This window comes from Chromobacterium vaccinii (assembly GCF_001855275.1).
GTDB classification, from domain to species: Bacteria; Pseudomonadota; Gammaproteobacteria; order Burkholderiales; family Chromobacteriaceae; genus Chromobacterium; species Chromobacterium vaccinii.
Genome location: NZ_CP017707.1, coordinates 1513296 through 1740437 on the forward strand (window position 1 = coordinate 1513296; position 227142 = coordinate 1740437).

Genomic DNA, 227142 nt, shown 5'->3' on the forward strand with positions numbered 1-227142 from the left:
TTTTTTCTGAAAAAACCTCTTGAAAAGCTTTTGGCCCGCCCTTACTTCGTCATTCGTCAGCCCCCGGGCTGAGTTTGGCCGGCAAGCGCGGGCATCTTCGCGCCTGCTGCAAGCCGGTCTTACCTACCGTTTCCAATGATCTGAATCGCACAGGAGATTGATATGCAAATCCGTCCTCTGCACGACCGGATTATCGTCAAGCGGGTCGAAAAGGTCCGCCAGACAGCATCCGGCATCGTCATTCCCGATAGCGCCGCGGAAAAGCCCGAGCAAGGCGAAGTACTCGCGGTCGGTCCCGGCAAACGCTTGCCTGACGGCGCCTTGCTGCCGATGCAAGTGCAGGTCGGCGACTTGGTCTTGTTCGGCAAATACGGCGGCCAGACCGTCAAGCTGGACGACCAGGAATACCTGGTGCTGCGCGAAGAGGATGTCTTCGGCGTGGTCGAAGAGACATCCGCATCCGGCCGCAAGGCTGCTTGATTTTCCCCATTCATCACAGGAGTTAAACCATGGCTGCGAAAGAAGTCCGCTTCCACGACAACGCCCGTGAGCGCATCGTCAACGGCGTCAACGTGCTGGCCAACGCGGTGAAAGTCACTCTGGGGCCGAAAGGCCGCAACGTGCTGCTGGCCCGCAGTTTCGGCGCGCCGCACATCACCAAGGACGGCGTGTCGGTCGCCAAGGAAATCGAACTGAAAGACCCATTCGAGAACATGGGCGCGCAGATGGTGAAGGAAGTGGCGTCCAAGACCGCCGACGTGGCGGGCGACGGCACCACCACCGCCACCGTGCTGGCTCAGGCCATCGTGCAGGAAGGCATGAAGTACGTCGCCTCCGGCATGAACCCGATGGACCTGAAGCGCGGCATCGACAAGGCGGTCCATGCCGTCATCAAGGAGCTGCAAACCCTGTCCAAGCCGGTGACCAACAGCAAGGAAACCGCCCAGGTGGCCGCGCTGTCCGCCAATTCCGACGAGGCCATCGGCAAGATCATCGCCGACGCCATGGACAAGGTGGGCAAGGAAGGCGTGATCACCGTCGAGGACGGCAAGTCGCTGGACAACGAGCTGGCCGTAGTCGAGGGCATGCAGTTCGACCGCGGCTACCTGTCACCCTACTTCATCACCGATCCGGAAAAACAGACCGCCGTGCTGGAAGACCCGCTGGTGCTGCTCTACGACAAGAAGATCAGCAATATCCGCGACCTCTTGCCGGTGCTGGAGCAAGTGGCCAAGGCCGGCAAGCCGCTGCTGATCGTCGCCGAAGACGTGGAAGGCGAAGCGCTGGCCACCCTGGTGGTGAACAGCATGCGCGGCATCCTGAAGGTGGCCGCCGTGAAAGCGCCCGGCTTCGGCGACCGCCGCAAGGCCATGCTGGAAGACATCGCCATCCTGACAGGCGGCGCCGTCATTTCCGAGGAAACCGGCCTGACGCTGGAAAAAGCCGGCCTGGCCGAGCTGGGCAGCGCCAAGCGTGTGGAAATCGGCAAGGAAAACACCACCGTCATCGACGGTGCCGGCGACAAGGCCAAGATCGACGCCCGCGTGCAAGCCATCCGGGCGCAGATCGACGCCGCCACCAGCGACTATGACCGCGAGAAGCTGCAGGAACGCGTGGCCAAGCTGTCCGGCGGCGTGGCGGTGATCCGCATCGGCGCGGCCACCGAAGTCGAAATGAAAGAAAAGAAAGACCGCGTCGACGACGCGCTGCACGCCACCCGCGCCGCGGTGGAAGAAGGCATCGTGGCCGGCGGCGGCGTCGCTCTGCTGCGCGCCCGCTCCCATTTGGGCGAGCTGAAAGGCGACAACGCCGACCAGGACGCCGGCATCCAGATCGTGCTGCGCGCGCTGGAGGCGCCGCTGCGCGCCATCGCCGCCAACGCCGGCGACGAGCCGTCGGTCATCGTCAACAAGGTGCTGGAAGGCAAGGGCAGCCACGGCTACAACGCTGCCAGCGGCCAGTTCGGCGACCTGGTGGAAATGGGCGTGATCGACCCGACCAAGGTGACGCGCACCGCGCTGCAAAACGCGGCTTCCATCGCCAGCCTGATCCTGACTACCGACGCCACCGTGGCCGAGGCGGCGCAGGACAGCAAGGCCAAGGCTCCGGCGGAGCTGGATTACTGATCCGCCGATTGCCCCCTTTCGTCATTGGCCCGCGCTCAGGCGCGGGCTTTTTTTGCGCGAATATCTCTATTCGACGTCTAAAACAAAATGCGTCGCTCATGCCACAGGATTTTTACTAACATTGCTGAAAGTTCAGTATTTTTCACTAAGTATGCGCAGCGCCTCCCTTCATTGATGCACTCAAAAGCGGGAAAAGCCTGACTTGGCAAGAATGGAAGTTGTCACTTTAAAGCTCATGCCCGCCCGCGCCTGGAGTCTGGGGTATTGCCTGATACTGGCATGCGGGGCGGCACTCGCCGCTCCCGCGGTCAAAAACTGGTTCAACGACCCGTTCATCCAGGTGCGCAACCGGATAGCGGCCTGCCCGGTTCCTCTGGGCCCATTCGCCACCGAGGCGGAGATGAAACAGCAGGCGCATTCGCGCATCGAGCGCGGCACCAGCTGCTGGCTGGCCAAGCAATGCGCGAAGCCCAACGCCTACATGTACGACGCGGATATCGCCGCCGATCTGCGGCGACGCTTCGCCAAAAGCCGCCGCTTCGCCGACGCCAGCTTGTGGCTTACCGTGCAGCGCCGCTTCGTTTACGTGGAAGGCTGCGTCCGCAGCCGGAATGCCGCCGCCGGCATCGAAGCCTTCATCAAGCGGACTCCAGACGTGCAACTGGTGATTGCAAACATTGCCGCTGGCTCCGGCAAGCCAAATTACGCCGTCATGCCAGAGAGATAGCGGCCCCCGCGCATCTGGCGCGTCTCCGCCTTGCATGCTCTTAAACGAGTAAACGAGCCGGCTCGGCGGCCAGTGGGCAATTGTCGGCGACAAGCGGCCGCCATCGTCAGTCATTGCCGCCAGATCATGACAGCTGCCTCACCCCATCACTCGCTCGCGCCAACAGCTTCCCTAAAACCTCCGTCCAGCCCACAATCCAGAGATCACGCAAAACGAACCGGGCCAATGATCGCCCGACAATGACGGATACCCGATGCCTCTCCCGCTCAACCTGAACCTGCTGCGCTCGCTGGAGGCGCTGCTGGAAACGCGCAATCTCACCCGCGCCGCCGACAAGCTGGGGCTGACCCAGTCGGCGATGAGCCGCCACCTGGTGCAGCTGCGCGCGCAGTTCCAGGACCCGCTGCTGCTGCGCGAGGGACAGCGCTTCGTGCTGACCGAGCGGGCGGAAGAGCTGCGGCTGGGACTGAAGACGGTGCTGGAGCAGGTGGAGCGGCTGTACCAGCCGCCGCAGTTCGATCCATCCGTCTGCGCACGGGAGTTTTCCTTCGCCGGCTCCGACTACCTGGCCGAGTACATGCTGCCGGACATTCTGGACCGGGTGCTGCCGCAAGCGCCGGACATGCGCCTGAAGTTCCTCCCCTGGCAGGCCGGCCGCTTCGACATGCTGGTGGATGGGAGCGCGGACTTGGTTTCCACCATCGCCGACGAGGTGCCGGACAATATCTACGGCAAGTCGCTGGGCCAGGACCAGCCGATGTGCGTGATGGCCGACGACCATCCATTGCGGAACAAGCCCGCGCTGGAGCGGGACGACTACCTGGCCTGGCCGCACGCGCGCGTCAGCTCCGCCAGCGACAAGGACGGCTTCGTCGACATCCAGCTGGCGCAACAAGGCCAATCCCGCCAAGTCCGCATCGCCACGCCCTATTTCGTGTCGGCGCTGAGCATCGTCTCGCGCAGCCAGCTGCTGCTGACGCTGCCAGAACACCTGGCCATCCGCTTCCAGCGCCAGTTTCCGGTGCATGCCAAGGCCATGCCCTTCATCGATTACACCTACCGCTACTGGCTGCTGTGGCACGGCCGGGCGGACAAGGACCCGGCGCACCGCTGGTTCCGCGGCCACGTGTTCGACGTGCTGCACCACTCCATCCACGGCGTCAGCAAGTATTCGGAGAACGCATAGCGGCTATCCGCCGATGGCGGTTCTGTCCGCCGCGCCCAGCTCATAGACTTTGTCCGGACTGTCATGAAACAAGGAGAAAGCTATGACCTGGACCACTTGGCTGCAATTCGCCGCCGTGTGCATGCTGGGCGCGATGTCGCCCGGCCCCAGCCTGGCGATGGTATTGCAGCAGACCGCCCGCGGCGGGCGCGGCGGCGGCCTGGCCGCCGCGATCGGACACGCGCTGGGCGTGGGCCTGTACGCGCTGGCCGCCGCCCAGGGACTGGCGATGGTGATGGCGACGCATCCGCTGCTGTTCAAGATCATCTCCTGCCTCGGCGCGGCCTATCTGATCTGGCTGGGCGTGCAGGGCTTGCGCGCGGCGTCACGCCCGGCGCGGGCTGCAAGCAACGACATCTCCGCCGCCGCGCCGACCTCCGCCTGGCGCGCCGCGCGCACCGGCCTGGCGGTGTCGCTGTCCAATCCGCACCTGGCGGTGATGTTCGTCGCCCTGCTCAGCCAGTTCGTCACCGCCGACATGCCTGCCGGCAGCCAGGTGCTGCTGATCGTCACCGCGATGGGACTGGATTTCGGCTGGTACGCGTTGCTGGCGTTGCTGATCTCGCACCCATCCATCCTGAGCGGCCTGCACCGCAAGAGCCGGTGGATAGACGGCTGCGGCGGCGCGCTGATGCTGCTGCTGGGCCTGCGCATCCTGATGGTGTGACGATGCGGGACAGAATGACGAAATGGGATCCGGAAACCTTGGCCGCGCTGGCATATCGCCACGGCGGAGAGGTGCTGGAACACGGCAAGCCGCTGCGCTCGGCCCGAGAAGGCGCGGCGCACTTCGGCATCGCCATGGCGCAGACCGCCCCCACGCTGATCGTGGAGGCGGACGGCGACATCTTCGCCTGCATCCTGTCCGGCGGACGGGACGGCGTGGACTGGGCCAAGCTGGCGCGACTGCTCGGACGCGGCCACGCCCGCCTGGCGGACCGCCGCCGCGTGCGGGAGATCACCGGCTGCGACGCCGGCGCGGTGCCGCTGCTGGGCCTGGATCTGCCCTGCGCGATGGACCGCCTGCTGCTGGCCCACGACTTCGTCTACGGCGGCGCCGGCGATCCGCTCAGGACGCTGAAGATCTCTCCCCGCGTCCTGGCGGAACTGAACCGCGTGTCGATCTGGTACGAATGACGCGGCGGTTTACAGGTGTTCCCGGAAAAAGGGGATCAACTTTTCCAGCGCCACCGCCACCGCTTCGGGACGGTCGTACAGATCGTAATGGGACCAGCCCTCGGCCACCAGCAACTGCTTGACCTTGGACGCCGCCCGGCCGTGGATTTCACAGCTGTCGCGGTAGGCGCCGAAGCCACCCGGCTTGTCTCCCGTCACCACCAGCAGCGGCTGGGTCAGCAGCAACTCGGCGTGGGCGAAGGCGTCCCAGGCTATCGCCGCGCTGTTGAACGAAAACAGCCCGCTGGTGGCGCCGTTGGGCTGCATGCCACGCGGCGACTTGTAGTAGTCGGTGGCCTCCAGCACGTCGATGTCGGCGACGCCGGCGCTCATCGCGGCCTCAAACGACGGCGGCAAATAGTTGATGACATGCCGCGCTTCGCCGCGGGCCTCGGCGGTGCGCTGTTCGGCCATCGCCTGCAGCGCGCCGATGGGATCGAAGTTGCTGAAGGCCTCGCGGCTCAGCCGGCCGAAGTTCACCCCGGTGATCGAGGCCAGCGCCCGGATGCGGCGGTCGCTCATCGCGGCGTTGATGGTGTAGCCGCCGCCGCCGCAGACGCCGATGGCGCCGATGCGCGCAGCGTCGACATAGGGCAGCGTCACCAGGTAGTCGATGGCGAAGCGGATGTCGGACACCCGGATCGACGGGTCTTCGATGAAGCGCGGCTCGCCGCCGCTCTCGCCCTGGAAGCTGGCGTCGAAGGCGATGACGACGAAGCCCTCGCGGGCCAGCGCAGCGGCGTAGACATTGCCGGCGGTCTGTTCCTTGCAGCTGCCTATCGGATGGGTGCTGACGATGGCCGGATAGCGCCGGCCTTCGTCGAAGTCCGGCGGCAGGTATAGATCCGCCGCCGAGCTCCAGCCCAGGTTGCGATAACTGACTTTCTTGATGCGGCTGTCCGCCATGATGCTCTCCCGGCCGCCGGCGCTTGTCGCGCTTGCAGGCCTCTTGTGTTTGAAGATGGACGGGCAAGCGCCTATCCATGGTGTTTTCCCAAGCCGGACAGCAGGTCCGGCGTCTGTGAATGCATGGTAGGGAGAGCATTGATATTGAACAAGACCACAATCCGCACTACAGTGATAAGATGAAATTTACAATCAAGCCGCCATGGACCCTACGCTGCTTCCCTCTCTGGCCTGGTTCGCCCACGTCGCCCATCACCGCAGCTTCACCCGCGCCGCCGCGGAAATGGGCGTGTCGCGCGCAGCGCTGTCGCAAAACCTGAAGGCGCTGGAGCAGAGGCTGAACGTCAAGCTGCTCTACCGCACCACCCGCGACATGTCGCTGACCGAGGAAGGCCAGCGGCTGTATGACACGTTGTTTCCGGCGCTGTTGTCTATCAAGGCCGCCGTGCGCGGCATCGGCGAAAGCCGGGACGAGCCGGCCGGCCTGCTGCGGGTCAACACGTCCAGAAGCGCGGCCAAGCTGCTGGTGGAGCCGCATCTGGCCGAGTTCCTGGCGCGCCATCCCAAGCTTCGGCTTGAGCTGATCATGGACGACGGCCTGGCCAACATCATCGCCGACGGCTGCGACGCCGGCATCCGCCTGGGACAGAGCCTGGCGGAGCATGTGACCGCGGTGCCGATTTCGCCGCGGCTGGAAATGGCGGTGGCGGCCTCGCCAGACTACTTCGCCCGCCACGGCGAACCGGCCTCGCCGGAAGATCTGGCGCGGCACAACTGCGTGCGCTTCCGCCACACCACCAGCGGCGCCATCTTCCACTGGGAATTCTCCGCGCCGGGCCAGGCCGGCCGGGACTTCACCGTGGAGCCCCTTGGCAATTACACCACCAACGACGACGAAAGCATGATCCGCGCGGCATTGCAGGGCGGCGGCCTGATCCAGCATCTGGATCTGGCGCTACGGCCCTATCTGCAAGACGGCAGGCTGGTCCGCGTGCTGCGGCCATGGTGCCCGCCGTTTCCCGGCTTCTACCTCTACGTGCCGTCGCGCGCGCAAATGCCGCCGCGGGTGCGGGCGCTGATGGACTTCCTGATCGAAAAACGGGATACCCAGCCGGCCCGGATTGCCTGAGCCGGAGAGCCCGCCGCCCGCGCGGATGCGCGATTCCGCTTGCATCCTGCGCGGCGCTGGCGCGAAATGGGCGTCTCGCCCCTCATGGACTCCGCCGATGAAAACCGCCCTCCTCTGTCTCTCCCTGCTCGCCGCCGCGCCCGCCTTCGCCGACACCCAGACCCTGGTCATGCTGCGCCATGGCGAAAAGCCGGACGGCGGCTACGGCCAACTCAGCTGCAAGGGGCTGAACCGCTCGCTGGCGCTGATCAAGACCCTGCCGGCCAAATACGGCAAAGCAGACCAGATCTACGCGCCGTCCACCGCCAGCCAGAAGCGCGACCCGGCCGGCACCTTCAACTACATCCGCCCGCTGGCGACGATAGAGCCCACCGCCATCGCCCAGGGCCTGCCGGTCAACACCGCGTTCGACATGCTGGCGATAGACGGCCTGCGACAACAGCTGGTCAATCCGCTGAGCCACGGCAAGACGGTCTACATCGCCTGGGAACACAAGCAACTGCAGGCGCTGGCCGCCGACATCATGCGCCGCTACGGCGGCAAGGACGGCGCAGCCCACGTGCCGGTCTGGGGCAAGGACGATTTCGACAGCCTGTACGTGATCGACATCGATTACGGCAAGGACAAGCCCGCCGCCCGCTTCCGCCGCGACAACCAGGGTCTGAACGATCTGCCCGACGCCTGCCCCGGCGCGTGAGACGCCGAAAACCATCGCCCTTGACTTAAAGTTAACTTCAACTTTCATCATGACGGTTCTTACCGCAACAAGAGCGTCCCCATGCAGCACTCCGTCAAGAATGAAAGTCTCTTCAGCCAAGGCAGAACCGCGGCCTGCATCGGCGGCATCGCGCTGATCTCGCTGCTGGCTTTCGAATCCATCGCCGTCGCCGCGGCCATGCCCGCCGTCGCCACCGCTCTGGGCGGCCTGGATTTCTACGCGATCGCCTTCGGCGGCACGCTGGCCACCTCGGTGGTGGGCATGACGCTGGGCGGAGAGATCTGCGACCGCTACGGCGCCGCCCGCTCCGCCTGGCTGGGCCTGGCCGCCTTCATCGCCGGCCTGCTGGCGGCGGGCGCGGCCTCCGACATATACATGCTGGTGCTGGGCCGGCTGATGCAGGGCCTGGGCTCCGGCCTGCTGGGCGTGGCCATCTACGTGGGCATGTCGCGCGCGGTGCCGCCCGCGCTGCATCCCAAACTGTTCGCGATGTTCGCCGGCGCCTGGGTGGTGCCCGCGCTGATCGGCCCCGGCATCGCCGCCGGCCTGGTCCACATCTTCGGCTGGCGCGCGGTCTTCCTGGCGGTGGCTGCGCTGACGCCGATCGCCGGCGCGCTGCTGCTGCCCGCGTTAAGCCGCCAGGAGGCGCCGGCCGGCGCCGCCAAACCGATGCGCTGGCCGCGGCTGGGCTGGAGCCTGCTGGCCGCCTGCGGCGCGCTGGCCCTGCACGGCAGCAGCCATCTGCCGCAAACGCAGTACATGCTGCCGGCGCTCGCGGTTGGCTTCGCCTTCGCCTTTTTCGCGGCGCGCCGCCTGTTGCCCGCCGGCAGCCTGCGCGCCGCCGAAGGCCTGCCCTCGGTGGTGGCGATGCGCGGCCTGATCGCCGCCGCCTTCTTCGCCAGCGAAGCCTTCATTCCCTTGATCTTGACCACCCGCTACCACTGGAGCCTGGGTTCGGCCGGCCTGGCGCTCACGGCCAGCGCGCTGATGTGGAGCCTGGGCAGCGCCACCCAGGCGCGGCTACACCGCGAGGCTGCCCGCCGCCGCGGGCTGACCCTAGGCTTTGCGGCGATGGCCGCAGGCCTGTCCGCCGCGCTGGCCGCGGCGGCCCTGTCGCTGCATGCGGGGTGGGTGGTGGCCGGCTGGGCGGTGACCGGCCTGGGCATAGGCTTGAGCTTCCCGATGTTGTCGGTGCTGACGATGCAGCTGTCCCGGCCGGACGAGCAAGGCAGCAACGCTTCCGCGCTGCAGCTGAGCGACGCGCTGTCCTCCAGCATCGCGCTGGCGCTGGCCGGCATGCTGATCCACGCGCTGGCCCGGCCGGCCGCGCCGCCGGACGCGCTGCCCATCCTGGCGATGTCGGCGTTGCTGGCTCTGGTCGGCGCCTGGGTCAGCCCGCGGGCGTTCCCGCGCGGCGCGGCCGGACAAGCCGACGGCGCGGACTTGCCGGTCCAGCATCAGCATTAGCGCGAACAAAACCCTGATCCTGCGTCGGCGCGCCTTGGCTCAGGCTCTCTGCGAGGTATTGTCAGCGGCTCTAGCCCGGCCGTTCGCCAAAAAAACGGGCGCCGAAAGCGCCCGCTCCGCCTCACAGCACCTGCGGGTCAATGTCGGCAACGCTGCCGAACACGTAATCCGGCTGGTAGGGGAATTGCTCCATCGATTCGCGGCTGGACACGCCGGACAACACCAACGCGGTGCACATGCCGGCTTCCAGGCCGCCGACGATGTCGGTGTCCATGCGGTCGCCTATCATCACCGCCTCTTCCGGATGCACGCCCAGCTTGCGGGTGGCCAGCATCATCATCAATGAATTGGGCTTGCCGACGATGTAGGGCTTCTTGCCGGTGGCGGCCTCTATCGCCGCCAAGAGCGTGCCGGCCGCCGGCTCGTAGCCGCCGCCCTCGATCGGGTCGATCATGTCCGGATTGGTGCCGATGAACTTGGCGCCCTGGTCGATGAAGCGCACCGCCTTCTTGATCTGCTCGAAGCTGAAAGTCTGCGATTTGGCCACCACCACGTAGTCCGGGTGGGATTCGGAAATGGAGAAGCCGACGTTGTACAGCTCGTTGATCAGGCCGGCCCCGCCCACCACGTAGGCGGTGGGCATCGCCTTGCGGGTCTGGCTTTTCAGAAACATCGCCGTCGCCATCGCGCTGGTGATGAAGTTGTCCTCGGTCAGCCCGCCTATGCCCAGGCTTTCCAGTTTCAGCCGCAGGTCCAGCGGCGTCTGCTCGGCGTTGTTGGTCAGAAACAGGAAAGGCGTTTTGGTGTCGATCAGAAGCTGGATGAATTCGCGCGCGCCGGGAATCAGCTGCTTGCCGCGGTAGATCACGCCATCCATGTCGGAAATGATGCTTTTGCTCATACGGTGTATCCAGAACACGAGTGCCGGTTGCGCGGGCACGATCGCGGGCCGCGGCATGCCGCCGCGACCGGAACAGCATAGCACGGGGGCAAGACGGCCAGATTGCGCCGGCGAACCCGCAATCGCCATCCCGCAAGGATATTGCGCGAAAACAAACATGCAAACGATATTTATTCGCTAAAAACGAAAAAACCATGGAACAAACAAAACTTTTCACATTCAGACCGTCTGTTCGTCACGCAACGGCGACTCGGTTTCAGACAGGATCGGAACCGGCGTCCTCCATGCGCGCCGGCGTTTGTTCATCGCTTCAAATTAAAGATGCAGTGTCTCGTTCGGCGAGGCTCCTATGCAAACACAGGTCACTGATCTGACGACGTCGAGAGACGCCCAAGGTTAGGACAGGCTTTATCGGATTAAGGTTTAGCCCAAAGTGACTTCCCCCGGATACGTTGCATAGTGCCAAAACCTAGACGCGGAGATCGCTTTCTGCACTCTCCTCCTGGTTGTCGCCCCCATTGAGAACTGTTTGCGGTTTAAACAGCTAAACGGGGAGTTTCTCACCATGACTTACGTAGCAAGCCACACCCTCGCCGCCGGCAACGCGGCGGAAATCAAACTGAAGGAAACCGTCGCCTCCTATATGAGCGTGTCCCTGATCACGCTCAGGCGCGACATGAAGGCCGGCGACGCCCGCGCCCACATGCTGGGCCAGCTGCGCGACGACGACGTGCCGGCCCAGATCTTCGTCACCGACGACAGCGGCTTTCTGCACGGCCGGCTGTCGCTGAAAACCCTGCTGACCGAGAAGGACGACGCCCGCCCGGTGTCAGCGCTGATGCAGTCCATCGATTACTCGGTCGAACCCGGCCAGCTGCGCCGCGACGTGGCGCCGGAACTGCAGGAAAAGTCGCCTGACACCGTGCCGGTGGTCAGCGGCGGCAAGCTGGCCGGCGCGCTGTACGAGCGCGAGATCGCCGTGCTGATCCGCGACGAGGAAACCGACGACGCCCAGCGCCAGGGCGCCAGCCTGCCGCTGGATACGCCCTATCTGGAAAGCAGCCCCTGGGCGCTGTGGAAGAAGCGCCTGCCCTGGCTGCTGCTGCTGTTCGCCGCCGAGGCCTACACCAGCACCATCCTGCAGGTATTCGAGGAACAGCTGGAGGCGGTGATCGCGCTGGCCTTCTTCATCCCGCTCCTGATCGGCACTGGCGGCAACAGCGGCACCCAGATCACCTCCACCCTGGTGCGGGCGATGGCGGTGGGCGAGGTGGGGCTGCGCAACCTGGGCGCGGTGCTGCGCAAGGAGGTCACCACCTCGTTCATGATCGCGCTGGCGATAGGCATGGTGGGCTTGCTCCGAGCCTGGATGCTGGGCGTCGGCCATGAAGTGGCGCTGGTGGTGTGCTTGACGTTGTTCGCCATCACGGTATGGAGCGCCATCGTGTCATCCATCATTCCGATGGTGCTGAAGAAGATGCGCATCGACCCGGCCGTGGTGTCCGCGCCCTTCATCGCCACCTTCATCGACGGCACCGGCCTTGTGATCTACTTCAACATCGCCAAGCTGGTCATCACCGACCTGGCCTGATCCCAGCCCTTCCGCGCGGCCCCGCTTGACGGGGCCGTTTTCCATTGCGCCGCCGAGCCGCCGCGTCAGCCCAGCACGCTGGCGGCGATGGCCGCGTCCTGCGCGGCGACGCCGGTCAGATCGGCCAGCGTGATCTCGGCGTCGTTGCGCCGCAGGCGTGCGCCCCGCGCCAGCGCGTCGCCCAGCTCGACGATGCGGGCCGGGTCCAGCAAACCGGCCTTCACCGCATGAGACAGCTCGCCAAAGGCCGCGCACTGCGCCCGCGAATCGGCGAGCACCACGTCGGCCTCGGCCGCGATGGCTGGATCCAGCTCCTGCTTGCCGGGGCCGTCCGCCCCCAGCGCGGTGATGTGGGTGCCCGGACGTATCCAGCCTCGCCGCAGCAAAGGCTCGCGCGACGGCGTGGCGGCGATGATCAGATTCGCCTCCGCCGCCGCCTCGCGCGGATCGGCCGCCGGCCTCGCTTGGAAACCCAGGGTCGCGGCGTAATCGCAAAACGCCGCGGCCTGGGCCGGCTGCCGGCTCCACACGCTCAAGTCGCGGCAGTTGGTCACCGCCCGCAACTGCTCCAGCTGGGCGCGCGCCTGCTCGCCCGCGCCCAGCATCCCGATGCGCGCGACTCGCGACGGCGCCAGCAGCCTGGCGGCCAGCCGCCCCGCCAGCGCGGTGCGCATCGTGGTCAGCCAGCCCTGGTCCCGCAGCAGCGCCAGCACCCGGCCATCCCGAGCCGACAAGGCCAGCATCAGGCCGTCGTTGCTGGGCAACCCGCGCGACGGATTATCGTAGAAGCCGGTGGACACCTTGACCACCAGCGCCTCCTCGCCGGCGATGTGCGCGGACTTGACGCAGCAGTCGCCGTTGGCGTCGGCGAAGCGGAAATTCTGCGCCGGCGCCGACTGGACCCGGCCGCGCGAATAGGCGATGAAACCCGCCTCCACCGCGGCTAGCGCCCGGTCGGAGTCGAAGCGGGCGGCGATGGCCTCGCGGTCAAGCAGCAGCATGGCAAGCCTCCAGGAATGTCTCCAGCTTGATGTTGCGGCCGCACAGCACCACCGCCACCGGCTTGCCCTGGTAATGCTCGGCCAACTGGATCAGCCCCGCCGCCGCAACGCCAGCCGCGCCCTCGACGATCCAGCGCTCGGTCTCGGCCACCTTGCGCATCGCCGCCTTGATCTCGGCCTCGTCCACCAGCGCGGTCCGGCCTATCACCCGCCGCGCGATGGGCAGCGTGACGGCGCCCGGCTCCACGCCGCCGGCTGTGCCGTCGGAAATGGTGTCCAGTTCCTCCCATTCGACAACCTCCCCCGCCAGCATGCTCCGGTACAGCGCCTGGGAGCCTCTCGGCCAGCAGCCGACGATTTCGGTCTCAGAGCTGACCGCCTCCAGCGCGGCGCCGATGCCGGAAATCATGCCGCCGCCGCCCACCGACGCGAACACCGCCGCCAGGCCCGGATGCTGCTCGGCCAGCTCCATCCCTATCGTGCCCTGGCCGGCGATGACGTCGATGTCGTTGTACGGCGGAACGAAGGGCAGGCCGTCCCGCTCGGCGCGCCGCGCCGCCTCCAGCTCCACTTCCAGCATCGGCGCGTCGATGGCGACCACCTTCGCGCCGTGGGCCCGGATCGCGTCCAGCTTCATCGCCGAAGCCGCCGCCGACGAGTACACCGTCACCGGCACGCCCGCCAACTTGCCGGCCAGCGCCACGCCCAGGCCGTGATTGCCGCTGGACACCGTGGCCACGCCCAGCCGGCGGGACGCCGCGTCCAGCAGCCGCATCTTGTTGCTGGCGCCGCGGAACTTGAAAGAGCCGGTGCGCTGCAAATGCTCGCACTTCAGATACACCTCGCAGCCGGTCAGCGCCGACAACCCCGGGCTGTGCTGCAACGGCGTGACGGCTACCTGCGACCGCAAGGCTTGATGGGCGTCCGCTATGCGCTGGTACAAATTGTTCATGATGTCGCGTCCTATAAATTACCCGGCGGCAGGCATGGCCCGCCGCAGGAGGTTTGATGTTCGTCTCGCCTCAAATATAGACAAAAATTACAAAATAGACAATTAATACAAAATTAGCCGGTAGAAAGCGCCATGGCTTTCGCCGATCCGGATAAGAAAATGATCGAATGACAGTGAATCAATAAGGTTATCCAACCAGATCGCCGGATGCGGCATACAGACGACGCTGTCCAAAATCGAGACAAACTGTCTATAATCGCAACCATCATTCCCATCCATCCACCGCCATGCGCCGAACCACGCCCTCCCCGGTGAAAGACCTGCTGCTCAATCGCTACGCCCACATCGCCGACGGCGTCGCCACCCTGTTCCACCCCTATGTCGAAGTGGTGATCCACGACCTGCACGACCAGACCGTGCTCCACATCGCCAACAATCTGTCCCGCCGCGAGCCGGGCGATGACTCCGCGTTGGAGGAAATTCCGGGAACGGCGCGCGAGCGGATGGTCGGCCCTTATGAAAAGCTGAACTGGGACGGCCGCCGGATGCGCAGCGTCAGCGCGGTGCTGTTCGACGACCAGGCCAGGCCCGCCGGCATGATGTGCATCAATTTCAATATCGCCGTGTTCGATGAGATGCGCGGAGCGCTGGACATCCTGCTCCAGGGCGCCGGCGTGCGGCCGCAGCCGGCCGAGCTGTTCCGCGACGACTGGCAGGAACGGATCAACCTCTTCCTGCACGGCTGGCTGCGCGAGCGCGGCGCCAGCCTCAACACGCTGGGCCGGACGCAAAAACGGGAACTGGTGGACGCCCTGCACGCGGAAGGCGCGTTCGGCGGCAAGAGCGCGGTCAACTACGTGGCCAATGTACTGGGCATGGGGCGCGCCACCATCTACAAACGGCTCAAGGAGCTGCGCGAGGGCGCGGACGAATAGCGCGCCGCAGAGGCCGGGCGCGGCGAATTTCTCCAGCCGCGCCGCCGCCGCGCATATACTCAATCTTGCACAGCGTCTGCGCTGATCGCAGCATCTCTTGCACTGAACGACCGATGCGCCTGTCCAAGATATTCACCATCGTCACCTTCGTTCTGTTCATCCTCGCCTGCCTGCCGCTGGCCTGGATCATCAACGGCGAATGGGCGGCGTACCACTCAGCCAACGAGGGGCTGGGCTCGATACAGATCGCCCATCTCGCCATGGTCGCGGTGGAAAAGATTTCCTTCGAGCGGGGACCGGCCAACGTCCTGATCGGCTCGCCAGCCGACCCAACTGCCCGCGAGCGGCTGCGCTCGGCCCGGCAAACCAGTGACCGCGCGCTGCAGGATCTGGTCACGGCCCTGTCGCCCTCGAACTCTGCCTACCACCGGCAGGCGCTGGCCGCCGTCCGGACCGCCAGACGGCAACTGAGCGAAGCGCGCCTGGGCATGGACCGCGCCATCGCCGCGCCGGCGCCCACCTCGAACGAAATCATGGCGCCGATCCGGCGGATGTTCGATGTGGTGCCGGCAGTCCTTGAAGCGGTGACCGCCCTCTCGTCCCAAGCATCGAACGTCTATCCCCAGTTGTCCAATCCTCTCAGCGGCGCCCGCCTGGCGACCGAACTGCGGGAGTACGCCGGCCGGCTGGGCTCGACACTGACGCCCGCGCTGGCGGAAAAACGGCCGCTGACGGAAAGCGAAGCCCGTGACATCCACATCTTGCTCGGCCGCATCGAGCAACTGCGCGGCACCATCCGCCTGCGCCTCAACATCCCCTCCTCGCAGCCGGGCCCGCGGCAGGCCATGGGAGACATGGAAAGCCTCTATTTCCAGCAGGGGCTGGCCCAGGTGGACGACATCCTGCTCGACAGCCGGCTCGGCCGGCCTTACCGGGTCAGCCTGGCCGAATTCACCGCCGGCTACGTACCCACCCTGCACAGCATCGTCGAACTGCGCGACACCATGCTGTCTACCGCGGCCGACGAGGCCGCCGCCCAGCGGCTGGCCGCCTTCCGGCATCTGCTCGGCGCCATCGCCTTGGGCGTGATCGCGCTGATCGCGCAGCTGGCGCTGTTCGCCTACATCCGCTGGCGGATCGCCAAACCGCTGCTGGCCGCGTCCAAACTGCTGTCCGACATCGCCCACGGCAGTCTGGACGCCGAACTCCCCGCCTCCCTGCGGAAGGACGAAATCGGCGACGTGCTGCGCGCCATCACCATCCTGCGGCGCAACAACCAGGAAAAACGCGTGCTGGAGCAGGAACGGCAGCGGCTGATAGACGAACTGACCGAGATGTCGAGGATCGACTTCCTCACAGGCATCGCCAACCGGCGCGCGTTCACCCAGACCGCCGACGCCGAAATCGCGCGCGCCCGCCGGACGGGAGAATCGGCGACGCTGATCCTGTTCGACATCGATCACTTCAAGCAGGTCAATGATCTGCACGGCCACGACAGCGGCGACGCGGTGCTGGTCCATGTCGCCGCCATCATCGAGCGCATCTGCCGGGAAGACGACCTGGCCGGCCGTTACGGCGGCGAAGAGTTCGTGGTGCTGGCCAGCCACAGCAACGCCTCATCCGGCGAAACGCTGGCCGAGCGGCTGCGCGCGGGCATAGCAGAATCGCCATGCTCGCTGCCATCAGGCCAGCAACTGGCGGTCACAGCCAGCTTCGGCGTCGCCACTCTGGGCGAAGCGTCGGCCACGCTGGAGTCGCTGCTGCAAGCCGCCGACCGCGCGCTGTACGCGGCCAAGCGGCAGGGGCGGAACCGGGTGGTGATGGCCGAGCACTGACGCCGGATCAAGGCGGCCACCCCAGGCCGGCGAACGCTCGTGCGGCAGGCGTACCCAAAACGCCATCCGATCTTGCCGGCAATGGCAGCGGAACGGGGCATTCGGGAATGTCGTCGCGCCCGCGCGGTTTCGACAGTACCAACGTCTTGCCAAAACTCGCCGCGTCCTCGAAACGCGAAGTGGCCAGCAAAGGGGCTCTGCCCCCTCTGCGCACGATCTCTTCCAACGTTTTGCCTATGGACAGATGATCGTAAAACGTATGTTCTATCGTCGCCTGCCGCACGTAGGGGGAGATGACGATGGCCGGCACCCTAACCCCATAGCGGTCGAAGCGGAAGTTGTGGCGGGTCAGTCCGGTCGGATGGGATGCGGCGAGCGGGGGCGCGCCCAAGGTGCCAGGCAACGGAGGAATCGCATGATCGAAAAAACCGCCATGCTCATCAAAAACGACCAGCAAGATCGACTCATCCCAATATGGCGACGCCTTGATGGCCTCATACACCTTCCTGACCAGTGCCTCCCCTGCGCGAACATCCCCGGTAGGGTGCATGGACTCGCCCTCGCGGAATCCGCCGAGAGGATCGTAGCGTGGCTCGATGAATACGAACTTGACCTGCTCGCCCAATCTGCCGGCGGCCAGCCGGCTCAGCAACGAATCATGCGAGATGAAGCAGTCCTTGCGGCCATTGGCGTCTACGCCTTTTATCGACCACGACTGCGGCGTATCGCCATGCGCGACCAGCCATTCTTCCGGCGCCAGCCTGGTCAGCAGGGAGTCGCTGCCATTGCCGAACTTTTCCCCGTCGAAGAAATCCGACCCGACAGTCCGCAGATCGGACGGAGAGTAGTCCAATCCCCACGAAGTGCCCGCCAACGCGAAGAAACGGTTGGGCCAGGTGGGTCCCGGCATGCTGGAGAACCAGCGATCGCACACCGCAAACTGGTGCGCGAGAAAATTCAGCACCGGCAACTGCTCTGGAGAAAAGCAGCGCATGGCGCTCGCGATGTCGAAACCATGCGCCTCCAGGCAATAAGCAAAACCCAAGTCGCCGGGGGACTCCGCCATCTTCGGATACGCGCCGTCCTGCCCCAGGGATACCCCGTCATTCCGTACCGACCAATTTCCCGCCTGCATGTTTCTGCCGCAAAGCTGGACCAGCACATCCGAGAATTCGTGTCCGGGATCGAAATCAAGCCGGTAAGGCGCGCCGGAAGCGACATCATGCGGCCGATTCGACGCATCGAGATTGCTATAGACGGGCTTGCCAAGCAAGCCATCGGCATGCGCCGGCACGCCCCCCGGCGTCCAACCTCGCAAATCGGACCAACCGAACAGGTTATCGTAGGACCGGTTTTCCAGCATCAGGACAAAGAGCTTCTTGATGGACGGATTGATGAACATCGCGCCACCTCCCTGAGCACGCTATTTGAAAACCGATGACAGCTTGTTCACGCCATAGGGCAGAAACAGTGTCGCGCCACCGGCAAAATACGACCAAGCGCCCTGCGCCGCCTCAATCGATTGGCCATTGCACAGCTGCCAGAGAACGTAGTAGCCGATAGCGAGGAAAAAACTGCCCAGCACGATGGTTCCCACCATGGCGATCAGTCGGGATACGCTCGGCACCATCGGGGGCACCGCTCCTGCTGCCGGGGGCGGCGTGCCTTCAGGCAAGGCTGCCTCCTCCATCAGCGCTTGGGTCAGTTTCCATCCCCCCTCGCGCAAACTCCTGATCAAGCCGATCAGGGCTGTCAGCCAAAACAGCGTCACGCCGGCCAGCAACGCGATCGTCAGCCCACTGGGAAGCCCTGGAAGCTTTTCCTTGCCGGCAGCTCCCGCGACCTCACGCGGGCCAGGAGCGCTGTCGCCAGACGGCATACCAGCTGACCGCGAACCGCTTGCCGCCACTGGTGTCGACACGGGAGCCGATGCGGACTCGTCCGCCCGCGCCGCTGTTACCGACCCCGCCCAGAAAATCAGCCCCGCCAGACAGACGGCTCTTACACCGTGGCCAATCCGCGCGTCGGCTTGCATGGATCCGAACATGGAGAACTCCTTGGTCTGTCCAATCTGGCGCCGGCGGCCTGCTCATGGCGCTGGTCATACCGCCAGCCTCGTTTACCGCGACACAAAACGCGCCCAAGCCGGCGCGCCGAACCTGCTCGCGATTTTTTCCGACAACGGCCAGGCTCTGCCGGTCGCAAGACGCACGGAGCGGATCGGCCTGCTGCCGGCCGACGCTGAGGGACGGCCCCGGCAATTTGAATAGAAAGGTTAAGCAATCGCGAGCTTTACCGGATGATCAATCATTGGCGATCCGAAATCAGGCGACGGGAAAGTGCCGCTCATGAGCGGGCGATGAATCGGGTCGGCTTGCGATGCGGGTGGATAGGTTCGCATGCACTGAAATGGCGATGAATGTTGTCGAACGCATGACCTATCACCACTTTTGACGGCCAGGCCAATCAATGCAAGCTAGTACGAATACCTATGATGCAGGCGTTGGGCAAGGACGCTCCCGTCCGCCAATACAGCAATCCTTTCATCTAAATGCCCAGGCGAAGACGACCACGCCATCAGCCGCCTCCGCCATCGCCTACAAGCGGCCGAGCTTGCGCAGCGTATCCCCGATGCGGACAATTTCCGCCTCGCCGGTCTCCAATACCTCCGGACGGGTATGCACCGAGTAATAAGCCTGCCGCCAGCTCGCCGGCCGCCAGCGGCGGCTCCTCGCCCGCCACGCCCAGCGCAACCGCGCTCAATGCCACCCAGGCCACCTTGCGGCCGGCCGGCGGCGATAGCGAACCCAGCGGCCTGAGCGCATTTGGCAAATCTGCGCGCGGCGGCGAAAAGACTCGCCAAGAAATGCGCATGGACACTTGGCATGATCTTCCGGTCAGGGAAACGCCCTGACTTTCCGGAGACAGAATATGCGAAGCCTTCCCCTCGCCGCGCTGTGCCTGGCCCTGGCCGCGGCGTTGTCGGCGCCGGCCCACGCCGCGCCCAAAACCTACAAAATGCCGCACCAGGCCAAGGCCCAGGCCAAACCCAGGCAGCCGGCTCCGCCCAGATTGTGGCGGCAGCTCCCGCCGACCGATTTCCAGTCCCGCTACCATTTGCAGGACAACCGCACCGTGATCGGCCGGCCGCTGAAAAAGCTGGCCCGCCACGCGGCCACGCCGCAATGCCAGGACATGAACGCGATGGCCGGCCACGGCGGCGCCGATCTCGCCAACTACCTGGCCACCCTGCCCGACTACACCTGCGCCTATGGCCTGTTCGCGCTGGACAAAAGCCTGGCCGCCACCATTTACAGCGCGGCCAACCTCAACGCCGTGGCCGGCCGCTTCGCCCAGGAGGCCGCGGCTTACAACGCGTCGTCGATGACGCTGGTCAACCTCGCGCTCTACCTGCGCGCCGGCTACTACCTGGCCAGCACCGGCACGCTGCCGGCGCTGGACGCCAATCTGCAGGCCGTGCTGCGGCCCGGCATCAAGCAACTGGCCGACGGCGCGGCGCTGTTCGCCGCCAACAGCCAGGCGCCCACCACCGCCAACGAGGTGATGACGCTGATCACCAATATGGCGGACGAGGCCTATTACCTGCCGTCCATCCGCGCCATCGTCCAGCGCTACACCAACACCGCGGCCAATCCCAACGCCGCGCAGGCCTTGCGCGAAACCACCGCCAGCCAGGGCTTCACCGGCGCGCTGACCGTGTTCTTCTACGCCCACGGCCGCGCCAACGCCGCGCCGCTGCTGCAGAACGACGGCAGCTACTCCGCCGCGCTGACCCAGTTCGTCCAGGCCGACAAGGCCAGCCTGCTGGGCACTGAAACCGCGTTCCAGCTGGGCGACGCCACCCGCGAAGGCCTGCGCTTCATGCAGTACCCGGCGCTGAAGCCGGCGATCAAGCCGCAGGTCAAGGCCATCCTGGCGGGCAGCAGCATGACCGGTGCCGACAACGAGCTGTGGCTGGCGGCGGCGGAAGCCGTGAAGTATTACGACAACGCCAGCTGCGCCGAATACGGCACCTGCGGCTTCGAAACCAAGCTGGCTGACGCCATCCTGGTCAACCGCTACACCTGCAGCCCCACCATCCGCATCCGCGCCCAGGAAATGACCACCGACCAGATGCAAGCCTCGTGCGCGCTGCTGCAGAAGGAGGAGTCCTACTTCCACCAGATGCTGCAGACGCATAACCAGCCGGTGGCCAACGACAACAGCACCTCGCTTGAGGTGGTGGTGTTCGACGACTACAACAATTACTCCAAGTACGCCGGCGTGATCTACGGCATCTCCACCGACAACGGCGGCATGTATCTGGAAGGCAACCCGGCCGATCCCAACAACCAGGCGCGCTTCATCGCCCACGAGGCCTCGTGGCTGCGTCCGGTGTTCAAGGTGTGGAACCTGGAGCATGAATACATCCATTATCTGGATGGCCGCTTCGACATGTACGGCGACTTCTCCGCCGCCACCCAACAGCCGACGGTGTGGTGGATAGAGGGCCTGGCCGAGTACCTGTCGCTGCGCAACGACAACCAGACCGCCATCGACGTCGCCAAGACCGGCAACTACAAGCTGAGCCAGATCTTCGGCAACACCTACGACATGCCGGACTACGTCACCCGCGCCTACCGCTGGGGCTATATGGCCACCCGCTTCATGTTCGAGCGCCACCGCGCCGACGTGGACACGATGCTGCCGCTGTTCCGCAAGGGCGACTACGCGGGCGGCTACATGGGCATGATGCGGCAGATAGGCAGCCGCTACGACAGCGAGTTCGCCGCCTGGACGCAAAGCGCCACCACCGCCGGCCAGCCGCCGCTGCCGCCGTCCACCGGCTTGCCGGCATGCAACGAAGGCTATCCCGAGCGGCTGGGCAAGAACTGCTCGATTTCCGGCCTGTCCTCGTCCGGCGCGGCCTATGCCACCATCTGGGTGCCGGCCGGCGCCCGCAACCTCAAGCTGTGGACCAGCGGTGGCAGCGGCGATGTGGACCTCTACGTGGCGAAAGACCGCTATCCGACGCCCGCCAGCTACGACTACGCGTCGGCCGGCGCCGGCAACGAGGAATCGGTGGCCATCGCCGCGCCGCAGGCCGGCCACTGGTACTACCTGACGCTGCAGGCGAAGCAGCCTTTCGCCAACGTCGCCGTCAGCGCCAGCTACGAGTAAGGGAGCGGGCATCGCCGCGGCGGCATTCGGCGCCCGCCGCGGCATTCTTGCAAAACGCATACAGATGAGCGATGCTGTTTTAAATAAATGCCAAAGGAATAATTGGCAGCCCGGATGGCATCGCCGTCGCGCCGCCAGGCCGCGGCAATCGCGCAAGGATCGCCCCGTCATGAACATGCCCCTGCAGCAGCCGCATCTCGTCAGCGACCTGGCCGCCGCGCGCGCGATGGCGGCGCTGTTCGACCACCTGCCCGATATGGTGTTCGCCGTGAAAGACCTGGACAGCCGCTATCTGACCCTCAGCGAGGGCTGCGTGCCGCGCTGCGCGCTGCGCAACCGGGATCAGGCCGAAGGCCGCACCGCGCATGAGCTGTTTCCCAGCGCGATGGCAAATCGCTACCGGGAACAAGACCGCATCCTGTTTTCCAGCCAGCAGCCACTGCGCAACCGGCTGGACCTGACCGTCTATCCAGACGGCACGCCCGGCTGGTGCCTGACCAGCAAACAGCCGCTGCTTCATCCCGACGGCCGGCTGCTGGGCCTGGTCTGCATCTCCAAGGATCTGGCCGACCTCACCCGCGAGAAGCTGCTGGACGAGCGTTTCGCCGCCTGCGTCGACCACATCCAGGCTCATTACCACCGCCCGCTGCACCTGGAAGAGCTGTGCGAGCTGTCCGGCCTCAGCATCGGCCAACTCGACCGGCGGATGAAGCGGGTGTTCCAGCAGTGCGCCGGCGACTTCATCCGCCGCACCCGGATGGAGGCGGCTTGCCACGCGATACGCCACAGTCGCCGCTCGCTGGCCGACATCGCCGCCGGCTGCGGCTTCTCCGACCAGAGCGCCCTCACCCGGCTATGCCGCCAGCTGCTGGGGCTCAGTCCGCGCCAATTGCGCTGGCAGGCCCCTCCCGCGCGGCAGAGCTGAGCCACGCGTGCATGCGCTCCATCGCCTCGGTCCGCAAAGCGCTCTCCGGCCGCGACAGCCACCATTGCGCGCCCGGCAGCCGCGGGTAGCCGGCCAGCGCATGCAGCCGCCCCTCGCGCAGGTCCTCGTCCACCGCCAGCGAGGACAGGCAGGCGATGCCGTGGCCGCGCAGCGCGGCGTCGCGCGCCAGCTGAGCATCGTCGTAGATGGCGGCCACGCCGAAGCGGCGCAGCAGACGCTGTGTTTCCGCCTCGGCGGCATCCGGCAGCCGCGCCCTCTCCAGGCACACCAGCCGCGCCAGCTCGTGATGGCGTTCGAACGGCAATCCGGCCAGTTCTTCAGCCAGCGCCGGCGCGCAGACGAATAGCCACTCGTCGCGCAGCCAGCGCGCGTCTTCCCAGCCATCGAGCGACAACGGCCACGGCGAGATCAGCAGGTCCAGATCTATCTCATCCGCCTGGCCCGGCGACTCGTCGATGGACAGCAAGGGCACAATGTCCGGGTGCGCGGCGCGCAACGCGGCCAGCCGCGGTTGCAGCCAGCCCTGCAGCAAGAAGGCCGGCCCCACCAGCGCCACCAGGCCGGGATCGGTGTAGACGGCGATCCGGTCCAGACCGCGGCGCAGGGTTTCCAGCGCGCGCCCCACGCTCTGCTGCAGCATCTCGCCGGCGAAGGTCAGCTCCACGCCGCGCCCCACCCGGTGGAACAGCGGCTGGCCGACAAACTCCTCCAATTGCTGGATCTGGTGGCTGATCGCCGATTGCGACAGGTGCAGCGACTCGGCCGCGCGGGAAAAGCTGCCTATCCGCGCCGCCGCCTCGAATCCCGCCAGCAAGCGCAGCGACGGCAACCGCGACGCGACGGCTTGCTCTGAAACCTCCTCCGCGCTCAATCCATCATGTTCCGGCATGCTTTCTCCCTTGGCTCGAACCGCGCTCAGGCGGGCTGTTGCTGAGTCGCGCAGTGGATGCCGCCGCCGCCGGCCGCGATGGCGTCTATGTTCAGTTGCACCACCTCCCGCTCCGGAAACAGTTCGCGCAGCGCGCTCAAGGCGTTGCGGTCGGCCTTGGGATCGCCGAACTCGGGCGAGATCACCGCGCCGTTGCAAACATAGAAATTGATGTAGCCGGCCGCCATTTCGTCGCTCTCATGCTCAGGTCTAACGCGGGACGGCCCGGGAATGGCCACCACCTCCAGCTTGCGGCCGCGCGCGTCGCGCGCCTGGCGCAGAATAGCCAAGTGGCGGCGGGTCACCTGGTAGTCGTAGGAGGCCGGGTCGGTCTCCAGCCCGGCCGCCACCACGCCGGGCCGGGCGAAGCGCGCGTAGAAATCGGTATGGCCGTCGGTGATGTCGCGTCCGGCGATGCCCGGCAGCCAGATCACTTTCTCCACCCCCAGCAAGCGGCGCAGCTCGCCCTCGCACTGCGCCTTGCTCGAGCCCGGATTGCGGTTGGGATTGAGCACGCAGCTCTGGGTGACGATGGCGGTGCCCTCGCCGTCCACCTCGATGCCGCCGCCTTCCAGCACCAGCCGGGCGCGCAGGGACAGCGCGCCGGCTTGAGCCGCGACGAAGCCGGCCACCCTTGCATCGCGGCCATGCGCCTGCTTGCTGCCCCAGCCGTTGAAATTGAAATCCACCGCGGCCAGCCTGCCCGCGCCGCTCTGGACGAATACCGGTCCGCTGTCTCGTATCCACAGATCGTCCAATGGCTGGGCCACCAGTTCCACATCGGGGCCGCACAGCCTGGCGGCCAGATCGCGCTCTTCTTCCCGCACCAGCATGCGCACCGGCTCGAAGGCGGCGATGGAGGACGCTACCCGCGCCAGATCGCGGCGCACCGCCGGCAGCAGCCGCCCGCCCCACACCGCCAAACTGGGGCCGAACGCCATCCAGGTTGCGGCGTGGCGTTCGCCCTCGTCGGGCATCCTGTACCCATCCTCGGCCATCGGCGCGCCCCCGCCGGCCAGGGCCTTGCCGGCCAACCATCCTCCCGCCGCCAGCAGGCTCCCGCCCAGAAATCGTCGTCTGCTCGTCATCGCTCTTCCTTGCTTGAATTCATGGCTGGCATTGTGCTGGAAGATTTTCATTTGAAAAATTGATTAATTCTCCGTAAATCAATCAATTCTTATCATGTATAAACCCTTAACGCGCTCTCAATCCATGAGTAAAAACACCAGCCTAATGGCATAAAAATGACATTAACCCTATAACGGAATTGGTTTTTTCCATCCAGCGAATCGCAAGCCCCACGGACCTTTCCATGCTCAACTGCGCCAGGAAAACCAAGACGCCCTCCACCGGCCCGCCTCCTCTGCCCGGCATCCGGGAGAGCGATGTCTGCTTCGATCTGCTGATCCGCCACGTGGAAGACCACGCGATCATCCTGCTGGATGCAGACGGCCTGGTGCGCAGTTGGAACGCCGGCGCGGAACGCATACACGGCCACGCTGCTTCCGAAACCCTGGGCCGCCACTCCAGCTGCCTTCTGCCTCCTTCCGGCGACGCCGGTCCGCAGACGATGCGCCAGCTGGCTCAGGCCGTGCAAGACGGCCGCTACGCCGGCGAGCACTGGCATGTCCGCCGGGACGGCAGCCGCTTCCTCGCCGACATCCTGCTGATTCCGCTGCGCGCCGATGACGGAGCCTTGCGCGGTTACGCCAAGATCACCCGCGACCTCAGCCACCGCAAACGCATGGAGGATCGCTTCCACCAAATGGTCCAGGAATCGCCGAACGCGATGATCATGATCAACGGCGCCGGCGCCATCATCCTATTCAATCGACTGACGGAGGCGATGTTCGGCTATAGCGGGGACGAATTGCCGGGCATGCCGGTCGAGCAACTGATGCCGGAACGCTTCCGCGGCCGCCACGGCCGGCTGCGCCAAGGGTTCCTGCGCCGGCCCGAAGCCAGGCCCATGGGCGTGGGACGCGACCTCTACGGCCTGCGCAAGGACGGCGGCGAATTTCCGATCGAAATCGGCCTCAACCCGATAGAAACCGAAGCTGGCCCCATGGTGCTGGCGGGCATCGTCGACATCACCTCCCGCAAGCAGGCCCAGCGCCAGCTGGAAGCGGCGCTGCAGGAAAAAACCACGCTGCTGAACGAGGTTCACCACCGGGTGAAGAACAATCTGCAGGTGATCATCAGCCTGCTGAGCATGCAAAGCCAGTACGTGCGCGAGGAAAGCGCCCGGGCCGTGCTGCAGGACAGCCAGACGCGGGTCCGCTCGATGGCACTGATACATCAGCTGCTGTACGAACGTCACGACTTCTCCAAAGTGGATCTGGGCGAATACCTGCAACGCTTCAAGCAGCTGCTGCTGAGCAGCTACGGCCAGTTGGCCGGCGGCCTGAATGTGGAACTAGACGCGCCGGCAGGCCTGGTCTGCATCGAACTGCAGCGGGCGACGCCCTGCGGCCTGCTGATCAACGAGCTGCTGACCAACGCGCTCAAGCACGCCTATCCGGATGGCCGGGGCACCATCTGGCTGCGGCTGGCGCGCCAGGACAAGCGGCGCGCCCTCCTGACCGTGGCCGACAGCGGCGTGGGTTTGCCCGCCGCCGACCCGGCGACGCGTCCCGCGTCGCTGGGCTTGCAACTGATGCCTATGCTGGCCGAACAGATGGGTGCCCGGCTGGACATCCTGGACAACCGGCCCGGCGTGCGCGTGGAAGTCAGCTTCCCAGTATTCGGCGCGGGAGAAAACTCTTGAAAAACGTCCGTATCCTGATCGTGGAGGACGAGCGCATCATCGCGATGGACCTGCAGCTGCAATTGCAGGCGCTCGGTTACCAGGTATGCGGCGTAGTAGCCAGCGGCAGCCTGGCGATAGCGCACGCAGAGCGGGAGCAGCCTGATCTGGTGCTGATGGACATCCACCTGGAAGGCGGGATGGACGGCGTGGACGCCGCCTGCGAAATCTACCGGCGGCAGAAGATTCCCATCGTCTTCCTCAGCGCCTACGCAGAAAACGCGACGCTGCAGCGCGCGGAAAGCGCGATGCCCTACGGTTACCTGGTCAAGCCGGTTTCCCCGCGCGAATTGCACGCCACGCTGCAGATGGCCATGGTCCGCTTCGGACTCCAGCATCGGGCCGACGAACAGCTGGGCCGGATAGGCAAGGCGATGCAGGCCGCCGAACTCGACGTCTGGGAATGGCGGGTGGAAACCGACCATATGCAGACCTTCAGCCTCGCCGCCCCCCCCCAGCCAACGTCGGGACTGGCGGCCAATACATCGATCCGCCACTTCATCGAACAAGTGGACGCCCGCGACGCCGCCGCGGTGGATGAAGCGATATTCCGCACCCGAGACCAGGGCTGCGCGCTGGACATCCGGTTCCGCGCCCGCACCGGGCCCGATCAGAACGCGCGCTGGCTGCACGCCCGGGCACGCAGCTTCGACGACGGCGGGGCCGACCGGCGCATCATAGGCGTGCTGCAGGACATCACCGGTCAGCGGCGAACCGAGGAAAGGCTGCTCCAGTCCGCCACCGTGTTCGACTCCACGTCAGAGGGCATCGCGATATTGGACGCGCGCCGCAAGGTGGTATCGGTCAATCCGGCCTTCAGCCAGCAAACCGGCTACAGCGCGGAAGAGGCGATGGCCTGGCCGGACATCGACCCGCTCTACCAGACGCCGCACAGCTTCGCCTGCGCCGGCCCGCCGGCCTCAGCCGACGAGCGCAAGCTGTGGCAGGGCAACGTCAACTATCTGCACAAGAACGGCAAGGTCCTCAACATCTGGGAAAACATCAGCGTCGTGCCCGGCCCGGACGGCAGCGTCGCCAGCTACGTGCTGGTATTCTCCGACATCAGCTCGGTGCTGGCCGCGCAGGAACAGCTGGCCTATCTGGCCAAGCATGATCCGCTGACCAATCTATGCAACCGCCGCATGCTGCAGGACAGAATGGAATACGGCCTGGCCCAGACCATGCGCCACCAGAAAATGATGGCGGTGCTGCTGATAGACCTCGATCACTTCAAGACCATCAACGATTCGCTCGGCCACAGCCACGGTGACCAGCTGCTTTCCACCATCGCCGCCCGGCTGCAGGGCAGCGTGCGCGCGAGCGACACCGTGGCGCGGCTGGGCGGGGACGAATTCTGCATCGTGCTGGGAGACATCGAATCGCCCGGCTACGTGGACCTGATGGCGCAGAAACTGCTGCAGCGGTTGGCCGAGCCGGTGCGGCTGGAGCAGATGGTATGCTACGTGACCGGCAGCATAGGCATCTCGATGGCTCCGGCCGACGGCATGAGCGTGGACGAGTTGCTGCGCAACGCCGACCAGGCGATGTACGGCGCCAAGCATGCCGGCCGCAACCGTTACTGTTTCTTCGCCCCCGCCATGCAGAAGGCCGCGGAAGTCCGGCTGCAGATATCCAGCGGCCTGCATATGGCGCTGGAGCAGGGCCAGTTCCGGCTCGAATTCCAGCCCATCATCGACCTCGCCAGCGGCCGGATACGCCAGGCCGAGGCGCTGTTGCGCTGGCACCATCCCGAGCATGGCGTCATCAATCCCGCCGTGTTCATCCCTATCGCCGAGGAATGCGGCCTCGGCGGCAAAATCTGCGAGTGGGTGTACGATCAGGCCCTGTCCGTCATACGCGAATGGCGCGACACGGTGCGCGACGACCTGCGCATCGCGATCAATGTGTCGGCGCTGCATTTCCGCGACCTGCAGAACCCGGCCCGCTGGCTGGACAAGCTTGCGCGCGCCGGGGTGCCGGGCCAGGCGCTGATGCTGGAAGTCACCGAGTCGCTGTTGCTCGACGCCGACCTCAAAGTGCAGGAGGCGCTGGACTTGTATCGCGCGGCCGGCATCTGGATCGCGCTGGACGACTTCGGCACCGGCTATTCCGCGCTGTCTTATCTGCAACACTACCGGCTGGACTGCCTGAAGATAGACCAGACTTTCGTGCGCCGGATCACCGACGAACCGCGCGACTACGCGCTGTGCGAAGCCATCGTCCTCATGGCCCACAAGCTGGACCTGAAGGTCATCGCGGAAGGAGTGGAAACGCCGGCCCAGGCCGCCATACTGCAAACCTGCCGCTGCGAGCACGCCCAGGGGTTTCTGTACTCGCGCCCGCTGCCGGCCGATCTCTTCGTCGAGCTGCTGCGACGCCACGGCTGCCACCTGCCCGGCGACTTCCCGCCGCGCACACGCACGCAGTCCGCTTGACCGCCCTGCGGCGGCCGGCGACGATGGCCGCTCCCAAACCGCTAGCACTGCCGGACTCGACACCCGCGCCGGCAGCTGCTGCCCAAAGGCCCGACATGCTGCAAATCCGCCTCGCCGCCCCGAATGATCTGGACGGCATCGCCGCCCTGCTGCAGGCCAACGCCCCATCCCGCGGCGGCTCGCTGACGGGAGAGTTCCCGACCGGCAAGGTAGCCGCGATGCTGCGATCCGGCATGCCGACCGTAGCGGCGCTGCGCGATGGCCGCATCGTGGGCGCGCTGTTCAGCTCGTCCGCGGCTCAACCCACTCCGCCGGCTCCGGTGGCGGCCATGCTGCGCGCCTGGCCCGGCGGCTCCGGCGCCTATGTCTACGGCCCGATTTGCGTGGCCGCCTCGGAACGGGGCCAGGGCTTGCCGGCCCGGCTGTACGCCGCGCTGCGCTCCAGCCTGCCCGGCGGGGAGGCCATTCTGTTCATCCGCCGCGACAACGCCGCCTCGCTGCGCGCCCACCAGCGGCTGGGCATGCGCGAAGTGGCGGCATTCACGCTAGATGACACGGAGTACGTGGTGCTGAGCGACGCTGGCCATGCCGGGACTTCGATCCGCAAACACCACCCGTGATCCTGCGTTGCGCCTCCTTGCCCCATGCGTGTACTGCCTGCGTCGACGCGCCTTGGCTCCCGGCTCGGCAAAGTTTTGTTGGCGGCTCCTGGCGCCGGCGCGCCCTGCCGTGAATGCCAGACACAGAATGAATGTAAATATCCGCATTGGCACTTAAGTATTCGTCCCGAAGCGCATCGCCTCTTCCCGCGGCTATACCTGCAAGGCAGCGCCGATGATCCGCCCCCAGGCGGGCCCCCCCCCCAGCACCATCCTTGCCCGGCAGCCCATCGACGCCATGCGACGCCAAACCAGGAGCAGCCGAAATGCCGACCCCCCGCATGCGCAAGGACGTATCCAAGCTGGACGCCAGCGATCAGACGCTGCAATGGTATGCCCGGGCCATACACGACATGCAGCAACGCCCGCCCGGCGACCCCACCAGCTGGCAATACCAGGCGGCGGTGCACGGCACGCTGCAAGACCCTTCCACCTTCACGCAGGACCAACGCCAGGCCTGGTCCCAATGCCAGCACGCCACCTGGTTCTTCCTGCCCTGGCACCGCGTCTATCTGGGAATATTCGAAGACATCGTCTCTGCCACCGTAGCCAAGCTGGGCGGTCCCCAGGACTGGGCGCTGCCGTACTGGAACTACAGCCCGCCGGGCTCCCGGGCGCTCCCCGCCGCCTTCACCGCCAAACAATTCGCCGGCCTGCCCGGCCAGAATCCGCTGCTGGTGGAGCGCGATCAGGGCAACGACGGCAAGCCTTTTCTGGACAACAAGGCGGTCAGCCTGAACTGCCTGAAACGCGCCAACTTTGCCGGACACCTGGCGCCAGGCGGCGACTCCGGCTTCGGCGGGCCGATGCGCGGCCCCAACCACATGGGCGACAGTGACCAAGGACAGTTGGAGATGGTGCCCCACGATATGATCCACAGCGATATCGGCGGCCTGATGGGCGATCCGGACACCGCCGCGCAGGACCCCATCTTCTGGCTGCACCATGCCAACATCGACCGGCTGTGGGAGGTGTGGCGCAAAATGGGCAATGCCAATCCCGCCGATCCCAAGTGGCTGAGCGCCACCCACTTCTTCTTCCACGACGCCAGCGGCAAGCCGGTCTCCTTCGCGCCGCAAGACGTGGTGGACACCGTGAACGGGCCCTGGCACTACCAATACGACAACCTCGCCAATCCGCTGGGCAATGTCCACTAGCGACGCCCAACCATCACGGGAGAACCCATTCATGTCAACGGAACACCCAAGCGAGATGGTGGCCGCCACCCAGGAATCGTTTCCGCTGGCGGCCCGGGACGCCACGGTCAGCCTGTCGATAGCGCCGCCCACTGGCCCGGCGCTGCAAGCTCAGGCCGCCGGCAAACCGCGCCAAGCCTACCTCAGGGTAGAGCGGGTCACCGGAACAGGCATGCCGCCGAGCTACGAAATTTATCTGCATCCACCGGGGGAGTCCCAACCCGGCAGCCGGGAAGAACTATGCGCCGGCGTGCTGCCGCTGTTCGGCCTGGACAAGGCGTCGCGCCAGGGCGCGGGCCATGCCGGCACCGGCCTGCATTACGTTTTCGACGTCACCGAGCTGATGGCGCGGCTGGAACAAGAACCCGGTTGGAATCCCAAGGACCTGCGCGTCACCTTCGTTCCCCGACGGCAGACCAAACGCGAGGCTGAGGTCAGGGTGGGACGGGTCAGCCTGTATTACCAATGAACCGCGGATCGCCTTGATGCGCGCGCTGACGATGGATACCGTCCGCCGCGCCGCGCCGCTGCCCGCCTGCTTGCGGCAAGCGCGGGACTGGCTGCGGCGGCATCCGGAGTGGTGGGTTCTGGCGCTCTGCGCCGCAGCATGGCTATGCCTGCTGCAAAGATCCGACGGTGTCGGTTTCACAGCGATCTGCCGCGGTGGGTTCAACTGGCGGGATCTGGGCTGGATTCCGGCGCCAGACGGCGGCCTGCCGCTGATGACGGCGGCGATGATGCTGCCGCTGGCGGCGGGCCCCGCCCGGTATGCCGCCTTCCACAGCCTGTGGCGGCGGCGGCGCCGGGCGATCGCCGTCTTCCTGTGCGGCTACCTCGGCCTCTGGCTGGCGGCGGCCTGGCTGTTGGACGCCGCGTCCGCGCTCTGGCTGTCCGCCGTCAACAACCTCTCTTTGTCTCTCGCCGGCGCGGCCCTCGCCGCGGCCGCCTGGCAGCAGGGCCCGGACAAGGCCGCGGCCCTGGCGGCTTGCCACCGCGGCCGCGCGCTGGCGCCATCAGGCTGGGCCGCCGACCGCGATTGCCTGTTGTATGGGCTGCAAAACGGGGCCGCCTGCCTGCGAAGCTGCTGGCTGCTGATGCTGCTGCCGGGCGCCGGCGGACATGGCCTGGCCGTGATGCTGGGCGTCACCGCGCTGGCCACCACGGAACGCTACCGCCGGCCGGCCGCCGCCGTTTCCACGGCCGCGCTGCTGGGCTTGGCGCTGTGGCTGGCGATAGCCGCATGACCGCTCCTCACCCGCCACCGTAGAAACCATCCAGCGAGCACATGTCCAGCGTCTCCTGAATGCGGTAGAAATCGGCGACCTGGTCCATCGCCCGGTGCTCCAGCTCCATCATATAGGCCAGGCTACCCAGCGCGCGCCGCTGAGCGGCGGCTCCCAGCAATGATATCTCGCGGAAGAACAGCTGCGGCAAAGCCGCGCATCCGCTCTCCAGGCAAGCTTCGTCCCGCCGCGGAAGCGGGCGGTAAGCGGCGCGCGCCTCCTCCACGCCGTCCTGCCCCATGTCCGCCAATCCCTTCATGCCCAGCCCGCACTCGAAAGCCATCAACGCGGCCAGATAACCGATGGGATCGTAGCGCCCCAACACGGTGAAGGCATCGACATAGGCCTGGAACAGCGGCAGCGGCAAAGCCTGGTCCAGCCAGGCCGACGGCACGCCCAGCGCCTCGCATACCGATCGCCCATATACCTCGCGCGCCAGTTCTTCCTGGAAGTAACGATGGACATGCTGCTTCATCGGCAGCCGCATGCGCCGGGTCATCAACGGCGCGATGATCTCGGCGAAGCGCCTGGAGACATGGTATTGCTCGATGAACAAGCCCTGGACCAGCGAACCGGCCTCCGTGGCTTCCGCGTCCACCTGCCGCGCGAAGCGGCTCTCACCCAGCGCCTCGATCCCGGACTGCAAACACTGGCGGGCACGGCGCATGAAGTTGACGCCGCTGTCCGCCGCCGCCGGCGACGTCCAGCCGTGCAGGCGCCGGCGGGCTCCCGCGCAAGGCGCCTGCAGCACCAGATCCACCAGGCACAGCAAGTACGATTCTTCCTGCACCGGGCAATAGAAGCCCAGCACGTCCGGCCTGGCCACCCGCCCCGTCCCGCTGCCCAGGACCGCGCCGCCGGATGCCTCGATGAAGCCCGTCAGCACCCTCCGCCACAGTGGAACCAGTTGCGGCAAGTTGTCTTCCAGATAGAGTTTCTGCAGATAGAAGGTCTGCAGCGCGAAATTGTCGCCCCACTCCGGCGCGGCGACATCGTCGATGAAAAAAGCGCCGGGAGCGGGAGGCGGCTCGTCCAGCAAATGCAGCATCACCCGCGCGGTGGCGACGCGCTGCCCGCCGCGGTCGCCGGAATCGGACCTTAGCCGCTCGATGCAGCGGCCGATCAGCGACTCCTGCTCCAGACGGCGCATCTCCAGCGCGGAGCGGCCGGCCGGCGCGTCCCGGATCAGCGACAGCTCATCCAGCTGGCGCGCCAGGGACAGCTGCCAGGGCTGGGCCGAGCCGGAATGGATGTCGAACCAGATTTCCGCGCCCGGATTGGCCATGGACAGCACGCTGTCCAGCACCCGTCCGCCTTCCACGCCCTTGAAGGCGAGCTTGTACTCGTTGGAATCGGCCGCCAGCACCACGGTCTGCCCATCCTCGTCGAGCCTGGCGCTGAAAGGCACCAGTTGCGGCGCGCGGTATTGATTGATACGCCTGGCTTCCATTACGGCCTCCTGCGATAGCGGGCGCGGATGAAACCATTCCGCGCGAAAACTCCGGAATCCACCCCGGACCGACGCGATCCGAAAGGCGCAAATCGATGGGCCGGACTTTCATCTTATGCCGTAACCACCCGGCTCCCACGCGATTCAAACTGTCCCAAATGACTGTTTTTGATCATTTTATTCACAACCAGCGCGCCCAGCGCGAGTAATCAACCCGCGGGGGAAAATCGCCGCAAGCCGCGCCACGCTTGACATGGCGCCGGCCCCGGCTATAACCAGCACATGCCGGATATTCCATATAAGAATCATGGTTAAGTAGTCTTACGAATCCGGCATCATCCGTCGACAAAGGCGGACGACAACATCGCGGTATCGGGTCGGTAACACACCAGGCAGCACACGTCATCTCGACAATGTCTTGGGAGAGCCAACCATGAACCTCAGCCAATTCCAACGCGCCTCGGCCCCGTTATCGCAAAGCCTGGGCAAACTCGGCCCACTGAGCGAGCTGTCCGGCCACTGGACCGGCCATGGCTACAATATGATCGCCGTGCCGAACCGCCAGAACGGCGGAATCTTCCGCCTGATCGTCAACGCGACCATCGAAACCATCAGTTTCAGCCCGATAGGCGGGCCGGTGCCGAACCGCGGCTCCAAACAGAACGACATTTTCCTCTACGGCTTGACCTACCTGCAGCAAGTCAGCGACGCCGACACTGGCGAAGGCATACACATCGAACCAGGCATCTGGCTGAACGTGCCGGCTACCACCGCGCCTCAAGATCCGCCCACCATCGCGCGCCAGGCCACCATCCCCCACGGCGATTCGCTGCTGGCCCAGGGCCAGGCGTCCAGCGAGGCGCGTGCGCCCAACATCGAGCCGGTCAGCCCGCTGCCCACCCGGGTGGACGGCAAACCGCTGCCTCTTGGTTATACCGATCCCTACCTGAACGGCAAGTTCCCTCCCGGCTTCGATATGTCGAATCCCAACCAGGCGCTGGTGGACGTGCTGAAGTACCAGCAGCAACAGCTGGAACTCAAGGTGGTGAGCACCACCAATCTGCCGGTCAGCACCCAGGATTCCGGCGGCATCGCCAACATTCCCTTCATCGTCCAGAACGCCGACGCCACCGAGATGAACTCCATCTTCTGGATCGAAACCCTGCAGCGCCCGGACGGCAGCCAGTTCCTCCAGTTGCAATACACCCAGACCGTGCTGCTGGTGTTCGACGAAGTGATCTGGCCGCACGTGTCGGTAGCCACGCTGATCAAGCGCTGAGCGCGCCGCGCCGTTTGCCTACCCGACGATTCGCGGAGGAAACATGAGCATCGATTCGAGCAAACCCTTCGGCATGCTGTTCGACCGCATCTACGGCCAGCGCGCCGCCGGAGACCTGGCGGATGCCCGCAAGCCGCTGCAAGACGCGGCCCAGCTGGCGATCCAGGTGGAAATGACCACCATCCCGCCGTATCTGACCGCGCTGTATTCGATCAGCGATCCCAACTGCGAGGCCTACCAGCTGCTGCGCAGCGTGATGATGGAGGAGATGTTCCACATCAACCAGGCCGCCAATCTGCTGGTGGGCATCGGCGGACGGCCCCGGCTGACCGGCAGCGCCGCGCCGGTCTATCCCTGTTATCTGCCCCACGCCAATACCAGCACCACGCCGTTCATCGGCCTGTGCCGCGCGTCGGTGGAGGTGTTCAACGACACCTTCACCGCCATCGAAACTCCGGCGCCGCCGCACGCGCCGCCGCGCGGCGACAACTACAGCTACATCGCCCAGCTGTACGACGCGCTGCTGGACGGCCTGACGGCCTATCCGGACCAGGCGGCGCTGTTCCAGCCGAACGCCGACGCCTGTCAGCGGCTGGACATCTACCTGGGCAAGTTCGGCGGCAAGCCGGTGCGGATCACCGACCTCGCCAGCGCCCGGCTGGGCGTCCAGCAGATCGTGCAGCAGGGCGAAGGCAGCGTGCCGGAATCGCAGTCGATGATTCCGATCGAACCGTGGGCCACCTACAACACCTACGGCGAACGCACAGACGGCACCTACGGCCCCATCATCGGCTCGCCGTACGAGATGTCGCACTTCAAGAAATTCCGCACCGTGTCGCTGGACAAGGCCGGCTTTCCGCCCACCTACCCCATCGTGTCCAACCCCAAGCGCGGCGACTTCACCAATCCGATGGCCATTCAGCTGGCCGAGCTGTTCGACATCGCCTACAGCCTGATGCTGGACTCGATGGAGCGCAGCTTCATCGCCGGCCAGTCCAAGGACAGTTTCTTCACCCAGGGCCTGCCGCTGATGCACCAGGCGCTGCCCAACCTGGCCCGCAAACTGATGCAGACGCCGCTGCACAAGGATACCGACAGCGACGTCGGCCCCAACGGAGCGCCCACCTATCTGTACCAGCCCGGCAGCAGGCTGGCCGATCTGGCGGCGCGGCTGCCCGCCGCCGTCCAGGTGGCCAGGCAACAGATAGACGACCCGGCGGAGCGCGGCGAGATGGTGGACGCGCTGGAGAGCGTGCGCGACAACGTCAGCCGCCTGGCGGCCGCCCATCAGACCGCACAAGCATGAATCGGGAGCCATCATGATCGAATACCGGATCTACCCCGCCATCGGCATCGCCCGCGTCGGCGACGCGCCGGAGAAGTTCTACATCGAGCCGGACCGCTACTGCGGCCTACCCCTCATGCCGGACGGCAAGCCGTTCACCCAACAGGACTTTCGCGACGCCGAAGGCCGGCTGTGCCGCCAGGCCGCGCGCTTCAAGGTGTACAAGGTGGAAAACGGCGTCAGCGAGGAGGTGACGCTGAACACCGACGGCGTCCACGCGATACGCTGGACCGCGCACCTGGCCAACAAGAAACCCAGCTGGTACACCTTCGTGCCGGCCGAGGGCGAAGACGGCTACGCGCCCAACCACCCGCTGCGCAACCCGCAAGCCGCAGACCGCCACACGCTGCTGATCGACGCCGGCCCGCGCCAGATATCGGGCCGCAGCCAGCAAGGCGAGCAGTTCAGCAAGAACACCGTGCCGGACGGCTACGAGGGCGCGCATTTCCCGCCCAGCCCGCTCTATCCGATGCGGGACTCGATCGACACCCTGGGCGAGCTGCGCACCGACCAGGACGGCCGGCTGCTGGTGCTGGGCGGCTACGGCGTCTCCGGCTCCGCCGATCCGGACGCGACCATCACCGACTACGCCAACAACGACGGCTGGTGGGACGACACCTCGGACGGACCGGTCAGCGCGGTGATCGAGTTCTCCGACGGCAGCCGGATCGAGGCGCTGCCGGCCCACGTGCTGGTGGCTCCTCCCAAGTACGCGCCGGAAGTCCCCAACCTGATCACGCTGTACGACACCATCTTCGACGCACTGGTGCGCAGCGGCCATTATCCGGCCCTCTATGAAAACGGCTTCTGGAAGTCCGGCGCGGACGGCTTCAAACCCAACTTCCACACCGAAATCCGCCCCCTGCTGGAGCGCGCGACCTATATGCCGTGGGTTGCCGCCATTCCGCCCAAACCGCACCATTTCGATTTCGAAAAACTGGGCGCGACCGGAACGGATGGCCTGGGCGCGCCGGAATACCAGGGCTTCCGCCAGTACATCCTGGACTTCATCCGCCCGCCCTACCAGGAAAACGACATCCTCACCGCCAGCGGCGCGACGATGATGCCGTATCTCGCCGGCGACAACTGCCTGGTGCTCAGCACCGCCACCAGCAAGTACATGCGCCTCACCGACACCCAGTACTTCATGCTGCAGCAGTGGGTGGCCGGCTGGTTCGTCAACCACCCGGAAGACGGCGACGCGGCCGAAAGCCTGACCCGGGCGGCGCTGGACAACTGCGTCGGTGGGCCGTTCTCGCCCGGCATCGAGATGACCTGGATCTCGCGCAACCCGGCCATCTACCGCCAGCCCTTCCGCATCCGCAACCACTTCGTGCCCGAAGGCCCGCTGAGCCTGGACTTCGACCTGAAGCGCGGCATGGAGCCCGGCGACGTCACCCGCTACATGGCCATCCCCTGGCAGGCCGACTTCAACGAATGCTCGTCGCAGCCGCTGGACGGCAGGCGGCTGTGGTGGTGGCCGGCCCAGCGGCCGGAATTCGTCTACCTGGAGCCGCAACCGCAGCCGCGGACGCTGGCGGCCGCCTCGCCCCCGCCGCCGCCCGACCAGGAAACCGGCAAGCAGGTGCCATGGCTGGGCACCGACTACGACCAGCTGGCCGGCGACTTCATCCAGTTCGCCGACGACATCGACATGGTCAAGTACTGGGCCGGCCTGGGTTTCGTGATGGAAAAGCAGGTGGATGGCGAGCGCCGCTTCGTCGAGGTGGAGCGCGAACTGCCCCGGCCGTTCGACCCCGCCCGCCCGCCGCTGCCGGAACGGCGCAATGAACGTTAGCCGCTACCCGGTGGCGATAGCCGGCGCGGGCCCGGCCGGCAGCGCCCTCGCGCTGGCGCTGCATGCGCTGGGCGTGGAGGCGCTGCTGCTGGATCGTCCGCTGGCCCAGCCCTTCCGCATCGGCGAATCGGCGACGCCGGACGTCGCCGGCCTGCTGTCGCGCCTGGGCGCCGGCCATGCGCTGGACGGCCAGCCGGGCTACCACGGCAACCTCTCGCTGTGGGGAAGCGAGACGCCGCGGCTGGACCACTTCCTGTATCGGGGCCACGGCCACGGCTGGCACCTGGACCGAGCCGGCTTCGACCGCGCGCTGCGGCAGGAGGCGATGGCGCGCGGCGTGGCGGTGCTGGGCGAATCCGGTGTCGACGCCATCGAGCCGGGCGATGGCGGCTGGCGGCTGCGGGTGCGCGGCCTGGGCGAAGTGGAGGCGCGGGTGGTGGTGGACGCCGGCGGCCGGCGCTCGCCGCTGGCCGCCCGGCTGGGCATTCCCAGGTGCAGGCTGGACCGGCTGCAGGCGCTGGCGTGCCGCGTGGACTGCCGCGGGGAGCTGAGCGGCTACTCGCTGGTGGAATCCGCGCCTTACGGCTGGTGGTATGCCGCGGCGCTGCCCGACGGCCGCGCGTTGGCGACGTTGATGACGGACCAGGACCTGGCCCGGTCGCAGGGGCTGGAGCATCCCGCCGACTTCCTGGCCGCCTGGCGCGCCACCCGGCTGTTGTCGGAGAGGCTGCCGCCGCCGCCGCGGATAGACGCCGTGCACGCCTTCGCCGCGCACAGCGGCTGCGTCTCCCGCGCCGCCGGCCCCGGCTGGATCTGCGTCGGGGACGCGCTGATGGGGCTGGACCCGCTGGCTTCGTCCGGCATCGCCTGCGCGCTCGGCGACGCGCTGGCCGCCGCGCCGGCCATCGCCGCGATGCTGGACGGCGACCTGGCGCCCGCTCGCGCCTACGCCAAGCGCGCCGACGACTGTTTCCGCCGCTACCTGGCGGAGCGGCGGCGGCATTACCGGCAGGAAAACCGCTGGCCGGAGCAGCCGTTCTGGCAGCGCCGCGCCTTCGCGCCCGCGGCGCTGGCCGCTCCCGCCTGATCCGCGTCCGGCAACGACAACGGGGCTGCTCGAAAGCAGCCCCGTTTTTCTGCCCGATCCGAACGCTAGCGGTTGGCGGCGAAGACGGCGTCGGGAATTTCGGTCTGGCTGACATTGGGGAAATCGCGCAGCGACGTGCGCGACGCCTCGTCCCCGGTCACCATCCTCAGCGGCTCGCCGCTGGCGGCGTCGAGATACAGCGTGGACGGCCCCTTGCCCGGGCGCTCGTAGCGCCAGCCGTCGGCCTCGCGGCCCAGCACCTCGCGGCGGCCGATGAAGCGGGCGCCCAGCCGGCGCAACACATCGCGCGGCAGGAACAGCTCGGCGAACGGGCCGGTCTCGTCGTCCAGCGGACGCTCGCACAGCTGCTCGCCCGCGGCGGTCCGCTCGCGGCCGTAGGCCACCTTCTGCTTCCAGGTGCGGCCGCTGGCGGCATTGCCGACCTCGGACATCCACAGACGGTAGCCGGTGTCGCGCTCCGACCAGGGATTGAACAGGCCGTCGATGCGACAGACGTCGCGCTCATAGTCGAACCAGCAGTAGCCGGATGTCAGCTGGTCATCCGGCAGCATCGGACTCCAGTACGACACGTAGGCGCTGCTCCAGCGCGCCGGCAGCAGCGGCGGTTCCCGGTTTTCCATGCGGCCTCCTCAGCGTTGCAGCGCGTAGCGCAGGTTCTGCGCCAGCGCTTCCGGCATCGGCGGCAGCGACTTGCGGCGGGCGTCGAAGCTCTGCACGAACTCGGCGCTGGTCAGGTGCATGCGCTCCTCCACCGTCTCGAACCAGACCCGGCTGTTGTCGGCGTGGCCGCGAAACAGCTGGACCAGCGGCAGCGCGCGCTCCTCGAAGCTCTTCAGCGCCGCCGGCACGCCGTCTTCGGAACACAGCGCCTTCACCAGCAGCTGGGCGACCACCACCGCCATCGTGGTGCCGTGGCCGATGGAGAAGTGGCCGGACTGCAGCGCGTCGCCCAGCAGCACCAGCTTGCCGTCGTGGCAGCGCTCGTGGCTCAGCGTCATGAAGTTGCGCCAGCCTAGGCCGGGCTGATTCACCAGCCCGTGGCCGTCCAGCTCGGACTGGAACACCTTGGCCACGTATTCGGCCGACGCTTCGTCGGACATCTCGCCCAGGCGGGCGCGGGCGTAGGTTTCCTCGCTGCACTCGACGACGAAGGTGCTCATCGTGTCCGAATACTTGTAGGCGTGGGCGATGAAGATGTCCTTGCCGTGGGTGCGGAACACCAGGTTCATCTGGTCGAACAATTGGCTGGTACCGTACCAGATGTACTTGTTGCGGCCATAGTCCACCTGCGGCGCCAGCGCCTCGGTGAAGTGGGAGGTCTTATGGTTGACGCCGTTGGCCAGCACCACCAGATCATAATCAGCCAGCGGCAGCTCGCCGTGCTCCAGCAGCGGCGATTCGAAACGGATGGAGATGCCCTGCGAACGGCACTTGTCGCGCAAGGCGTGCACCAGGCCGCGGCGCTCCACGCCGCACAGCAGCACGCCGGTACTCATCAGGCTGGGCTCATTGTGGTGCACCAGCTTGAAATCCTCCAGGAACTGCGGATTCAGCTTTTCCGGCGCGTCCAGGTAGGACAAAGGATTGGCCGGATGCTGACCGGGCCTGCCGGGCAGCACCACGCCCCAGCCCAGCACGTCCTGCTGGTCGTTCTTCTCGACTATATCTATCGTCCACTGCGGACGCGCCTGTTTCAGTTGGCTGGCGAATACCAGGCCGGCCGGACCCGCGCCGATAACCAGAATCTTCATCAGTTGACCCTTCCTATCTTGTACCAAACGTTCTGCTTTCTCTGGATCTGCTGCAGCCTGTCGTACGGTTCCGACGTGAAATACAGCTTCTCCGCCATATCCGGCGGGTAAAGGCCGGGAAACTTGCTATGCATGTAGCGGGTGTAGCGGGCCCGCATGAAGAAGACGGGGTTGGAGCAGCTGAGCACGTCGTAGTTGGCGCGCGCCATGTCCTGCATCGCGTCCGCCTGCACCTTGCGCAGCTTGGTGAACTCGGGAAAGGCCTTGTCCTGATCCCCCTGATGGCGGTCCAGCAGCTCGACGAAGGCTCGAGCGTCTTCCAGCGCCATATTCATGCCCTGGCCGAGGAAGGGCGCGGTGGCATGGGCGGCGTCGCCCAGCAGCAGCACATTGCCCTTGTAATGGAAAGTGCTGGAGCGGACATTGATCAGATCATTGCTGGGTTTGGCCAGGAACTGGCGCAGCATCTCTTCGCGCGCGTCCTGCGGCAGGCCGCCGAAGTAACGGTCGAAGAAGGCGCGCATCACCGATTCGTCGGTGGTGGTCAGACTGGGGCTGCCGCTGTAGGGCAGGCAAATGGCGATGCTGACGCTGCCGTCCGGTATGGTGGCGGCGCGGCCGGCGAACTGGCCGCCGGAATCCATGCCGAAAAAGTACAGCGTGTCCTTGCGATAGCCCAGCGCCCCGGCGTCCGGCAGCACCAGCGTCTTGTAGCCGTGGCGGAAAAAGGTTTGCTGGAACTCGAAGCGGCGCAGGCCGCTCTGCATCGCCTGCCGCACCGCGGAGTGCGCGCCGTCGGCGCCGATGATCATATCGCCCTGCAGCCGCTGCGGCTGGCCGTCCGGGCCCTGGATCAGCACCGACTTGCCGTCCAGATCCACATCCAGACACTTGTGCTCGAAGTAATAGCGGACGCCGGCCAGATTGGCGTATTTGTTCAGCAGCTTCTGGAACGCCGCGCGGTTGAGCGACAGCGGACGGAAATCCTCCAGCGGCTTCAGCGGCCGCATCCGATGCTGGCCGCCGACCGAGAACGCCATCGCCACGATGGGCTCGCCGCAGGCCTCCAGCTCCGCGCGCGGGATGCCGGCGGCCAACACCGACTTGATGCCGCGCACCGTCATGCTGACGCCTATCGCCCGCGAGCTGACCACGTCCACGTAGGACGACAGGTCCTGCAACGGATCGCCGCGCTTTTCCACCACGTGGACCTCGTAGCCGCGCTTCGCCAGGTAGATGGCGGTCAAACCGCCGGCGAGCCCGCCTCCGACTATGATTGCTTTTTTCATTTCAGGCCTCTCTAGAAAGCTTTCCACAAGCCAAGTCCAGCATCTGCCGGCGGTAGAAATCCAGCAGCTCCAATTGCGCGTCGGGCAGCCAGCCCGGCGCCAGCGCCGACGCGCTCTCCTGCAGCCGCTCGCAGCGCCGCGCCAGCATCCGGCAGCCCAGCGCGTAGTCGTCGTAGCTGCGGGTGTCCACCGGCCCCGGCAACGGAGGTCCGGCGGTGCGGCCGGCGATGCCCGATGGCAGATTCATCAGCGCGCAGGACAGCGGCCGGAGCAGGCCGGTCATCAGGTCGATCGCCGCGTTCATCAGCCGCGAGCGCCTGAGGCTGCCCAGCGGCTTCACCGCGAAATGCTGCGCCATCATCGCGAACATCAGCTCGTACACGCCCTGGTACAGCGCCATCAGCGCCCGCGCCCGCTCGTCTTCGACGCGCTGGCAGCCCGGCTCCTCGTCCAGCACCGGATTGCGCAGCGCCGGCAGCGCCGGTTCGAACGGCGCGGGCTGCGCCATGATCCGGGCGGCCAGCTCGCGCAGCCGCTGGAAATGGGAATGCTCGTAATGCGGCGAGTCCAGCGCGCCGCCCTCGCCCTGGTCGGTGACGAAGGCGATGCCGAACAGCGCGCTGTCGCGGTCGAACACTTCCAGCTGGTAGCCGGGATTCGCGCGGTTGGTCAGCTCGTTGAGGAACAGGTGGTGCTCACCGCCGCGCTTGCCGGCCTCGCCGTCGAACAAGTCGGGCAGATCGAGGAAGGCCTGGCGGATCGCGGCGTAGAAATCGGCGATGGACTTGCCCGGCGCCGGGATGAAATGCGGCCACTCCAGCCGGACGAAGCGCGCCAGCGCCGACTCCGAGAACGGCTCCAGCGCGAACTCGGTGTCCAGGCCGAACGCCTGCCGCGCCGCCTCGCCCATCAGCGGCACGCCGGCATAGAATGGTTCGCCCAGCGCCATCAGCAAATTGTTCACCACCAGGTAGTGGATCATCTCTTCGTGGGCGATCTCCAGCAGCGCGGCGCGGATGCCGCCGTCGCGGCGTCGGTCTCCGCTTCCGCAAGCCAGCTGCAGCTGCTCCGGCGTCCACGCGCCGTCTGCCACGCGCTGCTGACCCTGGGCGTAATTGGGAATGGAATAGGCGGCGTACAAATACTGCAGCATCACCGACAGCTCCAGATCCACCGCCTTGCGCAGTTCGGCCGCCAGCTCCGCCTTGCTCCCGATGCGCGCCGGCCCGGCCGGCGGCGGCGCCTGCAGCCTGGCCTCGCCCTCGACGTGGGCCAGATACTTGAGGAACAGCCTGGCCTTGGGCGCCGACAGCTCGCGGGTGCTCGGCATGTAATAGCTCTTGCCGCGGTTCTGCGGATCGCACATCTGCCACATCAGCCTGGCGTAGGTCTCGCACTTGCAGCGGTCGGCCAGGCTGAACACCTTGTCCGACATGAACGGGTAGATCAGCTCGTAGTAGGCCATCACGTGTCGGTACAGGAAGGCGTAATCGACCTCGTCCACCGTCGCGTCGTCCAGCTCCCAGTCGTCCGGCAGCACCCGCAGCTGGATCGCCTCTTCGCCGTCGCCGAGCGCGATCCGGACCGGGCCGGGCCGCAGACCGGTCAGCCGCCACTCGGCGACGATGCCGTCCTGGCGCGCCTCCACCCCGGCCAGCCCGATGCCTTCAATCCGGTAGGGAATGGTCGCCCGCTCGCGGGCCTCGCCGCGGAAATAGCTGCGCAGCGCGATGTTTGCCGGAAAGAAACGGCCATGGCGGCGGTCCGGCGCCTCCAGATAAAGATTGGCGGCGTCGGACTGGGTGACCCAGTCCTGCTCGCGCCACTCTGCCAGTTCGCTGGACAGCGTCAGCGAGCCCTTGGGCTCGCGCAGCAGCGGCAGGTCGACGATGCCGTGGTGAGCCCAGTAATCCTGATACAGCGCCTGCGGCACCCGCGCCAACAGCGCGCCGTCCTCGTCGCGCAGCAGCAGGTCGCCCAGCGGCAGCTTGCCGCCCAGATCCGGCGTGAGCCTGTCCGGCGCGGACGGCAGCGCCGCGCGGGTGGAAAACGGGATCGCGCAGGCCAGATTCAGCGCCGCGCGGCCGCCCTGAACGCGCAGCGTCGCATCGCCCAACCCGGGCTGGCGCGGCCTCAGCAGCCGGCCGGCCGGATAGCTGGCCAGCTCGCCGCGCCGCCACAGGCCGACCACGCCGACCATGTCGTGGAACACCGGCGAATTGGGCTGCGGCGGCGTCGACATATTGAACAGAACATACTGCACCGTCAGGCCGAGCACATCGTCGTCCTCCAGCGCCAGCTGCAGCCTGCGCCAGGCCTCGGAATCAAACTGCTTGGGATGGAACAGGAAATGCGGATGACTCTTGGGCACGGAAAACTGGAACAGCCGCGCCGTTCCGAACTCCTCATCCAGGAAATGGCCGCCGCGCTCGGCCACGTGGCCGCCGCGCGTCCAGCGCGCGCCGTGGCTGTCGTCGATGTCGGCGGTGAACAGCCAGGGCGTGCCCGGCCCGGCGCCGGCCGGGCTGATGGTGAACTGGCCGGCGTAGATCTGCACCGCGTCGCGGCGGGTGGGATCGTTATCCACCCAGCGCGCGCGGTTGAAGGTGGTGCGCAAGTAGTCGTTGTAGTGGCCCCACAGCGCGAGCCTGGCGCCGACCAGGCCGTCGCCATGGTCCGGTTCGCCGCCGTCCAGCTGCACGTGGCTGACGGTGACGTTCTCCCAGGAGAAATGGTTGTTGCCGGCCGCATTGTAGCCTTCCGCCAGGCCGAACGGCCCCTCCGGATCAGGCCGGCCGTCCAGGCCGAAACGCGGTTGCAGCGATTGCAGGTGGCGGTGGAACTCGGTCGGATGGCGAGCCAGGTCGAACGGCTCGCCATTGATCGAAACCGCGTTGCGGGCCATGTCGATCTGGCCGTGCGGATCGCGGTTGGCGGTGGGCGCGTTGACCCGCGCCCAGCCGCGGAAATGTATGCGTGGAAAATCCAGAATGCTCATGTGTCTCCCGAGCGGTCATGACTGACGACCGCCGCCCGGACATCGGACGGCGACGCGGGACAGCGGCCTAGCCGCCGCCACGTTCAAGCGGAGAGGCGCTGCAACAGCAGCCTGCTGGCCTCGCGGGCGCTGAGCAGGCCGCCCTCCATCCAGCCGCAGTGCGTGGTGTAGGCATCCGAGCAGGCGATGATGCCGCTGTCGCGGTGGCTCAGCGCGGACGGGTGGTCGATGCCGCTGTCGCGGCAAAACTCGACGCCGTGCGCCCAGTACTTGTGCACATGGACGCGAGGCTGGGGAATGCGCTCGCGGGCGATGCCCAGCGCGCTGGCCAGATGAGTGCGGATCTGCTCCAGATAGCCATCCTCGCCTTCCGCCACGCAACCGCGCCAGTAATCGGCCATTTCGCTGTCGGTGTAGAAAAACAGGTATTTGTCGCCCTTGAAGTAGATCTTGCGCAGCGGGTTGTCGACGATCAGCACCTGGTCGTCCAGCTTGTAATCCAGCCACCAGGGCTCGCTATAGGTCAGGAAACCCTTGAACAGCGGCAGCGAGCCGTAGCGCGCGCCGCTCCACGCCTCGGGAAAATTGACGTTGAGCCCGGCCATCGCCGACGGCGGGACCGCCAGGATCAAGTGGCGGGTACGATGCTCCAGCTTCCAGCCGTCGTCGCCGGCCAGCTGCAGCCGGTAACCATCGCCGTCGGCCTCGACCGAAACCAGGCGATAGCCCAGGCTGAAGCGGGCGCCGGCGGCCTTGACCTTGGTCTTGATCTGCTGGATCAGGCCGTCGAAGCCCTGCTCCGCCGAAAACCACTGGTTGGCGTCGTTGTCGGTCACGCTCTGGATTTCCGGATGCTTGCCGACGATGTCGTAAGCCATCTCGGCCGAGATGTCCGGCAGGAACAAGGCGTCATAACCCATCGAGCGGATCATGCCGACCGCGCTCTCCTTGCCCTGATAGCGGCTGACGAACTGGAGAAAGGACTCTTTGCCGTGCTCCTCCAGCCTGGAGGACAGCTCGCTCATCGCCCGCTTCAGCTTTTGCTGGGTGTGGTTTTTGAATTTCAGCTGGGTGAACGGGTAGATTTCGCTCTTTTGGCTGTAATGCTGCATCGCGCTCTGGAAATGCGGATGCAACTGCGGCGAGTAGCGTCCGGCGCCCAGCTCGATCGCGGCCTTGCCGTCCAGCGTTTTCGAGCGGATGCGGCCTCCCGCTTCCTGCTGCATGTCGAAAATGCGCAGAGACAGGCCGCGACAGGCTGGCGAGTCGAGCAAATGGCTGGCGCAAGTCAGGCCGCTGATGCCGGCGCCGACAATGCAGATATCGGAGGAATGCTTCATCGCGAATGTCCCTTTGACTGTTCAATTCACGCCCGCCGCGCGGCAACAACGAACGGGCATGGACGACGTAAATGCTTGGCACTCTCGCCTCGAAATCGGGATGCAGCCTCTTGTATCCTCGTCATGACCGGTTTCCCGGCATGAAATTTATAAGGCATTTATATTTTTAAAATTAAATGCCTTTGTAATTTTCAGCCACGTTAGTTCAACCGAACTAATTCATCAAGCATATTGTCTGACAGGACGGCCCATCCTGTTCCAAGGGTCAGGGCATGACGTGGAGAAACGGAGACAAAGGGCTGCCTGGGATCAACGGCGTTTGGCGTACGACAATTGTCCGCGCCAGTCCAGATACTGGGGCGCGACGCCCATCCCCACCCTGAAGCGCTCACCGTTCCCTGCGGTCGGCTGCCACAGGTAGAGCTGGTCGGCATGGCCGCCGCCGGTCCAGGCGGTCAGGTAATAGTCGGCGGCGCGCGCCCAATCCTTGAGCGACACTTCGTCGCCGTCCTGCAGGCAGCCGTCCGGCCGGCTGTGATTGATCAGCCGCAGTTCAGCGGAACGGTTCAGCGGCCCCTGGGCGGTGTAGTAAGCGTACTGATTGCCGCCGACCGTTCCCCACCAGGTCCAGAACCAGCCGGGCCGGTCCGCCCGCTCCAGGCGCACGTATTCGCCGGAGCGGATGCAGCCGTTGTCGCGCATGGAGAAGTTGTTGGACAGATTGAAGCGCGCCCGCGCGTCCGCCGCTGCGGCGTCGGTCTTCAGCCAGCCGTCGTTGGCGTCTCCGGCCCGCACATAGCGGCCGTTGGCCAGGTTCTGCAGGGATATCTGGCGATAGCCGCCCGGCTGCGCGGTCAGCGAGCGGGTCGGCGTGGCGGCGTCGGCCCAGGCGAAGGCCTGCACCGGATAGTGATCGCTGAAATCGGTGTAGGCATAGGTCTGCTTCGCCACCGCCGATCGCGCCGTCCACTGCGGCGACGGCGCGTCCAGCGCCTGGTTATGCCAGGCCGAGGGCTGGCGATGGCCTTTCAACGTCAGGATGTAGTCCAGGTATTCCGGCGCGTCGCCGCCGCGCGCGCCGTAGCGCTCCAGCGCGATGCCGTTGCCGGCGGTGTCGAAGCTGTGCGGCATACCGGCGTAGCGCGGCTCGCTGGCCTGCAGGATGTCCAGCATCGCCCGGTATTCGGCGGTCTTGTAGCGGTCGGTGTTCATGTCGCCGGCGACGATCACCGTTTCGTCGGCCGGAAGATGGCGCGATTGGATCCAGGCCGCGATCTCGCGCAGCTGGGCCTGGCGCACGCCGATGTCGGCGTGGTTGGCGCAGCCGCTGTCCTCGGATTGCAGATGGGTGCCGATCACATGATAGAACTGGCCGTTGACGGCTATCCTGGCATAGGCGAAGCCCTTCAGCGCCTGCCCGTCCCAGCTGCAGCCCGGCGTCTGGAACAGGTACTGCCGCTTCTCGACGATGGGCCAGCGGCTGGCGATGGCCACGCCGCCATCCTCCGGCTTCATGCCGTTCCAGCCTTCGGTCCCGTCCCAGCCCTGTTGCGTTCGGCCGATCACCGGCGTCTGGTAGGGAAAGCGCGGCTTGAGCAAGGTCTGCAGCCGCTCCGACGCGGCGTTGTCCTGCAATTCCTGGAACACCAGCACGTCCTGCGACTGGAGAATGGGCGAAGCCGCCATCAGCTCGACCCGCCGCATCTGACCGTAGTTGGGATACAGGGCTTGCGGCAGCAGCATCGCGTTCCAGGTGGCGAGCTTCAGGTCGTTGGGATAGGCTGCATGGGAGGCGGCGGGCAGCAGCGCCGCGCACAGCAGAAAACGCCAGGCTTTCATCGGACATCCTTTAGTGGGTGAAGGAAGCGGCAAAGGCTGGATCAGTTTTCTTTCACTATGGTTAATTACTCTAAAATTAATATTCCATTTACATTTTCAATACATGCTCGCCTCGCCAGCCCCGTTCATGAAAACGCTGGTCCGCGGCTGCCGCTTTGCTCCCCGTCCTGCGAAATGAAAAAAGCCGCCATCCCTGGGGACGGCGGCTTCGCTGCGAATGCGAGCGACGCGGCTTATTCGTGGATGGCTTCCACGGCGATGTCGATGGTGACGTCGTCGCCCACGTACGGGGCGTATTTGCCGGCGTTGAATTCGGTGCGCTTGACCTTGACGCTGGCGTTGGCGCCGATGGCGTCTTTCTTCAGCATCGGGTGCTCTTTGTTGGTGAAGCTGGACAGCGCCAGGGTCACCGGCTTGGTCACGCCCTTGATGGTCAGATTGCCTTCCACCGCGGTCGGCTTGTCGCCGTCGAACAACACCTTGGTGGACTTGAAGGTGGCGGTCGGGAACTTGGCGGTGTCGAAGAAATCGGCACCCTGGATGTGGCCGTTGAATACCGGGTAGCCGGTATCCACCGACTTCATGTCGATGGTGACGTCGACGGAGCCGGTCTTGGCTTCCTTGTCCAGCACGATCTTGCCGCTGGTCTTGTCGAAGCGGCTCAGCTGGGTGGAGAAGCCCAGGTGGCTGTACGAGAAGCGCGGGAAGGTATGGGTGCCGTCGATCACATAGGTTTCCGGCTTGGCCAGCGCGGCGCTGCTGAAGCCGGCGACGGCCACGGCGGCCAAGGTCAGGCGGGTCAGTTTGTTCATGGCTTCTTCCTCGGTTTGGTTTGGGCGGCGCTTACTTGGCGCGCGCCAGCAGATGGAACTTGATCTGGATTTCATTGGCCACAGTGCCGAAGTCCTTCCAGTCGCCTTCGCCGATGGCGAAGTCTGCGCGCTTGATGGCGAACGCGCCGTCGAAAGCCGCGGCATTGCCCTGCGGCGTCATCGTGGCCACCGCGCTGACCGGCTGGGTGCGGCCCTTGATGGTCAGCTTGCCGTCCACCTGGAAGCGGTTGCCTCCCAAGGGCTTGATGGCGCTGGAAACGAAGCGGGCGTTCGGATACTGCTTGGTGTTGAACCAATCCTTGTCCACCACCTGCTCGTTGGCCTCGGCCGAGCCGGTATCGATGCTGGCGAGGTTGACGTCCAGCTGCGCCTTGGCTGCGGCAGGTTTTGCCGGATCGAAACTCAGCTGAGCGGAAAACTTCTTGAAGTGGCCCTGCATGCCCACGCCCATCTGCTTGTAGCCGAAGGCGATATTGCTCTTGTCCTGCTGGATCGCGGTGTATTCCACGGCCTGCGCCGCCAGCGGGGCGGCCAGCAGGCCGCTCAGCAACAGCGGCATGGCGATGCGTTTGATATCCATGGTGAGGTCTCCGGAGGGGTCAGGATTTGATGCGCCAGGGCAGCATGCGCGTCAGCACATCGTCCCTATCGATCAGGTGGTGCTTGAGCGCGGCGGCGACGTGTCCCGCCACCACCGCGGCCAGCAGATAATTGAGCAGGCCATGCAGGCGCTGCAGGTTTTCGCCCAGCGCCTGGTCCGGCGCGATCAGGTCCGGCAGCGGCAACATGCCGAAGTAGACGGTCTGCACGCCCTTGGCCGAGCTCATCAGCCAGCCGGACAGCGGAATGGCGACCATCAGCAGATACAGCATCAGGTGGCCCGCGTGGGCCATCGCCCGCATCGGCTTGCCCATGCCGGCCGGCAGCGCCGGCGGCCGATGGCCGAAGCGCCAGGCCAGCCGCAGCCACACCAGCAGAAACACGGTGACGCCGGCCCATTTGTGCCAGGAGTAGATCTTCAGCTTCAACGGCGAGAACGGCAGGCCGTGCATGTAGAAGCCCACGCCGAACAGACAGACGAGCATGACCGCCATCAGCCAGTGCAGCAGGATGGCGGTAGAGGTGTAACGCGTTTGCGACATGGACAGCCTCTTGGTGAATTCAACGAAAAGCCGGCCTCCCCCATTCAGCCACGGCCTTGCCGTGACGCGGGGGATGCCGCTTACTTAAAACTCTAAGCGCTTTTCATTGCGCGAAATAGACGGCGCAGGCAAATTCATCATTTCCTGTCAGGAAACAATCGACGGGAACCATTTTCCTTCCGTTCACTCCGCCCTTGCCTGCACCTGGCTGGAAAATACCGACAGCATCGCAGATCATGGCTCCTAGCGGCAAACATCCCGCAGGCCAGCTAGCTACCGCGTCCCCGGCCCCGCTGCTAAGCTGGACGGTATCGACGCTTTCTCCTCCGCCATGCACCCGAATCCCGCCGAGCGACGCGGCGCCCCGCTTTGCCGACGCTGTCGCCATTACTTCGTCACCCACGACCCGCGCTTCCCTTACGGCTGCCGGGCGATGGGCTTCTCCAGCAAACGCGCGCCCTGCCTGGACGTGCGGGAGGCATCAGGCCAGACGTGCATGCGCTTTCAGTCCAAGACCGGCTGATCGCCGGCCCGCGCCAGCGTCAGGATGAGCTCTTCGCTGTCCTCGCGCCACTCTCCGCCCTGCCAGTCGCCATGCAGCGCCAGCACGCTCAGCCCCTCCGACTCCAGCTCGGCGCGCAGCGCCGCCAAACCGCAAAAACGCAGCCGGGCATCCGCTTCCAGCGTTCTGCCCTGATCGATGAAACGGTAGCGGCTGCGGTAAGACACCAAGCCGTCCCGTTCCGACAGCAGGCGCTGGCTGAGTTCCACCTCGCCCCAGCGCGGATGCGCCGCCCGGCGCGGCGCGGCGTTCTCCCAGCGCAACCAGGCCCGCGCGGCCGGATTCCGCGTCTCGAACGCGAAACGGCCGCCCCGCGCCAGATGACGCCGAACCTGGCGGAATACCGCGCGCCTGTCGGTTTCGGCCAGAAATGACTGGAAAGCGTGGCCAGCGCAATAAATCAGGTCGAAACGCCGGTTCAATTCAAAATCACGCGCGTCGGCCAGCCGCCATTCAACCTGTCCGCCGCCAGGCCTGGCCCGAGCGATGTCCAGCATCGCCGGCGCCGGGTCCAGGCCAGTCACCTCGACCTGCTCTGCCATCTTCGCCGCCAGCAAGCCGGTGCCGCAGCCCAGATCCAGCGCGCTTCCCACCGCCGGCGAACACAGGCCCAGATAAAAATCGTTGTCCTCGCCCCAGGCGTTGAACAGGTCATAGACCTGGGCCAGCAAAGGCTCACCGTACAATGACTCTCCCATGCGGGCACCTTTCCATCGTCATAACGCCTCGACAAATCGATTCTGTCAGAATCGAACGCGCCTCGGGCGGAAAATCGCGCGCTCGCCAGCGAATATCGAGTAAACATTCCACCACAAACTATTGATTTTTGTATTGTTTTACAGGCAATCATCGGTCTGGCTAATTCAAAGCATCAGAAAATACGATTAGCATCCCCCCGGCTTCCTCTTTTATTTTTCCAGCAGCGCCACACGAGCGCAGCACCCCCAAAGGAGGATGTCATGAATGAGGAGACTCTGAAGAAGATCCAGTCCAATCCGAAGTATCTGGAACTGGTCCACAAGAAAACCAGCCTAGGCTGGACGCTGGCCATCGTCATGCTGGTCATTTACTACGGCTTCATCCTGGTCCTGGCTTTCGCCCCGTCCTTGCTGGGCACGCCGCTATATCAGGGCGCCACCATGACCGTGGGCATCCCGGTCGGCGTGTTCATCATCCTGTCCGCCTTCGTGCTGACCGGCATTTACGTGCGCCGCGCCAACCAGGAGTTCGACCCGTTGACCCAGCAGATCGTCGAGGAGGCCAAATGATGCGGCAAACCAAACTGAAACTCGCCGCCGGCGCGGCGGCGCTGCTGCCCGCGCTCGCCTGCGCGGCCGGCGCGATTGAAGGCGATGTCAAGCAGCAAGCCACCAACTGGCACGCCATCATCATGTTCTTCCTGTTCGTCGCCTTCACGCTGGGCATCACCTACTGGGCGGCGCGCCGCACCAAGTCCGCCAGCGACTTCTACGCCGCGGGCGGCGGCATCACCGGTTTCCAGAACGGCCTCGCCATCGCCGGCGACTACATGTCGGCGGCGTCTTTCCTCGGCATTTCCGCCCTGGTGTTCGACAAGGGCTACGACGGCCTGATTTACTCGATGGGCTTCCTGGTGGGCTGGCCCATCATCCTGTTTCTGGTGGCGGAACGGCTGCGCAACCTCGGCAAGTACACCTTCGCCGACGTAGCCTCCTACCGGCTGGGCCAGACGCCGGTGCGCAGCTTCGCCGCGCTGTCGACGCTGGTGGTGGTGGCGATTTACCTGATCGCGCAGATGGTCGGCGCCGGCAAGCTGATCCAGCTGTTGTTCGGCATGAGCTATAGCTCGGCGGTGCTGCTGGTCGGCGTGCTGATGGTCTGTTATGTGCTGTTCGGCGGCATGCTGGCCACCACCTGGGTGCAGATCATCAAGGCGGTGCTGCTGCTGTCCGGCGCCACGTTCATGGCCATCATGGTGCTGTCCACCGTCGGTTTCAGTCCGGAAGTGATGTTCGAAAAAGCGGTGGCCGCGCACGGCAAGGGCGCCGCCATCATGGCGCCGGGCAAGGCTGACCCGATCGACTCCATCTCGCTGGGGCTGGCGCTGATGTTCGGCACCGCCGGCCTGCCGCACATCCTGATGCGCTTCTTCACCGTCGCCGACGCCAAGGAGGCTCGCAAGTCGGTCTTCTTCGCCACCGGCTTCATCGGCTACTTCTACATCCTGACCTTCATCATCGGCTTCGGCGCCATCATGCTGGTGCTGAACCAACCGGGCATGATGGAGACCGTGGTCAAGAACGGCAAATCGGTCACCCAGTTGGTCGGCGGCAGCAATATGGCGGCCATCCACCTGGCAGACGCCGTAGGCGGCGACATCTTCCTGGGCTTCATCTCCGCGGTGGCCTTCGCCACCATCCTGGCGGTGGTGGCCGGCCTGGCGCTGTCCGGCGCATCCGCGGTGTCGCACGACTTGTACGCCAGCGTGATCAAGCACGGCAAGGCCAACGAGGCCGACGAGATCCGCGTCTCCAAGATCACCACCGTGGTCTTGGGCGTGGTGGCCATCGTGCTCGGCCTGGTGTTCGAAAAGCAGAACATCGCCTTCATGGTGGGCCTCGCCTTCTCCATCGCCGCCTCCGCCAACTTCCCGGTGCTGTTCCTGTCGATGTTCTGGAAGGGCCTGACCACCCGCGGCGCGGTCATCGGCGGACTGGTGGGCCTGCTGACCGCGGTGGTGCTGATCGTGCTGGGCCCGGCGGTGTGGGTGGAAGTGCTGAAGCACGAGCACGCCGTGTTCCCGTACAAGAACCCCGCCATCTTCTCGATGACGCTGGCCTTCGTGGTCACCTGGCTGGTTTCGACGCTTGACACTTCCCGCCAGGCGGAAGAAGAAAAAGCCAAGTTCGACGCGCAGTACGTGCGGGCGATGACCGGCATCGGGGCCAGTGGCGCCAGCAAGCACTAAATGTCATCATCATTGACATGCCGCGCGCCAAACGACGGCGCGCGGCGATAACACCAAAGACTTTGGAGAAACGCATGTCCACGCTAGATTCCATCCTCAAGGAAACCCGCAGCTTCGCCCCATCGGAAGAATTCCGCCGCAAGGCGGCCGTCAGCGGCATCGAGGCCTACCACGCGCTGTGCGAGCAGGCTGACGATCATTACCTGTCGTTCTGGGGGGATCTGGCGCGCGAACTGATCACCTGGAAAAAACCGTTCTCCCGCGTGCTGGACGATAGCGCCGCGCCGTTCTTTAAATGGTTCGACGACGGCGTGCTCAATGCGTCCTACAACTGCCTGGACCGCCACCTGGCCGCCAACGCCAACAAGATCGCCATCATCTTCGAAGCCGACGACGGCGAAGTCACCCGCGTCACCTACTCCGAACTGCACCGCCGCGTCTGCCAGTTCTCCAACGGCCTGAAAAGCCTGGGCGTCAAGAAAGGCGACCGCGTGGTGGTGTACATGCCGATGGGCATCGAGGCGGTAGTGACGATGCAGGCCTGCGCCCGCATCGGCGCCATCCACTCGGTGGTGTTCGGCGGCTTCTCCGCCGGCGCGGTGCGCGACCGCATCCAGGATGCCGGCGCCACCGTGGTGGTCACCGCCAACGAAAGCGTGCGCGGCGGCAAGAACGTGCCGCTGAAGGCAACGGTGGACGAGGCGCTGGCGCTGGAAGGCGCCGAATCGGTGAAGAACGTGGTGGTATACCAGCGCACCAACGGCGGCGCGGACTGGGTCGAAGGCCGCGACGTGTGGTGGCACAAGCTGACCGAAGGCCAGAGCGAGGCCTGCGAGCCGGAATGGGTCAGCGCCGAAGACCCGCTGTTCATCCTCTACACCTCCGGCTCCACCGGCAAGCCCAAGGGCATCCAGCACAGCACCGCAGGCTACCTGCTGGGCGCGCTGAACAGCTTCCGCTGGGTGTTCGACTACAAGCCCAACGACGTCTTCTGGTGCACCGCCGACGTCGGCTGGATCACCGGCCACAGCTACGTCTGCTACGGCCCGCTGGCCAACGGCGCCACTCAGGTGATCTTCGAAGGCGTGCCCACCTATCCGGACGCCGGCCGCTTCTGGCGCATGATAGAGCAGCACAAGGTGTCCATCTTCTACACCGCCCCCACCGCGATCCGTTCGCTGATCAAGCTGGGCGCGGACCTGCCCAAGCAGTACGACCTGTCGTCCCTGCGCGTGCTGGGCACCGTCGGCGAGCCGATCAATCCGGAAGCCTGGATCTGGTACCACGAAACCGTCGGCGGCGGCCGTTGCCCCATCGTCGACACCTGGTGGCAGACCGAGACCGGCTCGGCGATGATCGCCCCGCTGCCGGGCGCCGTCGCCACCAAGCCGGGTTCGTGCACGCTGCCGCTGCCGGGCGTGATCGCCGACATCGTCGACGAGTCCGGCGCCCAGGTGGAGCCGGGCCGCGGCGGCTTCCTGGTGATCAAGAAACCGTTCCCCAGCCTGGTGCGCACCATCTGGAACGACCCGGAGCGCTTCAAGAAAACCTACTTCCCCGACGAGTTCGACGGCAAGTACTACCTGGCCGGCGACTCCGCCCACCGCGACGAGAACGGCTACTTCTGGATCATGGGCCGCATCGACGACGTATTGAACGTGTCCGGCCACCGCCTGGGCACGATGGAGATCGAATCGGCGCTGGTGGCCAACCCGCTGGTGGCAGAAGCCGCCGTGGTCGGCAAACCGCACGAGGTCAAGGGCGAGGCGGTGGTGGCGTTCGTGGTGCTTAAGGGCGAGCGGCCGCAGGGCGACGCCGCCAAGGCGGTGGCGGCCGAGCTGAAGAACTGGGTGGCGCACGAGATCGGCAAGATCGCGCAGCCGGACGACATCCGCTTCGGCGAAAACCTGCCCAAGACCCGTTCCGGCAAGATCATGCGCCGCCTGCTGCGCTCCATCGCCAAGGGCGAGGAAATCACGCAGGACGTGTCCACGCTGGAGAATCCGCAAATCCTGGCGCAGCTGCAACAGCCGCTGTAAATCCCCGGTCCGCCGAGCCGGAGCCGCATCGCGGCTCCGGCTTTTTCATGTGCGGCCGCTCCTCTATTCCCCGTCATGATATTGTGCCAAACTCAAATGGCATTCCCCCCAGCCATACCGCAAGAGCTTCCTCCATGAAGAACAAGATCCTCCCCCTCGTCCGCCTCTCCTCGCTTTTCCTGGCGGCGGGATGCCTGTTCGCCGCGCCCGCCCGCGCCGACGAAGGCGGCCTGGGTTTCTGGCTGCCCGGCCAGATCGGCACCTTCGCCGCGGTGCGGAACGATCCAGGCTGGTCATGGACCTTCAGCGGCTACCACGCCTACGCCAATTCCGAGACCCGCAAGCAGAACAAAAACGGGCGGGTGCGGGACAGCGCCCTGAGCACGCCCAGCGACACCCTGTTCATCGCGCCCGCCTACACCTTCGCCACCCCGGTGGCCGGCGCGCAGGCGGCATTCTCGCTGACTGGCCTGTATGGCCGCGCCGACGTCTACGACAACGAATCCACCACCACGGCGCGCGGCCGGACCCGCTCCGCCAGCAGCGACGACAGCCGCTCAGGCATCGGCGACCTGTACCCGATGGCCACGCTGAAATGGAAGCTGGGCAGCCACAACTACCTGGCTTACGCGACGATAGGCGTGCCGACGGGCGACTACGACGTCAACCGCGCCGCCAACCTCGGCCTCAACCACTGGTCGTACGACGCCGGCGGCGGCTACACCTATCTCAACGAGAGCAGCGGCACCGAGTTCTCCGCCGTGCTCGGCTTCACCGTCAACCAGAAGAATCCGGACACCGGCTACCGCAACGGCGCCGACGCCCATCTGGACGTGTCGCTGTCGCAGTTTCTGAATGAGGATTTCCACATCGGCCTGGTCGGCTACGCCTACCACCAGCTCAGCAACGATTCCGCGCCCGGCATCGGCAACAAGAACCTGAAATCGCAAGTGGCCGCCCTGGGACCGCAAGCCGGCTACTTCTTCAAGGTGGGCAAGAACAAGTGGTACGCCAATCTGAAAGCCTACGACGAATTCGACGCCAAGAACCGCACCGCCGGCTGGAACGCCTGGCTGTCGCTGTTCGTGCCAATTTGATTTCCCACAGGATGGGCAAGCCCCAAAGGCTTGCCCGCGCGAGCCTGTCAGGCTATCACGCTCCCGTCTTCATTCCGCAGGCCCCCACATGGGGGAAAATGGCTTTCCAGGCGTTCCGCCAATGCCGGCCCAAGCCTTCGGAATACCAGCTCCGCCCGCAGACTTGCGCCCCTCTGGCAAACGCATGGCGAAAGCCTACAACCTCCAAATGAAAGCCTGTAGCCGATGACGCCTTCCCCACCAGACTTCACTACCCTGAATGAAACAGAACTGGCTCGCCTTGACGCTCTCCTCGCCAGCGCTAATGAGAAATGGCCGTCGTTCTACGTGAATCGGCAACGCCCCTGCCCTTTCTTCATCGACGCGCCGGACGAAAACCTCGCTGGCTGGCTGGACGCTGGCCGCGTTGCGCCGGGACTAGCCATAGATCTGGGCTGCGGCCACGGCCGCAACGCCGTGCACCTGGCCGGCAAGGGATTTCGCGTTCGGGCCGTGGATTTCTCCGAATCCGCCATCGCCTGGGCCCGCGAGCGGGTCGCCGCCAGCGGGCAGCGCGTCGAAATCATCCAGGCCTCGGTATTCGAATTTCCATTCGAGGAAGGTTCGGCCGATCTGGTCTACGACGGCGGCTGCTTCCATCACCTCGCTCCGCATCGGCGGCATCAATACATGGCGCGCGTCGCCCGCATGCTGAGACCGGGCGGTCATTTCGGCCTGGTGTGCTTCGCGCCGTCAGGCGGCAGCGGACTCAGCGACGTCGAGGTATACGAGAAAAACAGCCTGGGCGGCGGGCTGGGGTACGACGAACGGCGCTTGCGCGAGCTATGGTCGCCATGGCTGGAAATAGAGGCCATCGCGCCGATGCGGGAGATGCCCGCATCCAGCCAGCTGTTCGGCAAGGATTTTCTGATGACGATGCTGGCGCGCAAAAAATAGGGCGGAAGCCCGGCGATATCGCGCTTCCGCCGCTGTTTGCAACTACGTTCCGGCTCACTCCAGCCGGAACCGCCCTATCATCTTGTCCTGCTCGGCCACGTCGGCGGCGGTGTCGTCGCAGTGCCGCAGCTGCACCTGGGCCGCGTCGCTGACGCGCTGGCCGATGTGCTGGATATTGCCGGCGCTGTCGTTGATTTCCTGCGTCATCCGGCTCTGGCGGTCGACGGCGCCGGCGATCTCGCCGTTCTTGGCGTTGATGTCGGAAATCACGTCCTGGATGCGCAGCAGCATCTCGCTGATCTGCTCGGCGTCCTTCACCGTGCTGCTGGCGCGCTCGCGGCTTTCGTCCATCTTCTGCCTCGCCTCGCCGACGCCGCGCTGCAGCTGCTCGATCATCGCGCGGATTTCCTGCGTCGCCTGCTGGGTTTGCGACGCCAGCTTGCGCACCTCGTCCGCCACCACCGCGAAGCCGCGCCCCATCTCGCCGGCTCGCGCCGCCTCGATCGCGGCGTTCAGGGCCAGCAAATTGGTTTGTTCGGCCACGCCGGTGATCACCCGGACGATGGACTCGATGTTCTTGCTGAACTCGGCCAGCTCGTTCATCGAGCGGGAGGTTTCGTCCAGCGTGTCGGCCAGGCGGCGTATCGACTGGCTGGACTGCGTCACCAGCGACACCCGGCTGCCGGTCTCCTCATGCGCCAGCCGCGCCGACTCGGCCACCGCGCCGGCGCTGGAGGTCATCTCGCCAGCGGCTTCGGCCATCTGGCGGATGGCCGCCACCAGCTGTTCCAGCTCCTGCTGCAGCCGGCTGGCCTCGCCGCTACTCTGCCGCGCCTCTCCGGCGCTCTGTTCCGCGCCCTGCGACACCCGCGTCGAAATCTGGCGGATGTCGCCGATCAAGCGCTGCAGGTAGGCGATGAAACGGTTCAGCTCCCGCGCCACTTCGCCGAACTCGTCATTGGACGACTCGTCGACGCGGCGGGTCAGGTCGCCGTTGCCGCTGTTGAGCTCGGCCAGCGACAGCTTCAACTGCTGCAACGGCCGGCGCAGGATCTGCTGCATCAGCGTGCTCAGTATCGCCATGCTCAGCACCACGCCGATCACCGCGCCCCAAAAGCCGCGCCAGCCTATCTGCCTGGCTTCGGCCATCACCTTGTCCTCGTCCAGCACCACCCCCACCAGCCACTTGGCCGGTTGCAGGCGGTCCAGCGGGTGGAAGGCCACCATCAGCCGCTGGCCCCCGACCTCGAGCTCCTGCACCTTGTCGCCCAGCGCGGGCGCGGTGCCGCCGAACAGCTCGGCGACGCTCTTGCCGTTCAGCTTGGCGTCGGGATGGCTGATGATCTTGCCGTCGGACGACAGCAGGAAGGCGTAACCCGCGCCGTTGAACGTGGCGGTATTCAGCGCGTCCGAAACCGACTTCAGGCTCAAGTCGCCGCCGAAAGCCCCCTTGAACGCGCCCTTGTCGGTCAGCTTGGCCACCACCGAGATCAGGATCTCGCCGGACGCGGCGTCGGGATAGGGATCGGTCAGGCCGACGCCGGCGGCGGCCTTGGCCACCGGGTACCACGGCCGCTTGCGGGCGTCCCAGGTCGGCGGCGGATTCCATGACGAATCGTTGGAGATCTTCTTGCCGTCGGTGTCCAGGCCGCCGAAGATCAGCTTGAATTCCTTCTTCAGCATCGGGCGCTGGAACACTTCCAGGATGCGATCGCCGCTGAAATTGGAATCTATGGTCTCCGACATCAGCTGGATTTGCGCCAGCTTGCCGTTCAGCCAGTTGGCGATCTGCTCGGCCAGCACCTGGCTGGTCTGGACCACCTCCTGCTCCTTGCCGCTGCGTATGCTGTCGGCGACGCTCAGGTATTGCAGCCACGACAGCGTGGACAAGGTGGCGGCCAGCACCAGCGCGGAAATCAGGCCGGCTTTGTGGGCGATTTTCATGACAGGCTGCCCGGAAAAGTGAGTATTTTCACCATAGCGCACCTGTACATACGTCCAAGCCATCTTGTTCATTTTTTTTACAAAACCGACCTCCCTCTTCTAGCCAAGCGACACCCGGCCCACCCGGTAAAGCTCGCGCGCGCCGCCTCCATCCGGTTCGAACGGGCGTCGCGACAAGCTCAGGCGGACCAGGGTCCAGCTCGCGGGATCGAAGGCTGCGGCGACGGCCAGCACATCCCCACCCCCCGGCTCACCGCCGCGCCAGCCTTCCTGAACGTCTCTCAGCGCATCCATGCCCGCCGAGGCCGCCATCGGCAGCTTCTCCACCATCGCATAGCGAGCCTCAGCCACGTCGCCTCTCCATTCGCCGAACCAGGCAAACGCGCTCTCCACCGCCGGCCGGCCAAACGACGCGCACAGGGCGGCGAAGCCCGGGCCGGACAGGAAGTCCCGCATGCCTTCGGAAGTTCGCCACAGGTAGAACGGCGCGTAGGCGTTCGCCGCCCCGCCATCCTCGCCCGCGCGGCTGTACAAATAGGCTTTGAGGCCCAGTCCCGGCAGGCCGTCGGTCAGATGGCCGCGCTCAGCGATGCGGCGCTCGATGATTTCCATCGGATAATCGGCCGGCAGCGCGATCCGGTAGCGCATGGCTATCATGGCCGCAACGCCTCCGGCGGCAATTGCGACGCCTGGCGGCCATGGCTGAACGACCAGTTGTCCATCTCGCCATCGATCAGCATCACCATCAGATCGGCGGGTGCCAGGCCCGGCGACGCGCTCAAGCGCTCGGCCATCCTTGCGTAGAGCGCCGCCTTGGCCTCTTTGGTACGCGGCCGCCCCAAATGCAGCGTCACCAGCACGAAGTCGTCGGAGCGCGGGCCGCCGCCGTAATCCGGGTCGATGATCATTTCTTCGGCCTCATGTTGATGAATCACCTGGAAACGATCCTTGGGCGGCACGGCGATGCACTCCACCATGGCTTGATGAATGCCGTCGGCCAGCGCGCGCAGGTACTGCGGCGGCTTGCCTTTGCGCAGGGAAATGCGGGCATAGGGCATGGCGTTCTCCTTATTCAGCTTGCGAGGTCAAAACCGCGTCCAATTGCTCAAGCGCGGCGGTGGCGGATGGCCAGCCGGCATAAAAGGCCAGGTGGGTCAGCAGCTCGCCCAGCGCCTCGGCGCTCAAGCCGTTCTCCAAGCCTCGGCGCAGGTGAAAATCCAGCGCATGCGGCCGGGCCTGGCCGATCAGGGCGGCAATGGTGGCCAGGCTGCGCTCGCACGGACTCAGGCCCGGCCGTTGCCAGACATCGTCGAACAAGACCTGGCTGGACAATTCCGCCAGCTTGGGAGCCAGCCGGGGCATGGCGTCTGCATGGTTAAACATTCCTGGCTCCTTGGGTTGGGATGGCCATTGCACTGTAAACCAGTCAATCAATCCTTAAAATCAGATATATTTTTACAAATAGTTCCAAATTTCAGGACGGTTATCATGAGACGAACTTTATTGGATCTGGACGTGCTGGCCAGCCTCGCCTGCGGCGTGGAGCTGGGCAGCTTCGCCCGCGCGGCCGACAGGCTGGGCCGCTCCACCTCTGCCGTCAGCGCCCAGATGAAAAAGCTGGAGGAGCAAGCCGGCGTGGTCATTCTGCGGAAAAGCGGCCGCGGCCTGGAGCTGACGTCGGCCGGCGAGGTGCTGCTGTCCTACGCCCGCCGGCTGCTGGAGCTGAACGACGAGGCGGTGGAAGCGACGCGCGGCGCCTCATTGGCCGGCTGCGTGCGCCTGGGCCTGGCCGAGGATTTCGGCGAGGGCCTGCTGCCGCTGGCGCTGGGACGTTTCGCCCGCGCCTGCCCCGAAGTGCGGGTGGAAATGCGGGTGGCCCGCAGCCAGGAATTGCAGCAACTGGTGATGGCCGGAGAACTGGATCTGGCTCTGGCCTGGGATTCCGGCCCCCGCGCGCCGCACAGCGCGGCTATCGGCCGCTACGCCGTGCACTGGATCGGCTCGGCCAGCGGCCAGCTCGCGCCCGGCCCGCTGCCGCTGGCGCTGTTCGATCCGCCCTGCGTCATCCGCGCCCAGGCATGCGGCGCGCTCGACCGGGCTGGCCGCCCCTGGCGCATGGCGGCCAGCGGCAGCAGCCTGGCTGGACTGTGGTCGGCGGTTCGCGCCGGGCTGGGCGTCAGCGCCCGCACCGCCGTCCAGCTGCCTCCCGGCCTGCGGATACTGGACCCGGCCCAGCACCGCCTGCCGCCCCTGCCCGCCATCGACCTGCTGCTGTGCCGCGCCGAAGCCCGTCCCGCCGCCCCGGCGCAGCGGCTGCACGACATTTTGCTGGCGCAATTGACCGCTCCGGGTGTTGAAGCGGAGGCGCTTAACATCGATAATTAACGGTTTTTGAAGCGGAATTCGAAGCATGCCCGTGATCAGCCTCGTCGAACGGATCGACGCCCTGCTGCCCCAGACCCAGTGCGGACAATGCAGCCACGCCGGCTGCCGCCCGTACGCGGAAGCGTTGGCGGAAGGCCGCGACCCGATCAACCGCTGCCCGCCCGGCGGCGAGGACGGCATCCGGGCGCTGGCGGAATTGCTGGGCAAGCCGGCCATCCCCTTCGATCCCGCCGGCCCGCAGCCCAAGCCGCGCGCGCTGGCCGTGATCCGCGAAGACAGCTGCATAGGCTGTACGCTGTGCATCCAGGCCTGTCCGGTGGACGCCATCGTCGGCGCGGCCAAACAGATGCACACCGTGATCGCCGACGAATGCACCGGCTGCGAACTGTGCCTGGCGCCCTGTCCGGTCGATTGCATCGACCTCGTCCCGGTGGCCGACCCCGCCGACGGCGAACGCGAGCGGGTGATGGCGCGCGCCGCCCAGGCGCGCAAGCGCTACGACGCCCGCCAGGCGCGCAAGGAACGCGACGCCGCCGACAAGGCCAAACGCCTGGCCGAGCGCGCCGCCGTGGCGGCGCAGCCTCAGTCAACCACGCCCTCCGCCCCAAGCGCCGAGCCTTCCCCGACGGTAAGCGCCGCCGACAAGAACGAGCTGATCCGCAAGGCGATGGAGCGCGCCAAACAGCAGGCGCCGGCAGCCGCCACCGCGTCCTCCGACAAGATGGCGGTGATACGCGCCGCGATGGAGCGCGCCGCCGCCATGAAGGCCGCCCAGCAAGAAGCAGACAAGGACCAAGAGTGAACGCCGCCACACGCCAAGAAATCTTCCGCCGCCTGCGCGACGACAACCCGCGTCCGACCACCGAACTGGAATATACGACGCCGTTCGAGCTGCTGATCTCGGTGCTGCTGTCGGCCCAGGCGACCGACGTGGGCGTCAACAAGGCGACGCGCCGGCTGTACCCGGTGGCCAACACCCCAACCGCGATGCTGGCGCTGGGCGAGGAAAGCCTGACCGAATACATCAAGACCATAGGCCTGTACAAGACCAAGGCCAAGAACGTGATCGCCACCTGCAGGCTGCTGCTGGAAAAACACGGCGGCGAGGTGCCGCAGACGCGCGAGGCGCTGGAAGCCCTGCCCGGGGTCGGCCGCAAGACCGCCAACGTGGTGCTCAACACCGCCTTCGGCCAGCCCACCATCGCGGTGGACACGCATATCTTCCGCGTCGCCAACCGCACCCGCATCGCGCCGGGCAAGGACGTGCGCGAAGTGGAGGACAAGCTGGTCAAGTTCGTGCCGGCTGAATTCAAGCTGGACGCGCACCACTGGCTGATCCTGCTCGGCCGCTACGTGTGCAAGGCCAGAAAACCCGAATGCCAACGCTGCGTGATCGCGGACCTCTGCGAATATCCGGCAAAACCGTTATGATAAAAATAGAGTCGAAATTCGATATCGATGACAGAAGACGGATTGTATATTCCACTGTTCGCCCCCATTTACCCTTTCGAATCAGCCAGCTAACAAGAGGATTGCCAGTGACAACGAGTCTTCGCATCATGGCCGGCGCCCTGCTCGCGGCGTCGTTACTGTCCGGCTGCGACAGAATCGAGCAGCTTGTCAAAGGCAGCAACCAGCCCGCCCCCGTCGCCATTCCCGCCCAGCAGGATGGCCGCGTAGCCATGCTGTTGCCCGACTTCACCCAGCTGGTCAGCCGCGACGGCCCGGCCGTGGTCAATATCCAGGCTACCCGCGAAAGCGGCGGAGCCGCGCCGCAACAAAGCGGCAACATGCCCTTCCCGGTGCCGGAAGACGACCCGCTGTACGACTTCTTCCGCCGCTTCATGCCCAACCAGCCGCCGCAGCAGGAGCAAGGACCGGAGGAAAGCGTATCCTACGGCTCCGGCTTCATCATCAGCAGCGACGGCTTCATCCTGACCAACGCCCACGTGGTGGCCGACGGCGGCCAGATTCGCGTCACGCTGACCGACAAGCGCGAACTGCGCGCCAAGCTGATGGGCCTGGACAAGCGTAGCGACGTGGCACTGCTGAAGGTGGCCGCAGCCGACCTGCCGGTGGCCAAGATAGGCAATCCGGCCGATCTGAAGGTAGGCGAATGGGTGGCCGCCATCGGCGCGCCGTTCGGCTTCGACAACACCGTCACCGCCGGCATCGTCTCCGCCAAGGGCCGCAGCCTGCCGGACGAGACGCTGGTGCCCTTCATCCAGACCGACGTGGCGATCAATCCTGGCAATTCCGGCGGCCCGCTGTTCAACCTGCGCGGCGAAGTGGTCGGCATCAACTCGCAGATCTACAGCCGCTCCGGCGGCTTCATGGGCATTTCCTTCGCCATTCCGATCGACCTGGCGATGCAGGTGGCCGACCAACTGAAGACCAAGGGCAAGGTCAGCCGCGGCCAGTTGGGCGTCAACATCCAGGAAGTGACCCAGGAACTGGCGCAGTCGTTCGGCCTGCAGCGCCCGTCCGGCGCGCTGGTGGTGCGCGTCGATCCCAAGGGTCCTGCCGCCAAGGCCGGCCTGCAAGCCGGCGACATCATCCTGAAGCTCAACAACCAGTCCATCGACAGCTCCAAGGACCTGCCGATGCTGGTGGGCTCGCTGGGCCCCGGCACCAAGATCAAGCTGGTGGTGTGGCGCAAGGGCTTCGAGAAGACGATGGAAGCCACGCTGGTGGAACAGGCGCCGGAGCCGGGCAACACCACGAAGCCGGCCAGCGACAACTCCCCGCAGGGCTACCAGTTCGGCAAACTGGGTCTGACGCTGAGCGAGCTGACGACCGACCAGCGCGCCGATCTCGGCATCCGCGGCGGCCTGCTGATCCAGAAATCGCAAGGCCCGGCCGCGCGCTCCGGCCTGATGCCGGGCGACATCATACTGGGGCTGAACCAGAACGACATCACCAGCATCAACGCGTTTGAAAAAGCGCTGGCCGGCGCCGGCGGCCACGCCGCGCTGCTGGTGCGCCGCGGCGAAGCGGTGCTCTACATCGCGCTGCGCACCGACTGAGCCCGTCCGCTCCGAATAAGCAACGCCGCCCAATGGGCGGCGTTTTTTCATCCCGTTTCCGCGTCTATAAATCGGACATGACTCGATTTCCCACCAATGGAGAACGCAATGGGCAAGCTGCGCGTAGCCTGCTTTTCCCTGTCCATAGACGGTTTCGGCGCGGGACCGGCGCAGAGCCTTGAGCACCCGCTGGGCATTGGCGGCATGGCCTTGCACCAATGGGCGTTCGCCACCGCCGCCTTCCAGCGCCTGCACAGCGGCGGCATCGGCGGCGAAGCCGGGGTGGACAACGGTTTCATCGAGCGCGGCTTCGACAATGTCGGCACCTGGATATTGGGACGCAATATGTTCGGCCCGCTGCGCGGCCCCTGGCCCGATCTGGAATGGAAGGGATGGTGGGGCGAGGAACCGCCCTACCGCGTCCCGGTGTTCGTGCTGAGCCATCACCCCCGCCCCACTCTCGTCATGAAGGGTGGAACGACTTTCCACTTCGTATCCGACGGCATCCTCTCCGCCCTGGATCGGGCCCGCGAAGCGGCCGGCGGCCGGGACGTGAGGCTGGGCGGCGGCGTCGATACGGTGCGGCAATACCTGCGCGCCGGCCTGATCGACGAGCTCCACCTCGCCATCGCGCCCACGCTGCTGGGAAGCGGCGAAGCCTTGTTCTCCGGGCTGAATCTTCCCGCGCTCGGCTACCAGTGCGAGGAGCTAGTGCCGGGCGAGCGGGCCTCCCACCTGCTGCTGCGCCGGCTCTGCGCGCCAGCCTGAGGCGGAAACAAAAAACGGAGCCCATGGGCTCCGCTTTGTCCGAACACGGCCCAGATCAGGCCGGATTGTGCAGCAGCGAATTGCGCCGCGAGTAGCCGAAGTACACCACCAGGCCGATGATCAGCCAGGCGGCGAAGCAGGTCCAGGTCAGCAGCGACAGCTGGGTCATCAGGAAACCGCAGCACAGGATGGCCAGCGCCGGGATGGTGGGCACCGCCGGGCAGACGAACTTGCGCGGCAGGTCCGGCTCGCGCTTGCGCAGCACGATCACCGACAGCGCGATCAACGCGAATGCCGCCAGCGTGCCGATGTTCACCAGCTCGGCCAGCGTGTGCAGCGGCACGAAACCGGCCAGCAGCGCGATGATGGTGCCGATCAGCCAGGTGGCCTTGTACGGCGTGCCGTATTTCGGGTTCACCTCGGAGAAGATCTTGGGCAGCAGGCCGTCGCGGCTCATCGCGAACAGGATGCGGGTCTGGCCGTAGGTCATCACCAGGATCACCGTCATCATGCCCAGGATGGCGCCCAGATCGACGAAGCCGGCGAACCAGTCCAGCTTGGCCACCTGCAGCGCCAGCGACACCGGGTGGTCTACTCCGGCGAACTGCATGTAGGGCACGATGCCGGTCATGATGGCGGCCACCACCACGTACAGGATGGAGCACACTGCCAGCGACCAGATCACGCCGCGCGGAATGTCCTTGGCCGGGTTCTTCACTTCTTCAGCCGCGCAGGTGACCGCATCGAAGCCGATGAAGCTGAAGAACACGATGGCCGCGCCGTGGAACACGCCGGAGAAGCCGAACGGCAGCGCCGGTTCCCAGTTGGCAGGCTTCACGTGCCACACGCCGATGGCGATGAACAGCACCACCACCGCCACCTTGATCAGCACCACGATGTTGTTGACGCGCTTGGATTCCTTGATGCCGAAGGCCAGCAGCGCGGTGATGATCATCGCAATGCAGAAGGCCGGCAGGTTGAACAAGGTTTCCTTGCCCGGCACCGAGCCGGCGGCGGCGGTGAGCGCCTGCGGCAGCGTGATGCCGAAGCCGGACAACAGGCTCTGGAAGTAGCCGGACCAGCCAACCGACACCGCCGACGAGGCCAGCAGGTATTCCAGCAGCAGGTCCCAGCCTATGATCCAGGCGATCAGCTCGCCCAGGGTGGCGTAAGCGTAGGTGTAAGTGGAGCCGGAAATCGGCAGCATGGAGGCGAATTCGGCATAGCACATCGCCGCGAAGCCGCAGGCGAAGGCGCTGATGACGAAGGAAAGCACCAGGCCGGGGCCGGCGATGGTGGCGCCGGTGCCGGTGAGCACGAAAATCCCGGTGCCGATGATGGCGCCGATGCCCAGCATGGTAAGGTCGAACGCGGAGAGCTCTTTTCTCAATCCGCGCGAAGTCTGAGCGGCGGCCAACATGCCCTGCACGCTCTTCTTGCGCATCAAACTCATTGTCTACTATCCCGTATCTTGCCCGCACCGGCCCGCGCCGCCGTACATGGCGGCGGCGCTGAAACGACAAGACGCCCGCTGTCCAGGCGGGCGCCTCATACTCGGATTCGGCTGTTTGTGATCTGATTTGTCCCTCTGCGGCTGCCCTGTCTTGTCTGCCATATGCAGGCCATGCGCGCCGAGGCCATCGATACTACCGCAGGAGGCTGCGGTCACAATACGGGAAAACACCAATATCACACAAGCAAATAATCAATAGTCATAACAAACCAGTCACGGCAGCGGCATCCTGTCCACCAGCCGTCTCGCGGCCCGCTCCAGCTTGGCGCGGCGGTTGTCTCCATCGCCAAGCCGCTCCCGGCCGCTCCACAGTACCGCGCCATCTTCGCCCTTCACTGTCAGGCTCAGCTCGGCCCACTGCTCCAGCCGGTACGGCGGTTGCCGCCAGTAGCCGTCGTAACGCCAGTCCATAGGCTGCTCCACCCACTGCTGCCGCTGCTCCTCGGCGAAACACAGCCGCCAGCCCGGCGGCGGCCCCTCCTCCAGGCCCCGCAGCGCCAGCCTGGCGGACAGCCAGCCATGCCAATCGGCGCCGTCGCCGTCGGGCAGGCACTCCAGCCTGACGCGGGGCGTCGATGCCGCGGAGTCGCCGATATCCGCCCAGGCCAAGCCGGAAACCAACAGCAAGGCGGCCAAACCGCCCGTCAGCAAACCGCTCATCGCCCTCTCCCGATATGTCGTCATGCCAGACAGACTATCCCCAAACGACAAAGTGCCGCGACTCTCGCCGCGGCACCGTAAACAATCGTTTGCAAAACCGCTCAAGCCGCGTTTACCACCACGCCTCCAGCTGCACGCCGAAGGTATTGGCGTGGGTGCGGCCATTGGCGGCGAAGGTGGTCAGGTTGGCCTGCGCCGCCGCGTTGTTCCAGTTGTAATGGCTGGCGTACACCCGCAGCTCCGGCCGGGTCCAGAAGTCGGTATTGGGCGAGAACGCCACCGCCAGCGTGGCCTTGTTCAGCTGCTGCGCCGGCTGATCATCGGCATTGCGCCGGGTCAGGCCGATCTCGGTCAGCAGCTTGATGTTGGCCGCCACGCCGTAGGACAAACGGCCGCCGAGGGTGGCATCGCGGTATTTGGCGGCGTTGTCCGGCGCCGTCGTCTGCCAGCCGAGCACCGCCTGGCCGCCGAAGCGTCCGCGCTGCCAGTCCACCACTTCGGCGATGCGATTCTGCCGCGCGCCGGCCTGCGCCGCGCCGTTATTGTCGAGGTTATAAAACTGCCCGGACAGCGAGGCATGGCCGGTGGACGTTTGCAGGAACAGCGAATGGTTGACTCCCTGGGCCAGGAAATCCTTTTGATTGTGCAACAGCCCCAGCGCCGCGCCCGGCTTGCCGATGGCGAAGTCGCCGCCTATCGCCGCGCCGGTCAGCGTCAGCTTGCCGCCGGGATTGGTTTCGATGCCGGTCAGCTGGAAGTTGGCGCGGCGCGCGTTGTTGGGCGTGGCGTTGTCGTTGGCGTAGCTGCCGGACGAGGACACGGACAGGTTGAGCCTGGCCTTGCCGACGGCGATGCCGTCCACGCCGGCGCCGTAGTTGTCGCCATCTTGCATCAGCCAGTTGTCCAGAATATGGATGTCCTGGACGCGGTGGTAGCGCTGGCCGGCCCACAGCGTCAGATTGGGCGCGAATTCCAGCCCGCTGATATAGCCATAGACCTGCGAGGCGCTGGTCTTGCCGTTGTAGATGGTGGGCATCACGTAAGCGCCCCAACTGACGCCGTTGCCCAATGTCCATTTCTTGCCGACGCCGAACTCGATATAGGTGTCGCCCTCGTTGCCCAGACGGAAATGCTGCAGATCGCCGCCCAGCTGGTATTGGCCTTTGGGCAGATTATCGCCAGCGCTGCCGTAGAAGCCGCTGCGCAGATAGCCGTCGAACTGGAAGCCCATGTCGTCCAGCGCCTTCTTCACCGCGCCGCTCAACTGCTCGGCGCTGATCTGCGGCGCCGGCGCGGCGGCGGGCGCATCGTCCGCCCAGGCTGGCAGCACATTCCCCAATGGCAACAGCACGCACAGCCAGCTTATCGTTTTCGTCCTCACTCTTGTCTCCTTGTACTTATCGATGGTCGCGCGCCAGGCGCGGGCAAAGCTCCGCCCTGCCGGCCTGGCGGCCGGCATGAAAGCGGTATTCGGGTGCGGGGGCGGTTAGGAAACGCTTGGCGGCGCGGCCCGATACAGCAGCGAATGCCAGGGCCTCAGCTGGCCGTCGGCATGCGGCGGGTGGTTGGACAGCAGCAGCTCCAGCGCCCAGCCCTCCGGCACGGCGTCCGGCGGCGGCTGGTAATGGATGTTATCGGCGCCGAAGTGGTTGATGACCAGCAGCATTTCACCGTCGCAGCGGCGGGTGTAGGCCCACAGGCTGGGATGGTCTGGCGTCAGGCAGCGGTAGTCGCCGTCGGCGAATACCCGGTATCGCTTGCGCAGCTGGATCAAGCGGCGGTAGTGATGCAGCGCGGAATGCTTGTCGCCGATGGCGGCGGCGACATTGATCTCGGCCGCGTCCGCCGCCACGGCTATCCACGGCTCGGCCGCGCTGAAGCCGGCGTTGGGGCTGTCGTCCCACTGCATCGGCGTGCGGGCGTTGTCGCGCGAGCGCTGGCGTATCACCGCCATCGCCTCGGCGTCGGCATAGCCCTCCGCCAGCAGCTGTCGATAGGCGTTCAGGCTTTCCACGTCGCGCAGCTGGCCGATATCGGCAAAGCCAGGGTCGGCCATGCCGATCTCCTCGCCCTGATAGATATAGGGCGTGCCCTGCAGACCGTGCAGCGCGGTGGCCAGCATCTTGGCCGATTCGGTCCGATAGCGGCCGTCGTCGCCGAAACGGGACAGCGCGCGCGGCTGGTCGTGGTTGCACCAAAACAGCGCGTTCCAGCCGCCGCCGGCGTGCATGCCGTTTTGCCAGTCGGACAGGATGCGCTTGAGCGCGATGAAGTCCACCGACCCCGGCCGCCACTTTTCGCCATCCGGATAATCCACCTTCAGATGGTGGAAGTTGAAGGTCATGCTCAGCTCGCGCCGGTCCGGCCGACTGTAGGCGATGCAGTGCTCCAGCGAGGTGGACGACATCTCGCCCACCGTCATCAACTCATGGCCGTCGAACACTTCGCGGTGCATCTGCTGCAGGTATTCATGCACGCGTGGGCCATCGGTGTAGAAGTGGCGGCCGTCGCTGTCGTCTTCGGAGAAGGCCGGGTCCTTGGAGATCAGGTTGATCACGTCCAGACGGAAGCCGGCCACGCCCTTGTCGCGCCAGAAACGCATCATCTCGAACACCGCCTGGCGCAGCGCCGGGTTGTCCCAGTTCAGATCGGCCTGGGTCTTGTCGAACAAATGCAGATAATACTGGCCGCTGGCTTCGTCTTTCTCCCAGGCGTTGCCGCCGAATTTGGACTGCCAGTTGTTGGGCGCGTCGCGCCAGATATAGAAGTCGCGGTAGGGGTTGTCCCTGCCCTTGCGCGCCTCCTGGAACCAGGCGTGCTCGGTGGACGTGTGGTTGACCACGATGTCCAGCATCACGCCGATGCCGCGCCGCTTGGCCTCGGCCAGCAGCAGCTCGAAGTCTTCCATGCTGCCGTAGGCCGGATCGATGCTGTAGTAATCGCTGACGTCGTAGCCGTTATCGTGCTGCGGCGAGCGGTAGAACGGCGTCAACCACAGGTAGTCCACGCCCAGCCAGGCCAGGTAGTCCAGCCGATCCGCCACTCCCAGCAGGTCGCCGGTGACTTGGTTGCGGTGGCTGCTGAAGCTCTTGGGGTAGATCTGGTACACCACCGCCTGTTTCATGTCCTTAGGCATGTTGCGTGGCCTCCTCTTGGGCAGCCGCCGTCAACTGGCGGCGCGCCAGCAGCCAAGTCAGGCCGAAGGGCACGATCAGCGCCACCAGCATGCCCGCCAGGAACAGTGGGATGTACTGCGGAATGATGGAGATGAAGGCCGGCAGGCCGCCGACGCCTATCGCCGACGCCTTGACGTGGCCCAGGCTGATCAGCACCGCCGCGCAGGCGGAGCCGGCCAGCGCCGCGTAGAACGGCAGCTTGTAACGCAGATTGACGCCGAACATCGCCGGCTCGGTGATGCCGAAGAAGGCCGATATCGCCGAGGTGGACGCCATGTTCTTGTCGTTGGCGCTCCTGGCCAGCCAGAACATCGCCAGCGCGGCGCTGCCCTGCGCGATGTTGGACAAGGCGATCATCGGCCAGATGAAGGTGCCGCCCTGGCTGGCAATCAGCTGCAGGTCTACCGCGATGAACATATGGTGCATGCCGGTCAGCACCAGCGGCGCGTACAGCGCGCCGAACAAGGCCGCGCCCAGCCACGGCGCCAGATTGAACACATAGACCAGCACGTCGGTGACGGCGATGCCGAGGTGGCGGGCCAAGGGGCCAATCACCGCCAGCGCCAAAAAGCCGCTGACCGCGATGGTGACAATCGGCACCACCAGCAGTTGCACCGCGTTGGGCACCCGGGGCCGCAGCCACAGCTCGACGCGGCACATCACCCAAGCCGCCGCCAGGATGGGCAGAATCTGGCCCTGGTAGCCCACTTTTTCGATGTGCAGGCCGAACAGGTCGAAATACGGCACCGCCGCGCCGTCCAGCCCCGCCGCCGCCTTGCCGTAATTCCAGGCATTAAGCAGATCCGGATGCACCAGCAACAGGCCCAGCACGATGCCGAGTATCTCGCTGCCGCCAAAGCGCTTGGCGGCGGACCAGCCCACCAGCGCCGGCAGGAACACGAAGGAGGTGTTGGCCATCATATTGATCAAGCCCCACAAGCCATCCAGCCCTGGATAGGCATCGAGCAGGCTCCTGCCCTCGATGAACATGCCCTTGGCACCCAGCAGGTTATTGGCGCCCATCAGCAGGCCGGCGATGACGATGGCCGGCAATATCGGCATGAACACGTCCGAGAACACCTTGACCAGCTGCTGCAGCCGGTTCTGCTTGGCGTCGCCGCTGGCCTTGACGTCGGCGATGGTGGCGCGAGCCACGCTGCCCTGCTTCACCATCTCGGCGTAGACGCGGTCCACGTCGCCGGCGCCGATCACGATCTGGAACACCCCGGCATTGCTGAAGTGGCCTTTCACCAGCGCCACCTGGCGCAGCGCGTCCCCATTCACCTTGGACTCGTCGTGCAAAGAGATGCGCAGCCGGGTGAGGCAGTGCGCCGCCTGGCGGATATTGCCCGCGCCGCCGATGTTTTCCAGTATCCGCGCGGCGATCGCCTGATAGTCGTGACTCATCATCCCTCCCTGTACCTTGTTGCGGCGGTGGGTTTGCTTCCGGCAACGATGCCGGAAATCCGCCTATTTGTGGTGATTGTCTGCATAACAACTTTGGGCAAGTTAACTCGTACATATAAGTTGGTCAACACTCGTCTGTACGAGTTTGCGAAAAGTCAAACCGACTGCCTCCATTTCGCAACAGCGGCAAAGCGAAGGCCCGGGCGGATCACTCCGCACCGGGCCTGACTCATTCAATCTATTCTACGATTAGCGGTGGATCGCCGCTGCGGGGCATCCATCCTACAAAAACATCTGCCGTATGGCGGAATCTCGACAAGGCCGGGGGTTCCGCCGAGCGGCAGACATCGTGGCAGTATCCGGGGTACTTGGTGCATAGTTTGCAGACCACATCACTCGCCTTCGCGGCTTAAAGATAGGAGGAAACCTAAACAGTCAATTTAATTGCGAGCATAGCAACTGATCAATCTACTCGTCCCCACTGACAAACGAATATTTTCTCGCCAACGCATCCAGAGGCACTCCCCGTCGAGTGGCATATTTCGTCCAAATTTAGGCTCTCCCACAGAAAGCAACTTAGCCTCTATCATATTGATAACAATATTGACGGTATAATTTTTACGCATCAAAATATGAGGGATGATCCGACATTCGGGTGTCTAAATTACAAGTTAACCCAAACTTCGAGTTACAAATAACAATGTCCGAACTAGACCAATTTTAAGATGATGACCTCATCGATGATGAGCCATCGAAGGATGAGACGAGGCTTCGTCGCTCAGAACTACAGAAACGATGCAACGCTGCAAATATTACCTTTGAAGAGATTGAAAGCTTAGAAGACGATGACGTTGCTGCGCGAATTGCGCTCCGGTCGGGCCGCGAACGACGATGGGTTAACTGCTGGGATTACGATGATTTTGACCGTCTATTGAATATTCCCTTTGAGCGCTACACGTTCATCAATGGACTAGACGCTATATGTGCTTACGACAAAGGTGAAATCGAAGCTTTGGTTCGCCCAATTGTCAGTCCTACATCACCCAGAATAGCATATGCCAGATTATTTGGAATTCCACCACAAGATATGAGTAACGCATGGCCCGACCTTGGTATTACTCTTACTTCACCAACAACAGACCCCGTAACTACAGTATCCCTTTCACAGCCTACGAATGAGTTATCTGGATTACTTGGACTTGGTTCGCAATTTGCTCTCTCGCTCAAGATTCAACGAGAAGGCGTGAGTCAGCACGATCAAGCCGAAACAATCCTGAAAAAATTTTCTGATGCACTCTTCTTCCAGATCGACTTGCTAACGGATGTTCCTCTCTCTTTGGCCCGTGATAGAAATAGTTTACGCGTCAGGCCAAGAAAAAAGAAACGCAATACTCAGCTTGAACTCAAGTATCCCAGTACCGAATACGACTCTGCACCGGTTTCTCTATACTGGTATGCCAGAAGTGCCGTTGGTATGCCGTTACTCCAGTTTCTTGCCTACTACCAAGTAATAGAGTTCTACTACCCTACATATTCACAAGCTGAGGCACGGCGTCGACTAAAGGGCATTCTCAAGGATCCCACCTTTCGTGGAGACCGCGATGCCGATATTGGACGGGTACTATCTGCTATCCAAATCACTCGAAGTGGAGCTGTTGGGGACGAGCGGTCTCAGCTCAAGGCAACTCTTTCAGAATGCATCGATCCTGACGCATTAAGAGACTTCCTTATGAGCGATCCTCAGCGAGTGGATTTTCTTTCGTCTAAAGCCAAAGGGCTTACCGATCACAGATTGCCTCTCGCTGCTACCAACGTCGACCTCCGAAATGATGTTGCCGAAAGAATCTACGAGATTCGATGCAAGATCGTTCACACAAAAACAGATGCGCGCACCGGCGATTTCGAGCTCTTGCTCCCATTTTCGAAAAAAGCGGAGCAGCTTCACTTTGATATTGAGCTTGTTCAGTATCTTGCACAGCAAGTTCTTGTGAACGCAAGTACATCAATATGACCCATGAGCTAACCAATCATCCCATCTGACCTGTGAAAAAAGCAGCACAGGCCGATGAATCCAAACACTAGATCAGGCTTCGCCTGCTGCTGCTCGCTTCTCATTCCAAACGTTAGGTAAAGCCATGCGAGTGGTACTTGCAGTTTCGGTAGTGACTATTTCTCAGGCGTCATACATAGCCGAAAACGGTTCACTTGATTGCAAAGCGGATCACAAAGCAAGGCTGCGACTTAGAATGATGATGTGTGATCCCGGCTACTTGGGCTTACGCCACGATGACTCCAATTGCGCAAGCCCTGATGGAAAAGACTACCGCCTCGCAATATCCGTGAAATAAAACTTATCCAGTCGGTGACGCGATTCAGTGTATTCGAATAGCCGGCCGTCGTAGAGGTGGGTCAGGTTTTTGACCACGATCACGTGATCCATGCCGTTCAGGTCCAGGTAGCGGCGGTCGTCGTCGTTGCAGGGCTGGGCCTCGATGATGCGCTGGGCGTAGCTGATGGTCAGCCCCAAATCCTGCTCGATGTAGCGGTAGATGGAGCCGGCGGCGATATCCGCGTTCAAGCCGGGCACCAGGCCGGCGACGAAGTGGTTGATGTCCAGGATCACGTTCTCGCCGTCGATATTCCGCACCCGCTTGATCTTGACCATGCCGGTGCCCTCGGCCAGGCCGGTGGCCTTGGCCAGTGGCGCATCGGCCGGCTGTTCCGCCAGCTCCGCCACTTGCGACACCACCTTGCGCCCCATGCGCTCGTTCATTTCCTGGAAGCTGACGATGCCGCTGAGCTGGAATTCGATATTGCCCGGCTTGAGCACGAACATGCCCTTGCCGTGGATTTTCTGCACGTAGCCGCGCTCCTGCAGCATGTCCACCGCCTTGCGCACGGTGCCGCGGCTGGCGTCGTAGCTGTGCATCAGCTCGGATTCGGATGGGATGCGCTCGCCCTGGGCGTAGCGCCGGTTGTCGATGTCGGCGACGATGTCGGAATAGATCTGATGGTATTTGTTCACGTTGTTTGTCTTCTTGTGCGCGCGGCCCCTGCGCGGCGAGGCCCTACCTTAGCAAGCCGCGGCCGGCGCGGCAAACCGCCGTCAATCCCAATAGCCCGGCGCGGCGTAGGCGGCGCGCAAGTGTTCGATGAACAGCCTCACCCGCGCCGGCAACAAGCGCCTCTGCGGCACCACCGCGTACACCGGGTAATCGGGCGACGCGCAATCGTCCAGCACCGTGAGCAGCCTGCCTGCGGACACGTCGTCCTTCACCTCCCACAAGGAGCGCCAGGCCAGGCCCAAGCCTTGCAGCGCCCAATCGTGCAGCACCGCGCCGTCGTTGCACTCCAGCGCGCCGGACACCTTTAGGTTCACCGGCTTGCCGTCCACCACGAAACTCCAGCCGCGGCTCTGGCTTTCCCCCAGCGACAGGCATTGGTGATGCTGTAGATCCTCCAGCGCCCGCGGCGCGCCGCGGATGGCCAGATAAGCGGGCGATGCCACCACCACGCGATGGTTTTCCGCCAGCCGGATCGCCACCAGGCCGGAATCGGACAGGTCGGAGATGCGGATCGCGCAGTCGACGCGGTCGCGCTGCAGGTCCACCAGCCGGTCGGACAGGTCCAGCGTCACCTTCACCTCAGGATGCAGGCGCTGGAAGGCGGCGACATGCGGCGCCACGTGGCGGCGGCCGAAGCCGGCCGGCGCGGACAAGCGCAGATGGCCGCGCGCCCTGCCGCTGCCGGACGCCACCGCCGCCTCGGCCTCTGTCAGATCGGCCAGTATCCGCTGGCAGTCCTCGTAAAACGCTTCGCCTTCCTGCGTCGGCGTGACGCTGCGGGTGGTGCGCGCCAACAGGCGCACGCCCAGCCGTTCCTCCAGCGCGTCCAGGCGCCGGCCCACCATGGCCGGCACCACGCCCAGCTGCCGCGCCGCGGCCGACAGGCTGCCCAGCCCCACCACCGCGACAAAGGTCTCCAGCTGCTTCAGCTCGCTCATTAGCTACCTAAAAGTAAAAAATGTTATGTTTTTCATGCCATTTCTTTTTACTTGGATGGCGAATAGACTGTCAAACATTGCATTGCAGCATCATCATGTCATTTCCCCCATCAAGGAGCGCGCGCATGGCAGTCAATCTCCCGCAGGGCGTGGAAGTTCTCGCCGACATCACTCCGGCCTACGCCGAAATCCTCACTCCCGAGGCGCTGGCCTTCGTCGCCAAGCTGCACCGCCGCTTCGAGCCGACCCGGCGCGAGCGCATCGCCGCCCGCGCCGCGCGCCAGGCCGAGCTGGACGCCGGCAAGCTGCCGGACTTCCTGCCGGAAACCGCCGCCGTGCGCGCAAGCAACTGGAAAATCGCGCCGCTGCCGCAGGACCTGCTGGACCGCCGCGTGGAAATCACCGGCCCGGTGGAGCGCAAGATGATGATCAACGCGCTGAATTCCGGCGCCAAGAGCTTCATGGCCGACTTCGAGGACTCCAACTGCCCGAGCTGGGACAACCAGATCGCCGGCCAGATCAATGTCCGCGACGCCTACCGCAAGACCATTTCCTTCCAGAGCCCGGAAGGCAAGCAATACCAGCTGAACGACGCCGTCGCCACCCTGCTGCTGCGCCCGCGCGGCTGGCACCTGATGGAAAAGCACGTCAAGGTGGACGGCGAGATCGTGTCCGGCAGCCTGTTCGACTTCGGCCTGTCGTTCTTCCACAACATCCATTACCTGCGCGAAAACGGCAGCGCCACCTATTACTACCTGCCCAAGATGGAAAGCCATCTGGAAGCGCGCCTGTGGAACGATGTCTTCGCGTTCGCCCAGAGCGAGCTGAACGTCCCGCAGGGCACGATCAAGGCCACGGTGCTGATCGAGACCATCCTCGCCGCCTTCGAGATGGACGAAATCCTCTACGAGCTGCGCGAGCACTCCGCCGGCCTCAACGCCGGCCGCTGGGACTACATCTTCAGCTGCATCAAGAAGTTCAAGCAGAACCGCGACTTCTGCCTGGCCAACCGCGCGCTGATCACGATGACCGTGCCCTTCATGCGCGCCTACGCGCTGCTGCTGCTGAAAACCTGCCACCACCGCGACGCGCCGGCCATCGGCGGCATGGCGGCGCTGATTCCGATCAAGAACGACGCGGCCGCCAACGAGAAGGCGCTGGCCGGCGTCAAGGCCGACAAGGACCGCGACGCCACCGACGGCTACGACGGCGGCTGGGTGGCCCACCCGGGCCTGGTGCCGATCGCCGACGCGGCGTTCACCGCGGCGCTGGGCGACGCGCCGAACCAGATCGCCAAGCAGCGCCCGGACGTGCAGGTTTCCGCCGCCGACCTGCTGAACTTCCAGCCGGAAGCGCCGATCACCGAAGCGGGTCTCGCCATGAACATCAACGTCGGCATCCAATACCTGGGTTCCTGGATTTCCGGCAACGGCTGCGTGCCCATCCACAACCTGATGGAAGACGCCGCCACCGCCGAGATTTCGCGTTCGCAGATCTGGCAATGGATACGCTCGCCCAAGGGCGTGCTGGACGACGGCCGCAAGGTGACGGTTGAGCTGTTCCGCGAGCTGCAGGCCCGCGAAGTGGCCAAGCTGCAAGCCGAATACGGCGCGCGCTGGACCCGGCAATACGAAGACGCGGCCAAAATGTTCGACCTGTTGACCACCTCGGACGATTTCGTCGAGTTCCTGACGCTGCCGGGCTACGAGTACATCGCCTGATCGGCTATCCGGCTATCCGAACGGCCCCTTCCGGGGCCTTTTGGCATTTTTGCCCACGGCGGCGGCATCCGCAGGCACGGAACCTGCGCTTGCCAAGCCGATCGAAGCGGAGTCTACTTCCCTCACATTCAGCCAAGGAGCCGAAATGAGAAAAAACCGAATCAAGCCCATGCTGCTGTGCTTCATGCTGGCCGGCGCGGCGCCGCTGGCCTCCGCCGCCGACGGCGTTCAGCTCAATCTGTCGGCCAGCGCCCAGCGCGATGTCGCCAACGACCAGATCAGCGCCACCCTGTATGTGCAACAAAGCAACAACCAGGCCGCGGTGCTGGCCGATAGGCTGAACAAGGCCACCGCCAACGGCATGGCCATCGGCCGCGGCTACAAGGACGTGCAGCTGTCCAGCGGCAGCTACAGCACCTGGCCCAGCTACGACAAGAACGGCAAGATCACCGGCTGGCAAGGCCGTTCCGAAATCCAGCTGAAGAGCAAGGACTTCGCCCAGGCCGCTGAGCTGATCTCCAAGCTGCAGCAGACCATGCTGCTGGAAGGCGTGCAGTTCGGCGTCTCCGACGAGGCCCGCCGCAAGGCCGAGCAAAGCATGATTCCCGAGGCCATCTCCAATCTGAAGAATCAGGCGGAAGTGGCCGCGCGCGCGCTGGGCAAGAACACGGTAAACATCCAGCAGCTGGACATCGGCCAGCAGAACCACGGCTTCCGGCCGCCTGTCATGATGATGAAGGCGGCGATGGCGGGGGCCGAGTCCAACGTCAGCCAGCCCGACCTGCAGCCGGGCCAGACCCAGCTGCAACTGCAAGTCAGCGGCAAGGTTGAACTCAAGTAAGGCTTTCAGCCCCCGCCCGCTTGCGCTAAAGTAAGCACTGCGCTCGCCGGCCCCGTCTCGGGGCCGGCGTCATCTTCCGATCCCTCGCCATCGCTCCTAACATGAAACTGATCGCCTCTTTGACCAGCCCCTATGCCCGCAAGGTGCGCATCGTGCTGGCTGAAAAGAAAATCGACTGCCCGCTGGAGGAGGACGTGCCCTGGAACGCGGATACCCGCGTCACCGAGTACAACCCGCTGGGCAAGGTGCCGGTGCTTGAGCTGGACGACGGCTCCACCTTGTACGACTCCCGCGTGATCGTCGAATACCTGGAAAACAGCTCGCCGGTATCGCGCCTGCTGCCGCAGGACAACCGCCAGCTGATCGGCGCCCGCCGCTGGGAAGCGCTGGCCGATGGCATCATCGACGCGATGGTAGCCATCGTGCTGGAGCGCCGCCGTCCGCCAGAGAAGCAGATGGAGGAAGTGGTGGAGCGCCAGCGCGGCAAGATATTGCGCGGCCTGGCCACGCTGTCGGAGGACCTGGGCGAAAAGCCATGGTGCACCAGCCACGGCTACAGCCTGGCCGACATCGCCGTCGGCTGCTGCCTGGGCTACCTGGACTTCCGCGCGCCGGAAATCGACTGGCGCGCAGCTCACCCCAATCTGGACGCGCTGCTGCAACGGCTGCATGCCCGCCAGTCCTTCCAGGACACCGAGCCGCCGGTCGCCTGAGCCTCGCCTTCGGATAAAAAAACGCCACCGCGAGCGGTGGCGTTTCGCATTGTCGGCCAGCCGCTCAGATCAAGCCGGCTGCGATGTTGATCATCAAGGCCAGCACGGTGGCGTTGAAGAAAAAGGCCAGCACGCAGTGCACGGTGCCGGTGCGGCGCTGGCTGCCGTCGGTGAAGCTGACGTCGGCGGTCTGGCCCGAGGTGCCGATGATGAAGGCGAAATACAGGAAGTCCTGATAATCCGGCTGCCGGGTGCCGGGAAACTCCAACCCTCCCGGCAGGCCATGCGCCTCCCTGGCGTAGAAACCGCGCGCGTAGTGCAGCGCGAACATCACATGGGTGAACGCCCACGACGACAGCAGCGTCAGCACCGCCAGCGCGATATGGGCGGCGCGCGGCCAGCCATGCATGTCCTTCACCACGGCCAGTTCCATCACGATGGCCGACAGGCTGGCCGCCGCCGCCAGGCATACCAGCAGCAACACCAGCCACTGCCCCTCGTCCTCCACCCTGGCCCAGTGCCGTATCGGCTTGCGCCCGGTCCCGAACATCATCCAGCCGACCAGCGCCAAGTACAGCCAGGCGCCGGCGTTCCAGCCGATGATGTAGCGCGTGACGTCGTGCATCGCCACGACATGCGGCAAGGCCACGATCGCCAGCAGGCCGAACAGCGCCGACCAGGCCAGCCTGGGCCGCGCCAGCACCATGCGCGCCAGAATGAAACGGCGAAGCAAGCTCGTCATCAATGAATACCCTCCCGTGTCGAATGCGCGCAACACGCGCCCCCCAAACTATCTGGCGGGCATTGCCGCAGATTAAATTCATATTGCATAAAATATTTCTCTTTTCGATTCAGTTACAGCAGAATTCAGACTACAAACACAAGAACCATTGGAGAGACCATGAGCTCGGCACTCGCCGCCCACCACCCTCAAACCCCGCCCCACCCCGAACCGCAGTTGGAGCAGATCTGCCAGCGCTTGGCGCTGCAGGACTTCTGCCTGCTGCCGGCGGAGCAAAGCCGTCCCCTACTGCAACGCTTTCCGGGCGCATTGGCTGACTGGGCAGCCTTTCAGGACAGTTGGAACCATCTGCAGCAGGACAAGTTCATGGCGGATGGCGGGCGCTACCGCAAACGGCTGCACGCGACGCTCAGCGCCGAGCCGTCCGCGCGCGCCGCGCGCGCCGAAGCCCACCGCCCGCATTACCAGAGCAAGCTGTACAACCCGCTCAATGGCGGCGTGCCGCGCCATTTCGAGCCGATACGCAACGAGATCCTGCACGGCGCCACCATGCAGGCCGCTCTGAGCCTGGGCTGCGCCGTCTTCGGCCAATTGTCGCCGTATACGCCGTGGCATATCGAAGCGCACCAATTCCGCATCGAAACGCGTAACCGCCAGCCCGGCTGGCCGACGCCGGAAGGCGTCCACCGCGACGGCGTGCACTTCCTGATGATGATGATGGTCAAGCGCCACAATCTGGTGAACGGCGCCACCGAGCTGTTCAACCTGGAAAAACAGCCGCTTACCTCGTTCACGCTGACCGATCCGCTGGACATCGCGCTGGTCAACGACGAGCGCGTGCTGCACGGCGTCACCCCGGTCAGCCAGCTGGATCCATCCCGCGACGGCAGCCGCGACGTGCTGCTGATCAGCTTCCGCCGCCGCTGACCTTCTCAGGCCATCCAGTCCCGCCGGAGGCCAGGCGCGCCGGCGCGGCATCGGGACATTTTCCGGCCACACCAAATGGTAATCTTCTTGGCCTATGCTGATGTAAACAATGGCGACGACAAGCCGGATGGAGTGGACCGTGATGAGAAGCATGCTGGCGCTGATGGCGGCCTGCTGGTTCGGCTGCGCGCCGGCCGCGGAGCTCCATGCCTATACCGAAGACGTTCCGCCGCTGAACTACCTGGACAACGGCAGCGTGAAGGGTTACTCCACCGAGGTGCTGCAACTGGTGGCGCGCGAGGCTGGGCTGAATCTGACGATCGAGGTGCTGCCCTGGCTGCGCGCCTACGCCAAGGCCAGGGATACCCCGGGCGGCCTGCTCTATACCGTGGTGCGCACGCCGGAGCGCGAGGCCCAGTTCCAATGGGTGGGTCCCATCGGCTCGCGCCGCATCTACATGTACCGCCTCGACAAACGCGCCGATATCCGCGTCGATGCCGCCAGCGACCTGGTGCGCTACCGCAACGGCGTGCTGGCGGGCTCGGCCTCCGCCAACCAGTTGCACGCGCTGGGACTGCAAAGCGGCCAGAACCTGGACCTGGGCCAGAGCGACGCCGTCAATCTGAAAAAACTGCTGCTGAAGCGGGTGGACCTGGTGGCCATGCTGGACTGGGCGATGGCCTGGCAGATGCGCCAGCAGCGGCTGCCGGAAAAGAACGTTTCCCCCGTCTGGCTGCTGGACGGCAAGCTGCAGTACTGGTTCGCCCTGAATCCGCAGACGCCGCCGGAACAGACCGCCCGGCTGCAGGCCGCGCTGGAGCGGGTGCGCGCCGACGGGCGGCTGCAAGCCATCCGCCGCCGTTATCGCGACGACTGACGCCGCGCGCGAAAACGCCCCGGCGGCATCCGCTCGGGGCGTTGGCGAAAAACCGGCGGCGCTTACTCGGCGCCGAGCGCCTTCAGCAAGGCGTCGGCCGAATCAGCTCCCGCCATCGCCTCCCGCAGGCGGTTGAACGCCTCGGCGGCTTTTTCCGGATGTTTGGCGAACGGCACCAGGCCGTCATGGCTCCAGCCGGCGGCGGCCAGCGCCTGCTTGCGGAAATTCATGCCATCGTTCCCGCCTCCTCCCATCGCGACCAGCGCCTGCTCGATCAGCGTATGCGGCAGCGGCGTGCGGCTGAGGGTAACGAAATGCTTGCTTTGGATCTCGTCGAAATGCATGGAAACCTTCCCCGGGGCATAGAGTTGTTTTATTAGTATTAGTCTCAACTCTGCCGATTTGCAGGCCGGAAATCGCAAAGCCGGCGCAAACGGCCGGCTTTCGAACCTCCGCCTCGCCTGCGAATCAGGAGGCGCGAGCCTTCAGCAACGTGTAAAGCTCATCCTTCAGCTTCAGTTTTTCCTTCTTCAGCGTTTCGATCTCTTCATGCGTCGCGGACAGGATGCGCTCTTCCATGTTCTTGATCTGCTGGTCCAGCTGATTATGCTTGTCGAACAGGCGGGCGAAATGCGTGTCCTCGGTTTTCAATCGGGTGATCAGTTCGCGGTATTCGGGAAACATCGGCCATCTCCTTCGCGGTGGGTGGGGCCGGCGCCGCCGGCCATGACTTCATGCTAACGCCCGTGCGCCCGGTTTCATTTGATCTGTCTCAGGCATTGCCGTATCCCTAAATCTGCGCTCCTTGTCATCCTTTCGGCATTTGCCGCGTTAAACCCGACAGCAAGCATGGTTAAAATCAGGACAAGCCCGACATGCCCGACCCCCGTCTCCCGACACCACCCCTCCCCTCCGCCCTGGCCGCGCTGCGGCAGCGGCTGGACTACACGCTGGAACTGCTGGGCATGCGCGGCAAGGGCTTGGCGCTGCTCGCCGGCATCGTCGCCATCCTCTGGCTGGCCTCCGGCGTCTACCGCGTGGAGCCCGACGAACAAGGCGTGGTTCAGCGCTTCGGCCGCTGGACCGACACCACCTCGGCCGGCCTGCACTACCACCTGCCCTGGCCAGTGGAAACCATCCAGCTGCCCAAAGTCACTCAGATCAAGCAGCTGAAGCTGGCCAACCTGTACGAAAGCGGCCCGCCCGACGCCGCCGACCCGCGCGAGAAGCAGATGCTGACCGGCGACGAGAACATCGTCGAGGCCGACTGCGCGGTGTTCTGGCGCATCAAGGACGCCGGCCAGTTCCTGTTCCGAGCCAACAAGCCGGAAGAGGCGCTGCGCATCACCGCCGAAGGCGCGCTGCGCGAGGTGATCTCGCGCACGCCCATCCAGGCCGTCATGTCCAACCGCCGCCAGCAGGTGGCCGAAGAGGCCCGCGGCCTGATCCAGCAGCGGCTGGACGCCCAGCAGGCCGGCATCCTGATCACCCAGGTGCAGCTGCAGCGGGTGGACCCGCCGGCGGCGGTGATCGACGCCTTCAACGACGTGCAGCGCGCCCGCGCCGACCAGGAGCGCGCGCGCAACGAAGCACAGGCCTACAGCAACGACATCCTGCCCAAGGCGCGCGGCGAGGCCGAGCGCATCCGCCAGGAGGCCGAAGCCTATCGCAGCCAAGTGGTCAACCTGGCCCAGGGCGAGGCCAAGCGCTTCGACTCGGTGTACCAGACCTACGCCCAGGCCAAGGACGTCACCGCGTGGCGGCTATACCTGGAAAGCATGGACGACATGCTGAAGAAGGCCAGCAAGGTGGTGATAGACGGCTCAGGCAAGAGCGGCGCCGGCGTGCTGCCGTTGCTGCAGCTGCAAGACAAGCCCAAGGCCGGCAAGGAGAACCGCTGATGGACAAGCAATGGCGCGGAATCGGCTGGGCGGCGGGCCTGGCGGCCGTCTGGCTGGCGCTGTCGGCCCAATACACGCTGAACGAGGGACAGAAGGCGCTGGTGGTGCGCCTGGGCGCGCCGGTCAACGTGGACGGCGAGCCGGGGCTGAAATTCAAGCTGCCGCTGATTGATAGCGTGCAGTATTACGATACCCGCCTGCAGATGCTGGCTCCGCCGCCGGAGCAGATCATTCTGGGCGACGAGAAGCGGCTGGAAGTGGAAACCTATACCCGCTATCGCATCGCCGACACCCTGCGCTTCTACCAGGCGCTGCGCACCGAGGAGCAAGCCCGCGCGCAGCTGACGCAACTGGTCAGCACCTCGCTGCGGCGCGAGCTGGGCAAGGCGCCGCTGACCGACCTGCTGTCGCCGCGCCGCCGCAGCATTGTCGAACGCATCCAGCAGGAAGTGGCGGAACGCGCCCGGCCGATGGGGCTGGAAGTGACAGAAGTGCAACTGCACCGCGCCGACCTGCCCCTGGAAACCAGCCAGGCCATATACGACCGCATGAAATCGGCCCGCCAGCAGGAGGCGAAGGAATTGCGCGCCCAGGGCGTGGAATGGGCGCAGCAGATCCAGGCCAAGGCTGACCGCGACCGCACCGTGATCCTGTCCGAAGCGCAGCGGCAAAGCGCCATCATCCACGGCGAGGCCGACGCCGACGCCGGCCGCACCCTGGCCCAGGCCTTCAGCAAGGACCCGAAGTTCTACAAGTTCTACCGCTCGCTGCAGACCTATCGCCAGTCGCTGGCCGACTCCGCGCCGACGCTGGTGCTGTCGCCCGACTCCGCGCTGCTGCATGACCTGAAAACCGGCCCCGCGGGCGGCAAGCCATGAACGGAGCCGACATGCCGCTGCAAGCCTCCACGCTGCGCCGGCTGCGCCATCTGCTGGCCGCGCTCGGCCCCGGCCTGGTGGTGATGCTGGCCGACACCGAAACCGGCAGCGTGATCGCCGCCGCCCAGAGCGGCGCGCACTGGGGCTACCGCATGCTGCCGCTGCTGTTCGTGCTGATTCCCTTCCTGTATCTGGCGCAGGAGCTGACGATACGGCTGGCGCTGGGCACCGGCAAAAGTTATGGCGAGCTGGTCCGCCGCCGCTGGGGCCGCCGCGCCGAGCTGGCCTCCGCCGCCGTGCTGCTGCTGAGCTGCCTTGGCGCGCTGGCGACCCAGCTGGCGGGTCTGGCCGGCATCGGCCAGCTGTTCGGCATCCCGGCCTGGCAGACGATAAGCCTGCTGTGCGCGCTGATCCTGGCCATGGTGTGCAGCGGCAGCTACCGCTCGGTGGAGCGCATCGCCATCTGCCTAGGCGTGTTCGAACTGGCCTTTCTGGCCGAAGCCTGGCTGGCCCACCCCGATCCGGGCCAGATGGCGGCGCAGCTGTCCAGCCTGCCGCTGGGCAACCACGACTTCCTGCTGCTGGCCGCCGCCAACATCGGCACCTGCGTGATGCCGTGGACGCTCAGCTACCAGCAGTCGGCGCTGCTGGACAAGGGACTGACGCTGGACGACCTGAAGCCGGCGCGGATGGACACGCTGCTGGGGGCCATTCTGTGCCAGATCATCACCGCCGGCATCCTGATCGCCGCCGCCGCGGCCTTCGGCAACGGCGCGGGCGGCCAGAGCCTGGACAGCATCCCCGAGATCGCAGGCGGCTTCACCCGCCTGCTCGGCCCCACCGGCGGCCGCCTGCTGTTCGCGCTGGCGCTGGGCGGCGGCGCGCTGGTCGCCGCCATCGTGGTCTGTCTCACCAGCGCCTGGACGCTGGGCGAGCTGGCCGGACGCCGCGACTCGCTGGAAAAACATCCGCTGGACGCGCCCTGGTTCTACGGCGGCTTCGCCGCGATGCTGGCCGGCGCCGGCGCGCTGGTGGCCTCCGGCGTCAACCTGGTCAAGCTGTCCATCGTCACCTCGGTGGCCAACGCGCTGCTGCTGCCCGTCATGCTGGCCGGGCTGTACTGGCTGGCCTGCCGCGAGCTGCCCGCGCCGCTGGCGCCCAGCCGCCGCTACCGGATGGCGCTGGCGCCGCTATTGCTGCTGCTCGCCGGCTTCAGCCTCTACGCCGGCATCGTCGGCAGCCTGGGCTGAGGCCCGCCCCTCAAGGAATACGGTATGGAACCCGACAGCCTCACCCACTCGCTGAGCATGACCTTCCAGGTCTCCTTCCTGGACCTGATCCTCAGCGGCGACAACGCGCTGGTGATCGCGTTGGCCTGCCGCTCGCTGCCCGAGGCGCTGCGCCGCCGCGCCGTGCTGTGGGGCACCGGCTTCGCCATCGTCCTGCGCCTGCTGCTGGCGGCCGCCACCGGCGCGCTGCTGCGGGTGCCGATGCTGAAGCTGATCGGCGCCGTCATCCTGCTGGCCATCGCCATCCAGCTGCTGCTGGGCGGAGACGAAGACGGCGGCGAGGCCCTGGCGGAACAAGCCGGCCACAGCCAGCAGTTATGGAACGCGGTGATGCTGGTGGTGGGGGCCGACCTGGCGCTGAGCCTGGACAATGTGGTGGCGCTGGCCGCCGCGGCCCAGGGCAACGTGCTATTTCTGTTGCTGGGCCTGGTGCTCAGCGTGCCCTTGCTGATGTACGGCAGCCTGCTGCTCTCCAAGCTGATGGACGACTACCCGCTGCTGATCCCGGCCGGCGCCGCCGTGCTCGGCTGGCTGGCCGGCGGTCTGGCCGCCAGCGACGCGCTGTGGGGCGACTGGGTGGCCAGCCAGGCGCCGGCGCTGCTGGTCGTGGCGCCGCTTATGGGCGCCGGCTTCGTGCTGCTGCAAAGCCGCATCGTCCGCGAACAGCGGGCCAAACTGCCCGCCGCGCCGCCTCCCCTGCCGCTGTTCGCTCCCCTGGCCCGCAAGCTGGCCAGCCTGGGCGATGCCGGAACCCTTGCCGGCCTCCCCGCAACCATCTCGGCCCAGACGCCCGCCGAGACGCAGGTAGCCCATCCTGACTCCACACCGGCCGTGACCGCCATCACTGCGGAAACGCTTCCGCCCTCGATGCCGGTCCCGGCCGAGCCGCCGCCAAGCGGCGAGCGGAACGACGCCCGCCTCAGTCCCGCGCTCAAGCTGCTGGTCGGCCTCGCCGCAGTGCTAGGCGCGCTGGTGCTGCTGTGGCTGGCCTGGCATCTGCTCAGCCAGGGCCTGCTGCCCGCGCCTCACCATCGCGCGCCATCGCCCCATCCCTGACATCTGGTATGTATCTGGTATGCAACACTTTCAGGACAGACCCACTGACCTGATGACCAGCCGGCCTTGAAACCAAGGCCGGCGCCAACACGCCCGGCCTCCCTCTCTCCCCATCCCCAGCCAGAACCTCAAGGCTTGCAGAATCTCGCCCCACAGGCCTTTACCCATCCCACTCAAAGACAATGTCATTTAGTGCTTTTCCTCTAATAACCGAGATTGATTAATAAAGCCAATTCAATCTGAAAGTTATTAATTACAAGATCGACCTGTAAAAAAGTACAGGGTCATTTTTCATCCTAGTCGCTACATTCCAATTTGCAATACCACTTCAATACAACTCAAAGCGCTTGTTTCGCACCCAATCACAATAGGGAGATACCGAGTGAGCAAGACCCTGATGCTTGTGAAAAGCGGCCTGGCGGCCGGCGCCATAGGCGGCGTCGCGCTGGTGGCCGGCACCGTGCCATCCGGCGCCCCGTTCCCCGCGGCGCATTCCTCCTATCTGCTCAAGACCGCAGACAGCAGTTGCGCCGACCCTGCCTGGAACGCCACGACCGTCTACACCGGCGGCCAGCGCGTCAGCTACCAGAACCAGACCTGGCAAGCCAAGTGGTGGACCCAGGGCAATACGCCGTCAGCCGGCGACGCCAGCCCCTGGCAGCTGATCGGCCAGTGCGGCGGCGGCAATCCGCCGCCGGTCGATCCGCCGCTGGTGCAGGTGCCCGCTCCCACCGGCAACGCGCTGTGCCGGCCCGAGGCGCTGGCGCAGACCCAGGGCGTGGACGTTCCCTACTGCGCGGTTTACAAGCAAGGCGGCTCGGAACAGCTGGCCAACGGCAGCCGCCGCCGCATCATCGGCTACTTCACCAGCTGGCGCACCGGCAAGGACGGCAGCCCGGCCTATCTGGCCAGCGACATCCCCTGGAACAAGCTCACCCACATCAACTACGCCTTCGCCCATGTCGACGGCGACAACAAGCTGTCGGTCAATGACGCCGCGCCGGGCAACCCGGCCACCGACATGACCTGGCCGGGCGTGGCCGGCGCCGAGATGGACGCCAGCCTGCCGTACAAGGGCCACTTCAACCTGCTGACCCAGTACAAGCGCAAGTATCCTGGCGTGAAGACGCTGATTTCGGTGGGCGGCTGGGCCGAAACCGGCGGCTACTTCGACGCCAGCGGCAAGCGCGTGGCCAGCGGCGGCTTCTACAGCATGACCGTCAACGCCGACGGCACCGTCAACCAGGCCGGCATCAACGCCTTCTCCGACTCCGCGGTCGCCTTCCTGCGCAAGTACGGCTTCGACGGCGTCGACATCGATTTCGAATACCCGACCTCGATGAACAACGCCGGCAATCCGCTGGACTGGAGCTTCTCCAACGCCCGCCTGGGCTCGCTGACCAAGGGCTACGTGGCGCTGCTGCAGACGCTGCGCGACCGGCTGGACCGCGCCGCCGCCCAGGACGGCCGCTACTACCAGATCACCGCCGCGGTGCCGGCTTCCGGCTACCTGCTGCGCGGCATGGAGACCTTCCAGGGCTTGAAGTATCTGGACTTCGTCAACGTGATGTCGTATGACCTGCACGGCGCGTGGAACCGCTTCGTCGGCCCCAACGCCGCGCTGTACGATGACGGCAAGGATGCCGAACTGGCGTTCTGGAACGTGTACAGCACGCCGCAGTACGGCAATATCGGCTACCTGAACACCGACTGGGCCTACCACTACTACCGCGGCGGCCTGCCGGCCTCGCGCGTCAATATGGGCGTGCCCTACTACACCCGCGGCTGGAAAAACGTCACCGGCGGCAGCAACGGCCTGTGGGGCAGCTCGGTGGACAGCAACTGCCCGACCGGCCTGACCGAATGCGGCGACGGCGCGGTGGGCATCGACAACATCTGGCACGACCTGGACGACAGCGGCAAGGAGATCCCGGGCGGCTCCAACCCGATGTGGCACGCCAAGAACCTGGAGAAAGGCCTGGCCGGCAGCTACCTCGCCTCCTACGGCATCGACACCACGCTGCCGATCAACCAGCTCTCCGGCAGCTACCAGCGCAGCTACAACAGCGCGCTGGCCGCGCCGTGGCTGTGGAACGCCGGCAAGAAGGTGTTCCTGTCCACCGAGGACGAGCAGTCGATCGCGCAGAAGGCCGCCTGGATAGACGCCAACAACGTCGGCGGCGTGATGTTCTGGGAACTGGCCGGCGACTATGACTGGAAAGCCCAGCGCAACAACGGCCAGGGCGAGTACTTCATCGGCACCACGCTGACCTCGCTGCTGTACAACACCTTCAGCCAGCCGCCCAAGGTCAGCGCCCGCCGCGCCGACGCCGCGCCGGCGCCGACCGCGGCGATAGACGTGGGCTTCAGCCTGGGCGGCTTCAAGCTGGGCGATCAGAACTATCCGATCAACCCCAAGCTGACCATCGTCAACCGCTCGCAAACCACGCTGCCCGGCGGCACCGAGTTCCAGTTCGACGTGCCGACCTCGGCGCCGGCCAATATCGCCGACCAGTCCGGCTTCGGGCTCAAGGTGATCAGCGCCGGCCACAGCGGCAGCAACGTCGGCGGCCTGAAGGGCGACTTCAACCGCGTGTCGGTGAAGCTGCCCAGCTGGCAGAGCCTGGGCGCCGGGCAAAGCGTGACGCTGGACGTGGTGTATTACCTGCCGATCTCGGGCCCCAGCCACTACACGGTGGGCCTGAACGGCAAAACCTACGCCATCCGCGACGAAGCGCCCTACCTGCCTTATCTGCGCTGATCGCCCTGGGTCCGCGTCCGCGCGGACCCGACCCAATCCCTTGTTCCTCCGCTTGCGGCCGGCTCATCCCGGCCGTCTTTTTTTTCGTCGTCCCATTGCATCACCTCATTCAGGCGGCTCAAGGCCTCTTGAGGATCAATGCCGAACAACGGGCGCTGTCCGCTCAGATAATCATGTAAAAAACGCGACAATGATTTGGGCTCCATTTTGGACTCCTCGTACTGGATGCCGCATTGTCGCGCTGATAACATGAACAAAAAATTGCTGACTTTTTCCTACAAATTTCCCCTTTATGAGCCATAACCGCCTGTTGCAACAATACAGCCGCCTGCGCCAGGGCTTCGCCGGCCAGGATGGCGAGGCCTCCCTGCAGCAGCTGGCCGACCTGCTGTGCTGCACCCGCCGCCACATGCGCAGTTTGTTGGTCCAGATGCAGGGGCTGGGCTGGCTGGAATGGGATGCCCGCTCCGGGCGCGGCAGCCGTTCCGGCCTGCGTTTCCTGCGCAGCGTAGGAGAGCTGCAGCGGCGGCAAGCCGAAGCGCTGCTGGAACAGGGTAAGGTGGAGCAGGCGGTGGCGCTGCTGGACGACGATCCCAGGCAACTGGCGCCGCTGCTGCTGTCCCGCCTGGGCCACCGCTGGAGCCAGGACCGCCAGGTGCTGGGCGTGCCTTATTACCGGCCCATGCCGAATCTGATGCCCGGCACGCCGCTCAGGCGCTCCGAGCGTCATCTGGTGTCCCAGATCTTCAACGGACTGACCCGGCTAAACGAGGAAAAAGGGGAAATAGAAGGCGATCTCGCCCATCACTGGGAACAGCATTCGGAGCGGGAGTGGCATTTCCACCTGCGGCCGCGGGTACGCTGGCACGATGGCCGCGAGCTGAGCCTGGACGACATCGCCGCCACCCTGGAACGCTTGCGCACCCAGCCCCTGTTTTCCCATCTAACGGGCATGCGCCGGCTATCGCCGCGCAGCATCGCCATCCAGTTGTCCGAGCCCGACCTACGGCTGCCCCGGCTCTTGGCCGACCCTGCCGCGCTGGCACTGCCGGCCGACCACGGCGCCCGCCCCGGCTTCGCCTCGCATCCCGTCGGCACCGGACCTTACCGGGTGGCGATCAACGATGCTCACCGGCTGTCGCTGCAAGCCTTCGACGACTACTTCGGCCACCGCGCGCTGCTGGACCAGGTGGACATCTGGATGGTGCCCAAGCTGGGAGACCAACTGGAGCTGGACGTTCAGGGCATCTGCGATCTGACCGTGGAAATCAATCCGCGGCCGGCGCAGGAGCAAACCGAAATGTCGCTGGAAACCGGCGTCTATTTCCTGCTGTGCGACGGCCGCTCGCCCCTGATGCGGGACGACGCCGTCCGGCGATGGCTGGCCCAGGCGCTGACGCCGCTGGCCATCATGCAGCAAACCCCGCCCGCCGCCCGCCAGTTCTGGGTGGCCGCGGCCGGCCTGCTGCCGCGCTGGCACCACAGCCGGCCGGAGACGCCCTCGCCGGCGCCGCGCCTCCCGGCGCTGCGGCTGGCCTATTACGAGCAGCACCCCGAATACCGGCAGATCGCCGCCGCCATCGCCGAATGCCTGGCGCCGCACGGCATCGCCGTCCAGTGCCGGACATGCAGTTATCAGGATTGGGAGTTCGGCCGGGAAAAAGCCGATCTATGGCTGGGCACGGTCAACTTCAGCTGCGACATAGACTACGCGGTGCCGGCCTGGCTGCTGGGCACGCCGCTGCTGCGCCATTGCCTGGAACCGGCGCTGCCGCTGGAACAATGGCTGCGCGGCTGGCGCCGCGGCGAGGAGCAGGCGCACAGCCTGGCCGCCCAGACCGTGAGGCGGCACTGGATGCTGCCGCTGTTCCACAATTGGCTGCGCTTGAAGGGGCCGGGCCAGATCGAAGACTTCCGCCTCAACAGCATGGGCTGGTTCGACTTCAAATCGGTCTGGCTGCGCCCCGGAGAAGTCTAGGCCGCGCAAAAGACGGCCGGCTCAGTTGTACGGCAGCTCGTACACGTGCAGCGTCTGCAGGGCCAGCGGATTGACCGACTCCACCTTGCCGCTGCTGTAATCGACGATCAGCGGATGCTTGGCCGGATCGCAGGTGGTCGCGACGCCGCCCGCCCTGTCGCCCCCCGAGATGTTCACCGAAGTCGGCCCGATGCCGGCCGGCTTGCGGCCCAGGTTGTTCAGCTCCAGCGCATTGGCCAGATCGCCGGACAGAAACAGCGAGCGCACGCCCTTAGGATGGTTGCGCACGCACAAGAAGGACTGGAAATAACGAACCTTGCGGTTGTTGATCAGGTAGAAATCCTTGTCATAGATGGCTTCGTTGACCACGTAGGCCATGTCCTGCACCGCGCCCTCGGCTCCAGCGGCGTTGACTATGAACCGGCTGCCGGACTTCAGGCAGCCCAGACGCTGGTCCAGCCACATGTCCTCCATTTCCGACGCCGCGCACTTGAGCGGCCCCTGATACGGTCTCACCGCCTCCGCGGCGAACGCCGGCATGCCCAGACAGGCCGCCAATGGCAGCCACGACAGTATTTGTAATATCTTGTGCATTTGCCCACCACCCAAACCGAATACATGCGCCGCCGGTCCGCGTCGTTCGCAACGCGCCACCGGCCCCATATACCCCGCCCGGCCCACCCTCTTTATGTTCCCCGGAAACAGGCGACCGCCTCTTCCCGTCATTCGCCTTCACGCAAACGGCCTCCCCAGGACGTTCGCCATGCCAAAAACCATCAAGAAACCTTTTAGCATATTCCTGGGGCAAGTTTATGTCACCAAGAATTTACAAATCAGCCGCCCTGCATGCGTCGCCCGGCTTTGCCGGACACACCCCCGCCAAAGCCAGGGGGCGAGCGACAAGGCCAACCGATAGCAACATATTGAAGCCGAAACGGCGCGCGCGCCTCGGCCCCCCGCCGGCTTCGCGGCAAACGGCCTCATCCGATCCCCATCTCCCGCAAGCCTCCTCGGCGACTTTGCCTATAGTGAAATCCGATGCCCACATTCAAGGCATTCGGATCCCACCATCCCCAAAAGGGAGAAGCGCATGCTGTCCAGGCTATCGATCGCCAGCAAGCTGCTATTGCTGCTGCTGCCTTTTTCCCTGGCCTTGGTAGGCCTCGCCGGCATCCTGTCGCTGGACCGCCTGCAAACCCTGAACGAGTTGCAGCGTTCGGACCGGCTGATCGCCATCGCCGGCGACTCCAGCCAGCTGATACACGACCTCCAGACCGAGCGCGGCCTCAGCAACGGCTTCCTCAGCGGGCAGGCCGCCGCGCTGCCTCCGCCATTGCAGGCGGCTCGCGCCAACGGCGACAAGTCGCTGGCCGGCTTCGCCTCCGCCAGCGGCGAGCTGGGCGACAGCCGGCTGAAAGAGACGCTGGGCGCGCTGAACAGCCAACTGCAAGGCTTGGCACAGTTGCGCGCGGATGTCGAAAAGCGCGGCATCGCCGCCCCGGACGCCTTCGCGGCCTATTCCAAGGACATCGACGGCTTGATCGGACTGATCGCCCGGCTGGCGCAAGCCAACAATGACGGCGACCTGCTGCGCAGCACCATGGCCCTGCTCAATCTGCAATGCGAGAAGGAGTTCGCGGGACGGGAGCGCGGCTATGTCAACGGCCTGCTGCAGACCGGCGTGCTCAACCAGCAAAGCCACGCGCAGGCCGCCAGCCTGATCGCCAAGCAAGACGCCTGCGCCAGCCAGTTCAAGCTGATCGCCGACGATGCCCTCCGCAGCCAGAAGGAGGCGCTGGACGGCGGCGACGAAACCCGCGCCGTGCAGGCGCTGCGCGCCAAAGTGATGAGCCAGCCCCTGGGCCAGCCGGTGGGCGTGGCGCCGGCCGCGTGGTTCCAGGCCACCACCAGGCGCATCGACGCGCTGAAGGGCGGACAAGACCAGCTGCTGCGGCAGATGGCGCAGATGGTGGCCGTCAAGGTGGCGCAGGCGCGCTCGGACCTGGCGCTGACGCTGGGCGGGTCCGCGCTGGTCATCCTGCTGCTGGGCGGCCTGGGTTTCGCCATCTACCGCGGCATCCACATGCCGGTGCAGCGGCTGGAAGTGCTGATGACGTCGATGAGCCAGGATTTCGACCTGCGCCCGCGGGCGACGATCCGCGGCCATGACGAAATCGCCCGCATGGGGCAGGCATTCGACCACCTGGTGGACGCTTTCGCGCACACGCTGAACGAAGTCAACCGCAACGCCCATACCCTGGTGGACGCCGCCAACAGCATGCTGGACATCGCGGAGCGGGCGGCCAAGGCCTCGGAGACGCAAAGCCAGTCGGCGACCGAAATCGCCGCCGCCGTCGAGCAGATGTCCGCCGGCATCGAGTCGGTCACCAACAACACCCAGCAATCGCTGACCCTGGCCCAGCAGATGCAGCGCAGCGTCCACGACGGCCGCGAACGCATGGGCGACACCACCTCGGCCATGCACCAGACCTCGTCGGTGCTCGGCGACGCCGGCAACCGCATCGAATCGCTGCAGCGAAAGTCCGAAGACATCCGCTCCATCATCACCGCCATCCGCGAGATCGCGGACCAGACCAATCTGCTGGCGTTGAACGCCGCCATCGAGGCGGCGCGCGCCGGCGAGATGGGCCGCGGCTTCGCGGTAGTGGCGGACGAGGTGAGGAAACTGGCCGAGCGCACCGGCAAGGAAACCCTGGACATCACCGCGCTGATCGAAGACATCCGCGGCGAAACGCAGACCGCCGCCCATCACATGCAGGAGGCGCAGGACAGGATGGAGTCCGGACTGCAGCTGGTCAGCCGCACCGTCGACGACCTGGAGCAAATACATGCCGAAGCCGGCCACGCCGCCAACAAGAGCCAGGACACCGCCACCGCGATGGCCGAACAGACCTCGGCCAGCAACGAGGTGGCCACCAATATCAGCGTGATCGCCTCGCTGGCCGAGGACAACGCCTCGCTGGTGCAGGAAGTGGCCAAGCTGTCAGACCGGCTGAACGCCTCCGCCGGAGAACTGGTCCGGCTAGTGGACCGCTTCAAGCATCTCGCGGAATGACTCAGCCATGCCCTATCGTTTGAAATTAGTCCATCGGCTGGTGCTGCTCACCGCGCCGCTGGCCATGCTGCTGCTGGCGGGCGGCGCCGCCTACACCATGGATCGGCGGCATGCCGCGGACCAGTTGCAACAGGACGTGAAGCTGGCCGACAACGCGGCGCTGATCGGGGAGTTGATACACGCGCTGCAAAGCGAGCGCGGCCTCAGCAACGGTTATCTTAACGCCTCCGCGCCGATGCCGGACGCGCTGCGCCAGCGCCGCGCGGAAGCCTCCGCGTTGCTGGACAGGTTGCGCCGGCAGCCGGGCGATGGCCTGAAGCCCCGGCTGCGCGCCTTCATCGACGATAGCGTGCCCGCCGCGGACCGGCTTGAGCGCCTGCGCTCGAGCGTCAATATCCACCGCATCGCGCCGCTGGAGATGTTCGCCGCTTATTCGGCGATGATAGAGCAGCTGTCGGGCGTGGTCGCGCTGTTCGACGCGCAAAGCGAGGACATCCGGGCCAGCGTGCAGCAATGGTCGGCGCTGCAGTGCCAAAGCGAATACACCGGCCGGACCCGGGGCCTGGTCAACGGCGTGCTGTCCTCGGGCCGGATGACGGTGGCCGACGTCCGCCGGGTCAGCGGGGTGGTATCGCAGGAGGCCTTGTGCGAACAGCTGTATCTGCAGCATGGCGGCAATCCCTCCACCCTGGCCCAGGCCTTGCAATCCACCCGCGACTTCGAAGCCATGCGCGACGCGCTGCTGGAGCGCGAGCCCGGCGCGGTGGAGCAGCGGCTTTCCCCTGCCGCCTGGTTCCAGGCCGCCAGCGCGCGGCTCGACGCCTTGTATGGCTTGCAGCGGCGACTGCTGGACGACATCCGCCAGCGCGCGTCCGATCAGGCCGAACACGCCCGCCGCCAGGGCTGGCTGGCGTTGGCCGGCTTGCTGGCCTTGCTGCTGCCGATAGGCGCGTCCATCCTGCTGGCCCGCGACGTCATCCGCACGCTGGGCGCGGAACCGGACGACGTCGCGCAGGGCATGCGCGAACTGGCCGACGGCAGGCTGGCCTTCACCCTGCCGCTGGCCAAACACGATACCCGCAGTCTCGCCGCCCACATCCGCAAGATGGGCGAGAAGCTGTCCGCCGTGATTTTGCAAGTGCAGACCGACGCCGACGCGGTGGCCAACGCCTCGCTGCAGCTGAACACCGCCTCGCAAAGCCTGTCCGCCAGCGCCTGCGGCACCTCGGCCAGCATCGAGCAGACCTGCGAGACGGTGAACGACATCAGCCGCCAGATGTTCGACATGGCCGACCAGGCCAGCCATACCGGCGAGATCGCCAACGAAGCCGCCAACCAGGCCGACGCCGGCAACCGCGTGGTCGGCGAGGCGATACAGGCGATGCGCCGCATCGCCCAGCGCACCGACATCATCGACGACATCGCCTACCAGACCAATCTGCTGGCGCTCAACGCCGCCATCGAGGCCGCGCGCGCCGGCGAGGTGGGCAAAGGCTTCGCCGTGGTGGCCGACGAAGTGCGCAAGCTGGCGATACGCAGCCAGGATGCCGCCAAGGAAATCGGCCAGGTGGCCGCCCGCAGCGTGCAACTGGCGGAAAGCGCCGGCGCCAGCCTGGACGCCATCGTCGCCTCCAGCCGCGAAACCCGGGAGTTGGTGGAAGGCATCTCCCGGGACGCGTCAGCCCAGGCCCGCCAGGTCGGCAACATCACCTCGGTGATGCAAGGCCTGAGCCATCTGTCCCAGGACAACGCCGCCACCAGCGAAGAGCTGTCGGCTGCCGCGCACGAGACGGCACAGCGCGCCGACAGCCTGCGCCGGCAAATGGAGTATTTCCAGCAGCCGACACGGAACTGAACCCCGAACGGCATCTAACGATATGCCAGCCCCCTCACCGCGATGAAGCCGCCCCCGACCGACCACTCGATGAAACGCCGAACGCGCCCCGCCGCCCCGAGCCGCCGGCGGCTGGCTGCCTTGCTATGCGCGGCATGGACGACGACGACGATGGCGGCGGGAGAGCCTGCGCTCATCCGCTATCCGGCCTTTCCACAGGGATCCGAGACCCGCTTCCAACCCTACCTCGACTTGCTGCGCGAAGCCATCGAACACTCCAACGCCAAATACGGCCCCGCCGCGCTCCAGCCCTCCTCCCGGATCATGAACGAGTCCCGCTACCTGCAGGAGTTGCAGCAGGGCAATCTCGACGTGGTCTGGAGCTCCACCACCGAAGAGCGCGAGCGGCAGATGCTGGCCGTGCGCATCCCGCTGGACAAGGGCTTGCTCGGCTATCGGATCGCGCTGATCCCGGCCGACCGCCAGGCTGCCGTAGCCGGCGTGCGCGACCTGGCAGGCCTGCGCCGGCTGCGCGTCGGCCAGGGGCTGGGCTGGGGAGACATCCCGCTCTACCGCTACAACGGCATCAAGGTGACCGAAGCCGGCTACGAACTGCTGTTCTCCATGCTGGACAAGAAGCGCTTCGACCTGTTTCCGCGCGGCATCGGCGAGATCTTTTCCGAATTCGACAGCCGTTCGCCAAGCTACCCCGGCCTGGCCGTGGACAAGACCCTGCTGCTCTACTACCCGTGGCCGTATTACTTTTTCTTCAACCGAGAACGCGGAGCCGAACTGGCGAAGCGCGTGGAGGAAGGCATGCGCCGGATGCTGAAGGACGGCTCCTACGACAGATTTTTCCTGCAGCATTACGGCGCGGCGATACGGCGCGCCGAGCTGGACAACCGGACGCTGATCCAGCTGGAAAATCCGATGCTGCCGAAAGACACCCCCCTGGACGACGCCAGGCTGTGGTACCGGCCAGGCCGCTGACAACGAGGGTCGCGGCCCGGCCGCGGCCGCTTTGACTCCCCTCCCGCGCGGAGCCGCCCCGACCCCACGCGAACCCTTTCGCATCAATCACTTAGGAAAACAAAGCGCGCCGCCTTGGCGAAATCGAACCCGAATGGTGATTTTGCTGCGCCGCAAAATCTTGCCAATCCTGGCGAAACCCGCTAAATTCGTCGGCTCTAGAAGCGCGCGGGTGTAGCTCAATGGTAGAGCAGAAGCTTCCCAAGCTTACGACGAGGGTTCGATTCCCTTCACCCGCTCCACAGGCTTCCCGCACCTCCCAGACAACTCCATGCATGGCCTCTCCGAGCGATCCCGATGAAATTGAACTCCGGCCGGCTGTGGCTAAGAATCGCGACCTACGGCACCCTGGCCGTGGTCCTGCTGCTGGTATTGATCCGAGCGCTGATCTACTGGCAATTTGACGAAGCTGCCGTGCGCGGCAGTCTGACCCATGCCCTGCAAGACACCGGGCGCAGCGTCCGCATCGACGGCCGCATCACGCCCCAGGTTTTCCCCTACCCCGGCATTGAAATAGAAAAACTCAGCATCAGCGAGCCCGGCAAGCCCGACGCCTTCGCGCGCGTGGAAATGCTGCGCGTGTCGCTGGCCTGGCTGCCGCTGCTGCTGGGCAACCGCGAAGTCAAAGCGCTGGATCTGTACGGCCCCAGCGCCGGCGTCAGCCGCGGCCTGGACGGGCAACTGAACATCGCAGACCTGTTCCAGCGCCGCCGCCAGGACAGCTACATCCTCAAGCTGGACCGGCTGACCATGCGCGAAGGCACGCTGTTGCTGTCCGACCAGCTCACCCACACCGACAAGCGACTGGCCAGCATCAGCCTGGACGCCGACAACCTGCGCGGCACCGCCGACGTCAGCTTCGGCGCCATCCTGGACGACGACAAGCGTCCGGTGCGCCTGGCGCTGACCACCCCGCTGGCGATACAGGACGACCAGGTCAGCCTGCCCGAGCTGGAAGCGGTGGCGATCAGCACCATTCCGGGCCTGGGCGAAACCAAATTGACCGTCGCCGGCCAGTACAAGCTCAACTTCGCGTCGCTGCAAGCCACCGGCAGCGACGTCACCGTCAGCTTCACCAGCGAGCGTCCCAGCAGCGAGGTCAAGCTGACCCTGCCGCAGATCAACGCCAGCCTGCGCGAGCTGACCATGCCGTCCGGCACGCTCAGCGCCAAGCTCAGCTACGCCCGCAGCCAGTACCAGCTGCAGGCGGCGCTGGACAATCTGAAGCTGAGCGAGAGCGGCCTCTACGCCGACAAGCTGGACGGCGAGTTCAACTGGCTGGCCGGCTCCAGCAAGGTCAACGTCAAGCTGAACGCGCCGCTGTCGCTGGCCGGCATGAACCAGCTGCTGATGCAGCCGCTGAAGCTGACCAGCACCATCACCACGCCGGCGCTGCCGCGCGGCCGCCTGGTGGCCAGCATGGAAGGCGCGCTGGACGGCGACATCGACGAGCCGCGCTTCAATCTGCGCGTCGCCGGCAAGCTGGACGGCTCCGACGTGTCGGCCACGCTGAGCCAGTACGGCCTGATCAAGCCGCGCCACGAAGCGATGCTGTCCATCGGCAAGCTGGACCTGAACCGCTACCTGCCCGAAACCCAGGGCGATCCGGTGGCCATTTTCCAGAACACCAATGAAATCCCGCTGGACTGGCTGGACTTCTTCGACCTGAACGGCAAGGTGGCGATAGGCGAGCTGGCGATGGGCCGCTTCCGCATCAACCACATCACCAGCAATGTGCGCATCAATCCGCGCGCGCTGGAGCTGGACCAGATGTCCGCCGACATCTACGACGGCCGCCTGCAGGGCGACGCTTCGCTGAGCCGGCGCGACGTGCCGCATCTGCAAGTGAAGCAAACGCTGCAGGGCATGAAGATCCGCCCGCTGCTGGCGGACCTGTTCAACTTCAACCGCCTGGACGGCAAGGGCAACGGCAAGATCGACATCAACGCCGACGGCAAGTCCTTCGCCGAGCTGCGCAACACGCTCAACGGCGACGCTTCCTTCAGTCTGAACAACGGCGCGCTGACCGGCATCGACCTGGTGGCCGCGCTGAAAAACCTGCCGGCCGAGCTCAAAGAGTGGAACGCCGCCGCGCAAAACGACCAGAAGACGACCTTCTCCACCCTGTCCACCAGCTTCAAGCTGGACAGCGGCGTAGCGCGCAGCCAGGACCTGAAGCTGGCCTCGCAGCTGGTCAACGTCAACGGCGGCGGCAAGGTGGACCTGAAGCAGAGCATCGTCGACTATACGATGGACGTGCAGGCCAATCCGCAGGAGTTCGTCCGGCTGAAAGGCGTCAACGTGCCGCTGAAGATCACCGGCCCGCTCAACTCGCCGGTGTACGCGCTGGACTTCAACGCGCTAGTCAAGGGCAAGAAGACCGAGGGCGAAAAGCAGCAAGCGCTGAAACAGCAGTTGCAGAAGCAGATCACCACCATCCTGCCCTGAGCCCCAGGCTCAAACGAAAAGCCCCGGTTTCCCGGGGCTTTTCGTTGCCGGCGCGCCTCTCGCGCAATCACCGCCCTGCCGCGCTCAATCGCCCTGCAGTATCCGGGACTCCGCCAGCGCCAGCTGTTCCGGCGTGCCCAGCAGCACCATCACGTCGTCCGGGGAGATTTCGAAACTGTCGTCGAAATCGGTGCGGCGCACGCGATTGCGGCGGATCGCCTTCAGCTCCACGCCCAGGCCGGCCAGGCCCAGCGCGCCCAGCGGCTGGCCGATGGCCGCCGCGCCGCCGCACACCTGCACGCTCAGCAAACGGGGCACCAGCGACTCCTCCAGGCTCTCCGTCTCGTCGCTGCTGCCGCGGAAGAAGCCCCGGAACAGGTCGTAGCGCTCCTCCCGCACCGCGCGGATGCGCCGCAGCACGCGGCTGGGCGGCACGCCCGCCTCCAGCAACGCCTGCGAGGCCAGCATCAGGCTACCCTCCATCACCTCCGCCACCACCTCGTCGGCGCCGGCCTGGCGCAGCACGTCCATCTCGCTGTCGTCTATCGTGCGCACGATCACCGGCAGCTCCGGCCTCACTTCACGCACCGCATGCAGGATGCGCAGCGCGGCGTGGGTATCGGCGAAGGTCACCACCACCACCTTGGCCCGCATCAGGCCGGCGGCAAGCAGCACCTCCTTCTTGCCGGCGTCGCCGAACACCACCGGATCGCCGGCCTCCCCCGCCTCGCGCACCCGCTCCGGATCCATGTCCAGCGCGAAGGTATTGATCTTCTCGGCCTCCAGCAGCCGGGCCAGCGCCTGGCCGCTGCGGCCGTAGCCGCAGATCAGCACGTGGTCGTCCTTGCCCATGCTGGCCACCAGCATCTGGTGCAGATCCAGCGACTGCAGCATCCAGTCCTGCTTGATCAACCGGCGGGTGATGCGCTCGCCGTGCATGATCAGGAAAGGCGCCGCCAGCATCGAGATCAGGATGGCGGCGATGGCCGCCTGGGCCATGGGCGCGGCCACCAGGTTCAGGCTCAGCGCCAGCGACAGCAACACGAAGCCGAACTCGCCGCCCTGCGCCAGCGCCAGCGCCGAGCGCATCGCGTCGTTGGAGCGGTGGCCGAACAGCCGTCCCAGGCCGAACACCACCGCCAGTTTCAGCGGCAGCAGCAAGGCCAACAGCAACAGCACATCGCCGAAGCGGCCGAACAATACCGACAGCTCCAGCTTCATGCCCACGGTGATGAAGAAAAAGCCCAGCAGGATGTCGCGGAAAGGCTTGATGTCCTCTTCCACCTGGTAGCGGTATTCGGTTTCGGAGATCAGCATGCCGGCGACGAAGGCGCCCAGCGCCAGGCTGAGGCCGGAGAGCTCGGTCATCCAGGCGATGCCCAGCGTCACCAGCAGCACATTGATCATGAACAGCTCGCCGGAACGCTGGCGCGCCACCAGGTGGAACCACGGCCGCACCAGGCGCTGGCCGAAGAACAGCAGCAGCGCCAGCACCACCAGCACCTTGCCGCCCGCCTTGGCCAGGTCCAGCCACAGCGTGTCGCTGCCGCCGGCGAAGGCAGGCAGCATGATCAGCAGCGGCACCACGGCGATGTCCTGGAACAGCAGCACGCCTATCGCCAGTTGGCCGTGCGGATGGTTCAGCTCCAACCTTTCCGCCAGCAGCTTGCTGACGATGGCGGTGGACGACATCGCCAATGCGCCGCCAATGGCGAAACCTGTCAGCGGGCTGCCGGTCAGATAGGCGATGGCCATCGCCACCAGCAGCATGGTGAGCGCCACCTGGGCGAATCCCACCCCGAACACCAGTTGCCGCATCGCCCTCAGCCTGGGCAGGGAGAACTCCAGGCCGATGCTGAACATCATGAATACGATGCCGATTTCGCCGAGAAAGGCGGTTTCCTTGCCTTGCGGGATCAGGTTCATCACACCCGGGCCGGTCAGGAAGCCCACCACCAGATAGCCGAGCATGGCCGGCACCTTCAGGCTTCGGCACAAGGTGACTACCAGCACGGCGGCCAACAGGACAAGGACGATGGGGGCCATGGAATGCATCGGCGATCGGGACTCCAGGGAAAAGATTGGCAACGGAAAACACGACCGCCAAGCAAAACTTGCACCAGCACCCGCGTCAATCGATTATAACCTTTGATATACTTTTGCCTTATGGAAAAAAATCACACCAGCCGGCTGGAAACGGCGCGCGAAGTGCTGCATGAAGAAGCGGCCGCGCTGAACACTCTGGCCGAACGCCTGAACGGCGACTTCCTGGAGGCTGTGGAGATCATCCTGTCCTGCGAGGGCCGCGTGATCGTCACCGGCATGGGCAAGTCCGGCCACGTGGGGCGCAAGATCGCCGCCACGCTGGCCAGCACCGGCACGCCGGCCTTCTTCGTGCACCCGGCCGAGGCCGCCCACGGCGACCTGGGCATGATCACCGGCGACGACGTGGTGATCGCGCTGTCCAACTCCGGCGAGTCGGCCGAAGTGGTGTCGCTGCTGCCGGCGCTGAAGCTGAAGGGCGGCAAGCTGATCGCGGTGACCGGCCGGTCCGAGTCCACGCTGTCCCAGGCCGCGGACATCCTGCTGCACACGCATGTCGAGCGCGAAGCGTGTCCGCTGAACCTGGCCCCGACCACCAGCACTACCGCGCAGATGGCGCTGGGCGACGCGCTGGCCGTCACGCTGATGGGGGCGCGCGGCTTCGGCCAGAGCGATTTCGCGCTGTCCCACCCGGGCGGCAGCCTGGGCCGGCGCCTGCTGGTGCATGTAAAGGACTTGATGCACGCTGGCGGCGATCTGCCGCGGGTGGCGCCGGGCACGCTGCTGAAGGACGCGCTGCTGGAAATGTCGCAGAAGCGGCTGGGCATGGTCGCGGTAGGCGACGCCGACGGCACGCTCCACGGCATCTACACCGACGGCGACCTGCGCCGCACGCTGGAAAAAGGCGTGGACGTCTACAGTCTGAAGATAGACGAGGTGATGGGCCGCAAGCCGCGGTCCATCCAGCCGGACAAGCTGGCGGCCGAAGCCGGCTTCCTGATGAAACAACACCAGATCACCAGCCTGGTGGTCGTCGACGCCCAGGGCAAGCTGGCCGGCGTGCTGCACATGCACGACCTGCTGCGCGCCGGCGTGTTTTAAAACCAGCCGGCCAGTCCCAGCGACTGGCGGCGGCAAGGATCAAGCAATGCGTATGATTTCCGAGCAGGCCCGCAAGGTGAAACTGCTGATCATGGATGTGGACGGCGTGATGACCGACGGCCGCATCTACTACGACGCCCGCGGCGAAGAGAGCAAGTCGTTCTACGTGCAGGACGGCCTCGGCCTGCGCCTGCTGCAAGGCACCGGCGTGCAGCTGGCCATCATTTCCGGCCGCGCCGACCGCTGCGTCGAGCACCGCGCCCAGGCGCTGAAGATCGATCACTACTACGGCGGCGTCCACGACAAGAAAGTCGCGCTGGCCGAGCTGCTGGACAAGACCGGCCTGTCCGCCGAGCAATGCGCGTTCATCGGCGACGATCTGATCGACCTGCCCATCCTGACCCGGGTCGGCCTGGCGGTCGCGGTGCCCGAGGCCCCCCCGCAGGTGCGCCAGCATTGCCATTACGTGACCGGCAACCCCGGCGGCCATGGCGCGGTGCGCGAGCTGGCCGAGCTGATCATGCAGGCCCAGGGCACGTTCGAAGGCGTGCTCGCCCGGTATCTGGCATGATCAAGCTGCTGCGCTCCCATCGCCTGTTCCCGGTGCTGCTGATCGGACTGACCGCGCTGCTGACGATATGGCTGGACCAGATTTCGCGCTGGGACAGCCACCGCCGCGAACTCGATCCGGACAAGCCCGAGTACGTTGCGGAAAACATGATCGCCACCCGCTACGACAAGCAAGGCAAGCTGATGGACCGGCTGATCGCCACCCGCATGTGGCAGTATCCGGGCAAGCCCGACGCCTATTTCGAGAACCCCGACCTGTACCAGTACCAGCAGGGCGTGCTGCAATACCATGTGACCGGCGAGACCGGCCGCTACAACAACAAGAGCCAGCAGGCCTACTTCGACAAGAAAGTCGTTTTGATCAAACCCGCAGACAGCAAGCAGCCCGAAACCCGGCTGGTCAGCAGCGCGATGTTCGTCGATACCGGCAAGCGCTTCGCCAGCTCCAAGGCGCCGTCGGTGATCTACCAAGGCAACTCGGTCGCCAACTCCATCGGCTTCAGCTATCTGGAGTCGCAGGGCCTGCTCAATCTGTATTCCAAGACCAAGATCGTCTATGCCAAATAACTCCCGCATCCTGCTGGCCGGCTTGCTGCTGGCCGCCTCCGCGCTGGCTCACGCCGAACAGGCAGACAAAACCAAGCCCATCGAAATCACCAGCGACAACGGCTGCACCATGGAGCAGACCAAGGGCGTCTCCACTTGCACCGGCAACGTGGTGGTGATCCAGGGCACGCTGCGCCTGAACGCCGACAAGGTGGTAGCCACCCAGGACCCGCAAGGCAACCAGACGCTGCAGGCTACCGGCCGCATCGTCACCTTCCGCCAGAAGCTGGACAACAACAGCGGCTGGATCGAAGGCCAATCCAGCAAGCTGGACTACGACAGCGCCAAGCACTTCGCGGTGCTGACCGGCAACGCCCGCGTCAAGCGCAACGGCGACCTCGTGATCGGCAACGTGATCACCTACGACACCCAGAGCGAGGTCTACCAGGTGATGGGCGGCGGCGCCAACGCCGGCAAGGGCGGGCGCACCACCGTGATCCTGCAGCCGAAGAACACCGCGTCGCAACCGGCGGCCGCCAAACCCGCCGCCGGAGCCGCCGCGCAATGAAGCACAGCATCCTCACCGTCACCAATCTGAAAAAGCGCTTCAAGAAGCGCACCGTGGTCAAGGACGTGTCGCTCAGCATCGAGAGCGGCGAAGTCGTCGGCCTGCTCGGCCCCAACGGCGCCGGCAAGACCACCAGTTTCTACATGATCGTCGGCCTGATCGGCGCCGACGACGGCGACATTCGCCTGGACGACGCGTCCATCACTCACTACCCGATCCACCAGCGCGCCCAGCTCGGCCTCGGCTACCTGCCGCAGGAAGCGTCCATCTTCCGCCGCATGACGGTGGAAGAGAACATCGCCGCCATCCTGGAAATCTCCGGCCTCAAGGGCAAGGAGCTGGAAAAAGAGCTGGACCTGCTGCTGGACGACCTCAACATCGGCCACCTGCGCGACAGCAACGCGCTGTCGCTGTCCGGCGGCGAGCGCCGCCGGGTGGAGATCGCCCGCGTGCTGGCCACCCGCCCGCGCTTCATCCTGCTGGACGAACCTTTCGCCGGCGTGGATCCGATCGCGGTGATCGACATCCAGAAGATCATCTCCTTCCTGAAGGAGCGCGGCATCGGCGTGCTGATCACCGACCACAACGTGCGCGAGACGCTGCGCATCTGCGACCGCGCCTACATCATCAGCGACGGCTCGGTGCTGGCCTCCGGCGAGCCGGAAGAACTGGTCAACAACGAGAGAGTGCGCGAGGTCTACCTCGGCGAGCACTTCCATCTGTAAACGATGAAACAGGCCCTTCAGCTCAAGGTATCCCAGCAACTGACGCTGACGCCGCAGCTGCAGCAATCGATCAAGCTGCTGCAACTGTCCACACTGGACCTGCAGACGGAGGTGGAGCGCTTCCTGCTGGACAATCCGCTGCTGGAGCGCGGCGACGAGCCCCGCGACGGCGAAGCCGCTCCCGACAGCGCGGAACAGCAGGAAAGCCCGGCCGAGGCCCAGGACGCCGACAGCCGCGACGACGGCGCCGGCGAACTGCTGGACTGGGGCGCCGGCAGCCGCAAGGGGGACGACAATGACTTCGACCCCATGCTCAACGTGCCCTGCCCGGTCAGTCTGCGCGAGCACCTGCTGACGCAACTGGGCGAAATCGCCCTCTCCGACCGCGACCGCGCGGTGATGCGCCTGCTGATAGAGGAACTGGACGACGACGGCTACCTGCCGCTGCAGCTGGACGAGCTGGCCGGCAACCTGCCGCTGGAACTGGAGCTGGAAGTCGACGAGCTGGCGGTGGGCCTCAGGCTGCTGCAGCAGTTCGACCCCGCCGGCGTGGGCGCGCGCTCGCTGGCCGAATCGCTGACGCTGCAGTTGCAGCGCCTGCCCGGCGTCGAGCCTGAGCACGCGCTGGCGCTGGCCATCGTCCGCGAGCACCTGGCCCTGCTCGGCGGCCGCGACTACGCCCGGCTGAAAAAGCTGCTGCGCTGCGACGACGCGGCGCTGCGCGGCGCGCAGGCGCTGATCGCCCGCCTCAACCCGCACCCGGCCACCGGCTTCGGCCACGGCGAAACCCATTACGTGATTCCCGACATCAGCGTGCGCAAGCTGCGCGGCCGCTGGGCGGCCGAGCTCAACCGCGCGGCGATGCCCCGCCTGCGCGTCAACCGGCTGTACGAGCGCATGCTGGCCGACCAGCGCGCCGGCGGCGAAATGTCGGGCCGGCTGCAGGAGGCGCGCTGGCTGGTCAAGAACATCCAGCAACGGTTTGACACCATACTCAAAGTGGCGGAAGCTATCGTTGAGCGCCAGCAATCGTTCTTTGAGCACGGCGAAGTGGCGATGCGCCCGCTGATCCTGCGGGACATCGCGGAAGAACTGGGCCTGCACGAATCCACCGTTTCCCGATCCACCAGCCAGAAATACCTGCTTTGTTCGCGGGGCTTGTTCGAGCTCAAGTATTTCTTCGGCAGTTCGCTGGAAACTGAAAGCGGCGGAGAGTGCTCCGCCACCGCGATCAAGGCCCACATCCGCGGCATGATAGACGCCGAGGACCGCGCGAAGCCGCTGTCCGACAGCGCCATCGCCGACGCGCTGGCCAAGCAGGGAATACAGGTTGCCAGACGCACCGTAGCCAAGTATCGTGAAGCCATGCAGATTCCGGCGGTGAATCTGCGCAAGGCGCTGTAGGGCGCCTCAAGAATACAATGCCGCCCGGCAACCCGACCGGGTGGTCAACACCAGAAGGAGCTAGGGTATGAACCTCAAAGTAACTGGCCTGCACCTGGAAGTCACCCCGTCGCTGCGCGAATACATCGAGAACAAGCTCGAGCGCATTACCCGCCATGTCGACCACGTGATCGACATCTCCGTCACCCTGTCGGTCGACAAGCTGGTCCAGAAGGCTGAAGTCAATGTGCACCTGTCCGGCAAGGACATCCACATCGAAGCTTCCGAGGCCGACCTCTACGCCGCCATCGACGTCCTGATGGACAAGCTGGACCGCCAAGTCCTGAAGTACAAGGAAAAGCTGACCGAACACCGCGCGACGGGCTCGGGCGAAGCGTCTCAGGCCCAGGCCTCGCTGTAAGGCCGGACTGAAGACAACGGGAGCCTCACGGTTCCCGTTTTTCTTTGCGCTTGCCGGTTTTCAGTACTATCAAGGCAACGTAGAATTCACAGTTTCACCCCAAGAGCCGCATGCATACTCCAACATGACTCTCATCGGCAAGATCCTGACCCCGGACCATATCCTGCTGGATCTGGACGTCGCCAGCAAGAAGCGGGTGTTCGAACAAGTGGGACTGCTCGTGGAAAACACCCGCGGCATCGCCCGCAGCGAGGTTTTCGACAGCCTGTTCAGCCGTGAAAAACTGGGCTCCACCGGACTCGGCCAGGGCGTGGCCATTCCCCACGGCCGCGCGCGCGGCCTCAAGGAAGCCACCGGCGTGTTCATCCGCCTGAAGGCGCCCATTCCCTTCGACGCGCCGGACGGCAAGCCGGTGCAATGCCTGTTCGTGCTGCTGGTCCCCGAGCACGCCACCGACCTGCACCTCCAGGTGCTGTCGGAGCTGGCGCAGCTGTTCTCCAGCCGCCAGATGCGCGAGCAGATGCTTGGCGCCGGCGCGCGCGACGACCTGTACAAGCTGCTTTGCGAATGGACGCCCCATGCCTAGCATCACCGTGCGCCGGCTGTATCAGGAAAACCAGCAGAAGCTGAATCTGACTTGGGTCGCCGGCACCGGCGGCTCCGACAACGTGATCGGCAACGACGACCAGCGGCCGACGCTGGCCCTGGTCGGCCACCTGAACTTCATCCACCCCAACCGGGTGCAGGTGCTGGGCCTCGCCGAGGTCGACTACCTTAACAAGCTGGAGCAGTCGGCGGCCAAGACCGCGCTGGACCAGCTGTTCCACAAGAGCATGTCGGTGGTGATGGTCACCAACAACCAGCCAGTGCCCCGGCTGCTGCGCGACTACTGCCACAGCCACAACGTGCCCCTGATGTGCAGCACGCTGGAAAGCCCGTACCTGATGGACGTGCTGCGGATCTACCTGGCGCGCGCGCTGGCGGTGTCCACCGTGCTGCACGGCGTGTTCCTCGACGTGTTCGAGATCGGCGTGCTGATCATGGGCGACTCCGCGATGGGCAAGAGCGAGCTGGCGCTGGAATTGATCTCCCGCGGCCACGGCATGGTGGCCGACGACGCCGTCGAGCTATACCGCATCGGCCCGGACACGCTCGAAGGCCGCTGCCCGCCACTGCTGCGCGACTTCCTGGAAGTGCGCGGCCTCGGCATCCTCAACATCCGCACCATCTTCGGCGAGACCGCGGTCCGCCCCAAGAAGGTGCTGAAACTGATCATCCATCTGGTCAAGGCCAACGACCAGGCGATGCAGGCGCTGGACCGGCTGAACATCCAGTCGGAAACTCAGGACATCATCGGCGTCACCGTGCGCAAGGTGGTGCTGCCCGTGGCCGCCGGCCGCAACCTGGCGGTGCTGGTGGAGGCCGCCGTGCGCAACTACATCCTGCAGCTGCGCGGCATCGACAGCACCCGCGAATTCATCGAACGCCACACCAATTTCTTGCGAGACCAGGAAAATGCGCCTGATATTGATTAGCGGCCTGTCCGGTTCCGGCAAGTCGGTGGCGCTGCGCGCGCTGGAGGATTCCGGTTTCTACTGCGTGGACAATCTGCCGGCCACCATGCTGCCGGAAGCGATGGCGATGTACGCCGACTTCGGCTACAAGGACATCGCCATCAGCGTGGACACCCGCTCCGGCCCCACCCTGGGCGCGCTGCCCAAAGTGGTGGAATCCCTGAAGGCCCAAGGCATGGATGTTCGGCTGCTGTTCCTGGAAGCCAAGCCGGAAACGCTGGTCAAACGCTTCTCCGAAACCCGCCGCCGCCACCCCCTGTCCGACACCGGCATCACGGTGGAGGAAAGCATATTGCTGGAGCAGGAGATGCTGGCCGAGGTGCTGGAGCTGGGCACCCGCATCGACACCAGCGAACTGTCCGCCAACGCCCTCAGAAGCTGGGTGCGCGAACTGGTCGATGCCGACAGCAGCCAGCTGACGCTGATCTTCGAATCATTCGGCTTCAAGCATGGCGTGCCGCAGGACGCCGATTTCGTCTTCGACGCCCGCTGCCTGCCCAATCCCTATTACGATCCGCAGCTGCGCCCGTTCACCGGCCGCGACCAACCCATCATCGACTTCTTCGCCGGCCATCAGGAAGTGGCCGAGATGATAGCCGACATCCAGGCGATGATCGCCAAGTGGCTGCCCTGCTACGGCAAGGAAAACCGCAGCTACCTGACGGTGGCCGTCGGCTGCACCGGCGGCCAGCACCGCTCGGTGTACATCATCGAGAATCTGGCGCGCTCCTTCCCCGACCGCCAGGTATTGGTCCGCCACCGCCAGTTGTACCGCGAACACTGACCATCGGCAGGGCCCGCCGCCCTGCCCGTCCAGCCCGGCTGGAGAAAGAAGCCGATGCCCCGCAAAACCGTCACCGTCGCCCTCACCGGCGCCTCGGGCCTGCCTTACGGCCTGCGCCTGATCGAGGCCCTGCTCGCCGCCGGCGCGCGGGTGTGGGTGCTGTATTCCCAAGCCGCCCAGGTGGTGGCCAAGCAGGAAATGCAACTGACCCTGCCCTCGCGTCCGGCCGAAATGAAAGCCTGGCTGCAGGCCCGCTATCCCGCCGGCGACGGCCAGCTGGAAGTCTACGGCCGCGAGGAATGGTTCGCACCGGCGGCGTCCGGCTCCAATCCGCCGGACGCGATGGTGGTGTGCCCGTGTTCGATGGGCACGCTGGCGGCTATCCGCCACGGCATGAGCGACAATCTGATCGAACGCGCGGCCGACGTCTGCATCAAGGAGCAGCGCAAGCTGGTGCTGGTGCCGCGCGAAACGCCGCTGTCCGCCATCCACCTGGAAAACATGCTGGACCTGGCGCGCCTGGGGGTGGTGATCCTGCCCCCCGCCCCCGGCTTCTACACCCATCCCAAGAGCGTGGACGACATGGTGGACTTCGTCGTCTCCCGCATACTCGATCAACTGGGCGTCGAACAAACCTTGACGCCGCGCTGGGGAGAATGAACATGGACGGCGGCCCGATCCTGAGCCTGGAAGCGCTGCGCCGGCTGGAACAGGCCGCCGCCGGCCATGGACTGAACCTGATGCGCCGCGCCGCGCTTGCCGCCGCGGACTGGGTCACCCGCCACAGCCCCCCGGCCTCGCCGCTGCTGGTCTGCGCCGGCCCCGGCAACAACGGCGGCGACGCGCTGCACGCGGCGCTGGCGCTGCGCAAGCGCGGCCATCCGCTGACCATCCTGCAGCCCATCGCTCCGGCCAGCGACGAATGCCGCGCCGCGCGCCGGCAGGCGGAAAAAGCAGGCCTCTCCATCCTGGCTGAATTGCCCGGCGGCGCGCCGCCTCCGGCGCTGCTGATAGACGGCCTGTTCGGCATCGGCCTGTCCCGTCCGCTGGGTCCCGCCTGGCAAGACCTGATAAATCGGCTGAACCGCCTGGATTGCGCTAAGTTGGCGCTGGACTGCCCCAGCGGGCTTGACGCCTATACCGGGCAGCCGCAAGGCGCGGCCATCCGCGCCGACCACACCCTGACCTTCCTCTGCCACAAGCCGGGGTTGTTCGGCGGGCCAGGCGCCGACTTTGCCGGCCAGGTGGAGCTGGCCATGCTGGACTGCCCCGCCAGCCTGTATCCGGAAGCCGAAGGCGAGCTCAACCGCCCGCCGGTCGCGGCGCTCGCCCGCAACCGGGACAGCCACAAGGGCAGCTACGGCTCCGTATCCGTCATCGGCGGCGCGCCAGGCATGCTAGGCGCGGCGCTGCTCGCCGGCCGCAGCGCGCTGGCCGGCGGCGCCGGCAAAGTCTATCTGTGTCCGCTGGACGACCGGCTGCCGGTCGACCCAGCCGCGCCGGAACTGATGGTGCGCCCGGCGGACGAAGCCGCGGACCTGCCCGTCGCCGACGTGCTGGCCGTCGGCCCAGGCCTGGGCCGGCAGGAGCTGGCCGAGCGGCTGCTGCAGCAGGCCATCGCCCGCGCCGTTCCCCTGGTGCTGGACGCCGACGCGCTCAATCTGCTGGCGGTCCGCCGCGATCTGGCCGCCCTCGTCGCCGAGCGCAGGGCGCCTACCGTGCTGACGCCCCACCCCGCCGAAGCCGCCCGGCTGCTGCGGCTGGGCGGCGCCCAAGAGATCCAGGCCGATCGCGTGCCCCATGCCCGCCGGCTGGCCGCCGGCCTGAACAGCGTTGTCGTCCTGAAAGGCGCCGGCAGCCTGATCGCAAGGCCCGATGGCTACTACCGCGTCAATGACAGCGGCGGACCGGAACTGGCCGTCGCCGGACAGGGCGATGTATTGACCGGCCTCATCGCCGCGCTGCTGGCCCAGGGCCTGGACGCTTTCGACGCCGCCTCGCTGGCGGTCCGGCTGCACGGGCTGGCCGGCGACGACTACCGCGCCGAAAACGGCGGCCCGATCGGCCTCGCCGCCTCCGCGACCATGCCACGCCTCAGCCGCGCGCTCAACCGCCTGCTGGCCGGGATCTGAAGCGCTTTGCCGATGACGACGGTTTGTGGTTAACATCGACCGGCAAGCCACCACACCGGAGAGCCGTCTTGTCGTCCGCCCATAATCAGAAAAAAGCCTACGCCTTCGGTCTCGGCGCCGTGCTGGCCTGGTCCACTGTCGCCAGCGCCTTCAAGCTCAGCCTGCAGCACCTCAGCCCGATGCAACTGGTGCTGTACGCCAGCGCCGCCTCCCTGCTGTCGCTGCTCTCCATCCTGGCCTGGCAGCGCCGCCTGCCCGAACTGGCCGCCGCCTTCCGCCGCCACTGGAAAAGCTCGCTGCTGTTCGGCGCGGTCAATCCCTTCATCTACTATCTGGTACTGTTCCAGGCCTACTCGCTGCTGCCGGCGCAGGAAGCACAGGCGATCAACTACACCTGGGCGCTGACGATGACCCTGCTGGCTGTGCCGCTGCTGAAGCAGAAGCTGCGCGCTCAGGACGCCGCCGCCGCGCTGATCTGCTATCTGGGCGTGCTGGTGATCGGCACCCGGGGGCGCTTGCTGGAGCTGCACTTCTCCAACCAGCTGGGCGTGCTGCTGGCGCTCGTTTCGACGCTGCTATGGGCCGGCTACTGGATCTTCAACACCCGCGACACGCGCGAGCCGGTGCTGGGCCTGACGCTGAATTTCGCCTGCAGCCTGCCGCTAAGCCTGGCCTGGTGCGCCTGGCATGGCCAACTGGCGCTCCCCGCCTGGCAAGGACTGGCCGGCGCCGCCTATGTCGGCGCGCTGGAAATGGGCTTCACCTTCGTGCTGTGGCTGTCGGCGATGAAGCTGACGCGCAGCACCGCCAGCATCGCCAACCTGATCTTCCTGGCACCGATGGCGTCGCTGCTGCTGATCCACCTGATCGTCGGCGAGGCTATCCTGCCGTCGACGCTGCTGGGCCTGGCGCTGATCCTGGGCGGCCTGCTCGCGCAAAAGTTGCCGCTGCGCCGCGCGCAAACGCAACCGCTGGCCGCGCCTCCATCCTGAGCCGCGGCCGCGCGCGGACCAGAAGCCGTTCTCGATCCGGCATGGCAATTCCTTCGCCCTCTGCCTACGATTCATTCTGAGGGCACGGGTAAACAGGCACCATGAAAAGTATCAAGACAAGGTTAATGTTATGGCTGATGGCATGGATCACCACCATTCTGGGGACGACTGGACTGTATTTCTACATCCATGACTACAATATTGACCAGAATGACTTCCAGACCCAGCGCGCCGCCGTGCAGTCGCGGCTTTCCCTGTCCCTGCCGCACGGCATCTGGCAGCTAGACGACGAAAACGTCCGCCTGGCGCTGGACAGCGAATTGAGCTGGCCCTCGGTGATCGCCATCAACGTCAAGGGGGAAAGCGGCCTCAACCTGGGCCGCACCCGCGACGCCAACGGCAGTCTCCGCGACATGCTGCCCAACGAGCAGCCCAAGGTCGACGACACCCTCAGCATTCCCATCATCTATCAGGGCAAGGAGCACCTGGGCACCGCCACCGTCTACCTGTCGCACGACGCGCTGCGCGCGCGCGAAGACCAGCACCTGATCACCATCGTCGCCCAGATCGTGCTGCTGGACGGCCTGATCTTCTTCATCATGTCGTTCAATCTGCAGCGCTTCATCTTCCAGCCGCTGGCCAAGCTGCAGCAGGCGCTGAACACCGCGATCCGCGCGCCGGACGCCAGCGGCGCCCAGATCACCCACCTGGCCGACGACGAGATCGGCGGCATCGTCAACGGCTTCAACCGCATCGTCGCCCGCACCGCCGCCGACCTGGTGAAACGGACCGCGGCCGAGGCGATCGCGCGCGAGGAAAAGGAAAAGGCGCAGCAGGCCTACAGCCAGCTGATGGCGACGCAGGAAACGCTGGTGGAAGCGGAAAAGATGGCGTCGCTGGGCAGCCTGGTGGCCGGCGTCGCCCACGAGATCAACACCCCGGTCGGCATCACGCTGACCGCCGCCTCGCACCTTGGCACCGCCACCTCGCACATCACCGGCAAGCTGGACAGCGGCAACATCAAGAAGAGCGACTTCCAGAGCTATCTCGAAACGGCGCAGGAATGCTGCGAGCTGATCCTGGCCAACTCCGAGCGCGCCGCCAACCTGATCCACAGCTTCAAGCAGGTGGCGGTGGACCAGACCAGCGAGGCCAGGCGCAGCTTCCACCTGCACGATTACCTGAACGAGGTGATCACCAGCCTGAAACCCCGCTTCAAGCACACCAAGGTCTCGATAGACATCCAGTGCGAAGAGGACATCCTGCTGGACAGCTACCCCGGCGCGCTGGCCCAGGTGCTGACCAATCTGGTGGTCAACGCGCTGATACACGGCTACGAAGGCGGCGAGATCGCCGGCGCCATCGTCATCGAGGCCCACCGCAACGCCGCCCAGCATGTATCGATGACCATCAGCGACAGCGGCCAGGGCATCTCGCAGGAAAACCTGAGCCGGGTATTCGAACCCTTCTTCACCACCCGCCGCGGCACCGGCGGCAGCGGCCTCGGCCTCAACATCGTCTACAACATCGTGCGGCAGCGACTGGGCGGCAACATCGAGGTTCACAGCGAGGTTGGACAGGGCACCCGATTCACGCTGGACATGCCTTGCATCGCCCCCACCGTCCAGCATAAGGAGAATGTGGCATGAGCCAACAAGCATCCCTTCCAGACGACGACAACTGGCTGCTGGACGACAACGACGGCGAGGAAACGCCCCGTCCGTCCGAAGTGCGCAAGCCCTGGAAAGTGCTGATCGTCGATGACGAAAAGGACGTGCACACCGCCACCCGCATCGCGCTGCGCGGCATCAGCTACAAGGAGCGCCCGCTGGAGCTGCTGAGCGCCTACAGCGGCGCCGAGGCCTTTCAGATGCTGCAGCAGCATCAGGACATCGCGCTGATCATGCTGGACGTGGTGATGGAAAGCGAGGACGCGGGCCTGAGGCTGGTGCACCGCATCCGCGAGGAGCTCGACAACGGCGTGGTGCGCATCGTGCTGCGCACCGGCCAGCCCGGACAGGCGCCGGAGCAGGAGGTCATCCTCAATTACGACATCAACGACTACAAGACCAAGACCGAACTCACCACCCAGAAGCTGTTCACCACCACCATCGCCTCGCTGCGCGCCTACGAAAACCTGGTGTCGCTGGAAAAGAACCGCCAGGGCCTGGCCAAGATCCTGGAGAGCGCGTCCGATCTGTACCAGCTGCACTCGCTGCGGGAGTTCGCATCCGGCGTGCTGCGCCAGATCAGCGCGCTGCTGGACATCGGCACCGACGGCATTCTGTGCGTGCGCAACGACAATATGGTCGGCCGGCCTGAACTGGAAATCCTGGCGGTGTCCGGCGCCTACGAATACCTGGCGGAATCCGGCGACCTGTCCAACGAGCCGCACCTGGAAGCGGTGTTCCAGCAGGTGTTCAAGGAAAAGCGCAGCATTTACCAGCATCCCTACGACGTGCTGTACATCTCCTCGCGCAACCGCCGCGAGTTCGCCGTCCACTTCATGCCGCAATGGCCGCTGGACGCCGTGGAGCGCGACTTGCTGGACGTGTTCTGCCAGCGCATCTCGGCCGCCTACGACAACCTCTACCTTTACAACCAGCTGCGCAGCGCCCAGGAAGCCACGGTGGTTGCGCTGGCCGATCTGGCGGAATTCCGCGACACCGACACCGGAGACCACGTGCTGCGGGTGCAAAAGCTGACCGACGCCATCGCCGAGGAAATGGCCGGCGACAACCATTACCCCGAGCTGATGACCCGGGAGTTCATGGACATGGTGGGCATGGCCAGCATCCTGCACGACATCGGCAAGGTGGCGACGCCCGACAATATCCTATTGAAACCCGGCAAGCTGGATCCTGAAGAACGCGCCATCATGGAGCAGCACGCGACGATAGGCGCGCAGATCCTGGCCAAGTCCGCCCAATTGGTGGAGGGCGCCAGCTATCTGTCGCTGGGCTCGGAAATCGCCGGCGGCCACCACGAACACTTCGACGGCAACGGCTATCCCAGCAAACTCAAAGGCCAGGACATCCCGCTGTCCGCCCGCATCGTCGCGGTGGTAGACGTGTTCGACGCGCTGCTCAACAAGCGCCCCTACAAGGAGCCGTGGAGCATGGAGGACACGATGAAGTACATCAATGGCCGCGCCGGCACCCAGTTCGATCCGCATGTGGTCGCCGCGCTGAGCCGGCTGGTGGACGAAGACAGGCTGCCGGTGCAGTTCGGCGACTAGATCGGCTTGCCCAGCAAATGAAAACGGCAGCGCTCGGCTGCCGTTTTTCGTTCCCGCGAAATGCGCTCAGGCCACGTAGTTCAACACGCAAAGATACTGGCAGATGCTGCCGCCCAGCACGAACAAATGCCAGATGCCGTGGCCGTGGCGTATCTTCTCGTCGTTCAGGAACCAGTAGATGCCCGCGCTGTACAGCAGGCCGCCCAGCGCCAGCCAGAACAAGCCGCCGGGCTCCAGCGCCTCGATCAGCGGCTTGATCGCGATCAGCACCAGCCAACCCATCGCCACGTACAGGATCATGGACAGGATGCGGGTGCGCCGCCCCAGCGTCAGCTCCTGGATGATGCCGAACAGCGCCAGCCCCCAGCTGACGCCGAACAGGGTCCAGCCCCAGGCGCCGCGCAGCGTCACCAGCGCGAACGGCGTGTAGCTGCCGGCGATCAGCAGATAGATCGCCGAATGGTCGCACTTCTGCAGGATGGCCTTGGCCCGCCCCCTGAAGCTGTGGTACAGCGTCGAGATCAGGTACAGCGTCACCAGCGTGCCGCCGTACAAGCTGAAGCTGACTATTTTCCATGGATCGCGCTGCATGGCCGCCTCGACCACCAGCACCACCAGACCGGCTATCGCCAGCAGGGTGCCGGCAAGATGCGAATAGCCGTTGAAGCGTTCGCCGCGATACATAATTGTTTTTCCTCGAGGCCGGCATCCAGCCGGCGCTTGCTGCAGTTTGGAGCCTCATTCGCTCCTCGAGGTTCCATTGTCCCCCGTCCGACGATCCAAGACCAGCGGTTTGCTCAAACAAAAAGCGGGCCGAGGCCCGCTTGTTTCCCGACAACCGCCAAAATCAGGCGCCCAGCGCCTTCAGCACCTCGTCGCGCACGGTTTCCACCGCGCGGGTGCCGTCGATCTTCACGTACTTCGGCGCCTTGGCGCTGCCGCTCTCGGCCAGCTTGCCGTAGAAGCCCACCAGCACGGCAGTCTGTTCGTGGTAGACGGACAGGCGCTTCTTGACGGTTTCTTCCTTGTCGTCGTCGCGCTGAACCAGCTCCTCGCCAGTCACATCGTCCTTGCCGGCCGCTTTCGGCGGGTTGAAGGCGACATGGTAGGTGCGGCCCGAGGCCAGGTGCACGCGGCGGCCGGCCATGCGCTCGACGATGGCGGCGTCCGGCACGTCGATCTCAACCACGTAGTCGATGTCCACGCCGGCGGCGATCATCGCCTCGGCCTGCGGAATGGTGCGCGGGAAGCCGTCGAACAGGAAGCCGTTGCCACAGTCGTCCTGGGCGATACGCTCCTTGACCAGGCCGATGATGATGTCGTCGCGGACCAGGCCGCCGGCATCCATGATGGCCTTGGCTTCCAGGCCCAGCGGGGTGCCGGCCTTGACCGCGGCGCGCAGCATGTCGCCGGTAGAGATTTGCGGGATGCCGAACTTCTCGCGGATGTAGTTGGCCTGGGTGCCTTTGCCGGCGCCCGGAGCGCCCAACAGGATCAATCGCATTTATGTGACTCCAGTCTGTTTGATTTATGAATTCTTTTGGAGCGCCTACAGCCCCCTCAAGCGAACAGCCGTCGTACCCGTTCCAGGTCTTCCGGCGTATCCACCCCGGCGGCCGGCGCCTCGTCCGCCAATGCCACCGCGATGCTGTAACCATGCCAGAGCACGCGCAATTGTTCCAGCGCCTCGTATTGCTCCAACGGTCCCGGCTCTAGCCCGGCGTAAGCGGCCAGGAAGCCGGCGCGGTAGCCGTACATGCCGATGTGGCGGTAGACCGGCAGTCCTGCCGGCAGCGCCGAGCGGTCGGCAGCGTAGGCGTCGCGGGCATAGGGAATCGGTGCGCGGCTGAAATAGAGCGCGCGGCCGTTCTTGTCGAGAACCACTTTCACCACATTGGGATTGAAATGGTCGGCCGCGTCGTGCAGCGCGTGCGCCAGCGTCGCCACCGGCGCGTCGCCGGCGGCCAGCAGCTCGGCCAGCCGGTCGATCAGCTCGGGCTGGATCAGCGGCTCGTCGCCCTGCACATTGATCACCAGCGCGTCGGCCGGCAGCGCCAGCTTGGCGGCCACCTCGGCCAGGCGGTCGGTGCCGCTGGGGTGGTCTGCCCGCGTCAGCGCCGCCTCGACGCCGTGGGCGGCGCAGGCGGCAAGGATGTCGGCGTGGTCGGTGGCGACGACGACGCGGGAAGCGCGGCTCTTCGCCGCCTGCTCGGCCACGCGCACCACCATCGGCTTGCCGGCGATGTCGGCCAGCGGTTTGCCCGGCAGGCGGCTGGACGCCATCCGCGCCGGAATCACCACGACGAAACCGTTCATTTGACTTCTTCTTCCGGCGGCAGCTCGCGCGCCTCGCTCTCCAGCATCATCGGAATGCCGTCCTTGATCGGGAACGCCAGGCGGTCGCCCTTGCAGATCAGCTCTTCCTTGCTCTTGTCGAACACCAGCGGACCCTTGCACAGCGGGCACACCAGGATTTCCAGAAATTTAGCGTCCATGTTTCGTCTTCAAGCGGGCTAGTATCCATTCGCACAGATCAGGCGCCAGCGTGGCCTGAACCGGCAAAACCCATAGTCTAGCACGCTGCGCCGCGTCATGAAGCGCGCGCGCGAGCTTGACCGCGTCCTTGCTGGTGACGATCACCGCGTCGGCGTCGGCGGGAATATCGCCAGGCGCGAACGCGTGGTGGTCGGGAAAGGACAGCCGCCGATCAACGGCGATGCCCTGCGCCGCCAGCGTGTCGAAAAAGCGCTCGGGATGGCCGATGCCGGCCAGCGCCGCCACCTTCAAACCGGCGAAGCCGGCCGCGTCCCGCGTGCGCGACGCGTCATCCAGCGCATGGCAGGCGCCGGGGCGCAGCGTCATGGCGAAGCGCGGCAGCGCCGCCGGCAAGGCCAGCGCCACGCCCGCGCCGTTGACCACGGCGGCGTCCACCGTCTCCAGCCGCGACGGCGGCTCGCGCAGCGGGCCATTGGGCAGCAGCCTGCCGTTGCCGAGGCCGCGCCGGCCGTCCAGCACCGCGATCTCCAGATCGCGCGCCAGCCGGTAATGCTGGAGGCCGTCGTCGCTGAGGATCAGCTCGACGTCCGGATGCAGCGCCAGCAGGCGGCGGCCGGCGGCGACGCGGTCGCGCCCCACCACCACCGGCGCGCCGGCGGCGGCCAGCAGCAACGGCTCGTCGCCGACCAAGGCCGGATCGCTGTCCGGCTTCACCTCGGTCGGCGTCGCCGCCTCGCCGCCGTAGCCGCGGCTGATCACCCCGACCTTGACGCCCCTCTCGGCGAAATCGCGCAACAGCGCCAGCGTCAACGGCGTCTTGCCGACGCCGCCGACATTGATGTTGCCGATCACCACCACTGGAACCGCGAGCTTTTCGCTCGTTTTCCAGCCGCGGCGGAACGCTTGCCGGCGCAAAGCGGCCAGCAGCGCAAAAAGCCCTTCCAGCGGAGCCAGAAGGGCCATCAGCCAGCCTCGCGGCCGGTACCAGTGTTGTTCTATCAAACGCATGCCGCCTCAGGCTTCACTTCAGGTTCTGGGTGGCGAAAGTCAGTTGCGACAGACCGGCCTCGCGGGCCGCCTCCATCACGGCGATCACCGACTGGTGGGTGGACCTGGCGTCGGCGTTGACCACCACCACCACGTCGCGCTTGCCGGCCGCGGCGGCCCTCAGGCTGGCCAGCAGCGCGGCCTTGTCGCCGCCGGGCAGCTTGGCGTCATTCACCGCCATCGCGCCGTCGGCGGCCACCGCCACCTTGATCTCGACGGTCTTGCTCTGCTGCTGCTCGCCCTGCGCGGTCGGCAGATTGATCTTCAGTTCGGAAAAATGCGAGTAAGTGGTGGTGACCATCAGGAAGATCAGGATCACCAGCAACACGTCGATCAACGGGATGAAATTGATCTCTGGCTCTTCCCGGGCCCTGCCGCGACGAAAATCCATGTTCAGCCCCCGTTCTTGCGCTCGCCGTGCGCCACTTCCACCAGCTTGATCGCCTGCGCCTCCATTTCCACCAGCAGGCCGTCCACCTTGGAGCGGAAGTAGCGGTAGAACATCATGCTGGGAATCGCGACGATCAGGCCGAAGGCGGTGTTGTACAGCGCGACGGAAATACCGTGCGCCAGCTGCTGCGGATTGGCGCCGCTGGCGTTCTGGGAACCGAAAATCTCGATCATGCCGATCACCGTGCCCAGCAGGCCCAGCAGCGGTGCCATCGCGGCGATGGTGCCCAGCGTGGTCAGCAGACGCTCCAGCAGATGGGCGACCTGGCGACCCTCGTCCTCGATCGCTTCCTTCATCACCTCGCGGCTGCCGTGCACATTGCGCAAGCCGGCGGCGAACAGGCGGCCCAGCGGCGAATGGCCCTGCAGGCGCTGCAGCAGCTCATCCTTGTCGCCTATGCGCCGGTATTCCTGCAAGGTCTGCGCCAGCAGCCCCTGCGGCACCACCGCGCCGCGCCGCAACGTGTACAGGCGTTCCAGAATGATGGCCAGCGACACCACCGACGCGGCGATGATAGTCCAGATCGGCCAGCCGGCCGCTTCAACGATAGCCCACACGAAGCATTCTCCGTCATCGATACAAACGCCAGACTTTATTCCCTACAGCCGGGTTCAGGCAACCATGCGGGAATAAATTTCACGCCTCTTGCCACTTTTTTGGGCAAGCACTGTCAAATGCCGTTGCCACCGGCTTGCCGCGCAACTTATCCACAAGGTTATTCCGCGATTGCTGTGGATAAATCGACAAGTGCATGGACGGTTTTCCCCGCGATGGCATTGACATCGCTCAAAGCATTGTCGACGATGAATCGTCCAAACAATCGTTTGAATGAATATGAACCTGCCCATCTGGCTGATCAAGCTGTTGTTCAATCTGTGGCCGCCCTTCCTCGGCGCCGGCATCCGCGTGCACAAACTGTCTCCCGACTTCCGCCAGGCCGAGGTCAGGCTCAAGCTGGGCCTGGGCAACCGCAACTACGTCGGCACCCATTTCGGCGGCAGCCTGTACGCGATGACGGACCCGTTCTACATGCTGATGCTGCTGCGCCAGCTGGGCGGCGACTACTACGTATGGGACAAGACCGGCAGCATCGACTACCTGAAACCCGGCCGCGGCACCGTGCGCGCGCTGTTCGACCTCTCCGACCAACAACTGGCCGACATCCGCGAGCGCACCGCCGACGGCGAAAAGCATCTGCCGGAGATGACGGTGGAGATCCGCGACGCCGACGACGAGCTGGTGGCCGTGGTGCACAAGACGCTGTACGTGCGCAAAAAGCCGGATCGCCGATGAGCGGGATCCATGTAGAAAAAGCCGCATCGAGCGGCTTTTTCTACATGGATCCCGGGAAGCGCTTACTCCCCGAAACCACAGAACACTTCGCGCATCATCCTGAGCACGTCCAGCGTGCGGATGTCGCCCACCCGGTAGTAGACCCGGTTGGCGTCCTTGCGCGTGCGCAAAACGCCCTTGTCCCGCATAATGGCCAAGTGCTGGGAAATATTGCTCTGGGAAGTGCCAACCTGCTCGACGATGTCTTGCACGCTCACCTCCCTGTCTTCCAGCACCGATATGATCTTCAGACGCAGCGGATGCGACATGGCCTTCATCGCCCGCGATGTCTGTTCGATCTGGTCGTCGTTGAACAGCAAAGCTTTTCTCCTAATGTAGCCTGACATTTTTTTGATTTGACTGCGGTACAATAGTATCCACAAAACCAGATACTATCAAGGTTTTCTAATATTCTGAATGCGAATGCCATGAAATCCATCAAGCCAGTGTTGTTATTGATCCTCGACGGTTTCGGCCACCGCACGGAAGGCGATGACAACGCCATCCTGCACGCCGACATGCCCAACTGGAACCGCCTGCGCCAGCAGTACGCGTATGGCACCATCAATGCTTCGGAAAACTTTGTCGGACTGCCCTCCGGCCAGTTCGGCAACTCCGAGGTCGGCCACCTGAACATCGGCGCCGGCCGCATCGTCCAGCAGGACATCAGCCGCATCGACTGCGACATCGAGGACGGCCGCTTCGCCGACAATGACACGCTGCAGCAAGCCATGAGCAAAGCTCAAGGCTCGGCCCTGCATATCCTGGGCCTGCTGTCCGATGGCGGCGTTCACAGCCACGAAAACCACATCCACGCGCTGATCCGCGCCGCCCAGGCCGCCGGCGTGCCCAAGATTTACGTCCACGCCTTCCTCGACGGCCGCGACACGCCGCCGCGCAGCGCCGAAACCTATCTGAAACGTCTGGACGCCGTGCTGGCCGCGTGCCCGAACGCGCGCCTGGTCTCCGTCACCGGCCGCTACTGGGCCATGGACCGCGACAAGCGCTGGGAGCGCGTCGAGCCGGCCTACCGCCTGCTGGTGGAGGGCGAAGGCCTGTTCCACGCCGAAACCGGCCTGGAAGCGCTGCAAGCCGCCTACGCCCGCGACGAGAACGACGAATTCGTCAAAGCCACCGGCATAGGCGCGCCGGTGAAGATGCAGGACGGCGACGCGCTGATCTTCATGAACTTCCGCGCCGACCGCGCCCGCCAGCTGACCACGGCGCTGACCGACCCGGCCTTCGACGGCTTCCAGGCGCGCCAGCCCAAGTTCGGCTGCTACGCCACCCTGACCTCCTATGGCGAAGCCTACTCGGCGCTGCCGGTGGCTTACGCGCCGCAAAAGATCAGCAACGGCATGGGCGAATACCTGTCGGCCCAGGGCATGAAGCAGCTGCGCATCGCCGAGACCGAGAAGTACCCGCACGTCACCTACTTCTTCAACGGCGGCGAGGAACAGGTCTACCCGGGCGAGGATCGCATCCTGGTGCCGTCACCCAAGGTGGCCACCTATGACCTGCAGCCGGAAATGAGCGCCGGCGAAGTCACCGACAAGATCGTCGCGGCGATCCAGTCCGGCCAATACCAGGCCATCTTCTGCAACTACGCCAACGGCGACATGGTCGGCCACAGCGGCGTGTTCGACGCCGCGGTCAAGGCGGTGGAAGCGCTGGACGGCTGCATCGAACGCTGCGTGGAAGCCATGCTGGCCGCCGGCGGCGAGGTGCTGATCACCGCCGACCACGGCAACTGCGAGCAGATGTACGACGGCCAGCACCACCAGCCGCACACCCAGCACACCACCAACCAGGTGCCCTTCCTGTACATCGGCCGCCCGGCCAAGATCCGCGCCGGCGGCTCGCTGCGCGACATCTCGCCGTCGCTGCTGAAAATGATGGGACTGGAACAACCGGCGGAGATGACCGGTCAATCGCTGATCGACTTCCAATAATCGCCTCACGGAGCGGCGGCCATGTTCCGGCATGGCCGCCGCTATTGCCTCAAGCGAAAGAATACCCAGGGAATGAAACGCTATCTCCTGCTGGCCTTGCTGGCCGGCGCCGCCCAGGCGGCCAACACCAACGCCTCCTCCACCAGTCTGTCCGCCGCGCCGCATCAGCAGGATCTGAAAAACGTGCGCAAGGAAATCGACAGCCTGAGAAAAGATCTGGCGCAGAAACAGACAGTCCAGAAAGAGGCGCAGTCCGCGATCCAGGAGTCTGAGCAGGCGATCACCCAGACCAAGCAGGCACTGGCCACGCTGGAGCAGCGCCAGAGCCGCTCGGAACAGCAACTGGCCGAGCTGCGCGGCAAGATCGAGCAAACCCAGGCCAAGCTGGCGAACACCCGCCAGCGCGTCGGCCAGATGCTGGTGCGACAGTACAAGAATGGCCGGCACGACGCGATGAAGCTGATGCTGAACGCCGACGACCCCAATCAGAGCGCCCGCGACCTCGCCTACTACCAGCACATCGCCCGCGCCGAACAACAGCTGGTCCAGCAACTGGTCGCCCAGCAGCGGCAACTGGAGACGCTGTCCGCGCAGCTGGAACAGGAGCTGGCGCGGCTGAACAATCTGTCCGACCGCAAGTCGCAGGAAAAGAGCGATCTGGAAAAGGACAAGACCCAGCAGGTGCAGCAACTGAACAAAGTGGCCGGCGAGATCAAGCAGGGCCAGAGCAAGCTGACCCAGCTGCAGGAGGATGAGAAGCACCTGGCCAACGTGATCGCCCAGATCAACCGCGAAATCCAGCGCCGCAAGGCGGAAGCCGCGCGCAAGGCCGCCGAGGCGCGCAAAGCCAAGCTGGCCGCCGCCCGCGAAGCCGCGCGCAAGGAAAACGAGCGCCGCCGCAAACTGGCCGAGCAAGCCAAGAAACAGGGCAAGCCGGTGCCGGAAGAGGCGAAGAAGCCGGTGATCGTCAAGGAAGAGCCGATCCAGAAAGTGGACGACGTCGCCGACGACAGCGCCTCCGGCCGCGCCTTCGCCAGCCTGCAGGGCAAGATGAAGATGCCGGTGGCCGGCCAGATCGGCGGCGCCTACGGCAAGCCGCGCAAGGAAGGCACCACCTGGAAGGGCGTGTTCATCCGCGCCGCCGCCGGCCAGCCGGTGCGCAGCGTGGCCGACGGCACCGTCGTCTATGCCGACGAGTTGCGCGGATTCGGCAAGGCGGTGATCATAGACCATGGCGGCAATTACATGACGGTGTACACCAATCTGTCCGCCATCGCCAAATCGTCCGGCGGCAGCGTCAAGGCCGGGGAAACACTCGGCAACACTGGATCGCTGGACAACGGGGAATCCGGATTGTACTTTGAAATCCGGCACCTGGGCCGCACCCTCAACCCGCAAGCCTGGACACGCTAAGGTGCCGGACACGGAGAATCAGCAAAGCATGAGCAGCCAAAAAATGAAGAAAATCGCATGGTTGGTGGCAGGCGCCATGGCCGGTGGCGTACTGACCCTCAGCATGCAGGCCCTGGCCGACAAGGAAGCCTCGCCGCTGCCGCTGAACGAACTGCGCACCTTCGCCGAGGTGTTCAGCGTGATCAAGCAAAGCTACGTCGAGCCGGTGACGGACAAGAAACTGATCGACGAAGCCATCAAGGGCATGCTGACCGGCCTGGATCCGCATTCCGACTACATGGACGCCGAGGAATTCAAGGAGCTGCGCGAAGGCACGCAGGGCGAATTCGGCGGCCTGGGCATCGAGATCGGCGCCGAGGACGGCCTGGTCAAGGTGGTGTCCCCGATCGAGGACACGCCGGCGCAGAAGGCCGGCATCAAGAGCGGCGACCTGATCATCAAGATCGACGACACGCCGGTGCGCGGCCTGTCGCTGAACGACGCCGTGAAAAAGATGCGCGGCAAGCCGGGCAGCAAGGTCACGCTGACCATCGCCCGCAAGAACGAAGCCAAGCCGCTGGTGTTCACGCTGGCGCGCGCGGTGATAAAAACCAAGAGCGTCAAGTACAAGATGCTGGAATCTGGCTACGGCTACGTGCGCATCGCCCAGTTCCAGGAGCATACCGCGGAAGATCTGGCCGCCGGCCTGCAAAAGCTGTACCAGGAGAACAAGCAGCCGCTGAAGGGCCTGGTGCTGGACCTGCGCGACGACCCGGGCGGCCTGCTGAACGGCGCCGTCGGCGTCGCCGCCGCCTTCCTGCCCAAGGACAAGCTGGTGGTCTACACCGAGGGCCGCACGCCGGACGCCAAGATGCGCCTGACCGCCACGCTGCAGAACTACGCCCGCCAGAACGGCAGCGACCCGCTGGCGAAGCTGCCGGTGGCGGTGCGCAGCGTGCCGCTGGCCGTGCTGGTCAACGGCGGCTCGGCCTCGGCGTCGGAAATCGTCGCCGGCGCGCTGCAGGACCACAAGCGCGCGGTGCTGGTGGGCACGCAGACTTTCGGCAAGGGCTCGGTGCAGTCCATCCTGCCGCTGGGCAGCCAGGGCGGCATCAAGCTGACCACCGCCCGCTACTTCACGCCTAGCGGCCGCTCGATCCAGGCCAAGGGCATCACGCCGGACGTGGTGGCCGAAGACGCGACGCTGACCGCGGCCGACCAGGCGATGCGCGTGCGCGAGGCGGATCTGGAAAACCACCTGGCCAACCCCAACGGCGACGACAAGCCGGCCAAGACGGCCAAGCCCGCTGCCAAGCCGGTGCCGCCGCCGGCCCCCGCGCCGGAGGGCAAGGACAAGGAGCCGGCCGCGCCGGACGCGCAGGGCGGGCAGCGGATGCCGAATCCGAAGAACGACTACCAGCTGTCACAGGCGCTGAATGTGCTCAAGGTGCAACAGATCCTGCAGAAAAACGAGAACTGAGCCTCCGGTTCCCGACATCGTGCCGCCCGGTCCCGCCGGGCGGCATTTTTCATGCCGCCGCGCTTACTTTCCGAAACACAATGCCGCGGCAATCCTGATATTCTTGATGGTTATCCATCCCTTCCACCGGCCGGAGCCCGCCGCATGCTGACCCGCGAGTTCGTCCACACTTTCCGCGAAGCCGCGCCCTACATCAACGCCTACCGCGGCAAGACCTTCGTGCTGGCCATGGGCGGCGAAAGCCTGCTCGACGGCGACTTCTCCAGCATGGCGCAGGACATCAACCTGCTGGTCAGCCTGGGCGTGCGCATCGTGCTGGTGCACGGCATTCGGCCGCAGATCGAAACCCTGCTGCAGCGCCAAAGCATCGCCCCCCAGTTCCACCTGGGCCGACGCGTCACCGACGCCGCCACCATGGACATCGTCAAGCAGGCGGCCGGCGCCACCCGCCACGACGTGGAGGCGCGGCTGTCGATGGGCATGCCCCACTCGCCGATGCATGGCGCCCACTTGCGGGTAGCCGGCGGCAATTTCGTCACCGCGCAGCCGCTGGGCGTGCTGGACGGCATGGACATGCAATACACCGGCCAGGTGCGACGAGTGGACGCCGCCGCCATCCGCCTGCGCCTGGACGCCGGCGAGCTGGTGCTGCTGACCCCGGTAGGCTATTCGCTGACCGGCGAAAGCTTCAATCTGACCATGGAGGAGCTGGCCGCCCACGCCGCCATCGCGCTGAAGGCGGAAAAGCTGATCTACGTGGTCGAGGGCCGCGGCGTCGTCGAACACGACGGCCAGCTGGTCAGCTCGCTGACCGCCCATCAGGCAGAAGAGATGCTGCAATCGGGCAGCCTGCCCGACGACGTGGCCACCTACCTGCCCTACTGCATCCGCGCCACCCGCGACGGCATCCCCCGCGCCCACTTGGTCAGCCGCCATCAGGACGGCGCGCTGCTGCTGGAGCACTTCACCCGCGGCGGCAACGGCACCATGATCGCCCGCGATCCGCTGGTGCGGGTGCGCAACGCCAGCATCGAGGACGTCGGCGACATCCTGGGCCTGATCCGCCCGCTGGAGGAGCAAGGCATTCTGGTGCGGCGCAGCCGCGAGCGGCTGGAAGTGGAGATCGGCGAATACTCGGTGCTGGAGCACGACGGCAAGATCTACGGCTGCGTGGCGATGCACCCGTTCCCGGAGGCCGAGACCGCCGAGCTGGCCTGCCTCGCCGTATCGCAGGAGAAGCGCGACGGCGGCTTCGGCGAAACGCTGCTCAAGCACGTCGAATACCAGGCGCGCACCCGCGGCCTGCAGTCGCTGTTCGTGCTGACCACCCAGACCTCGCACTGGTTCGTCGAGCGCGGCTTCGCCGAGGCCGACAAGAGCTCGCTGCCGCTGGCCCGCCAGCAGTTTTACAATTACCAGCGCCGTTCCAAGGTATTCGTAAAGAAGCTGTAACAATTAACGGCGATGATGCCGCCACGGTTGGAACGGCGCGGGCTCTGTGACACAATAGCCTGTTGTTTCAATCCGATTTCAAGCAAGGATTTCAAGCGATGAGCCGAACCGTTAACTGCATCAAGCTGGGCCGCGAAGCCGAGGGCCTCGACTTTCCCCCGCTGCCGGGCGAACTGGGCAAGCGCGTTTACGAAAGCGTGTCCAAGGAAGCCTGGCAAGGCTGGCTGCGCTACCAGACCATGCTGATCAACGAGAACCGCCTCAGTCTGGCCGACGCCCGCGCTCGCCAGTATCTGGCCAGCCAGCTGGACGCCTACTTCTTCGGCCAGGGCGCCGACGCGCCGGCGGGCTACACGCCGCCGCAGAACTAAAGCCGTGAACAAGCCCTCCAAGCGAGGGCTTTATTGTTTCCGATCACCGTTATTTTGGCTCGCTACCGTATGTCACAACCGCAAGACCTGCTGCTGAACCGTGAACTGGGACTGATAGAATTCAACCGCCGGGTGCTGGCCCAGGCGGAGGACCCGGACCTGCCGCTGCTGGAACGCCTGAAGTTCCTCTGCATCGTCTCCTCCAATCTCGACGAATTCTTCGAGGTCCGCGTCGCCTGGCTGCAGGACGCGTCCCACGCCACGCCGGACCGCATCCTGGCCGACGGCGCCACGCCGGAGCAGGCGCTGGTCAAGGTGGCCCGCGCCAGCCACCAACTGGTGCGCGATCAATACGCAGTGATGAGCGACGTGCTGTTCCCGGCGCTGCGGGAGCAAGGCATCGTCTTCCTGCGCCGCAGCGAGTGGACCGAGCAGCAGCAGGAATGGGTGAAGAACTATTTCTTCCGCGAGCTGATGCCCATCCTGACGCCGATCGGGCTCGACCCATCCCACCCCTTTCCCAAGGTGCTGAACAAATCGCTGAACTTCGCGGTGGAGCTGGAAGGCCGCGACGCTTTCGGCCGCGCGTCCGGCACCGCCATCGTGCAGGCGCCGCGCATCCTGCCGCGGGTGATCAAGCTGCCGGCCGATGCCTGCGAAGGCCGCCCGCATTGCTTCGTCTTCCTGTCATCCATCCTGCACTCGCACGTGCACGAGCTGTTCCCAGGCATGACGGTCAAGGGCTGCTACCAGTTCCGCGTCACCCGCGACAGCGAGCTGTCGGTCGACGACGACGACTTCAAGAATCTGCGCACCGCGCTGCAGGGCGAATTGCGCCAGCGCCAGTTCGGCGACGCGGTGCGGCTGGAGATCGCCGACACCTGCCCGCAGCACATGGAATCCTTCCTGCTGACCCAGTTCAATCTGCAGCCGCGCGACGTCTACCGCGTCAACGGCCCGGTGAACCTGGTGCGGCTGATGCAGGTGCCCGACCTGGTGGACCGCGCCGACCTCAAGTTCGCGCCGTTCACGCCCACGCTGCCGCTGCCGCTGCAGAAAAAATCGAAGTCGTCGCCGCTGTTCGAAACGATACGCAAGGGCGACATCCTGCTGCACCACCCGTACCAGAGCTTCCAGCCGGTGATCGACTTCCTGACCCAGGCTGCGACCGACCCGCACGTGGTGGCGATCAAGATGACGGTGTACCGCACCGGCACCGACTCGGTGTTGATGGAGTCGCTGATCGCCGCCGCCCGCGCCGGCAAGCAGGTGACGGTGGTGGTGGAGCTGATGGCTCGCTTCGACGAGGAGGCCAACATCGGCTGGGCCAGCCGGCTGGAGGACGCCGGCGCCCACGTGGTGTACGGCGTGATCGGCTACAAGGTGCACGCCAAGATGCTGATGGTGGTACGCCGCGAAGGCCCCGGCCTGCACCGCTATGTGCATCTGGGCACCGGCAACTACCACCCGCGCACCGCGCGGCTTTACACCGATTTCGGCTTGTTGACCTGCAACGAGGAAATCGCCAGCGACGTCAACGACATCTTCATCCAGCTGACCGGCCTGGGCCGCGCCAGCAGCCTGAAGCGGCTGTATCAAAGCCCGTTCACGCTGCACAGCATGATCATGGATTCGATACAACGCGAGACCGAACACGCGCAAGCCGGCAAGCCGGCGCAGATCATCGCCAAGATGAACTCGCTCTTGGAGCCGCAGGTGATCCACGCGCTGTACCGCGCCAGCCAGGCCGGCGTGAAGATTCAGCTGATCGTGCGCGGCGTGTGCGCGCTGCGCCCCGGCGTGCCGGGCCTGTCGGACAACATCTCGGTTCGCTCCATCGTCGGCCGCTTCCTCGAGCATCCGCGCATCTTCTATTTCTACAACGACCACAAGGAAGATCTGCTGATGTCCAGCGCCGACTGGATGAGCCGCAACTTCTTCCGCCGCATCGAAACCTGCGCGCCGATTCTGGACAGCAAGCTGAAACGCCGCATCATCAAGGAAGCGTTGCGCCTGTACCTGGAAGACAACGTCAACAGCTGGGAAATGCTGCCCGACGGCGGCTACAAGCGCCGCGGCAGCCGCGGCAAGCCGCACTGCGCGCAGCGCGAGCTGCTGGCCTCCTACACCAACAGCCCGGAAGCGGAATAAGCGCATGGAAATACTCGGCTATTTCGCGGCCGCGCTGATGGTGCTGGCCGGCCTCGCCGGCACCATCCTGCCCGCCATCCCCGGCCTGCCCCTGATGTTCGGCGGCCTGTTGCTGGCCTCCTGGCTGGACGGCTTCAACCATCTGGGCGCCATCAGCCTGACCGTGCTCGCCGTTCTGGCCGCGCTGGGCCTGCTGATCGACTTCGTCGCCGGCCTGCTCGGCGCCAAAGCGACCGGCGCCAGCCGCCAGGCGCTGTGGGGCGCTTTCATCGGCAGCCTGGTCGGCATGTTCTTCGGCATCGCCGGCGTCATTCTCGGCCCGCTCGTCGGCGCCGTCGTCGGAGAATTCATCGCCCGCAAAGACGCGTTCCAGGCCGGCAAGGTCGGCGTCGGCACCTTCATCGGCTTCATCGTCGGCGCGGTGGCCAAGGTGGCCTGCGCCTTCGCGATGCTGGCCACCGCCGCGCTGGCGCTGGCGCTGTAACCCCCTGGCCATGCGGATGGCCGGCGCGGCCATCCCGCACCAAGCGCGAAGATTTTGCTATGCTGCTGCGATCGATAGCGTCCGCCCCTTCAGCCGAGGACATTCGCCATGGCACTGCAGCACCTGATCTACGTCAGCACCGCCCGACGGGAGCTGAGCAACGCGGAACTGGAAACCTTGCTTGAGTCCTGCGTGCGCCATAATCTGCAGAACGACATCAGCGGCGTGCTGCTGTATGGCCCCGGCAACTTCATCCAGGTGCTGGAAGGCGAAGCCGAAGCCGTCGCGGAAACCTACCAGCGCATTCTGGACGACACCCGCCACCACAATCTGATAGAAATCCTGCTCGAGGACATCGAGTGGCGCAGCTTCGCCAACTGGCGCATGGGCTTCACCCGGCTGGACGACGCGGCCATCCGCAGCCAGCCGGGCTTCGTCGACGTCTACGGCCCGGACTTTCTGCCCCAGCGACTGGCTGAGCGGCCGACGCTGGCGATGAATATCCTGCTGAGCTTCCGCGCAAACTGCCGCTGAGCGCCCATGCGCGCATCCTGCGCGCTGAATGAGCGCGGATTTCGTTATAATCAGCGATTAGCCCCATCCAACCAATGTGAACGCACTCATGGCCCAATACGTGATGTCGATGCTCCGCGTGAGCAAGATCGTCCCGCCCAAGCGGCAAATCATCAAGGATATTTCCCTCAGTTTCTTCCCCGGCGCCAAGATCGGCCTCTTGGGCCTGAACGGCGCGGGCAAATCCACCGTGCTGCGCATCATGGCCAACGTGGACAAGGAATACGACGGCGAGGTGCAGCACCTGGCCGGCGTCAAGATCGGCTACCTGGAACAGGAGCCGAAGCTGGACAATGACAAGACCGTGCGCGAGGAAGTGGAAAGCGGCATGGGCGACGTGATGGGCGCGCAAAAGCGCCTGGAGGAAGTGTACGCCGCCTACGCCGAACCGGACGCGGACTTCGACGCGCTGGCCGAAGAGCAGGCCAAGCTGGAAGCCATCATCTCCGCCGGCGCCGGCGACAATGTGGCGCTGCAGCTGGAACTGGCCGCCGACGCGCTGCGCCTGCCGCCGTGGGACGCCAAGATCGGCCCGCTGTCCGGCGGCGAGAAGCGCCGCGTGGCGTTGTGCAAGCTGCTGCTGTCCAAACCGGACATGCTGCTGCTGGACGAGCCGACCAACCACCTGGACGCCGAGTCGGTGGAATGGCTGGAGCAGTTTCTGGTGCGCTTCCCCGGCACCGTGGTGGCCGTCACCCACGACCGCTACTTCCTCGACAACGCCGCCGAATGGATTCTGGAGCTGGACCGCGGCGAAGGCATCCCGTGGAAGGGCAACTACTCGTCCTGGCTGGAGCAGAAGGAAGAGCGCCTGGCGCAGGAAGCCAAGAGCGAAGGCGCCCGCATGAAGGCGATGAAGCAGGAGCTGGAATGGGTGCGCCAGAACCCCAAGGGCCGCCAGGCCAAATCCAAGGCGCGTATCGCCCGCTTCGAGGAACTGTCCAGCTTCGAGACCCAGAAGCGCAACGAGACCCAGGAAATCTTCATCCCGGTGGCCGAGCGCCTGGGCAATGAGGTGATCGAGTTCGACGGCGTGTCCAAGGGCTTCGGCGACCGCCTGCTGATCGACAATCTGAGCTTTAAGGCCCCGCCGGGCGCCATCGTCGGCATCATCGGCCCCAACGGCGCCGGCAAATCGACTCTGTTCAAGATGATCGCCGGCAAGGAACAGCCGGACAGCGGCGAGGTGAAGATCGGCCAGACCGTGCAGATGGCCTTCGTCGAGCAGAGCCGCGAAGGCCTGGACGGCGACAAGACCGTGTTCGAGGACGTGGCCGCCGGCGCCGACATCCTCACCGTCGGCCGCTTCGAGATGTCCAGCCGCGCTTACCTCGGCCGCTTCAACTTCAAGGGCGCCGACCAGCAGAAAAAGGTGGGCATGCTGTCCGGCGGCGAGCGCGGCCGCCTGCACCTGGCCAAAACCCTGCTGAAGGGCGGCAATGTGCTGCTGCTGGACGAACCGTCCAACGACCTCGACGTGGAAACCCTGCGCGCGCTGGAAGACGCGCTGCTGGAATACGCCGGCACCGTGTTCGTGATCTCGCACGACCGCTGGTTCCTGGACCGCATCGCCACCCACATCCTGGCGGCGGAAGGCGAGTCGCAATGGACCTTCTTCGACGGCAACTACCAGGAATACGAAGCCGACAAGAAGAAGCGCCTGGGCGAGGAAGGCGCCAAGCCCAAGCGCATCCGCTACAAGCCGATCAGCCGCTGATCCGCTGCGCATCGCCAAGCCCCCGCCCGCGGGGGCTTTTTGCCGCCCTCAATCCAGGTAACGCGCCACGATGCGGGCGCTGGCGCCCTCGTCGCGCAGTTGCTTGAGCGCGGCGCCCAGTTTTTGCGCCACGTCTTCCGGCATATTCCGGCTGCAGGCCAGGTAGATTCCGGTGCTTTGCAATTTCAGGGCCTCGCGTATCGGCACGCCGCCGCTGCCCTGTTTCTTCACCATGTAACGCGCCACCAGGCTGTGCACCGCCCAGACCTCCGCCACGCCGCTGCTCAGCTCGCGGTAGGCGTCCTCGGTGGTCGGCAGCTCGGAAAACGCCACCTGATGCTGCCGCAGCCAGTCCGCCATCGACGAGCCGAGCAGCGTCACCACGCGCAAGCCCTTCAGATCCGCCACGCCGCGAAGCTGCAGCTTGCTGCCGGCGGCCACGAACAGCGATTGGCTGCTCTCGTCTATCAACCCCACCCAGCGGTAGGTATCCTCGCGCTTGGGCGAGCGGGTCAGCGGCAGCAGGCAGCCGTTTCCCTCAGCCTGCACCTGCATCTGCGCCCGCTTCCAGGGCAGATCGACATATTGCGCGCGCATCCCGCTGCGCGCCAGCGCCTGCGCCAGCAGCTCGACGGCGATGCCATGAGGGGTGTGGTCGGCGCCTTCGCGGATCACGAAGGGCGGGTAATCGACGGTATACAGATTGATGGCGGGCTCAGCCCGGCAAAGGGAACCTATGCAGCACAAGCCAAGCCAAAACCATTTCCTCATCGCGAAGCCCCGTTCGTCCGCCCCCCTGGACAACAGTCCGGACAGCGGACGGTGATAGAATCCCAAACCATGTCCTTGCGTACCCTTATTCTTTGTAGCAGCTTATTGCTAGCTGCCTGCGCCACCCCGTCCTCGCCGAGCGCGCCTGCGCCGGCGGGGTATTACCGCGTGCAGCCGGGCGACACGCTGTACCGCATCGCCCGCCAGAACAAGCAGAGCGTCGCCAACCTGGCGCGCTGGAACCAGCTGGCCGACCGCTCCAGCATCCAGGCCGGGCAATTGCTGCGGGTTCAGCCGCCAGGCGGCGCGGCCAAGCCCGCGCCATCCGGCGCCGGCAAGCCTGCGGCGTCTAAGCCAGCGGAAACCAGGCAGGCGCCGCCGCCAACGAAGCTGGACATCAAGCTGCAATGGCCGGCCGACGGCGCGCTGATATCCGGCTTCGACGGCAACCGCAACAAGGGGCTGGATCTGGCCGGCAAGGCCGGCGACCCGGTGCGCGCCGCCGCCGCCGGCAAGGTGATATACGCCAGCAAAGGCATACGCGCCTACGGCAATCTGCTGATCGTAAAGCACAATGAAAGCACGCTGACCGTCTACGCCCACAACCAGAAACTATTGGTACAGGAAGGCCAGCAGGTGAGCGCCGGCCAGCAGATCGCCACCATGGGCGATTCCGGCGCCAGCCGGGTGATGCTGCACTTCGAGCTGCGGCTGGGCACCCGGGTGGTGGACCCGGCCGCCTACCTGCCGCCGCGCTGACCGCCCGCGCGGGTTGGGAGCGAACAGCGCGCCAGGCTTCGCTTGCCCGCGGCGGCGGCTTGGCCTAAGCTCGCCGCTGTCGCACCCTCGCTCCAAATACAATGAGAACATTCAGCCTGATGCTGTTATGCGCGCTGCTGGCCGCTTGCGCCGGCACGCGCCCCCCTCAGTCTTCCACGCCGGCGCTCCTGCCCGAAGCCGCGCCGCCCCCGACAGAACCTCTGCCCCAGCAGCCCGCTATCGTCGAGCCGCCACCCGCGGCTCCCGCAACGCCGCCTGTCAGCCAGCCCAAGCCGCAGCCGGCCTCGCGCGCCGTCATCGCCGCAGCCGTGCCGAGCAACGCGCGCGACCGCCAGGGCTGGATCGCCGACATCGACGCCGCCTTCCGCCATTTACAGATTCCCGCCACCGCCGACAACGCCTGCGCGCTGGCTGCGGTGATCGAGCAGGAGTCCAGCTGGCAGGCCGATCCGGTGGTGCCGGGCCTGCCCAAGATCGTCTGGGGCAAGATCGAGGAACGCGCCCACCGCTACCTGGTGCCGCTGACCGTGGTGAAAGGCGCGCTGCTGAAGACCTCGCCCAGCGGCCAGAGCTACAAGACGCGGATAGACAATCTGCGCACCGAGCGCGAGATGAACCTGCTGTACGAGGACATGTCGCGCGAAGCGCAGAAGCTCGGCCTGCCGCTGGACATGAAGAATCCGATACGCACCGGCGGCCCGATGCAGGTCAGCGTGGAATTCGCCGAAGGCCACGCCAGAGTCTGGCCCTACCCCTATCCGGTGCAGGGCAGCATACGCCACGAAGTGTTCAGCCGCCGCGGCGGCGTCTATTTCGGCGCGGCCATCCTGCTGCAGTATCCGGCCCCGTACCAGGACATGCTGTACCGCTTCGCCGACTTCAACGCCGGCCGCTACAGCAGCCGCAACGCCGCCTTCCAGGCCGCGCTGTCCCAGCTTTCCGGCCGCAAGCTGGCGCTGGACGGAGACCTGCTGAACTACCAGGGCAAGGCCGCCTCCGGCAGCCAGCAGGCAGCGCTGTCTCTGTCTGGCCGGCTAGGCATGCCCGCCGCCGCCATCCAGCGCGACCTGCAGCTGGAAAAGAACGCCGCCTTCGGCCAGACCCCGCTCTACCGGCAGGTGTTCGCGCTGGCGGACAGGCAGGCAGGCCGCGCGCTGCCGCGCGAGCGGATGCCGCAGATCGATCTGAAAAGCCCCAAGATCAGCCGCAAGCTGACCACGGAGTGGTTCGCCAAGCGGGTGGACGGCCGCTACCGCCAATGCCTGGCCCGCGCGGCCGGCGCGCGCTGATGCGCAAGCGCTGACGGCGTCATATAATGCCCGCGCGACGGCCGGTCCTTCCGGCCGTTCATACATTCAAAAAAATAGCGGCGACGCCGCACTTGCTCAGGTTAACCCCATGCGTTCCACTTTTTCCTATTTTCGCGGCTCGCTGCTCTTCGGCATCGCCGTGCTGGCCGCCGTCGCCTGGTACGGCCACGCGCGCGGCGGCGTCGAACAGGCCGGCGCCTTCCTGCTGACCGCCGCGGTGCTGGCGGTGCTGGAAACCAGCGTCTCCTTCGACAACGCGGTAGTCAACGCCACCGTGCTCAAGGCGATGAGCCATCGCTGGCGGCAGATCTTCATGACCGTCGGCATCGCGGTGGCCGTGTTCGGCATGCGCGTGTTGTTCCCGCTGTTGATCGTCTCCACCGCCGGCGGCGTGTCGCTGGCCGAGGCCTTCGCGGTGGCCACCAAGCAGCCGGAGCGCTACCAGCGGATCATGCATGACAGCCACCTGATGATCATGGGCTTCGGCGCCACCTTCCTGCTGATGGTGGTGATCGAATATTTCGTCAAGCACGAGAAGGACGAGCACTGGCTGCCCGGCATCGAGCCGCTGCTGGCCAAGCTGGGCAGCGTGGAAAACGCGCAGTCGCTGGTCACCATTGTCGTCGTCGCCGCCATTGCCGCGCTGCTGCCGGCCGGCCAACGAATGGCTTTCATCAGCAGCTGCTTCTGGGGCTATGTGGCGTTCATGGTGCTGCACATGTTCAAGCAGCTGTTCGGCGGCGTGGACATCCAGACCGCCGCGGCCAAAAACGGCCTGATCGGCTTCGTCTATCTGGAGGTGCTGGACGCCAGCTTCTCGATGGACGGCGTGATCGCCGCCTTCGCCATCACCAACGATTTCTGGCTGATCGCCGCCGGCCTGGGAATAGGCGCGATGTTCGTGCGCTCGCTGACCCTCTACCTGGTGGAGCGCGATGTGATGGGCCAGTTCAAATACCTGGAAGTTTCGGCGTTCTGGGCGATCGCCGCGCTGGTGGCCATCATGTTCGCCGCCGCCCTGCACGTGGAGCTGGGCGAAGTGACCACCGGCCTGATCAGCGTCGCCATCATCGGTCTGGGCGTGCTGACCAGCCTGCCCTCGCGCAACAAGCGCTGAGCCGCTGCCGCGGACAGGAAAAAGGCCGGGGTTTCCCCCGGCCTTTTTCCATCCCGACCCGGCGCCCCGCGCGGGGCAACCTGGTCAGGCGGAAGTGCTCAGCAAAGCGCCGACGCCGGCATTGGCGCCAGGCTGGTTCTGTTGCAGATCCTTGGCCAGATTCTGCAGAAACGCCTGCAGCGAAGACGACTGTCCAGACTGTCCCGAAGTCAGTCCCAGCGCCTGCTGCAAGCTCTGGAACGCGGACTGGATGCCAGAGGTGGCGTCGTTCTGCGTGCCATTGGCGAGATCCTGCAACAGCTGCTGCAGATTGTTTTGCAAACCGCCGTAACCAGCGCCGCCGGCCGCCGCCGCCCCGCCATCCTGATCCTGCCCCCCGGTGTCGACATCGCCGTCGTTGTCGGCGGCCGAAGCCGAGGCGCCGGCAGAAGACGCGCCCTCCTGTTGCAAGGCCTGGAACAGCGAATGCATGAAGGTGTGTATCGCCTGCTGGCTGCTGCCGGCCGCGCCTACTGCGCCGTCGCTGCCGCTGTCGGATGCCCCGCTGCCGTCACTGGAAGAGCCTGACGATGCCTGCTGCAGCAAGCCCGATTGCTGCAAGGCCTGCAACACGCTCTGCGCGAACAGGCCGCCGCCTCCCCGGTGGTGATGGCCGCCGCCGCCCTGGATGGCGCCGCTGCCCGCCGACTGTCCCGAATCCGAAGAGAAGCTTTCCTGTATGTCCACTTGCGTGTACTGCAAAGAAATGGAGCTATTGCCGAGAGAACTAACTGACATGACGCTCTCCTTCCAAGGAAGAACCGAATGGCCCACGCCCAGCCTGCGCTGATATCGGTATATCGGCACCCAGGCTGCGAAGCACAGCAACAAAATGCAAATATTTGTTAACTCAAGGAAAACATCAAAATCGCCATTGCGCAAGGTTGATCAGCGCCGGTCCATCTCAGCCACTAGTCAAACTCAGGCTGAAGTGTTGACCAGAGAGCCCAGCGCCCCCGACGAGTTCAGCGGGCTGTTTTGCAGGGTGACCAGATTTTGCAGAAAATCATGCAATGAACCCTGCCGCGACATGGAGGCGGCGGCCGAGCCGCCCAGTGAATGCTGCAGATCGCGGAAGGCTGAAGCCCGGTTCTGCGTGGCGCTGCTCTGCACGCCGTTGCCGACATCCTGCAGCAGCTTCTGCAGATTGTCCTGGAACGCGCCATACCCGTCGGATGGCGAGCCCAGGCCTCCGTCGGAATCGCCGCTGGAGAAACTCTCGGCCTGCGCCGCCTGGTATACCGCGTGGACAAAAGCATGAAGCGCCTGCTGGGCCGCGTCGGCCAGGGTCTTGCCGGATGCCCCGCCAACCGCGCCTGGCCCGGACTCCCCCGCCGCGCTAGAGCGCCGACACATTGATCCCGCCCAGTTGCAAAGCCAGCATGACGCTTTGGCCGAAGCCGCCGGCAGATTGGCCGCCTCCAGAAGAAGCGCCAACGGTCTGCGACGCATCAGCGCCATTCTGGGCCAGCGGGGGTGAAAACGGATTGATCGCAGGCGCGTAGCCAATGGACGAGAAGGGGTCGCTGATGGCGCTGATGGACATGGCACTCTCCTCTCAACCAGTGCCACGTCCGCGTTCCAGCCAGCAAAACTCGAGCCGCCATCCGGAAATAGGAAGCACTAGTATATTTTAAATGACAAATACATATACCTTGCTTCACTATAAGCACAGAATGGTAGGCAGGCCGCCTCAACCCCGTCGGTTAAGCATTGCCGCTTAACCGCTTGCGCCCTGATCAAATCCGCGCCAGCAGCCCAAGCGCCGCCAGCGTGCCCGCCGCCGCCACGCCGTAGGTCAGCGCCTTGGCCAGCGCGCCCCCATGGATGCCCACATCGTGCAGACTGTGATAGATGCGGTGCGCCGCGTGCCACAGCAGCAGGCTGACCAGCCCCCACAGCGCGGCCTTGCCCAGCAGGCTCTGCGCCAGCGCCAGCATGCCCTGATAACTGGCGGCCTTGGCCGGCAGCCAGCCCAGCGGCGCGGCGAAGCCGGTGAGTAAAACCAGCATCGGCCCGAACAGCGCCGCCAGCATGCCTCCGGCGCCGAACAGCCCCCAAAAGATGGGCGCATGGGAACGCTTCAGTTGTCGGTTTTTCATTGCGAGATCCCCCAGACGATACCCAGCAGCGCCAGGCTGGCCAGCAAGGTGGCGGCGAAGCCGCCGGCGGTGATCGCGGCGGCGGACACGCGCCTGCCGCCTATGATCACCGGCGGCATGGTGCGCGGCATGATCTTGAACCAGGTGTAGCCGTGGTAGCCGATCATGGCGAGCAGGATCAGGTGGAACAACAGCGCCAGCGGGCTTTGCAGCGCCGCCATGAAACCATTCCACGCCGCCTCGCCCTGGCTCAGCCGCCACAGGCCGAACAACAGCGCGAAGGCGTAGGCGGCGACGAACAGCGCCGTGCCCTCGTGGATCATGTACTCGATGAAATAAGGGTTCTTCTTCCACCAGCCGTCCATGGGCCGGACATAAGGCTTGCGCTTGCTCATTTGCATGCTCCCTTCGGCCTGGCGAATCGCAGGAAATAGTCCTTGGCCACCGCCGTCTTGTTAAGGTTGACCGCGTTGGCCGGGTCCACCGCCTTGGGGCAGACTTCCGAGCAGTAGCCGACTGCCGTGCAGTTGAACACGCCCTCCTGCGCGGCCAGCAGCTCCATGCGCTGCTCGGACGCGCCATCGCGGCTGTCCTGGTTGTAGCGGTGCAAGAGCGCGATGGCGCCGGGGCCGAGGAAATCCGAGTTCAGGCCGTATTGCGGACAGGCGGCGTAGCACAACAGGCAGTTGATGCAGCCGCTGAACTGGGCGTACCAGTCCATCTGCGCCGGCGTCTGCTGGTATTCGCCCTCGGACAAGGGCTTGTCTTCCTTGGGCACGATATAGGGCGTGATGCTTTCGAGTTTCTCGATGAAGTCGTCCAGCACCACCACCAGATCGCGCTCGATCGGGAAGTGGTTCAAGGGCTCGATGCGCACCGTGCCCGGATAGTCGCGCAGGAAGGTCTTGCAGGCGAGCTTGGGCACGCCGTCCACCATCATGCCGCAGCTGCCGCAAATGGCTTGGCGACAGGACCAACGGAAGGCCAGCGTGCCGTCGAGATAATCGCGGATGTATTGCAGGCCCTGCAGCACCGACATGTCGTCGCTGTACGGCACGTCGAAGCCTTGCAGCCACGGCTCCTGGTCCAGCTCGGGGCGGTAGCGCAGCACCTCGATATGGATGGTTTTGTCCGTCATGCCTGTTCTCCTTTTTCTGCGGCCACCCCCGCCGCGCCATAGGCGCGCACGCCGGGTTGGGACGTGGTGATCTTCACTTCGCCGTACTCGATGCGCGGCCCGGCATCCGGCTGATAAACCGCCAAGCTATGCTTGAGGAAGTTGGCGTCGTCGCGTTGTTCGTAGCCGTCCAGCCGCTGGTGGGCGCCGCGCGATTCGCGGCGTTGCAGCGCCGAGTGCGCCATCGCCTCGGCCACGTCCAGCTGGTAGCCCAGCTCGATGGCCAGCAGCCAGTCGCTGTTCCACACACTGGACTTGTCTTCCACGTTGACGTTGTTAAAGCGCTGCTTGAGTTCGGCCAGCTTGTCGCAGGTGGCGCGCATGCTGCCCTCCATGCGGTAGATGCCGCAACCCGCCTCCATGGTTTCCGCCATTTCGCGGCGCAAATCGGCGATGCGCTCGGTGCCGTCCTTGGCCCGCAGCGCGTGCAGGCGGGCCTCAACCGCTTGCGCCTGCTTCAACAGCCCCTCGCGCTTGGCCGGCTTGCTGTCGCGGGCGAAGCGCGCGGCCTCGATGCCGGCCACCTTGCCGAACACCGACAGCTCGGCCAGCGAGTTGGACCCCAGCCGGTTGGCGCCGTGGATGCCGACGCTGGAGCACTCGCCCGCCGCGTACAGGCCGGGCATGGGCGCGGCGCAGCGGCCATCCACCAGGATGCCGCCCATGGTGTAGTGCACCGCCGGACGCACCGGGATAGGTTCCTTGGCCGGATCGATGCCGAGGAACTCCTCGGCCAGCTCGCAGATCTGCGGCAAGCGCTCGCGCAGCTTGGCATGGCCCAGATGGCGCAGGTCCAGATACACGGCGGAACCCCATGGCCCCTCAACGGTGCGGCCCTTTTGCTGCTCGTACCAGAAGGCCTGGCTCAGCCGGTCGCGCGGGCCCAGCTCCATGAACTTGTTGCGCGGCTTGTCCTCCGCCGGCCCCAGGCCGTAGTCCTGCAGATAACGGTAGCCGTCCTTGTTGATCAGCAGCCCCCCCTCGCCGCGGCAGGCCTCGGTGAACAACAGGCCGGTGCGCGGCATGCAAGTGGGGTGGTATTGGACAAACTCCATATCGCGCAGCGGCACGCCGTGGCGGTAAGCCAGCGCCATGCCGTCGCCGGTGACGATGCCGCCGTTGGTGTTCTCGCGGAACACCCGCCCGGCGCCGCCGGTGGCCATCACCACCGCGCCGGCTTCGATCAGCAGGCTTTCGCCGCTGGCGATCTCGATGGCCAGCACGCCGCGCGCCTGGCCGTCATCGACGATCAGGTCGGCGCAAAAGTATTCATCGAAGCGCTGGATGTTCGGAAACTGGATGGAGGTTTGGAACAAGGTATGCAGCATGTGGAAGCCGGTCTTGTCGGCGGCGAACCAGGTCCGCTCTATCTTCATGCCGCCGAAGGCGCGCACATTGACGCTGCCGTCGTCCTTGCGGCTCCACGGACAGCCCCAATGCTCCAGCTGCACCATTTCTTCCGGGCACTGGCGGACGAAATACTCCACCACGTCCTGCTCGCACAGCCAGTCGCCGCCGGCCACGGTGTCGTGGAAGTGGGCGTCGAAGCTGTCATGGTCCTGCTTGACCGCCGCCGAGCCGCCCTCCGCCGCCACCGTGTGGCTGCGCATCGGGTAGACCTTGGACACCAGCGCGATCTTCAGCTTGGGATCGAACTGGGCGGCGGCGATGGCCGCCCTCAGGCCGGCGCCCCCGGCGCCGACAATCACTACGTCTGCTTGGCAGGTCTTCACGCGATTCCCCTGTCAGAAGTAAAAATGCGTCAATGCGTAGGCTGCTACCGTGGACACGCCCACCCCGATCAGGCCCGGCATCATGAAACTGTGGTTAAGCAAATATTTGCCGATGCGGGTGGTGCCGCTGCGGTCCATATTGATGGCCGCCAGGTCGCTGGGATAAAAGGCGAAAAAGAAATAGGCGTAGCAGGACGGCATGATGGCCAGCAACTGATGCGGCGTCAGGCCCAGCGCCAGGCCGAACGGCACCATGATGGTCAAGGTGGCGGCCTGGCTCTTGACGAAGGCGGACACCGCGAACATCGCCAGCGCGAAGGTCCACGGCGCGTAGGCCACCATCACCTTGATGTTGTCGACCAGGAAGGCCTCGTTGGCCTTGACGAAGGTGTCGCTCATCCAGGCGATGCCGAAGATGGACACCACGGCGATCATGCCGGCGGTGAACACCTCGGAACGGGCGATGGTGGCGGCCTTGGCGTTGGACAGAAACAGGATGAAGGCGCCGAAGGCCAGCATCACGAACTGCACCGCCGTCGTCATCGGCACCGTCTTGCCCTTCTCATCCATCGGCAGCCAATGCGGGAACAGCGCCAGCAGCACCACCACCAGAATGCCGGTGAAGAACAGGATGACGGAAGGCTTGGCGTGCGCCGGCAGCACCTTGTCCAGGGTGGTCACGGATTTTTCTATCGAGGCGCGAAATTCCGGGTCCTGCAGCCGCGCCTGGTACTCCGGGTCCTGATCCAGCTCGGCGCCGCGCTTCAGGCTCCAGAAGGCGGCGGCCACCACGCCGATCAAACCAGCGGGAATCGTGACCATCAGAATCTGCCACAGTGTCAGCGGCTGGCTGCTGTGCGCGGTCATCGCCAGCAAGGACGTCACGGCCGCGGCGGCCGGGCTGGCGGTGATCCCCATCTGCGAGGCCACGCTGGCCATCGCCATCGGCCGCTCCGGACGTATCTTGGTCTTCAACGACACGTCGGCGATCACCGGCAGCAGCGAATACACCGCGTGGCCGGTGCCGACGCACATGGTCAGCAAAAACGTGGACATGGGTGCGAGAAAGGTGATCTGCTGCGGATGCTTGCGCATGACCTTTTCCGCCTGCTGCACCAGAAAGTCCAGCCCGCCCGCCACCTGCAGCGTGGCCGACGCCGTCACCACCGCCAGGATGATCAGCATTACCGTGATGGGCGGCTCGGCCGGCGCCACCCGGAACACGAAGGCCAGCACGGCGACGCCCAGGCCGCCTATCATGCCCAGCGCCACCCCGCCGCGCCGGATGCCGATCAGAATCGCCGTCAGCAACAGCGCGAATTCAATCCAGAAAGTCCACATGCCTGCTCTCCGTGGCCCGTCCCGCCGGCCCCGCCTGGACCGGACCGGAAACTCAGCCGGTTGCTATTGCGACCGTTTATAGGACATGCGCGGATGCTGGTGGTAGACCTTGATCAAGCAAGCGGGGCGCGGGTTGACAGGATATGAACGCGGCATGGCAAATCCGGACCAAATTTGAGCCAGGACAAATAAAAAGCCGGCACAAGGCCGGCTTGGAGACGCGATATCGCTTGAGACGCCGATTTCACAGGTGATAGCTGCTGCCGGTCATCACCTTGGCCGACAGCCTCATCGCCGCCTTCAAGGGCGCGGGCAATTCAGCCGCGCCCAGCTCGTGCGCCATCTCGGCATGCTGCAGCTCGTCGTCGCGCATCTGGCTGACGATGGCGCGGCTCCTGGCGTCATCCTCGGGCAAGGCGCTCAGATGGCTGTCCAGATGCGCGCCGACCTGGCGCTCGGTCTCCTGCAGAAAGCCCAGGTTCCACTTGTCGCCCAGCACGCCGGCCGCGACGCCCAGCGCCAGCGAGCCGGTATACCACAGCGGGTTGAGCAGGCTGGGGCGGCCGCCCAGCTCGCGGATGCGGCGCTCGGTCCAGGCTAGGTGCTCCACCTCCTCCTGCGCCGCCTGCCTCAGGGCTTCGCGCGCGGACGGATCGCGCGCGGTCAGCGCCTGGCCCTGATACAAGGCCTGCGCGCACACTTCGCCGCAGTGGTTGACCCGCATCAGCCCCAGCGCGTGGCGCTTCTCGGCCGAGGAGAGCTCGGCTTCGTCGACGCCCTGGTCCGGATGCGCGCGGGCGCTGTGCGCCGGCGCGCACAATGTGCGCAGGCCCTTGTCCAGTTCGGTGATCAGCTTGTCCAGCATCGGCGCGTTCTTCCTCGCGTGAATGGCGTCAAACGGCCGATTATACCTCGCGGGCACAGCGCCGGCAGCAGCTGATATAATCGGCCGGTTAAACCCATTTATTACTCAACACGAAGGATTGCGCGCAATGAACCTCGCAAGCATCGGCCCGGGCAAGGACATGCCGGGCGACTTCAACGTCGTCATCGAAATCTCCGCCAACGCCGCTCCGATCAAGTACGAATTCGACAAGGAATGGAACACGCTGGTGGTTGACCGCTTCATGGGCACCTCCATGATGTATCCGGCCAACTACGGCTTCGTGCCGCAAACCCTGGCCGGCGACGGCGATCCGGTCGACGTGCTGGTGGTGACCCCGTTCCCGCTGCCGCCGGGCGTGGTGGTGCGCTGTCGCGCGCTGGGCCTGATCAAGATGGAAGACGACGGCGGCGTGGACGCCAAGCTGGTCGCCGTTCCGGTCGAAAAGTTGTGCCCGATGTACAAATCCATCCAGAAGCTGGAAGATCTGCCGGAGCTGCTGCGCGCGCAGATGGTGCACTTCTTCGAGCACTACAAGGATCTGGAAAAGGGCAAATGGGTCAAGATCCAAGGCTGGGGCACGCTGGAAGACGCCAAGACCGAACTGGTCGAAGGCATCGAGCGCTTCGGCAAGTAAGCCGTTCCCCGCGAAACAAACCGGCCTCATGGCCGGTTTTTTTATCGCCCGGCGCATGCTGCATTGCACAACACTCATCTTCCACGGGATAATGGTTTGCCGTGGCCGGCGTTATCTGCCACGCTTCCCATGCAACCTCGCTTCATGGTGGTCCGTGGTATCCGAATGATGGTCGTTTCCTACCGCATCGGGGGACAAGCCCCCCATCTTCCCTGGTTCTTGCGCCGCCTCGCCGCGCAAGGACTGGCGGCTGCGCCGGAAGGCGACCAACCCGGCCGGCTGCCCGCCGACTGGGCGGGCCTGGAATTCGCCGACTGCTGGCTGGATCTGGGCCGCGATGGCGACCAGGCGCTGGCGGAGCGCGCCGCCCGTTGCCGCGACGCTGGCCTTTCCTTCGTGGAGCTGGCCGGCGGCTGGGCGCCGCCAGGCGCCGAGTTCGGTTTCATCCTGCTGGTGGGCGACCCGCCTCCGCCCGGCGCGCCAGGCCGTCTGGCGCTCGACGCGCTGGCTCCCCAGCCCGGCTGCTGGCTGCACAGCGGCCCCATCCACAGCGCGCGCTTCTGCCAACGCGCGTTCGATGCCCTGATGCATGCCGGACGCGCGGCGATGCCCGAACCCGACAGCCAGCCGCGCGCACTGGAATGGGAAGCGATACTGCAGAAGCAGTGGATGCTTGCCGGCAAGCTGCGCCAATTGGCGGAAGCCTATCTGACCGAACGCATCGGCCTGCTCCCACCCTACTCCGCCCCTCTTCCCAAAACCGCTGTCCATTACGCCGCCAACCTGGCCAGAACCATCATGCTGGCGCTGCCCGATAGCCGCGACTGGGCCGCGCTGCAAAACGAACTGGCCGCCCATCTGCAAAGCCGGGACGACGCCCGGAAATGAAAAACCCGCCGCGGCATGCCGTCGGCGGGAGTGACTTGACCAGAGCGCGGGATCAGGCGGCGCTAGTGGTGGTCTTCTTGCTGCGGGAAACGGCGGCGCTGGCGGCCTTCGCGGAGTTGGTGGCGGCTTCCACGCCGGCTTCGGCGATTTCGGCTCCCACTTTCTTCGCGGTCTTGGACACGCTTTCAAACGCGGCGGTGGAGGTGTTCAGCAGCGTCTTCAACGCGGCTACGGCGACGTCGGAGCCGGCCGGCGCGTTCTTGGACAGGCGGTCCAGGCCGGATTGCAACGCCTTGCTGTTCTCGGCGATCTGCTCTTCGACGAAGCTGCTCAGCTCGTTCTGGGTGGTCAGCGCGGCGTCGTAGACGTTGCGGGCGGCCGAGAAGGCCTGGTCCAGCGCCGGCTGCGCCAGGCTGGTCTGCAATTCGCCCAGCGTCTTGGCGTCCTTCACTTCGCTCAGCGCCTTGAAGGTCTCGGCATTGTCGTTCAGCAACTTGCGGGACAGGTCCAGCTGCAGGCTGGCGAAACGCTCGGCGCCGGCCAGGACGATGGAAGACAAACGAACGGCCTTGTCGAACTGCGACTGGCCGAGGGCGGAGAGTTCCTGGGTAGTGGTAAACATGTGATCGGCTCCTAGTATGTCGGATAGACAACGACTCGGTACGGCAGCGACAACACCGCTGTTCCGCGAATGCTGCATTGCAACAATTCCACTTTAACGCCGGACAACTCGCCCAGTCAAGAATTTGACGCAACGCACAATGCACTAAATGGCTATTTCGCCACGGTTTTATCATGCGATTATTCCATAACCATGACAACGCCACACCTGTCCGCCGAGGCAAGATCCCATCGCCGAGTTTTCGCGCCGCAACAACCATGACCGCATCCCGGGCCAGGCGCCGGCCCGCCGATGTCTGACCTCCGCCACGACATGGCCCGCCAACGGATCGCCGCCATTGAAAGGCCGCGCCCAAGCCAGTACACTCGCGCCATAGAAGAAATCTATCTACCAAAATTAAAGCTAGCCCAATGAGCCCCGTGGCCAACGCCTTCGACATTAAATCCGCCAGCCTGGACTTGCTGGCGCTCTTGCTGCGCACCGACAACCTGGACGAACTGAGCCAGGCGCTGGACGCGCGTTTCGGCGACACCAGCGACGCCCCCGCCGAGGCCTTCGTCCTCGACGTGGAAGCGCTGCCCAATCCGGCCGAGCTGGACCTGGGCCGCCTGCTGCCCCTGCTCAGCCGCCGCGGCATCCGCGCGGTGGCGCTGCGCCATCCGGACAACGCGCTGGCCGCCATGGCCAGCCGCTTCGGCCTGGCCTTCGCCAACAGCGCCGCCCAGCCCCGCTCGGCGCAAGCCGCCGCGGAACCGGCGGCCAAGCCGGCCGTCGAAACAGTTGCGTCGCCCGCCGCCGCGACCATGATCGTCGACCGCCCTGTCCGCGCCGGCCAGCAGATCTACGCCAAGGGCGGAGACCTGGTGGTGCTGGCGATGGTCAGCGCCGGCGCCGAAGTCATCGCGGACGGCAACATCCACGTTTATGCGCCTTTGCGCGGCCGCGCCCTGGCAGGCGCGCGCGGCAATCACGCCGCCCGCATCTTCGCCCGCAGCATGGAGGCCGAACTGGTGTCCATCGCCGGCGTGTACCGCACGATCGAACAGGCCTTGCCGGACAGCATTCTGGGCAAGCCGACCCAAATCTATCTTGAGAACGAGCGGCTGGTGATGACCGCGCTCGGCGAGTAACACTTTCAAAGGAAAGCCCCGTGGCAAAAATCATCGTTGTGACATCCGGCAAGGGTGGAGTAGGCAAAACCACCACCAGCGCGAGCTTCGCCTCCGGCCTGGCACTGCGCGGCCACAAGACTGCCGTGATCGACTTCGACGTCGGCCTGCGCAACCTGGACCTGATCATGGGTTGCGAACGCCGCGTGGTATACGACCTGATCAACGTGGTCAACGGCGAGTCCAGCCTGAACCAGACGCTGATCAAGGACAAGCACTGCGACAACCTCTACATCCTCCCGGCCTCGCAAACCCGTGACAAGGACGCGCTGACGCTGGAGGGCGTGGAAAAAGTGCTGAAGGAGCTGGAAGAAGCCGGCTTCGACTACATCGTCTGCGACTCCCCGGCCGGCATCGAGAAGGGCGCGCTGATGTCGCTCTATTTCGCCGACGAGGCGCTGATCGTCACCAACCCTGAAGTGTCGTCGGTGCGCGACTCCGACCGCATCCTGGGCATTTTGTCGTCCAAATCCAAACGCGCCGAGGAAGGCCGCGAGCCGGTCAAGGAGCACCTGCTGATCACCCGTTACTCGCCGGGCCGCGTCGACAAGGGCGAAATGCTGTCGGTCGACGACGTGAAGGAGATCCTGCGCGTGCCGCTGATCGGCGTCATTCCCGAGTCGCAAAGCGTGCTGCAGGCGTCCAACTCCGGCACCCCCGCCATCCACCTGAAAGGCAGCGACGTGGCTGACGCCTACGGCGACGTGATCTCGCGCTTCCTGGGCGAAGAACGCCCGATGCGCTTCCTGGAAGCCCCCAAGGTAAGCATCCTCAAGCGCCTGTTCGGAGGTTAAGCCATGTCATTGATCGATATGATTTTCGGCAAGCGCCAAAAATCCGCCGCCATCGCCCGCGAACGCCTGCAGATCATCCTCGCGCACGAGCGCAACGGCCGCCACGCGCCCGACTACCTGCCCGCGCTGCAGCGCGAGCTGATGGAAGTGATCTCCAAATACGTGTCCGTCAATCTGGAAGACATCAAGGTGCAGGTCGAGCGCCAGGACGACTACGAAGTCCTGGAGGTCAACATCGTGCTGCCGGAACACCAACGCTAAGCCATGACGCTGACCGAACTGCGCTATATCGTGGCGGTGGCGCGCGAGCGCCACTTCGGCCGCGCGGCCCAGAGCTGCTTCGTCAGCCAGCCGACGCTGTCGATCGCCATCAAGAAGCTGGAAGACGAGCTGGGCATCACCCTGTTTGAACGCGGCGGCCAGGAAGTGGCCGTCACCGAAATAGGCGAACGCATCATCGAGCAATCACAGCGCGTGCTGGAAGAGGCCGAGGCGGTCAAGCGCCTGGCCGGCGAACACCAGAACGAGCTGGCCGGGCCGCTGAAGCTGGGCGTGATCTTCACGATCAGCCCCTATCTGCTGCCCAAGCTGATTCCGGCGCTGCGCATCCTGGCGCCCGACATGCCGCTGATCCTGGAGGAGAACTACACCTCCCGGCTGGCGGAAATGCTCAAGCGCGGCGAGGTCGACGCCATCATCGTCGCCGATCCCTTCGAGGAAACCGGCATCGAAGCCTGGCCGCTGTACGACGAACCCTTCGTCGTCGCCACGCCCAAAGGCCATCCCTGGGAAAAGCAGCAGGTCATCGACCCCTGTCAGCTGGCTGAGGAAAGCGTGTTGCTGCTGACCCAGGGCAACTGCTTCCGCGACCAGGTTCTGCAAACCTGCAGCGAGCTGTCCAGCCGGCAGAACCATGGCAACAATCTGGCCAGCGCGCTGCAAGGCAGCTCGTTGAACACCATACGCCACATGGTGGCCAGCGGCATGGGCGTCACCGTGATGCCGGCCACCTCGGTCGGCGCCGGCGACGAATCGCTGCTGTCCATCGTCCCCTTCGACGCGCCCGCCCCGCAACGCCGCGTGCTGCTGGTGACCCGCAAGCAGTTCTTCCGCAAGAAGGCGATAGAAACGCTGCGGCAGGCGGTGTTCCGCTCCGGCCTGCCCGACGTGGTGATGCTGGAAGGCGAGCCCAAGCTGGCTTGAGGCCGCCATTGCCATAGTCCGATGACCCGCCCGGCGCCGCCGAGGCGGGTTTTTCTCATCCTGGAGGAGAGTCGCCGTGCCGAATCTGAATAGCGTCGAACTGAAAGCCTTCATCCCCAGCCGCGACTTCGCTCTGTCCCAGGCCTTCTATCAGGACATCGGCTTCGAGAGGAAATTCGTCGGCGACGGCATCGCCTACTTCGCCCACGGCGATTGCAGCTTCCTGCTGCAGGACTACTACCATCCGGAATTCGCTGCCAATTGCATGATGCATCTGCTGGTCGAAGACGCCGCCGCCTGGCATGCGGAATTGAAGCGCCGAGGCGTCGCCGAGAAATACCGGATCGCAATGGGAGACCTGAAGCAGCAGCCGTGGCGCATGCTGGACTTCACGCTGACCGATCCATCCGGCGTGTTGTGGCGGATCGCGCAGAACCTGTGACATCCCGCCGGCATGGACTGGTTTGTTCCGACCAGAAACAATGCTAAAGTCATGAGCTCAACGCCAACCCAAGCGAGAAGAGCGCCATGAACGCCAACCCCCTGCTGCAAGACTGGACCACCCCTCACCAACTGCCCCCGTTCGAGCAAATTCGTCCCGAGCACTTCGAACCGGCCTTCGAGGCGCTGTTCGCCGAGCACCTATCCCAGATCGACGCGCTGGCCGCGCTGACGGCGCCGGCCAGTTTCGACAACACCGCCGCAGCCTTCGACCGCAGCGGCCATAAGCTGGAACGCGCCCAGCTGCTGCTGGACAACCAGACTTCGTCGGAAACCTCGCCTGAGCTGCAGGAAGTGGAGCGCCGCATGGCGCCGAAGCTGGCCGACCACCGCAGCCGCGTCTACATGCATGAGGGCTTCTTCGCCCGGCTGGACCAGGTCCACGCTCAGCGCGACAGCCTGGGCCTCAGCGAGGAGCAAGGCCGCCTGCTGGACCTGATCCACCGCGACTTCGTCCGCGCCGGCGCCAAGCTGCAGGGCGATGACCGCGGCCGTTACGCTGAAATCGTGTCCTGCCTGGCCGAGCTGACCACCGCCTTCAGCCAGAACGTGCTGGCCGACGAAAGCGAGTACGCGCTGCAATTGGGCGAGGCTGACCTCGCCGGCCTGCCGCCCTTCCTGCTGGACGCCGCCCGCGCCGCGGCCGAGGCCCGCGGCTTGCCGGGCTGGGCGATCACGCTGTCGCGCTCGTCCATCGTGCCCTTCCTCACCTTCTCTGCCCGCCGCGACCTGCGCGAAGCCGCCTGGCGCGCCTGGACCGGCCGCGGCGAGCACCCGGAACGCGACAACCGCCCGCTGGCCAAGCAGATCCTGGCGCTGCGCGTCGAGCAGGCCAAACTGCTGGGCTACCCCAGCTTCGCCGACTACGCGATCGCCAACCGCATGGCCGGCGCGCCGGCCGCGGTGCACGCGCTGATAGACCAGGTATGGGAGCCGGCCAAGGCCCGCTTCGAAGCGGAAAAGACGATGCTGCGCGAAGAGGCCGCCAGGCTCGGCGAGCCGGCCGACATCCAGCCCTGGGACTGGTTCCACCTGGCGGAAAAGGTGCGCATCGCCCGCTACGCGCTGGACGACGCCGAGATCAAACCCTACTTCGGCCTGGACAATATGATCGCCGCGATGTTCGACGTCGCCGGCCGCCTGTTCGGCCTGGGTTTCAGCGAACGCCATGACCTCAAGCTCTACCACCCGGACGTGCGCGCCTGGGACGTCAGCCGCGGCGGCAAGGTGATCGGCCTGTTCCTCGGCGACAACTACGCGCGCCAGAGCAAGCGCGGCGGCGCCTGGATGCATGTCTACCGCTATCAGGCCCGCAACGGCGGCGAGACGCTGCCCATCGTCGTCAACAACAACAACTTCGCCAAGGCCGGCCACGGACAGACCCTGCTGAGCTTCGACGACGTGCGCACGCTGTTCCACGAGTTCGGCCACGGCTTGCATGGCCTGCTGTCCAATGTGGAATACCGGTTGCTGGCCAGCCCCAACTGCCCATGGGACTACGTCGAGCTGCCGTCGCAATTGATGGAGAACTGGGCGCTGGTGCCGGAAGTGCTGGAAAAGCACGCCCGCCACGCTGAAACCGGCGCGGCCATCCCGGCCGAACTGGTCGCCAAGATCAAGGCGGCGCGCCACTTCAACCAGGGCTTCGAGACGGTGCGCTACGCGGCGTCGACGCTGATCGACCTGGCGCTGCATGAGCGGGACGACGCCGAGGGCATCGACATCGCTGCCTTCGAAACCGCCGAGCGCGAGCGCCTCGGCATCCCGCCCGCGGCCGGCATGAACCACCGCCCACCGCACTTCGGCCACATCTTCTCCGACGACGCCTACGCCGCCGGCTACTACGTCTACATGTGGGCGGAAGTGCTTGAGGCCGAAGCCTTCGCCGCGTTCGAGGAGGCCGGCGATCCGTTCAACCCGGAACTGGCGGACAAGCTCTACCGCCATATCTACAGCGCTGGCGACGCCCGCGAGCAGCGCGCGGCTTTCCGCGCCCTCCGCGGCCGCGATCCGCAAGCGGAAGCGATGCTGAAAAACCGCGGCCTACTGTAAGCCCCAGGCCGCCGGGATCGCCCGGCGGCCTCAACCGAACCTCCCCGCCGCGCCGACTGCAAACCGGCATCTGAACCCAAAACCTCCCAGGGACCGTGAACCCGCCCGCTGACAAAAACAATAGAGGAACCATCATGAGCAACCCGCTGCTGCAGGACTGGCACACGCCGTACCAGCTGCCCCCGTTCGACCTGATCCGCGCCGAGCATTTCGCGCCGGCATTGGAGCAATTGATGGCGGAACACCGGCAGGCCATCGCCGCCATCGCCGCGCAGACCGGCCCCGTCAGCTTCGCCAACACCGCGGAGGCGCTCGACGCCGCGGCGCTGCCGCTGAAGCGGGTGACGCTGGCGCTGCACAATCTGTGCAACTCCCACACCACGCCGGCATTGAGCGCCGCGGAACGCGAATTGATGCCCAGGCTGGCCGCCCACTACAGCGCCGTTTTTCTCGACGACCGCCTGTTCGCCAGGCTGGACGAAGCGATGCGCGCGGCTCCAGGCTGGGAGTTGAGCGAGGAACAGCGCCGCCTGCTGCAGCGCTGGCATCTGGACTTCACGCTGGCCGGTGCCCGGCTGCAAGGCGAAGCGCGGCGCGAATTCGCCGATTGCGTCGCCGAGCTGGCGTCGCTGTCGGCCGAATTCGGCCAGAACGTGCTGGCAGATGAAATGGAATACGCTCTCCCGCTGCGAAACGAGGACGATCTCGCTGGTCTGCCCGGCTGGTTGCGCGACGCATCGGCCCTCGCCGCGCGCGAGCGCGGGCTGGACGGCCATGCCATCACGCTGGCACGCTCCAGCGCCGTCGCCTTTCTCACCCATTCCAGCCGCGCCGACCTGCGCGAGGCGCTGTGGCGCGCCTGGACTTCGCGCGGCGCGACACCGGCGCGGGACAACCGTCCGCTGATCAGCGGCATCTTGCAGTTGCGCCAGCGCCAGGCCCGCCTGCTCGGCTACGCCAACTACGCCGATTACGCGCTGAGCGACCGCATGGCCGGCACGCCCCAGGCCGTGTACCGGCTGCTGGAACCGACCTGGGAAGCCGCGCTCGGCCAGTTCGCGCGGGAAAAGGCGCTGCTGCAGGAAACGACCAGGCGCGAAGGTCTGCCCGAAGACATCGCGCCCTGGGACTGGCGCTATCTGGCGGAGAAAGTCCGGCTGGAGCGCTACGCGCTGGACGACGCCGAAATCAAACCCTACTTCAGTCTGGAGAACATGATCGCCGCGATGTTCGACGCCGCGGGCCGCCTGTTCGGCCTGAGCTTCGCCGAACGCGGCGATCTGCCGCGCTACCACCCGGACGTGCGCGGCTGGGAGGTGCTTCGCGACGGCGCCGTCATCGGCGTGTTCCTCAGCGACAACTTCGCCCGCCCCGGCAAGAAGGGTGGCGCCTGGATGAGCGTCTACCGCGCACAGGGCCGCCACGGCGGCATCTCGCTGCCCATCGTGGTCAACAACACCAATTTTTCCAGGGGCGAGCCGACGCTGCTGAGCCTCGACGACGTGCGCACGCTGTTCCACGAATTCGGCCACGCGCTGCACGGCCTGCTGTCGGACGTCGACTACCAGCGCCTGTCCGGCACCCAGGTGCTGCGCGACTTCGTCGAGCTGCCGTCGCAACTGATGGAAAACTGGGCGTTGGCGCCGGATATCCTGGACAAGCACGCGCGCCACGCCGAAACCGGCCAGCCGATGCCGCCGGAACTGCGCGCCCGCATCCTCGCCGCGCAAAACTTCCAGCAGGGCTACGCCACCGTTCGCTACACGATATCGGCCCTGCTGGACCTCGCGTTGCATCAGGAAGCCGACGGCGTCGACGACCCGGCCGCCTTCGAAACCGAGCTATGCCAGCATTACGGCCTGCCGGCAGAAGCCGGGCTCGCCCATTCGCTGCCCCACTTCAATCACCTGTTCAACGGCGGCTACGCCGCCGGCTACTACGTCTACCTGTGGGCGGAAGTGCTGGAAGCCGAAGCCTTCGCCCGCTTCGAGGAAAGCGGCGACCTGTTCGACGCCGGGCTAGCCGACGCGCTGCGCCGCCACATCTACAGCGCCGGCAACGCCCGCGACTCGCGGCAGGCCTTCCAGGCTTTCTGCGGACGCGAACCATCGGCGCAGGCCATGCTGAAAAAAAGAGGGCTGGCAAGCTAGCGGACTGGCGCCTGGGACGTCGCGCCAGTCCAGCATCCCGCATTGAATCAGCCTCGCCGGAGGGCGCGACGCCAGGATTAGCGCTAACAAGCCCAGTCCCGCAGCCGCGCCGCAACACTCATCCCCCTCCTTACGGCGTGGAAATGAAAATGTCATTGATCTATTCAGTCGCTGCCGGGATACTGACGCATCCGTGACCAACCTATCCGATGGAGACGCGCATGCGCCGCTTCGCCGCAGCCTGCCTCGCCTTTTCCGCATTGTCCTGCAGCCAGGCCCAGGCCTTCGATCTGGGCTCGGTGCTCAATTCGGTCAACCAGGCCGTCGACACGGTCAAAAGCGTCGGCGGCGCCATCGGCTCCAACCAGACCGGCGACCAATCCACCACGCCCAGGCTGCGGCTGAGCCAGCCGTCGCCGGTCGCCTCGCCGCTGCCCGCCAAGCTGGATGAATACCGCCACAGCTACAAGGAGCTGGACGAGCAAACCGTATTCCTGAGCCGCCCCAACCTGAACAACGACGGCTCGATCCGCGTCGTCAAGTCGGAGCTGCTGCGCGGCCAGGTCTACAAGGATCTGTACGAACACCCGGACACCCAGAGCACGATGCAGGTGTGGGCCGCCTACCAGAGCCAACTGCGCCAGAACGGCTACGCCTTGGATTTCGTCTGCGACAAGCCCTGCTCCAACGACCCCAGCCTCTGGCAGACCGCCCAGAATTCGTCCTTCATCGTCTACCACAAGACCGACCGCTACCTGGTCGCGCACAAGGACGACACCTGGGTATCCGTCGCGGTAGGCGAAATCAGCTCCCACCCGCTTTCGAGCGTCAACGTGGTGATTCGCCAGCGCTGAAGCCATTCATCCATGCCGGCAGCCGCCGGCGCCCATCAACCTGAACAGGACACGACATGAGCCAGTCTGTTGCAAACAAGGAGGCGGAAACCGGTCTGGACACCCGGGCAGCGATCGAGATTTTCTACTACGCGTACAAGGCGTTGACCGCCAAACCGGACGAAATGCTGGCGCGGCGCGGCCTGGCCCGCGTCCACCACCGCATCCTGTTCTTCGTGGCGCGCTATCCCAAGCTGTCGGTCAAGGATCTGCTGTCCTTCCTCGGCGTCACCAAGCAGGCGATCAACATCCCGCTGCGCCAACTGATGGAAATGGAGCTGGTTCTCAGCCAGCCGGCTCCGCACGACAAGCGCGTCAAACAGCTGACGCTGAGCGAGGAAGGCCTCAGGCTGGAGGAAGCCCTCCACCGCGAGCAGCAGCGGGTGCTGCAGAACGCCTTCGACGATTGCGGCGACAAGGCCACCCGCGACTGGTTCATGATCAACGGCAAGCTGTCCGAGCACATGCAGCCCTGATCCCGCCCGCCGCCCAAACAGAAACGGCCCGGAATATTCCGGGCCGCTGTTTTTCCATCCGCGTTCCGCCTCAGTCCAGGCGGACGTAGCAGACCTCCAGCACTTCGATATCCTCGTCGCCGTCCGGACCGCGGAACAGCACGCTGTCGCCCTCGCGCGACTTCAGCAGCGCCCGCGCGATCGGCGAGATCCAGCTGATGCGGCCGCGCGCCAGGTCGATCTCATCGACCCCGACGATGGACAGGCGCTGCTCGTTGCCGTCGCCGCGCTGGATCAGCACGGTGGCGGAGAAGAACACCTGATCGGTGGCTTCGCGCGCTTCCGGGTCCACCACCTCGGCGATCTCCAGCCGCTTGGTCAGGAAGCGGATGCGGCGGTCTATCTCGCGCAGACGGCGCTTGCCGTACAAGTAATCGCCGTTTTCCGAGCGGTCGCCGTTGCTGGCCGCCCAGTTCACCACCTGCACCATCTCCGGACGCTCGCGGTTCACCAGGTGGTACAGCTCGTCCTTCAGCCGCTGCCAGCCGGCCGGGGTGATGTAGTTCTTGGTCGAGGCCGGCAGGCGGCGCTCGGCTGGCAGGTCGTCGTCCTGCTGCTCGTCTTCTTTGGTAAACGCCTTGCTCATGTCGTTCATCCTGATGCGGGTTGCGCCATTATGCCCCAGCCTGTCCCGCCGCCTCCAGCAGGGCCAGGCAATGCGGACGCAGCGACTTGGGCCGCAGCTTGATCCGCCCCAAGGCCTCGGCGTCCAGCCAGACCAGTTCGTAGAGATTGTCCGGCGACAGCTTGGCCAGCTCCGGGCCGCCCAGCCTCAGCATGCCGCGATGCTCGCGGGCGACGAACACGTGCTCGGTCCGGCTCTCGCTCTCCAGCACGCACAGCGGGCCGGGCACCAGCCAGACGTTCAAGCCGGTTTCCTCGCGCGTCTCGCGCACGCAGGCGATCGCCGCCGTCTCGCTCCGCTTGATATTGCCGCCGGGCAGCGAGTAATAGTCCTTGCCCGGCTTGACCCTGTGCATCAACAGCAGCCTGCCATCCTCGATGATGACGATGGACGCGCGCTGTTTTCGCTCCGGCGCCGGCAAGGGCAGGCCGGCTTGGCATTGACCGAATTCTTCCAACAGACCTCCCGAAAAACAAAACGGGCAACCGCCTCTCGGCGGTCGCCCATATCTTCGACGCGGATTCCGCTCTCGCGGAAACCCGGCTTACTCGCTGCGCGCGGCCTTGGGCTTGCGAGGCGAACCGCGGCGCTGGCCGCCGGTCTTCTTGCCGCCGGTGACGGTCAGGTTGGACCATTTCATCACCGCGGCGACCTCGGCGGCGTTCAGCTCATAGAACTGGCCGCGCTTCAGGCGGGGAGGCAAACCGATATTGCCGAAACGCACGCGCATCAGGCGGCTGACGGTCAGGCCGAAATGCTCGAACATGCGGCGCACTTCGCGGTTGCGGCCTTCCTTGATCACCACGTTGAACCACTGGTTGGCGGACTCTTCCTGGCCGCCGGTCTGGAAGATGCGGTCGAAACGGGCTTCGCCGTCTTCCAGTTCCACGCCCTTGGTCATTTCCTTCATGATTTCCGGCGTCAGGTCGCCCAGCACGCGCACCGAGTACTCGCGCTCCACTTCGAAGCTGGGGTGCATCATGCGGTTGGCCAGCTCGCCGCTGGTGGTGATCAGCAGCAGGCCGGCGGTGTTGACGTCCAGGCGGCCGATGGCCACCCAGCGGCTGGACTTGGCTTGCGGCAGGCGGTCGAATACGGTGACGCGGCCTTCCGGATCGTCGCGGGTGACGATCTCGCCCTCTTCCTTGTGGTACATGATCACGCGCGGCAGGCGGTCCGGCCACTTCAGCTTGATCTGGTCGCCCTTGACCAGCACCTTGTCCTGCGGACCCACCTTGTCGCCCAGACTGGCCTTCTTGCCGTTTACGGTGACCAGGCCGGCCTCGATCCACTCTTCCATCTCGCGGCGGGAGCCGACGCCGGACGAGGACAGGGCCTTCTGCAAGCGCACCGGCTCGATCTCGTTCAGATCGACGCGCACTTCCTTCAGCTTCTGCGCCTTGTTCTTGATGTCCTGGCTGGGGCTGCGCAGACGCAGCTTCTTGGCCTTCTGCACTTGCAGCTTGGGCTTGGCGTCCCCGCGCGGCTTGGCTTCCGCCGCCGGAGCCTGGCCGGCCTGGGCCTGGGCGGCCGCGGGCTTGCGGCCCCTGGCGGCATTGCCGTTGCCGGCCGGGCGCGCGGCGTTCTTGTTGCCGAAACGCTGCTCGTGGTCCAGCGCCACATTGCCGTTGACGTCGCCATTGCTGTCGCGTTGATACTGCGGCTTGCGGTTGGCCGCAGCCAGCGCCTGCTGTTCCTGCTCGCGGCGGCTCAGCTTGAACAGCGGAGCGCCGTTCTGCGTCGGCGCGATGGGGTTGCCGTAAGCGTCGCGCGCCTGGCGCGGTTGGCCGCCGCGGCGGCCCTGCTGGCCTTGTTGCGCTTGCTGCTGCGGGAAGCGCGGCTGGGCGCCGGCGGCGGTGTTCTTGCCCTGGCCTTGGCGCGACTGGCTCTGGCTGCGGCCGGCATTCTGGCGCGGCTGCGAGGTTTCATGACCTTTGGCACGCGCGACCGGTTGGCGCGCGTGGTTACGTTGTCCTTTTGTAGACATGTGCTTGCTCTTTCCATGCGAGCAACTGGCGGAAGCGTTATTCCGCGACTGGCTCTAAATTGTCCGCCTCATCGTCGAGGGGGAGATCGTCTGCGCCCGCGTCGGGGCCGTCGTCCTGCGTTTGGCTGTCCGGCACCACCAGGCTGCCCAACTCCGCCAGCGGCGGCAGGTCGTTCAGCGAGACGAAGCTCAGATCATCCAGAAATTTGCGTGTGGTGGCGTACAGGCCGGGGCGGCCCGGTACGTCCTTATGGCCGATGACTTCGATCCAGCCCCGCTCCAGCAGGGTCTGCATCACATTGGTGGACACCGATACTCCACGTATCGCTTCGATGTCGCCGCGGGTCACAGGTTGTTTGTAGGCGATGATCGCCAGGGTTTCCATCACCGCCCGCGAGTAGCGCGGCGGCTTTTCCGGGTTGAGCCGGTTCAAATACGGCGTGAATTCGGCCCGGGCGCGGAAGCGCCAGCCGGAAGCCAGCTTGACCAGCTCTATGCCCCTGCCGCGCCAGTCGCCCTGGATATCTTCCAGGATGTCGTTGATCAACGCGGCCTTGACGTCCTCGGTGAACAGCCGTTTCAACTGGGAAACCGACAAGGGTTCCTGCGCTGTCAGCAAAGCCGTCTCCAGCACAATCTTCAAATACTTTAAATCGGTAATGGTGGACATTAAACCGGGGTGCCGGGGAGTTCTGGGGTTTAAGCGCGGGAAGCCGGGGATTCTACACGACTTCCGCCGCGCGCGAAACTATTGCATCAGTCCCAACGACGCCAGGCTGTAACGCCTCAGCACCCGGCCGTCCGGCTGCGGCATGTCTTCCAGCCGCTGGCCGCCGCAGGCCTCTATCGTGCGCACCGACGCCTGATTGTCGGCGTCGCACACCAGCACCCAGTTGCCGCAGGCCGGCGGCGGCGCCATCGCCTGCACGTACTGCAGCAGCACCCGGCCATAGCCGTTGCCCCGCCACTGCGGCAGGACTTCGAAACCGATGTGGCCGATCACGTCCTGGATCACCGCGGTCTCACCCTCCCGCAGCCTCGCCGCCCCGGCGATTTCGCCGTCGTCGCTCAGCAGAAACCAGGTCTGGCAAGGCACCCAGCCATCCGGCAGCGCCTCGCCGTCGGCGTGCTGCACCACCTTGTGCAGCCAGCCATCGGCGTCGCAGGGAAGGCCGCGATAGTATTCGAAGTCCTCATCGCGACAAGCCTGAAAATAACGGCGATAGACGGACAGATGCTGCTCGCTGGCTGCTTCGATTTTCATTGACGCCTCCCAGGGTCGATACTCACATCGTAAACAGCTGAGCGGCAAGGTCAAGCCTTTCGCGCATGTCCCCGCCGGCTATGCGACAATCGCCCCCTGACCGCAACGAGCAATACCATGAGCGACACCCCGCAAGCGATACTGCTGATGGGCCCCACCGCCTCCGGCAAGACCGGGTTGGCGCTGGAGCTGGCCCGTCGTTTTCCCGTCGAAATCGTCAGCGTCGATTCGGCGCTGGTCTACCGCGGCATGGACATCGGCACCGCCAAGCCCTCCGCCGAGGAAATGGCCGCCTGCCCCCACCATCTGATAGACATCATCAGCCCGCTGCAAAGCTATTCCGCCGCGCAGTTCCACGCCGACGCCAACCGGCTGATCGAGGAGATCCAGGCCCGCGGCCGGCTGCCGTTGCTGGTGGGCGGCACCATGCTCTATTACAAGGCGCTGCTGGAAGGCCTGTCCGACCTGCCGCAAGCCGACGCCGCGCTGCGCGCCGAACTGGACGCCGACGCCGCGCTGCTGGGCTGGCCGGCGATGCACGCCCGCCTGGCCGAGCTGGACCCGGCCACAGCGGCGCGGCTCAATCCCAACGACTCGCAACGCATCCACCGCGCGCTGGAAGTGTGCCTGCTCAGCGGCAGGCCGATGTCGGAGCTGATCGCCCAAGGCAAGGAAGCCGCCGCCGGGTTCCGCTTCCTGCCGCTGACGCTGGTGCCGCGCGAGCGCGGCTGGCTGCACGCGCGCGTCGCCGAACGCTTCCGCATCATGCTGGAGCAAGGCTTTCTGGACGAGGTCAGCCGGCTGCGCGCGGAATATCCGGAGCTGACGCTGAATCTGCCCTCGATGCGCTGCGTCGGCTACCGCCAGGCCTGGGAACATCAGGACGGCTTCTACGGCCTGGATGAATTCGTCGAGCGCGGCGTCGCCGCCACCCGCCAGCTGGCCAAACGCCAGCTGACCTGGACCCGCAGCCTGGACGTGATCCCGGTGGACGCGCAGCGGGACGGCCTGGCGGCGCTGCTCGGCGACGCGGTGGACGCCTTTCTGGCCGGCCGGCCGCCGGCCGCATCGCTGCGCTACGACGGCGGCTTCTGAACGGCAAACGGCGGGCTCGGCCCGCCGTTCTCGCATCCGCAGTTCCCGCTCAGGGACTGACGCTCATCCTCAGCGTGTGAGTCCAATCGTGGTCGCTGGCCGACACCACGCTGTTGTACGAGGCGTAGGTCATCCCCTCGCCCGGCCACGGGTTCATCATGTACAGGTAATTGCCGCTGCCGGTCTGATAGCCGCGGCCGACGATGAAGTGGCCGCCGCCATTGGTCCAGCCGTAACGGATCACGAATGGGCGGTTGGCCTGGATGTCCTGCAGCACATGGGTCCATGACAGATAGTCGTAGACGGTAAAGTTGGACACCCCCCAATTGCTCAATATGTCCTGCAGGCTGCCGCCGCCGCCGAACATATTGTTGGGGCTGTTGGCCTGGCTGTTCCAGTTGAAGTTGCTGTTGCCGCAGGCGTAATTGATGCCGAAGGCCCAGTTGACGATCGCGCACTGGCTGGGCGTCTGCTTGTACCACGCCAGCACCGCCTTGCTCGATCCGGCCCAGCACCACTGGCTGTGCTCCTGCACCGTCAGGGGCACGCCCAGCACCTTGCTGTCCGCCTGAGCGGCGGCCGCCGCCGCCAGCAGGACCGCCGCCAGAATCGTCGTGTTCAAGCGCTTGTTCATGTTCACTCTCTCCTCAACGGAAGCTGGCCAGATTGGCGCGCACCGCGGCGCGCAGCGGCTCGATCAGGTCCGCGCCGTCCAGCAGCGCCGGCTGCTTTTCCAGCGACAGCGCCTCTCGGGCGGACATCAGCGCGGCGAAGCGCGGCTTGCCGTCCGCCTGCGCCACTTCCAGAAAATCGGACTGCGCCTGGTAGACCCGCAGAAAGCGGGTCTGGCCGGCATGGCCGGCTTGCGCGGCCTCGACATTTTTGGCCAGCTCGGCGGCGCCGAAGGCAATCGCTTGCCAGCGGCCCTCCAACCTCTCCACGGTAACCAGACCCACCGGCCGCGAACCGGACAGCGCCACGAAGCGCCAGCTGCCGGTGGGCGCCATCAAGCCGCTCAGGTCGGCATCGGCGGCGAGCAGGCGCTGCGGATTCACGCTGTACACCGGGAATCCCCGGCCGAGCCGCAGCGAGGCCAGTTCCCGCCCATCCGCCACCGAAAGCGGAAAGCCGTCCGGCAGGCGGACGCCGTATTCGGCCAGGTTCTGCTTGACGAAGCCGGCCAGGCCCTGGCGGGCGGCGTCGGCGATGCCCTGCTCCTGGACTACGCCTGATGCGGGAAGCGGCTGCGCAAACACGGAGCCGGCGGCGATGGCGGCCAGGCCGAGCGCGGCCGCCAGAATGATTGCGGATTTCGACTGCATGGCTGGACTCTCCTTGCTGGAAATGCGGTTTCGGTTCGCTGCGCCGTCAATACCAAACGCATACCAATAGTCTTAGCGGTCGAAAATCTGCGGTTCAAATTTGCCAACAAGGTCCAATTCATTGAATTTTCAATAAAAAATCAATGAATTACATTTACTTGCATGATGTTTTTAAAGTAAAAAATCAGACAAAAACTGTTCGGAAGATCAGGAGTCGTCTTGTTCTTCGTGCAAAAGTCCGCCTATCGTGAAACATCCTCCCGGGAGACGCTCCATGCGCATCGCCATTCCGCCGCTCCTATCGGCCTTGCTGGCCGCGGCATCGATCCAGGCCGCCCCCGCTCAGGACCGCCAGCCCGTGCCGCCCGACGAGGCGTTCCAGGCCTGCAACGGCAAGCAAGCCGGCGACGCCGTATCGTTCACCACGCCCCGCGGCGAGAAAATGACCGGCAAGTGCAAGATGATGCCGGCCCGGATGGCGGCGGTGCCCGACCATCCGCCTCCCCCGCCGCCGAACGGCAAGCCGCCCCCGCCGCCGCAATGAGCCGCGCGGATGGCGTCCTGCCTGAAGCCGGAATAAAAACGGCGCGGCCCGTCCGGACCGCGCCGCGGCTACGCGCTCACTTGGTCAAAGCGCGCTCCCACAGCTGATTCAGCTTGGGATCGGTGAACGGCTTGATGCTCTCGTAGATGTGGCTGACGCCCACCGTGGCCTTGACGTTGGTGTTGGTGGCCTTGCCGACGTTGTGGCAGGAAAAGCAGTTGTACAGCTTGTTGCCCAGGGTGACGTAGGTTTCCATCGTCGAATTGGCCAGCGCGTTGCCGCCGACGTGATTGGGCTGGTTGTTGCCGCCTACCGGCTGGAAAGGGTTGTACGGATCGTTGCCGCCATTGGTCCAGGTGGCGCCGATCAACAAATAGTTGCGCCGGATGTCGCCCTGCTTCAGCAGGCTGCGCACGCTGTTGTTGATCGAAATCACCTCGCTGTTGGCCTGCGCCGCGCTTTGCGCCGGCTGTATCGGCAAGGCCGCAGACACGCCCCAGGGGAAGGTCCGCAGAGTGTCGCTGGGCGAGATGGTTTGTCCGGTGCTGGCCTTGATCGTCAGCGGGCTGGCATCCGGATCGACGTACATGTGCTGGACGTTGAACGGCCCGATCGCGCCATTGGCCGAAAACAGCATGCCGCGCGGCACTTCCTGCGGCACCGCCACAGTGGCGCCCTTGGCGTTGACATAGGAATAAGCGCCGTTGGGCGAGTTGTTGTCGTGCTCATAGGTGGCCCAGATCATTTCCGGATGCCCGGCCGCGCTGCCGACCACATGCAAGCCCACCAGCGCCAGCAACGCCTGGCGGCTGCCGGTTTGCACCCATTTCTGCGGATCGCTGGTATCGAACACCGGAATCTCGCCCACGGTGGTGATGTAGCGGTTGGTGTCCAGACCGCCGGCGTCCACCCAGGAAGCCTTCAACTCCAGCGCCAGCGCATCGGCGTCCGGTACTTGGTGATGGTGCTGCCTGGCCCAGGCCAGCACCTTGTCGAGCTCGGCCTGGGTGGTGGGAAAACGCAGCTTGGGGTTCTTGGTGCCGCTGGCCGAGGCGAAAAAGGCGTACACATCGTTGACCAGGATGGTGTAGTAGACCATCTTGCCGCCCTGCGCCATCAAGGCCGCGCCATCCGCCTGCTTCGGTCCGCTGCCGTCGGCCTGGTTGACCGCGCTGTCCTTGTCGACGGTATCGGTCTTGTCGAAGCGCGGCTTGTTCACCCGGATGTTGAACACCGAGGCCGGCTTGCCGCCGCAGGTGTTCACGCCCAGTTCGCGATTGACCAGGCAGCGCGCCTTGCCGTCGTCGCTGTCCAGCACGCTGTAGAACGCCACCGAATCCATCACCGTGCCGTTGCCGCCGTACATGCGCATCGGCGAGGACGTCAGCCACAGGAACATCCGCTGCGACCATTGGTAGAAATTGCAATTGATTGTCTTGTTGCTGGCCGGCGGATTGACGGTGTCGTGGTTGAACTTGACGCTGTTGGCCGGCGTGACCGCGCCGTTAGGCGTCACTCGGTCGAGCAGGAACCAGCTCTGGAACATACCCGGGGTCACCGTACAGGTCGGCGCCACGTCCACGGGAACGGCGTTTTGCGCCTGGCAGGCCCCGCTGGCCAGCAACACGGCAAGCGGAATCGATGCGGCGGCAATCGGTCTGAGGATGAACATCATGCTTATCTCCCTGGAAGCCTTCCCGGCCGGAAAATCAAACAGCCGGATATGAAAAAGGCGCCCATCCCTGCCTGCCGGCTTGAATGAAGCGCCTACATCAGTTCTAGCGAAGACAAAATGACGTTTCAATTGAAAAATAACTAATTGAAATTACTTAGGAATGTCTCCCAACGCAACCGAATCCAAGCTGGGCGCGCCGGTGCGGCAAAGAGAAAATGGAAGACGATTGTCATCCGCCCGGGACCACAGGTGCGCTGACGAAATGAAAAAACCCGGAACCTGCGATGCAGGCTCCGGGCTTTCGAATCCCGACGGGGCCGGCGTCGCCGCCGTGAATCCCCCGGCAGGACTGCGCGGCTGATCAGCGCGCGGCCACCAGCTTGATTTCCACTTTCCACGCCGGATTCGCCAGCTTGGCCTCCACCGTGGCGCGGGCGGGCACGTTGCCGGCCGGCACCCAGGCATCCCAGGCGGCGTTCATCGCGTCGTAGTCGGCCAGATTGGCCAGGAAAATGGTGACGTCGACGATCTTGCTCTTGTCCGAATCCAGCTCTGCCAGCAGGGCATCGATCTGAGCGAGCACATTCTCGGTCTGGCCGCGCGCGTCGGCGTCGGTATTTTCCGGCACCTGGCCCGCCAGGAAGATCAGGCCATTGGTGACCACGGCTTCGGCCAGACGGGCGCCCTGCTTGTGACGGTAAATGCTCATATCGTTCTCCTTATTGGATGAGTGGGTGGGCATGACGGCTGATTCTAGCGATAAAGCGCTCAGCTGTCCCGCTGCGCCCGCTCCAGATCCGCGATCAGCGCCGCTTCGCCCTCGACGCCGACCGACAGGCGGATCAGGTTGTCGTGGATGCCCAGCGCCGCGCGGCGCTCGGCCGGAATCGACGCATGGGTCATCGCCGCCGGCAGGCAGACCAGACTCTCGACGCCGCCCAGGCTCTCGGCCAGCGTGAACAGTTTCAGCCTGGACAGGAAGGCCTTGACGTCGCCCTTCAGGTAGAACGACACGATGCCGCCGTAGCCCTGCATCTGGCGGCGCGCCAGCTCATGCTGCGGATGGCTTTCCAGGCCCGGATACAACACCTTCTCCACCCAGGGCTGCGCCTCCAGCCAGCGCGCGATGGCCAGGCCGTTGCGGTTGTGCTGCTCGATGCGCAGCGCCAGCGTGCGCAGGCCGCGCAGCACCAGGAAGCTGGGGAAGGCATCCAGAATGGCGCCCACAGCGTTGTGCAGGAAGGCCAGCTGCTCGGCCAGTTCCGGCTTGTCGCGGCTGACCACGGCCACGCCGGCCACCACGTCGGAGTGGCCGTTCAGATACTTGGTGGCGGAGTGGACGACGATGTCGAAGCCGAAGTCCAGCGGCCGCTGGTTGACCGGCGAGGCGAAGGTGTTGTCGACCACGCCGATCAGATCATGGCGGCGGGCGATGGCGGACACCTGCTGCAGATCCACCAGCTGGTTGAGCGGATTGGACGGCGTTTCCACCCAGATCATCCGCGTGTTCGGCCGGATCGCGGCTTCCAGCGCGGCGCTGTCCTCGGAGGCGACATAGGTCACTTCCAAATTGGCGCTGGCCTTGCGCACCTTCTCGAACAGGCGGTAGGTTCCGCCGTACAGATCATTGACCGCGATCAGGTGGCTGCCGGCCGGCAGCAGCTCCAGCACGGTGGAAATCGCCGCCAGGCCGGAACCGAAAGCGTAGCCGCGGACGCCGCCTTCCAGTTCGGCCACCGCGCGTTCCAGCGCCTCGCGGGTCGGGTTCTGCGAGCGGGAATACTCATAGCCGGTATGTTCGCCCGGCGCGCTCTGGCGGTAGGTGGAGGTGGCGTAGATCGGCGGCATCACCGCGCCGAACGGATCCTCGTGGGCGCCGGCGGTCACGGCCAGGGTATGGAAATCGGTCATGTTTTATCCTTTCTCAAAATCATGCGCCCCGGCGCATCGCGTCGGGGCGGGGAATCTGTTCTAAGCGGCCTTCGGCTGCCGGCGCCAGAACGACAGCAGATCCGCCTGGGTGATCAGGCCCAGATAGCGGCCCTTGTCGACGATCAGCGCGATGTGACCATCGTTGAACACCTGCAGCAGATCCTGCAGCGAGGCCTGCGGCGACAGCGTGCGCACATGGCCGCTCATCGCGCTGGCCACGGTCTGGCGGAAGTTTTCCGGCTCGCCGTGCACCGACAGCAGCAGGTCCCACTCGTCCAGCACGCCGACCACCTTGTCGTCGTCCAGCACCGGCATCTGCGACACGTCGTGCAGCCGCATCCGCTGATAGGCGACATTGAGCGGCTCGTCCGGATGGCACGACACGGTGCTGCCGTCCTGGTGGCGGCGGACGATCAGGTCGGTCAGGCCGCCCACTTCGGGCAGGCGCAGCATGCCCTGGTCCACCAGCCAGTCGCGGTTGTACATCTTGGACAGATACTTGTTGCCGCTGTCGCACACCAGCGTCACCACCCGCTTGGGCTCGGTCTGCTCGCGGCAGTAACGCAACGCCGCCGCCAGCAGCGCGCCGGACGAGGAGCCGGCCAGAATGCCTTCCGCGCTGAGCAGTTGCTGCGCGGTGTCGAAGCTTTCCTGGTCGCTGATGCGGAAGGCGCGCTTCACCATCGACAGATCGGTCAGCGGGGGAATGAAATCCTCGCCTATGCCCTCGATCAGCCAGCTGCCGGCCTGGCCGAAACTGCCGGTCTCGACGTAGTCGGCCATCACCGAGCCCACCGGGTCGGCCAGCACGAAGGCGGTGGCCGGCGATTGCGCGCGGAAGAAACGGGTCAGGCCGGTCAGCGTGCCGCTGGAGCCGACGCCGACCACCACCGCGTCCACTTCGCCGTTCATCTGGCGCAAAATTTCCGGTCCGGTGGTGGTTTCATGCGCCAGCGGATTGGCCGGATTGTTGAACTGGTCGATGTAGTAAGCGCCCGGCGTCTCGCTGGCGATGCGCGCCGCCATGTCCTGGTAATACTCCGGGTGGCCCTTGCCCACATCGGAGCGGGTCAGCACCACCTGGGCGCCCAGCGCCTGCAAGTGCAGAATCTTTTCCCGGCTCATCTTGTCCGGCACCACCAGCGTCAGCGGGTAGCCCTTCTGCGCCGCCACCAGCGCGAGGCCAAGGCCGGTGTTGCCCGCGGTGGCCTCGATGATGGCGCCGCCGGGCTTCAGTTTGCCGTCGCGCTCGGCCGCCTCGATCATGGTCAGCGCGATGCGGTCCTTGATCGAGCCGCCCGGGTTGTGGCTTTCCAGCTTCAGATACAGCTCGCACGGACCGGTGTCCAGATGGCTGACGCGGACCAGCGGCGTATTGCCGATCAACGATAGAACGCTATTGTCCTGCATTTCCATACTCCTAGCTATTTTAAAATTACTTTTAGTAATTTTTTGTTATATAAAAATTGCAAAATCTTCTACAAAATCGAAGTAGTCCTACTAAATATAATCAGCCTTCACACCACCGCATTGGCCTGCATGAAGCTATAGAAGAATACCAGTTCCGGGTCGCTCCTCAGCAATCTTAATTCCCTTGTCATTGACTCGACCAGCTCGGCGTCCACCCTGCCCGCTTCTATCAGCTGGTCGGCGGCGGACAGCAAGAGCTCGGTCCAGTAATCCAGCACCTGCTGGCGCCGGTGCGGCTCGCGGCTATCCAGATGCCAGGTTTTCACCTTGGTCTCCACATGGCGGAAGCCCAGCCGCATCAGGATGTTGCCCAGCTTGGCGCCGACGAAGGGATCGCCGCCCACCGATAGCTGGTGGTCGTTGAAAGCCATCCAATACTTTTGCAGATTGGCCGAATAGGGCGCCAGGAAGAAGGTGGCGTTCATCGCCTCCGTCGCGTACAGCCTGGCTCCGGGCTTCAGCACCCGCCGCACCTCGGCCAGCACGCGCTCCGGCGAATGCACATGCTCGAGAATCCAGCACAGGAAGGCGCCGTCGAAGCTTGCGGGCGGGAAGTCCAGATCCTCGGCATCCATGTGCAGCAGCGTCGCCCTGCCGTGCTCGGGGCTGCCCTGCAAGCGCTGGCGCGCCACCGCCAGCTGCCGCTGGCTGAAATCAAGACCGGTGATGTCGACGTCGGGGAAGCGGCGCAGCAGGATCTCGGTCTGCGCGCCCACGCCGCAACCGACCTCCAGCAACTTTTGCACGCCGGAAAAATCGACGTCGCGGTACACCATCGCCTCGGAAAAGCGCGCCTGGCGCACCAGCCTCGCCTGCTCGGTGGCGGAAAACCCGTGGATGTAAGGCAGATCGGACTGCGTCTGCGTCAATTGCAATGCACTCATCTCGATGACCTCGCTCGGATAGCAACAGGCCATCATTATATTTCTTTCGGCTATTTTGAAATCAAACTTTATTTTCTATTTGAATATAGAAAAAAACTCTAACGGCATGCCGGACGATAAAAAACCCCGCATTGCCGGATGCGGGGTTGGCGATGAAAACGGGAATCAGGCTTCAGGCCAGCGCGGTCTGCCTCAGATTCTGCGAGAAACGCTGCAGCGCGGCAATGCCGGATGCTTCGGCGCGCGCGCACCAGTCCTGCAACTCCTGCAGCAACTGCTCGCGAGTCAGGCTGGAACGCTCCCACAGACGGGTCAGTTCCTGGCGCATGGTGTAGATGGTGGCCAGCACGTGGCTCTGCTCCAGGATGCGGGCCAACTGGTCGCGGTCGCACTCGGGCAGGTCTTTCGCGTCCCGCTTCAGCCACACCTTCATCTTGCGCGGCAGGTTGACCTGCGGCAACTCGGGCAGGCTCAGCTTGGCCAATTCCGCGCCGCACTCGGCCTTCAGCTCCCGCGCGTAACGCGAGGCGATCGCGTAGCGGTTGGCGATGATGGCCTGCAGGTGCTCCAGATCCAGCTGCGGGCGCGACGGATCGTGGGCCAGTTGCGGCGCCACCTTGCGCACCTTGGCCAGGCCGCAGATTTCCAGCATGCGGATGTACATCCAGCCGATGTCGAACTCGTACCACTTGTACGACAGTTTGGCCGAGGTTCCGAAGGTATGGTGATTGTTGTGCAGCTCTTCGCCGCCCACCAGGATGCCCCAAGGCACCAGATTGGTGGAGGCGTCCTCGTTCTCGAAGTTGCGGTAACCCCAGAAGTGGCCCAGGCCGTTGATCACGCCGGCGGCCCAGAACGGAATCCACACCATCTGCACGGCCCAGATCGACAGACCGATCGGTCCGAACAACGCCAGGTTGATGATCAGCATCAGCACGATGCCCTTGGCGTTGTGCTTGCTGTAGACATTGCGCTCCAGCCAGTCGTCAGGCGTGCCGTGGCCGAACTTGTCCATGATGGACTGGTCCTTGCAGGCGGCGCGGTACAGTTCGGCCCCTTCCCACAGCACCTTCTTGATACCGAGCACCTGCGGGCTGTGCGGGTCTTCCTGGGTTTCGCAGCGCGCGTGGTGCTTGCGATGGATGGCCGCCCACTGCTTGGTGACCATGCCGGTGGTCAGCCACAACCAGAAACGGAAGAAGTGGCTGGGAATCGGGTGCAGGTCCAGCGCGCGGTGGGCCTGGTGGCGGTGCAGGAAAATCGTGACCGAGGCGATGGTGATGTGGGTCAGGATCAGGGCGGCGACGATATTGCCCCACCATGGCAGATCCAACAGACCGTTGAGCCAGTTCAGGTTCATGTATTCGATGCGTCCGTTGACTTAGAGACAAAGCTCTATTCTATAACAAGCCCTGCAGCCATGCAGAATCAAATTTTCCGGTCAAGCGCGCCGGGAGCGCATCCGCCGGTGCATTGGTGTACCATAGGGCATCATTTCACCCTAGTTCAGAAAAATACTAGTGTTGCCAAAACGTCGACTGATCATTGCCGGCGCCGCCATCGGCGGCTTGTTCGTCCTGTACGCGGGCTCCAGCTACTGGGCCGGCGTCAAGGCCGAGGGAACCTTGCAGGAGCAGTACCGGATGCTCTCCGGCCTGCCGCTGTTCAAGGTCAAATCTCACAGCTATCAACGCGGCTGGTTCTCGTCCACCGAGACCACCGAGCTGGTGTTCAACCGCCATCTGTCCGGCCCGTACGAGAACATGCTGCCGGACAATATGAAGCCGCTGCTGAACTCCACTATCAAGTTCACCAACAACGTCAAGCACGGCCCGCTGCCGGGCCTGGCCGGCTTCGACTTCCGCCCGGGCCGCGCGCTGGTGCGCACCGAGTTCGCGATGAGCGACGCCACCCGCAAGACGCTGAAGACCTTCTTCGGCGACAAGGAGCCGATCGCTATCACCAACCGCATCGGTTTCGGCGGCGGCGGCCTGCTGGAAGTGGCGGTGCCCGCCTTCGACTACGAAGAGGCGCTGTCCGGCGTCAAGATGAAATGGAAAGGCTTCGACCTCAAGGTCGATTACGCCAACGGCTACAAGGAATACAAGACCGAGGCGCTGTCGCCGGGCTTCCTGCTGGAAGCCGCCAGCAAGGGCAGCATCTCGTTCGAAGGCGTGCGCTACGTGTCCGACATGCGTCCGGGCAACACCGGCGTCAAGCTCGGCACCAGCGAACTGACCATAGGCAATGTGCAGCTGAGCTCGCGTGAGAGCGTGCCGTACAGCATCAAGCTGAACGAGCTGATCTACCTGATGACCCGCGTCCGCGTCGGAGAGTTCGTCAATCCGTCCGGCGAGTTCAAGCCGTCGTCGGTGGTGCTGAAGAACTTCAGCTACCAGATCGTCACCAGCGAGCAGGACGAATTCGTCAACACCCGCGGCAAGGTGAACTTCGCCGAGCTGAGCTTCAACGCCAACCGCTACGGCCCGCTGCGGCTGGACGTGTCCGCCAACCACCTGCACGGCCCGACGCTGGTGAAGCTGGACAAGGCGATCAGCGAGATTCCGTTCGAAGGCGTGGACCCGGCGGTGCTGCGCAAGCAATACGTCGACACCATCAAGAAGAACGCGATCCCTCTGCTGGAAAACAATCCCAAGCTGCTGATCAACGAGTTCTACCTGAAGATGCCCGCAGGCGAAGCCAAGCTGCAAGGCAGCCTGGGCATCAACGGCTTCACGCCTGCGGACTTGAACGATATCACGCAGCTGGCCAAGCGCATCGAGGCCGACGCCAAGCTGAGCCTGCCGCGCCAGACGCTGGAAGAGCTGGTGCTGACCCAGGCCCGCAACCTGTTCACTGTCGACCAGAGCGCCGAAGAGCAGCCGAACATGCAGGAAGTGGAAGACCTGGCCAGAAGCCTGCTGGACAGCCAGTTGTCGCAATGGAAGTCGGGCGGCTATCTGGTGGAGGACAACGGTCAGATTTCCACCGACCTGAAATACGACGCCAAGGGCCTGACCATACACCAGCAGAAGGTGCCGCTGCCGTGGGAGGAAAGCGAGGAAGCCATCGACGCCTCCGCTCCCGCCGCGGAACCAAACAAGCCTCCGGCGAAGAAATAAGCCGGACGCAAAAAAAGGGCTGTCGTTGCGACAGCCCTTTTTTCTTGCGCTCCCGCAAAATCAGGAGGCGTCTTCCATCTGGCTTTGCAGGTAGTTCTGCAGACCGACCTTCTCGATCAGGCCCAGCTGGGTCTCCAGCCAGTCCACGTGCTCTTCCTCGCTCTCCAGGATGTCTTCCAGCATGTCGCGGCTGACGTAATCCTTGGAGGTTTCACAGTAGGCGATGGCCTCGCGCAGCAGCGGCAGCGCCTCCAGCTCCAGCTTCAGGTCGCACTCCAGCATTTCCTTCGGATTCTCGCCGATGTGCAGCTTGCCCAGATCCTGCAGATTGGGCAACCCTTCCAGGAACAGCACGCGCTCGATCAGCTTGTCGGCGTGCTTCATTTCGTCGATGGATTCTTCGTACTCGTGCTCGTTCAGCTTCTTCAGACCCCAGTTCTTGTACATGCGGGCATGCAGGAAGTACTGGTTGATCGCGGTGAGCTCATTCTTGAGAATCTGGTTCAGGTACTTGATGACCTTCTTGTCGCCTTGCATGTCATATTCTCCTGAAAAATCGTTCAGGCATTATGGCACAGCAGGCGCATAGCTCAAGGCATAAATGGGAATAGCCAGCTCGCAGGCTGGCAGGAGGGGCGCTTGCCCCTTTGGGAGAAAATCAGGCGGCGGTGCGGGCCACCGAACAGACGGTCAGTTCGCTTTGCGCGTCCTTGCGTATCTGGTTGGCCATGCAGGCGCACTTGCCGCAATCGGAGGCGACGCCCAGTTCCCGACGCAGGTCGCACATGCGCGTGGCACCGCCATGAACCGCCTGGCGGATCTGGCTGTCGGTCACTGCATTGCACAAGCAGACATACATCGGAAGCCCCCTCTGGCTTACAATCAAGAATAGTTATCATCATCATAGAAATAAACAAGAATGATTGTCAATAACAAAGAACATCAGTGGAAGCCGAATGCAACAGTCGCCGCCATCATCGAGCGCGACGGCCGCTTCCTGATGATCGAAGAGGAGACGCCGTCCGGCCTGCGGCTCAACCAGCCCGCCGGCCATCTGGAGCGAGGCGAAACGCTGTTGCAGGCGGTGGCGCGCGAGGCCCTCGAAGAAAGCGGCTGGTTGTTCACGCCGCGCGGGCTTACCGGCATCTACCTGGCCGACACCCAGGACGGCGACATCACCTATATGCGTTTCGCCTTCCACGGCGACGCCGTCCCGCCCGCCTCCCCACCGCGGCTGGACGAGGGCATCGTCGCCGTGCACTGGCTGGCCTACGAGGACATCGCCGCGCAGACTGCGCGGCTGCGCAGCCCGGTGGTGCTGCAATGCCTGGCAGACTATCGCAATGGCATCGCGTATCCTCTGCAACTGATACGCGACCTGCGCTGACCCGCCCGCCACAGGATGCCCGATGCGACTATTGATACCGCTGCTGCTCGCCCTGCTCCTTCCCGCCGCCCGCGCCGACGGGCTAAACATCTGTTATCATTACGGATGTTCCAGACACGCCCAGTTCGACATCTCCGACGAGGAGCATGACTGGCTGGCCGCGCGCATGAGCCGGTCCGACTCCGCCGCGTCCGAGCGCGAAGCGGTGGCCGACGCCGTGCTGACGCTGTATCGCATCGCCGCGCGCGACACGCCGATCTGGCAGGACAAAGGCGGCAATTTCCGCGACGGCCCGGCCCAAGGCCGGATGGACTGCGTGGACCACAGCAGCAACGTCACCACTTTCCTCAACTACCTGCAGCGGCAGGGATGGTTGAAATTCCACCGCGCGGCGCCACCTGAATGGCGGGCGCCGTGGATTCTGGATCTGCACTACACCGGCGTGCTGCACGACAACGCCGCCGATCAGGATTGGGCGGTGGACACCTGGTTCAAGGATTTCGGGGAACCGCCCGTGGTGGTTCCCCTTTCAGTTTGGATGACGGGATACGAGCCCCCGGCCGTATCCGAGCCTGTCAGACAGGCAAGCAAAAGCAAGGAAGGAAACGCCCCGTGACGGGTAAGAAACGCATAGTCGTCGGCATGTCCGGCGGCGTGGATTCGTCGGTGACCGCCTGGCTGCTGAAGCAGCAAGGCCATGAAGTGATCGGCGTGTTCATGCAGAACTGGGAAGACGACAACGACGACGAATACTGCTCGATCAAGCAGGATGCGCTGGACGCGATGAGCGTGGCCGACATCGTCGGCATCGACATGGAAATCGTCAATTTCGCCAAGGAATACAAGGACCGCGTGTTCTCGTACTTCCTGAAGGAGTACTCGGCCGGCCGCACGCCGAACCCGGACGTGCTGTGCAACGCCGAGATCAAGTTCAAGGCCTTCCTCGACTACGCGATGGAGCTGGGCGCCGACTGCATCGCCACCGGGCACTACGCGCGCAAGCTGGAACAGGACGGCACCCACTACCTGATGAAGGCGGTGGACCACACCAAGGACCAGAGCTACTTCCTGTACCGCCTGCAGCAGCATCAACTGGCCAAGGCCATCTTCCCGCTGGGCGACATCCGCAAGACCGAAGTGCGCCAGCTGGCCGAGCAAGCCGGCCTGCCGACCGCGGCCAAGAAGGACTCCACCGGCATCTGCTTCATCGGCGAACGCCCGTTCCGCGAATTCCTGCAGCGCTACCTGCCCACCTCGCCCGGCCAGATGGTGACGCCGGACGGCAAGGTGGTGGGCGAACACATCGGCCTGATGTACTACACGCTGGGCCAGCGCAAGGGCCTGACCATAGGCGGCTCGCGCGACGGCAACGGCGAGCCGTGGTTCGTCGCCGGCAAGGACATTCCTGGCAACAGGCTGATCGTGGTCCAGGGCCACGACCATCCGCTGCTGCTGAAGCCGACGCTGGCGATGGCCGACCTCAGCTGGACGCTGCCGGACGCGCCGCAGCCCGGCGACTACAGCGCCAAGAACCGCTACCGGATGGCGGACGCAGCCTGTTCGCTGTCGCCCATCGTCGATGGCCAGGCCACGCTTACCTTCACGGAAAAACAATGGGCGGTGACGCCAGGCCAGTCGGCCGTGCTCTACCACGGCGACATCTGCCTGGGCGGCGGCATCATCCGCTAAGCCCCGCAATAAAAAAGCCCCGCGACGCGGGGCTTTTTCACGGGCCGCTCAAGCCTGCGGCAAGGGCTGCAGCCGCCTCAGCCACAGGCTGACGCCCAGCTGTACCAGCAAAACCAGCGCCAGCGCCGTGGCCACGCCATGCCAGCCGCCACTCCCCCACATCAGGCCGGACATCGAACCGAACACGCTGGAGCCAAGATAGTAAGCGGTCAAATACAACGCCGAAGCCAGCGCCCGGCCCTCGCGAGCCCGCAAGCCCACCCAGCTGCTGGCCACCGAATGGGCGGCGAAGAAGCCGAAAGTGAACAGCGCCACGCCCGGCACCAGCAACCACAAGGTGTCGCCCAGCGTCAGCAGCAGTCCCGCCAGCATCATCAGCACCATCATCCACAACACGTTGCGCCGGCCCAGGCCATCGGCCAGACGCCCCACCCAGGCGGATGACCAGATGCCCACCACGTACAGCGAGAACACCAGCGCCAGCGCGCTCTGGCTCAGATGGAACGGCGCGGCCAGCAGGCGGAAGCCCAGGTAGTTGTACAGGCTGACGAAACAGCCCATCAGCAGGAAGGCGGTGAGGAACAGCCAAGGCAGTCCGCCGTCGCGCAGCATGCCGCGCAGCTCGCGCCCCATGCGGGCGAAGTCATGGCGGCGGGGCTGGAAATGGCGCGAGGCCGGCAGCCAGCGCCAGAACTGCCAGGCGCCGACGCAGCCGATCGCGGCCAGCGCCAGCACCGCGCCGCGCCAGCCTACGTGGTCGGCCAGCAGCGAGGCCAGCAGCCGGCCGCACATTCCGCCCAGCGCGTTGCCGGCGATGTACAGCCCCATCGAGTGGCCGAGCGACTTGGCATCCACCTCCTCGCTCAAATAGGCCATCGCCACCGCCGGCAAGCCGGCCATCACCAGGCCGAATACCGCCCGCAATTGCAGAAAAACGCCGAAGCCGGCAACGAAGGCCGACATCAGCATCAAGACCGCGCCCAGCGCCAGCGCCAGGTTCATCAACGCCCGGCGGCCGAAGCGGTCGGCCAGCAAGCTGGCCGGAATCAGCGCCAGCGCCAGGCCGCCGGTGGACATCGACACCACGCCGCTGGCCGCGGCCGGCGTCAGCGAGAAATCATGGGCGAACAGCGGCATCAAGGGCTGGGCACCGTAAACCATGGCGAAAGTGCAGAAACCGCCGACGAACATCGCCCGCGCGGTGGAGCGGAAGGCTGGGGTCCCGGCATGGAGCTTGGCGGCGGCGGGCTCAGAAACGGTCTGGCTGTCTTGCAGCGCAACGGAGGGGGCGGACACGGCATCAATCTCTTCTTCAACGACACCGTCAGCTTAGGCTTGGGTAAAACGACAGTCCAATATATATTTCAACCATGATTAATACTTTTAAAATATCAATATGGAACTGCGCCATCTTCGCTACTTCATCGCCGTGGCCGAAGAGCTGCATTTCACCCGCGCCGCCGAGCGGCTGCACATCGGCCAGCCGCCGCTGAGCCAGCAGATCCAGTCGCTGGAGGCCGAGCTGGGCGCGCCGCTGTTCCGCCGCCACCAGCGCAAGGTGGAGCTCACCGCCGCCGGGCTGCAACTGCTGCCGCGCGCAAGACAGATCTTGGCAGACAGCGCGGCCGCCGCCGCCGCCGTGCGCCGCGCCGCCGACGGCGAAACCGGCGAGCTGCGCATCGGCTTCACCTCCTCGCTGCCGCTGACGCCCATCCTGCACCACAGCCTGCAGCATTACCGGCGCGACTATCCCGCGGTCAGGCTGACGCTGAGCGAAATGTTCACCGCCGGCCAATTCGACGCGCTGGAGCGCCGCCAGCTGGACCTGGGCTTCGTCCGCTTCAACGGCCCGACGCCCAGCCCCTTGATCCGGGTGGAGGAGCTGCACCGCGACCGGCTGCTGGCGGTGGTGCCCAGCGCCCATCCTCTGGCCGCGGAAAAAACGCTGGCGCTGAGCCGGCTGGCCGGCGAACCGCTGATCGGCTATCCGCGCGAATCCGGCTCCGGCCTCAGCGATGTGGTGCGCCAGCTGGCGCTGCAAAACGGACTGGAATTGAGAATGGTGCAGGAGGCGGGCGAGGCGATCACCCAGATCGGCCTGGTGGCGGCCGGCGTCGGCATCGCCATCCTGCCCTCGCCGCTGGAATGCGTGCAGATACCGGCGGTGCGCTACGTGCCGCTATCCGATGACGGCGCCTATCTATCGATGGGCATCGCCGTCCGCCGCGACGAGAACTCGCCGCTGGTGGCCAATTTCCTGGCCGGGGTGCGGGGAGACTAACGGCCGCCCGACACGTCCAGCAGACTGCCGGTGCAGAACGAGGCGGCGTCGGACAGCAGCCAGACAATGGCCTCCGCCACCTCTTCCGGCTGGCCGCCGCGCCGCATCGGCACTGTCGGCGCCAGTCGCGCCACGCGGCCCGCCTCGCCGCTGGCGGCGTGGATATCGGTTGCGATCAGGCCGGGGCGCACCGCGTTGACGCGGATGCCCTCTTCCGCCACCTCGCGCGCCAGACCCAGGGTCAGCGTGTCGATCGCGCCCTTGCTGGCGGCGTAATCGATGTATTCGCCGGCGGAACCCAGCCGCGACGCGGCCGATGACACGTTGACGATGGCGCCGCCGTCGCCGCCGCGGCGGGTGGACATGCGCCGCACCGCTTCGCGGCAGCACAGCAGCGGCCCCAGCACATTGACGCGCAACACCCGCTCCACCCGATCGGCGCTGTAATCCTCCAGCCGGCACATCGGCGCGGTGACGCCGGCGTTGTTGACCAGCCCATCCAGCCGCCCGTAATGGCACATCGCGTCGTCGAACAGCCTGACGATGGCCTTTTCATCGGACGCGTCGGCGCGGAACAGCTGCACCGACTCGCCCAGCTCGGCCTTCAACGCGGCGGCGCTGGCCTCGTCCGAACGGTAATTGGCGGCCACCCGCCAACCGGCGGCGACCAGCAAGCGCGTGGCGGCGGCGCCTATGCCGCGCGTGCCGCCGGTCACCAATGCCACCTTGCCGTCCATCGCTAGCCCTTCCTCAAGAATTGCTGATGCCAGCGCGTGCGCGCGGCGCGCGCCTCGCCGAACAACCGGTTCAGGCCATCCGCGTCGCCGGCTTCCAGCAAAGAGGCCAGGCGATCCAGTCCTTCGCGGTAATCTGCCAGTTCGGCCAGCAGCGCGTCGCGGTTGGCCAGGCTGATGTCGGTCCACATCTCGGGATGGCTGCCGGCGATGCGGGTGAAATCGCGGAAGCCGGTGGCTGCGAAATCGAAGCAGCGCTCGGCATTGGCCTTGGCCGCCACCCGGTCCACATAGGAAAAAGCCAGCAGATGCGGCAGGTGGCTGACGCTGGCGAACACCGCGTCGTGCTCGGCGGCGTCCATGCAGTGGATTTCCGCGCCGCAGGCGCGCCACAGCTCCGCCACCGTCTCCGCCGCCTCGGGCGCGGTTTCCGCCAGCGGCGTCAGCACCACGCGGCGGTTTTCGTACAGACCGTATTGGGCGGCCACCGCGCCCGACATGTCGGAGCCGGCGATCGGGTGAGCCGGAACGCACCATGGCAGATGGTCGGGCAGGTGCTGGCGATACAGCGCCGCCACGTCGCTCTTGGTGCTGCCGCCGTCTGTAACCACCGTCCCTGGACGCAGCTCCGGGGCCAGCGCCGCCATCAACGCGCCCATCTGGCCCACCGGCGAGGCCAGCAGCACCATGTCGGCGCGATGGGCGACGGCGCCGATGTCCTGGCTGATCTCGTCCGCCACGCCCAGCGTCAGCGCTTTTTCCAGATTGGCCAGCGTGCGCCCGACGCCGATCACGGTCTTCACCCTGCCGGCGCGCTTGAGCGCCAGCGCGAACGAGCCGCCGATCAGGCCGACGCCCGCCACCACCAGGGTGTCTATCTGCTGCTGCACCTGCATCCCCCTTGTCCTGCCGCCACTTGCGCGGCGAGAAGGTCTATCATAAACAATTTTGCCGCCATGGCCAGTCTGGAGATTTGGATGACCGCGACGCTGTATTGTTACTTCAAGGCGCCTGCCGAGCCTGAAACCGTGCTGAACAGATTCCGCGCGCTGCAGATGGAGCTGGCCGCCGCCGGCTGGGCTGGCGAGCTGCTGCGCCGCTGCGACGACGCCGACACCTGGATGGAGGTCTACCCCGGCATCGCCGACCGCGACGTATTCCGCTCGGCCTGGCAGGCGGCCCGCCTGCGCCACGGTCTGTCGCTGCCGGCCAGCGAGGAATGGTTTCAGCCGCTGTAGCCGCAAAACTGACGGGCAAGAAAAAGCCGGGCGCGCGGCCCGGCCAAAACAAACACGATTAACGAGAGAAACCGAAACCCCCGCGCTAAGGCGGCAGCCAAACGGTCAGGCGAACACTATAACCAGCGCCGCCCATTCCCCCAAATCACTTGTTCTGCTTAGCAAATCACCGTCAGCCGCGCTGGACGGCAGCTTCGCCGGCCGGCTGCGGAACGCGGCCCACCAGGCGGTCCACCCACAGCGCGACCACCCCGTCGCCGGCCACATTGCAGGCGGTGCCGAAACTGTCCTGCGCCAGATAGAGCGCGATCATCAGCGCCAGGCTGGCTTCGGGGAAACCCAATACGCTGGACAGGATGCCCAGCGCCGACATCACGCCGCCGCCCGGCGCGCCCGGGGCGGCCACCATGGTCACGCCCAGCAGCAGGATGAAGGGCAGCATCACGTCCCAGCCCGGCACTTCCAGGCCATGGGTCATCAACATCACCGCGGTGGCGCAGCTCACCAGCGTGATGGTGGAGCCGCACAGGTGAATGGTGGCGCACAGCGGCATCACGAAATTCACCACCGGCGGCGACACCTTCATATTGCCGGCCGAGCGCAGCGCCACCGGGATGGTGGCGGCGGACGACATGGTGCCCAGCGCGGTGAAATAGGCCGGCAGCATCGCGCGCAGCAGCGACAGCGGATTGCGGCCCAGCAGCGTGCCGCTGGCGCCGTACAGCACGGCTAGCCACAGCCAATGCAGGGCGATGGCCATCAGCAACACCACGCCAAAGGTTTTCAGCGTGGCGAAGGCGGTGCCGGCGGCGGCCATGTCCGCGAATTCGCAGGCGATGTAGGCCGGCAGCAGCGGCACCAGCACGCGCGCCAGCACCATCTCGACGATGTCCTTGCCCTGATCGGCGATCTCGCGCAGACGCGCCGCACCGGTGGCGGCGATGCCCAGGCCGAAAACGAAGGCCAGCATCAGCGCCGTCATCACGTCGAACAGCGGCTTGATCTCCAGCTTGAACAGCGGCGCCAGCTTGTCGGCGGCGGCCGGAACGGCGGCGGCCTCGCCCAGCCATTGCGGCAGAAACGTGGATGCCGCGGCGAAAGCCAGCACGCCGGACAGAATGGTGGACGCGTAAGCCAGGCCCACGGTCCAGCCCAGCATGCGGCCGGAACCGGTCTCCAGCGCGGCGATGCCGCTCATGATGTAGAACACGATGATCAGCGGGATCATGAAGCCGATGAACTGGCTGAACAGTCCTTTGAAAGTCAGCATCAGCGTCAGCAGCGGTCCGGGCGCGTACAGGCCCAGCAGCAGGCCGACCGCCATGCCGGCCAGCAGTTTGAGAATCAATTTCACAGGCAACCTCTTCCGGGTTATCCAGCCCGCCGCGCCTGGCGCGACGCCGGACAAAACCCGTCCGCTCCGGCGCGATCGGATCGATTCGGAAGAAGAGAGGGGCCGGCCGGCGCGGCAAGCGGAACATCGCGCCGACGTTCCCCGGCGCCATGCATCAGGCTTGTTGTAGTAAGGCTTGCCGCAATGCCTGCAGCAAAGGTGAAGGCATCCACACACGCTCGCCCAGGCGGGCCAGCGGCCAGATGCCTATCAGGCTATTGGAGAGAAACACCGCGTCAGCGTCAATCAAATCGGCGGAGCAAAGTCGCTTTTCTAAAAATTTAAGTCCGAAATTTGAAACATTGACCGTCAACCAATCCCGCACCGCGCCGTTAACGCCGCAGCGATCCAACAAAGGAGTCTGGATCTCCCCTTCCCGCAGCAGGTAGACATTGCTCATCGTCCCCTCGGCCAGCCAGCCATCCTGGTCCAGCAGCAGGCCTTCCTGTATCGCCGGGTCGCTCCATTCGGACCGCGCCAGCACGCTCTCCAGCCGGTTCAGGTGCTTGACGCCGGCCAGGCGCGGCTGCAGCGACAGCCTCAGCTCGCACCAGCGCGCCTCGACGCCCCGCTCGCCGTATTCCGCCGGATAACCGGCCCACGGCACCGCCGATACGATGCGTGTCGGCGCGCCGGCGCCGGCCATCGCGTAGCCGCGCGCGCCGACGCCGCGGGTGATCACGATCTTGCCCACCGCCAGCGCGTGTTCGCGGCCCAGCGCCATCAACTCGTCCAGCAACAGCTGCTCGTCCGGCAGCGTCAGCGCCAGCCGCGCGGCATCGTCCGCCAGCCGCGCGTACTGCCAGCGCCACATCCATGGCCGGCCGCGGCGCAGCTGCATGGTGCGGAACACGCCGTCGCCGTAATTGAAGCCGCGGTCCAGCGCCGATACCGCCTCGCCCGGCAGGCCGTTGACCAGCATCGCCATCAGGCCTGCTCCACGCCCAGCGCGCGCAGCAGGCCGCGCGCCTTGTGGCGGGTTTCCATCAGTTCGCGCTCGGGATCGGAGTCGGCGACGATGCCGCCGCCGGCGCGGAAGCGAAGCTTGCCGCCTTCCTGCATGAAGGTGCGGATCAGGATGTTGAAGTCCATGGTGCCGTCGCGGTTCAGATAGCCCAGGCTGCCGGTATAGGCGCGGCGCGCGCTGTTTTCCAGCTCGCGGATGATCTGCATGGTACGCACCTTGGGACAGCCGGTGATGGTGCCGCCGGGGAACAGCGCGCGCAGCACGTCCGCCGGCGCGACGTCGTCGCGCAGCTTGCCGCGGACATTGGATTCGATGTGGTGGACGTAGGCATAGCTGGCCACCGCCATCAACTCGTTGACTTCCACCGTGCCCGGATGGCTGATGCGGCCCAGATCGTTGCGCTCCAGATCGATCAGCATCACGTGCTCGGCGCGCTCCTTGATGCTGGTGATCAGCCGCTTCTTCAGCTCTGCGTCCTCAGCCGGATCGGTCGAACGCGGATGGGTGCCGGCGATCGGCCGGGTCTCGGCCCAGCCGTCCTTCACCCTCACCAAGCGCTCCGGCGACGAGCTGACGATCTGCGCGTCGCCGAAGTCCGCCAGCGCCGAGAACGGCGCCGGGTTGGCCCGGCGCAGCGCGGCGAACAGATCGGGCGCGGCGATGCCGTCGGCCAGCTCGGCCCGCCAGCCGCGCGAAATGTTCACCTGAAACACGTCGCCCTCGTAGATGTAGCGCTTGAGGCGTGCCACCGCGTCGGTGTACCACTCGGGCGGATCCTCCTCCAGGCCGGCCAGCGCCACCGGCTTGGGCGCGAAAGCGGGCTTCGCCGCCACCAGCCGTTCCAGCGCGTGCCAGTCGTCGGCGGTCTCGCCGACCAGCCAGGCTTCGCTCTTGGCGCGGTCCACCAGCACCGCGGCCGGCGCGCGCGCCCACACCGCCAGCGGAAAGCTGTCCGGCAAAGCGGCGGGCACATGCGGCTCGAACTCCGACAACAGATCGTAAGCGAGGTAGACGAACCAGCCGCCGACGAAAGGCAGGCCGTGCGGATTGGCCACCGCCTGCGGCCTGAATGCGCGCACCTCGTCGAGAAAAGCCTGCCCCTCGCCCGCCATGAACACGAGCCGCTCGCCCTGCATCAGCAGCAGATCCCAGCCGCTGTCGCCGGACGATTGCATCAGATAGGGAAAGTGTTCGCGATCGGCGGCATGCAGCGCCAACAGATCGGGAATGAAGTCGAGTTTCTGAGTGAACATCTACGGTCCTGGGCCGGCAAGGCCCGGCACTGATTTGCAACACCGCCGCCCGCCTTGAGCGGCGGCGAAAAAAGAAAAACCGCTGCGAGTGTAACGCAGCGGTTCGCTCTGTCAATCGCCCGCGGCGACGATCAGACCCGTTTGAACACCAGGGTGCCGTTGGTGCCGCCGAAGCCGAAGGAGTTGGAAATGCCCACCTCGATCTTCATGTCGCGTGCGGTGTTGGCCGCGTAATCCAGATCGCAACCGGCTTCCAGATCCTGCTCGACCAGATTGATGGTCGGCGGGGACACCTGGTTGTGGATCGCCAGGATGGTGTAAATCGCCTCCACGCCGCCGGCGCCGCCCAGCAAGTGGCCGGTCATCGACTTGGTGGAATTGACCACGAGTTTCTTGGCGTGATCGCCAAACGCCATCTTGATGGCAGTCGTTTCGTTGGCGTCGCCCAACGGAGTGGACGTGCCATGAGCGTTCACGTACTGCACCGCGTCGGCGTTGATGCCGGCGTCGCGCAGCGCGTTGGTCACGCCGCGGGCCGGGCCCTCGGAACTTGGCGCGGTGATGTGGTGCGCGTCCGAACTCATGCCGAAGCCGATCAGCTCTGCATAGATCTTGGCGCCGCGCTTCACCGCGTGGTCATAATCCTCCAGCACCAGCACGCCGGCGCCTTCGCCCATCACGAAACCGTCGCGGCCCTTGTCCCATGGGCGGGACGCGGCCTCGGGGTCGTCGTTGCGGGTGGACATCGCCTTCATCGCGGCGAAGCCGCCGATGCCCAGGCGCGAAACCGCGCCCTCGGAACCGCCCGCCACCATGACATCGGCGTCGCCGTACTGAATCAGGCGAGCAGCATCGCCGATGCAGTGCGCGCCGGTGGTGCAGGCGGACACGATGCCGTAGCTGGGTCCCTGATAGCCCTTCAGGATGGAGACCTGGCCGGCGATCAGGTTGATCAGCGAGCCCGGAATGAAGAACGGGCCGATCTTGCGCGGACCGCCCTCCATCAGCGCCACGCCGGTATCCTCGATCAGCGGCAGGCCGCCGATGCCGGAACCGATGTTGACGCCGACGCGGGTCTTGTCCAGATCCGGGACCTCATCCAGCCCGGCATCCGCGACGGCCTGCAGGGCCGCGGCGATGCCGTAGTGGATGAACAGGTCGTTGCGGCGCGCTTCCTTCGGCGAAATGTAATCGCCGATATTGAAGTCCTTGACCTCGCCCGCGATCTGGCAAGCCATGTCGCTGGCGTCGAATCGGGTGATCTTGGCTATGCCGCTCTTGCCGGCCAACAGGTTGGCCCAGCCGGTGGCGACATCGTTGCCGACCGGGGACACATGGCCCAGGCCGGTGACTACTACTCTGCGTTTGGACACGAAGAATCTCCGTGATAGATGGGAGGGCAGTCTCCCGATGAAACCACGCGCGCCTGACAAGCACAAGCCAGGTTCAAACGCGCGTTTGGAACCTTCTTAACAAAAGAACCTCTGCAGGCGAGCCGAAGCACCACCACGCAGAGGTCCTGGTCCCGAAAAAAGGGATTACTTGTTCAGATGGCCAGTCACGTAGTCGATGGCTTGTTGAACCGTGGTGATCTTCTCGGCTTCTTCGTCCGGGATCTCGCACTCGAACTCTTCTTCCAGTGCCATCACCAGTTCAACGGTATCCAGGGAATCGGCGCCCAGATCGTCGACGAAGGAGCTTTCCACCTTGATTTCGGCTTCGTTCACACCCAGTTGCTCGGCGACGATCTTCTTTACGCGCTGTTCGATGTTTTCCATTTGTTTAAACCCTTGACCTTTCTGATTCGGGATCGCAAAACCCCGGTATTCTACAAAAAAAAATTAGAGCAGCCTACCTAAATCTCTATCCGACGCTAGCCGGACAGGAATTAAGGCATCAGCATGCCGCCGTTCACATGCAAAGTCTGGCCCGTAATATAGGACGCGCGGTCCGATGCCAGAAATACCACGGCATCGGCGATATCCTTGACGTCGCCCAGGCGGTTCAACGCGATCTGGCCGACCAGCGCCTCGCGCTGCGCTTCCGGCAGCGAGCGGGTCATGTCGGTGTCGATGAAGCCCGGAGCCACGCAATTGACCGTGATGTTGCGACTGCCCACCTCGCGCGCCATCGACTTGGTGAAGCCGATGATGCCCGCCTTGGCGGCCGCATAGTTGGCCTGGCCCGCATTGCCCATCACCCCTACAACGGAGGCGATATTGATGATGCGGCCGACGCGGGCCTTCATCATGCCACGCATTACAGCCTTTGAGGTCTTGAACACCGACTTCAGGTTGGTGTCCATGATCGCGTCCCAGTCCTCGTCCTTCATCCGCATCAGGAGGCCGTCGCGGGTGATGCCGGCATTGTTGACCAGAATCGCCACCGCGCCAAACTCCTTCTCCACCGATTCTACCAACGCCTCGACAGCGCCCTCCTCGGTGACGTTCAGCACGCGGCCGGCGCCGCCGGCGGCGGACAGGCGCTCATGAATGGCGGCCGCGCCGGATTCCGACGTGGCGGTGCCGATGACCACGGCGCCCTCGGCGGCCAGCGCGTCGGCGATCGCCGCGCCTATGCCGCGCGAGGCGCCGGTCACCAGCGCCACTTTGCCTTGCAGACTCATCAATGTGTCTCCTTGTTTTCAACGCCCCGCCCGGCTCTCGCCGAAAGGGGCGATGGCGGTCCGGCCTGCGCCGGTCCGCCGGAATTTCGCGTCAAACCAGTTCCGCGCGCGCGGCTTCCAGCGCCGCGCGGTCGGTCAGCGCCAGGCACTTGACGTTGCCGTCGATGCGCTTGGCCAGGCCCGCCAACACTTTGCCCGGGCCGCACTCCGCCATCATGGTCACGCCGTCGGCGGCCAGCTTCTGGATGGTTTCGGTCCAGCGCACCGGCATGTACAACTGACGTGTCAGCGCGTCGCGGATTTGCGATGCGTCGTTGTAACTGGCCACATCGGCGTTGTGCAGCACCGGGATTGCGGGCGCGCTCAAGTGCACGCCCTGCAGCGCCTCGGCCAGGCGCTCGGCGGCCGGCCGCATCAGCGAGCAATGCGACGGCACCGATACCGGCAACGGCAGCGCGCGCTTGGCGCCCTTGGCCTTGCACAAGTCCATCGCCCGCTCGACCGCGCCCTTGTTGCCGGCGATCACCACCTGGCCCGGAGAGTTGAAGTTGACCGCTTCCACCACCTCGCTCTGGGCGGCCTCCGCGCAGGCTGCGCGGATGTCGTCGTCGGACAGGCTCAGAATGGCGGCCATCGCGCCGACGCCGGCCGGCACCGCGGCCTGCATCGCCTCGGCGCGCAGGCGCACCAGCTTCACCGCTTCGGCGAACGGCAGCGCGCCGGCGGCCACCAGGGCGGTGTATTCGCCCAGGCTATGGCCAGCCACGATGGACGGCTGCTTGCCGTTCAACTCCTGCCACGCCAGATACGTGGCGTAGCCGGCGGCCAGCATGATGGGCTGGGTGTTCACGGTGGCGTTGATCTCGTCGGCGCCATCGGCCTGCAGCATCGCCCACAGGTCCAGCGACAGCGTGTCGGACGCCTCGGCGAAAGTATGCTGCACCACGGGCAGGTCGGCGAAGCCGTCCATCATCTTCAGGCTCTGCGAGCCCTGTCCCGGAAAAAGAAAAGCAAAAGCCATAGTCGACTCCACAGAATTCGACGCAAAGGATGACGCAAAGCGGCCGCTCGCGCCACGCCGCCGATCAATAAACTCTGTCATTATCGGCGATCATGCGGCGAAAAAGCCACTTTGCGGAATTCCAATCAGAAGGTCAGCAGCACCGCGCCCCAGGCAAATCCCCCGCCGATGCCTTCCAGCATCACGGTCTGGCCGCGCCGGATGCGCCCGTCGCGCACCGCGACATCCAGCGCCAGCGGAATGGAGGCGGCCGAAGTGTTGCCCTGCTCAGGCAGGGTGACGACCACCTTCTCCATCGGCAGGCCAAGATGCTTGGCCGTGGACTCGATGATGCGCAGATTGGCCTGGTGCGGCACCAGCCAATCCAGATCGGCCTTGTCGACGCCGGCCTCCGCCAGCGTGGCGGCGGCGATTTCGGACAGCGACTTGACGGCGAACTTGAATACGGCCGGGCCGTCCATGTGCAGGTAGGGCATGCCCTGAATCTTGCCGCCGGAAATTTGCGCCGGGGTATTCAGCAAGCCCTGATAACGGCCATCGGCCGCCAACTTGGCATGCAGGATGCCCGGCTCGTCGGACGCGCCCAGCACCACCGCGCCGGCGCCGTCGCCGAACAGCACGCAGGTCCGGCGATCATCCCAGTCCAGCACGCGCGACATGATTTCGGCGCCGATCACCAGCGCCTTCTTCGACATGCCGCTCTTGATGTAGGCGTTGGCGGTGGCCAGCGCGTAAGCGAAGCCGGCGCACACCGCCTGCACGTCGAAAGCCGGCACGCCGGGCAAGCCCAGCTTCTCCTGCAGGATGCAGGCGGTGCTGGGGAAAATCATGTCGGGAGTGGTGGTGGCGACGATGATCAGGTCGATCTCGCCCCTGTCGATGCCTGCGCTGGCGATGGCGGCTTCCGCCGCCCTCAGCGCCAGATCGCTGGTCTTGTGCCCTTCGTCGGCAATATGGCGCGCGCGGATACCGGTGCGAGAGACAATCCACTCGTCGCTGGTTTCCACCCGTTCGGCCAATTGCGCATTGGTGAGCACCTGGGACGGCAGGAAGCTGCCGGTGCCGAGAATGCGGGAATAGCCCATATTTTTCAGTTCGCTTCCGCCTCGGATTGCTTGAGATTGTCTAGTTGTTTGGCAACCCGATCGGCGATGTGTGCAATCACGTCGGAACCGGCCTCCTCGCATGCCTGCGCCAACGCGTAACGGAATCCTGTGACATCGGCGCCGCCGTGGCTTTTCACCACGATGCCGCGCAGGCCCAGCAAGCTGGCCCCGTTGTAGCGGCGCGGATCGATGCGCTTCTTGAAAAGGCCCAGCACCGGCAATGCGGCCAACGCGCACAAACGCGTCCACCAATTGCGGCCGAACTCTTCCCTCAGGAATACGGCGAACATGTGCGCCAGCCCCTCAGCTGTCTTGAGCGCCACATTGCCGGTAAAACCATCGCAGACTACCACATCGGTCGTGCCCTTGCAGATGTCGTCGCCCTCCACGTTGCCGTAGAAATTCAGCTCCGACTGGCGCAACAGCTCGGCAGTCTTCTTGATATTGTCGTTGCCCTTGATATCTTCGCTGCCGATATTCAACAGGCCGACGGAAGGATTGGCCTTGCCTTGCAGGCAGGCCATCAGTTCGGAACCCATGATGCCGAACTGCAAAAGTTGTTCTGGGGTGCAATCGACGTTGGCGCCCAGATCCAGCACGCAGGAAGTGCCCTTTACATTGGGCAGCAGCTTGGCGATGGCGGGACGGTCGATGCCCGGAATGGTCTTGAGGACGAAGCGTGCGGTAGCCATCAGCGCGCCGGTGTTGCCGGCGGAAACGGCGGCCTGTGCCTTGCCTTCCTTGACCAGATTGATCGCCACCCGCATCGACGAATCTTTTTTATTCTTGAGGGCGAGCTGAGGCGCCTCGTCCATGCCGACCACTTGAGTGGCGTGCTGGATGAGGATGCGCTCACGCACGGCGCCATCGTGCAGGGCCAATTCAGCCTCCAGGGCTGGCTGGTCGCCTACGAGAATCAGATGGATGTCGGGGTGGTCTTGCAGGAATTGGATCGATGCCGGGACGGTAACCTTGAGGCCAACGTCACCGCCCATAGCATCAACCGCGACGGTGATAGTCATCAACGATTGCGGTATAAAGTGCCTACCAAAAAAGGAAAGGAAGCGAGGACAGGGAGATTACTCGCCCTTGGTCTTCACAACCTTGCGGCCACGGTAGAAGCCGTTCGGGCTGATGTGGTGGCGCAGGTGGGCTTCGCCGGTGCTGGCTTCAACTGCCAGAGCCGGAGCGGTCAGAAAATCGTGTGCACGATGCATGCCGCGCTTGGACGGGGACTTTTTGTTCTGTTGAACAGCCATGGTCGACTCCTAAGAAATTCAAGTAGATTCTAATGCGAATCCGGGTTACTCGGACTTGGGTCTCTTAAGCGCCGCCAGCACCGCAAACGGGTTGGGCTTGTCAGCCTTGGCGAGCGAGAGAGTATCCCTGCTGCATTCGTCGTGTTTCGGCGAATGCGGCAAGCCCATGATGATTTCGTCTTCGATCAGCGCAATCACGTCCAGTTCGGGTTCGGCGAGAACCGCGTCCAGCTCTTCGTCCTGCTCGCAGGCTTCGTCCAGCTTTTCCTGGCTGGCGAACAGCGTGAGCACCGAATCGGTGTCCAGGCTGAACGGCATGCCGTCCAGGCAGCGCTGGCAGGTGACTCGCAGGTCCGCCGTCAGGCGGATGCGCAGCGTAAAACGCTGCAGCTCGTCTCGAGAGCCGTCGAGCTGATAAGACACCTCGCCAGAGGTGTCCGACAGGTCGCTATGAACGCGCTCGTCCAGCCCGCCGACCGGCAGCTTGCCGGACAGCGAGCGCCCTTCCCGGGCGAACTTGAGCGGATCGATCAAAATCGGTTTAGACATAAACTCCGCATGGTACAATCCATTCCCCTGATTTGTCAAAAGAAACAAGGCAAGGCCGAACCGTGGCCGCCGGCCGACGCGGCCGCGCCGCCGGCGTTGCCGTCAACCGGCTCGCATCATGCACATCGTACTGGCTTCCACCTCCCGCTACCGCCAAGAAATCATCGCCCGCTTGGGCCTGCCCTTCCTCGCCGAACCGCCGATCTGCGATGAAACGCCGCTGCCCGGCGAAACCGCGCTGGAAACCGCAGTGCGCCTGGCCCGCACCAAGGCCCAGTCGCTGGCCGGCAAGCATCCGGACTCCCTGATCATAGGCTCCGATCAGGTGGCGCTGCTGGATGGCAAGCAGATCGGCAAGCCCGGCGGCTTCGAGCAGGGCGTGGAGATGCTGATGTGGATGAGCGGCCGCACCGTGGTCTTCCACTCGGCGTTGGCGCTGTACAACAGCGCCAGCGGCCGGCTGCAGGAATGCGTGGGCATCACCCGCGTCACGCTGCGCGCATTGACCGAGGCCCAGATCCGCAATTACCTCGCCCGCGAACCGGACGCCCTCCACTGCGCGGGCAGCGCCAAGAGCGAAGGCCTGGGCGGCGCGCTGCTGGAGAAGGTGGAATCCGACGACCCCAACGCGCTGATCGGCGTGCCGCTGTTCCAGTTGATCACCATGCTGGGCAACGAGGGCTTGGAGGTGCTGAAATGAGCGGCACTCTGTTCCTGATTCCCGCTCCGCTGGGCGACGAAACCATCGCCTGGCTGCCGGAAGGCGAGCGCGCCAGAGTCGTCCACATCAGCCATTTCGTCGTCGAGGCGGAAAAAACCGCGCGCAAGCACCTGAAAGCGCTGGGCGTGACGACGCCGATCCGCGAGCTATCCATGAGCACGCTGAACGAGCACACCAAGGAGGCGGACGTCGGCGCGCTGCTGGCGCCGCTAAAGGCCGGACACGATGTCGGCCTGATCTCCGAGGCCGGCTGCCCGGCCGTGGCCGACCCCGGCGCGCAGCTGGTGGCGCTGGCGCACAAGCACGGCATCCGCGTCGAGCCGCTGATCGGCCCCTCATCCATCCTGCTGGCGCTGATGGCCAGCGGCGCCAACGGCCAATGTTTCGCCTTCCACGGCTACCTGCCGGTGGACGCCGCCGAAAAAGCCAAGCTGGTGAAAGAACTGGAACAACGCTCGCGCAAGAATAACGAGACCCAGCTGTTCATCGAAACGCCCTACCGCAACAACGCGCTGCTGCAACAGCTGCGCGAAACGCTGGCGCCCTCCACCCGGCTCGCGGTAGCCTGCGACCTGACCCTGCCGACGCAGACCATCGTCAGCCATCGGGTGCAGGACTGGCCGCAAACCCCGCCCGATCTGCACAAGCGGCCGGCCATTTTCGTGATCCACGCCGCCTGAGAAGCGCCATGCTCAAGAACACGCCCATCATCCAGTCGCTGCTGGATACCGATCTTTACAAGTTCACCATGCTGCAGGTGGTGCTGCACCAGTTCCCCGCCGCCCACGGCGAGTACGAATTCCGCTGCCGCAACCACCCGGACACGCCGCTGACCCAGCTGAAACAGCAACTGGAGGCCCAGCTGGACATGCTGTGCGAACTGCGCTTCAGCCAGGACGAGCTGGATTACCTGCGCGGCCTGCGCTTCATCAAAAGCGACTATGTCGACTACCTGGAACTGTTCCACCTGCAGCGCCGCTTCATCAGCGTGAGCGAGGAAGGCGAGCAGTTGGCCATCCGGATCAAAGGCCCGATGGTGCAAGCGATGTTCTTCGAGATCTTCGTGCTGGCCATCGTCAACGAGCTGTATTTCCTCCCGCTGGACAGCAAGGCGGTGCGCGAGGAAGGCCATCGCCGGCTGGAGGCCAAGCTGGCCGAACTGGAGCGCTTCCAGCGCGAGGAAGCCGCCGGCCAGCGCTTTCCGCTGCTGATCGCCGACTTCGGCACCCGCCGCCGCTTCAGCCGCGACTGGCAGGCCCACGTGGTGGAGAGGCTGAACCACGCGCTGCCGCAGGTATTCCGCGGCACCAGCAACGTCTACCTGGCGCGCAAGCTGGGCATCACGCCGATCGGCACCATGGCCCACGAATTCTTCCAGGCCTTCCAGGCGCTGGGCGTGCGGCTGCGAGACTTCCAGACAGCGGCGCTGGAATCGTGGGTGCAGGAATACCGCGGCGACCTGGGCATCGCGCTGACCGACGTGGTCGGCATGGACGCCTTTCTCGCCGACTTCGACCTCTACTTCGCCAAGCTGTTCGACGGCCTGCGCCACGACAGCGGCGATCCTTATATATGGGGAGAGCGGGCGATCGCCCATTACCGCAAGCTGCGGATCGATCCGGCGACCAAGATGCTGACCTTCAGCGACGGACTCAGCGTCGACAGCGCGCTGGCGCTGCAGCGCCACTTCAGCCCGCACATCCAGGTCAGCTTCGGCATCGGCACCCACTTCACCAACGACATGGGGCTGGAGCCGCTGCAGATCGTGCTGAAGCTGGTCAGCTGCAACGGCCAGCCGGTGGCCAAGCTATCCGACAGCCCGGGCAAGACCATGTGCAGCGACGAAACCTTCCTCGCCTACCTGCGCCAGGTATTCAAGGTGCCCGCCCCGCGCCAAGAGCCGCCGACAAAACCCTGAGTCTGCGTTGCGTCCGCTCTACTGGCACCGCCTGCGTCAGCGCGCCTTGGCTCAGGCGCTCCGCGAGCTTCTGCCAGGCGCGCCAAGCCGGCTCAGTACAACAGCGCCAGCAACTGCCGGCGCGCCGGCTCCTGCAGGCGATCTCCAGCCAGCGCCACCACCTGGCGGCCCAGCGCGCGGTAGGCGGGGAGCAAGCCGGTACCGGCCAACACCTCCAGATGGCGTTCGACAGTGCCGATATCGCCGCGCAGGATAGGCCCGGTCAGCGCCTCGTACGGCCCCATCTCCAGCGCATTGTCCAGCGTCTGCCGCATCAAGCCGCCCAGCAAAGGCTGCGTCAATTCCGGCGGCACGCCGGCGCGGGCCGTCAGCTGCCGCGCCATCTCGGTCAGCGCCACCAGGAAATTGGACGCCACCGACAAACCTGCGTGATAGGCGGCCTTGCCGCCGGGCGCCAGCCGGAACGGCCGCCCGCCCAGCGCGCGCGCGAAAGCCTCCAGCCTGCGGCAAGCCTCCTCGTCGCCCTCCAGCGCGCACAGCGTGCCGGCAAAGCCCTCCACCGCCCGTCCGGGATCGGCGAAGGAAAACGCCGGGTGCAGGCTGGCGGTCAACACCGCCTGCTCCGCCAGCGGCTGCAACAACGAAGCGTCGCCCGCGCCGCTGGCGTGAAACACCACAGCGCCCTCAGGCGCCACGCCCGCCGCCGCCAGCGCGCGCGCGCAGGATGCGATGGCGGCATCCGGCACCGCCAGCAGATACAGATCCGCCGGCGCCAACTGTCTCATGTCGCTCACCAGCCGCCCGGCGCCGACAAAGGCGCGCGCCTCCTCCAGCGGCGGCAAGCGCCGCCCCATCACATCGAGCAGACGATAGGCGCCGCTCAACGCCGCCAGCCTGGCCACGCTGCGCCCCAATCTGCCCAGCCCCACCACTGTCAGTGTTTGCATACCTTATATACACCTGGCCGCAGCCTCGGATCCGAAGGCGTCATTGTAGGGGATTTCCGCAATCGCCGGCTGCCGCGCCAGGCACGCATCAAGCCCCCAAACGCATGATTTCGTAGCCAAAATGCCTCACCACGGGACGATAGATGCGCATTTTTGCAACTTATTCAACATGTAAATTTTCAAATAAAATCAATACGTTGAATACAATCCGCATTAACAAATAATTCAAAAATGGAATATCCACTCCATTTACAGAGCTAACGCTTTCTTTTATCATGATTGAAAGCGAATTCATGCGGATGCAATCCGCGCCTGCTGGATTCACTTCAAGTCACGTTGATTTTTCAGCCCGCCCCTTCTGGACGGGCTATTTTTTTGCCAATTTCAGGCAGCCTTCCTTACAAAACCCAATAATCATAAGCATTTCATAACATTGATGCTTTTTTGCAACAACATGCAAAGCACCATGAAATCACAGTAACAATCCTGACAATTCAGCAACTTACAACAAACAAAATCGAATTTAAGGCTGCGCAAAACACAACATCAGTTGCTTGATAGCAACACAATTCGGCAGGTGAAGTTGCATTTTCACAACCCAGCCAATAGCATTTGCTCACATTCCTAAACCTAAAAAAGGATGACTTGACCATGAAAAAGAGTCTGATCGCCCTGCTGGTAGCCACCCTGCCGGCTGCCGCATTCGCCGACGTAACCATCTACGGCAAAATCAAAGGCGGCGTTGAATACGTCGACAACGGTTCCACCAAGCAAACCAACGTTGACGATCTGGGTTCCCGCATCGGCTTCAAAGGTTCCGAAGATCTGGGCAACGGCCTGAAGACCATCTGGCAAGTTGAAACCGGTTTTGCAGTTGATGGTACCGGCAAGCAGAATGCTAACGGTTCCTCCAACAGCAGCAGCGGTACTTTCGCCAACCGCGAGTCCTTCATCGGTCTGCAAGGCTCCTTCGGTACTATCCGTCTGGGTAACATCTCCAACTTCCAAGACAGCGACATGGGCATCGTCGACGCTTGGGAATACAAAGATGCAGCTCTGGGTCTGGGTGTCTTCACCCGTGACGCTGACCGTCTGAAGAACTCCATCCGCTACGACCTGCCGGCTATCGTTCCGGGCCTGACCGCCGCTCTGCAATACGGCACCAAGGAAGACAAGGCAACCGCTAGCGACCGTGAAATCTACGGTCTGGGTCTGGGCTACGAAAACAGCGGCTTCTTCGGCAAGTACGCTTACACCTACGAAGCTCAACAACCGACGGTCCTGCCGGTTATTGGCACTGTAACCTCCACCAACGACAAGCATCGCCTGGAAGTTGGCTACAACGCCAACAACCTGCTGGTGGCTTTTGGTTACAACCAAGTTGATGCCAAGCTGGCAAATACTGCTGGCAGCGAAAAGTTCAAAACCAAGGACTACGCGCTGACTGCCGCTTACACTCTGGGCGCTTTCACTCCGAAGTTCACCTACGGCCAAGGCGAAACCAAGGGTCTGGGCGTGACCGCTGGCAAGTATGACCAATACATCCTGGGCGTTGACTACGCCGCTTCTAAGCGCACTACCATCGGCGCTCAGTACGGCCACATCAACCTGAAGGACGACAACACCAAAGACCGCAACGCTTTCGGTCTGAACATGGTTCACAAGTTCTAATAGCTGGTTCGACGCAAGAACCTGCGAACTTAGACGCAAAAAAGACCCGCTCAGGCGGGTCTTTTTTCATTCATTGGAGACAAAAATGAAAAAACAACTTATCGCGGTCGTCTTGCCCACCTTTCTGCTCACCTCACTTTGTCATGCCGACGACACCGCACCTCAAGATAGTTTCGCTAGAATTCGCGTCTTTCAACAAAATCAGATAGACCTTGGACTCTTTCCTCATCGAGATTGCTACCGATTTTCCTTCACAGGCAACAATGGCGACATCGTGGAATCACAAGCCTTAAAATCCTTTTTGCATCTTTCCGAAAACAAGAGCATCGGCATGCCCGAAACGCCCAATACACGCGGCTTGGCGGCAAGAAACAATTTCATTTCCAAAGCCTATTATCAGGAATACAAAATTCCAGCCGGGGAAATCACCACCCTGACAGCAAGCTTTGGGGATTCCTATAACAAGCATTGCAACACTATGGCAGTCAAATTCACCCCCCAAGCAGGAACAGACTATGAAGCCATGCTCAATGTGGACTTTGACCAGGAAGCTTGCCGCCTAGTCATTGGCGCCATACCACATGACAATCCGGATGCCCCGCTGGAGCGGCTGGATCATCTGACGCCGGCCTCCTATTGTCCTGACAATAAGTGAAATTAAAAAACCGCTCCACCTTGCGGCTGGAGCGGTTTTGACGTTTATTTCGCTTGCTCAGAACGGCAGCTGGTAGACAGGGTTGCGGGTATCCGCCCCTTCCTGCCGTATCCGCTCCAGCTCGGCCCTCAACGCGGACAGCAGCCATTGCTCGCGCATCTTGTCGCCTTCCGGATGCTCGGCCAGCGTGCGGTACAGCGCCATGCCGTGCATCGTGGTCATCATGGTGAGCAGGGTGGCGAAGAAGCCGGTGGAGATCGCGTAGCGCGGGAACAGCGAGGCCATCATCGCGACGAAGCGGTCGCGGAAATAGGTGCTGGAGCTGCCCAGGAATATGTCGCGCAGATCCGGCGTGGTGCGCGCCGCCATCAGCAGCTCCAGCAGCACGATGTGACGCGGCGACATCACCAGCGCCTTCATCAGCGCGATGATGCGCTCCTCCTCGGACATGCCGGCCGGCAATTGCGCCGCCAGCGTCAGAGCGGACTCGAAAATGTCGTCCACCACCTTGCGCCCCACTGGCTGCATCAGCTCGTTCTTGGTGGCGAAATGGCGGAACAGCGCGCCCTGGGACACCCCGGCCCTGCCGCAGATCAGCTGCACGCTGGTGCCGTGGTAGCCGCTTTCCAGCAGGCATTCGATCGCCGCCTCCACCAGTTTGCCTATGGTGGACTCCCTGCGGCTTTGCTGTGTTCGTCTAGTTTGCATCTATTGTTTTATCATTTATCGGCCCGAGCCCGGCGCATGATACGCGAAAGCGCATGTTCAAGCGAGGGCGGGCACATTCTAAGAACAAGCAAGACACGCCAACGGCAAGGCGCTCCTCTCTCTCCCATCGGCCGCGCCAAACGCGACCGCTCCAGCAATACTACCAAATACCGACGACCTGCATGCAACTGGCAATACAGTGCCATTCCAAGCATAGGCACTTTGTCGCGACAACCACTCATCCTGCGCGCCGCCGAGCATTATCGCCGCCCGGAACGAATTCGGCTTTGCTTTGGCGCAAGCCATAAAAAAGAAAGAGACCACTCTGTTTATAAAAACGGAGTGGTCTATTCTTACTCGAGAAACCGCTTATTTCAAGCCAACACTAGCGAAATTGACCCGTCCATAAGGATTAACCGCGTAGCCCGTCACCTCCTTGCGCGCCAAACCATAAGCGATGGGATGCGCCAGCGGCAGCCACAACGCCTGCTCGTGGATGGCGTGCTGGGCGGCTTGGTACAATTTGGCTCTGGCCTTGAAATCGCTGGTCTTCTTGCCGTCGGCGATCAGCTTGTCCAGCTTGCCGTCGCAATAACGGGCGAAATTGGTCCCGGACTGCACCGCGGCGCAGGAAAACTGCGGCGTCAGGAAGTTGTCCGGATCGCCGTTGTCGCCGGCCCAGCCCATGAACAGCATCTCGTGCTCGCCGGCCTTGCCGCGCTTGATCAGCTCGCCCCACTCCAGCACCTTGATCTGCAGCCGGATGCCCACTTTGGCCAAGTCGGCCTGCAACAGCTCCGCTCCGGCCTTGGGATTGGGATTCAGCGTGCTGCCGCTGGGCCGCACCCACACCGAAACATCAAAACCGTTGGGATAGCCCGCCTGGGCCAGCAGCTTCTTCGCCTGCGCCGGATCATAGGCATAAGGCTTGATGGTCTTGTCGTAGCTCCAGGTATTGGGCGGATAGACCAGGTTGGCGGCGCTGGCGGCATTGCCGAACACCGTCTTCAAATAACTGGCCTTGTCGAAGGCGAGATTGATCGCCTGTCGCACCAGCGGGTTGTCCAGCGGCTTCTTCTGGCTGTTGAAGGCGACAAAGGCGGTCATGAAGGCAGGTGTCTGCGATATCTGCAGCTTGCCGTCCGCCTTGGCCGCCAGCACGTCCTGCGGCTTGGGCGACAGCGCGATCTGGCATTCGCCGGCGCGCAGCTTCTGCAGACGCACATTGGAATCCGGCGTGATCGCGTAGATCAGCGCGGATACTTTGGGCTTGGCGCCGAAATAAGCCGGATTGGGCGCGTAGCGCACCAGGGCATCCTTGGCGAAGCTCTTGAACACGAAAGGCCCGGTGCCGACAGGCTTGCTGTTGAGTTCGCCGGTCTTGCCGGCAGCCAACAGCTGCGACATGTATTCGGCGGAATAGATGGAGGCGAAGCCCATGGTCAGGCTGGACAGAAAGGTGGCTTCCGGATAATTGAGCTCGAAGCGCACCGTCAGCGGATCGAGCTTGCGCACGGCCTTGATCAGCTTGGGAAACTGCATCGCCTGCGCGTGCGGATAGCCGGCCGGCGCGGTCTTGTACCAGGGATTGTCGGGGTTCAGCATCCGGTCGAAGGTGAGCGCCACGTCGTCGGCGTTCAGCTTGCGCGTCGGTTTGAAGTAGTCGGTGTTGTGGAAGCCGACGTTGGGCCGCAGGTGGAAGGTGTAGCTCAGGCCATCCGCGCTCACTTCCCAGCTGCTGGCCAGCCCCGGCTGCAGCTTGCCGGCGGCGGCGTCGTACTCCACCAGGCGGTTCATCAATACGTCGGCGGAAGCGTTGGTGGTGACCAGCGAGTTGTACTGCACCACGTCGAAGCCTTCCGGATTGGCGTCGGTGCATACGGTCAGGGGCTTGGCCGCGAAAGCGGCCATAGGCAGCAGGGCCGCCAGCGCGGCGGCGCACAATGTCTTCATCTCGTTCTCCTTGCCGCAGGCCGGAACATGCCGCCTGCATTACCGGCATAGGGTAAGCGAAGAATGCCGCGAATCCAACGATTTAATCCACATATTGATATAAAGACGCCGTCCATGACGCCCGGCAACCGTGGAGGAAAAAGGATAATCGGGGGCCGCTCTCGCCTCCCCCGCTATCGATAGCGCTAGAACAAGCGCTGCAGAAATTCCTGCGCGGACAAGGCCGGGCTGCACAGATAGCCCTGGTATTCCTGGCAGCCGCGCTCGGCCAGCCAGGCCAGCTGCGCTTCGGTTTCCACGCCTTCCGCCACCATGTTCAGCCCCATCATCCGGCACAGAGTCGTGATCAGTTCGGTGATGGCCGGCTTGTCGTCCAGATCGGCGATGAAGGAACGGTCTATCTTCAGCGAAGTAAGCGGATAGCGCTGCAGGTAGGCCAGATTGGAATAGCCGGTGCCGAAATCGTCCACCGCGATGCGCAGCCCCAGCGCGCGCAAGGCCTGCAAGGTGTGCATGGTTTGCTCATCGTGCCCCAGCAATACCGACTCGGTGATCTCCAGCTCCAGCTTGTCCGGCTGGCAGCCGCTGTCGGCCAGTATCTGCTCCACCAGGCCAGGCAGGCCGGGATCGACAAACTGGCTGGCGGACAGGTTGACCGACACCAGCAAGTCCAGCCCCCGGTCGCGCCACAGGCGCTGCTGGCGCGCGGCCTGTACCAGGATCTGCCGCCCCAGTTCCATCACCATGCCGCAGTCCTCGCAAATGGGAATGAAGCTGTCCGGCATCAACAGGCCGCGCAAAGGATGGCGCCAGCGCGCCAAGGCCTCGGCGCCGACCACCTGTCCGCTGGCGATGTCCACCCGCGGCTGGAAATAGGCGATGAATTCGCCGTGCTCCAGGCCCCGGCGGATATCGTTCTCCAGCGCCAGCTGCGCCTGGCTGCGCGCCTCCAGCGCCGGCGTGAAGAACATCAGGTTGTTGCGCCCCGCGTCCTTGGCGGCGTACATCGCCAGATCCGCATGGCGCATCATCTGCTCCAGGTCCAGCGTCCGGCCCTCGCACACGCTGACGCCGATGGACGCCGACACGCCGACGTCCATGCCCTCCAGCCGCATCGGCACCGCCAGCGCCTGCAGGATGCGGCGCCCCAGCGCCTCGGCCCGCTCGGTCACCTGCGGCGCGCTCAGCATCACCAGGAACTCGTCGCCGCCCAGCCGCGCCGCCTTCTCGTCATGGCCAAGCAGGCCGACCAGCCGTCCGGCCATCCGGATCAGCAGCTCGTCGCCGCAGGCGTGGCCCAGCGAATCGTTGACATTCTTGAAGCGGTCCAGGTCGATGAACATCAACGCCACCTGGCGGCCATTGCGCAGCGCCTGCTGCAGATGGGGCAACAACTCGCTGCGGATGCCGTTGCGGTTGGGCAAGCCGGTCAGCACGTCGTGATTGGCCAGGAAGCTGGCGCGCGCCTCGGCATGCTTGAGATCTGTGATGTCCACCTCGCTGACCAGCAGCGCGTCTTGCCCGGTGACCGCGTCGCGGCAGGCTCGGGCCGACACTTCGTGCCAGCGCATGCCTTCCCGCGTATTCACCCGTGCCAGCAGCCGCGATTCGCCGCACGCGGCCACGCCTTGCCGCAATTGCTGCCAGTCGCTGTCGTGGACGAAATGCTGGCGCCAGCCTTCGCCGGCCACCGCCACCTGCTCGCGCGAGGCGGGGTTGCGATACAGCGCGTTGCCGTTGCCGTCGTAAAGCGTGATCAGCACCGAGGTGTGCAACAGCGCTTCCGTGCTGCGCAGGGACGCCGGGTCGGCGCTGAGGCTGTTCTGCGCCTCGCAGAACATCAGCATCCGGCCATTCACCCGTATGCCGCGGAACTTCACCTTGAGCACGCTGGGCCGGCCGTTGGGATACAGCGTCCAGCTTTCCACGAAACAAGCGCCTTCGCGTTCGAAGTCCTGCTGATACTGGGCCAGCCTTTGCGCCACCGACACCGACATGTCCTGCGACATGTCGCGCGCCTGCAATTCCAGCAAGCTGGCCGCTCCCCACACCTGCAGCCCGGCCTCGTTGGCCCAGAACACCCGCTTGTGGTCGATATCGAAAATCCATACCGGCAGGCTCAAGGCCTCCAGCAGTTCCAGATCGCCCCCCTGCCAGGAAAGTACGCTTCTTATCGGCATGTCCGCCGCTAACCTTTTATTTATTCATCAAAAAAGCGCCGCGCGACTGCCATCGCGAGCGCCTGCCATTGTAACAAACACGTCTCATTTCCTGACGCGTTTTTTGCTCACCGAGAAATCCGGCTCGGGCGATCCTGGCCCGATGCGCATCCCCGCAATGAAAAACAGGGCTGACGCCCTGTTTTCTTGGTTTGCGATCGCGCGCTCAGGCGGCCTGCTTGTGGGCGAACAGTCTGGCCATGCTGTGATGGTGCGGATGCCCATGGCTGAGATCCAGCGCGAACTCTTCCTGGTACGCCAGAGGCGTCAATCCGGAGAACTGCTCGCGCAGCTCGCCCGGCTGGTAGTAGTGGCGGACATAAGCCGCGGTTTCGCTGACGCCCCCGCCCGTTCCGGCGCAGCCGGGGTCGTCCACCATGAACACCGCGGCGAACAGATAGCCGCCCGGCTCCAGCCCCGCCATCATCGCCTGGGCCAGCCGCTCGCCGGCGGCGGCGTCGACATGGTCCAGCGCGGTATAGGCGACAATGATGCGGTAACGCTGCGGCTCGATTTCCAGCTCGGTCAGATTGACCACCTTGCCGCTGACATCCAGGCGCCGCCTATCGGCCTGCTCGCCCATCTTGGACACGGCCTCGGACGACTCGTCCACGCCGAACATGGAGAATCCGCGGTTCGCCAGGTACAGCGCGTTGCGTCCCTGGCCGCAAGCCAGGTCCAGCCCTCTGCCGCCGCCGCCCACGCCGTACTTCTCCAGGAAATACATCAGCGACAGCGCCGGCCGGTCACCATAAAACGAATCGTTCCCTCGATAAAAAGCATCAAAATTAGCGACACACATTTCCACTCACTCCCGCTCGCCTCTTGCTCAAATATGCGCCTGCGCGTCGTTCCCGCCAGGCGGCTTTGCATCCTTCTTAAGTGATAGTTCGAACGTGAACGTATGACTACTTAGTTATTATTTCTAAGTATTTACCCTTATACATTTATCAGACATAAAAAAACCGCCGGCAAAAACCGGCGGGTTGAGGCGGAACCGGCCAGGCCGGCAGGCGTTTACGCGTAGTTTTCCATGCCCGGGCAGCTGCATACCACGTTGCGGTCGCCGTAGACGTCGTCGATGCGGTTCACGCTCGGCCAGAACTTGTTCTCCAGCACGTAAGGCAGCGGGAACAGGCCCTGCTCGCGGCTGTACGGGCGGTTCCAGTCGCCGGCGATGTCGGCCTTGCTGTGCGGCGCGTTGCAGAGCGGATTGTTGTCCGCCGGCCATGCGCCGCTTTGCACCTGGTCGATTTCGGCGCGAATGGAAGCCATCGCCGCGATGAAGCGGTCCAGCTCGGCCTTGGGCTCGGATTCGGTCGGCTCTATCATCAGCGTGCCCGGCACCGGGAAACTCATGGTCGGCGCGTGGAAACCGTAGTCCATCAGGCGCTTGGCCACGTCCACCTCGGTCACCCCGGAAGCGGCCTTCAGCGGGCGCAGGTCGATGATGCACTCATGGGCGACGCGGCCGTTGGCGCCGGTGTACAGCACCGGGAAGTGCTCGGCCAGGCGGGTGGCCAGGTAGTTGGCCGACAGCAGCGCGTTTTCCGTCGCCTGTTTCATGCCCTCGGCGCCCATCATCGCGATGTACATATAGGAGATGGGCAGAATCGAGGCCGAGCCGAACGGCGCGGCCGACACCGCGGTCTGTCCTTCCACCGCGCCCGGCACCGGCGCCACCACGTGGTTGGCGATGAACGGCGCCAGGTGGGCCTTGAGGCCGATCGGGCCCATGCCCGGCCCGCCGCCGCCGTGCGGGATGCAGAAGGTCTTGTGCAAATTCATGTGCGACACGTCGGCGCCGATGTCGGCCGGGCGGGTCAGCCCCACCTGGGCGTTCAGGTTGGCGCCGTCCATGTAGACCTGGCCGCCGTGGGCGTGGACGATCTCGCAGATCTGTTTGATGCCCTGCTCGAACACGCCGTGGGTGGACGGATAGGTGATCATCAGCGCGGCCAGATTGGCGGCGTGCTGCTCGGCCTTGGCCTTCAGATCGGCCACGTCGACGTTGCCGGCATCGTCGCACTTCACCACCACCACCTGCATATTCATCATCTGCGCGGTGGCCGGGTTGGTGCCGTGCGCCGATTGCGGAATCAGGCAGATGTCGCGGTGGCCCTCGCCGCGCGACTCATGGTAGCGGCTGATGGCCAACAGGCCGGCGTATTCGCCCTGGGCGCCGGAGTTGGGCTGCATCGAGATCGCGTCGAAGCCGGTGATCGCCTTCAACTGCGTCTGCAGGCCTTCGATCAGCTGCAGATAGCCCACCGTCTGCTCGCGCGGCGCGAACGGGTGCATATTGGCGAATTCCGGCCAGGTGATCGGGATCATCTCGCTGGTGGCGTTCAGCTTCATGGTGCAGCTGCCCAGCGAGATCATCGAGTGGTTCATCGCCAGGTCGCGGTTTTCCAGCTTTTTCATATAGCGCAGCATCTCGTGCTCGCTATGGTGGGTGTTGAACACCGGGTGGGTCAGGATGGCCGACTCGCGCTTGAGCGCGGCCGGGATCGCGTCCTGGACGACAGCGTCCAAGGCGGCGAGGTCAGCCGGCTTGCCGGTGAACAGCTCGATCAGCTTGGCCAGGTCCGCCTCGGTGGCAGCTTCGTGGAAGGCCACGCCCAGCACGGTCTTGCCCACGCGGCGCAGGTTGTAGCCGGCGGCCAGCGCGGCGGCGTAGATGGCGTCGGCCTTGGACGCGTCCACCTGCACGGTGTCGAAGAAGCGGTCGAACGCCAGCTTGCCGCCGGCCTCTTTCACCGCGTGGGCGAAGATGGCGGCCAGGCGGTGGATGCGGGCGGCGATGCGCTGCACGCCTTCCGCGCCGTGGTAAACGGCGTACAGGCCGGCGATATTGGCCAGCAGCACCTGGCTGGTGCAGATGTTGGAGTTGGCCTTCTCGCGGCGGATGTGCTGCTCGCGGGTCTGCAGCGCCATGCGCAGCGCGGTCTTGCCCTTGGCGTCGATGGACACGCCGATGATGCGGCCCGGCGCCGAGCGCTTCATCTCATCCTTGAACGCGAAGTAAGCCGCGTGCGGGCCGCCGAAGCCCATCGGCACGCCGAAGCGCTGGGTGTTGCCCAGGGCGATGTCGGCCCCCATCTCTGCCGGCGACTTCAGCGCCACCAGCGCCATCACGTCGGCGGCGACGGCTACCACGCCGCCCTTGGCCTTGATGGCCGCGATGTGCGGGGTCAGGTCGATCAGATCGCCGGCTTCGCCCGGATACTGGAACAGCGCGCCGAAGTAATCGCCGTTGCCGGCCTCTTCCGGATGGCCTTGCACCAGCTCGAAACCGAAGTACTTGGCGCGGGTCTTCATCACGTCCAGCGTCTGCGGCAGCACGCGGCTGTCGACGAAGAAGCTGGCGGACTTGGACTTGGACACGCGCTTGGCCATCGCCATCGCCTCGGCGGCGGCGGTGGCCTCGTCCAGCAGCGAAGCGTTGGCCATTTCCAGGCCGGTCAGGTCTATCACCATCTGCTGGAAGTTCAGCAGCGCCTCCAGCCGGCCCTGGGCGATCTCGGCCTGGTACGGGGTATATGCGGTGTACCAGCCGGGGTTTTCCAGCACATTGCGCAGGATGACGGTGGGCGTCAGCACCGGGTAGTAGCCCAGGCCGATGAAGGACTTGTTGACCACGTTCTTGGACGCTACCGCCTTCAGCGCGGCCAGCGCCTCGGCTTCCGGCTGCGGCGAGGGCAGATCCAGGCGGCGGTTCAGGCGGATGTCGGCAGGCAGGGTCTGGTCGACCAGCGCGTCGATGGACGGCACGCCGACAGCGGCCAGCATCTCGGCGCGCTCGGCGTCGGACGGGCCAATGTGGCGGGCGATGAATTCGTGGCGATTGAAGAGTTCGGAGAGCGGCATGCTTGGGACTTCCTTCGTTGCGGCGGCCTGCGCGAGGCCGCGCCGGGAAAAACAACGCCCCGGCGTCTTGCGACGGCGGGGCGGTCAGGCTATCAGGCGCCGATTTCCTTGGCGTAGGCGGCGGCGTCCATCAGGCCGTCCAGATCCGCGGCGTTGGCCGGCTTGATCTTGAAGAACCAGCCGTCGCCGTACGGGTCGGAGTTGGCCAGTTCCGGCTCGCCTTCCAGCTCCTCGTTGACGGCGAGCACTTCGCCGGCGATCGGACAGTAGACGTCGGAAGCGGCCTTCACCGACTCCACCACGCCGGCCTGCTCATCCTTGGCCAGATTCGCGCCGGCTTTCGGCAGCTCGACGAAGACGATGTCGCCCAGCAATTCCTGCGCGTGCGCGGTGATGCCCACGGTGACGTAACCGTCGGCTTCCAGGCGCAGCCACTCGTGGCTGTCGACGTATTTCAGTTCGGCGGGAATGTTGCTCATCTTGAAGTTCTCCAGCTTAAGATCAGATCAATGGTGACGGCAGTCGCCTTGAGGCGCTGCCCGATTATTCGAAAACTTTCTTGCCGTTGCGCACGAAGGGCATCTTCACCACGCGCACATCGGTCAGCGTGCCGCGCAGGTCCACCTGGGCGCCGGCGCCGGTGGCGGCCGGCACGCGGGCGATGGCGATCGAGTGCTTGAGCGTCGGCGAGAAGGTGCCGCTGGTGATCACGCCTTCGCCCACGCCGTCCACCACCACCTTCAGTCCCTCGCGCAACACGCCGCGGCCTTCCAGCACCAGGCCCACCTGCTTCATCTTCACGCCGGCGGCTTTTTGCGCTTCCAGCGCCTCGCGGCCGTTGAACTTGCGCTCGGCCGGCTCCCAGGCGATGGTCCAGCCCATGCCGGCTTCCAGCGGCGACACGGTCTCATCCATATCGTGGCCGTACAGATTCATGCCGGCCTCCAGGCGCAGCGTGTCGCGCGCGCCCAGGCCGATCGGCGACACGCCGGCGGCTTGCAGTTGATTGAAGAAAGCGATGGCCTGGTCGGCCGGAACCATGATTTCCAGGCCGTCTTCGCCGGTGTAGCCGGTGCGGGCGTAGAACCATTCGTCCTGCGGCAGGCCCTGGAACACTTTCAGCGCGCGGATGGCGTCGGCCAGTTCCGGCTTCACAGCGCAGACTTTGTCTATGGCCTGGGGGCCCTGCACCGCCAGCATCGCCAGATCGCGGCGCACCTTGAGCGCCACGTCGAAGCCGGCCTTCTGGCTTTCCATCCAGGCCAGGTCTTTCTCGGTGGTGCCGGCGTTGACCACCATGCGGTAGCCGTAAGCAGTGAGATAGACGATCAGGTCGTCGACGACGGTGCCTTCCGGGGTCAGCATGCCGGAATACAGGGCCTTGCCCTCGAAGCCGAGCTTGGAGACGTCGTTGGCGATCAGTTTTTGCAGCCAGGCTTTGGCGTCGGAGCCGGTGATGTCGACCACCGTCATGTGGGAGACGTCGAACATGCCGGCGTCCGTGCGGACGATTTCGTGCTCTTTCAGCTGGGAACCGTAATGGATGGGCATTTCCCAACCGGCGAAATCGACCATCTTGGCGCCGGCGGCGAGGTGGGCTTGATACAGCGGAGTACGTTTCGGGGCCGTCATGGCGCGGTTCCTTCGAGCAAAGTGTGGATATCCTCTATCAACCACACCCCTCTGTCCCTGCACCTGAGATTTTCCGGCCGGATAAGCCGTTAGCCCCTTCGGTGGACGCCGCGCGGGCGCCGCTCTCCAGATTGCGCGAACCGGCTGCCGCCGGCCCGATGATACAGTCCTTTTGCCTGAGCGATTGCGGGTGCGCTTGCGCCTTCGGCGGCGGCCGAAAAGCCGCTCTCTCCTGTATGACCCGGCGATTATGGTGTCAATATCCGGGGCTTGGCAAGCCAATATTATTTCTATATCAAACAGTCTGAATAAATGTTTTTCAAGGAAAAAAACCGCTCATTTTCATACATCAAAATGGTTCGAAAACGAAAAAGCGCAGGCTGTCGCGCTGCGCTTTTTCACTGATCGGCACGCCGGTCAATCTGCGGCAAACCGCTCCTTCAACTGCCAGACATAGATGGGCAGGCCCATCAGCAACAGCAGCATGCCCCACATCACAATGTCGGCGCCGGAGCCGTACAGCGCCCACAGCGAGTAGACGAAGCCGATGCCGGCGAAGAAGCCGGGGGCGACGTAATCCTTGGGCGCGAACTCCTTGCCGCGCATCAGCATGATGGCGATCAGCGCCATCGAACAGAACGCATACGGCAGCAGCGTGGTGGCGGTGGCCAGCAGGATGATGAATTCGAAGATCTTCACCCCGCTGTCGCCGCCGGCGTACTTCATCGCCATCAGGATGGTGACCAGCGCGCTGGACAGCACCAGGCCGAAGATGGGCACGCCTGCCGCGTTGCGCTGGTCGAAGCGGCGGGGAAACAGGCCATCCTTGGCCGCGGCCGCCGGCACGTGCGCCTGCATCAGGCTCCAGCCGTTGAGCGCGCCGAAGCAGGACACCACTGCGCCGAAGCCCACCAGCCAGTAGCCCCAGTCGCCCCACATCAGCTTGGCCGCGTCGGCGAACGGCGCCTGCGAGGCGGCCAGCACATCGGCCGGCATCAGGCCCATCAGCGACACCGTGGACAGGATGTAGAGCACGGTGGCCAGCAGGGTGCCGATCACGGTGGCGCGCGGAATGGTCTTCTCCGGCTCCACCACGTCGCCGGCCGGCACCGACGCCGACTCCAGGCCGAGGAAGGCCCACAATGTCAGCGCCATGGTGGCGGACAACGAGGACAGCAAGGGCTTGTTGTGCGGGTTGAATGCGAGATTATCCGGCTGGAAATGGAAGAAACCGATGAAGGTAACCGCAGCCAGCGGCAGCAGCTTCAGCAGCGTGGTCACCACCGCCACAACGCCGGAGCTGCGCGCGCCGCGGCTGTTGATCCAGGTGACGATCCAGATCAGGCCGATGGCGACCGCGCCGGCCAGCGGCTCGTTGTGCCCCAATGCTGGGAAAAACACCTGCATATAGCTGGTGGCCGCCACCGCCAGCGCGGCGTTGCCGGCCCATAGCGCGATCCAGTAGCCCCAGGCGATCCAGAAGCCGGCGAAATCGCCGAAGCCCGCGTGGATGTAGGCGTACGGCCCGCCTTCGCGCGGCAGGATGGCGGACAGGCGGGCGAACACCAGCGCCAGGCAGATGGCGCCGCAGGAGGTCAGCAGCCAGCCCAACATCGACACGCCGCCGAACGGCGCCAACGAGGCCGGCAGCAGGAAAACGCCGGAGCCTATCATATTGCCCACCACCAGGGCGGTGCACATCCAGACTCCGAGCGAGCCCTTCTTTTGAGTGGAACTGTTTTCGTTCAAACCTGACTCTCCGTGGGAACGAAAGCATCGCGCGCCGGGGTAGTCACACCCGGCGTCAGACATGCGGAAAAGGTCAAAACCGCATCGGCAGGCCTATGGCCATGGCTTCAAGATAGCCGAAGCTGGAACGCTCGGCTGCGCCGCAGCCGGGTGCGGCCTGCCGCCGCGCCAAAAAAAGGGCGCATTAAAACACAGTTTTGACGTAAAAACATGTCGCATTGACGATTTTTTCAACAAAAACCGTTAGCAGACAGATGCTTATGCCATTCAAATGAAAAGTCGTCAGAAATGAGGGAGTTGCAAGGGACCGGCCGGCACGCGGCTCAATGACCAATTCGCCACCGCCCAGCGCCACAGCTCGTCCAGGCTCTCGCAACCCGCCGGCGGGCAATGGCCCAGCAGCTCAAGCGCCGCGCTCAGCTGCCGCGCGGCGTCGCGGGCCGATATCGCCGGCGCCAGCGTCTGCTTGGACAATTTCTCGCCGGCTGCGTTGGTCAGCACCGGCAGGTGGCAATAACCGGGCGCGGGCCGGCCAAGCGCGTCGTAAACCGCCAGCTGGCGCGGTGTGGACACCAGCAGATCGGCGCCGCGGACGATGTCGGTGACGCCCTGATCGGCATCGTCCACCACCACCGCGAGCTGATAAGCCCAGAAGCCGTCGGCGCGCAGCAGCACGAAGTCGCCGATGTCGCGCGCCAAGTCCTGCCGGTACCCGCCCTGCAGCCTGTCCTCCACCCCCCGCTCCCCCTCGGCTACGGCCAAGCGCCAGGCCCGGCCCGCGCGGCCATCGGGACAGCCCTGCCGGCAGGTGCCCGGATAAACGTAGCCATCCAAGCCGCGCCGGGCGTGCGCGGCGATCTCCTTGCGGGTGCAGCAGCAGGCGTAGGCATGGCCGGAGGCGGCCAACTGCTCCAGCGCGGCCCGGTACAAATCATGACGGCGGCTCTGGTAGACCACCTCCCTGTCCCATTCAAAGCCGAAAGCTTCCAGCGTGCGCAGGATGTCGTCGGCCGCGCCCGGCACCTCGCGCGGCGGATCCAGGTCCTCCATGCGCAGCAGCCACTGGCCGCCGCGGCTGCGCGCTTCCAGGTAGCTGCCGACGGCGGTGCTGAGCGAGCCCGCGTGCAGCAGGCCTGTTGGACTGGGGGCGAAACGGCCCCGATAGATTACATTGGACATCATGAGGGATTTGCCGGAGCGTCAGAAAGGAAATTTATCGCTAAAATAACGATTATCCCGAATCACGATCCAGTCTTAAACTGAGGGTACGCGAATGACGTACGTTGTAACCGATGCCTGTATCAAATGCAAATACACCGACTGCGTGGAAGTCTGCCCGGTCGACTGCTTCCGCGAAGGTCCCAACTTCCTGGCGATAGACCCGGACGAATGCATAGACTGCTCGCTGTGCGTGCCCGAATGTCCCGTCAATGCCATTTACGCGGAGGACGACGTGCCCAAGGGCCAGGAAGGGTTCATCGCGCTCAACGCGGAACTGGCCAAGAACTGGCCGAGCATCGTCGAGCGCATCGATCCGCTGCCCGACCACGCGGACTGGGCCGACGTGAAGGACAAGCTGCCCCACCTGGAGCGCTAGCCAGCTTCCCGGTCAAAACCAGAGGCGGCCTTCCGGCCGCCTTGTTCATTACGGGCCTGTTCGCCGGTTCAGATGAACAAATCGATATCGCCGGTCCTGGCGCCCTCGTTCTGATCCACGATGCGGCCGCGGTACGGTTGCTCTTGCTTGATCGCCGTGCTGGTGCGCTTCAGCTTCTTGATCAGCACCTTGCCCGTCTCCGTGAAGAAATACACCTTGCGCGCGCACTCGCCCAGCAAATCCTCGGCCAGAACGGGAATCTGCTCGTTGGCTAGATAGCTGCGGATGAAATTGCTGTTGCGCTCCCCCACCCGGACTACCGTCATGCCATCCAGCACATTGCCAGCTCCGAAGATCTTGGCCTCCAGCCGGTTGCGCATCGCGCCCAGCTTCTGCATGTCGGTGATCAGCAACTCCATCGCGTTGACGCCGAACCGGGCGGCGGACGCGCCTGACCCCAGGTCCAGCGAGCCCTCGGGCAACAGGAAGTGATTCATGCCGGCCACGCCGGAAATGCGGTCGCTCAGGCATACCGACACGCAGGAGCCCAGCAGCGTCATCAGGAGCCTGGGCTGGTTGGTGGCGTGGAACTCGCCGGGAAACACCTTGACCGCCATGATCTGGAAGTGCTTGTCGTAGTACTGATGGCTGTTGCTGTTCATCGCATCGGCATGACTCATGTAATCGCCCTTTCGGCTTGGCCCTGCAGGCAGCAAACCACCGTTTCCGCCAGTTTGCTCAATGGCAGGACATGCATCACCGCGCCGATTTTGAACGCCTCCCGCGGCATGCCGTACACCACGCAGCTGGCCTCGTCCTGGCCGAAGGTGATGGCCCCGGCATGGCGCATCCGCAACAAGCCTTCCGCCCCATCCTTGCCCATGCCGGTGAGGATCACGCCGATCGCGCTCTTGCCCAGGACGCGGGCGGCGGAATCGAACAGAGGGTCTACCGCCGGGCGATGGCGGTTGACTTTCTCCCCCTGATCCAGCGCGATCCGATAGCCGCCTCCAGCGGCCGGCGCCACCCGCATATGGGAATGGCCAGGAGCGATGTAGGCGACCCCCGGCTTCACCGCTTCTCCATCCTCCGCCTCCTTAACCCGTATCGGGCACAGCCGGTCCAGCCGCATCGCGAAAGTGAAAGTAAAGTGCTCGGGCATATGCTGAACGATCAAAATGGGCGGTCCATCAGCCGGCATGCCCATCAGAAAGTCCTTGATCGCCTCCGTGCCGCCGGTGGAGGCGCCGACGAATACCAGCACGTCCTTTCTCAGCTGCGCGGCGACGGCCAGCGGCCGGGACGACAGCGGCTGGCGGAAACGCCGCGGCTGCCGCAATCTGGCCTCGGCTGCGCCTCTGAGCTTTTCCCGTATATCCTCCGCGTATTCCTGCATATGCCGCGCGATGTCGTTGGCCGGTTTATGGATGAAGTCGACGGCGCCGATCTCAAGCGCCGCGAGCGTGGTTTCCGATCCCGCGTCGGTAAAGGACGAGATCATCAGCACCGGCGTCGGCCTCAGCCGCATCAGGCGGCGCAGGAACTCCAGCCCGTCCATCCTCGGCATTTCCACATCCAGCGTCACCACGTCGGGATTGGTTTCCCGTATTTTCTCCCGGGCGATGATGGGGTCGGCCGCCGTCGCCACCACCTCCATGTCCGGCGCCTCGTTGACGATGGCGGTCAGCAGACTGCGCACCAGCGCCGAATCGTCCACCACCACCACCCGTATCCTCCTGCCCGCCGCGCTCATCCGCCCTCCTCCCCTGCGCCAGGGTGCGCCAGCCGATAGGTGGTTCTGCCGCAGCCGGCGTAGGCGTCGGTCAGGTGCGTGATGTTTTCCGAATGCCCGAGCATCAGCAAACCATCCGGCCGCAGACAGGCGGCCATCCGGTTCAGGATGCCGACCTGGGTGGGCTTGTCGAAATAGATCATCACATTGCGGCAGAAGATCGCGTCGAAGCGGCCGATGTCCGGCCAGCTTGGCGCCACCAGGTTGAACTGGAAGAAGGACACCGCCTCCCTCACCTGCCGCTTGAGCCTAATCATGCCTTCGTTGCGGCCCACGCCCTTGTCGAAATATCGCTGGAGCTGGGCGCCGGACACCTTCTCGGCCCGCTCTCTGGCATAGACGCCATGCGCCGCCTGCTGCAACACATTGGTATCGATATCGGACGCCAGCAGCTGAAAGGCCCCGCCGCCGGCCTCTCGCCACAGCTCGAGCAAGGTGATGGCGATCGAGTACGGCTCCTCCCCGGTGGACGACGCCGCGCTCCATACCCGAAACGTTTCTCCTGCTCTCCGGCGCGCTCTAGCGTGCTCGCGCAAAATATCGAAATGATGGGACTCGCGGAAGAACGAGGTCAGATTGGTGGTCAGCGCATTGATGAAGCCTTGCCACTCGTCGCTTTCCTCACCGTGCTGCAGCAAGTCCAGGTAGTCGGAAAAGCTGCGCAGCCCGCGCGAGCGCACCCGCTTGGACAGCCGGGCGTACGCCATATGGGTTTTGGAATCGCTGAGCGAAATGCCTACCCGCTGATAGATCATCTCGCGAACCCGCTTGAAGTCGTTGCGGGTGAACTTGAGTTCCGTTTCGTCGGCCATGCCGCGTCCCCCCGCGCAGTCGCCATTCCGGCGGCTGCGCATCCCATATTCAGCCAGTCTTCAAGTCCTCAGAACTCCTCCCAGCCGTCTTCGCCGTCTTTTTGCGGCTGGATGGGCTCAATCGCCTTGGGCTTGATCTGGTAGTGGCCGGAATGCTGGCTTGCCTTGCGCTCCAGCGCGCCGGCCAAGCCAATCTGCGGCAGGGCCCCGCCCGCCGGGCGCGAAGCCGGCCTGGCCGCGGCAGGCGACCTGCCGGGCAATGGCTTGTCTTCCAGCTTGAACACCGCCACCGCGCCGGACAGATAACGGGCCTGCTCCTCCAGCGACTCCGCCGCCGCCGCCGCCTGCTCGACCAGCGCCGCGTTTTTCTGGGTGTTCTCGTCCATCTGGGTGACAGCGAGGTTGACTTGCTCGATGCCGGAGCTCTGCTCCATCGACGCCGCCGAAATATCGCTCATGATGTCGGCGACGCGGCGGATCGACACCACGATCTCGTTCATCGTGCGGCCGGCTTCGTCCACCAGCCGGCTACCGGACTCCACCTTGTCCACCGAGTTGCCGATCAGCGACTTGATCTCCTTGGCCGCGGCCGCGGAACGCTGGGCCAGGTTCCGCACCTCGCTCGCCACCACCGCGAAGCCGCGGCCCTGCTCGCCGGCCCGCGCGGCCTCCACCGCGGCGTTCAGCGCCAGGATATTGGTCTGGAACGCGATGCCGTCGATCACGCTGATGATATCGACGATCTTCTTCGCGCTCTCGTTGATCTCGTTCATCGTCGACACCACATCGCCGACCACCTTGCCGCCGCGCGCAGCGATGTCGGATGCGCCGGTGGCGAGAGAGTTGGCCTTCTTGGCGTTCTCGGCGTTCTGTTTGACGGTGCTGGTGATCTCTTCCATGCTGGACGCGGTTTCCTCCAGGCTGGCCGCCTGCTGCTCGGTGCGGTTGGACAGGTTGGAGTTGCCGGCGGCGATTTCCTTGGCCGCGGTGTTGATCGCGTCGGTGGAGTCCTTGATATTGGTGACGATCTCCAGCAAACGCTCGACCGTGGCATTGCTGTCCGTCTTCAGCTGGCCGAACAGGCCATCGTAATCGGAGCTGATGGTCTTGGTCAGATCGCCGCCCGCCAGCGCGCCCAGCACGTTGGCGATATCGTTCAAGCCGCGGCTGGTGACATCCAGCAACTGGTTGATGCCCTCGCCCAGCAAGCGGAAGAAGCCCTGCTTGCCTTCCGATGCGATCCGCTTGCCGAACTCGCCCGCCGACGCGGCCCTGACGATCTCCGACACCTCGCGCTCGATCTCCACTTCGGCGGTGCGGTCCTTCCATTCCACCACCGATCCCAGGCGTTCGCCGTCGGCGTCGAACACCGGATTGGCCACCAGCGAGAAGGTTCGGCCCGCCACCTGGATTTCCGTACGATAGGTGGAGCGCAAATTGGCCAGCAGCTCGCGCTGATGGGCTGGGCTCTTGTGGAATTCGTCGATGCTGGCGCCTATCAGCCGGCGCACGTCGAAATTGGGCAGCGCCTTGCGCAAGTCCGACTCCACCCCGCTCAGCATGTCGGTCACGCTGTGGTTCATGTAGATGATCTTGCGCTCGTTGTCGGCGATCATCACATTGGTGGTGCAGTTGTCAAGCGCGCTGCGGATGCGCGCGTTCTCGCCGGCAACGCGGGCGACCTCGACGGCCTTGGCGTCGGCCTCCTCTTGCAGCCGCAGCGTCTCGGTATTGTCCTGCCACTCAACCACCGCGCCCAGCCGCTCGCCCTCGGCATTGACGATGGGCGACAGAATCAGGCTGAAATTCCGTCCGCCGACCACGATGGATGAGCGGTGCGTGCTTCTGACCTGCTGCAACACGCCGTGCTGGTAAGATGGATTCTTGTGGAATTCATCTATCTTGCCGCCCAGTAGCCCGGCGGCCGAGAAGCGGGGAATTTCGCGCCGGATGTCGGCTTCCGCCTGCTGGAACATTCTCAGCACCGCCTGATTAGCGTAGATGATGTGATGAGTCTCGTCCGCGATCATCACATTGGTGGTGCAGACGTCCAGCGCGCTGCGGATGCGGGCGTTCTCCGCCGCCAGCTTGCTTTCCTTGTCTGCGCGCAGATCCGCCTCGCGCTTCAACCTGAGCATTTCGGTATTGTCCTGCCATTCCACCACATCCCCCAGGCGCTCTCCCCTAGGACCGATGATGGGCGTCAGGATCAGGCCGAAGGTGCGCCCGCCGACGGCGATGGATGAGCGGTGCGTCTCCCTCACCTGCTGCAGCAGGCCCCGCTGGTACGACGGGTTCTTGTGGAAGTCATCGATATTGCTGCCGATCAAGCCGGCGACCGAGAAACGGGGGATGTCGCGACGGATGTCGGCCTCCGCCTGCTGGAACATTTTCAGCACCGACTGGTTGGTATAGATGATGCAGTGGTCCTCATCCGCGATCATCACATTGGTGGTGCACACATCCAGCGCGCTGCGGATGCGGGCGTTCTCCGCGGCCGCGCGCCGGTCGGCCGCGAGGCGGGCCTCCTCTGCGGCCTTCAGCTCCAGTTCCCGGGTGGTGTCCAGCCATTCCACCACCGAGCCCAATTTGCGGTTCTGGCCGTCGCGGATAGGCGTCAGCACCAGACTGAAGGTGCGCCCGCCCACCCTGATGGTGCCCCGATGGGTGCCGCCCAGCTGCTGCAGCATGCCGCGCTGATACGAGGGATTGCGATGGAAATCGTCGATATTGCTGCCCAGAATGGCCCGGGCGGAAAACTGCGGCAATTCCTGGCGGATATCGGACTCCGCCTGCTGGAACATGTCCAGCACCGCGCGGTTCGCGTACACCACCTGATGGCTGTCGTCGGCGATCATCACATTGGTGGTGCAGACATCCAGCGCGTTGCGCACCCTCAGGTTTTCCCGGGCATGCGCGACCACCTCGGCCAGACAGGCGAGCAGGCTGCTCCGATCGCCCAGCCGCACCTGGAACTCGGTCCGCACCTCGCCGTCGGCCAGCTCGCGCAGCACGGCGGCCAGCAATTGCGGATCGCCGCCGAACTGGCGGTCCAGCGCGCGGCGCAACAGCCAGGCCAGCGCGGCGGCCAACAACAGCAGCGCGGCGCCCATGCTGATCAGCTCATTGCTTATCATCCCGGCGGAAACGGCGCCGTCCTCGGGCGCGGCGTTCGCCGCCTGCTCGCCTTCGAAACGGGCGTACTGGGCGATGGCGTCCTGATACTTGAGCGCCGCCGGCCACAGCGTGGTCGACAGGTAGCCGCTCGCCTCCTCCGTCTTTCCTCCCGCCAGCAACTGGCGGTAGGCGGCGATCTGGTTGCGCAGCGGGCCGTCGAGATTGCGGGCCGCGTCCAACCGGGCCTTGGCGTCGGCAGAAGCATGCGCCGACAGGCTGTTGAGACGCCCGGTCACGCCGTCCAGCGCATTGTCCAGCGGAGGCTGCGCCGCGCGTTGCGCCGCCAGCGCGGCCTCGGGCAGCAGGCCGCCCAGTTGCCGCACCAGCAATTGAGATGCCTGCTGGGCCTGGCCGGCCAGCGCCAATTGGCCGATCCGGGCCGCCTGGCCGCCGGCCAGATCGTCGGCGGCGCCCTGCAGGCGGTGCAGCTGCGCCAGGGCGAGATACAGCGCGGCCGCCATCGCCACCATCAGCAAGCCGATACCCAGCGTCAACTGCTGCTTCAACCTGATGTCGCTCATGCTCCCCTCCCCACTTGGTACCCGGCCTCAGGCCCGGGCAGCCACTTCGTCGGTCAGCGCCATTTCTTCGCTGCGCATCAGACGCTCGATGTCGACGACGATGATCATCTGTTCCCCCACCGTCCCCAACCCTTTGATATAAGCAGTATCGACGGCCGAACCGAACTCCGGCGGCGCGCGCATCGCATCCTCGCCCAGCTGGATCACGTCGGACACGCCGTCCACCACGATGCCGACCGTGCGCTTGCCGATATTGAGAATGATCACCACGGTGAACTCGTTGTAATGCGGTTCGCCCAGTCCGAACTTGAGGCGCAGATCGACGATGGGCACGATGCTGCCGCGCAGGTTGATCACGCCCTTGATGAACTCCGGCGCGTTGGCGATGCGGGTGACCGTGTCGTAGCCGCGTATCTCCTGCACCTTGAGGATGTCCAGGCCGTACTCCTCGTTGCCCAGCGTGAACACCAGCAGCTCTCTGACGCCCTCGCCCCTCGCTTGGGCATCGCTCAGATTGTCCAGTTGCATATCGCGTCTCCGGCTGTCATTCCGCGGCGGCCGCCATCTGCGCGGCCGATCCGCGCGGGCCGCTGTTGCTGCGGGCGATGGTGGAAATGTCGAGGATCAACGCCACCTGTCCATCCCCCAATATCGTGGCGCCGGACAAGCCATCCACCTTGCGGTAGTTGGTTTCCAGATTCTTCACCACGAACTGCTGCTGCCCGATCAGATCGTCCACCAGCAAGGCCACCCTGGCGCCGGACGCCTCCACGATCACCAGAATGCCCTCGTCCGCCCGCTGCCTGGCCGTGCCCACATTGAAATACCGCCCCAGCGCGACGATGGGCAAGTATTCGCCGCGGATGTGCACCACTTCGCCGCGCCCGGCCACCGTCTTGATCGCCGCGGGCTCAGGCTGCAGCGACTCCAGGATGAAGCCCAGCGGCAATACGTAGATCTCGTGCCCCACCCTAACCGACATGCCGTCCATGATCGCCAGCGTCAGCGGCAGCCGTATGCTCATCGTGGTGCCGACATCGGCCATGGAGTCAATCTCGATCCGGCCGCCCATGTTCTGGATGTTGCGCTTGACCACGTCCATGCCCACCCCGCGGCCGGACACGTCGGTCACTTCAGCCGCGGTGGAGAAGCCGGCCTCGAAGATCAGCCCCCACACTTCGGCATCGGACATATTGTCGCTGACCGGCATGTCGCGCTCGCGCGCCTTGGCCAGGATGCGTTCGCGGCTAAGCCCCGCGCCGTCGTCGCTGACCTCGATCACAATGCTGCCGCCCTGGTGGAAAGCCCGCAGCGTCAGCCGGCCGGCCGGCGACTTGCCCTTGGCCACCCGCGCGTCCGGCGGCTCGATACCGTGGTCCAGGCTGTTGCGCACCAGGTGGGTCAAAGGGTCGGATAGTTTTTCGATGAAGCCCTTGTCCAGCTCGGTGTTCTCGCCCACCATTTTCAGGTCGATCTGTTTCCCCAGCTTGCCTGCCAGATCGCGGACTACGCGGGGGAAGCGGTTGAACACGAAGGCGATGGGCGTCATGCGGATGGACATTACCGCTTCCTGCAGTTCGCGCGAGTTGCGCTGCAGTGAACTGATGCCGTTGAGCAGGCGTTCATGCTCCACCGGGTCCAGCGCGCTGCCGGACTGCATCAGCATGGACTGGGTGATCACCAGCTCGCCTACCAGATTCAGCAGCATGTCGACTTTCTCGATATTGACCCGGATAGAGTTCTCGCCCGCGGCTGCGCCCTTGTCCGGCTGCGGCCGCGCCGGCGCTGCCGGCTTCGCCTCCGAAGACGCGGCATCAGGCGCCTTTTCGACTCCCACGCCCGGCGCGCCGCCGAACAAGCCGAAGCCATCGCCCTCGAGATCCTTCGCGTCCCCCTTGCCTGGAGCAGTCAACGGTTCGAACAAACCGAAGCTGCCGTCGCTCTCCATCTGCGCCAGCCTCTGCGATCCGGCATCCTCGCCTGGCGCATGCAGCCCGGGCAGCGGCTCGAACAAGCCGAAACCGCCATCCTCATCCACATAGGACACGCCTCCGGCCACCCCGCGCGCGCCTGGCTCCACGCGATCATCCGGCAGGAAAAAGCCGTACTCATCCCCGCCTTCGCCGCAACGATCCACACTGACGCGGAACTGCTCCGGAGACAGCGAGAACGCCAGCGACTCGGCGACCTCGTCCGCGGCCAGAGACGAGGTGAATACCGCTACCCAGGGCAGCTCGTCATCCAGCCGGCCCTCCTGCACGATGGTCAGATCGCCCTGCGCCGCCAGATTCGCCAACAAGGAATGAATATCCTGGCCAGCGGCGGGCGTCAGTTCGAGAAACAGCGTCCATAGCGACTCCGCCGCCTGGATGGTTTCCTGCGCGGACGCCGGGACGCTAATTTCCGCCGCCCGGCCTTCCATCTCTTCCAGGCGCCGTTGAATTTCGCCCCGCCGCTCGCCATCCAGAGCCTCGCCGTTTTTATACGCGACCAGCATCGCCTGCAGCGCGTCTTTCGCCTGCAGAAAGGCATCCACCATCTGCGCGGTCAGCTCCATCGCGCCTTTGCGCACCCTGTCCAGCAGGTTTTCCAACACATGGGTCAGTTCGGCCATCTCGGCGAAGCCGAAAGTGGCGGCGCCGCCCTTGATCGAATGGGCGGCTCGGAATATCGCATGAAGATCTTCTTGTTCCGGCTGAGCCACATCCATCGCCAACAGAAGCGACTCCATCGTGGCCAGATGCTCTTCCGCCTCGTCGAAGAATACTTGGTGAAACTGGGACATATCGATCGTCACAATCGTCCCCTCTTGGCGATGGCCGCGTTAGCCGACCAGGCGCTTCACGACGTCCAACAGCTTCTGCGGATCGAATGGCTTGACCAGCCAGCCGGAAGCGCCAGCGGCCCTGCCCAGCGCCTTCATCTGATCGCTGGACTCAGTAGTCAGCATCAGGATAGGGGTGGCGTTGTAGGAGGGTTGCTTGCGCAGCGAACGGATCAGCGTCAACCCATCCATGCCCGGCATGTTCTGGTCGGTCAGAACCAGATCGAACTGCGTGCCCTGCGCCTTGCTCAAGCCTGCGTTGCCGTCCACCGCCTCCGCCACGTCATAGCCGGCGCTCTTCAGCGTGAAACTGACCATTTGGCGAATCGACGCGGAGTCGTCCACCGTGAGAATTTTCTTAGGCATGGCGTTCCCGCTATCGAGAGACTCCAGTTGAAATACACACGGCCCCATGTGCACGGCTTCCACCAGACCAGCCGTGCCGGTGCGGACAATCATCGGGATCGTCCTCGGTCCGGAAAGCAAGCAGCGGCCTGCCAACACATGCTGGCGCGTCACCTCAATGTCATCAATCTTCAACGACACTATCGGAACAACACAATGAGGCTGACCTACCATCCGCCTCCCCGAATGGATAACCGAGCGCTCAGAACCCGCTGTCGCCTTTAATTACGTGATCAACCATAAAGACGGGCGAATCAAGCGGCATATGCTGAAAAACAAGAATTTTGCGCGGATGGCATGTCTCAGCGACAGAAAACAGGCATTCCCGGCAAAACCTAAAGCCGCAAACCCGCAGCCGTGATAACGCTTTGGCTGCGCCAGAAAGCGCCTCTGGCCCTGCGCCCGAGACCGGGCTAGAAGCACAAGGAAGAAACGCTCGCGCGCCGCTCAAGCATGCCGACGGCGGCGCAAGCAATGGCCATGCTCAGGCCGCCGGCCGGATCGTGAACATCTTGTTGAAGCAGGCGATCTCGAAGACCTGCATCACCGCTTCCCGGCAATTGACCAGCACCATCGTTTTCTTCTGCCCCGCAGCCCGTTCCTTCAGCAGCAACAACATGCCCAGCGCGGAGCTGTCAAGAAACGGCACCTGATCGAAATCGACCTGGATTTCCTGAACATCGGGGGTGTCCAGCAATTCCTGGCTGGCTTGGCGGAATTCCTTGTGCAGGTTGAAATCAAACTGCCCAATCAGCACCATCTTCCCGACACTCCCCTCGACTTTGACTATCGGTCTCATCACTGATCCTCGGCTTTCCATAGGTTCGCTGACAAATTGAACGGGCGCCTCTGCCGCATCCGGCCTCACTCCCGGGATGCCGGCAGCCTCAATTCGAAACAGGCGCCGCCCGCCACCTTGTTGTAACAACGTACACTTCCCCCCAACTCTTCAGCCACCTTCTTCACGATCGCCAGTCCCAGGCCAGTTCCGCCGGGACGCTGCGTGAAGAATGGTTCGAAAATCCGCTCCCGCACCGCGTCGTCCACCCCCGGGCCATCGTCATCGACACAGAATACGACGTCATCGCCATCGGGGGCCACCGCCAAACCGACCCTTCCGCCGGGCGACGCGAACTGCAAAGCGTTTTCCAGCAGATTGATCAATGCTCCCTGCAGCGCCTTGCGGTCTATCAAGACCGTTATGGCAGAATCGGCGGGCAGATTGCAATCAAAAAACACACCTTTGTCATGACATTGCGGCGCCAGCACCGCGCAAACATCCTCCAGCAGCGGCGCCACTTTCGCCGTCTCCAACGACGACACCTGGCCGCGCACGAACCCCAGCATGTTCTGGATCAGCCCCTCCAGCGCCCGCATCCGCGCCAAGCTCTTGTCGACAAAGCGCGCCCGGTCTTCCGGACGGGGAATATCCTGCTTCAAGTTGGCCGTATACAACATTGCGCTGGCCAGCGGCGTGCGCAGCTGATGCGCCAGCGATGCCGCCATGCTGCCCATAGACGCCAGATTCTGCTGCTGAGCGAGCTCGCTATTGAGTTGATGCAGCCGGGTCACGTCGTGAATAAGCACAATTCGCCCGCCCGACGCCGGCAGGTCCTGATACTGCAGCGTCAAACGCCTGGACTCGCCATCTCCGCCCAGAGCGAAGCTGCCATCCGCCTCCTGACTCAGCAAGCGCCCCAGCAAACCGCCCCACTCTTCCCCTATATAACAACCACTTAGCAGAGACTCCGCCGCCAGATTCTCAGCGGTCACCCGGCCTTCCGGCGATAGCTCCACCACGCCTGCCGGCAGCATCTTGAGCAACGAGGCCAGTCGTTCGGCGAGCTCGGCATTCTCATCGCGCTGTTTTCGCAACTGACTGTTCGCCTCATCCAGCTGGGCGTTCAAAACATTGACCTGAACCTCAAGTTGTCTATATGCATCAATGAGTTGACTGGAAACCGCATTGAATTGTTCGAACGCGGCCTCGAGCTGCTGCTGATCCTTCAGGCTTGAAACCATAGTAGGCATCGCTTCACTGTCATTTGTAAAAACCACTTAAACGGTATGATAATGATCAGCCCATAGCGCGCCAACATGCAGTTGACGTCGCCAAGAGCAAAAAAAAACGGGAAAAACCAATATCTGGCGTATAAAGGGAAGTAGTGCGCCATTTCAAAAGATGCTGTGGAGGTTTCTGTGTCAGAGCTTCTCAAAAAAATCGACGCCAGAACCAAACTGGCAGGCACCAACAAGCTGGAAATCCTTCTGTTCTCCTTGGGGCATGACCAGCGTACCGGTCGCAAAGAAATTTTTGGTATCAACGTATTCAAGGTCCGCGAAGTGATGCGCACCCCGGAGATTACCTCGGCTCCGGAAATGCCCTCTTCGGTGGAAGGCATGGTCAGCCTGCGTGGCGCGCTGGTTCCCGTGATCGACTTGGCCAAATACTCCGGTATCGTGACCAGCAATCGCCCGGAAATCATGATCGTTACCGAGTACAACGGTCATACCCAGGGTTTCCTGGTTGAAGCCGTGGACACCATTCTTCGCCTGGATTGGTCTGCGATGCGCGTGCCGCCGGACATGATCACCAACCGCATGGCCGGCCTGGTGACCGCTGTCACCGAGCTGGACAACGGCACGCTGGTGATGATGATGGACGTGGAAAAGGTACTGGCGGAAACCAGCATCATCGACGACGGCCACAGCTTCATCAATATCGAGCCGGTCAAGGAAGACCGCCGCATCTTCTTCGCCGACGACAGCGCAGTCGCCCGCAAGCAGATCGAGCGCACGCTGGAAGTGATGAACATCCGCTACACCTCGGCGATCAACGGCATGCGCGGCTGGGAAGATCTGCAGAAGATGGCTCAGCAGGCGGAAGCCGCCGGACGCAAGCTGTCCGACGAGCTGCACCTGGTGCTGACCGACGTGGAAATGCCTGAGATGGACGGCTATATGCTGACCAAGATGATCAAGAGCGACCCGCGCTTCGCCGGCATTCCGGTGCTGATGCACTCCTCGCTTTCCGGTTCGTCCAACCAGAAACTGGGAGAATCCGTCGGCGTGGACGCCTATGTATCAAAGTTTGAACCGCAGAAGCTCGCCAGCAAGCTGCGCCAGATGCTGAAACTGGAACCCAGCAACTAACAGGCCTTCTTCAAGATTCTCAAGGGATAGGGATACGACATGCCTAGCACCGACGCCTCCTTGCTCGCCAGTGTTGACGCCAGGACCAAGCTAGCCGGCTCCAACAAGATGGAGATTCTGCTGTTCTCGCTGGGAACGCGCGAAACATTCGGCATCAATGTGTTCAAGGTGCGCGAGGTCTCGCAGACGCCGACCATCACCAAAACGCCCAATATGCCGTTCGGGGTGGAAGGGGTGCTGTCGCTGCGCGGCAATATCATCCCGGTGATCTCGCTGGCCAAGTTCATCGGCCATGACCACGGTGGCAGCAAGTTCGACACGATGATCGTCACCGAGTTCAACAAGAGCACGCAAGCTTTTCTGGTGGACTCGGTTGACCGCATCATCCGCGTCGATTGGGACAAGGTTCGGGCGCCGGAAAACATCATGGCGGCAGCCGGCACCAATCAAACCCTGATCACTGCGGTTACCGAACTGGAAAATGGCAAGCTAGTTTCCATTCTGGACGTCGAGCAGATCCTGGCCAGCGTAGTCGGCGAGCCCCGGCTGCCCGATGTGCCCACCGCCCAGCTGGAAACCGACCAGTACATCTTCTTCGTCGACGACTCGGTGGTCGCCCGCAAGGAAATCACCGGCGTGCTGGAAAAGATGGGCATCAAATTCCAGCAGGCGACCAACGGCCGCGAAGCCTGGGATCGCCTGCAAGTGCTGGCCGGCCGAAACTGGGCCGATGGAGAATGCCTGCACGACTACCTGAAAATCATTTTGGTCGATGCCGAAATGCCGGAAATGGACGGCTACGTGCTGACCAAGCTGATCAAATCCGATCAGCGTTTCAAGGGCATTCCGGTGATCATGCACTCGTCGCTGTCGTCCAACGCCAACCGCGCAATGGGCTCCAGTGTCGGGGTGGATTCCTACGTTGCCAAGTTCGACCCGGGCGTACTGGCAGAAACTTTGATTCCATTCCTGCAAAGGTAGTCGCTACAATGTGCGCCTTGATGGAACATAGATAATTCAGGATATACCTCGATGTCAGACAAGAATATGCGATTCCTGGTCGTGGACGACTTCTCCACCATGCGCAGAATCGTCCGCAACCTGTTGAAAGAGTTGGGCTTCACCAACGTCGACGAGGCCGAAGACGGCCAGGTCGCGCTGCACAAGCTGAAAACCCAAAGCTTCGACTTCGTCGTCTCCGACTGGAACATGCCCAATATGACGGGCATCGAGCTCCTCAAAGCAGTGCGGGCGGATCCCCAACTGAAGCATCTGCCGTTCATGATGATCACCGCCGAGGCCAAAAGAGAAAACATCATCGAGGCGGCCATGGCTGGTGCCAGCGGCTACATCGTAAAACCGTTCACCGCCGCCACCATGGAAGAGAAGATGAGCAAAATCTTCCAGAACATGAACAAACCAGCCTGAGCATCGCGCAAGGTTGCCCGCATTTGCATTGAGGAGGATTGAACGTGCCGGACCATATTATGGAGAACGGAGACTCGCCGGAACTGGAGGCGCTGTTCAACAGCATCGCCCAGCAGCAAGGTAGCGAACCCGAACCGCCCGCCGCTGCGGCCCCCGCAGGCGAAGAGGCTGGTGCCAAATTGTTCTCGAGCGAGACCAGTCCTTCGACGATGTATGAGCATATCGGACAGATGACCCGCAAGATGCACGACGCCCTGCGCGATCTGGGCTACGACAAGTCGCTGGAAAAAGTGGCTGAAACCATTCCCGACGCGAAAGACCGCCTGGCCTACATCGCCACGCTGACTGAAAACTCGGCAGAACGCGTGCTGAACGCCACCGATATCGCCAAGCCATTCCAGGACAAACTGGAAAGCCAGGCCGCGGCGCTGAGCGAGCGCTGGGAAAAGCTGTTCGCCAATCTGCTGAGCATCGAAGAGTTCAAAAACCTGGCTGCCGAAACCCAGCTGTATTTGAAAGACGTGCCCAATCAAACCCAGGCTACCAATGCCCAGCTGCTTGAAATCGTCATGGCTCAGGACTTTCAGGACCTGACCGGCCAAGTGATCAAAAAAATGATGGGCATGGTCAAGATCCTGGAAACCGAGTTGGTCAGTTTCCTGATTGAGTTCTCCCCCGATGAAAAGAAGGGAGAGCTGAATACCAGCCTGCTCAACGGTCCGGTCATCAATCCGGAAGGCAGGACCGATGTGGTGAACAGCCAGCAGCAAGTGGACGACCTGCTGGAAAGCCTGGGCTTCTAAAGCAACGCAAGCAAGACAACGCAGAACGCGTGGGGTGGAAAAATGAGCGAATTTGGCGGCATGGAAGAGTTGCTAGGTGACTTCCTGATGGAGTCTACCGACCTCCTGTCCGATGTGGACAACAAGCTGGTCGAACTTGAAAAGCGCCCGGAAGACAAGGCTCTGCTCAATGACATCTTCCGCGGCTTCCATACCATCAAGGGCGGCGCAGGTTTCCTCAACGTCATCCCGATGGTGAATTTGTGCCACCGCACGGAAAACCTGTTCGACAAGCTGCGCAACGGAGAAATGCACATCACGTCGGAAGTGATGGATGTGATTCTCGACGCCACCGGCATTGTCCGCGACATGTTCGGCACGCTGGGCCAAGGCTTGATGCCCGGCGACGCGGACGCCCGCGTGCTCGCCGCGCTTGACGCCGCGCTTGCCGGCCAGCCCGTCACTGCCGAAGCTCCAGCGGAGCCGGCCGCCGCGGCCCCCGCCCCCGCAGCGCCGTCCGCGCCCGCCGGCAACGGCCCCGACTGGAATCAGCTGTATCAGGCCGTGGCTCCGGCCTCTGCCCCGCCTGCAGCCGCACCCGCTGCCCCGCCCCCAGCGGCCGCGCCGGCCGCAGCCGCTCCGGCGCCCGCCGCCCAGCCGCCCGCGGTCGCAAAGCCCGCGCCCAAGCCTGCACCCGCCAAGTCAGGCGGCGCTCCAGCAGCCAGCGGCCCGCAGGAAAACACCATCCGCATCGACACCGTGCGTCTGGACATGGTGTTGAACCTGTCCGGCGAAATCGGCCTGACCAAAAACCGCCTGACCACGCTGCGCACTGAAATTCTGCAAGGCAACCGCGACACCAACACGCTGCGCTCCCTGGATGAAGCGATCAGCCAGTTGGACCTGCTGGTCGGAGACCTGCAAAACGCGGTGATGAAAACCCGCATGCAGCCGATCGGCCGCTTGTTCCAGAAATACCCGCGCTTGGCGCGCGATCTGGCTCGCCAATTGGGCAAGGAAGTGGAACTGGTATTGTCCGGCGAGGAGACCGAGCTCGACAAGACCATGATCGAAGACCTGAATGATCCGCTGGTCCACTTGGTCCGCAATGCGGTCGATCACGGCATCGAGTCCCCCGAGGAGCGCATCGCCGCCGGCAAAAAGCCTCAGGCCCTCGTTCAGCTGACCGCGGAGCAAGTGGGCGATCACATCCTGATCGAGATCACCGACGACGGCAAGGGCATGAACCCGGACGCATTGCGCCGCAAGGCGATCGAGAAGGGGCTGATCGATCAGGAAACGGCCAACTCCCTCGACGAGAAGCAATGCCTGCAGTTGATCTTCCTGCCCGGCTTCTCCACCAAGGACCAGATTTCCAGCGTGTCCGGCCGCGGCGTCGGCATGGACGTGGTGCGCACCAACATCCAGAAGCTGAACGGCCGGATCGACATCAGCTCGGCGGCGGGCGAAGGCACCCGCATCAGCATTTCGCTGCCGCTGACTTTGGCCATCTTGCCCGTACTGGTGGTCCGCGCTTGCAACCAGCCGTTCGCCGTGCCGCTGGCGATGGTTCGCGAAATCATCACCATCGACGGCAGCGCGATTCAGGAAGTGTCGGGCAAGCCCACCATCGTGGTGCGCGACGAAATCCTGCCGTTGAAAACGCTGGCAAGCCTGCTGAGCTGGGAACCCACCCAAAAACCTTACTTCGGCGTGCTGATGCAGTCCGCGGAAAAATCCTTCATTCTGGCAATCGACTCTTTTGTCGGCCGTGACGACGTGGTAATCAAGCCGTTGCAAAATATCCGCCCGAAAGGCGTGGCCGGCGCCACCCTGTCCGGCGACGGCTCCGTCGTGCTGGTGCTCGACATGGAAGATCTTCTCGCCTCCAGCGAGAGCAACAATACCCAGGCGCGGACGACGGATATGATTGCCACCTAAAACACAGGGTGCAGTGATGACCACCAACACCGCCTTCATCGGAAGGCAGCCGGTACTGAACCGCAACCAGCAGCTCATAGGTTATGAGCTGCTTTTTCGTCCCAACGGGGATGCGGTCGGCGTCGGCCGCCACACAGAGCTTCAGGCCGACACTGACGTACTGGTCAACACGCTCAACAATATGGGCACCAGCTGGCTGATCGGCAACAAGCTGGCCTTCATCAACGTCGGCGAAACCATGCTCAACAGCGACTTTCTGGAGCTGCTGCCGCCTCGCCGCATCATCCTGGATCTGTCGCCCCGCATCGTGCCCAGCAACGAGCTGCTGTCCCGCGCGCGCCATCTGCGCTCAATGGGTTTCGGCATCGCGCTGGACGACTTCAGCTTCGAGTCGCCAGCCGCCGCCTTTCTGGAACTCGCCAATTACGTCAAGCTGGACATACAGAGTCAGGACACCACCCGCTTCCAGATGCTGGCCGCGCGATTGCGGAGCTATCCGCTGATCCGCATCGCCGAACGGGTGGAAACCCACGCCCAGTTCCATCTGTGCAAGGAACTGGGCATGGACGGCTTTCAAGGCTATTACTTCGCCCGCCCCGAAACGCTGGCGGCGAAAGTGATTCATCCAGCCTTCAGCAACACGCTGGAGCTGCTGAACCTGCTGCGCATAGACGCCGACATCCGCGACATCGAGCAGGTGCTCAAACGCGACGTCGCCCTATCCTACAAGCTGCTGCGCTACGTCAACTCCGCCGCCGCCGGC

The 227142-nt window shown here is 64.8% G+C and carries 214 protein-coding genes, 1 tRNA gene and 3 riboswitches (1 of these 218 cut by a window edge); of the genes, 111 read left to right on the forward strand and 104 right to left on the reverse strand.

Going from position 1 to position 227142, the window contains the following annotated elements; all coding sequences use genetic code 11:
- Positions 1–162 precede the first annotated feature (162 nt).
- The 6 genes from BKX93_RS06930 to BKX93_RS06955 all read left to right on the forward strand — a co-directional run bounded on the left by BKX93_RS06930 (position 163) and on the right by BKX93_RS06955 (position 5215).
- The gene (locus tag BKX93_RS06930) at positions 163–480 is read left to right on the forward strand and encodes a co-chaperone GroES (RefSeq protein ID WP_046157043.1); all 318 of its coding nucleotides are present in this window, start codon (positions 163–165) and stop codon (positions 478–480) included.
- Between the two features lie 29 nt (positions 481–509).
- Positions 510–2126 carry a chaperonin GroEL gene (gene groL / locus BKX93_RS06935; protein ID WP_046157044.1) on the forward strand — a complete coding sequence of 539 codons (1617 nt, stop codon included), beginning with the start codon at positions 510–512 and terminating at the stop codon, positions 2124–2126.
- Between the two features lie 235 nt (positions 2127–2361).
- A complete protein-coding gene (locus tag BKX93_RS06940) occupies positions 2362–2853 on the forward strand; it encodes a BON domain-containing protein (RefSeq protein ID WP_052729256.1) in 492 nt (163 codons plus the stop codon).
- A gap of 253 nt (positions 2854–3106) precedes the next feature.
- Positions 3107–4039, forward strand: a complete 933-nt coding sequence (locus BKX93_RS06945; RefSeq protein WP_046157045.1) for a LysR family transcriptional regulator — start codon at positions 3107–3109, stop codon at positions 4037–4039.
- 82 nt (positions 4040–4121) lie between these two features.
- Entirely contained in the window at positions 4122–4745 is a 624-nt protein-coding gene (locus BKX93_RS06950) for a LysE family translocator (RefSeq protein ID WP_070979298.1), read from the forward strand.
- Positions 4746–4759: 14 nt separating this feature from the next.
- Positions 4760–5215, forward strand: coding sequence for an aminoacyl-tRNA deacylase (locus BKX93_RS06955; RefSeq protein WP_070979299.1), 456 nt, complete (start codon positions 4760–4762; stop codon positions 5213–5215).
- Between the two features lie 9 nt (positions 5216–5224).
- Here the strand turns inward: BKX93_RS06955 and BKX93_RS06960 are convergent, their stop codons facing one another.
- Entirely contained in the window at positions 5225–6160 is a 936-nt protein-coding gene (locus BKX93_RS06960; RefSeq protein ID WP_070979301.1) for an alpha/beta hydrolase, read from the reverse strand.
- Positions 6161–6362: 202 nt separating this feature from the next.
- Here BKX93_RS06960 and BKX93_RS06965 point away from each other — a divergent pair, with 202 nt between their 5' ends.
- From BKX93_RS06965 to BKX93_RS06975, 3 genes are all read left to right on the forward strand, one after another.
- Positions 6363–7289: a LysR family transcriptional regulator gene (locus BKX93_RS06965; RefSeq protein WP_070979302.1), complete on the forward strand. Its 927-nt coding sequence runs from the start codon at positions 6363–6365 to the stop codon at positions 7287–7289.
- Positions 7290–7386: 97 nt separating this feature from the next.
- Positions 7387–7986, forward strand: coding sequence for a hypothetical protein (locus tag BKX93_RS06970; protein WP_046157050.1), 600 nt, complete (start codon positions 7387–7389; stop codon positions 7984–7986).
- Between the two features lie 81 nt (positions 7987–8067).
- A complete protein-coding gene (locus BKX93_RS06975; protein ID WP_052729257.1) occupies positions 8068–9474 on the forward strand; it encodes an MFS transporter in 1407 nt (468 codons plus the stop codon).
- Between the two features lie 121 nt (positions 9475–9595).
- Here the strand turns inward: BKX93_RS06975 and BKX93_RS06980 are convergent, their stop codons facing one another.
- Positions 9596–10375 (reverse strand): HAD-IIA family hydrolase, encoded by a 780-nt coding sequence (locus BKX93_RS06980; RefSeq protein WP_070979304.1) that lies wholly within the window; start codon positions 10373–10375, stop codon positions 9596–9598.
- 323 nt (positions 10376–10698) lie between these two features.
- Positions 10699–10863, forward strand: a riboswitch (M-box (ykoK) riboswitch).
- Between the two features lie 77 nt (positions 10864–10940).
- Here BKX93_RS06980 and BKX93_RS06985 point away from each other — a divergent pair.
- The gene (locus BKX93_RS06985) at positions 10941–11966 is read left to right on the forward strand and encodes a magnesium transporter (protein ID WP_046157051.1); all 1026 of its coding nucleotides are present in this window, start codon (positions 10941–10943) and stop codon (positions 11964–11966) included.
- 65 nt (positions 11967–12031) lie between these two features.
- Here BKX93_RS06985 and BKX93_RS06990 read toward each other — a convergent pair whose 3' ends face one another.
- Positions 12032–12967 (reverse strand): ornithine cyclodeaminase family protein, encoded by a 936-nt coding sequence (locus BKX93_RS06990; RefSeq protein ID WP_070979306.1) that lies wholly within the window; start codon positions 12965–12967, stop codon positions 12032–12034.
- Positions 12954–13919, reverse strand: a complete 966-nt coding sequence (locus BKX93_RS06995; protein ID WP_070979307.1) for a threonine/serine dehydratase — start codon at positions 13917–13919, stop codon at positions 12954–12956. Before BKX93_RS06995 ends, BKX93_RS06990 begins: the two co-directional genes overlap by 14 nt.
- A 287-nt stretch (positions 13920–14206) precedes the next feature.
- Between BKX93_RS06995 and BKX93_RS07000 the strand changes: the two genes are divergently transcribed.
- Together BKX93_RS07000 and BKX93_RS07005 are read left to right on the forward strand one after the other, a co-directional pair.
- Positions 14207–14854: a helix-turn-helix transcriptional regulator gene (locus BKX93_RS07000; RefSeq protein ID WP_070979309.1), complete on the forward strand. Its 648-nt coding sequence runs from the start codon at positions 14207–14209 to the stop codon at positions 14852–14854.
- A gap of 113 nt (positions 14855–14967) precedes the next feature.
- Positions 14968–16689 carry a diguanylate cyclase gene (locus tag BKX93_RS07005; protein WP_070979311.1) on the forward strand — a complete coding sequence of 574 codons (1722 nt, stop codon included), beginning with the start codon at positions 14968–14970 and terminating at the stop codon, positions 16687–16689.
- A 7-nt stretch (positions 16690–16696) separates the two neighbouring features.
- Here BKX93_RS07005 and BKX93_RS07010 read toward each other — a convergent pair whose 3' ends face one another.
- Positions 16697–18091, reverse strand: a complete 1395-nt coding sequence (locus BKX93_RS07010; protein WP_070979313.1) for an alkaline phosphatase family protein — start codon at positions 18089–18091, stop codon at positions 16697–16699.
- A 21-nt stretch (positions 18092–18112) separates the two neighbouring features.
- Positions 18113–18736, reverse strand: coding sequence for a hypothetical protein (locus tag BKX93_RS07015; RefSeq protein ID WP_052717275.1), 624 nt, complete (start codon positions 18734–18736; stop codon positions 18113–18115).
- Between BKX93_RS07015 and BKX93_RS24605 the strand changes: the two genes are divergently transcribed.
- From BKX93_RS24605 to BKX93_RS07025, 3 genes are all read left to right on the forward strand, one after another.
- Positions 18735–18959: a hypothetical protein gene (locus BKX93_RS24605; RefSeq protein ID WP_145929285.1), complete on the forward strand. Its 225-nt coding sequence runs from the start codon at positions 18735–18737 to the stop codon at positions 18957–18959. The two genes, BKX93_RS07015 and BKX93_RS24605, sit on opposite strands and share 2 nt — an antisense overlap.
- A 661-nt stretch (positions 18960–19620) precedes the next feature.
- Positions 19621–21870 carry a M9 family metallopeptidase gene (locus tag BKX93_RS07020; RefSeq protein WP_070979315.1) on the forward strand — a complete coding sequence of 750 codons (2250 nt, stop codon included), beginning with the start codon at positions 19621–19623 and terminating at the stop codon, positions 21868–21870.
- Positions 21871–22039: 169 nt separating this feature from the next.
- The gene (locus BKX93_RS07025; protein WP_235429280.1) at positions 22040–22795 is read left to right on the forward strand and encodes an AraC family transcriptional regulator; all 756 of its coding nucleotides are present in this window, start codon (positions 22040–22042) and stop codon (positions 22793–22795) included.
- Here BKX93_RS07025 and BKX93_RS07030 read toward each other — a convergent pair.
- The gene (locus BKX93_RS07030) at positions 22746–23705 is read right to left on the reverse strand and encodes a LysR family transcriptional regulator (RefSeq protein WP_070979316.1); all 960 of its coding nucleotides are present in this window, start codon (positions 23703–23705) and stop codon (positions 22746–22748) included. The two genes, BKX93_RS07025 and BKX93_RS07030, sit on opposite strands and share 50 nt — an antisense overlap.
- A gap of 26 nt (positions 23706–23731) precedes the next feature.
- Entirely contained in the window at positions 23732–24832 is a 1101-nt protein-coding gene (locus BKX93_RS07035) for an agmatine deiminase family protein (RefSeq protein WP_070981724.1), read from the reverse strand.
- Positions 24833–25056: 224 nt separating this feature from the next.
- Between BKX93_RS07035 and BKX93_RS07040 the strand changes: the two genes are divergently transcribed.
- From BKX93_RS07040 to BKX93_RS07065, 6 genes are all read left to right on the forward strand, one after another.
- Positions 25057–26511, forward strand: a complete 1455-nt coding sequence (locus BKX93_RS07040; protein WP_082113711.1) for a sensor histidine kinase — start codon at positions 25057–25059, stop codon at positions 26509–26511.
- Positions 26508–28985 carry a two-component system response regulator gene (locus tag BKX93_RS07045; RefSeq protein ID WP_070979318.1) on the forward strand — a complete coding sequence of 826 codons (2478 nt, stop codon included), beginning with the start codon at positions 26508–26510 and terminating at the stop codon, positions 28983–28985. The genes BKX93_RS07040 and BKX93_RS07045 overlap by 4 nt, the downstream gene beginning before the upstream one ends.
- A 95-nt stretch (positions 28986–29080) precedes the next feature.
- The gene (locus BKX93_RS07050; RefSeq protein WP_070979320.1) at positions 29081–29605 is read left to right on the forward strand and encodes a GNAT family N-acetyltransferase; all 525 of its coding nucleotides are present in this window, start codon (positions 29081–29083) and stop codon (positions 29603–29605) included.
- A gap of 305 nt (positions 29606–29910) precedes the next feature.
- Positions 29911–30801, forward strand: coding sequence for a tyrosinase family protein (locus BKX93_RS07055; RefSeq protein ID WP_083340471.1), 891 nt, complete (start codon positions 29911–29913; stop codon positions 30799–30801).
- 31 nt (positions 30802–30832) lie between these two features.
- The gene (locus BKX93_RS07060; protein WP_145929286.1) at positions 30833–31309 is read left to right on the forward strand and encodes a DUF7868 domain-containing protein; all 477 of its coding nucleotides are present in this window, start codon (positions 30833–30835) and stop codon (positions 31307–31309) included.
- A gap of 16 nt (positions 31310–31325) precedes the next feature.
- Positions 31326–32084: a copper chaperone gene (locus BKX93_RS07065; RefSeq protein ID WP_052717272.1), complete on the forward strand. Its 759-nt coding sequence runs from the start codon at positions 31326–31328 to the stop codon at positions 32082–32084.
- 7 nt (positions 32085–32091) lie between these two features.
- Here the strand turns inward: BKX93_RS07065 and BKX93_RS07070 are convergent, their stop codons facing one another.
- Complete coding sequence (locus tag BKX93_RS07070) at positions 32092–33573, reverse strand: hypothetical protein (RefSeq protein WP_070979324.1); 1482 nt, start codon at positions 33571–33573, stop codon at positions 32092–32094.
- Between the two features lie 433 nt (positions 33574–34006).
- Between BKX93_RS07070 and BKX93_RS07075 the strand changes: the two genes are divergently transcribed.
- From BKX93_RS07075 to BKX93_RS07090, 4 genes are read left to right on the forward strand one after another with little or no spacing between them, the layout of a single operon-like run.
- Positions 34007–34852: a heme-binding protein gene (locus BKX93_RS07075; protein WP_070979325.1), complete on the forward strand. Its 846-nt coding sequence runs from the start codon at positions 34007–34009 to the stop codon at positions 34850–34852.
- Between the two features lie 43 nt (positions 34853–34895).
- Entirely contained in the window at positions 34896–36158 is a 1263-nt protein-coding gene (locus BKX93_RS07080; protein WP_070979327.1) for a ferritin-like domain-containing protein, read from the forward strand.
- Positions 36159–36171: 13 nt separating this feature from the next.
- Positions 36172–37995 carry a LodA/GoxA family CTQ-dependent oxidase gene (locus BKX93_RS07085; RefSeq protein ID WP_046166302.1) on the forward strand — a complete coding sequence of 608 codons (1824 nt, stop codon included), beginning with the start codon at positions 36172–36174 and terminating at the stop codon, positions 37993–37995.
- Positions 37985–39082: a tryptophan 7-halogenase gene (locus BKX93_RS07090; RefSeq protein WP_070979329.1), complete on the forward strand. Its 1098-nt coding sequence runs from the start codon at positions 37985–37987 to the stop codon at positions 39080–39082. Before BKX93_RS07085 ends, BKX93_RS07090 begins: the two co-directional genes overlap by 11 nt.
- Before the next feature lie 65 nt (positions 39083–39147).
- On the opposite strand, the gene vioE is transcribed toward BKX93_RS07090, so the two are convergent.
- The 11 genes from vioE to BKX93_RS07140 all read right to left on the reverse strand — a co-directional run bounded on the left by vioE (position 39148) and on the right by BKX93_RS07140 (position 51555).
- Entirely contained in the window at positions 39148–39723 is a 576-nt protein-coding gene (gene vioE / locus BKX93_RS07095) for a violacein biosynthesis enzyme VioE (RefSeq protein WP_070979331.1), read from the reverse strand.
- A gap of 9 nt (positions 39724–39732) precedes the next feature.
- Complete coding sequence (gene vioD / locus BKX93_RS07100; RefSeq protein WP_070979332.1) at positions 39733–40854, reverse strand: flavin-dependent violacein biosynthesis monooxygenase VioD; 1122 nt, start codon at positions 40852–40854, stop codon at positions 39733–39735.
- A complete protein-coding gene (vioC, locus tag BKX93_RS07105; RefSeq protein WP_070979334.1) occupies positions 40854–42143 on the reverse strand; it encodes an NADP-dependent violacein biosynthesis oxygenase VioC in 1290 nt (429 codons plus the stop codon). The genes vioD and vioC overlap by 1 nt, the downstream gene beginning before the upstream one ends.
- 1 nt (position 42144) lies before the next feature.
- Complete coding sequence (gene vioB / locus BKX93_RS07110; protein WP_070979336.1) at positions 42145–45141, reverse strand: iminophenyl-pyruvate dimer synthase VioB; 2997 nt, start codon at positions 45139–45141, stop codon at positions 42145–42147.
- An 83-nt stretch (positions 45142–45224) separates the two neighbouring features.
- Positions 45225–46481, reverse strand: coding sequence for a flavin-dependent violacein biosynthesis tryptophan-2 monooxygenase VioA (gene vioA / locus BKX93_RS07115; protein WP_046166297.1), 1257 nt, complete (start codon positions 46479–46481; stop codon positions 45225–45227).
- Positions 46482–46790: 309 nt separating this feature from the next.
- Positions 46791–48320: a sphingomyelin phosphodiesterase gene (gene sph, locus BKX93_RS07120; protein ID WP_070979337.1), complete on the reverse strand. Its 1530-nt coding sequence runs from the start codon at positions 48318–48320 to the stop codon at positions 46791–46793.
- A 233-nt stretch (positions 48321–48553) separates the two neighbouring features.
- Positions 48554–49132, reverse strand: a complete 579-nt coding sequence (locus BKX93_RS07125) for a YceI family protein (protein WP_046157069.1) — start codon at positions 49130–49132, stop codon at positions 48554–48556.
- Positions 49133–49163: 31 nt separating this feature from the next.
- On the reverse strand, positions 49164–49733 hold the full coding sequence (locus BKX93_RS07130) for a YceI family protein (protein WP_070979339.1): 570 nt from the start codon (positions 49731–49733) through the stop codon (positions 49164–49166).
- 19 nt (positions 49734–49752) lie between these two features.
- On the reverse strand, positions 49753–50295 hold the full coding sequence (locus tag BKX93_RS07135) for a cytochrome b (RefSeq protein WP_046157071.1): 543 nt from the start codon (positions 50293–50295) through the stop codon (positions 49753–49755).
- A gap of 103 nt (positions 50296–50398) precedes the next feature.
- Complete coding sequence (locus BKX93_RS25075; RefSeq protein WP_186009506.1) at positions 50399–50698, reverse strand: hypothetical protein; 300 nt, start codon at positions 50696–50698, stop codon at positions 50399–50401.
- A gap of 101 nt (positions 50699–50799) precedes the next feature.
- Complete coding sequence (locus BKX93_RS07140) at positions 50800–51555, reverse strand: class I SAM-dependent methyltransferase (protein ID WP_070979341.1); 756 nt, start codon at positions 51553–51555, stop codon at positions 50800–50802.
- A gap of 261 nt (positions 51556–51816) precedes the next feature.
- Here BKX93_RS07140 and BKX93_RS07145 point away from each other — a divergent pair, with 261 nt between their 5' ends.
- From BKX93_RS07145 to BKX93_RS07165, 5 genes are all read left to right on the forward strand, one after another.
- Complete coding sequence (locus BKX93_RS07145) at positions 51817–52125, forward strand: DUF485 domain-containing protein (protein WP_021475461.1); 309 nt, start codon at positions 51817–51819, stop codon at positions 52123–52125.
- Positions 52125–53804 (forward strand): cation acetate symporter, encoded by a 1680-nt coding sequence (locus BKX93_RS07150; protein ID WP_046166323.1) that lies wholly within the window; start codon positions 52125–52127, stop codon positions 53802–53804. The genes BKX93_RS07145 and BKX93_RS07150 overlap by 1 nt, the downstream gene beginning before the upstream one ends.
- Positions 53805–53878: 74 nt before the next feature.
- Positions 53879–55843 carry an acetate--CoA ligase gene (acs, locus tag BKX93_RS07155; RefSeq protein WP_046166293.1) on the forward strand — a complete coding sequence of 655 codons (1965 nt, stop codon included), beginning with the start codon at positions 53879–53881 and terminating at the stop codon, positions 55841–55843.
- Positions 55844–55977: 134 nt separating this feature from the next.
- Entirely contained in the window at positions 55978–56940 is a 963-nt protein-coding gene (locus BKX93_RS07160; protein ID WP_083340472.1) for a SphA family protein, read from the forward strand.
- Positions 56941–57165: 225 nt separating this feature from the next.
- Positions 57166–57876 carry a class I SAM-dependent methyltransferase gene (locus BKX93_RS07165; protein WP_070979342.1) on the forward strand — a complete coding sequence of 237 codons (711 nt, stop codon included), beginning with the start codon at positions 57166–57168 and terminating at the stop codon, positions 57874–57876.
- A gap of 54 nt (positions 57877–57930) precedes the next feature.
- Here BKX93_RS07165 and BKX93_RS07170 read toward each other — a convergent pair whose 3' ends face one another.
- From BKX93_RS07170 to BKX93_RS07185, 4 genes are all read right to left on the reverse strand, one after another.
- On the reverse strand, positions 57931–59820 hold the full coding sequence (locus BKX93_RS07170) for a methyl-accepting chemotaxis protein (protein ID WP_070979344.1): 1890 nt from the start codon (positions 59818–59820) through the stop codon (positions 57931–57933).
- Between the two features lie 99 nt (positions 59821–59919).
- Positions 59920–60477 (reverse strand): DUF4865 family protein, encoded by a 558-nt coding sequence (locus BKX93_RS07175; RefSeq protein ID WP_070979346.1) that lies wholly within the window; start codon positions 60475–60477, stop codon positions 59920–59922.
- Entirely contained in the window at positions 60474–60878 is a 405-nt protein-coding gene (locus BKX93_RS07180; protein ID WP_046166288.1) for a tautomerase family protein, read from the reverse strand. Before BKX93_RS07180 ends, BKX93_RS07175 begins: the two co-directional genes overlap by 4 nt.
- Positions 60879–60888: 10 nt before the next feature.
- Entirely contained in the window at positions 60889–61203 is a 315-nt protein-coding gene (locus tag BKX93_RS07185; protein ID WP_070979348.1) for a carboxymuconolactone decarboxylase family protein, read from the reverse strand.
- A gap of 105 nt (positions 61204–61308) precedes the next feature.
- Between BKX93_RS07185 and BKX93_RS07190 the strand changes: the two genes are divergently transcribed.
- The 5 genes from BKX93_RS07190 to BKX93_RS07210 all read left to right on the forward strand — a co-directional run bounded on the left by BKX93_RS07190 (position 61309) and on the right by BKX93_RS07210 (position 65999).
- Positions 61309–62205, forward strand: coding sequence for a LysR substrate-binding domain-containing protein (locus BKX93_RS07190; RefSeq protein ID WP_070979350.1), 897 nt, complete (start codon positions 61309–61311; stop codon positions 62203–62205).
- A 25-nt stretch (positions 62206–62230) separates the two neighbouring features.
- Positions 62231–63007 (forward strand): electron transport complex subunit RsxB, encoded by a 777-nt coding sequence (gene rsxB, locus BKX93_RS07195; RefSeq protein WP_046155731.1) that lies wholly within the window; start codon positions 62231–62233, stop codon positions 63005–63007.
- Positions 63004–63636 (forward strand): endonuclease III, encoded by a 633-nt coding sequence (nth, locus tag BKX93_RS07200; protein ID WP_046166285.1) that lies wholly within the window; start codon positions 63004–63006, stop codon positions 63634–63636. The genes rsxB and nth overlap by 4 nt, the downstream gene beginning before the upstream one ends.
- Positions 63637–63764: 128 nt before the next feature.
- Positions 63765–65231 (forward strand): DegQ family serine endoprotease, encoded by a 1467-nt coding sequence (locus tag BKX93_RS07205; RefSeq protein ID WP_046155729.1) that lies wholly within the window; start codon positions 63765–63767, stop codon positions 65229–65231.
- A 108-nt stretch (positions 65232–65339) separates the two neighbouring features.
- Positions 65340–65999, forward strand: coding sequence for a dihydrofolate reductase family protein (locus BKX93_RS07210; protein WP_070979351.1), 660 nt, complete (start codon positions 65340–65342; stop codon positions 65997–65999).
- A 55-nt stretch (positions 66000–66054) separates the two neighbouring features.
- Here the strand turns inward: BKX93_RS07210 and bcaP are convergent, their stop codons facing one another.
- The 5 genes from bcaP to treP form a co-directional block, all read right to left on the reverse strand.
- On the reverse strand, positions 66055–67452 hold the full coding sequence (gene bcaP, locus BKX93_RS07215; RefSeq protein WP_070979353.1) for a branched-chain amino acid transporter BcaP: 1398 nt from the start codon (positions 67450–67452) through the stop codon (positions 66055–66057).
- 273 nt (positions 67453–67725) lie between these two features.
- Positions 67726–68172 carry a hypothetical protein gene (locus tag BKX93_RS07220; protein ID WP_070979355.1) on the reverse strand — a complete coding sequence of 149 codons (447 nt, stop codon included), beginning with the start codon at positions 68170–68172 and terminating at the stop codon, positions 67726–67728.
- A gap of 112 nt (positions 68173–68284) precedes the next feature.
- Positions 68285–69553, reverse strand: a complete 1269-nt coding sequence (locus BKX93_RS07225; RefSeq protein ID WP_083340473.1) for a carbohydrate porin — start codon at positions 69551–69553, stop codon at positions 68285–68287.
- Between the two features lie 105 nt (positions 69554–69658).
- A complete protein-coding gene (gene treC, locus BKX93_RS07230; protein WP_070979357.1) occupies positions 69659–71308 on the reverse strand; it encodes an alpha,alpha-phosphotrehalase in 1650 nt (549 codons plus the stop codon).
- Positions 71301–72755: a PTS system trehalose-specific EIIBC component gene (gene treP, locus BKX93_RS07235; RefSeq protein ID WP_070981730.1), complete on the reverse strand. Its 1455-nt coding sequence runs from the start codon at positions 72753–72755 to the stop codon at positions 71301–71303. Before treP ends, treC begins: the two co-directional genes overlap by 8 nt.
- Positions 72756–73686: 931 nt before the next feature.
- Here treP and BKX93_RS24615 point away from each other — a divergent pair.
- Entirely contained in the window at positions 73687–74766 is a 1080-nt protein-coding gene (locus BKX93_RS24615; protein ID WP_145929287.1) for a hypothetical protein, read from the forward strand.
- A 309-nt stretch (positions 74767–75075) separates the two neighbouring features.
- On the opposite strand, the gene treR is transcribed toward BKX93_RS24615, so the two are convergent.
- On the reverse strand, positions 75076–75780 hold the full coding sequence (gene treR / locus BKX93_RS07245) for a trehalose operon repressor (protein ID WP_070979361.1): 705 nt from the start codon (positions 75778–75780) through the stop codon (positions 75076–75078).
- An 81-nt stretch (positions 75781–75861) separates the two neighbouring features.
- On the reverse strand, positions 75862–76758 hold the full coding sequence (locus BKX93_RS07250; RefSeq protein WP_070979363.1) for a LysR family transcriptional regulator: 897 nt from the start codon (positions 76756–76758) through the stop codon (positions 75862–75864).
- A 125-nt stretch (positions 76759–76883) separates the two neighbouring features.
- Here BKX93_RS07250 and aceB point away from each other — a divergent pair, with 125 nt between their 5' ends.
- The 3 genes from aceB to BKX93_RS07265 all read left to right on the forward strand — a co-directional run bounded on the left by aceB (position 76884) and on the right by BKX93_RS07265 (position 80033).
- Positions 76884–78479: a malate synthase A gene (gene aceB, locus BKX93_RS07255; RefSeq protein WP_070979365.1), complete on the forward strand. Its 1596-nt coding sequence runs from the start codon at positions 76884–76886 to the stop codon at positions 78477–78479.
- A 145-nt stretch (positions 78480–78624) separates the two neighbouring features.
- The gene (locus BKX93_RS07260; protein ID WP_046155722.1) at positions 78625–79320 is read left to right on the forward strand and encodes an SIMPL domain-containing protein; all 696 of its coding nucleotides are present in this window, start codon (positions 78625–78627) and stop codon (positions 79318–79320) included.
- Between the two features lie 101 nt (positions 79321–79421).
- Entirely contained in the window at positions 79422–80033 is a 612-nt protein-coding gene (locus tag BKX93_RS07265; protein ID WP_046155721.1) for a glutathione S-transferase, read from the forward strand.
- Between the two features lie 64 nt (positions 80034–80097).
- Here BKX93_RS07265 and BKX93_RS07270 read toward each other — a convergent pair whose 3' ends face one another.
- Complete coding sequence (locus BKX93_RS07270) at positions 80098–80775, reverse strand: DUF1345 domain-containing protein (protein WP_070979367.1); 678 nt, start codon at positions 80773–80775, stop codon at positions 80098–80100.
- A 159-nt stretch (positions 80776–80934) separates the two neighbouring features.
- On the opposite strand from BKX93_RS07270, the gene BKX93_RS07275 reads away from it, so the two are divergent.
- Positions 80935–81702, forward strand: coding sequence for a 2OG-Fe dioxygenase family protein (locus BKX93_RS07275; protein ID WP_082113596.1), 768 nt, complete (start codon positions 80935–80937; stop codon positions 81700–81702).
- 142 nt (positions 81703–81844) lie between these two features.
- The gene (locus BKX93_RS07280) at positions 81845–82579 is read left to right on the forward strand and encodes a substrate-binding periplasmic protein (protein WP_244887252.1); all 735 of its coding nucleotides are present in this window, start codon (positions 81845–81847) and stop codon (positions 82577–82579) included.
- A 62-nt stretch (positions 82580–82641) separates the two neighbouring features.
- On the opposite strand, the gene BKX93_RS07285 is transcribed toward BKX93_RS07280, so the two are convergent.
- Together BKX93_RS07285 and BKX93_RS07290 are read right to left on the reverse strand one after the other, a co-directional pair.
- Positions 82642–82923: a hypothetical protein gene (locus tag BKX93_RS07285; RefSeq protein ID WP_046155717.1), complete on the reverse strand. Its 282-nt coding sequence runs from the start codon at positions 82921–82923 to the stop codon at positions 82642–82644.
- A 124-nt stretch (positions 82924–83047) separates the two neighbouring features.
- Positions 83048–83263 carry an HP1242/YdcH family protein gene (locus BKX93_RS07290; protein WP_021476553.1) on the reverse strand — a complete coding sequence of 72 codons (216 nt, stop codon included), beginning with the start codon at positions 83261–83263 and terminating at the stop codon, positions 83048–83050.
- A gap of 191 nt (positions 83264–83454) precedes the next feature.
- On the opposite strand from BKX93_RS07290, the gene hflK reads away from it, so the two are divergent.
- The 5 genes from hflK to BKX93_RS07315 all read left to right on the forward strand — a co-directional run bounded on the left by hflK (position 83455) and on the right by BKX93_RS07315 (position 90464).
- Entirely contained in the window at positions 83455–84480 is a 1026-nt protein-coding gene (gene hflK / locus BKX93_RS07295; protein WP_070979371.1) for an FtsH protease activity modulator HflK, read from the forward strand.
- Positions 84480–85358, forward strand: coding sequence for a protease modulator HflC (hflC, locus tag BKX93_RS07300; RefSeq protein ID WP_070979373.1), 879 nt, complete (start codon positions 84480–84482; stop codon positions 85356–85358). The genes hflK and hflC overlap by 1 nt, the downstream gene beginning before the upstream one ends.
- Positions 85355–86608: an NRAMP family divalent metal transporter gene (locus BKX93_RS07305; protein WP_046166271.1), complete on the forward strand. Its 1254-nt coding sequence runs from the start codon at positions 85355–85357 to the stop codon at positions 86606–86608. Before hflC ends, BKX93_RS07305 begins: the two co-directional genes overlap by 4 nt.
- Before the next feature lie 24 nt (positions 86609–86632).
- A complete protein-coding gene (locus tag BKX93_RS07310; protein ID WP_070979375.1) occupies positions 86633–87703 on the forward strand; it encodes a YjbE family putative metal transport protein in 1071 nt (356 codons plus the stop codon).
- 382 nt (positions 87704–88085) lie between these two features.
- Positions 88086–90464, forward strand: a complete 2379-nt coding sequence (locus BKX93_RS07315) for a glycosyl hydrolase family 18 protein (RefSeq protein WP_070979377.1) — start codon at positions 88086–88088, stop codon at positions 90462–90464.
- Here the strand turns inward: BKX93_RS07315 and BKX93_RS07320 are convergent.
- Complete coding sequence (locus BKX93_RS07320; RefSeq protein ID WP_145929288.1) at positions 90452–90670, reverse strand: hypothetical protein; 219 nt, start codon at positions 90668–90670, stop codon at positions 90452–90454. The genes BKX93_RS07315 and BKX93_RS07320 overlap by 13 nt on opposite strands.
- Positions 90671–90756: 86 nt before the next feature.
- On the opposite strand from BKX93_RS07320, the gene sgrR reads away from it, so the two are divergent.
- Complete coding sequence (gene sgrR / locus BKX93_RS07325) at positions 90757–92442, forward strand: HTH-type transcriptional regulator SgrR (RefSeq protein WP_046155712.1); 1686 nt, start codon at positions 90757–90759, stop codon at positions 92440–92442.
- Positions 92443–92463: 21 nt separating this feature from the next.
- Here sgrR and BKX93_RS07330 read toward each other — a convergent pair whose 3' ends face one another.
- The gene (locus BKX93_RS07330) at positions 92464–93036 is read right to left on the reverse strand and encodes a hypothetical protein (RefSeq protein WP_070979380.1); all 573 of its coding nucleotides are present in this window, start codon (positions 93034–93036) and stop codon (positions 92464–92466) included.
- Between the two features lie 496 nt (positions 93037–93532).
- On the opposite strand from BKX93_RS07330, the gene BKX93_RS07335 reads away from it, so the two are divergent.
- The 5 genes from BKX93_RS07335 (at position 93533) to BKX93_RS07355 (ending at position 100829) form a co-directional block, all read left to right on the forward strand.
- Positions 93533–95518 carry a methyl-accepting chemotaxis protein gene (locus BKX93_RS07335; RefSeq protein ID WP_046155710.1) on the forward strand — a complete coding sequence of 662 codons (1986 nt, stop codon included), beginning with the start codon at positions 93533–93535 and terminating at the stop codon, positions 95516–95518.
- A 7-nt stretch (positions 95519–95525) separates the two neighbouring features.
- Positions 95526–97373, forward strand: coding sequence for a methyl-accepting chemotaxis protein (locus BKX93_RS07340; RefSeq protein ID WP_070979382.1), 1848 nt, complete (start codon positions 95526–95528; stop codon positions 97371–97373).
- 69 nt (positions 97374–97442) lie between these two features.
- A complete protein-coding gene (locus tag BKX93_RS07345; protein ID WP_235429386.1) occupies positions 97443–98342 on the forward strand; it encodes an amino acid ABC transporter substrate-binding protein in 900 nt (299 codons plus the stop codon).
- Positions 98343–98549: 207 nt separating this feature from the next.
- Positions 98550–98623: transfer RNA gene (locus BKX93_RS07350), tRNA-Gly, on the forward strand.
- Positions 98624–98678: 55 nt separating this feature from the next.
- Positions 98679–100829, forward strand: coding sequence for an AsmA family protein (locus BKX93_RS07355; RefSeq protein WP_046155708.1), 2151 nt, complete (start codon positions 98679–98681; stop codon positions 100827–100829).
- An 84-nt stretch (positions 100830–100913) separates the two neighbouring features.
- On the opposite strand, the gene BKX93_RS07360 is transcribed toward BKX93_RS07355, so the two are convergent.
- Entirely contained in the window at positions 100914–102884 is a 1971-nt protein-coding gene (locus tag BKX93_RS07360) for a cation:proton antiporter (RefSeq protein WP_046155707.1), read from the reverse strand.
- A 111-nt stretch (positions 102885–102995) separates the two neighbouring features.
- On the opposite strand from BKX93_RS07360, the gene BKX93_RS07365 reads away from it, so the two are divergent.
- From BKX93_RS07365 to BKX93_RS07435, 15 genes are all read left to right on the forward strand, one after another.
- Complete coding sequence (locus BKX93_RS07365; RefSeq protein WP_046155706.1) at positions 102996–103973, forward strand: KpsF/GutQ family sugar-phosphate isomerase; 978 nt, start codon at positions 102996–102998, stop codon at positions 103971–103973.
- A 46-nt stretch (positions 103974–104019) separates the two neighbouring features.
- The gene (locus tag BKX93_RS07370) at positions 104020–104544 is read left to right on the forward strand and encodes a KdsC family phosphatase (RefSeq protein WP_046155705.1); all 525 of its coding nucleotides are present in this window, start codon (positions 104020–104022) and stop codon (positions 104542–104544) included.
- Positions 104541–105110 (forward strand): LPS export ABC transporter periplasmic protein LptC, encoded by a 570-nt coding sequence (lptC, locus tag BKX93_RS07375; RefSeq protein ID WP_046155704.1) that lies wholly within the window; start codon positions 104541–104543, stop codon positions 105108–105110. The genes BKX93_RS07370 and lptC overlap by 4 nt, the downstream gene beginning before the upstream one ends.
- Complete coding sequence (lptA, locus tag BKX93_RS07380; protein ID WP_046166267.1) at positions 105100–105657, forward strand: lipopolysaccharide transport periplasmic protein LptA; 558 nt, start codon at positions 105100–105102, stop codon at positions 105655–105657. The genes lptC and lptA overlap by 11 nt, the downstream gene beginning before the upstream one ends.
- Complete coding sequence (lptB, locus tag BKX93_RS07385; protein WP_046155702.1) at positions 105654–106382, forward strand: LPS export ABC transporter ATP-binding protein; 729 nt, start codon at positions 105654–105656, stop codon at positions 106380–106382. The genes lptA and lptB overlap by 4 nt, the downstream gene beginning before the upstream one ends.
- 3 nt (positions 106383–106385) lie before the next feature.
- Positions 106386–107786 carry an RNA polymerase factor sigma-54 gene (locus BKX93_RS07390; protein ID WP_046166265.1) on the forward strand — a complete coding sequence of 467 codons (1401 nt, stop codon included), beginning with the start codon at positions 106386–106388 and terminating at the stop codon, positions 107784–107786.
- Positions 107787–107853: 67 nt separating this feature from the next.
- Positions 107854–108186: a ribosome hibernation-promoting factor, HPF/YfiA family gene (gene hpf, locus BKX93_RS07395; RefSeq protein ID WP_070979384.1), complete on the forward strand. Its 333-nt coding sequence runs from the start codon at positions 107854–107856 to the stop codon at positions 108184–108186.
- Positions 108187–108310: 124 nt separating this feature from the next.
- Positions 108311–108772: a PTS IIA-like nitrogen regulatory protein PtsN gene (ptsN, locus tag BKX93_RS07400; RefSeq protein WP_046155699.1), complete on the forward strand. Its 462-nt coding sequence runs from the start codon at positions 108311–108313 to the stop codon at positions 108770–108772.
- Positions 108765–109721 (forward strand): HPr(Ser) kinase/phosphatase, encoded by a 957-nt coding sequence (gene hprK, locus BKX93_RS07405; RefSeq protein ID WP_021476575.1) that lies wholly within the window; start codon positions 108765–108767, stop codon positions 109719–109721. Before ptsN ends, hprK begins: the two co-directional genes overlap by 8 nt.
- The gene (gene rapZ / locus BKX93_RS07410) at positions 109702–110544 is read left to right on the forward strand and encodes an RNase adapter RapZ (RefSeq protein ID WP_046155698.1); all 843 of its coding nucleotides are present in this window, start codon (positions 109702–109704) and stop codon (positions 110542–110544) included. The genes hprK and rapZ overlap by 20 nt, the downstream gene beginning before the upstream one ends.
- 54 nt (positions 110545–110598) lie before the next feature.
- Positions 110599–111204 carry a flavin prenyltransferase UbiX gene (locus BKX93_RS07415; protein ID WP_046166264.1) on the forward strand — a complete coding sequence of 202 codons (606 nt, stop codon included), beginning with the start codon at positions 110599–110601 and terminating at the stop codon, positions 111202–111204.
- A gap of 2 nt (positions 111205–111206) precedes the next feature.
- Entirely contained in the window at positions 111207–112676 is a 1470-nt protein-coding gene (locus tag BKX93_RS07420) for an NAD(P)H-hydrate dehydratase (protein ID WP_070979386.1), read from the forward strand.
- Positions 112677–112744: 68 nt separating this feature from the next.
- The gene (locus BKX93_RS07425; RefSeq protein WP_046166262.1) at positions 112745–113668 is read left to right on the forward strand and encodes a DMT family transporter; all 924 of its coding nucleotides are present in this window, start codon (positions 112745–112747) and stop codon (positions 113666–113668) included.
- A 137-nt stretch (positions 113669–113805) separates the two neighbouring features.
- Positions 113806–115317: a sensor histidine kinase gene (locus BKX93_RS07430; RefSeq protein ID WP_144408693.1), complete on the forward strand. Its 1512-nt coding sequence runs from the start codon at positions 113806–113808 to the stop codon at positions 115315–115317.
- Positions 115314–116906, forward strand: coding sequence for a DUF3369 domain-containing protein (locus BKX93_RS07435; RefSeq protein WP_070979388.1), 1593 nt, complete (start codon positions 115314–115316; stop codon positions 116904–116906). Before BKX93_RS07430 ends, BKX93_RS07435 begins: the two co-directional genes overlap by 4 nt.
- Positions 116907–116972: 66 nt before the next feature.
- Here BKX93_RS07435 and trhA read toward each other — a convergent pair whose 3' ends face one another.
- The 7 genes from trhA to BKX93_RS07470 all read right to left on the reverse strand — a co-directional run bounded on the left by trhA (position 116973) and on the right by BKX93_RS07470 (position 121457).
- Positions 116973–117590, reverse strand: a complete 618-nt coding sequence (gene trhA, locus BKX93_RS07440) for a PAQR family membrane homeostasis protein TrhA (RefSeq protein WP_021475102.1) — start codon at positions 117588–117590, stop codon at positions 116973–116975.
- Positions 117591–117753: 163 nt separating this feature from the next.
- Entirely contained in the window at positions 117754–118410 is a 657-nt protein-coding gene (adk, locus tag BKX93_RS07445) for an adenylate kinase (RefSeq protein ID WP_046155692.1), read from the reverse strand.
- 56 nt (positions 118411–118466) lie between these two features.
- Positions 118467–119222 carry a 3-deoxy-manno-octulosonate cytidylyltransferase gene (gene kdsB / locus BKX93_RS07450; protein WP_046155691.1) on the reverse strand — a complete coding sequence of 252 codons (756 nt, stop codon included), beginning with the start codon at positions 119220–119222 and terminating at the stop codon, positions 118467–118469.
- Positions 119219–119401 (reverse strand): Trm112 family protein, encoded by a 183-nt coding sequence (locus BKX93_RS07455; RefSeq protein ID WP_046155690.1) that lies wholly within the window; start codon positions 119399–119401, stop codon positions 119219–119221. The genes kdsB and BKX93_RS07455 overlap by 4 nt, the downstream gene beginning before the upstream one ends.
- Positions 119391–120410 (reverse strand): tetraacyldisaccharide 4'-kinase, encoded by a 1020-nt coding sequence (gene lpxK / locus BKX93_RS07460; protein WP_046155689.1) that lies wholly within the window; start codon positions 120408–120410, stop codon positions 119391–119393. The genes BKX93_RS07455 and lpxK overlap by 11 nt, the downstream gene beginning before the upstream one ends.
- 13 nt (positions 120411–120423) lie before the next feature.
- Positions 120424–120840 (reverse strand): ExbD/TolR family protein, encoded by a 417-nt coding sequence (locus BKX93_RS07465; RefSeq protein WP_046155688.1) that lies wholly within the window; start codon positions 120838–120840, stop codon positions 120424–120426.
- A gap of 2 nt (positions 120841–120842) precedes the next feature.
- A complete protein-coding gene (locus tag BKX93_RS07470; RefSeq protein WP_046155687.1) occupies positions 120843–121457 on the reverse strand; it encodes a MotA/TolQ/ExbB proton channel family protein in 615 nt (204 codons plus the stop codon).
- A gap of 277 nt (positions 121458–121734) precedes the next feature.
- Between BKX93_RS07470 and BKX93_RS07475 the strand changes: the two genes are divergently transcribed.
- Entirely contained in the window at positions 121735–122193 is a 459-nt protein-coding gene (locus BKX93_RS07475; RefSeq protein WP_070979390.1) for a DUF4442 domain-containing protein, read from the forward strand.
- A 62-nt stretch (positions 122194–122255) separates the two neighbouring features.
- On the opposite strand, the gene BKX93_RS07480 is transcribed toward BKX93_RS07475, so the two are convergent.
- Positions 122256–122552 carry an ArsR/SmtB family transcription factor gene (locus BKX93_RS07480; RefSeq protein WP_021475094.1) on the reverse strand — a complete coding sequence of 99 codons (297 nt, stop codon included), beginning with the start codon at positions 122550–122552 and terminating at the stop codon, positions 122256–122258.
- Between the two features lie 108 nt (positions 122553–122660).
- On the opposite strand from BKX93_RS07480, the gene gpmI reads away from it, so the two are divergent.
- From gpmI to ettA, 9 genes are all read left to right on the forward strand, one after another.
- Entirely contained in the window at positions 122661–124184 is a 1524-nt protein-coding gene (gene gpmI, locus BKX93_RS07485) for a 2,3-bisphosphoglycerate-independent phosphoglycerate mutase (protein WP_070979391.1), read from the forward strand.
- 72 nt (positions 124185–124256) lie between these two features.
- Entirely contained in the window at positions 124257–125597 is a 1341-nt protein-coding gene (locus tag BKX93_RS07490) for a murein hydrolase activator EnvC family protein (protein ID WP_070979393.1), read from the forward strand.
- A gap of 43 nt (positions 125598–125640) precedes the next feature.
- Entirely contained in the window at positions 125641–127056 is a 1416-nt protein-coding gene (locus BKX93_RS07495) for a S41 family peptidase (protein WP_046155750.1), read from the forward strand.
- A gap of 144 nt (positions 127057–127200) precedes the next feature.
- Positions 127201–128508 carry an amino-acid N-acetyltransferase gene (argA, locus tag BKX93_RS07500; RefSeq protein WP_046155684.1) on the forward strand — a complete coding sequence of 436 codons (1308 nt, stop codon included), beginning with the start codon at positions 127201–127203 and terminating at the stop codon, positions 128506–128508.
- 98 nt (positions 128509–128606) lie between these two features.
- On the forward strand, positions 128607–128879 hold the full coding sequence (locus BKX93_RS07505) for an oxidative damage protection protein (RefSeq protein WP_021475089.1): 273 nt from the start codon (positions 128607–128609) through the stop codon (positions 128877–128879).
- Between the two features lie 69 nt (positions 128880–128948).
- The gene (gene ppk1 / locus BKX93_RS07510) at positions 128949–131030 is read left to right on the forward strand and encodes a polyphosphate kinase 1 (protein ID WP_046155683.1); all 2082 of its coding nucleotides are present in this window, start codon (positions 128949–128951) and stop codon (positions 131028–131030) included.
- 4 nt (positions 131031–131034) lie between these two features.
- Positions 131035–131514 (forward strand): DUF456 domain-containing protein, encoded by a 480-nt coding sequence (locus tag BKX93_RS07515; protein WP_070979395.1) that lies wholly within the window; start codon positions 131035–131037, stop codon positions 131512–131514.
- A 108-nt stretch (positions 131515–131622) separates the two neighbouring features.
- On the forward strand, positions 131623–132048 hold the full coding sequence (locus BKX93_RS07520; RefSeq protein WP_052717263.1) for a BLUF domain-containing protein: 426 nt from the start codon (positions 131623–131625) through the stop codon (positions 132046–132048).
- Positions 132049–132136: 88 nt separating this feature from the next.
- Positions 132137–133804, forward strand: a complete 1668-nt coding sequence (gene ettA, locus BKX93_RS07525; protein WP_046155681.1) for an energy-dependent translational throttle protein EttA — start codon at positions 132137–132139, stop codon at positions 133802–133804.
- Between the two features lie 48 nt (positions 133805–133852).
- Here the strand turns inward: ettA and BKX93_RS07530 are convergent, their stop codons facing one another.
- Positions 133853–134575, reverse strand: a complete 723-nt coding sequence (locus BKX93_RS07530) for a substrate-binding periplasmic protein (RefSeq protein WP_082113594.1) — start codon at positions 134573–134575, stop codon at positions 133853–133855.
- Between the two features lie 105 nt (positions 134576–134680).
- On the opposite strand from BKX93_RS07530, the gene BKX93_RS07535 reads away from it, so the two are divergent.
- The 3 genes from BKX93_RS07535 to BKX93_RS07545 all read left to right on the forward strand — a co-directional run bounded on the left by BKX93_RS07535 (position 134681) and on the right by BKX93_RS07545 (position 137782).
- Positions 134681–135334, forward strand: coding sequence for a LysM peptidoglycan-binding domain-containing M23 family metallopeptidase (locus BKX93_RS07535; protein ID WP_342341859.1), 654 nt, complete (start codon positions 134681–134683; stop codon positions 135332–135334).
- Between the two features lie 101 nt (positions 135335–135435).
- Positions 135436–136644 (forward strand): DUF1615 domain-containing protein, encoded by a 1209-nt coding sequence (locus BKX93_RS07540; protein WP_070979397.1) that lies wholly within the window; start codon positions 135436–135438, stop codon positions 136642–136644.
- A 109-nt stretch (positions 136645–136753) separates the two neighbouring features.
- The gene (locus tag BKX93_RS07545) at positions 136754–137782 is read left to right on the forward strand and encodes a DUF475 domain-containing protein (protein WP_046155678.1); all 1029 of its coding nucleotides are present in this window, start codon (positions 136754–136756) and stop codon (positions 137780–137782) included.
- Between the two features lie 84 nt (positions 137783–137866).
- Here BKX93_RS07545 and BKX93_RS07550 read toward each other — a convergent pair whose 3' ends face one another.
- From BKX93_RS07550 to coq7, 9 genes are all read right to left on the reverse strand, one after another.
- Positions 137867–138559: a hypothetical protein gene (locus BKX93_RS07550; RefSeq protein ID WP_145929289.1), complete on the reverse strand. Its 693-nt coding sequence runs from the start codon at positions 138557–138559 to the stop codon at positions 137867–137869.
- A gap of 183 nt (positions 138560–138742) precedes the next feature.
- Positions 138743–139177 carry a hypothetical protein gene (locus tag BKX93_RS07555; protein ID WP_070979400.1) on the reverse strand — a complete coding sequence of 145 codons (435 nt, stop codon included), beginning with the start codon at positions 139175–139177 and terminating at the stop codon, positions 138743–138745.
- A complete protein-coding gene (locus tag BKX93_RS07560) occupies positions 139161–139367 on the reverse strand; it encodes a hypothetical protein (protein WP_070979402.1) in 207 nt (68 codons plus the stop codon). The genes BKX93_RS07555 and BKX93_RS07560 overlap by 17 nt, the downstream gene beginning before the upstream one ends.
- A gap of 193 nt (positions 139368–139560) precedes the next feature.
- A complete protein-coding gene (gene frdD, locus BKX93_RS07565; protein WP_083340475.1) occupies positions 139561–139923 on the reverse strand; it encodes a fumarate reductase subunit FrdD in 363 nt (120 codons plus the stop codon).
- Positions 139920–140318, reverse strand: coding sequence for a fumarate reductase subunit C (locus BKX93_RS07570; RefSeq protein WP_046155674.1), 399 nt, complete (start codon positions 140316–140318; stop codon positions 139920–139922). Before BKX93_RS07570 ends, frdD begins: the two co-directional genes overlap by 4 nt.
- Complete coding sequence (locus BKX93_RS07575) at positions 140315–141061, reverse strand: succinate dehydrogenase/fumarate reductase iron-sulfur subunit (RefSeq protein WP_046155673.1); 747 nt, start codon at positions 141059–141061, stop codon at positions 140315–140317. Before BKX93_RS07575 ends, BKX93_RS07570 begins: the two co-directional genes overlap by 4 nt.
- Entirely contained in the window at positions 141058–142833 is a 1776-nt protein-coding gene (frdA, locus tag BKX93_RS07580; RefSeq protein WP_070979403.1) for a fumarate reductase (quinol) flavoprotein subunit, read from the reverse strand. The genes BKX93_RS07575 and frdA overlap by 4 nt, the downstream gene beginning before the upstream one ends.
- 12 nt (positions 142834–142845) lie before the next feature.
- On the reverse strand, positions 142846–144174 hold the full coding sequence (locus tag BKX93_RS07585; RefSeq protein WP_046155671.1) for an anaerobic C4-dicarboxylate transporter: 1329 nt from the start codon (positions 144172–144174) through the stop codon (positions 142846–142848).
- A 244-nt stretch (positions 144175–144418) separates the two neighbouring features.
- Positions 144419–145039 carry a 2-polyprenyl-3-methyl-6-methoxy-1,4-benzoquinone monooxygenase gene (gene coq7, locus BKX93_RS07590; RefSeq protein ID WP_046155670.1) on the reverse strand — a complete coding sequence of 207 codons (621 nt, stop codon included), beginning with the start codon at positions 145037–145039 and terminating at the stop codon, positions 144419–144421.
- Positions 145040–145166: 127 nt separating this feature from the next.
- Between coq7 and ppa the strand changes: the two genes are divergently transcribed.
- Together ppa and BKX93_RS07600 are read left to right on the forward strand one after the other, a co-directional pair.
- The gene (gene ppa, locus BKX93_RS07595) at positions 145167–145694 is read left to right on the forward strand and encodes an inorganic diphosphatase (protein ID WP_021478635.1); all 528 of its coding nucleotides are present in this window, start codon (positions 145167–145169) and stop codon (positions 145692–145694) included.
- A 165-nt stretch (positions 145695–145859) separates the two neighbouring features.
- A complete protein-coding gene (locus tag BKX93_RS07600) occupies positions 145860–146582 on the forward strand; it encodes a hypothetical protein (RefSeq protein WP_046155669.1) in 723 nt (240 codons plus the stop codon).
- Positions 146583–146634: 52 nt separating this feature from the next.
- On the opposite strand, the gene BKX93_RS07605 is transcribed toward BKX93_RS07600, so the two are convergent.
- Positions 146635–147204 carry a phasin family protein gene (locus BKX93_RS07605; RefSeq protein WP_021478633.1) on the reverse strand — a complete coding sequence of 190 codons (570 nt, stop codon included), beginning with the start codon at positions 147202–147204 and terminating at the stop codon, positions 146635–146637.
- A gap of 410 nt (positions 147205–147614) precedes the next feature.
- Here BKX93_RS07605 and minC point away from each other — a divergent pair, with 410 nt between their 5' ends.
- The 9 genes from minC to BKX93_RS07650 all read left to right on the forward strand — a co-directional run bounded on the left by minC (position 147615) and on the right by BKX93_RS07650 (position 156442).
- On the forward strand, positions 147615–148334 hold the full coding sequence (minC, locus tag BKX93_RS07610; RefSeq protein ID WP_046155668.1) for a septum site-determining protein MinC: 720 nt from the start codon (positions 147615–147617) through the stop codon (positions 148332–148334).
- 20 nt (positions 148335–148354) lie between these two features.
- Positions 148355–149167, forward strand: a complete 813-nt coding sequence (minD, locus tag BKX93_RS07615) for a septum site-determining protein MinD (RefSeq protein WP_021478631.1) — start codon at positions 148355–148357, stop codon at positions 149165–149167.
- Between the two features lie 3 nt (positions 149168–149170).
- A complete protein-coding gene (gene minE / locus BKX93_RS07620; RefSeq protein ID WP_011136924.1) occupies positions 149171–149428 on the forward strand; it encodes a cell division topological specificity factor MinE in 258 nt (85 codons plus the stop codon).
- Between the two features lie 3 nt (positions 149429–149431).
- The gene (locus tag BKX93_RS07625) at positions 149432–150370 is read left to right on the forward strand and encodes a LysR substrate-binding domain-containing protein (RefSeq protein WP_021478630.1); all 939 of its coding nucleotides are present in this window, start codon (positions 149432–149434) and stop codon (positions 150368–150370) included.
- 76 nt (positions 150371–150446) lie between these two features.
- A complete protein-coding gene (locus tag BKX93_RS07630) occupies positions 150447–150812 on the forward strand; it encodes a VOC family protein (RefSeq protein WP_046166249.1) in 366 nt (121 codons plus the stop codon).
- A gap of 86 nt (positions 150813–150898) precedes the next feature.
- Complete coding sequence (locus BKX93_RS07635) at positions 150899–152923, forward strand: M3 family metallopeptidase (protein ID WP_070979405.1); 2025 nt, start codon at positions 150899–150901, stop codon at positions 152921–152923.
- 134 nt (positions 152924–153057) lie between these two features.
- Entirely contained in the window at positions 153058–155073 is a 2016-nt protein-coding gene (locus BKX93_RS07640; RefSeq protein ID WP_070979407.1) for a M3 family metallopeptidase, read from the forward strand.
- Between the two features lie 221 nt (positions 155074–155294).
- Positions 155295–155927: a hypothetical protein gene (locus BKX93_RS07645; RefSeq protein WP_046155664.1), complete on the forward strand. Its 633-nt coding sequence runs from the start codon at positions 155295–155297 to the stop codon at positions 155925–155927.
- Between the two features lie 56 nt (positions 155928–155983).
- Positions 155984–156442, forward strand: a complete 459-nt coding sequence (locus BKX93_RS07650) for a MarR family winged helix-turn-helix transcriptional regulator (protein WP_021478625.1) — start codon at positions 155984–155986, stop codon at positions 156440–156442.
- A 70-nt stretch (positions 156443–156512) separates the two neighbouring features.
- Here the strand turns inward: BKX93_RS07650 and greB are convergent, their stop codons facing one another.
- The 5 genes from greB to BKX93_RS07675 all read right to left on the reverse strand — a co-directional run bounded on the left by greB (position 156513) and on the right by BKX93_RS07675 (position 160357).
- Positions 156513–157067, reverse strand: coding sequence for a transcription elongation factor GreB (gene greB, locus BKX93_RS07655; RefSeq protein WP_021478624.1), 555 nt, complete (start codon positions 157065–157067; stop codon positions 156513–156515).
- Positions 157068–157095: 28 nt separating this feature from the next.
- Positions 157096–157563, reverse strand: a complete 468-nt coding sequence (locus BKX93_RS07660) for an NUDIX domain-containing protein (protein WP_052717262.1) — start codon at positions 157561–157563, stop codon at positions 157096–157098.
- Between the two features lie 87 nt (positions 157564–157650).
- A complete protein-coding gene (locus tag BKX93_RS07665; RefSeq protein WP_046166244.1) occupies positions 157651–159093 on the reverse strand; it encodes a pseudouridine synthase in 1443 nt (480 codons plus the stop codon).
- A gap of 37 nt (positions 159094–159130) precedes the next feature.
- Positions 159131–159763 (reverse strand): SMC-Scp complex subunit ScpB, encoded by a 633-nt coding sequence (gene scpB, locus BKX93_RS07670; protein ID WP_021478621.1) that lies wholly within the window; start codon positions 159761–159763, stop codon positions 159131–159133.
- 78 nt (positions 159764–159841) lie between these two features.
- Positions 159842–160357 (reverse strand): GNAT family N-acetyltransferase, encoded by a 516-nt coding sequence (locus tag BKX93_RS07675; RefSeq protein ID WP_021478620.1) that lies wholly within the window; start codon positions 160355–160357, stop codon positions 159842–159844.
- Between the two features lie 117 nt (positions 160358–160474).
- On the opposite strand from BKX93_RS07675, the gene miaA reads away from it, so the two are divergent.
- Positions 160475–161452, forward strand: coding sequence for a tRNA (adenosine(37)-N6)-dimethylallyltransferase MiaA (gene miaA / locus BKX93_RS07680; RefSeq protein WP_070979409.1), 978 nt, complete (start codon positions 160475–160477; stop codon positions 161450–161452).
- Positions 161453–161501: 49 nt separating this feature from the next.
- Here the strand turns inward: miaA and BKX93_RS07685 are convergent, their stop codons facing one another.
- Complete coding sequence (locus BKX93_RS07685) at positions 161502–162086, reverse strand: C39 family peptidase (protein WP_046155661.1); 585 nt, start codon at positions 162084–162086, stop codon at positions 161502–161504.
- 13 nt (positions 162087–162099) lie between these two features.
- Entirely contained in the window at positions 162100–162774 is a 675-nt protein-coding gene (locus tag BKX93_RS07690) for a hypothetical protein (protein ID WP_070979411.1), read from the reverse strand.
- Between the two features lie 274 nt (positions 162775–163048).
- Between BKX93_RS07690 and BKX93_RS07695 the strand changes: the two genes are divergently transcribed.
- Positions 163049–163318: a hypothetical protein gene (locus BKX93_RS07695; RefSeq protein WP_070979413.1), complete on the forward strand. Its 270-nt coding sequence runs from the start codon at positions 163049–163051 to the stop codon at positions 163316–163318.
- Between the two features lie 76 nt (positions 163319–163394).
- Here the strand turns inward: BKX93_RS07695 and BKX93_RS07700 are convergent, their stop codons facing one another.
- The 6 genes from BKX93_RS07700 to BKX93_RS07725 form a co-directional block, all read right to left on the reverse strand.
- Positions 163395–164993 (reverse strand): hypothetical protein, encoded by a 1599-nt coding sequence (locus BKX93_RS07700; protein WP_070979415.1) that lies wholly within the window; start codon positions 164991–164993, stop codon positions 163395–163397.
- Between the two features lie 361 nt (positions 164994–165354).
- On the reverse strand, positions 165355–165702 hold the full coding sequence (locus BKX93_RS07705) for a RidA family protein (protein WP_021478614.1): 348 nt from the start codon (positions 165700–165702) through the stop codon (positions 165355–165357).
- Positions 165703–165761: 59 nt separating this feature from the next.
- Positions 165762–166904, reverse strand: a complete 1143-nt coding sequence (locus tag BKX93_RS07710; RefSeq protein WP_021478613.1) for a trans-sulfuration enzyme family protein — start codon at positions 166902–166904, stop codon at positions 165762–165764.
- Positions 166905–166964: 60 nt separating this feature from the next.
- Positions 166965–168335 (reverse strand): pyridoxal-phosphate dependent enzyme, encoded by a 1371-nt coding sequence (locus BKX93_RS07715; protein ID WP_070979417.1) that lies wholly within the window; start codon positions 168333–168335, stop codon positions 166965–166967.
- A gap of 107 nt (positions 168336–168442) precedes the next feature.
- A complete protein-coding gene (locus tag BKX93_RS07720; protein ID WP_046166315.1) occupies positions 168443–169279 on the reverse strand; it encodes a class I SAM-dependent methyltransferase in 837 nt (278 codons plus the stop codon).
- Between the two features lie 172 nt (positions 169280–169451).
- Positions 169452–170639: a DesA family fatty acid desaturase gene (locus BKX93_RS07725; protein WP_235429184.1), complete on the reverse strand. Its 1188-nt coding sequence runs from the start codon at positions 170637–170639 to the stop codon at positions 169452–169454.
- A 160-nt stretch (positions 170640–170799) separates the two neighbouring features.
- On the opposite strand from BKX93_RS07725, the gene BKX93_RS07730 reads away from it, so the two are divergent.
- On the forward strand, positions 170800–172401 hold the full coding sequence (locus tag BKX93_RS07730; protein ID WP_244887253.1) for a YdgA family protein: 1602 nt from the start codon (positions 170800–170802) through the stop codon (positions 172399–172401).
- Positions 172402–172461: 60 nt separating this feature from the next.
- Here the strand turns inward: BKX93_RS07730 and bfr are convergent, their stop codons facing one another.
- Both bfr and BKX93_RS07740 read right to left on the reverse strand, forming a co-directional pair.
- Positions 172462–172938, reverse strand: a complete 477-nt coding sequence (gene bfr, locus BKX93_RS07735; protein WP_046155655.1) for a bacterioferritin — start codon at positions 172936–172938, stop codon at positions 172462–172464.
- 121 nt (positions 172939–173059) lie between these two features.
- Positions 173060–173260 (reverse strand): (2Fe-2S)-binding protein, encoded by a 201-nt coding sequence (locus tag BKX93_RS07740; RefSeq protein ID WP_021478607.1) that lies wholly within the window; start codon positions 173258–173260, stop codon positions 173060–173062.
- Between the two features lie 60 nt (positions 173261–173320).
- Between BKX93_RS07740 and BKX93_RS07745 the strand changes: the two genes are divergently transcribed.
- The 3 genes from BKX93_RS07745 to mnmA are packed head-to-tail and all read left to right on the forward strand — an operon-like array spanning position 173321 to position 175477.
- Complete coding sequence (locus tag BKX93_RS07745; RefSeq protein ID WP_046166239.1) at positions 173321–173788, forward strand: NUDIX hydrolase; 468 nt, start codon at positions 173321–173323, stop codon at positions 173786–173788.
- A 22-nt stretch (positions 173789–173810) separates the two neighbouring features.
- Complete coding sequence (locus BKX93_RS07750; RefSeq protein WP_046155653.1) at positions 173811–174404, forward strand: hypothetical protein; 594 nt, start codon at positions 173811–173813, stop codon at positions 174402–174404.
- Positions 174401–175477 carry a tRNA 2-thiouridine(34) synthase MnmA gene (gene mnmA / locus BKX93_RS07755; protein WP_046155652.1) on the forward strand — a complete coding sequence of 359 codons (1077 nt, stop codon included), beginning with the start codon at positions 174401–174403 and terminating at the stop codon, positions 175475–175477. The genes BKX93_RS07750 and mnmA overlap by 4 nt, the downstream gene beginning before the upstream one ends.
- A 48-nt stretch (positions 175478–175525) precedes the next feature.
- Here the strand turns inward: mnmA and BKX93_RS07760 are convergent, their stop codons facing one another.
- On the reverse strand, positions 175526–176773 hold the full coding sequence (locus BKX93_RS07760; protein WP_070979421.1) for an MFS transporter: 1248 nt from the start codon (positions 176771–176773) through the stop codon (positions 175526–175528).
- Positions 176774–176873: 100 nt separating this feature from the next.
- Between BKX93_RS07760 and BKX93_RS07765 the strand changes: the two genes are divergently transcribed.
- Entirely contained in the window at positions 176874–177758 is an 885-nt protein-coding gene (locus BKX93_RS07765; RefSeq protein ID WP_046166237.1) for a LysR family transcriptional regulator, read from the forward strand.
- Here BKX93_RS07765 and BKX93_RS07770 read toward each other — a convergent pair.
- Positions 177755–178495 carry an SDR family oxidoreductase gene (locus BKX93_RS07770; RefSeq protein WP_046166236.1) on the reverse strand — a complete coding sequence of 247 codons (741 nt, stop codon included), beginning with the start codon at positions 178493–178495 and terminating at the stop codon, positions 177755–177757. The two genes, BKX93_RS07765 and BKX93_RS07770, sit on opposite strands and share 4 nt — an antisense overlap.
- A gap of 2 nt (positions 178496–178497) precedes the next feature.
- Positions 178498–179388 carry a prephenate dehydrogenase gene (locus tag BKX93_RS07775; RefSeq protein WP_186009508.1) on the reverse strand — a complete coding sequence of 297 codons (891 nt, stop codon included), beginning with the start codon at positions 179386–179388 and terminating at the stop codon, positions 178498–178500.
- Between the two features lie 81 nt (positions 179389–179469).
- Between BKX93_RS07775 and BKX93_RS07780 the strand changes: the two genes are divergently transcribed.
- Complete coding sequence (locus tag BKX93_RS07780; RefSeq protein ID WP_046155649.1) at positions 179470–179730, forward strand: DUF4936 family protein; 261 nt, start codon at positions 179470–179472, stop codon at positions 179728–179730.
- A gap of 172 nt (positions 179731–179902) precedes the next feature.
- Here BKX93_RS07780 and BKX93_RS07785 read toward each other — a convergent pair whose 3' ends face one another.
- The 11 genes from BKX93_RS07785 to BKX93_RS07835 form a co-directional block, all read right to left on the reverse strand.
- Positions 179903–181084 carry a dicarboxylate/amino acid:cation symporter gene (locus tag BKX93_RS07785; protein ID WP_046155648.1) on the reverse strand — a complete coding sequence of 394 codons (1182 nt, stop codon included), beginning with the start codon at positions 181082–181084 and terminating at the stop codon, positions 179903–179905.
- A 154-nt stretch (positions 181085–181238) separates the two neighbouring features.
- A complete protein-coding gene (pabC, locus tag BKX93_RS07790; RefSeq protein ID WP_070979423.1) occupies positions 181239–182051 on the reverse strand; it encodes an aminodeoxychorismate lyase in 813 nt (270 codons plus the stop codon).
- Positions 182051–183343, reverse strand: coding sequence for an aminodeoxychorismate synthase component I (locus tag BKX93_RS07795; protein ID WP_070979425.1), 1293 nt, complete (start codon positions 183341–183343; stop codon positions 182051–182053). Before BKX93_RS07795 ends, pabC begins: the two co-directional genes overlap by 1 nt.
- A 131-nt stretch (positions 183344–183474) precedes the next feature.
- The gene (gene fabF / locus BKX93_RS07800) at positions 183475–184716 is read right to left on the reverse strand and encodes a beta-ketoacyl-ACP synthase II (RefSeq protein WP_046155645.1); all 1242 of its coding nucleotides are present in this window, start codon (positions 184714–184716) and stop codon (positions 183475–183477) included.
- Positions 184717–184881: 165 nt separating this feature from the next.
- Positions 184882–185121 (reverse strand): acyl carrier protein, encoded by a 240-nt coding sequence (acpP, locus tag BKX93_RS07805; protein ID WP_021478594.1) that lies wholly within the window; start codon positions 185119–185121, stop codon positions 184882–184884.
- Positions 185122–185231: 110 nt separating this feature from the next.
- The gene (fabG, locus tag BKX93_RS07810; protein WP_070979427.1) at positions 185232–185969 is read right to left on the reverse strand and encodes a 3-oxoacyl-ACP reductase FabG; all 738 of its coding nucleotides are present in this window, start codon (positions 185967–185969) and stop codon (positions 185232–185234) included.
- Between the two features lie 91 nt (positions 185970–186060).
- On the reverse strand, positions 186061–186990 hold the full coding sequence (gene fabD, locus BKX93_RS07815) for an ACP S-malonyltransferase (RefSeq protein ID WP_046155643.1): 930 nt from the start codon (positions 186988–186990) through the stop codon (positions 186061–186063).
- 125 nt (positions 186991–187115) lie between these two features.
- The gene (locus tag BKX93_RS07820; protein ID WP_046166231.1) at positions 187116–188075 is read right to left on the reverse strand and encodes a beta-ketoacyl-ACP synthase III; all 960 of its coding nucleotides are present in this window, start codon (positions 188073–188075) and stop codon (positions 187116–187118) included.
- 5 nt (positions 188076–188080) lie between these two features.
- Positions 188081–189118: a phosphate acyltransferase PlsX gene (gene plsX / locus BKX93_RS07825; protein WP_031296850.1), complete on the reverse strand. Its 1038-nt coding sequence runs from the start codon at positions 189116–189118 to the stop codon at positions 188081–188083.
- Positions 189119–189175: 57 nt separating this feature from the next.
- Entirely contained in the window at positions 189176–189355 is a 180-nt protein-coding gene (gene rpmF, locus BKX93_RS07830) for a 50S ribosomal protein L32 (protein ID WP_011136965.1), read from the reverse strand.
- Between the two features lie 45 nt (positions 189356–189400).
- Entirely contained in the window at positions 189401–189904 is a 504-nt protein-coding gene (locus tag BKX93_RS07835) for a YceD family protein (RefSeq protein WP_046155640.1), read from the reverse strand.
- Between the two features lie 118 nt (positions 189905–190022).
- On the opposite strand from BKX93_RS07835, the gene BKX93_RS07840 reads away from it, so the two are divergent.
- Genes BKX93_RS07840 through pncB form a run of 3 tightly spaced genes read left to right on the forward strand, consistent with a single transcriptional unit; the run spans position 190023 to position 192543 of the window.
- Positions 190023–190604, forward strand: a complete 582-nt coding sequence (locus BKX93_RS07840; protein WP_046155639.1) for a Maf family protein — start codon at positions 190023–190025, stop codon at positions 190602–190604.
- Entirely contained in the window at positions 190601–191305 is a 705-nt protein-coding gene (locus BKX93_RS07845; protein ID WP_070979428.1) for an SAM-dependent methyltransferase, read from the forward strand. The genes BKX93_RS07840 and BKX93_RS07845 overlap by 4 nt, the downstream gene beginning before the upstream one ends.
- An 8-nt stretch (positions 191306–191313) precedes the next feature.
- Complete coding sequence (pncB, locus tag BKX93_RS07850) at positions 191314–192543, forward strand: nicotinate phosphoribosyltransferase (RefSeq protein WP_070979430.1); 1230 nt, start codon at positions 191314–191316, stop codon at positions 192541–192543.
- 92 nt (positions 192544–192635) lie between these two features.
- Here pncB and BKX93_RS07855 read toward each other — a convergent pair whose 3' ends face one another.
- Positions 192636–193490: a Rossmann-like and DUF2520 domain-containing protein gene (locus BKX93_RS07855; RefSeq protein ID WP_070979432.1), complete on the reverse strand. Its 855-nt coding sequence runs from the start codon at positions 193488–193490 to the stop codon at positions 192636–192638.
- 651 nt (positions 193491–194141) lie between these two features.
- Between BKX93_RS07855 and BKX93_RS07860 the strand changes: the two genes are divergently transcribed.
- Both BKX93_RS07860 and BKX93_RS07865 read left to right on the forward strand, forming a co-directional pair.
- Complete coding sequence (locus BKX93_RS07860) at positions 194142–195161, forward strand: porin (RefSeq protein ID WP_070979434.1); 1020 nt, start codon at positions 194142–194144, stop codon at positions 195159–195161.
- A gap of 85 nt (positions 195162–195246) precedes the next feature.
- Positions 195247–195816, forward strand: a complete 570-nt coding sequence (locus tag BKX93_RS07865) for a hypothetical protein (protein ID WP_070979436.1) — start codon at positions 195247–195249, stop codon at positions 195814–195816.
- 57 nt (positions 195817–195873) lie between these two features.
- Here BKX93_RS07865 and BKX93_RS07870 read toward each other — a convergent pair whose 3' ends face one another.
- From BKX93_RS07870 to gluQRS, 9 genes are all read right to left on the reverse strand, one after another.
- Positions 195874–196524, reverse strand: a complete 651-nt coding sequence (locus BKX93_RS07870) for a TetR/AcrR family transcriptional regulator (protein ID WP_082106974.1) — start codon at positions 196522–196524, stop codon at positions 195874–195876.
- Positions 196525–196893: 369 nt separating this feature from the next.
- Positions 196894–198477, reverse strand: a complete 1584-nt coding sequence (locus BKX93_RS07875; RefSeq protein ID WP_046166226.1) for an ABC transporter substrate-binding protein — start codon at positions 198475–198477, stop codon at positions 196894–196896.
- A 185-nt stretch (positions 198478–198662) separates the two neighbouring features.
- Entirely contained in the window at positions 198663–200657 is a 1995-nt protein-coding gene (locus BKX93_RS07880; RefSeq protein WP_046155633.1) for a putative bifunctional diguanylate cyclase/phosphodiesterase, read from the reverse strand.
- A 205-nt stretch (positions 200658–200862) separates the two neighbouring features.
- A complete protein-coding gene (locus BKX93_RS07885) occupies positions 200863–201423 on the reverse strand; it encodes a class I SAM-dependent methyltransferase (protein WP_052729074.1) in 561 nt (186 codons plus the stop codon).
- A 290-nt stretch (positions 201424–201713) separates the two neighbouring features.
- On the reverse strand, positions 201714–204566 hold the full coding sequence (gcvP, locus tag BKX93_RS07890; protein ID WP_070979438.1) for an aminomethyl-transferring glycine dehydrogenase: 2853 nt from the start codon (positions 204564–204566) through the stop codon (positions 201714–201716).
- A 92-nt stretch (positions 204567–204658) separates the two neighbouring features.
- Positions 204659–205045 (reverse strand): glycine cleavage system protein GcvH, encoded by a 387-nt coding sequence (gene gcvH, locus BKX93_RS07895; protein ID WP_070979439.1) that lies wholly within the window; start codon positions 205043–205045, stop codon positions 204659–204661.
- A 64-nt stretch (positions 205046–205109) separates the two neighbouring features.
- The gene (gene gcvT, locus BKX93_RS07900; protein WP_070979441.1) at positions 205110–206198 is read right to left on the reverse strand and encodes a glycine cleavage system aminomethyltransferase GcvT; all 1089 of its coding nucleotides are present in this window, start codon (positions 206196–206198) and stop codon (positions 205110–205112) included.
- A gap of 41 nt (positions 206199–206239) precedes the next feature.
- A riboswitch (glycine riboswitch) is annotated at positions 206240–206338 on the reverse strand.
- 14 nt (positions 206339–206352) lie between these two features.
- Positions 206353–206443: riboswitch (glycine riboswitch) on the reverse strand.
- 172 nt (positions 206444–206615) lie between these two features.
- Positions 206616–207899: an amino acid permease gene (locus BKX93_RS07905; RefSeq protein WP_046155630.1), complete on the reverse strand. Its 1284-nt coding sequence runs from the start codon at positions 207897–207899 to the stop codon at positions 206616–206618.
- Positions 207900–208229: 330 nt separating this feature from the next.
- Positions 208230–209114 carry a tRNA glutamyl-Q(34) synthetase GluQRS gene (gluQRS, locus tag BKX93_RS07910; protein WP_200896547.1) on the reverse strand — a complete coding sequence of 295 codons (885 nt, stop codon included), beginning with the start codon at positions 209112–209114 and terminating at the stop codon, positions 208230–208232.
- Positions 209115–209220: 106 nt separating this feature from the next.
- Between gluQRS and fdxA the strand changes: the two genes are divergently transcribed.
- Positions 209221–209544, forward strand: a complete 324-nt coding sequence (gene fdxA / locus BKX93_RS07915; protein ID WP_070979443.1) for a ferredoxin FdxA — start codon at positions 209221–209223, stop codon at positions 209542–209544.
- 68 nt (positions 209545–209612) lie between these two features.
- On the opposite strand, the gene cheD is transcribed toward fdxA, so the two are convergent.
- The 9 genes from cheD to BKX93_RS07960 form a co-directional block, all read right to left on the reverse strand.
- Positions 209613–210224, reverse strand: a complete 612-nt coding sequence (gene cheD / locus BKX93_RS07920; protein ID WP_046155627.1) for a chemoreceptor glutamine deamidase CheD — start codon at positions 210222–210224, stop codon at positions 209613–209615.
- Complete coding sequence (locus BKX93_RS07925; protein WP_046155626.1) at positions 210221–211297, reverse strand: protein-glutamate methylesterase/protein-glutamine glutaminase; 1077 nt, start codon at positions 211295–211297, stop codon at positions 210221–210223. The genes cheD and BKX93_RS07925 overlap by 4 nt, the downstream gene beginning before the upstream one ends.
- Positions 211294–212148 carry a CheR family methyltransferase gene (locus BKX93_RS07930; protein ID WP_046166221.1) on the reverse strand — a complete coding sequence of 285 codons (855 nt, stop codon included), beginning with the start codon at positions 212146–212148 and terminating at the stop codon, positions 211294–211296. Before BKX93_RS07930 ends, BKX93_RS07925 begins: the two co-directional genes overlap by 4 nt.
- 68 nt (positions 212149–212216) lie before the next feature.
- Entirely contained in the window at positions 212217–215846 is a 3630-nt protein-coding gene (locus tag BKX93_RS25940) for a methyl-accepting chemotaxis protein (protein ID WP_342341860.1), read from the reverse strand.
- 27 nt (positions 215847–215873) lie between these two features.
- The gene (locus BKX93_RS07940) at positions 215874–216374 is read right to left on the reverse strand and encodes a chemotaxis protein CheW (RefSeq protein WP_046155624.1); all 501 of its coding nucleotides are present in this window, start codon (positions 216372–216374) and stop codon (positions 215874–215876) included.
- Between the two features lie 16 nt (positions 216375–216390).
- The gene (locus BKX93_RS07945; protein WP_046166220.1) at positions 216391–218643 is read right to left on the reverse strand and encodes a chemotaxis protein CheW; all 2253 of its coding nucleotides are present in this window, start codon (positions 218641–218643) and stop codon (positions 216391–216393) included.
- 27 nt (positions 218644–218670) lie between these two features.
- Positions 218671–219036: a response regulator gene (locus BKX93_RS07950; RefSeq protein ID WP_021478565.1), complete on the reverse strand. Its 366-nt coding sequence runs from the start codon at positions 219034–219036 to the stop codon at positions 218671–218673.
- 523 nt (positions 219037–219559) lie between these two features.
- Positions 219560–219874: an STAS domain-containing protein gene (locus BKX93_RS07955; RefSeq protein WP_031296840.1), complete on the reverse strand. Its 315-nt coding sequence runs from the start codon at positions 219872–219874 to the stop codon at positions 219560–219562.
- 65 nt (positions 219875–219939) lie between these two features.
- Complete coding sequence (locus tag BKX93_RS07960; protein ID WP_235429385.1) at positions 219940–221097, reverse strand: sensor histidine kinase; 1158 nt, start codon at positions 221095–221097, stop codon at positions 219940–219942.
- A 177-nt stretch (positions 221098–221274) separates the two neighbouring features.
- Here BKX93_RS07960 and BKX93_RS07965 point away from each other — a divergent pair, with 177 nt between their 5' ends.
- The 6 genes in view from BKX93_RS07965 to BKX93_RS07990 are tightly spaced (at most 51 nt apart) and all read left to right on the forward strand, a layout consistent with a single transcriptional unit that may run on beyond the window.
- Positions 221275–222228, forward strand: coding sequence for a chemotaxis protein (locus BKX93_RS07965; protein ID WP_021478562.1), 954 nt, complete (start codon positions 221275–221277; stop codon positions 222226–222228).
- A gap of 39 nt (positions 222229–222267) precedes the next feature.
- Positions 222268–223209 carry a chemotaxis protein gene (locus BKX93_RS07970; RefSeq protein ID WP_021478561.1) on the forward strand — a complete coding sequence of 314 codons (942 nt, stop codon included), beginning with the start codon at positions 222268–222270 and terminating at the stop codon, positions 223207–223209.
- Positions 223210–223260: 51 nt separating this feature from the next.
- Positions 223261–223656 (forward strand): chemotaxis response regulator CheY, encoded by a 396-nt coding sequence (gene cheY, locus BKX93_RS07975; protein WP_021478560.1) that lies wholly within the window; start codon positions 223261–223263, stop codon positions 223654–223656.
- A gap of 44 nt (positions 223657–223700) precedes the next feature.
- Positions 223701–224459, forward strand: coding sequence for a protein phosphatase CheZ (gene cheZ, locus BKX93_RS07980; protein ID WP_031296839.1), 759 nt, complete (start codon positions 223701–223703; stop codon positions 224457–224459).
- Between the two features lie 42 nt (positions 224460–224501).
- Positions 224502–226379 (forward strand): chemotaxis protein CheA, encoded by a 1878-nt coding sequence (locus tag BKX93_RS07985; RefSeq protein ID WP_070979445.1) that lies wholly within the window; start codon positions 224502–224504, stop codon positions 226377–226379.
- A gap of 16 nt (positions 226380–226395) precedes the next feature.
- Positions 226396–227142, forward strand: partial view of an EAL and HDOD domain-containing protein gene (locus tag BKX93_RS07990; protein ID WP_046157155.1) — the 5' portion only. 477 nt of this gene lie beyond the right edge of the window; only the first 747 of its 1224 coding nucleotides appear in the window; the start codon lies at positions 226396–226398; its stop codon lies beyond the right edge, outside the window.

Coding starts and splice junctions, on each gene's coding strand:
- gcvH (WP_070979439.1), bottom strand. CDS start 205,045: ATGAGCAACATTCCCGCCGAACTGAAATACGTCGACAGCCACGAGTGG.
- hflC (WP_070979373.1), top strand. CDS start 84,480: ATGGACAAGCAATGGCGCGGAATCGGCTGGGCGGCGGGCCTGGCGGCC.
- BKX93_RS07035 (WP_070981724.1), bottom strand. CDS start 24,832: ATGACGAGCAGACGACGATTTCTGGGCGGGAGCCTGCTGGCGGCGGGA.
- BKX93_RS07750 (WP_046155653.1), top strand. CDS start 173,811: ATGCGACTATTGATACCGCTGCTGCTCGCCCTGCTCCTTCCCGCCGCC.
- BKX93_RS07330 (WP_070979380.1), bottom strand. CDS start 93,036: ATGCACAAGATATTACAAATACTGTCGTGGCTGCCATTGGCGGCCTGT.
- hprK (WP_021476575.1), top strand. CDS start 108,765: ATGCCTAGCATCACCGTGCGCCGGCTGTATCAGGAAAACCAGCAGAAG.
- BKX93_RS07355 (WP_046155708.1), top strand. CDS start 98,679: ATGAAATTGAACTCCGGCCGGCTGTGGCTAAGAATCGCGACCTACGGC.
- BKX93_RS07600 (WP_046155669.1), top strand. CDS start 145,860: ATGATGGTCGTTTCCTACCGCATCGGGGGACAAGCCCCCCATCTTCCC.
- BKX93_RS07650 (WP_021478625.1), top strand. CDS start 155,984: ATGAGCCAGTCTGTTGCAAACAAGGAGGCGGAAACCGGTCTGGACACC.
- BKX93_RS07030 (WP_070979316.1), bottom strand. CDS start 23,705: ATGCCGGAACATGATGGATTGAGCGCGGAGGAGGTTTCAGAGCAAGCC.
- BKX93_RS07585 (WP_046155671.1), bottom strand. CDS start 144,174: ATGTGGACTTTCTGGATTGAATTCGCGCTGTTGCTGACGGCGATTCTG.
- BKX93_RS07665 (WP_046166244.1), bottom strand. CDS start 159,093: ATGTCTACAAAAGGACAACGTAACCACGCGCGCCAACCGGTCGCGCGT.
- pncB (WP_070979430.1), top strand. CDS start 191,314: ATGCTCAAGAACACGCCCATCATCCAGTCGCTGCTGGATACCGATCTT.
- gpmI (WP_070979391.1), top strand. CDS start 122,661: ATGAAATCCATCAAGCCAGTGTTGTTATTGATCCTCGACGGTTTCGGC.
- BKX93_RS07970 (WP_021478561.1), top strand. CDS start 222,268: ATGCCTAGCACCGACGCCTCCTTGCTCGCCAGTGTTGACGCCAGGACC.
- BKX93_RS07720 (WP_046166315.1), bottom strand. CDS start 169,279: ATGAGTGCATTGCAATTGACGCAGACGCAGTCCGATCTGCCTTACATC.
- BKX93_RS07310 (WP_070979375.1), top strand. CDS start 86,633: ATGGAACCCGACAGCCTCACCCACTCGCTGAGCATGACCTTCCAGGTC.
- BKX93_RS07875 (WP_046166226.1), bottom strand. CDS start 198,477: ATGAAGACATTGTGCGCCGCCGCGCTGGCGGCCCTGCTGCCTATGGCC.
- bcaP (WP_070979353.1), bottom strand. CDS start 67,452: ATGAGTTTGATGCGCAAGAAGAGCGTGCAGGGCATGTTGGCCGCCGCT.
- BKX93_RS07125 (WP_046157069.1), bottom strand. CDS start 49,132: ATGAACAAACTGACCCGCCTGACCTTGGCCGCCGTGGCCGTCGCCGGC.
- vioC (WP_070979334.1), bottom strand. CDS start 42,143: ATGAAAAAAGCAATCATAGTCGGAGGCGGGCTCGCCGGCGGTTTGACC.
- BKX93_RS07270 (WP_070979367.1), bottom strand. CDS start 80,775: ATGACGAGCTTGCTTCGCCGTTTCATTCTGGCGCGCATGGTGCTGGCG.
- BKX93_RS07090 (WP_070979329.1), top strand. CDS start 37,985: ATGAACGTTAGCCGCTACCCGGTGGCGATAGCCGGCGCGGGCCCGGCC.
- BKX93_RS07545 (WP_046155678.1), top strand. CDS start 136,754: ATGCGTTCCACTTTTTCCTATTTTCGCGGCTCGCTGCTCTTCGGCATC.
- BKX93_RS07745 (WP_046166239.1), top strand. CDS start 173,321: ATGATTGTCAATAACAAAGAACATCAGTGGAAGCCGAATGCAACAGTC.
- BKX93_RS07190 (WP_070979350.1), top strand. CDS start 61,309: ATGAGACGAACTTTATTGGATCTGGACGTGCTGGCCAGCCTCGCCTGC.
- BKX93_RS07285 (WP_046155717.1), bottom strand. CDS start 82,923: ATGCATTTCGACGAGATCCAAAGCAAGCATTTCGTTACCCTCAGCCGC.
- BKX93_RS07130 (WP_070979339.1), bottom strand. CDS start 49,733: ATGGATATCAAACGCATCGCCATGCCGCTGTTGCTGAGCGGCCTGCTG.
- BKX93_RS07260 (WP_046155722.1), top strand. CDS start 78,625: ATGAGAAAAAACCGAATCAAGCCCATGCTGCTGTGCTTCATGCTGGCC.
- BKX93_RS07160 (WP_083340472.1), top strand. CDS start 55,978: ATGAAGAACAAGATCCTCCCCCTCGTCCGCCTCTCCTCGCTTTTCCTG.
- BKX93_RS07950 (WP_021478565.1), bottom strand. CDS start 219,036: ATGCCTAAGAAAATTCTCACGGTGGACGACTCCGCGTCGATTCGCCAA.
- BKX93_RS06950 (WP_070979298.1), top strand. CDS start 4,122: ATGACCTGGACCACTTGGCTGCAATTCGCCGCCGTGTGCATGCTGGGC.
- BKX93_RS07560 (WP_070979402.1), bottom strand. CDS start 139,367: ATGTCCATCAGCGCCATCAGCGACCCCTTCTCGTCCATTGGCTACGCG.
- BKX93_RS07765 (WP_046166237.1), top strand. CDS start 176,874: ATGGAACTGCGCCATCTTCGCTACTTCATCGCCGTGGCCGAAGAGCTG.
- ppa (WP_021478635.1), top strand. CDS start 145,167: ATGAACCTCGCAAGCATCGGCCCGGGCAAGGACATGCCGGGCGACTTC.
- sgrR (WP_046155712.1), top strand. CDS start 90,757: ATGAGCCATAACCGCCTGTTGCAACAATACAGCCGCCTGCGCCAGGGC.
- BKX93_RS07085 (WP_046166302.1), top strand. CDS start 36,172: ATGATCGAATACCGGATCTACCCCGCCATCGGCATCGCCCGCGTCGGC.
- BKX93_RS07060 (WP_145929286.1), top strand. CDS start 30,833: ATGTCAACGGAACACCCAAGCGAGATGGTGGCCGCCACCCAGGAATCG.
- BKX93_RS07180 (WP_046166288.1), bottom strand. CDS start 60,878: ATGCCCTATGCCCGCATTTCCCTGCGCAAAGGCAAGCCGCCGCAGTAC.
- BKX93_RS07690 (WP_070979411.1), bottom strand. CDS start 162,774: ATGCAGTCGAAATCCGCAATCATTCTGGCGGCCGCGCTCGGCCTGGCC.
- BKX93_RS07700 (WP_070979415.1), bottom strand. CDS start 164,993: ATGATGTTCATCCTCAGACCGATTGCCGCCGCATCGATTCCGCTTGCC.
- BKX93_RS07145 (WP_021475461.1), top strand. CDS start 51,817: ATGAATGAGGAGACTCTGAAGAAGATCCAGTCCAATCCGAAGTATCTG.
- gcvP (WP_070979438.1), bottom strand. CDS start 204,566: ATGCCGCTCTCCGAACTCTTCAATCGCCACGAATTCATCGCCCGCCAC.
- BKX93_RS07075 (WP_070979325.1), top strand. CDS start 34,007: ATGAACCTCAGCCAATTCCAACGCGCCTCGGCCCCGTTATCGCAAAGC.
- BKX93_RS07820 (WP_046166231.1), bottom strand. CDS start 188,075: ATGGGCTATTCCCGCATTCTCGGCACCGGCAGCTTCCTGCCGTCCCAG.
- minC (WP_046155668.1), top strand. CDS start 147,615: ATGAGCCCCGTGGCCAACGCCTTCGACATTAAATCCGCCAGCCTGGAC.
- BKX93_RS07570 (WP_046155674.1), bottom strand. CDS start 140,318: ATGAGCAAGCGCAAGCCTTATGTCCGGCCCATGGACGGCTGGTGGAAG.
- BKX93_RS07025 (WP_235429280.1), top strand. CDS start 22,040: ATGAACATGCCCCTGCAGCAGCCGCATCTCGTCAGCGACCTGGCCGCC.
- BKX93_RS07940 (WP_046155624.1), bottom strand. CDS start 216,374: ATGCAACTGGACAATCTGAGCGATGCCCAAGCGAGGGGCGAGGGCGTC.
- BKX93_RS24605 (WP_145929285.1), top strand. CDS start 18,735: ATGGAGAACTCCTTGGTCTGTCCAATCTGGCGCCGGCGGCCTGCTCAT.
- BKX93_RS07985 (WP_070979445.1), top strand. CDS start 224,502: ATGAGCGAATTTGGCGGCATGGAAGAGTTGCTAGGTGACTTCCTGATG.
- ettA (WP_046155681.1), top strand. CDS start 132,137: ATGGCCCAATACGTGATGTCGATGCTCCGCGTGAGCAAGATCGTCCCG.
- BKX93_RS06990 (WP_070979306.1), bottom strand. CDS start 12,967: ATGCTGCTGCTTGACCGCGAGGCCATCGCCGCCCGCTTCGACTCCGAC.
- BKX93_RS06965 (WP_070979302.1), top strand. CDS start 6,363: ATGGACCCTACGCTGCTTCCCTCTCTGGCCTGGTTCGCCCACGTCGCC.
- vioD (WP_070979332.1), bottom strand. CDS start 40,854: ATGAAGATTCTGGTTATCGGCGCGGGTCCGGCCGGCCTGGTATTCGCC.
- BKX93_RS07550 (WP_145929289.1), bottom strand. CDS start 138,559: ATGTCAGTTAGTTCTCTCGGCAATAGCTCCATTTCTTTGCAGTACACG.
- BKX93_RS07740 (WP_021478607.1), bottom strand. CDS start 173,260: ATGTATGTCTGCTTGTGCAATGCAGTGACCGACAGCCAGATCCGCCAG.
- BKX93_RS07840 (WP_046155639.1), top strand. CDS start 190,023: ATGCACATCGTACTGGCTTCCACCTCCCGCTACCGCCAAGAAATCATC.
- BKX93_RS06940 (WP_052729256.1), top strand. CDS start 2,362: ATGCCCGCCCGCGCCTGGAGTCTGGGGTATTGCCTGATACTGGCATGC.
- BKX93_RS07495 (WP_046155750.1), top strand. CDS start 125,641: ATGAAGAAAATCGCATGGTTGGTGGCAGGCGCCATGGCCGGTGGCGTA.
- BKX93_RS07290 (WP_021476553.1), bottom strand. CDS start 83,263: ATGTTTCCCGAATACCGCGAACTGATCACCCGATTGAAAACCGAGGAC.
- BKX93_RS06955 (WP_070979299.1), top strand. CDS start 4,760: ATGACGAAATGGGATCCGGAAACCTTGGCCGCGCTGGCATATCGCCAC.
- plsX (WP_031296850.1), bottom strand. CDS start 189,118: ATGACTATCACCGTCGCGGTTGATGCTATGGGCGGTGACGTTGGCCTC.
- BKX93_RS07880 (WP_046155633.1), bottom strand. CDS start 200,657: ATGCCGATAAGAAGCGTACTTTCCTGGCAGGGGGGCGATCTGGAACTG.
- hpf (WP_070979384.1), top strand. CDS start 107,854: ATGAACCTCAAAGTAACTGGCCTGCACCTGGAAGTCACCCCGTCGCTG.
- BKX93_RS07420 (WP_070979386.1), top strand. CDS start 111,207: ATGGACGGCGGCCCGATCCTGAGCCTGGAAGCGCTGCGCCGGCTGGAA.
- aceB (WP_070979365.1), top strand. CDS start 76,884: ATGGCAGTCAATCTCCCGCAGGGCGTGGAAGTTCTCGCCGACATCACT.
- scpB (WP_021478621.1), bottom strand. CDS start 159,763: ATGTCCACCATTACCGATTTAAAGTATTTGAAGATTGTGCTGGAGACG.
- cheY (WP_021478560.1), top strand. CDS start 223,261: ATGTCAGACAAGAATATGCGATTCCTGGTCGTGGACGACTTCTCCACC.
- gcvT (WP_070979441.1), bottom strand. CDS start 206,198: ATGACGGCCCCGAAACGTACTCCGCTGTATCAAGCCCACCTCGCCGCC.
- BKX93_RS07635 (WP_070979405.1), top strand. CDS start 150,899: ATGAACGCCAACCCCCTGCTGCAAGACTGGACCACCCCTCACCAACTG.
- BKX93_RS07625 (WP_021478630.1), top strand. CDS start 149,432: ATGACGCTGACCGAACTGCGCTATATCGTGGCGGTGGCGCGCGAGCGC.
- BKX93_RS07265 (WP_046155721.1), top strand. CDS start 79,422: ATGAAACTGATCGCCTCTTTGACCAGCCCCTATGCCCGCAAGGTGCGC.
- BKX93_RS07835 (WP_046155640.1), bottom strand. CDS start 189,904: ATGTCTAAACCGATTTTGATCGATCCGCTCAAGTTCGCCCGGGAAGGG.
- BKX93_RS06960 (WP_070979301.1), bottom strand. CDS start 6,160: ATGGCGGACAGCCGCATCAAGAAAGTCAGTTATCGCAACCTGGGCTGG.
- BKX93_RS07435 (WP_070979388.1), top strand. CDS start 115,314: ATGAGCCAACAAGCATCCCTTCCAGACGACGACAACTGGCTGCTGGAC.
- BKX93_RS07705 (WP_021478614.1), bottom strand. CDS start 165,702: ATGAGCATTTACCGTCACAAGCAGGGCGCCCGTCTGGCCGAAGCCGTG.
- BKX93_RS07365 (WP_046155706.1), top strand. CDS start 102,996: ATGGAAAAAAATCACACCAGCCGGCTGGAAACGGCGCGCGAAGTGCTG.
- BKX93_RS06980 (WP_070979304.1), bottom strand. CDS start 10,375: ATGAGCAAAAGCATCATTTCCGACATGGATGGCGTGATCTACCGCGGC.
- lptC (WP_046155704.1), top strand. CDS start 104,541: ATGATCAAGCTGCTGCGCTCCCATCGCCTGTTCCCGGTGCTGCTGATC.
- BKX93_RS07795 (WP_070979425.1), bottom strand. CDS start 183,343: ATGTTCACTCAGAAACTCGACTTCATTCCCGATCTGTTGGCGCTGCAT.
- greB (WP_021478624.1), bottom strand. CDS start 157,067: ATGAGCAAGGCGTTTACCAAAGAAGACGAGCAGCAGGACGACGACCTG.
- BKX93_RS07070 (WP_070979324.1), bottom strand. CDS start 33,573: ATGGAAGCCAGGCGTATCAATCAATACCGCGCGCCGCAACTGGTGCCT.
- rsxB (WP_046155731.1), top strand. CDS start 62,231: ATGCCCGTGATCAGCCTCGTCGAACGGATCGACGCCCTGCTGCCCCAG.
- BKX93_RS07465 (WP_046155688.1), bottom strand. CDS start 120,840: ATGGATTTTCGTCGCGGCAGGGCCCGGGAAGAGCCAGAGATCAATTTC.
- BKX93_RS07305 (WP_046166271.1), top strand. CDS start 85,355: ATGAACGGAGCCGACATGCCGCTGCAAGCCTCCACGCTGCGCCGGCTG.
- lpxK (WP_046155689.1), bottom strand. CDS start 120,410: ATGCGTTTGATAGAACAACACTGGTACCGGCCGCGAGGCTGGCTGATG.
- BKX93_RS07575 (WP_046155673.1), bottom strand. CDS start 141,061: ATGACGGACAAAACCATCCATATCGAGGTGCTGCGCTACCGCCCCGAG.
- BKX93_RS07770 (WP_046166236.1), bottom strand. CDS start 178,495: ATGGACGGCAAGGTGGCATTGGTGACCGGCGGCACGCGCGGCATAGGC.
- BKX93_RS07000 (WP_070979309.1), top strand. CDS start 14,207: ATGCGCCGAACCACGCCCTCCCCGGTGAAAGACCTGCTGCTCAATCGC.
- BKX93_RS07870 (WP_082106974.1), bottom strand. CDS start 196,524: ATGCAAACTAGACGAACACAGCAAAGCCGCAGGGAGTCCACCATAGGC.
- treP (WP_070981730.1), bottom strand. CDS start 72,755: ATGAGTCACGACTATCAGGCGATCGCCGCGCGGATACTGGAAAACATC.
- BKX93_RS07865 (WP_070979436.1), top strand. CDS start 195,247: ATGAAAAAACAACTTATCGCGGTCGTCTTGCCCACCTTTCTGCTCACC.
- minE (WP_011136924.1), top strand. CDS start 149,171: ATGTCATTGATCGATATGATTTTCGGCAAGCGCCAAAAATCCGCCGCC.
- BKX93_RS07340 (WP_070979382.1), top strand. CDS start 95,526: ATGCCCTATCGTTTGAAATTAGTCCATCGGCTGGTGCTGCTCACCGCG.
- BKX93_RS07140 (WP_070979341.1), bottom strand. CDS start 51,555: ATGGGAGAGTCATTGTACGGTGAGCCTTTGCTGGCCCAGGTCTATGAC.
- coq7 (WP_046155670.1), bottom strand. CDS start 145,039: ATGCTGGACAAGCTGATCACCGAACTGGACAAGGGCCTGCGCACATTG.
- BKX93_RS07360 (WP_046155707.1), bottom strand. CDS start 102,884: ATGCATTCCATGGCCCCCATCGTCCTTGTCCTGTTGGCCGCCGTGCTG.
- BKX93_RS07220 (WP_070979355.1), bottom strand. CDS start 68,172: ATGAGCGGTTTGCTGACGGGCGGTTTGGCCGCCTTGCTGTTGGTTTCC.
- BKX93_RS07640 (WP_070979407.1), top strand. CDS start 153,058: ATGAGCAACCCGCTGCTGCAGGACTGGCACACGCCGTACCAGCTGCCC.
- BKX93_RS07515 (WP_070979395.1), top strand. CDS start 131,035: ATGGAAATACTCGGCTATTTCGCGGCCGCGCTGATGGTGCTGGCCGGC.
- BKX93_RS07710 (WP_021478613.1), bottom strand. CDS start 166,904: ATGACCGATTTCCATACCCTGGCCGTGACCGCCGGCGCCCACGAGGAT.
- BKX93_RS07205 (WP_046155729.1), top strand. CDS start 63,765: ATGGCCGGCGCCCTGCTCGCGGCGTCGTTACTGTCCGGCTGCGACAGA.
- BKX93_RS07370 (WP_046155705.1), top strand. CDS start 104,020: ATGCGTATGATTTCCGAGCAGGCCCGCAAGGTGAAACTGCTGATCATG.
- acpP (WP_021478594.1), bottom strand. CDS start 185,121: ATGGAAAACATCGAACAGCGCGTAAAGAAGATCGTCGCCGAGCAACTG.
- BKX93_RS07780 (WP_046155649.1), top strand. CDS start 179,470: ATGACCGCGACGCTGTATTGTTACTTCAAGGCGCCTGCCGAGCCTGAA.
- fabG (WP_070979427.1), bottom strand. CDS start 185,969: ATGAGTCTGCAAGGCAAAGTGGCGCTGGTGACCGGCGCCTCGCGCGGC.
- ppk1 (WP_046155683.1), top strand. CDS start 128,949: ATGTCACAACCGCAAGACCTGCTGCTGAACCGTGAACTGGGACTGATA.
- BKX93_RS07960 (WP_235429385.1), bottom strand. CDS start 221,097: ATGGTTTCAAGCCTGAAGGATCAGCAGCAGCTCGAGGCCGCGTTCGAA.
- frdD (WP_083340475.1), bottom strand. CDS start 139,923: ATGAAAAACCGACAACTGAAGCGTTCCCATGCGCCCATCTTTTGGGGG.
- groL (WP_046157044.1), top strand. CDS start 510: ATGGCTGCGAAAGAAGTCCGCTTCCACGACAACGCCCGTGAGCGCATC.
- hflK (WP_070979371.1), top strand. CDS start 83,455: ATGCCCGACCCCCGTCTCCCGACACCACCCCTCCCCTCCGCCCTGGCC.
- BKX93_RS07930 (WP_046166221.1), bottom strand. CDS start 212,148: ATGGCCGACGAAACGGAACTCAAGTTCACCCGCAACGACTTCAAGCGG.
- BKX93_RS07845 (WP_070979428.1), top strand. CDS start 190,601: ATGAGCGGCACTCTGTTCCTGATTCCCGCTCCGCTGGGCGACGAAACC.
- BKX93_RS07210 (WP_070979351.1), top strand. CDS start 65,340: ATGGGCAAGCTGCGCGTAGCCTGCTTTTCCCTGTCCATAGACGGTTTC.
- BKX93_RS25940 (WP_342341860.1), bottom strand. CDS start 215,846: ATGAGCGACATCAGGTTGAAGCAGCAGTTGACGCTGGGTATCGGCTTG.
- BKX93_RS07475 (WP_070979390.1), top strand. CDS start 121,735: ATGAACCTGCCCATCTGGCTGATCAAGCTGTTGTTCAATCTGTGGCCG.
- BKX93_RS07860 (WP_070979434.1), top strand. CDS start 194,142: ATGAAAAAGAGTCTGATCGCCCTGCTGGTAGCCACCCTGCCGGCTGCC.
- BKX93_RS07505 (WP_021475089.1), top strand. CDS start 128,607: ATGAGCCGAACCGTTAACTGCATCAAGCTGGGCCGCGAAGCCGAGGGC.
- BKX93_RS07725 (WP_235429184.1), bottom strand. CDS start 170,639: ATGAACCTGAACTGGCTCAACGGTCTGTTGGATCTGCCATGGTGGGGC.
- BKX93_RS06970 (WP_046157050.1), top strand. CDS start 7,387: ATGAAAACCGCCCTCCTCTGTCTCTCCCTGCTCGCCGCCGCGCCCGCC.
- BKX93_RS07390 (WP_046166265.1), top strand. CDS start 106,386: ATGAAACAGGCCCTTCAGCTCAAGGTATCCCAGCAACTGACGCTGACG.
- BKX93_RS07005 (WP_070979311.1), top strand. CDS start 14,968: ATGCGCCTGTCCAAGATATTCACCATCGTCACCTTCGTTCTGTTCATC.
- BKX93_RS07280 (WP_244887252.1), top strand. CDS start 81,845: ATGAGAAGCATGCTGGCGCTGATGGCGGCCTGCTGGTTCGGCTGCGCG.
- BKX93_RS07645 (WP_046155664.1), top strand. CDS start 155,295: ATGCGCCGCTTCGCCGCAGCCTGCCTCGCCTTTTCCGCATTGTCCTGC.
- BKX93_RS07335 (WP_046155710.1), top strand. CDS start 93,533: ATGCTGTCCAGGCTATCGATCGCCAGCAAGCTGCTATTGCTGCTGCTG.
- fdxA (WP_070979443.1), top strand. CDS start 209,221: ATGACGTACGTTGTAACCGATGCCTGTATCAAATGCAAATACACCGAC.
- miaA (WP_070979409.1), top strand. CDS start 160,475: ATGAGCGACACCCCGCAAGCGATACTGCTGATGGGCCCCACCGCCTCC.
- BKX93_RS07530 (WP_082113594.1), bottom strand. CDS start 134,575: ATGAGGAAATGGTTTTGGCTTGGCTTGTGCTGCATAGGTTCCCTTTGC.
- BKX93_RS07185 (WP_070979348.1), bottom strand. CDS start 61,203: ATGTTTAACCATGCAGACGCCATGCCCCGGCTGGCTCCCAAGCTGGCG.
- lptA (WP_046166267.1), top strand. CDS start 105,100: ATGCCAAATAACTCCCGCATCCTGCTGGCCGGCTTGCTGCTGGCCGCC.
- BKX93_RS06945 (WP_046157045.1), top strand. CDS start 3,107: ATGCCTCTCCCGCTCAACCTGAACCTGCTGCGCTCGCTGGAGGCGCTG.
- BKX93_RS07065 (WP_052717272.1), top strand. CDS start 31,326: ATGCGCGCGCTGACGATGGATACCGTCCGCCGCGCCGCGCCGCTGCCC.
- bfr (WP_046155655.1), bottom strand. CDS start 172,938: ATGCAAGGCGACAAGAAGGTCATCAAGTACCTGAACCAGATTCTCAAG.
- vioA (WP_046166297.1), bottom strand. CDS start 46,481: ATGAAGCATTCCTCCGATATCTGCATTGTCGGCGCCGGCATCAGCGGC.
- rpmF (WP_011136965.1), bottom strand. CDS start 189,355: ATGGCTGTTCAACAGAACAAAAAGTCCCCGTCCAAGCGCGGCATGCAT.
- BKX93_RS07040 (WP_082113711.1), top strand. CDS start 25,057: ATGCTCAACTGCGCCAGGAAAACCAAGACGCCCTCCACCGGCCCGCCT.
- vioE (WP_070979331.1), bottom strand. CDS start 39,723: ATGGAAAACCGGGAACCGCCGCTGCTGCCGGCGCGCTGGAGCAGCGCC.
- argA (WP_046155684.1), top strand. CDS start 127,201: ATGCTGACCCGCGAGTTCGTCCACACTTTCCGCGAAGCCGCGCCCTAC.
- BKX93_RS07955 (WP_031296840.1), bottom strand. CDS start 219,874: ATGAGACCGATAGTCAAAGTCGAGGGGAGTGTCGGGAAGATGGTGCTG.
- BKX93_RS07055 (WP_083340471.1), top strand. CDS start 29,911: ATGCCGACCCCCCGCATGCGCAAGGACGTATCCAAGCTGGACGCCAGC.
- BKX93_RS07170 (WP_070979344.1), bottom strand. CDS start 59,820: ATGAAAATCGCCCACAAAGCCGGCCTGATTTCCGCGCTGGTGCTGGCC.
- BKX93_RS07135 (WP_046157071.1), bottom strand. CDS start 50,295: ATGTCGCAAACGCGTTACACCTCTACCGCCATCCTGCTGCACTGGCTG.
- kdsB (WP_046155691.1), bottom strand. CDS start 119,222: ATGAACGGTTTCGTCGTGGTGATTCCGGCGCGGATGGCGTCCAGCCGC.
- BKX93_RS07275 (WP_082113596.1), top strand. CDS start 80,935: ATGAGCTCGGCACTCGCCGCCCACCACCCTCAAACCCCGCCCCACCCC.
- BKX93_RS07905 (WP_046155630.1), bottom strand. CDS start 207,899: ATGTGCACCGCCCTGGTGGTGGGCAATATGATAGGCTCCGGCGTTTTC.
- BKX93_RS07555 (WP_070979400.1), bottom strand. CDS start 139,177: ATGTGTCGGCGCTCTAGCGCGGCGGGGGAGTCCGGGCCAGGCGCGGTT.
- BKX93_RS07015 (WP_052717275.1), bottom strand. CDS start 18,736: ATGTTCGGATCCATGCAAGCCGACGCGCGGATTGGCCACGGTGTAAGA.
- BKX93_RS06985 (WP_046157051.1), top strand. CDS start 10,941: ATGACTTACGTAGCAAGCCACACCCTCGCCGCCGGCAACGCGGCGGAA.
- BKX93_RS07455 (WP_046155690.1), bottom strand. CDS start 119,401: ATGGACGCTAAATTTCTGGAAATCCTGGTGTGCCCGCTGTGCAAGGGT.
- BKX93_RS07855 (WP_070979432.1), bottom strand. CDS start 193,490: ATGCAAACACTGACAGTGGTGGGGCTGGGCAGATTGGGGCGCAGCGTG.
- BKX93_RS07715 (WP_070979417.1), bottom strand. CDS start 168,335: ATGCAGGACAATAGCGTTCTATCGTTGATCGGCAATACGCCGCTGGTC.
- BKX93_RS07695 (WP_070979413.1), top strand. CDS start 163,049: ATGCGCATCGCCATTCCGCCGCTCCTATCGGCCTTGCTGGCCGCGGCA.
- BKX93_RS06975 (WP_052729257.1), top strand. CDS start 8,068: ATGCAGCACTCCGTCAAGAATGAAAGTCTCTTCAGCCAAGGCAGAACC.
- BKX93_RS07165 (WP_070979342.1), top strand. CDS start 57,166: ATGACGCCTTCCCCACCAGACTTCACTACCCTGAATGAAACAGAACTG.
- pabC (WP_070979423.1), bottom strand. CDS start 182,051: ATGGCGATGCTGGTCAACGGCCTGCCGGGCGAGGCGGTATCGGCGCTG.
- BKX93_RS07415 (WP_046166264.1), top strand. CDS start 110,599: ATGCCCCGCAAAACCGTCACCGTCGCCCTCACCGGCGCCTCGGGCCTG.
- BKX93_RS07490 (WP_070979393.1), top strand. CDS start 124,257: ATGAAACGCTATCTCCTGCTGGCCTTGCTGGCCGGCGCCGCCCAGGCG.
- BKX93_RS07020 (WP_070979315.1), top strand. CDS start 19,621: ATGCGAAGCCTTCCCCTCGCCGCGCTGTGCCTGGCCCTGGCCGCGGCG.
- rapZ (WP_046155698.1), top strand. CDS start 109,702: ATGCGCCTGATATTGATTAGCGGCCTGTCCGGTTCCGGCAAGTCGGTG.
- BKX93_RS06995 (WP_070979307.1), bottom strand. CDS start 13,919: ATGAACAATTTGTACCAGCGCATAGCGGACGCCCATCAAGCCTTGCGG.
- vioB (WP_070979336.1), bottom strand. CDS start 45,141: ATGAGCATTCTGGATTTTCCACGCATACATTTCCGCGGCTGGGCGCGG.
- fabD (WP_046155643.1), bottom strand. CDS start 186,990: ATGGCTTTTGCTTTTCTTTTTCCGGGACAGGGCTCGCAGAGCCTGAAG.
- ptsN (WP_046155699.1), top strand. CDS start 108,311: ATGACTCTCATCGGCAAGATCCTGACCCCGGACCATATCCTGCTGGAT.
- BKX93_RS07250 (WP_070979363.1), bottom strand. CDS start 76,758: ATGAGCGAGCTGAAGCAGCTGGAGACCTTTGTCGCGGTGGTGGGGCTG.
- treC (WP_070979357.1), bottom strand. CDS start 71,308: ATGCCTAAGGACATGAAACAGGCGGTGGTGTACCAGATCTACCCCAAG.
- BKX93_RS07430 (WP_144408693.1), top strand. CDS start 113,806: ATGGCATGGATCACCACCATTCTGGGGACGACTGGACTGTATTTCTAC.
- BKX93_RS07605 (WP_021478633.1), bottom strand. CDS start 147,204: ATGTTTACCACTACCCAGGAACTCTCCGCCCTCGGCCAGTCGCAGTTC.
- lptB (WP_046155702.1), top strand. CDS start 105,654: ATGAAGCACAGCATCCTCACCGTCACCAATCTGAAAAAGCGCTTCAAG.
- BKX93_RS07150 (WP_046166323.1), top strand. CDS start 52,125: ATGCGGCAAACCAAACTGAAACTCGCCGCCGGCGCGGCGGCGCTGCTG.
- BKX93_RS07775 (WP_186009508.1), bottom strand. CDS start 179,388: ATGCAGGTGCAGCAGCAGATAGACACCCTGGTGGTGGCGGGCGTCGGC.
- BKX93_RS07685 (WP_046155661.1), bottom strand. CDS start 162,086: ATGAACAAGCGCTTGAACACGACGATTCTGGCGGCGGTCCTGCTGGCG.
- BKX93_RS07345 (WP_235429386.1), top strand. CDS start 97,443: ATGAAACGCCGAACGCGCCCCGCCGCCCCGAGCCGCCGGCGGCTGGCT.
- BKX93_RS07175 (WP_070979346.1), bottom strand. CDS start 60,477: ATGATAGCCATGCGCTACCGGATCGCGCTGCCGGCCGATTATCCGATG.
- BKX93_RS07050 (WP_070979320.1), top strand. CDS start 29,081: ATGCTGCAAATCCGCCTCGCCGCCCCGAATGATCTGGACGGCATCGCC.
- BKX93_RS07925 (WP_046155626.1), bottom strand. CDS start 211,297: ATGAGCGCGGCGGGCAGGAGGATACGGGTGGTGGTGGTGGACGATTCG.
- acs (WP_046166293.1), top strand. CDS start 53,879: ATGTCCACGCTAGATTCCATCCTCAAGGAAACCCGCAGCTTCGCCCCA.
- BKX93_RS07080 (WP_070979327.1), top strand. CDS start 34,896: ATGAGCATCGATTCGAGCAAACCCTTCGGCATGCTGTTCGACCGCATC.
- BKX93_RS07320 (WP_145929288.1), bottom strand. CDS start 90,670: ATGGAGCCCAAATCATTGTCGCGTTTTTTACATGATTATCTGAGCGGA.
- BKX93_RS07010 (WP_070979313.1), bottom strand. CDS start 18,091: ATGTTCATCAATCCGTCCATCAAGAAGCTCTTTGTCCTGATGCTGGAA.
- BKX93_RS07675 (WP_021478620.1), bottom strand. CDS start 160,357: ATGAAAATCGAAGCAGCCAGCGAGCAGCATCTGTCCGTCTATCGCCGT.
- BKX93_RS07885 (WP_052729074.1), bottom strand. CDS start 201,423: ATGTATTTCCTGGAGAAGTACGGCGTGGGCGGCGGCGGCAGAGGGCTG.
- BKX93_RS06930 (WP_046157043.1), top strand. CDS start 163: ATGCAAATCCGTCCTCTGCACGACCGGATTATCGTCAAGCGGGTCGAA.
- adk (WP_046155692.1), bottom strand. CDS start 118,410: ATGCGATTGATCCTGTTGGGCGCTCCGGGCGCCGGCAAAGGCACCCAG.
- BKX93_RS07520 (WP_052717263.1), top strand. CDS start 131,623: ATGGCACTGCAGCACCTGATCTACGTCAGCACCGCCCGACGGGAGCTG.
- BKX93_RS07540 (WP_070979397.1), top strand. CDS start 135,436: ATGAGAACATTCAGCCTGATGCTGTTATGCGCGCTGCTGGCCGCTTGC.
- sph (WP_070979337.1), bottom strand. CDS start 48,320: ATGAAAGCCTGGCGTTTTCTGCTGTGCGCGGCGCTGCTGCCCGCCGCC.
- trhA (WP_021475102.1), bottom strand. CDS start 117,590: ATGTATCGCGGCGAACGCTTCAACGGCTATTCGCATCTTGCCGGCACC.
- cheD (WP_046155627.1), bottom strand. CDS start 210,224: ATGAGTCATGCCGATGCGATGAACAGCAACAGCCATCAGTACTACGAC.